General features: G+C 42.8%; 198 protein-coding genes and 1 tRNA gene (2 of these 199 cut by a window edge). 112 read left to right on the top strand and 87 right to left on the bottom strand.

Features of this window, described 5'->3' with window-relative positions; genetic code table 11:
- Positions 1-2,181, top strand: partial view of a TonB-dependent receptor gene (locus tag H4K34_RS02865; RefSeq protein ID WP_210759329.1) — the 3' portion only. The gene continues 492 nt to the left of window position 1, outside the view; the window shows 2,181 of its 2,673 coding nt (coding positions 493-2,673); the start codon falls outside the window, past its left edge; its stop codon occupies positions 2,179-2,181.
- Positions 2,182-2,509: 328 nt separating this feature from the next.
- Here the strand turns inward: H4K34_RS02865 and H4K34_RS02860 are convergent, their stop codons facing one another.
- From H4K34_RS02860 to H4K34_RS02850, 3 genes are all read right to left on the bottom strand, one after another.
- A complete protein-coding gene (locus H4K34_RS02860; RefSeq protein ID WP_210759328.1) occupies positions 2,510-8,308 on the bottom strand; it encodes a T9SS type A sorting domain-containing protein in 5,799 nt (1,932 codons plus the stop codon).
- 308 nt (positions 8,309-8,616) lie between these two features.
- Positions 8,617-15,483, bottom strand: coding sequence for a fibronectin type III domain-containing protein (locus tag H4K34_RS02855; protein ID WP_210759327.1), 6,867 nt, complete (start codon positions 15,481-15,483; stop codon positions 8,617-8,619).
- Positions 15,484-15,621: 138 nt separating this feature from the next.
- Entirely contained in the window at positions 15,622-18,393 is a 2,772-nt protein-coding gene (locus H4K34_RS02850) for a T9SS type A sorting domain-containing protein (RefSeq protein WP_210759326.1), read from the bottom strand.
- Positions 18,394-18,526: 133 nt separating this feature from the next.
- On the opposite strand from H4K34_RS02850, the gene secDF reads away from it, so the two are divergent.
- The 11 genes from secDF to H4K34_RS02795 all read left to right on the top strand — a co-directional run bounded on the left by secDF (position 18,527) and on the right by H4K34_RS02795 (position 34,320).
- Entirely contained in the window at positions 18,527-21,616 is a 3,090-nt protein-coding gene (secDF, locus tag H4K34_RS02845; protein ID WP_210759325.1) for a protein translocase subunit SecDF, read from the top strand.
- A gap of 73 nt (positions 21,617-21,689) precedes the next feature.
- Positions 21,690-21,974, top strand: coding sequence for a Sec-independent protein translocase subunit TatA/TatB (locus H4K34_RS02840; RefSeq protein WP_246452185.1), 285 nt, complete (start codon positions 21,690-21,692; stop codon positions 21,972-21,974).
- A gap of 1 nt (position 21,975) precedes the next feature.
- Positions 21,976-22,917, top strand: a complete 942-nt coding sequence (locus H4K34_RS02835) for a calcium/sodium antiporter (protein WP_210759324.1) — start codon at positions 21,976-21,978, stop codon at positions 22,915-22,917.
- A 108-nt stretch (positions 22,918-23,025) separates the two neighbouring features.
- Positions 23,026-25,212, top strand: coding sequence for a glutamine synthetase III family protein (locus H4K34_RS02830; RefSeq protein ID WP_210759323.1), 2,187 nt, complete (start codon positions 23,026-23,028; stop codon positions 25,210-25,212).
- A gap of 139 nt (positions 25,213-25,351) precedes the next feature.
- Positions 25,352-27,886: an OmpA family protein gene (locus H4K34_RS02825; RefSeq protein WP_210759322.1), complete on the top strand. Its 2,535-nt coding sequence runs from the start codon at positions 25,352-25,354 to the stop codon at positions 27,884-27,886.
- 64 nt (positions 27,887-27,950) lie between these two features.
- Positions 27,951-29,135 carry an AIR synthase related protein gene (locus tag H4K34_RS02820; protein ID WP_210759321.1) on the top strand — a complete coding sequence of 395 codons (1,185 nt, stop codon included), beginning with the start codon at positions 27,951-27,953 and terminating at the stop codon, positions 29,133-29,135.
- A gap of 3 nt (positions 29,136-29,138) precedes the next feature.
- The gene (prfA, locus tag H4K34_RS02815) at positions 29,139-30,212 is read left to right on the top strand and encodes a peptide chain release factor 1 (RefSeq protein ID WP_210759320.1); all 1,074 of its coding nucleotides are present in this window, start codon (positions 29,139-29,141) and stop codon (positions 30,210-30,212) included.
- 2 nt (positions 30,213-30,214) lie between these two features.
- A complete protein-coding gene (gene pyrF, locus H4K34_RS02810; RefSeq protein ID WP_210759319.1) occupies positions 30,215-31,030 on the top strand; it encodes an orotidine-5'-phosphate decarboxylase in 816 nt (271 codons plus the stop codon).
- A 447-nt stretch (positions 31,031-31,477) separates the two neighbouring features.
- Positions 31,478-32,119: a hypothetical protein gene (locus H4K34_RS02805; RefSeq protein ID WP_210759318.1), complete on the top strand. Its 642-nt coding sequence runs from the start codon at positions 31,478-31,480 to the stop codon at positions 32,117-32,119.
- A 9-nt stretch (positions 32,120-32,128) separates the two neighbouring features.
- Entirely contained in the window at positions 32,129-33,175 is a 1,047-nt protein-coding gene (locus H4K34_RS02800) for a T9SS type B sorting domain-containing protein (protein WP_210759317.1), read from the top strand.
- Positions 33,172-34,320, top strand: coding sequence for a hypothetical protein (locus tag H4K34_RS02795; protein WP_210759316.1), 1,149 nt, complete (start codon positions 33,172-33,174; stop codon positions 34,318-34,320). Before H4K34_RS02800 ends, H4K34_RS02795 begins: the two co-directional genes overlap by 4 nt.
- On the opposite strand, the gene H4K34_RS02790 is transcribed toward H4K34_RS02795, so the two are convergent.
- Entirely contained in the window at positions 34,317-34,784 is a 468-nt protein-coding gene (locus H4K34_RS02790) for a MarR family winged helix-turn-helix transcriptional regulator (RefSeq protein WP_210759315.1), read from the bottom strand. The genes H4K34_RS02795 and H4K34_RS02790 overlap by 4 nt on opposite strands.
- Positions 34,785-34,850: 66 nt before the next feature.
- Here H4K34_RS02790 and H4K34_RS02785 point away from each other — a divergent pair, with 66 nt between their 5' ends.
- From H4K34_RS02785 to H4K34_RS02755, 7 genes are read left to right on the top strand one after another with little or no spacing between them, the layout of a single operon-like run.
- Positions 34,851-36,116 carry a DUF2851 family protein gene (locus H4K34_RS02785; protein WP_210759314.1) on the top strand — a complete coding sequence of 422 codons (1,266 nt, stop codon included), beginning with the start codon at positions 34,851-34,853 and terminating at the stop codon, positions 36,114-36,116.
- Between the two features lie 5 nt (positions 36,117-36,121).
- The gene (locus H4K34_RS02780) at positions 36,122-36,340 is read left to right on the top strand and encodes a PspC family transcriptional regulator (RefSeq protein ID WP_210759313.1); all 219 of its coding nucleotides are present in this window, start codon (positions 36,122-36,124) and stop codon (positions 36,338-36,340) included.
- A gap of 6 nt (positions 36,341-36,346) precedes the next feature.
- On the top strand, positions 36,347-37,384 hold the full coding sequence (locus H4K34_RS02775) for a potassium channel family protein (protein ID WP_246452184.1): 1,038 nt from the start codon (positions 36,347-36,349) through the stop codon (positions 37,382-37,384).
- 2 nt (positions 37,385-37,386) lie between these two features.
- Positions 37,387-38,298: an SDR family oxidoreductase gene (locus H4K34_RS02770; RefSeq protein ID WP_210759312.1), complete on the top strand. Its 912-nt coding sequence runs from the start codon at positions 37,387-37,389 to the stop codon at positions 38,296-38,298.
- 7 nt (positions 38,299-38,305) lie between these two features.
- Positions 38,306-39,571 carry a glycosyltransferase family protein gene (locus H4K34_RS02765; protein ID WP_210759311.1) on the top strand — a complete coding sequence of 422 codons (1,266 nt, stop codon included), beginning with the start codon at positions 38,306-38,308 and terminating at the stop codon, positions 39,569-39,571.
- Entirely contained in the window at positions 39,568-40,569 is a 1,002-nt protein-coding gene (locus H4K34_RS02760; protein WP_210759310.1) for a sulfotransferase, read from the top strand. The genes H4K34_RS02765 and H4K34_RS02760 overlap by 4 nt, the downstream gene beginning before the upstream one ends.
- A complete protein-coding gene (locus H4K34_RS02755) occupies positions 40,566-41,246 on the top strand; it encodes a WbqC family protein (protein ID WP_210759309.1) in 681 nt (226 codons plus the stop codon). Before H4K34_RS02760 ends, H4K34_RS02755 begins: the two co-directional genes overlap by 4 nt.
- A 26-nt stretch (positions 41,247-41,272) precedes the next feature.
- On the opposite strand, the gene H4K34_RS02750 is transcribed toward H4K34_RS02755, so the two are convergent.
- From H4K34_RS02750 to H4K34_RS02710, 9 genes are all read right to left on the bottom strand, one after another.
- Entirely contained in the window at positions 41,273-42,760 is a 1,488-nt protein-coding gene (locus H4K34_RS02750) for a DNRLRE domain-containing protein (RefSeq protein WP_210759308.1), read from the bottom strand.
- Positions 42,761-42,770: 10 nt separating this feature from the next.
- Positions 42,771-43,412 carry a PIG-L deacetylase family protein gene (locus H4K34_RS02745; protein ID WP_210759307.1) on the bottom strand — a complete coding sequence of 214 codons (642 nt, stop codon included), beginning with the start codon at positions 43,410-43,412 and terminating at the stop codon, positions 42,771-42,773.
- A 5-nt stretch (positions 43,413-43,417) separates the two neighbouring features.
- Positions 43,418-45,937: a glycosyltransferase family protein gene (locus H4K34_RS02740; RefSeq protein ID WP_210759306.1), complete on the bottom strand. Its 2,520-nt coding sequence runs from the start codon at positions 45,935-45,937 to the stop codon at positions 43,418-43,420.
- A gap of 59 nt (positions 45,938-45,996) precedes the next feature.
- Entirely contained in the window at positions 45,997-47,064 is a 1,068-nt protein-coding gene (wecB, locus tag H4K34_RS02735) for a non-hydrolyzing UDP-N-acetylglucosamine 2-epimerase (protein ID WP_210759305.1), read from the bottom strand.
- Positions 47,061-47,312, bottom strand: coding sequence for a hypothetical protein (locus H4K34_RS02730; RefSeq protein ID WP_210759304.1), 252 nt, complete (start codon positions 47,310-47,312; stop codon positions 47,061-47,063). Before H4K34_RS02730 ends, wecB begins: the two co-directional genes overlap by 4 nt.
- A complete protein-coding gene (gene carB / locus H4K34_RS02725) occupies positions 47,312-50,161 on the bottom strand; it encodes a carbamoyl-phosphate synthase large subunit (RefSeq protein WP_210759303.1) in 2,850 nt (949 codons plus the stop codon). Before carB ends, H4K34_RS02730 begins: the two co-directional genes overlap by 1 nt.
- Before the next feature lie 104 nt (positions 50,162-50,265).
- The gene (rpmH, locus tag H4K34_RS02720) at positions 50,266-50,424 is read right to left on the bottom strand and encodes a 50S ribosomal protein L34 (RefSeq protein ID WP_210759302.1); all 159 of its coding nucleotides are present in this window, start codon (positions 50,422-50,424) and stop codon (positions 50,266-50,268) included.
- 103 nt (positions 50,425-50,527) lie between these two features.
- A complete protein-coding gene (locus tag H4K34_RS02715; protein WP_210759301.1) occupies positions 50,528-51,487 on the bottom strand; it encodes a YihY/virulence factor BrkB family protein in 960 nt (319 codons plus the stop codon).
- A 39-nt stretch (positions 51,488-51,526) separates the two neighbouring features.
- The gene (locus H4K34_RS02710; RefSeq protein WP_210759300.1) at positions 51,527-52,981 is read right to left on the bottom strand and encodes a polysaccharide biosynthesis C-terminal domain-containing protein; all 1,455 of its coding nucleotides are present in this window, start codon (positions 52,979-52,981) and stop codon (positions 51,527-51,529) included.
- Positions 52,982-53,143: 162 nt separating this feature from the next.
- On the opposite strand from H4K34_RS02710, the gene H4K34_RS02705 reads away from it, so the two are divergent.
- A complete protein-coding gene (locus tag H4K34_RS02705) occupies positions 53,144-54,193 on the top strand; it encodes a glycosyltransferase family 4 protein (RefSeq protein WP_210759299.1) in 1,050 nt (349 codons plus the stop codon).
- On the opposite strand, the gene H4K34_RS02700 is transcribed toward H4K34_RS02705, so the two are convergent.
- Complete coding sequence (locus H4K34_RS02700) at positions 54,190-54,804, bottom strand: LbetaH domain-containing protein (RefSeq protein WP_210759298.1); 615 nt, start codon at positions 54,802-54,804, stop codon at positions 54,190-54,192. The two genes, H4K34_RS02705 and H4K34_RS02700, sit on opposite strands and share 4 nt — an antisense overlap.
- 175 nt (positions 54,805-54,979) lie before the next feature.
- Between H4K34_RS02700 and nadC the strand changes: the two genes are divergently transcribed.
- The 30 genes from nadC (at position 54,980) to H4K34_RS02550 (ending at position 84,044) form a co-directional block, all read left to right on the top strand.
- Complete coding sequence (nadC, locus tag H4K34_RS02695) at positions 54,980-55,828, top strand: carboxylating nicotinate-nucleotide diphosphorylase (protein WP_210759297.1); 849 nt, start codon at positions 54,980-54,982, stop codon at positions 55,826-55,828.
- Positions 55,829-56,071: 243 nt separating this feature from the next.
- Positions 56,072-58,585: a T9SS type A sorting domain-containing protein gene (locus H4K34_RS02690; protein ID WP_210759296.1), complete on the top strand. Its 2,514-nt coding sequence runs from the start codon at positions 56,072-56,074 to the stop codon at positions 58,583-58,585.
- Positions 58,586-58,597: 12 nt separating this feature from the next.
- Positions 58,598-58,780: a hypothetical protein gene (locus H4K34_RS02685; protein ID WP_210759295.1), complete on the top strand. Its 183-nt coding sequence runs from the start codon at positions 58,598-58,600 to the stop codon at positions 58,778-58,780.
- Between the two features lie 192 nt (positions 58,781-58,972).
- Positions 58,973-59,500, top strand: coding sequence for a helix-turn-helix domain-containing protein (locus H4K34_RS02680; protein ID WP_210759294.1), 528 nt, complete (start codon positions 58,973-58,975; stop codon positions 59,498-59,500).
- Positions 59,501-59,511: 11 nt separating this feature from the next.
- Positions 59,512-60,813 (top strand): nucleotide sugar dehydrogenase, encoded by a 1,302-nt coding sequence (locus tag H4K34_RS02675; protein WP_210759293.1) that lies wholly within the window; start codon positions 59,512-59,514, stop codon positions 60,811-60,813.
- A gap of 17 nt (positions 60,814-60,830) precedes the next feature.
- Positions 60,831-61,811 carry an SDR family oxidoreductase gene (locus H4K34_RS02670; protein WP_210759292.1) on the top strand — a complete coding sequence of 327 codons (981 nt, stop codon included), beginning with the start codon at positions 60,831-60,833 and terminating at the stop codon, positions 61,809-61,811.
- On the top strand, positions 61,804-62,820 hold the full coding sequence (locus H4K34_RS02665; protein ID WP_210759291.1) for an NAD-dependent epimerase/dehydratase family protein: 1,017 nt from the start codon (positions 61,804-61,806) through the stop codon (positions 62,818-62,820). The genes H4K34_RS02670 and H4K34_RS02665 overlap by 8 nt, the downstream gene beginning before the upstream one ends.
- 3 nt (positions 62,821-62,823) lie before the next feature.
- Entirely contained in the window at positions 62,824-63,693 is an 870-nt protein-coding gene (gene rfbA / locus H4K34_RS02660) for a glucose-1-phosphate thymidylyltransferase RfbA (protein ID WP_210759290.1), read from the top strand.
- Positions 63,690-64,082: a sugar 3,4-ketoisomerase gene (locus tag H4K34_RS02655; protein ID WP_210759289.1), complete on the top strand. Its 393-nt coding sequence runs from the start codon at positions 63,690-63,692 to the stop codon at positions 64,080-64,082. The genes rfbA and H4K34_RS02655 overlap by 4 nt, the downstream gene beginning before the upstream one ends.
- Before the next feature lies 1 nt (position 64,083).
- Positions 64,084-64,497, top strand: coding sequence for a sugar 3,4-ketoisomerase (locus H4K34_RS02650; protein WP_210759288.1), 414 nt, complete (start codon positions 64,084-64,086; stop codon positions 64,495-64,497).
- Complete coding sequence (locus tag H4K34_RS02645; RefSeq protein WP_210759287.1) at positions 64,494-65,042, top strand: acyltransferase; 549 nt, start codon at positions 64,494-64,496, stop codon at positions 65,040-65,042. Before H4K34_RS02650 ends, H4K34_RS02645 begins: the two co-directional genes overlap by 4 nt.
- Before the next feature lie 2 nt (positions 65,043-65,044).
- Positions 65,045-66,148: a DegT/DnrJ/EryC1/StrS family aminotransferase gene (locus H4K34_RS02640; protein ID WP_210759286.1), complete on the top strand. Its 1,104-nt coding sequence runs from the start codon at positions 65,045-65,047 to the stop codon at positions 66,146-66,148.
- Positions 66,145-67,026: a sulfotransferase family protein gene (locus H4K34_RS02635; RefSeq protein ID WP_210759285.1), complete on the top strand. Its 882-nt coding sequence runs from the start codon at positions 66,145-66,147 to the stop codon at positions 67,024-67,026. The genes H4K34_RS02640 and H4K34_RS02635 overlap by 4 nt, the downstream gene beginning before the upstream one ends.
- Positions 67,027-67,056: 30 nt before the next feature.
- Entirely contained in the window at positions 67,057-68,520 is a 1,464-nt protein-coding gene (locus H4K34_RS02630; protein WP_210759284.1) for a lipopolysaccharide biosynthesis protein, read from the top strand.
- Positions 68,508-69,374, top strand: a complete 867-nt coding sequence (locus H4K34_RS02625; RefSeq protein WP_210759283.1) for a hypothetical protein — start codon at positions 68,508-68,510, stop codon at positions 69,372-69,374. Before H4K34_RS02630 ends, H4K34_RS02625 begins: the two co-directional genes overlap by 13 nt.
- Positions 69,364-70,278, top strand: a complete 915-nt coding sequence (locus H4K34_RS02620; protein WP_210759282.1) for a glycosyltransferase family 2 protein — start codon at positions 69,364-69,366, stop codon at positions 70,276-70,278. Before H4K34_RS02625 ends, H4K34_RS02620 begins: the two co-directional genes overlap by 11 nt.
- Before the next feature lie 13 nt (positions 70,279-70,291).
- Positions 70,292-71,488: an EpsG family protein gene (locus tag H4K34_RS02615; protein WP_210759281.1), complete on the top strand. Its 1,197-nt coding sequence runs from the start codon at positions 70,292-70,294 to the stop codon at positions 71,486-71,488.
- 11 nt (positions 71,489-71,499) lie between these two features.
- Positions 71,500-72,594: a hypothetical protein gene (locus tag H4K34_RS02610; protein ID WP_210759280.1), complete on the top strand. Its 1,095-nt coding sequence runs from the start codon at positions 71,500-71,502 to the stop codon at positions 72,592-72,594.
- 49 nt (positions 72,595-72,643) lie between these two features.
- On the top strand, positions 72,644-73,720 hold the full coding sequence (locus H4K34_RS02605; RefSeq protein WP_210759279.1) for a glycosyltransferase: 1,077 nt from the start codon (positions 72,644-72,646) through the stop codon (positions 73,718-73,720).
- Positions 73,717-74,838, top strand: a complete 1,122-nt coding sequence (locus H4K34_RS02600) for a glycosyltransferase family 4 protein (protein ID WP_210759278.1) — start codon at positions 73,717-73,719, stop codon at positions 74,836-74,838. Before H4K34_RS02605 ends, H4K34_RS02600 begins: the two co-directional genes overlap by 4 nt.
- 18 nt (positions 74,839-74,856) lie before the next feature.
- Entirely contained in the window at positions 74,857-75,801 is a 945-nt protein-coding gene (locus H4K34_RS02595; RefSeq protein WP_210759277.1) for a GDP-L-fucose synthase family protein, read from the top strand.
- Between the two features lie 2 nt (positions 75,802-75,803).
- On the top strand, positions 75,804-76,931 hold the full coding sequence (gene gmd / locus H4K34_RS02590; RefSeq protein WP_210759276.1) for a GDP-mannose 4,6-dehydratase: 1,128 nt from the start codon (positions 75,804-75,806) through the stop codon (positions 76,929-76,931).
- Between the two features lie 7 nt (positions 76,932-76,938).
- Positions 76,939-78,090, top strand: a complete 1,152-nt coding sequence (locus tag H4K34_RS02585; protein WP_210759275.1) for a glycosyltransferase family 4 protein — start codon at positions 76,939-76,941, stop codon at positions 78,088-78,090.
- Position 78,091: 1 nt separating this feature from the next.
- A complete protein-coding gene (locus H4K34_RS02580; protein ID WP_210759274.1) occupies positions 78,092-79,207 on the top strand; it encodes a hypothetical protein in 1,116 nt (371 codons plus the stop codon).
- A gap of 2 nt (positions 79,208-79,209) precedes the next feature.
- The gene (locus H4K34_RS02575) at positions 79,210-79,725 is read left to right on the top strand and encodes a GNAT family N-acetyltransferase (RefSeq protein WP_210759273.1); all 516 of its coding nucleotides are present in this window, start codon (positions 79,210-79,212) and stop codon (positions 79,723-79,725) included.
- Positions 79,726-79,728: 3 nt separating this feature from the next.
- A complete protein-coding gene (locus H4K34_RS02570; protein ID WP_210759272.1) occupies positions 79,729-80,757 on the top strand; it encodes a sugar-transfer associated ATP-grasp domain-containing protein in 1,029 nt (342 codons plus the stop codon).
- 7 nt (positions 80,758-80,764) lie between these two features.
- Positions 80,765-81,367 carry a sugar transferase gene (locus tag H4K34_RS02565; protein WP_210759271.1) on the top strand — a complete coding sequence of 201 codons (603 nt, stop codon included), beginning with the start codon at positions 80,765-80,767 and terminating at the stop codon, positions 81,365-81,367.
- Positions 81,360-82,322: a methionyl-tRNA formyltransferase gene (locus H4K34_RS02560; RefSeq protein WP_210759270.1), complete on the top strand. Its 963-nt coding sequence runs from the start codon at positions 81,360-81,362 to the stop codon at positions 82,320-82,322. The genes H4K34_RS02565 and H4K34_RS02560 overlap by 8 nt, the downstream gene beginning before the upstream one ends.
- Positions 82,315-82,992, top strand: coding sequence for a PIG-L deacetylase family protein (locus H4K34_RS02555; RefSeq protein WP_210759269.1), 678 nt, complete (start codon positions 82,315-82,317; stop codon positions 82,990-82,992). The genes H4K34_RS02560 and H4K34_RS02555 overlap by 8 nt, the downstream gene beginning before the upstream one ends.
- Before the next feature lie 2 nt (positions 82,993-82,994).
- The gene (locus H4K34_RS02550; RefSeq protein WP_210759268.1) at positions 82,995-84,044 is read left to right on the top strand and encodes an ATP-binding protein; all 1,050 of its coding nucleotides are present in this window, start codon (positions 82,995-82,997) and stop codon (positions 84,042-84,044) included.
- A 235-nt stretch (positions 84,045-84,279) separates the two neighbouring features.
- Here H4K34_RS02550 and H4K34_RS02545 read toward each other — a convergent pair whose 3' ends face one another.
- From H4K34_RS02545 to H4K34_RS02535, 3 genes are read right to left on the bottom strand one after another with little or no spacing between them, the layout of a single operon-like run.
- Positions 84,280-86,739, bottom strand: coding sequence for a GumC family protein (locus H4K34_RS02545; RefSeq protein ID WP_210759267.1), 2,460 nt, complete (start codon positions 86,737-86,739; stop codon positions 84,280-84,282).
- Position 86,740: 1 nt separating this feature from the next.
- Positions 86,741-87,559 (bottom strand): polysaccharide biosynthesis/export family protein, encoded by an 819-nt coding sequence (locus H4K34_RS02540; protein WP_210759266.1) that lies wholly within the window; start codon positions 87,557-87,559, stop codon positions 86,741-86,743.
- Positions 87,556-88,710 carry a DegT/DnrJ/EryC1/StrS family aminotransferase gene (locus tag H4K34_RS02535; RefSeq protein ID WP_210759265.1) on the bottom strand — a complete coding sequence of 385 codons (1,155 nt, stop codon included), beginning with the start codon at positions 88,708-88,710 and terminating at the stop codon, positions 87,556-87,558. The genes H4K34_RS02540 and H4K34_RS02535 overlap by 4 nt, the downstream gene beginning before the upstream one ends.
- A 162-nt stretch (positions 88,711-88,872) precedes the next feature.
- Between H4K34_RS02535 and cysD the strand changes: the two genes are divergently transcribed.
- Entirely contained in the window at positions 88,873-89,775 is a 903-nt protein-coding gene (gene cysD / locus H4K34_RS02530; RefSeq protein ID WP_210759264.1) for a sulfate adenylyltransferase subunit CysD, read from the top strand.
- 18 nt (positions 89,776-89,793) lie between these two features.
- Positions 89,794-91,062 carry a sulfate adenylyltransferase subunit CysN gene (gene cysN / locus H4K34_RS02525; protein WP_210759263.1) on the top strand — a complete coding sequence of 423 codons (1,269 nt, stop codon included), beginning with the start codon at positions 89,794-89,796 and terminating at the stop codon, positions 91,060-91,062.
- A gap of 89 nt (positions 91,063-91,151) precedes the next feature.
- On the opposite strand, the gene cysC is transcribed toward cysN, so the two are convergent.
- The 4 genes from cysC to H4K34_RS02505 are packed head-to-tail and all read right to left on the bottom strand — an operon-like array spanning position 91,152 to position 95,134.
- Positions 91,152-91,748, bottom strand: a complete 597-nt coding sequence (gene cysC, locus H4K34_RS02520; protein WP_210759262.1) for an adenylyl-sulfate kinase — start codon at positions 91,746-91,748, stop codon at positions 91,152-91,154.
- Positions 91,749-91,750: 2 nt separating this feature from the next.
- Positions 91,751-93,523: an SLC13 family permease gene (locus H4K34_RS02515; RefSeq protein WP_210759261.1), complete on the bottom strand. Its 1,773-nt coding sequence runs from the start codon at positions 93,521-93,523 to the stop codon at positions 91,751-91,753.
- A gap of 8 nt (positions 93,524-93,531) precedes the next feature.
- Positions 93,532-94,560 (bottom strand): Gfo/Idh/MocA family protein, encoded by a 1,029-nt coding sequence (locus H4K34_RS02510; protein WP_281384719.1) that lies wholly within the window; start codon positions 94,558-94,560, stop codon positions 93,532-93,534.
- Positions 94,553-95,134, bottom strand: coding sequence for an acyltransferase (locus tag H4K34_RS02505; protein ID WP_210759260.1), 582 nt, complete (start codon positions 95,132-95,134; stop codon positions 94,553-94,555). Before H4K34_RS02505 ends, H4K34_RS02510 begins: the two co-directional genes overlap by 8 nt.
- A gap of 238 nt (positions 95,135-95,372) precedes the next feature.
- Between H4K34_RS02505 and H4K34_RS02500 the strand changes: the two genes are divergently transcribed.
- The 5 genes from H4K34_RS02500 (at position 95,373) to H4K34_RS02480 (ending at position 99,379) form a co-directional block, all read left to right on the top strand.
- Positions 95,373-96,545: a T9SS type B sorting domain-containing protein gene (locus tag H4K34_RS02500; RefSeq protein ID WP_210759259.1), complete on the top strand. Its 1,173-nt coding sequence runs from the start codon at positions 95,373-95,375 to the stop codon at positions 96,543-96,545.
- Between the two features lie 117 nt (positions 96,546-96,662).
- Complete coding sequence (locus H4K34_RS02495; RefSeq protein ID WP_210759258.1) at positions 96,663-97,970, top strand: sensor histidine kinase; 1,308 nt, start codon at positions 96,663-96,665, stop codon at positions 97,968-97,970.
- 95 nt (positions 97,971-98,065) lie between these two features.
- Positions 98,066-98,142 (top strand) — tRNA-Asp (locus H4K34_RS02490).
- 159 nt (positions 98,143-98,301) lie between these two features.
- Complete coding sequence (locus H4K34_RS02485) at positions 98,302-98,565, top strand: GIY-YIG nuclease family protein (protein ID WP_210759257.1); 264 nt, start codon at positions 98,302-98,304, stop codon at positions 98,563-98,565.
- Positions 98,566-98,944: 379 nt separating this feature from the next.
- Positions 98,945-99,379 carry a response regulator gene (locus H4K34_RS02480; protein ID WP_210759256.1) on the top strand — a complete coding sequence of 145 codons (435 nt, stop codon included), beginning with the start codon at positions 98,945-98,947 and terminating at the stop codon, positions 99,377-99,379.
- Here H4K34_RS02480 and H4K34_RS02475 read toward each other — a convergent pair.
- The 7 genes from H4K34_RS02475 to H4K34_RS02445 form a co-directional block, all read right to left on the bottom strand.
- Positions 99,376-101,010, bottom strand: a complete 1,635-nt coding sequence (locus H4K34_RS02475; RefSeq protein WP_210759255.1) for a ComEC/Rec2 family competence protein — start codon at positions 101,008-101,010, stop codon at positions 99,376-99,378. The two genes, H4K34_RS02480 and H4K34_RS02475, sit on opposite strands and share 4 nt — an antisense overlap.
- Positions 101,011-101,288: 278 nt before the next feature.
- A complete protein-coding gene (locus H4K34_RS02470; protein WP_210759254.1) occupies positions 101,289-105,713 on the bottom strand; it encodes a hypothetical protein in 4,425 nt (1,474 codons plus the stop codon).
- A 20-nt stretch (positions 105,714-105,733) separates the two neighbouring features.
- Positions 105,734-106,570, bottom strand: coding sequence for a 50S ribosomal protein L11 methyltransferase (prmA, locus tag H4K34_RS02465; RefSeq protein WP_210759253.1), 837 nt, complete (start codon positions 106,568-106,570; stop codon positions 105,734-105,736).
- The gene (gene tpiA, locus H4K34_RS02460) at positions 106,567-107,340 is read right to left on the bottom strand and encodes a triose-phosphate isomerase (protein WP_210759252.1); all 774 of its coding nucleotides are present in this window, start codon (positions 107,338-107,340) and stop codon (positions 106,567-106,569) included. Before tpiA ends, prmA begins: the two co-directional genes overlap by 4 nt.
- Positions 107,341-107,350: 10 nt before the next feature.
- On the bottom strand, positions 107,351-108,424 hold the full coding sequence (locus tag H4K34_RS02455; protein ID WP_246452179.1) for an ABC transporter permease: 1,074 nt from the start codon (positions 108,422-108,424) through the stop codon (positions 107,351-107,353).
- Positions 108,425-109,570 (bottom strand): BT_3928 family protein, encoded by a 1,146-nt coding sequence (locus H4K34_RS02450; protein WP_210759251.1) that lies wholly within the window; start codon positions 109,568-109,570, stop codon positions 108,425-108,427. It lies immediately after the preceding gene.
- 6 nt (positions 109,571-109,576) lie between these two features.
- Positions 109,577-110,116: a DUF1599 domain-containing protein gene (locus H4K34_RS02445; protein WP_210759250.1), complete on the bottom strand. Its 540-nt coding sequence runs from the start codon at positions 110,114-110,116 to the stop codon at positions 109,577-109,579.
- 35 nt (positions 110,117-110,151) lie between these two features.
- Here H4K34_RS02445 and folP point away from each other — a divergent pair, with 35 nt between their 5' ends.
- Both folP and cdaA read left to right on the top strand, forming a co-directional pair.
- On the top strand, positions 110,152-111,015 hold the full coding sequence (gene folP, locus H4K34_RS02440) for a dihydropteroate synthase (protein WP_246452177.1): 864 nt from the start codon (positions 110,152-110,154) through the stop codon (positions 111,013-111,015).
- Entirely contained in the window at positions 111,016-111,783 is a 768-nt protein-coding gene (cdaA, locus tag H4K34_RS02435) for a diadenylate cyclase CdaA (RefSeq protein ID WP_210759249.1), read from the top strand.
- Here the strand turns inward: cdaA and H4K34_RS02430 are convergent.
- The 6 genes from H4K34_RS02430 to H4K34_RS02405 form a co-directional block, all read right to left on the bottom strand.
- The gene (locus H4K34_RS02430) at positions 111,780-113,243 is read right to left on the bottom strand and encodes a TolC family protein (RefSeq protein WP_210759248.1); all 1,464 of its coding nucleotides are present in this window, start codon (positions 113,241-113,243) and stop codon (positions 111,780-111,782) included. The two genes, cdaA and H4K34_RS02430, sit on opposite strands and share 4 nt — an antisense overlap.
- The gene (locus H4K34_RS02425) at positions 113,236-114,558 is read right to left on the bottom strand and encodes an ABC transporter permease (protein ID WP_210759247.1); all 1,323 of its coding nucleotides are present in this window, start codon (positions 114,556-114,558) and stop codon (positions 113,236-113,238) included. Before H4K34_RS02425 ends, H4K34_RS02430 begins: the two co-directional genes overlap by 8 nt.
- Positions 114,558-115,808, bottom strand: coding sequence for an efflux RND transporter periplasmic adaptor subunit (locus tag H4K34_RS02420; RefSeq protein WP_210759246.1), 1,251 nt, complete (start codon positions 115,806-115,808; stop codon positions 114,558-114,560). Before H4K34_RS02420 ends, H4K34_RS02425 begins: the two co-directional genes overlap by 1 nt.
- 114 nt (positions 115,809-115,922) lie before the next feature.
- A complete protein-coding gene (locus H4K34_RS02415) occupies positions 115,923-116,639 on the bottom strand; it encodes a M15 family metallopeptidase (protein WP_210759245.1) in 717 nt (238 codons plus the stop codon).
- Positions 116,640-118,859 (bottom strand): NADP-dependent isocitrate dehydrogenase, encoded by a 2,220-nt coding sequence (locus tag H4K34_RS02410; RefSeq protein WP_210759244.1) that lies wholly within the window; start codon positions 118,857-118,859, stop codon positions 116,640-116,642.
- 212 nt (positions 118,860-119,071) lie between these two features.
- Positions 119,072-120,892 (bottom strand): DNA polymerase III subunit gamma/tau, encoded by a 1,821-nt coding sequence (locus tag H4K34_RS02405; protein WP_210759243.1) that lies wholly within the window; start codon positions 120,890-120,892, stop codon positions 119,072-119,074.
- 250 nt (positions 120,893-121,142) lie between these two features.
- Between H4K34_RS02405 and rpsF the strand changes: the two genes are divergently transcribed.
- The 4 genes from rpsF (at position 121,143) to H4K34_RS02385 (ending at position 127,682) form a co-directional block, all read left to right on the top strand.
- Positions 121,143-121,478 carry a 30S ribosomal protein S6 gene (gene rpsF, locus H4K34_RS02400; protein ID WP_210759242.1) on the top strand — a complete coding sequence of 112 codons (336 nt, stop codon included), beginning with the start codon at positions 121,143-121,145 and terminating at the stop codon, positions 121,476-121,478.
- A 12-nt stretch (positions 121,479-121,490) separates the two neighbouring features.
- Positions 121,491-121,778 carry a 30S ribosomal protein S18 gene (gene rpsR, locus H4K34_RS02395; protein WP_210759241.1) on the top strand — a complete coding sequence of 96 codons (288 nt, stop codon included), beginning with the start codon at positions 121,491-121,493 and terminating at the stop codon, positions 121,776-121,778.
- Between the two features lie 9 nt (positions 121,779-121,787).
- The gene (rplI, locus tag H4K34_RS02390; protein WP_210759240.1) at positions 121,788-122,240 is read left to right on the top strand and encodes a 50S ribosomal protein L9; all 453 of its coding nucleotides are present in this window, start codon (positions 121,788-121,790) and stop codon (positions 122,238-122,240) included.
- Positions 122,241-122,801: 561 nt separating this feature from the next.
- A complete protein-coding gene (locus tag H4K34_RS02385) occupies positions 122,802-127,682 on the top strand; it encodes a PKD domain-containing protein (RefSeq protein ID WP_210759239.1) in 4,881 nt (1,626 codons plus the stop codon).
- A 73-nt stretch (positions 127,683-127,755) separates the two neighbouring features.
- Here H4K34_RS02385 and H4K34_RS02380 read toward each other — a convergent pair whose 3' ends face one another.
- The 9 genes from H4K34_RS02380 to H4K34_RS02340 form a co-directional block, all read right to left on the bottom strand.
- Positions 127,756-128,223, bottom strand: a complete 468-nt coding sequence (locus tag H4K34_RS02380) for a GNAT family N-acetyltransferase (protein ID WP_210759238.1) — start codon at positions 128,221-128,223, stop codon at positions 127,756-127,758.
- Complete coding sequence (locus H4K34_RS02375; RefSeq protein WP_210759237.1) at positions 128,220-129,410, bottom strand: tetratricopeptide repeat protein; 1,191 nt, start codon at positions 129,408-129,410, stop codon at positions 128,220-128,222. Before H4K34_RS02375 ends, H4K34_RS02380 begins: the two co-directional genes overlap by 4 nt.
- Positions 129,392-130,351, bottom strand: a complete 960-nt coding sequence (locus tag H4K34_RS02370; protein ID WP_210759236.1) for a hypothetical protein — start codon at positions 130,349-130,351, stop codon at positions 129,392-129,394. Before H4K34_RS02370 ends, H4K34_RS02375 begins: the two co-directional genes overlap by 19 nt.
- The gene (locus H4K34_RS02365; protein ID WP_210759235.1) at positions 130,329-131,000 is read right to left on the bottom strand and encodes a zinc-dependent metalloprotease; all 672 of its coding nucleotides are present in this window, start codon (positions 130,998-131,000) and stop codon (positions 130,329-130,331) included. The genes H4K34_RS02370 and H4K34_RS02365 overlap by 23 nt, the downstream gene beginning before the upstream one ends.
- A 10-nt stretch (positions 131,001-131,010) precedes the next feature.
- The gene (locus H4K34_RS02360; protein WP_210759234.1) at positions 131,011-131,307 is read right to left on the bottom strand and encodes a hypothetical protein; all 297 of its coding nucleotides are present in this window, start codon (positions 131,305-131,307) and stop codon (positions 131,011-131,013) included.
- Complete coding sequence (locus tag H4K34_RS02355) at positions 131,307-132,683, bottom strand: S41 family peptidase (RefSeq protein WP_210759233.1); 1,377 nt, start codon at positions 132,681-132,683, stop codon at positions 131,307-131,309. Before H4K34_RS02355 ends, H4K34_RS02360 begins: the two co-directional genes overlap by 1 nt.
- Positions 132,668-133,582, bottom strand: coding sequence for a hypothetical protein (locus H4K34_RS02350; RefSeq protein ID WP_210759232.1), 915 nt, complete (start codon positions 133,580-133,582; stop codon positions 132,668-132,670). Before H4K34_RS02350 ends, H4K34_RS02355 begins: the two co-directional genes overlap by 16 nt.
- Before the next feature lie 63 nt (positions 133,583-133,645).
- Positions 133,646-134,368, bottom strand: coding sequence for a hypothetical protein (locus H4K34_RS02345; protein ID WP_210759231.1), 723 nt, complete (start codon positions 134,366-134,368; stop codon positions 133,646-133,648).
- Positions 134,369-134,474: 106 nt separating this feature from the next.
- Positions 134,475-135,719 (bottom strand): ABC transporter permease, encoded by a 1,245-nt coding sequence (locus H4K34_RS02340; RefSeq protein WP_210759230.1) that lies wholly within the window; start codon positions 135,717-135,719, stop codon positions 134,475-134,477.
- Between the two features lie 44 nt (positions 135,720-135,763).
- On the opposite strand from H4K34_RS02340, the gene H4K34_RS02335 reads away from it, so the two are divergent.
- Positions 135,764-138,199 (top strand): alkaline phosphatase family protein, encoded by a 2,436-nt coding sequence (locus H4K34_RS02335; RefSeq protein ID WP_210759229.1) that lies wholly within the window; start codon positions 135,764-135,766, stop codon positions 138,197-138,199.
- A 39-nt stretch (positions 138,200-138,238) separates the two neighbouring features.
- A complete protein-coding gene (locus H4K34_RS02330; protein WP_210759228.1) occupies positions 138,239-139,087 on the top strand; it encodes a T9SS type A sorting domain-containing protein in 849 nt (282 codons plus the stop codon).
- Here H4K34_RS02330 and lhgO read toward each other — a convergent pair.
- Together lhgO and H4K34_RS02320 are read right to left on the bottom strand one after the other, a co-directional pair.
- Positions 139,084-140,304 carry an L-2-hydroxyglutarate oxidase gene (gene lhgO, locus H4K34_RS02325; protein ID WP_210759227.1) on the bottom strand — a complete coding sequence of 407 codons (1,221 nt, stop codon included), beginning with the start codon at positions 140,302-140,304 and terminating at the stop codon, positions 139,084-139,086. The two genes, H4K34_RS02330 and lhgO, sit on opposite strands and share 4 nt — an antisense overlap.
- A 26-nt stretch (positions 140,305-140,330) precedes the next feature.
- Entirely contained in the window at positions 140,331-141,128 is a 798-nt protein-coding gene (locus H4K34_RS02320; RefSeq protein WP_246452176.1) for an MBL fold metallo-hydrolase, read from the bottom strand.
- 85 nt (positions 141,129-141,213) lie between these two features.
- On the opposite strand from H4K34_RS02320, the gene H4K34_RS02315 reads away from it, so the two are divergent.
- Entirely contained in the window at positions 141,214-142,662 is a 1,449-nt protein-coding gene (locus tag H4K34_RS02315; protein ID WP_210759226.1) for a TonB-dependent receptor, read from the top strand.
- Positions 142,663-142,672: 10 nt separating this feature from the next.
- On the opposite strand, the gene H4K34_RS02310 is transcribed toward H4K34_RS02315, so the two are convergent.
- From H4K34_RS02310 to glmM, 3 genes are read right to left on the bottom strand one after another with little or no spacing between them, the layout of a single operon-like run.
- Entirely contained in the window at positions 142,673-143,809 is a 1,137-nt protein-coding gene (locus H4K34_RS02310; RefSeq protein WP_210759225.1) for a cysteine desulfurase family protein, read from the bottom strand.
- A complete protein-coding gene (locus tag H4K34_RS02305) occupies positions 143,809-145,308 on the bottom strand; it encodes an aminotransferase class V-fold PLP-dependent enzyme (RefSeq protein ID WP_210759224.1) in 1,500 nt (499 codons plus the stop codon). Before H4K34_RS02305 ends, H4K34_RS02310 begins: the two co-directional genes overlap by 1 nt.
- Before the next feature lie 5 nt (positions 145,309-145,313).
- Positions 145,314-146,699, bottom strand: coding sequence for a phosphoglucosamine mutase (gene glmM, locus H4K34_RS02300; RefSeq protein ID WP_210759223.1), 1,386 nt, complete (start codon positions 146,697-146,699; stop codon positions 145,314-145,316).
- A 313-nt stretch (positions 146,700-147,012) separates the two neighbouring features.
- Here glmM and H4K34_RS02295 point away from each other — a divergent pair, with 313 nt between their 5' ends.
- The 5 genes from H4K34_RS02295 (at position 147,013) to H4K34_RS02275 (ending at position 153,241) form a co-directional block, all read left to right on the top strand.
- The gene (locus H4K34_RS02295) at positions 147,013-148,410 is read left to right on the top strand and encodes a tetratricopeptide repeat protein (protein ID WP_210759222.1); all 1,398 of its coding nucleotides are present in this window, start codon (positions 147,013-147,015) and stop codon (positions 148,408-148,410) included.
- Positions 148,411-148,443: 33 nt separating this feature from the next.
- A complete protein-coding gene (locus H4K34_RS02290) occupies positions 148,444-149,415 on the top strand; it encodes a DUF368 domain-containing protein (protein ID WP_210759221.1) in 972 nt (323 codons plus the stop codon).
- Positions 149,415-150,143, top strand: coding sequence for a shikimate dehydrogenase family protein (locus tag H4K34_RS02285; protein WP_210759220.1), 729 nt, complete (start codon positions 149,415-149,417; stop codon positions 150,141-150,143). Before H4K34_RS02290 ends, H4K34_RS02285 begins: the two co-directional genes overlap by 1 nt.
- 95 nt (positions 150,144-150,238) lie before the next feature.
- Complete coding sequence (locus H4K34_RS02280; protein WP_210759219.1) at positions 150,239-152,347, top strand: DUF349 domain-containing protein; 2,109 nt, start codon at positions 150,239-150,241, stop codon at positions 152,345-152,347.
- Between the two features lie 3 nt (positions 152,348-152,350).
- Positions 152,351-153,241, top strand: coding sequence for a bile acid:sodium symporter family protein (locus tag H4K34_RS02275; RefSeq protein WP_210759218.1), 891 nt, complete (start codon positions 152,351-152,353; stop codon positions 153,239-153,241).
- Here the strand turns inward: H4K34_RS02275 and H4K34_RS02270 are convergent, their stop codons facing one another.
- From H4K34_RS02270 to H4K34_RS02255, 4 genes are read right to left on the bottom strand one after another with little or no spacing between them, the layout of a single operon-like run.
- The gene (locus H4K34_RS02270; RefSeq protein ID WP_210759217.1) at positions 153,242-153,646 is read right to left on the bottom strand and encodes a hypothetical protein; all 405 of its coding nucleotides are present in this window, start codon (positions 153,644-153,646) and stop codon (positions 153,242-153,244) included.
- 58 nt (positions 153,647-153,704) lie between these two features.
- Positions 153,705-154,169, bottom strand: coding sequence for a MarR family winged helix-turn-helix transcriptional regulator (locus H4K34_RS02265; protein ID WP_210759216.1), 465 nt, complete (start codon positions 154,167-154,169; stop codon positions 153,705-153,707).
- Positions 154,162-154,653, bottom strand: coding sequence for a glutathione peroxidase (locus H4K34_RS02260; RefSeq protein ID WP_210759215.1), 492 nt, complete (start codon positions 154,651-154,653; stop codon positions 154,162-154,164). The genes H4K34_RS02265 and H4K34_RS02260 overlap by 8 nt, the downstream gene beginning before the upstream one ends.
- The gene (locus H4K34_RS02255; protein WP_210759214.1) at positions 154,650-155,075 is read right to left on the bottom strand and encodes a DoxX family protein; all 426 of its coding nucleotides are present in this window, start codon (positions 155,073-155,075) and stop codon (positions 154,650-154,652) included. Before H4K34_RS02255 ends, H4K34_RS02260 begins: the two co-directional genes overlap by 4 nt.
- Before the next feature lie 226 nt (positions 155,076-155,301).
- Between H4K34_RS02255 and uvrB the strand changes: the two genes are divergently transcribed.
- Together uvrB and H4K34_RS02245 are read left to right on the top strand one after the other, a co-directional pair.
- Positions 155,302-157,320: an excinuclease ABC subunit UvrB gene (gene uvrB, locus H4K34_RS02250; protein WP_210759213.1), complete on the top strand. Its 2,019-nt coding sequence runs from the start codon at positions 155,302-155,304 to the stop codon at positions 157,318-157,320.
- 34 nt (positions 157,321-157,354) lie between these two features.
- Positions 157,355-159,757, top strand: coding sequence for an outer membrane beta-barrel family protein (locus H4K34_RS02245; RefSeq protein ID WP_210759212.1), 2,403 nt, complete (start codon positions 157,355-157,357; stop codon positions 159,755-159,757).
- Here H4K34_RS02245 and H4K34_RS02240 read toward each other — a convergent pair.
- From H4K34_RS02240 to H4K34_RS02220, 5 genes are read right to left on the bottom strand one after another with little or no spacing between them, the layout of a single operon-like run.
- Positions 159,754-161,679: a glycoside hydrolase family protein gene (locus H4K34_RS02240; RefSeq protein WP_210759211.1), complete on the bottom strand. Its 1,926-nt coding sequence runs from the start codon at positions 161,677-161,679 to the stop codon at positions 159,754-159,756. The genes H4K34_RS02245 and H4K34_RS02240 overlap by 4 nt on opposite strands.
- Before the next feature lie 55 nt (positions 161,680-161,734).
- Entirely contained in the window at positions 161,735-162,667 is a 933-nt protein-coding gene (locus H4K34_RS02235; RefSeq protein WP_210760520.1) for a peptidylprolyl isomerase, read from the bottom strand.
- 6 nt (positions 162,668-162,673) lie between these two features.
- A complete protein-coding gene (locus H4K34_RS02230; protein ID WP_210759210.1) occupies positions 162,674-163,798 on the bottom strand; it encodes a peptidylprolyl isomerase in 1,125 nt (374 codons plus the stop codon).
- Complete coding sequence (locus tag H4K34_RS02225; protein ID WP_210759209.1) at positions 163,795-164,355, bottom strand: FKBP-type peptidyl-prolyl cis-trans isomerase; 561 nt, start codon at positions 164,353-164,355, stop codon at positions 163,795-163,797. The genes H4K34_RS02230 and H4K34_RS02225 overlap by 4 nt, the downstream gene beginning before the upstream one ends.
- Positions 164,339-165,370 (bottom strand): DHH family phosphoesterase, encoded by a 1,032-nt coding sequence (locus tag H4K34_RS02220; RefSeq protein WP_210759208.1) that lies wholly within the window; start codon positions 165,368-165,370, stop codon positions 164,339-164,341. The genes H4K34_RS02225 and H4K34_RS02220 overlap by 17 nt, the downstream gene beginning before the upstream one ends.
- Before the next feature lie 49 nt (positions 165,371-165,419).
- On the opposite strand from H4K34_RS02220, the gene H4K34_RS02215 reads away from it, so the two are divergent.
- The gene (locus tag H4K34_RS02215; protein WP_210759207.1) at positions 165,420-166,703 is read left to right on the top strand and encodes an MFS transporter; all 1,284 of its coding nucleotides are present in this window, start codon (positions 165,420-165,422) and stop codon (positions 166,701-166,703) included.
- Here H4K34_RS02215 and H4K34_RS02210 read toward each other — a convergent pair.
- Positions 166,697-167,086: an OB-fold protein gene (locus H4K34_RS02210; RefSeq protein ID WP_210759206.1), complete on the bottom strand. Its 390-nt coding sequence runs from the start codon at positions 167,084-167,086 to the stop codon at positions 166,697-166,699. The two genes, H4K34_RS02215 and H4K34_RS02210, sit on opposite strands and share 7 nt — an antisense overlap.
- Positions 167,087-167,203: 117 nt before the next feature.
- On the opposite strand from H4K34_RS02210, the gene H4K34_RS02205 reads away from it, so the two are divergent.
- Genes H4K34_RS02205 through H4K34_RS02195 form a run of 3 tightly spaced genes read left to right on the top strand, consistent with a single transcriptional unit; the run spans position 167,204 to position 169,019 of the window.
- Complete coding sequence (locus H4K34_RS02205) at positions 167,204-167,560, top strand: cytochrome c family protein (RefSeq protein ID WP_210759205.1); 357 nt, start codon at positions 167,204-167,206, stop codon at positions 167,558-167,560.
- A gap of 9 nt (positions 167,561-167,569) precedes the next feature.
- The gene (locus tag H4K34_RS02200) at positions 167,570-168,106 is read left to right on the top strand and encodes a YceI family protein (RefSeq protein ID WP_210759204.1); all 537 of its coding nucleotides are present in this window, start codon (positions 167,570-167,572) and stop codon (positions 168,104-168,106) included.
- The gene (locus tag H4K34_RS02195) at positions 168,099-169,019 is read left to right on the top strand and encodes a DUF5777 family beta-barrel protein (protein WP_210759203.1); all 921 of its coding nucleotides are present in this window, start codon (positions 168,099-168,101) and stop codon (positions 169,017-169,019) included. The genes H4K34_RS02200 and H4K34_RS02195 overlap by 8 nt, the downstream gene beginning before the upstream one ends.
- On the opposite strand, the gene H4K34_RS02190 is transcribed toward H4K34_RS02195, so the two are convergent.
- From H4K34_RS02190 to H4K34_RS02175, 4 genes are all read right to left on the bottom strand, one after another.
- Positions 169,016-169,429 carry a hypothetical protein gene (locus tag H4K34_RS02190; protein ID WP_210759202.1) on the bottom strand — a complete coding sequence of 138 codons (414 nt, stop codon included), beginning with the start codon at positions 169,427-169,429 and terminating at the stop codon, positions 169,016-169,018. The genes H4K34_RS02195 and H4K34_RS02190 overlap by 4 nt on opposite strands.
- Positions 169,430-169,511: 82 nt before the next feature.
- Positions 169,512-170,588, bottom strand: a complete 1,077-nt coding sequence (locus H4K34_RS02185; RefSeq protein ID WP_210759201.1) for a serine hydrolase domain-containing protein — start codon at positions 170,586-170,588, stop codon at positions 169,512-169,514.
- Complete coding sequence (locus H4K34_RS02180; protein WP_210759200.1) at positions 170,585-171,385, bottom strand: hypothetical protein; 801 nt, start codon at positions 171,383-171,385, stop codon at positions 170,585-170,587. The genes H4K34_RS02185 and H4K34_RS02180 overlap by 4 nt, the downstream gene beginning before the upstream one ends.
- Before the next feature lie 50 nt (positions 171,386-171,435).
- The gene (locus tag H4K34_RS02175; protein WP_210759199.1) at positions 171,436-172,221 is read right to left on the bottom strand and encodes a hypothetical protein; all 786 of its coding nucleotides are present in this window, start codon (positions 172,219-172,221) and stop codon (positions 171,436-171,438) included.
- Positions 172,222-172,529: 308 nt separating this feature from the next.
- Between H4K34_RS02175 and H4K34_RS02170 the strand changes: the two genes are divergently transcribed.
- From H4K34_RS02170 to H4K34_RS02145, 6 genes are all read left to right on the top strand, one after another.
- On the top strand, positions 172,530-173,144 hold the full coding sequence (locus H4K34_RS02170) for a hypothetical protein (protein ID WP_210759198.1): 615 nt from the start codon (positions 172,530-172,532) through the stop codon (positions 173,142-173,144).
- 65 nt (positions 173,145-173,209) lie between these two features.
- Complete coding sequence (locus H4K34_RS02165) at positions 173,210-173,467, top strand: hypothetical protein (RefSeq protein WP_210759197.1); 258 nt, start codon at positions 173,210-173,212, stop codon at positions 173,465-173,467.
- A gap of 220 nt (positions 173,468-173,687) precedes the next feature.
- Positions 173,688-174,155 carry a hypothetical protein gene (locus H4K34_RS02160; protein ID WP_210759196.1) on the top strand — a complete coding sequence of 156 codons (468 nt, stop codon included), beginning with the start codon at positions 173,688-173,690 and terminating at the stop codon, positions 174,153-174,155.
- A gap of 514 nt (positions 174,156-174,669) precedes the next feature.
- Positions 174,670-175,284, top strand: a complete 615-nt coding sequence (locus H4K34_RS02155) for a hypothetical protein (protein ID WP_210759195.1) — start codon at positions 174,670-174,672, stop codon at positions 175,282-175,284.
- A 75-nt stretch (positions 175,285-175,359) separates the two neighbouring features.
- Positions 175,360-175,869 carry a hypothetical protein gene (locus tag H4K34_RS02150; RefSeq protein WP_210759194.1) on the top strand — a complete coding sequence of 170 codons (510 nt, stop codon included), beginning with the start codon at positions 175,360-175,362 and terminating at the stop codon, positions 175,867-175,869.
- Positions 175,870-176,009: 140 nt separating this feature from the next.
- Positions 176,010-177,227: a TCR/Tet family MFS transporter gene (locus H4K34_RS02145; protein WP_210759193.1), complete on the top strand. Its 1,218-nt coding sequence runs from the start codon at positions 176,010-176,012 to the stop codon at positions 177,225-177,227.
- 8 nt (positions 177,228-177,235) lie between these two features.
- Here H4K34_RS02145 and H4K34_RS02140 read toward each other — a convergent pair whose 3' ends face one another.
- Positions 177,236-177,838 (bottom strand): START domain-containing protein, encoded by a 603-nt coding sequence (locus H4K34_RS02140; RefSeq protein ID WP_210759192.1) that lies wholly within the window; start codon positions 177,836-177,838, stop codon positions 177,236-177,238.
- Between the two features lie 92 nt (positions 177,839-177,930).
- On the bottom strand, positions 177,931-178,746 hold the full coding sequence (locus H4K34_RS02135; protein WP_210759191.1) for a 2,3,4,5-tetrahydropyridine-2,6-dicarboxylate N-succinyltransferase: 816 nt from the start codon (positions 178,744-178,746) through the stop codon (positions 177,931-177,933).
- 35 nt (positions 178,747-178,781) lie between these two features.
- Here H4K34_RS02135 and ruvX point away from each other — a divergent pair, with 35 nt between their 5' ends.
- The 9 genes from ruvX to H4K34_RS02090 all read left to right on the top strand — a co-directional run bounded on the left by ruvX (position 178,782) and on the right by H4K34_RS02090 (position 185,611).
- Positions 178,782-179,192: a Holliday junction resolvase RuvX gene (gene ruvX / locus H4K34_RS02130; RefSeq protein ID WP_210759190.1), complete on the top strand. Its 411-nt coding sequence runs from the start codon at positions 178,782-178,784 to the stop codon at positions 179,190-179,192.
- Positions 179,193-179,244: 52 nt separating this feature from the next.
- Positions 179,245-179,817: a peptide deformylase gene (def, locus tag H4K34_RS02125; RefSeq protein WP_210759189.1), complete on the top strand. Its 573-nt coding sequence runs from the start codon at positions 179,245-179,247 to the stop codon at positions 179,815-179,817.
- On the top strand, positions 179,814-180,377 hold the full coding sequence (locus tag H4K34_RS02120) for a tetratricopeptide repeat protein (RefSeq protein WP_210760519.1): 564 nt from the start codon (positions 179,814-179,816) through the stop codon (positions 180,375-180,377). Before def ends, H4K34_RS02120 begins: the two co-directional genes overlap by 4 nt.
- 4 nt (positions 180,378-180,381) lie before the next feature.
- Positions 180,382-180,822, top strand: a complete 441-nt coding sequence (locus H4K34_RS02115) for a DUF5606 family protein (protein WP_210759188.1) — start codon at positions 180,382-180,384, stop codon at positions 180,820-180,822.
- A gap of 2 nt (positions 180,823-180,824) precedes the next feature.
- Positions 180,825-181,607, top strand: coding sequence for a nucleoside triphosphate pyrophosphohydrolase (gene mazG / locus H4K34_RS02110; RefSeq protein WP_210759187.1), 783 nt, complete (start codon positions 180,825-180,827; stop codon positions 181,605-181,607).
- A 156-nt stretch (positions 181,608-181,763) separates the two neighbouring features.
- Positions 181,764-182,261: a SixA phosphatase family protein gene (locus tag H4K34_RS02105; RefSeq protein ID WP_210759186.1), complete on the top strand. Its 498-nt coding sequence runs from the start codon at positions 181,764-181,766 to the stop codon at positions 182,259-182,261.
- Positions 182,258-184,330 carry a polyphosphate kinase 1 gene (ppk1, locus tag H4K34_RS02100; protein WP_210759185.1) on the top strand — a complete coding sequence of 691 codons (2,073 nt, stop codon included), beginning with the start codon at positions 182,258-182,260 and terminating at the stop codon, positions 184,328-184,330. The genes H4K34_RS02105 and ppk1 overlap by 4 nt, the downstream gene beginning before the upstream one ends.
- A complete protein-coding gene (locus H4K34_RS02095; RefSeq protein ID WP_210759184.1) occupies positions 184,327-185,217 on the top strand; it encodes a Ppx/GppA phosphatase family protein in 891 nt (296 codons plus the stop codon). The genes ppk1 and H4K34_RS02095 overlap by 4 nt, the downstream gene beginning before the upstream one ends.
- A 79-nt stretch (positions 185,218-185,296) precedes the next feature.
- Positions 185,297-185,611 (top strand): thioredoxin family protein, encoded by a 315-nt coding sequence (locus H4K34_RS02090; RefSeq protein ID WP_210759183.1) that lies wholly within the window; start codon positions 185,297-185,299, stop codon positions 185,609-185,611.
- Positions 185,612-185,697: 86 nt separating this feature from the next.
- Here H4K34_RS02090 and tpx read toward each other — a convergent pair whose 3' ends face one another.
- The 3 genes from tpx to H4K34_RS02075 form a co-directional block, all read right to left on the bottom strand.
- Positions 185,698-186,198, bottom strand: coding sequence for a thiol peroxidase (gene tpx / locus H4K34_RS02085; RefSeq protein WP_210759182.1), 501 nt, complete (start codon positions 186,196-186,198; stop codon positions 185,698-185,700).
- Between the two features lie 75 nt (positions 186,199-186,273).
- Positions 186,274-188,184, bottom strand: coding sequence for a molecular chaperone DnaK (gene dnaK, locus H4K34_RS02080; RefSeq protein ID WP_210759181.1), 1,911 nt, complete (start codon positions 188,182-188,184; stop codon positions 186,274-186,276).
- 151 nt (positions 188,185-188,335) lie between these two features.
- Positions 188,336-189,403, bottom strand: a complete 1,068-nt coding sequence (locus H4K34_RS02075) for a hypothetical protein (RefSeq protein WP_210759180.1) — start codon at positions 189,401-189,403, stop codon at positions 188,336-188,338.
- Between the two features lie 75 nt (positions 189,404-189,478).
- Between H4K34_RS02075 and panB the strand changes: the two genes are divergently transcribed.
- Genes panB through H4K34_RS02060 form a run of 3 tightly spaced genes read left to right on the top strand, consistent with a single transcriptional unit; the run spans position 189,479 to position 191,675 of the window.
- The gene (gene panB, locus H4K34_RS02070; RefSeq protein ID WP_210759179.1) at positions 189,479-190,297 is read left to right on the top strand and encodes a 3-methyl-2-oxobutanoate hydroxymethyltransferase; all 819 of its coding nucleotides are present in this window, start codon (positions 189,479-189,481) and stop codon (positions 190,295-190,297) included.
- Positions 190,298-190,302: 5 nt separating this feature from the next.
- Complete coding sequence (locus H4K34_RS02065; protein WP_210760518.1) at positions 190,303-190,992, top strand: RluA family pseudouridine synthase; 690 nt, start codon at positions 190,303-190,305, stop codon at positions 190,990-190,992.
- Complete coding sequence (locus H4K34_RS02060; RefSeq protein WP_210759178.1) at positions 190,989-191,675, top strand: hypothetical protein; 687 nt, start codon at positions 190,989-190,991, stop codon at positions 191,673-191,675. Before H4K34_RS02065 ends, H4K34_RS02060 begins: the two co-directional genes overlap by 4 nt.
- Here the strand turns inward: H4K34_RS02060 and H4K34_RS02055 are convergent.
- The gene (locus tag H4K34_RS02055; RefSeq protein WP_246452175.1) at positions 191,668-192,105 is read right to left on the bottom strand and encodes an Hsp20/alpha crystallin family protein; all 438 of its coding nucleotides are present in this window, start codon (positions 192,103-192,105) and stop codon (positions 191,668-191,670) included. The genes H4K34_RS02060 and H4K34_RS02055 overlap by 8 nt on opposite strands.
- Positions 192,106-192,290: 185 nt before the next feature.
- Between H4K34_RS02055 and H4K34_RS02050 the strand changes: the two genes are divergently transcribed.
- Both H4K34_RS02050 and H4K34_RS02045 read left to right on the top strand, forming a co-directional pair.
- A complete protein-coding gene (locus tag H4K34_RS02050) occupies positions 192,291-193,097 on the top strand; it encodes a M48 family metallopeptidase (RefSeq protein ID WP_210759177.1) in 807 nt (268 codons plus the stop codon).
- 3 nt (positions 193,098-193,100) lie between these two features.
- On the top strand, positions 193,101-193,760 hold the full coding sequence (locus H4K34_RS02045; protein ID WP_210759176.1) for a lysoplasmalogenase: 660 nt from the start codon (positions 193,101-193,103) through the stop codon (positions 193,758-193,760).
- Here H4K34_RS02045 and priA read toward each other — a convergent pair.
- The 3 genes from priA to H4K34_RS02030 are packed head-to-tail and all read right to left on the bottom strand — an operon-like array spanning position 193,757 to position 197,720.
- Positions 193,757-196,201: a replication restart helicase PriA gene (gene priA, locus H4K34_RS02040; protein WP_210759175.1), complete on the bottom strand. Its 2,445-nt coding sequence runs from the start codon at positions 196,199-196,201 to the stop codon at positions 193,757-193,759. The genes H4K34_RS02045 and priA overlap by 4 nt on opposite strands.
- 3 nt (positions 196,202-196,204) lie before the next feature.
- Positions 196,205-197,365, bottom strand: coding sequence for a THUMP domain-containing class I SAM-dependent RNA methyltransferase (locus H4K34_RS02035; RefSeq protein ID WP_210759174.1), 1,161 nt, complete (start codon positions 197,363-197,365; stop codon positions 196,205-196,207).
- 1 nt (position 197,366) lies between these two features.
- A complete protein-coding gene (locus H4K34_RS02030; protein ID WP_210759173.1) occupies positions 197,367-197,720 on the bottom strand; it encodes a hypothetical protein in 354 nt (117 codons plus the stop codon).
- Between the two features lie 146 nt (positions 197,721-197,866).
- Here H4K34_RS02030 and H4K34_RS02025 point away from each other — a divergent pair, with 146 nt between their 5' ends.
- From H4K34_RS02025 to H4K34_RS02015, 3 genes are read left to right on the top strand one after another with little or no spacing between them, the layout of a single operon-like run.
- Positions 197,867-199,642, top strand: a complete 1,776-nt coding sequence (locus H4K34_RS02025) for a sodium:solute symporter family protein (protein ID WP_210759172.1) — start codon at positions 197,867-197,869, stop codon at positions 199,640-199,642.
- Between the two features lie 57 nt (positions 199,643-199,699).
- Complete coding sequence (locus H4K34_RS02020; RefSeq protein ID WP_210759171.1) at positions 199,700-200,494, top strand: hypothetical protein; 795 nt, start codon at positions 199,700-199,702, stop codon at positions 200,492-200,494.
- A complete protein-coding gene (locus H4K34_RS02015) occupies positions 200,484-202,196 on the top strand; it encodes a M14 family metallopeptidase (protein WP_210759170.1) in 1,713 nt (570 codons plus the stop codon). The genes H4K34_RS02020 and H4K34_RS02015 overlap by 11 nt, the downstream gene beginning before the upstream one ends.
- Positions 202,197-202,232: 36 nt before the next feature.
- Here H4K34_RS02015 and H4K34_RS02010 read toward each other — a convergent pair whose 3' ends face one another.
- The 4 genes from H4K34_RS02010 to H4K34_RS01995 all read right to left on the bottom strand — a co-directional run bounded on the left by H4K34_RS02010 (position 202,233) and on the right by H4K34_RS01995 (position 207,355).
- Entirely contained in the window at positions 202,233-203,396 is a 1,164-nt protein-coding gene (locus tag H4K34_RS02010) for an outer membrane beta-barrel protein (protein ID WP_210759169.1), read from the bottom strand.
- Positions 203,397-203,402: 6 nt separating this feature from the next.
- Complete coding sequence (locus H4K34_RS02005; RefSeq protein WP_210759168.1) at positions 203,403-205,220, bottom strand: hypothetical protein; 1,818 nt, start codon at positions 205,218-205,220, stop codon at positions 203,403-203,405.
- A 151-nt stretch (positions 205,221-205,371) separates the two neighbouring features.
- Entirely contained in the window at positions 205,372-206,442 is a 1,071-nt protein-coding gene (locus H4K34_RS02000) for a WG repeat-containing protein (RefSeq protein WP_210759167.1), read from the bottom strand.
- 112 nt (positions 206,443-206,554) lie between these two features.
- On the bottom strand, positions 206,555-207,355 hold the full coding sequence (locus H4K34_RS01995) for a hypothetical protein (RefSeq protein WP_210759166.1): 801 nt from the start codon (positions 207,353-207,355) through the stop codon (positions 206,555-206,557).
- 133 nt (positions 207,356-207,488) lie between these two features.
- Between H4K34_RS01995 and H4K34_RS01990 the strand changes: the two genes are divergently transcribed.
- The 5 genes from H4K34_RS01990 to H4K34_RS01970 all read left to right on the top strand — a co-directional run bounded on the left by H4K34_RS01990 (position 207,489) and on the right by H4K34_RS01970 (position 211,390).
- Positions 207,489-208,319 carry a winged helix-turn-helix domain-containing protein gene (locus H4K34_RS01990; protein ID WP_210759165.1) on the top strand — a complete coding sequence of 277 codons (831 nt, stop codon included), beginning with the start codon at positions 207,489-207,491 and terminating at the stop codon, positions 208,317-208,319.
- A 69-nt stretch (positions 208,320-208,388) separates the two neighbouring features.
- Entirely contained in the window at positions 208,389-209,174 is a 786-nt protein-coding gene (locus tag H4K34_RS01985; protein ID WP_210759164.1) for a sulfite exporter TauE/SafE family protein, read from the top strand.
- Between the two features lies 1 nt (position 209,175).
- The gene (locus tag H4K34_RS01980; RefSeq protein ID WP_210759163.1) at positions 209,176-209,919 is read left to right on the top strand and encodes an SAM-dependent methyltransferase; all 744 of its coding nucleotides are present in this window, start codon (positions 209,176-209,178) and stop codon (positions 209,917-209,919) included.
- Between the two features lie 17 nt (positions 209,920-209,936).
- Positions 209,937-210,617 (top strand): ZIP family metal transporter, encoded by a 681-nt coding sequence (locus tag H4K34_RS01975; protein WP_210759162.1) that lies wholly within the window; start codon positions 209,937-209,939, stop codon positions 210,615-210,617.
- 140 nt (positions 210,618-210,757) lie between these two features.
- Complete coding sequence (locus H4K34_RS01970; RefSeq protein WP_210759161.1) at positions 210,758-211,390, top strand: peroxiredoxin; 633 nt, start codon at positions 210,758-210,760, stop codon at positions 211,388-211,390.
- A 54-nt stretch (positions 211,391-211,444) separates the two neighbouring features.
- Here the strand turns inward: H4K34_RS01970 and H4K34_RS01965 are convergent, their stop codons facing one another.
- The 9 genes from H4K34_RS01965 to recQ are packed head-to-tail and all read right to left on the bottom strand — an operon-like array spanning position 211,445 to position 221,206.
- Positions 211,445-212,515, bottom strand: a complete 1,071-nt coding sequence (locus H4K34_RS01965) for a hypothetical protein (protein ID WP_210759160.1) — start codon at positions 212,513-212,515, stop codon at positions 211,445-211,447.
- A gap of 58 nt (positions 212,516-212,573) precedes the next feature.
- The gene (locus H4K34_RS01960; protein ID WP_210759159.1) at positions 212,574-213,656 is read right to left on the bottom strand and encodes an endonuclease/exonuclease/phosphatase family protein; all 1,083 of its coding nucleotides are present in this window, start codon (positions 213,654-213,656) and stop codon (positions 212,574-212,576) included.
- Positions 213,657-214,547: a rhomboid family intramembrane serine protease gene (locus H4K34_RS01955; protein ID WP_210759158.1), complete on the bottom strand. Its 891-nt coding sequence runs from the start codon at positions 214,545-214,547 to the stop codon at positions 213,657-213,659. It abuts the gene before it with no gap.
- On the bottom strand, positions 214,544-215,281 hold the full coding sequence (locus tag H4K34_RS01950) for a rhomboid family intramembrane serine protease (protein ID WP_210759157.1): 738 nt from the start codon (positions 215,279-215,281) through the stop codon (positions 214,544-214,546). The genes H4K34_RS01955 and H4K34_RS01950 overlap by 4 nt, the downstream gene beginning before the upstream one ends.
- On the bottom strand, positions 215,281-217,146 hold the full coding sequence (gene mutL / locus H4K34_RS01945; protein ID WP_210759156.1) for a DNA mismatch repair endonuclease MutL: 1,866 nt from the start codon (positions 217,144-217,146) through the stop codon (positions 215,281-215,283). The genes H4K34_RS01950 and mutL overlap by 1 nt, the downstream gene beginning before the upstream one ends.
- Positions 217,146-217,433 (bottom strand): hypothetical protein, encoded by a 288-nt coding sequence (locus H4K34_RS01940; RefSeq protein ID WP_210759155.1) that lies wholly within the window; start codon positions 217,431-217,433, stop codon positions 217,146-217,148. The genes mutL and H4K34_RS01940 overlap by 1 nt, the downstream gene beginning before the upstream one ends.
- 11 nt (positions 217,434-217,444) lie before the next feature.
- Positions 217,445-218,425 carry a lytic transglycosylase domain-containing protein gene (locus tag H4K34_RS01935; protein ID WP_210759154.1) on the bottom strand — a complete coding sequence of 327 codons (981 nt, stop codon included), beginning with the start codon at positions 218,423-218,425 and terminating at the stop codon, positions 217,445-217,447.
- A complete protein-coding gene (rfbC, locus tag H4K34_RS01930) occupies positions 218,422-218,973 on the bottom strand; it encodes a dTDP-4-dehydrorhamnose 3,5-epimerase (RefSeq protein ID WP_210759153.1) in 552 nt (183 codons plus the stop codon). Before rfbC ends, H4K34_RS01935 begins: the two co-directional genes overlap by 4 nt.
- Positions 218,974-219,007: 34 nt before the next feature.
- Positions 219,008-221,206 (bottom strand): DNA helicase RecQ, encoded by a 2,199-nt coding sequence (gene recQ / locus H4K34_RS01925; protein WP_210759152.1) that lies wholly within the window; start codon positions 221,204-221,206, stop codon positions 219,008-219,010.
- A gap of 130 nt (positions 221,207-221,336) precedes the next feature.
- Between recQ and tatC the strand changes: the two genes are divergently transcribed.
- Positions 221,337-222,170: a twin-arginine translocase subunit TatC gene (gene tatC / locus H4K34_RS01920; RefSeq protein WP_210759151.1), complete on the top strand. Its 834-nt coding sequence runs from the start codon at positions 221,337-221,339 to the stop codon at positions 222,168-222,170.
- A 1-nt stretch (position 222,171) separates the two neighbouring features.
- Positions 222,172-222,945 (top strand): LPS export ABC transporter ATP-binding protein, encoded by a 774-nt coding sequence (lptB, locus tag H4K34_RS01915; RefSeq protein WP_210759150.1) that lies wholly within the window; start codon positions 222,172-222,174, stop codon positions 222,943-222,945.
- On the opposite strand, the gene H4K34_RS01910 is transcribed toward lptB, so the two are convergent.
- From H4K34_RS01910 to H4K34_RS01900, 3 genes are read right to left on the bottom strand one after another with little or no spacing between them, the layout of a single operon-like run.
- Entirely contained in the window at positions 222,922-223,872 is a 951-nt protein-coding gene (locus tag H4K34_RS01910; protein WP_246452174.1) for an L-threonylcarbamoyladenylate synthase, read from the bottom strand. The genes lptB and H4K34_RS01910 overlap by 24 nt on opposite strands.
- A gap of 29 nt (positions 223,873-223,901) precedes the next feature.
- The gene (locus H4K34_RS01905; protein WP_210759148.1) at positions 223,902-224,882 is read right to left on the bottom strand and encodes a DUF3667 domain-containing protein; all 981 of its coding nucleotides are present in this window, start codon (positions 224,880-224,882) and stop codon (positions 223,902-223,904) included.
- Positions 224,882-226,195 (bottom strand): type IX secretion system plug protein, encoded by a 1,314-nt coding sequence (locus H4K34_RS01900; RefSeq protein ID WP_210759147.1) that lies wholly within the window; start codon positions 226,193-226,195, stop codon positions 224,882-224,884. Before H4K34_RS01900 ends, H4K34_RS01905 begins: the two co-directional genes overlap by 1 nt.
- A 155-nt stretch (positions 226,196-226,350) precedes the next feature.
- Here H4K34_RS01900 and H4K34_RS01895 point away from each other — a divergent pair, with 155 nt between their 5' ends.
- The 5 genes in view from H4K34_RS01895 to nqrE are tightly spaced (at most 10 nt apart) and all read left to right on the top strand, a layout consistent with a single transcriptional unit that may run on beyond the window.
- Entirely contained in the window at positions 226,351-227,703 is a 1,353-nt protein-coding gene (locus H4K34_RS01895) for a Na(+)-translocating NADH-quinone reductase subunit A (RefSeq protein ID WP_210759146.1), read from the top strand.
- Between the two features lie 10 nt (positions 227,704-227,713).
- Positions 227,714-228,907 carry an NADH:ubiquinone reductase (Na(+)-transporting) subunit B gene (locus tag H4K34_RS01890; RefSeq protein WP_210759145.1) on the top strand — a complete coding sequence of 398 codons (1,194 nt, stop codon included), beginning with the start codon at positions 227,714-227,716 and terminating at the stop codon, positions 228,905-228,907.
- 1 nt (position 228,908) lies between these two features.
- Positions 228,909-229,649 carry an NADH:ubiquinone reductase (Na(+)-transporting) subunit C gene (nqrC, locus tag H4K34_RS01885; protein WP_210759144.1) on the top strand — a complete coding sequence of 247 codons (741 nt, stop codon included), beginning with the start codon at positions 228,909-228,911 and terminating at the stop codon, positions 229,647-229,649.
- Positions 229,650-229,653: 4 nt separating this feature from the next.
- Positions 229,654-230,328, top strand: a complete 675-nt coding sequence (locus H4K34_RS01880) for an NADH:ubiquinone reductase (Na(+)-transporting) subunit D (RefSeq protein WP_210759143.1) — start codon at positions 229,654-229,656, stop codon at positions 230,326-230,328.
- Between the two features lie 6 nt (positions 230,329-230,334).
- Positions 230,335-230,686, top strand: partial view of an NADH:ubiquinone reductase (Na(+)-transporting) subunit E gene (gene nqrE / locus H4K34_RS01875; protein ID WP_210759142.1) — the 5' portion only. It continues 266 nt past the right edge of the window; 352 of the gene's 618 nt are visible here — the first part of the coding sequence; the start codon lies at positions 230,335-230,337; the stop codon falls past the right edge of the window.

Genomic DNA, 230,686 nt, shown 5'->3' with positions numbered 1-230,686 from the left:
GCTGTAATGATTAACGGGGTTCCCGTTAATGATATGGAGAACGGCTGGGTATACTGGTCTAACTGGGATGGTTTAGGAGATGCTTCTTCTTCCATTCAAGTACAACGTGGTATTAGCCCGGTAAACATTTCCGTTCCTTCAGTTGGTGGTACGATCAACATTATTACTGATCCAGCTGGTCAGGCTCAATCCACTTCTTTCCGTCAGGAGGTAGGTAGCTTTGGTTTCCGTAAATCTACTTTCGGATACAATTCTGGTATGCTCAATGAAAAGTTCGCCTTCTCTTTGAACTTGGTTCGCAAGCAAGGCGACGGTTTCTACCAAGGAACTTATACAGATGCCTGGGCTTACTATTTCGGAGCTTCTTATCAAATGGATGACAATGATAAGTTCGAGATTTACGCCGTAGGTGCTCCACAGCTTCACGGTCAAAACCTCTACGCCCAAAACATCGCTCGCTACAGCCACGACTATGCCAGCGACTTGGAAGACTATGATCAAGCGGCTTTCCAACGTTACCGCGAAGCTGGTCGTGACTTTAACCAGAATTATGGTGGTGTGAGTTCTTCTTATACTGGTCGTCAGTACTACGCTATGTATAATACCAATTTAGGTCAGCGCTACGCTTCAGATTATATTATGGAGCGCGAAAACTACTACCACAAGCCACAAATTAACTTGAACTGGTACCATACCTTCAACAAAGATTTACGTTGGAGCAATGTAGTTTATTGGTCAGGTGGTGCCGGTGGTGGTACTGGTACTTATGGATCTGTAAGTACAGACTATAGTTATCAAGGAATGGGCGTGATTCAGTGGGACAAAGAAATCGCTCAGAACTCTGATAATTTCGACCAAACCTACCATAGTGCTTTAAATGCTTCTACTGGTATTCTCCGTAACTCGGTTAACAAGCAACAAACCTGGGGTGCTATTTCAAAATTGATGTACAATGTGAACAGCAATTTGAATATTCAGGCCGGTGTGGATTATCGCTGGGCTTCAATCGATCACTATCGTGAAGTGCGTGATCTCTTAGGTGGAGATTATTTCGCCTATACCGGTAATGATTTCGAGTCTAGCAATGCTCAGTTTATGAAAGGTTTAGGTGATAAAATTGCTTACGATAATACCAATCAGGTAAGCTGGTTAGGTGGATACGCCCAAGCGGTTTATGATACCAAGAAATTGAACCTTTTCGGTATGGCCGGATATACCGTGGTTTCTTATGATTATACTGACCATTTCCAAAATGATGGAACCGGTAATGCTTTAAACCTTGCTACTGATAATCTTCCAGGATTCCAGGTGAAGGCCGGTGCTGCTTATAAAGTAAACCGCAATTTCAACTTCTTTGTGAATGGTGGATACATTAGCCGTAACCCTATTTTCGATTATGCAATCAATGATGGTGCAGGGGTAGTTTATGACAATCCTGAAAACGAGAAAGTGAGCATCTTCGAAGCTGGAGCTAGCTACTATATTGGTAACAAATTCGGTTTAACTGTAAACTATTACAATACTACCTGGACGGATCGTACCATTACCCAGAATGTTCGCTTAATGAATGGAGACGAAGACTTTATCTTCTTAGGCGGATTAGGTCAGAACCATAGTGGTGTTGAATTAGCTGGTTCTTATCAGCCCATTGAAGGACTGCGTTTCGACTTCGGTTCTTCTATCGGAAACTGGGAATATACCAGCGATGTAAATGCTACTTATACCACTTACGAAAACGGTTCAGCCGTGGAGAACACCTTCAATTTATATGTGAATGGTCTTAAAGTAGGTGATGCTCCCCAAACTCAAGCTTATATCTCCGGTTCTGTGGATATTACCGAAGGTTTAACCGCTAAAGTGGACTACCGCTATTACACTTCTTTCTATTCTAACTTCAACCCAATGGATCGTACGGATGAAGGAGATCGCACTCAGTCTTGGCAAGTACCTGACTACGGTGTAGTTGACCTTCACTTATACTATGATCTTCCATTAAATACTGAAGATTATAGTGTTAGCGTTTTTGCTCACGTATTTAATGCTTTAAATACTATCTACATTCAAGATGCCACTGATAACAGTCAGTACAATTCTTTCGATGGAGATCATGATGCAGATGATGCTGAGGTATTCTTTGGAATTCCAAGAAACTTTAATGCTGGATTTACCATCCGCTTCTAAGCTTCTAAAAAAAAAATACAAAGCCCCATCTGCTAGCAGATTGGGGCTTTTTTTATTGGCTATCCTGAAACCTCTTGCTTCTCCTAATATACTAAAATTAAAGCGCCCTTTTCTAGGCCTGATTTGAAACTGAACAATAGTCTTTAATAGAATTCCTTGAACATCGTTAAATAATGCAGGAGGACTCAGGATATAGCCTTATCCAAGCTTTTTTGTTATTAATTCTGGTTCTACAAATCTTTTCATAAGTCAATAAGGAATTCCACAAGGGAATAAAAAAAGCCCGATACCAAAGTACCGGGCTTAATTAATTTGCTAAATCTGGATCTTATTTCACACTTAATCTACGGTGTGCTTTCAGATCTCCGGATTGAATTTCGATCATATAGATTCCTGAAGCGAGCTGGCTTACATCCAGTTCACGCTTAAATTCTCCTCCGGCAGCACGTTCCTGAACATTCATAACCTCGCGGCCTTGAGCGTCCACTAAACGAATTACTGCATCGGCACTGCTTACAGCGGTGAAGTTGATGTTCACCATAGAGTTAGCAGGGTTAGGATAAACACTTAAGCTATTAGCTAAAGGATTCTCTTCGATACCAATGTTCACATTGATATTGTAAGTAAGGGTATCGCTACCACAAGCATTGCTTACTACTAAGGTTACGGTATAACCACCATTTCCTAAGTATACCATGGTATCAGCAGCATTGCTGGAAGTAACACCATTACCGAAGTTCCACTCATAAGTATCAGCATCCGTAGAAGCAGAGGCATCTACATAGATTTCATAGGAGTTACCTACAATGGCGCTGTCAATAGTGAAGCTTGCTACTGGTAATGGACCAGAAGCGGTACTGAAGTTATTCATGGTGAAGCCTGAAGTATCGCTGCTACAAGTGTCAGCTACATATACATCATAAGAAGTACCAGGGTTCAAGTTCGAAATCAAGTAGGGGGCAGTTACTACACCCGTTAGGGTACCGGTACCCGGAGTAAATCCAGCAGGACCGTACTCGATCAATGAACCACCCGAATGGCTATTCCAATCTACTTCGATGGCATCACATGCTACATTGGTAGTAGCCCAGATTGAGTCTGGTGCGGTACATGGGGTAGAAGGGCTACCAGTACAATAGGCGATAAAGTTAGCCATGGTATCTCCTTGTGCGGTTAGGCCACTGGCATAATAGAATGCTGAAGTGTCTCCAAGTGGGTTGTATACAAAGAATCCAACTTCAGATGGCCAACCACCTCCGGTAGTCAATACAATTTGAGTAGGCAAGGAGTCACATAAGGAAAGTGAATCTTGATACAATGTACCACCAGTGAAGTTGGAACCAAGTTTACCGATTTCAATACCATTTTGATACACTGTGATTTCTGCGCCATTCCATCCATCACCAAAGGAATCGGTAAGGTCGAAGTGGAAAATACATTGTTGACTCACGGCACAAAGTGAGGTATTCATCTTAACCGGGCCGTACCATGCAGAGGTGTCGTTTGGTCCACAAATTTCACGTACATAGATATCATAGCTCGATGACGACATAAGTGAAGTTATAGTCGCGCTATTGGTATTGCTACTTTGAATAGAACCGGTTCCGGCGGTATGTCCCACAGAGCCATACTCTACCTCAAAGCTGGTTCCTGGGCCATTTGAAACCCAAGACATGCCGATGTCTGTTAAACCACCTGAGGTTTGTACCAGGTTGGTTGGGGCAGCACAGGTTGGAGGTGTACAAAGGGCTGTGAAAGTACCCATAATGGTGTTCAGGTTCGTAGTGCCGGTAGCGGCATAATTTACAAGTGTATCACCCCAGGGGGTAAAGAACATGATTCCCATTTCGCTGGGCCATCCACCAGTATTACTTACCACAATTGAAGTTGGGAAGTTATCACATAAGAGAACAGAGTCGGAGTAGAGACTACCACCGGTAAAGTTCTGTCCTAAGGTAGCTACCGTAACTCCGTTCTGACGGATTTCTACCAAACCACCATTCCAACCATCGCCAAAGGCATCAATTAGGTCATAAGTGAACCAGCATTGATTAGTTGCAGCACAAACAGTGGTTGACATTTTTTCTGGCCCAACAATACGACTGGTATCGCCAGGAGCACAAATCTCACGGATGTACACATCATAAGAGGTAGCGGCCTGTAAGCTGTTTATGGTGAATGGATTTGAGTTGGCAATTATAGTGGTGCCATTTCCTGGAGTAAATCCAACCGGACCATATTCAATCGCCCAAGAGTTACCAACTCCATTAGAAGTCCAGGATACATGCAACATGTTTAGATCTGCGGAATCCAATTGCAAGTCTGAAGGTCGAATACAAGTTGGAATGGTTTCGTAGATGAGATCATCAATCAGCAATGGACTGAAGGTAGATCCTTGTCCGTGCATTAGCCCAAAGAACATGTCGGTGCCATTGTATCCATTAGCCGCGGTAAACTCAACATTGTATTGAGTAAAGGCAGCTCCATCAGGATAAATGGTGTCAATAGCATGGAAGGTGCTCGCATCATTACCATTGCTCATAGTACCGATGATCAGCGAATGAGGTGGCGTTGCATTAAAGGTGCTGCGCGCATAGAATTCAATACGCTTGTCACCACCATTTAAATCTGTGGTAGGAGGAGAAACCAAGATTAATGGTGAGCCGGTTACACTGCCATTGTCTATTTCCACATAGTTAGGCGTAGAGATAGGGGCGTAGAAACTTAAATCCTGAATGGTTACTCCATCGAAAGTAGAACCATTAAATGAGGCGTCTTCTACAATACCAAAACAGCCAACATCTTTAGTAGCCGAGGTGTAGGCATCCCAATCTTCAAAATAAGGAGCGCTGATAGGGCTACATGGGGTACAAAATTGGAAAGGACCCGTCCAATCAGAACTATCGCCTGCTGAACATACGGAGCGCACTAAGAATTCGTAGCAAGTGAATTGACTAAGTGTATCAATCAATATTCCTGAGCTGCTGCTCATTACCTGGGTTCCGGCAGTGGTTGAGGTACCTTGGTAGAATCCTGCTGGTCCAAACCAGTACTGGTAATTTGAAGCTGTTCCGGCCCAATTTAGAGTAGCGGTTGTGTCAAACAAGCTACTTACAGCCAGGTTTCCGGGTTTAGGGCAGCTAACAGCCTCCAGAACTAAATCATCTATCGTATAACCGTCGCAACATGTAGTGCTGAAAATACCGTTCTGACCTTCTTGATCGAAGCGAATTTGAGTGGTAGCACCCACCGTTTGACCAGCAGCGGCAAGAGGGCCTACGATGTCTACCCCAATGATAGAGTCATACGAACCAACATTTGGAGAGTTCATCACACCGATTTGCACCCAGGTGTCAGCTACGCTTCCACGGGCAAAGATTTTATTGCCAGGGCGTGAGGTAGCAGTATGACGCATGTAGTATAAGCTAAGTGTTATACCAGGCGATGTGGTATAATTACTAAGATCTACCGTCATGGTTAAATCATTAATCACCAGATTATTGGTGAAACTAGATTGCCCCACTGTCATGGCTTGTAGTCCATTACGGTAGAAAGTAGCTCCGGCTTGTAGATCAAAGCGACCGTTTCCTACCGGGTTCATAGTCCATGAATAGCTCGGATTACATAATTGATCTGGGGTCGTGAATACCGGTCCGGTAGAATAGTTTTCAAAACCCTCAATAAGAGGTAGAACTGCCGCCGTAGTTAATGCACAAGCGGTACTGGCAGAATGGAACACTGGTAAGCTTGCGGTACCCCCAAAACAGCTGTCTACCAGATAGAAGTCATATGCGGTTTGAGCACTTAAACCCGTGATCGTGATGCTGGAATTTGTAGTGCCTACGATGGTTCCGGTACCTGGAGTAAATCCAGCAGGGCCATATTCAATGCTAAAGCTGGTACCTGATCCGGCGGTCCAAGAAAGACCTAAGGAGTCGGAGGTAGCGAAGGAGGTCATGAAATTGGTTGAACGAGCACAAAGTTCTTCTTGAATCAGAACGTTGTCAATCAACCACCACCAAGCCCAGGCGCCATTATCCTGGTAAACAAAACGAACTTGAAGGCTATCATTAGCATAAGCCGTAATATCGATTTTCTGATGATCTGGGGCTCCAAAGGCTCCAATATTGGCGGTTTGGTTCAATAGGCCAATCCAATTGTTACCATCCCAAACTTCTACTATGGCATTAGAGCCAAGGTTTTGGTAGAATTGATCAAATTCCAGATATAAAGTTCCAGTGATATTACCTGCATCGATATAAGGACTCAATAAGTTTTCATCCATGGTAACTGCACCCGAACCTGCATTATCAGAATCGGCCTCTACCCATCCAGGGGAGCTATTCAATCCAGCGGGGTTGGTTGTAGTTGTGGAGGAGGTAGCATGTACCCAAGTATCGGTTGTAGTTCCACCGTCTTGAGCAATGAAACATCCAAGGCCAATGTCAAAGTTTTCAGAATAAGGTAAGCTCTGCGTTAAGCAAAGAGTGCATACTGTGAAAGGACCAGACCAGATAGAAGTACCATTACCTCCGCTTGTACAATCAGTACGCAGGTAAACATCGTAGCAATTGGCAGAACTTAAACCACCAATGGTACCCGTATTGCTGGGCAGGGTGCCAACCGTTCCGGTTCCCTGCTGATAGCCAACAGGACCAAACTCGTATTGTACAGGATTGCTGCTGCTGTTATAGCTGAAGGTAGCAGTGGTAATTCCAACCGCATCTAAACTGATATTAGTTAATTGAGGACAGGCTGGAATCGCTTCATATACAAAATCATCGATGTACACATCGCTAAAGGTATTTTCCAGTCCATGACGGAAAACCACATATTTATCTGAGCCATTATAGCCACTAGAGGCATTTAAAGGGATAATAACCAATTGCCAAGATGTGCTTAAGGTAATGGTGTCGATAGGATTAAATGCGGAGCCAGGTAATTGTGAATTAGAGGTACCTACAATTAAGGTATTGCTAGCTACTTGTGAGCTCACATAGAATTTTACCTGACGAGTGTTGCTGGTCATATCGCTGAATTCAGGACTTACTGAAATCAGGGTGTCACCTGCGGAGAAATTAGAGCTACTGAAGATCTCTAAGACATTATTACCACTATATGCATTGGTTACCGTTTCGGTTCTGGCATATGCATTTAGATCGTAGTTATTGTATTGTACCCAACACTGTGGTTCGTCACCATCCGTATCAGACTCAAAGTCGCGTGCATAATAAGTGTTGAAAGGAACGCAGCTGGTTTCGAAAGTAATGGCACAGATGGTACCACTTAAACCATTGGAACCACAATCCGACTCAACATAAGCCTCATAAGTAGTTGCGGCGCTTAAACCGGTTAGGGTTACAGTGTCGTTCGTAAAGGTTTGAGGCGTTACTGTAGCAGGATCAAAGCCTGGGGCACCTACATAAACGCGGTAGCCTGAGGTTGCTGCAGCAACAGCGTCAAAAGTTAAGATGGCTGCGTTTGGAGTGCTGCTTAACCAACGGAAATTTACAGGAACAGGGCAATTTAAGGCCTCATCGACGGTAATCTCATCAATGGAGATATCGCCAGTAAAGGAGCTACCTCTTTCACCTACAAACTTGATACGTACTGTATCTCCAAAGTAGGCAGATAAGCTAACGGCTGATGGTAGCCAGCAATCTCCTTCTCCTGTTTGTTGCTGACCAACAATTGAACTCTCAAGCGTCCAGCCAGTGCCATCATTTACATAGATGTCGAGCTGACCAATGGTAGCACCGAACATGTGGTACAGGAAGCGCAGTTCAGGGTTTGTTAATCCCACCAGGTCGATTGGTGGGGTAATTAAGCCGGCGGTATCGCCTAATGCACCTCCTGAAGTTTCGAGGTAAGCATAAATACCGGTGCCTGAAGCATCATTCAGGGGGCCGGTTCCAGCGGAATTTGCCGTTCCGCTACTTTCATATTCCCAGCGAGGTGCTGTAGAACGAGTTCCCACATAACAATTCCCGAAGGTGGCCTGATAGCCTGCAATTTCAGAATCGAAATTTTCGGTGTAGGGAGTTGAAAGTGGAGAGCTTGGTGGACATTGAGCCGCCGCTCCTAGCCAAAGATTGACGAGGAGTAAGGTTAGTAGTACTCTTTTCATCTAGTTAGGGATATTACAGTTTACTATACAATAATAGCTTTTTAAAATGAGAAATTTAACTGTTTTATAAGCTTGCTAAAAATAATATTAGTAAAACTCTGGTGTAATAACACTTTTGAAAAGAGGGTTTTAGCTAGTGAAATCTTGTTTTTTTTTGGATGGTATTTAATAGGCCTTATAGCTGTGTAAAGGCCAGTTTATATAAGGGTTTTTAGGGCTTTGGATAGATGAATTTTGTACTAAAAAGAAAGCCCCCCTTGCAGCTTGAAAAGCAACAAGGGGGGCTCTTTATGAAATTCCTAAGAATCTTATTTCACACTTAATCTACGGTGTGCTTTCAGATCTCCGGATTGAATTTCGATCATATAGATTCCTGAAGCGAGCTGGCTTACATCCAGTTCACGCTTAAATTCTCCTCCGGCAGCACGTTCCTGAACATTCATAACCTCGCGGCCTTGAGCGTCCACTAAACGAATTACTGCATCGGCACTGCTTACAGCGGTGAAGTTGATGTTCACCATAGAGTTAGCAGGGTTAGGATAAACACTTAAGCTATTGGCTAAAGGATTCTCTTCGATACCAATATTCACATTGATATGATAAGTAAGGGTATCGCTACCACAAGCATTGCTTACTACTAAGGTTACGGTATAACCACCATTTCCTAAGTATACCATGGTATCAGCAGCATTGCTGGAAGTAACACCATTACCGAAGTTCCACTCATAAGTATCAGCATCAGTAGAAGCAGAGGCATCTACATAGATCTCATAAGAGTTACCTACAATCGCGCTGTCAATAGTGAAGCTAGCTACTGGTAATGGACCAGAGGCAGTAGAAGTGCTTACCATATTGAAGCTTGAAGTATCGCTGGTTCCACAAGTATCAGCAACATAGATGTCGTAAGCTGTACCTGGGCTCAAGCTTGAGATCAGGTATGGAGCGGTTACCACACCGGTGAAAGTACCAGTTCCAGGGGTAAATCCAGCTGGACCGTATTCAATAAATGAACCACCAGTATTGCTGTTCCAGTCTACTTCAATACCATCACAACTTACATTGGAAGTTGCCCAGATAGAATCTGGCATGGCACAAGGAGTAGGAGCACCAGCACAGCTTGCTAAGAAGCTTACCAGAGTATCACCTTGTGAAGTTGTGCCACTGGCAATATAACTGCCAACACTTGCTCCGGTAGGATCAAATACTTCTAATCCAATTTCACTTGGCCATCCACCAGCGGTAGTAAGAGCTACAGCAGTTTGGAACATGTCACATAATTGGATAGAGTCTTTGTATAAAGTACCAGTGGTAAAGTTGGATCCCATCTTACCTACTTCGATACCGTTTTGGTAAATGGTTACTTCGCCACCATTCCATCCGTCACCGAAGGTGTCTTTAAGATCGAATACGAACCAACATTTGCTGCTGGCTAAACAGATATCAGTGCTAGCCACTAAAGGACCAGTCCAAGCTGAGGTATCTGCTGCACCACAAATCTCACGTACATATACATCATAATTAGTAGCTGCGGTAAGGCTGTTGATGGTTTCAGGATTGTTGGAAGTAGTCAATAAAGTTCCGCTTCCAGGAGTAAATCCAACCGGACCGTATTCAATTTGCCAGCTGGTACCAGTACCATTAGCAGTCCAACCAATTGTGATATCATTTAAGTTCTTAGCAGTTTGTACTAAGAATGTAGGACGAGGACAGCTTGCTCCAACTTGTACACGGAATTCGTCGATAGAAATATCACCGGTAAATGATGAACCGATATGTCCTTCGAATACGAATTTGTATACACCTGGAGTCAGGTTAGCAATACTCACATTCCGTTGCCAGAAAGGATCAGACTGCGCAGTTTGTTGTTGACCAACTAAGCTGTCAATAGCTGTACGACCACCAAGGTTATCCTCAGCATAAACTACTAAACGGTTAATAGTTGCTCCGAACATGTGGTACCAATATTCAACTTCAGGATTAGCTAAGCCTGTAATGTCGATGGGGGGAGAGATTAACTCTGCAGGACCACCAGTAGATGAAGTTTCTAAGTACATATAAGTACCACCAGTAACACTGGGAGTAGTAGCATCATAGAATGGACCAGTACCAGTACTGTTCTCGTTTGCACCAGTGGCATCTTCTGATTCCCAATGCAGGGAACCAGTAACTGTGTTTTGTGTCCAACAGTTTTCCCATCCTGTAGGAGTACCAGTTGCAACACCGATGGTAATACCTTCGAAATTGGTATAGTAAGGAGCAGGGTTACTAGGAGCACAAAGTGTGCTGAAGCAGAATGGTCCTCTCCAGAAACTGGTATCGGTGGCCGAGCAAATTTCACGCACCCAAACACAGTATCCGGTTCCAGGAGTAAGGCCAGCTAAAGTGGCGGCCGGGGTAGAAATTGTGGTACGCGTGTTACCTGGATCGCCCAATGGATTGATTCCGTATTCGTACTCAAAGCTAGAACCACCATTCGCACTAGTCCAGCTTACACTGGCGCTGTTCGAGGTGATGCTGGTAACATCCAGACTATCAGGACGAATACAACTTGGAATTGCTTCGTAGAAGATATCATCGATAAGAATAGTTTGGAAAGTAGCAGTTAAGCCGTGGGCAATCGCAAAGTACTTATCAGTACCATTGTAACCATTGCTAGCATTAAAGTTAACAATGTACTCTACCATAGCACCGGTTTGCAATGGAATGGTATCCAGAGCGTTGAAAGTGCTATTATCTAATGGATTGCTCATAGAGCCTACTACGATTTCAGGATTCTGGAAGGTGGTAGTGGTACGGGCATAGAAACGGATCCGTTTATCCGAAGCACTTAGGTCATTGGTGCGAGGTGAGATCAAGATCAGATCATCATTCACGATGTTACCATTATCCAACTCAGCTACATTAGGAGCAGAGAATGGCTGGTTGAAGGTACCGGTTTGAATGGTAACTCCCTGGAAAGCACTTATGGTCAAACTAGGATCTTCGTATTTATTAAAACATCCTAAATCTAATCCGGTAGCCAAAGCATCCCAATCTTCATGTGAAGGAGCAGAAATACTTAAACATTCCGTTTTGAAGCATTCAGAGCCTATCCAGATACTGGTATCACCAGGAGCACAGATTTCGCGAACCCAGAAACAGTAGTTAGTACCTGGAGTTAAACCCGTAATGGTAGTAGTATCATTAGAAGCAACCACACGGCTGTTACTAGATGAGCCGAAGGCTCCGGTTCCATATTCAATCTGGAAGCTTCCTGTACTTCCGCTGAAAGGAGTCCAGCTTACCATAGCATTCATGCTATCCACCTGTAAGGTCTTGAGATTGCTTACTTCAGGACAGGTAGGAATTTGCTCGTAGGTAACATCATCAACTAAGATGGTGTAGAAGGTAGCATCCTGACCGTGCGCAATCGCAAAGTATTGATCCGTACCATTATACCCATTAGCGGTCGTTAAGTTTACTACGTAACGAGTAAATGCATTTCCATCCGGATAAATAGTATCTAATCCATGGAAGGTAGCAGCATTGTTACCATCTGCCATGGTACCTACGATTAAACTATGAGGTGGTGTACCCACAAAAGTAGCGCGACTGTAGAATACAATTCGCTTATCACCGGCAGTCATGTCGGTAGTTGGAGGAGATACTAAAAGCAATGGAGCTGAAGTAGCGGATGAGTTATCCATTTCTACATAGTTGGGTGTAGAAATAGGATTGTAGAAGGTACTATTTTGGATGGTAACCCCTAAGAAGTTGGAGCTGTTTAAGCTAGGATCTTCGATAGAGCTGAAACATCCAAGGTCCTTTGAAGCCGAGGTAAGGGCATCCCAGTTCTCAGAATGAGGAGCACTAATTGGGCTACAAGGAGTACAGAATTGGTAAGGAGCACTCCAAGAAGAAGTATCACCAGGCTGACATACTGTACGTACCAGGAATTCGTAGCAAGTAAATTGACTTAATGTGTCTACAACAACTCCTGAGCTTGCGCTAAAGCCTTTAATCCCACCGGTAGTGGTAGTTCCCTGGAAGAATCCAGCAGGACCAAACCAGTATTGGAAGTTGGATGCTGATGAAGCACCGGCCCAATTTAAGGTAGCAGTAGTGTCAAATACACCACTCACGTTTAATCCACCAGGCAATGGACAAGCTACTGCCTCAAGGGTAATGTCTTCTAAAGTATAGCCATCGCAGCAGGTATTGCTGAAGCTGGATCCGTTTTGACCTTCCTGGTCGAAGCGAATCTGAGTAGTAGCACTAACGGTTTGACCTACAAGACCTAATGGAGCTACAATGTCCATTCCGATAATGGAATCGAAACCACCGCTTAAAGAGTTGTTCAAGCTGGCTAATTCAACCCAAGGGTCAGAGGCGCTACCACGAGCATACACCTTGTTGCCAGGGCGAGAGGTAGTAGTATGACGCATCCAGTAGAAGCTCAATTCAATACCATTAGCGGTAGTGTAATTGCTTAAATCTACCGTCATAACCATACTGTTGGTTTCAGGCGTAGAAACAAATGGATCGTGATCCGCTGTTAAGGCCTGTAAACCACTTCTGTAATAGGTAGATCCAGCTTGTAAGCGGAAGCGACCATTACCAGAGGATGGGTTTAAGGACCAGTAGTATGAAGGGTTACATAAGTACTCGGTAGTACCATTGAAGGTAGGACCTTGACTGTAATTTTCGAAATCTTCGGTTAAAGGCAATACAGCAGGAGTGCTGATAGCACAAGCCGTTGCTACATTTAAGAATACAGGTAAACTGGCAATACTACCAGAACAGGTATCGATTAAGTAGAAGTCGTAGCTGGTTTGTGGTGATAAACCAGTAATAGTAATTGAAGAATTAGAAGTACTGGTTAAAGTACCACTACCTGGGGTGAATCCGGCAGGACCATATTCGATGCCAAAGTTGCTACCTGCACCTGGAGTCCAAGCCAGACCAACTGAGTCAGCAGTTACAAAGGCTGCGGTGAAGTTGGTTGAACGGGCACAAAGTTCTTCTTGTACAAGAACGTTGTCGATTACCCACCACCAGGCCCAAACGCCATTGTCTTTGTATACGAAACGTACTTGAAGACTGTCATTGGCATAAGCAGTAATGTCAATCTTTTGATGATCTGGATTTCCCCAAGCACCAACATTAGTTGAATTTTGAGTAAGCACATTTACCCAGGCATTTCCATCCCAGATTTCTACTTCAGCATTTGATCCTAGGTGCTGATAGAACTGGTCAAATTCCAAGTATAAGGTTCCGGTGATACTTCCGGCATCGATATAAGCACTGGTGATATTTTCATCCATGGTGATTGCACCTGAACCGGCATTATCTGAATCTGCTTCAATCCAACCTGGAGAAGCATCCAGTGCAGTACCAGTTGTGGTAGTGGTAGTATTGGATGAAGTGGCGTGAATCCAGGTGTCTGTGGTGTTACCACCATCAGTTACTACAAAACAACCTAAACCAATATCGAAGTTTTCAGAATAAGGTAAAGATTGAGTAGTACAAAGAGTACATACTGTGAAAGGGCCAGACCAAATGGAAGTTCCATTACCACCACCGGTACAATCGGTACGCAAGTACACATCGTAGCAGCTAGCGGAGCTTAAACCATTAATGGTACCGGTTCCTGCGGGAAGAGTACCAACCGTACCGGTTCCTTGAGTATAACCTACAGGACCCCATTCGTATTGAACTGGGTTTCCATTGCTATTATAGCTGAATGTTGTAGTGGTGATTCCAACATTGGTTTGGCTGATGTTGGTTAATTGAGGACATGCAGGAATTGCTTCGTATACAAAGTCATCAATATAAACATCGCTGAAAGTGTTTTCCAGACCATGACGGAATACTATATACTTATCGCTTCCATTATATCCGGTGGCGGCATTTAATGGAAGAATTACCAATTGCCAGGAACTGGTCAGATTTGATAAAGTATCAATCCAGCTAATTGGAGCACCTGGGTTTTGTGAATTAGTGGTGCCAATCATTAAGGTATTGGTACCTGTTTGAGCAGCAACCTGGAACTTAATTTGACGAGCATTGCTGGTCATGTCACTAAACTCGGGACTTATAGCCATCAAAGTGTCTGCCGGGGTGCCGCCACTTGCGCTATAAAGCTCTAATACATTGGTGCCACTATAGGCTTGGGGACTGTTGAAAGTAGGAATGGTAACTACCTCTGCCCAAGAGCTAGCAGGATTGTAAGAAGAATACTGAGCCCAGCACTGAGCGGGGTCACCAGCTGCATCGCTGTCAAAGTCGCGGCTGTAGAAAGTGTTGAATGGAACACAAGTGGTTTGGAATAACAAACCTTTACAAAGAGTTCCGCTTACACCATTAGTACCGCAATCTGACTCTACATAAACTTCATAATTGCTAGCAGCAGCCAATCCGGTTAAAGTAATGTTGTTACTGGTGTAATTTGTTGGAGTAACTGTTGCTGGATCAAATCCTGGAGCTCCAACATAAATATTGTAACCTGAGGTAGCATTAGCCACTGCATCAAAGGTAATGGTAGCGGTAGTAGGAGTGCTGCTTACCCAAGTTAAGTTCAAAGGAATAGCACAGTTCAATTCGTTATCTACCTCAATTTCATCAATAGAAATGTCACCGGTAAATGAACTACCACGCTCACCAACAAACTTAATGCGAACAGTGTCGCCGAAATAGCTCGCTAAACTTACAGATGAAGGCAACCAACAATCGCCTTCTGCAGTTTGTTGCTGACCAACAATTGAGCTTTCTAAAGTCCAACCGGTGCCGTCATTAACGTAAACATCCAATTGGCCAATAGTTGCACCGAACATGTGGTACATGAAACGGAGCTCTGGATTGGTTAAACCAACTAGGTCGATTGCTGGTGTAATTAAACCAGCCGTGTCACCTTGTGCTCCTCCTGAGGTTTCCAGATAGGCATACAAACCTGATCCTGATACATCATTGAGGGGTCCTGTGCCAGTAGAGTTGGCGGTTCCGCTGGTTTCATACTCCCAGCGAGGGTTTGAACTTTGGGTTCCGATGTAGCAGTTCCCGAAAGTTGCTTGATAGCCCGCTGTCTCGGAGTCAAAATTCTCCGTGTAGGGCGTCACCAAGGGGGAGCTTGGCGGACATTGGGCATAGCCCAACTGCCATAACCCCACCAAAGTGAGGGTTAATAGTAATCTTTTCATAAACAATGGATAATTATTACAAATGCAATAATAAACTATTCCACTTTGTTTAGAAGAATTCTAAAGCCTGAAATGTGTACGATTTTTAACATTCAGTTAATAACCACCCCTTTGCCAGTAAAGGTAAAATGCTAAATGCTAATGTTTGAGGATAAACCTGAAAGTCTTCCGATCACTTGGGCCTTCAATTATACCGATGTACAATCCATCGGTCAGATTTTTATTTAATCTGATTTCAGTGTCGGAGCTAATTTCCTGACTAAAAACTTGTTGCCCTTGAGTATTGAAGATGCGGAGATTTGAATACTCAGCAAGGACATCCGCTGCTAAGTCAATTTGAAAGGCGCCATTATTGGGGTTGGGATAAATGCTTACAAAGCTTGATTCCTTGGAGATTTCGGGTGTGGAAAAAGTGTATTCATTTCCATAGAATAAACTCAATCCTCCGCTTAAATTTCCTACTACTGCATCCAGATAACCATCACCATTAAGATCGGCAAAGTCGGCAGTGGTACGTTCCCCAATATACAAGTCATGGTGCTGAGCAGCCGGAACCGGAATCAAAGCAGGGGTGAGGCTCAGACGAATATCCGGGCGCTTTTGAATAGTCTGTAAATATGGCATTGCACAACCATTTGCCGACTGTGTGTTAAATCCGGTGATGTCCCCGTAGGCATGGCAATTAAAGCCTTCGTCTGTCATCGAAACATGAATATTGCTGGCTGGGAAGTTTCCGCTAAAGCAAACTTCAATTAGCAAATTAGATTGTCCATCCCAGGCATGTGGATATTGTAAGGGGATAGTATTCCAGCCATTACCGAAATTGTAGATGTAATTTTCTAAAGGATAAGGATAAGGGAAATTGTCTTCAAAGGCGTTTAAACTGGTAGCGCTGGTGTTTTTCATCTTCACCGTAAAACCATTGGTTAGAACAGAACCGCCTTTGTCAACAATGTTAAAGCCAATGCTTTCAATATATCCATTGAGGTAACCTTTGGCTTGCAGTTCGGAGGCAAGAATTAAGAATTGATTTCGGCCACTGCGCTTGCTTATGCCGAATGGGCTTTCATTATTATTCAGGCTTTGCTTGCTAGCATTTCCAATTGTATCACTAATTGAGCTGGGTAATTGAGAAACAGTATCTACTTCATCAAACTGCACCACACCCAAACTTCTAGATCCTACAAATAAGGAAGTAGTGCCAGTGCTGTCTCTATAAAAAACGGGAACGGCATTTCCCGACAGGTTTTGAGCAGAAACATTTACCGCTCCAAAGAAGCTTGATTTTTGACTGAAATTAGGCGTACTGGCTGAGCTATTATCAAACCAATAAATATGTCCTTGTTGGTTTCCTACAAAGAGGTCTAAGTCACCATCATCATCCAGATCAAATAAATAAGGTGCAGCATTAGCACCAACATCTGTATTGGTGATGATATATGTATCTATGGTAAAAGATGGTGAACTAGCAGAGCCAGTATTTTTTAAATAATGGAAATAGCCACTGTTAGCACCAACAATCAAGTCTTGATCTCCATCTCCATCCAAATCGCCAAAGGCAGGAACAATTTCAGTTCCTAAATTGAGGGAAAGAATATCTGCGAAATTTGTGTCGATCAGGGTAAATTCAGCTTGCTGGGCCGTACCAGTGTTTTCATAGTAATAAAGTTGGGAGTTCGAAAAGCCGGGTTGCATGAAGCGGTTACCAACACTCAAGACTAAATCCATTAAACTATCCCCATTTAAATCCACCAAGCGAGGTGTTGAAGCAGCGCCGGGGTCTACCATATCGCCTTGCAGATAATTATCTTCTGTGAAAACAAAATTGGGTTGTGTATTGGTGCCGGTATTTTTATAATGCCATATCCCTCTATGATTTGAGGACATATCCGGACTGCCGCTAGTAGCTGAACTAAAGCTACTCAATACTAAATCATCCACACCATCGGTTCCGGTTTCGGCTCTAAAAGAAGCCGGGAAATTAAATAGGTCAACAGGATGTGATGGTGGATACATGGTGTCTTGAGCCACCATGGCTGATGAATCGAGCGTACCACCATTGCTTAAAGCAGATAGGTTGTTGTACGAAACATTGGATAGCAGTAAATCAACAACATTGTCATTATCCAAATCCCAGCTAAGCATGGCGCTACCGGTATGCAAAACTTTACCAGATCCGGAGCCTAAACTTCTTTTATTGCCACCGGTGCAGTGATTTAAGATGACAGAACGATAAATGCCCCCTTCCTTAAATAAACCCCAGCAATTACCGGTTTGAACAAAATTAAGTCCGCAAGGACTGGTGTTTTCATGAAATTCTACTTGAACGCCGCCATTGCCAAAAGTTAAAATATCGAGGTCTCCATCGCCATCCACATCATTTATGTCGGGCATGTCGGCGCGTGAGATATAGAGCTTGGAAACTCCAGAGGCTAAATAATCCGTGTCTAAATGTTGACCATTGTTGGCGATGCTAAAGCTCAGTTGACCATTGGAACTGGTGTTCTCATATACATATATAAAGGAACCATCGGAATAAAAGATGTCGTTTAGGCCATCGCAATTGTAATCGCGCAGTAAAATAAAGGCCCCTTCACCTCGAGGAAAGGGGAAGTGTTTTATATACTCAGGATGATAGCGCAAAACATTATCTCCGTTTACCAGCTCCCACATCATGGGTAAAAGTCTTTTTCCACTTCGATCGAAAACTAAAAGATCAGTGAGTCCATCGAAGTTAAAATCCAAATTGTTGAAAATTGGATAATTTAATCCACCTGCCCAAGGGTTAGGTACGGTATCAGTACCATGGTAAACTTTGGTATTGATCTGTTGCTCAAAGGAAAAGCGAAGCTGAGCACTCATTTGAAATTGAAGAAAAATGAGTAGTAAACAGGAGATAAAGGTGCGCATTTACAGAGACTTTTGGTAAAATTACGCAAATATCTCACTGAAGGCTTGGTGATATAGTCAACGTACATTGTGATTTATTTACTGAAAAACTATATTTGCCGCCTTCATTTGAACACCCTTTTACGACTAAGTAATGCAGAATAAAGGAGTTATCCGACTGTTTGCCATAGTGTTTGCTTTGGCTTGTATTTATCAGCTTTCATTTACCTACATCACTCGCTCTGTCGAAAGTGATGCAGATGACTATGCTGCCGGCGATCCAGAACGCCGTGAAAGCTATCTCGACTCAATGCGTAGTGAGGTGGTATACAATGTTTTTGTAGATGATTTCACCTATGCTGAAGTGAAGGAACAGGAAATTAACCTTGGCCTTGACCTCCGCGGTGGTATGAACGTAATCCTCGAAGTCTCGGTAAAAGATATTCTTCGCGAGATTTCCAATCAAAGCAAAAACATCGTTTTTACCGAGGCTATCAAGCTGGCAGATAAAAATGCTACTGAGAACCAAGAAAATTATTTGGACAATTTCTTTGCTGCTTTCAAGCAAATTAACGCTGAGCGTGGAGGTAACTTAAAAATGAGTGACCCCAAGGTGTTCGGAACCAAAGAAATGAACGATAAACTCGGTTTCAATGCTTCCGATGCGGAGGTTGAAGCTGAATTACGCGCTCAGGTGAATGCCTCTGTTGAAAACGTATATACCGTATTACGTGCTCGTATCGACCAATTTGGTGTAGTACAACCTAATATTCAGAGATTAGGTGAGGGTGGACGAATCTTGGTTGAACTGCCAGGTGTAAAAGATCCCGATCGAGTTAAAAAACTATTACAATCCACTGCAAAATTGGAGTTCTTCGAGCTTTATGAAGGCTACGAAATGTTGAACTTTATGGTTCAAGCAAATGAGCGTTTACGTGGATTAGTGGAAAACCCTAATGCCGGAAAAGACAGTGCCGCTGCTCAGGAGAATGGAGTAGTGGAAGGTTCTGATTTCTTAAATGAAATTCAAGCTGTAACTGATGCCTCAAACGATAGCACTTCTAATGATAGCACAGCTTCTATGGCTAGTGCAGAAGTTGATTCATTAGCTTCGGATAGCACAAGTATGGTGAACCAATTCAACCCGCTTTGGGAAGTTTTCGGTCCTAACGTAAACCAAGAAACTGGTCAACCCAACAGTGGTCCTATTGTAGGGGTTTCTCGCGTGGGCGACACCGATAAAGTAAATGAGTACCTTTCTAATCCACGTATCTTGGCTTTGATTCCAGGTAACCTCCGCAATGTGAAGTTTATTTGGACTGCTAAGCCAGATGATGGAGGTTTCTTGTATTTATTAGCTGCCAAAACTACTCGTGATGGTAAGGCTGCAATGGAAGGTGACGTAGTGGTAGATGCTCGTCAAGACTTTAACCAGGCTAATGAGCCAATAGTTACCATGAGCATGAATGCCAGTGGCGCCAGCCGTTGGGCTAAAATCACTCGTGAAGCAGTGGGCGATCAATCGAATCCGGAAGATAATCGCTCTGTAGCGGTTGTATTAGATAATCTCGCTTATTCTTACCCTCGTGTAATTAGGGAAATTAGCAATGGAAATACCGAGATCGTTGGTAGTTTTAGTGTAAATGATGCCCAAGATTTAGCCACTATTCTAAAGGCAGGAGCATTACCGGTTGCCTCCAATATTATTCAAGCTGATATTGTTGGACCAAGCTTAGGTAAGCAAGCTATTAGTGCTGGATTATGGTCATTCGTAATTGCCCTTGCCATTGTGATGATCTATATGATCTTCTATTATAATGGCGCAGGTGCTGCTTCAGATTTAGCTTTGATCGTAAACATGTTCTTCATCTTTGGAGTATTAGCCTCCTTAGGTGCAGTACTTACCTTACCAGGTATTGCCGGTATCGTATTAACCATCGGTATGGCGGTAGATGCGAACGTGCTGATTTATGAGCGTATTCGTGAGGAATTAACTCATGGTAAAGGATTGCGCCTTGCTATTGAAGATGGATACAAGAATGCTTATTCTTCCATTATCGATGCCAACGTAACCACCTTCCTTACTGGGGTTATCCTGTATGCTTTCGGTACTGGGCCAATTCGTGGTTTCGCCACTACCTTAATCATTGGTATTCTTACTTCATTGTTCTGTGCCATCTTCATTACCCGCTTGGTATTTGAAGCACGCTTAGGAGCGAAGAAATCCGTAAGCTTCTTTACTGGAGCTACACGTAATGCATTTACCAAGTTTAATTTTGACTTCCTGGCCAAGCGTAAAATAGCCTACACCATTAGTGGATTGATCATCTTAACTGGTATCATTTCACTTTCTACCCGTGGCTTAAACTACGGTGTGGATTTCGTTGGAGGTCGTTCTTACCAAGTTCGTTTCGACAAGGATGTAAATTCTGTAGATATCCAAACTGCCCTTGGCGACCATTTCGTAAATGAGGATGGGGCCAAAGTTTATCCAGAGGTGAAAACAATTGGTGACGCATCTCAAGTGATCATCACTACCAAGTATAAGATCAACGAAACCGGAACTGAAGTAGAGGCTGATATCAAAAATCGCTTATACGAAGGTGTTACCGCATTCTATCAAAATGCTCCTTCCAAAGAGGATTTCTTCTCCGAAGCTTCAGGAGCCAGTGATATTGGAATTGTGGCAGAGCGTCAGGTAGGACCTACAATTGCAGACGATATTAAGTCTTCTGCAGTATTGGCGATTATCTTCTCCTTAGTAGTAATCTTCCTTTATATCTTAATCCGTTTCAGCAAGTGGCAGTTTAGTGCTGGTGCTGTAGTAGCGGCATTCCACGATGTATTGGTAGTATTGTCGCTCTTCTCTTTACTCTACGGTATTTTACCTTTCTCTTTAGAGATCGATCAAGCCTTTATCGCAGCCGTGTTAACAGTAATTGGTTACTCTCTGAATGATACCGTGGTTGTATTTGACCGTATTCGTGAATACATGCGTACGCATAACCTTAAGAAGAAAGGAATGAATGAAGTGGTGAACGACGCCTTGAACCGTACTTTAAGTCGTACCATCAACACCTCTTTAACTACCTTCTTCGTATTGCTGATCATCTTCATCTTTGGTGGTGAGGTAATCCGAGGCTTTATGTTCGCATTGTTAATCGGTATTGTAGTGGGTACTTATTCATCCCTCTTCATTGCTACTCCGATTATGATCGACACCATGAAAAAAGAAGAGGAATAGTCCTCCTTAAACAATAGTCTTGAACCCCGATTTCTTTCGTAAGGAGTCGGGGTTTTTTGGTTAATTTTGAATTATGATTTTTCAGACCCTCCCATTTATGTTTTTCAATATCAGCGGTGGTGAAATCGTAGTGATTTTACTGTTGGTGATTATGTTTTTCGGGGCTAATCGTATCCCGGAGATCGCACGTGGAATTGGCAAAGGAATTAGAGAGGTGCGCAATGCTACGGAGGACATCAAGAATGAGATCAATAAAACCAGCGAAGGTTCGGACTTAAAGAAATTTAAGGACAAGGTCGAATCAGAGAAAAAGGAAATCGAAGAAATCACGGGATCTATCAAGCGAAATAAGTTCTAGAATGGATTATTTCCTGGTCCTGGTTGGAGTTTTACTCCTACTTTTCGGTGGTGATTGGTTGGTTAAAGCCTCGGTTGATATCGCACTGAGAGCCAAAATTTCTTTGTTAGTGGTGGGAATGACAGTCGTGAGTTTTGCGACCTCTGCCCCGGAATTATTGGTAAGCTTAAAAGCCGCATTAGAAGGTCACATTGATATTTCCTTTGGTAATGTGATTGGTTCTAATATTGCGAATATCTCCCTCATTTTAGGTTTAACCGCCATGGTATTCCCTATGCAGGTAAGCAAACGTACTATGCGGGTTGACTGGGGTATCATGTTCTTTGTAACCCTTTTATTATACCTCTTTCTTTGGAATGATCTCCTAGGCTTTTGGGAGGCTTTAGTACTCTTTATTTTACTAGTATTATATAATCTCTTTCAGATTCGGGGATCACGTAAGCAAGAGAAGGAGAACCCCGAAATTTCGGATGCCAAACTGCTAAAGCTATGGCAGATGGTATTTTTCCTGGCTGCTGGTATAGCAGGATTGCGATTTGGATCCGAGTTTCTCGTAAAGGGAGCGGTAAATATTGCCACCGACTGGGGGATTAGTGAAAGGGTAGTGGGCTTAACAGTGGTATCCATCGGCACCAGCTTACCCGAATTAGCCGCTTCTTTGATAGCCAGCTTTAAAGGGGAGCAAGACCTTTCATTAGGGAATCTAATCGGGTCCAATATTTTTAATATTCTGGCAGTATTGGGTATAACCGGATTGATTACAGACTTGCCTGTTCAAAGTGCCGCATTGATGTCCTTTGATTTCCCGTGGTTAATTGGAATTAGTCTCATTTTATTGCCATTTATGCTTTGGATGAAGCGCGGTGTCATTAGTCGTTGGCAAGGATTTATCATGTTCGCTCTGTATACCGTGTATTTATTGGGGGTTATTGGGGTGATTTAAGATAATCCTGGAGTACACCCCTAGTTTTTAAGAGGGTGTTTGTAAAAATTTAAGATTTTTCTGGTTTCAACCCCCCGAGGCAATTAATTTTGCGAAAAATTTTTCAAAATGCCTCAAATTCGATTTACCGCATTGCAAGAAGCACAAAGACGGATGGCTCCAGAAGTAGAGCTTCCTTACACTCGTGTTTCTGAGATCTTCGGAGAGTACACATTCAACTACCGTTCGATGAAGGAGTATATGACTCCCGAAGCCTATCGAAGCGTGTCGGATGCTGTGAAAAAAGGAACCAAGATTGATCGTGGAATTGCCGATCAGGTGGCCACCGGCATGAAAGCCTGGGCTATCAATAAAGGAGCAACCCACTACACACACTGGTTTCAGCCTTTAACTGGCGCTACTGCCGAAAAGCACGATTCTTTCTTTGAGCCTACTGGCGATGGTCAGGCCATTGAGAAGTTTAGTGGCGGTATGTTGGTTCAACAGGAGCCTGATGCATCCAGCTTCCCTAATGGAGGTATTCGTAACACATTTGAGGCTCGTGGTTATACCGCATGGGATCCTACCAGCCCAGCTTTCATTATGGGGCGTACCCTTTGTATTCCTACTGTATTTGTTAGCTATACCGGCGAAGCTTTGGATAATAAAACGCCTTTATTACGTGCCTTGCAGTCTATCGATCAGGCAGCTACTGACGTATGTCAGTACTTTGATCGCAATGTTCGCAAAGTGACCGCTACTTTAGGATGGGAGCAGGAATACTTCTTGGTGGATATGGCCTTATTCCATGCTCGTCCGGATTTGAAGTTAACCGGACGTACATTATTGGGACATGCCCCTGCAAAAGGACAACAGCTGGATGATCACTATTTTGGATCAATTCCAGAGCGTGCCCGTCAGTTTATGCGTGAATTGGAAATGGAATCCTATCGATTAGGAATTCCGGTGAAAACCCGTCACAATGAGGTGGCCCCCAGTCAATTCGAATTAGCACCTGTATTCGAAGAAGCAAATATTTCGGTAGACCACAACTCTCTTATCATGGATTTGATGGATAAGGTTGCACGTCGCCATCACTTCAAAGTGCTCTTGCACGAGAAGCCATATAAAGGAGTAAACGGAAGTGGAAAGCACAATAACTGGTCTTTGGCTACCGATACCGGAGTAAATCTTTTAGCCCCTGGTAAAACCCCAAAGAGCAATTTACAGTTCCTTACTTTCTTCATTAATGCTATTATGGCGGTGCACAATCATGCCGATCTTCTTCGTGCTTCGATTGCATCAGCTAGTAATGATCACCGCTTAGGGGCAAATGAGGCTCCTCCTGCTATTATTTCTGTATTTATAGGTTCTCAGTTAACGGCCACTTTAGATGCTCTTGAGCAGCTGGAGAAAGGTAAATTGAGTCCTGAGCAGAAAACAGATCTCAAGTTAAACGTAGTTGGTAAGATTCCAGAAATCTTATTGGACAATACCGATCGTAACCGAACTTCTCCCTTTGCCTTCACCGGAAATAAATTCGAATTGCGTGCAGTAGGTTCCTTAGCGAACTGTGCTCAACCCATGACCATTTTAAATACGATCATGGCGCAGCAATTACGCGAATTTAAAGCGGCGGTAGATGCTCATATAGCGGAGGGCATGAAAAAGGATGATGCCATCTTTAATGTATTGCGTGACTATATCAAGCAAAGTCAAAATATTCGTTTTGAAGGTGATGGATACTCAGATGAGTGGGCCGCTGAAGCCGAAAAACGTGGCTTGAGTAATGTGCGTACTACTCCTCATGCATTGGATTTTTATGTAACCGATTCGGCTGTAAAGCTTTTCGTGGAAAACGAAGTGATGAATGAGGTAGAGGTTCATGCTCGCCATGAAATTATGCTCGAAGAGTATAAAATGAAGATTCAGATTGAAAGTCGTGTTTTAGGTGATATCGCTGGAAACCACGTAGTGCCAACTGCAATTAATTATCAGAATAAATTAATCCAGAATGTTCGTGGATTAAAAGAGGTATTGGCACCGGAAGTATTCCAGAAAGTAGCCAAAGATCAATTGCATATGATTGAAAGCATTAGTGGTTATATCAGCACCATTATTGCCGAGAAAGATGCGATGATCGAGGAGCGCAAGCGCTGCAATGCCATTGAGGATACTCGTGAGCAAGCCATCGCTTATTGCGAAAAGGTGATCCCTTATTTTGATAAGATTCGATATGCCTGCGATAAATTGGAATTATTGGTGGATGATGAGCTCTGGCCATTACCAAAGTATCGTGAGTTAATCTTCATTTAAGATTAATTGATATTCAAACAAAGCCGTCTCTTATTAACAGAGGCGGTTTTTTTTTTGAAACCCCTAGTAAAATCGGGCTTAGCTGAATAAAATATTTAACTATTTTAGCGGCTTACAGACCAAAATCACAGCGGCATATATGAGACATTTTCGTCTAGGATTTGCATTAATTCTTGTGAGCTTTTTATCTTACTCCCTTAAAGCTCAGCCAGATGGCGAACCGAAACTCCCTAAGGAAATAGATAAAGCTTACAAAGCATTCGATGCAGAAGAATATTTCTACGCAGTAGAACTTTTAAAGGATGCCTATAATGAAGCCAAAGGTCGAGATCAAAAATCGGAGGTTCTATTCAAGTTAGCGGAGTCATATCGCATGATGAATGAGTATGATCAAGCTGAACAGAATTACAACAAAGCGATTAAGGTAGGATACCGTGATCCCAAAGCAATTATGTTGCGTGGGGACATGCTCAAAGCGATGGGTAAATACGAAGAGGCCATCGAAGTTTATCAAGAATACAAAAAAGAGAATCCTACCGACTCCATGGCTGACGAGGCGATTGAATCTACTCGTAAAGCCATCGAAAGGAAAAATAAGCCGAGTCAATATCAGGTAGACAACATGAAGGACATTAACAGTCCTGCTATGGATTTCTCCGTGACTTATGGTGGAGATCGCCGTGAAAATGATGTGATTGTTTTTGTGTCCTCTCGAGATGAGTCTGTAGGTAGCGATGAAGATAGCTGGACTGGTGAATCCTATATGGATCTTTATACCAGTACCGCAGAACGTAAATCTCGTGGTCGTCGCCGTGGTAACGATGAAGAGGAGGAAGTTAGCTATGCTGATTTAAAATGGTCTACCCCTGTTTTATTGGATGAAGAAGAAATCCTAAACAGTGAATTTCACGAAGGAACGGCAAGTTTTGATAGTCGTAAAAAGGAATTGTATTTCACTCGTTGTATTGTAGATGATGATTTGCGTTTAGGTTGTGGTATCTACAAAACGGAGATGCAAGGTCAGTCTTGGAAAGAGCCAGAGCGCCAAATTATCGGTGGTGATACCATGGCAAATATTGGTGATCCCTGTCTTTCTCTGGATGATAAGTTCTTATACTTTGTTTCCGATGATTTCAATACCAAAGGTTCTCACGACATTTTTGTGACAGAATATGATCGTCGTTCAAAATCTTGGGGAAAGCCACGCAACTTGGGCTCTAAGGTGAACACTACTGGCTCTGAACGATTCCCAATTGTTCATGGTGATGGCTTCCTATACTTTGCATCTGATGGTCACCCCGGGATGGGCGGCTTAGATATTTACAAGGTAAAATTAGGAGAAGATGGTATGCCAGAAGGAGATGTTATCCATATGGAATATCCGATCAACTCTAGCAGTGATGATTTTGCATTGATTTGGGAGCCTGGTTCTGATACTAAAAAAGGTTTCCTTTCTTCTAATCGTGAAGGATCTAAAACACGTTACGGTTCTCAAGAGAACAGCGATGATATTTGGTCGGTGTACCGTACTCCATTAGTGTTTAATATCGAGGGTGTAGTGCTCGACTCCGAAGAGAAGACCCCAATTCCAGAAGCTACCGTTACATTGGATGGTCCTGATGGATCGGTAACCATTACAGCGGATGAAAATGGATACTATATTTTCGACGATACCAAGGTGATGGAGAATGTGAACTACACTTTGCATTTCTCTAAAAAGAGTTATTTGGCCAATACGGGGGAAGTAACTACCATTGGTTTTGAAATCGATGCTTTTGAATATGTTCCTTCGGCAGGGTACTTCATTAAGCGCATTACTTTAAATAAGGAACTTGATCCTATTAAGAAGCCGATCGTTCTTCCTAATGTATTCTTTGATTTAGGTAAATGGGACCTTCGTCCAGAGGCTATGTCGGCCTTGGATTCGGTAGTTATCATTTTGGATAATAACCCCAATATTACTATCGGAATGCGTTCGCATACGGATTATCGTGATTCAGAAGACCGTAACAATTGGTTATCAAAAAAACGTGCCGATACCTGTGTGAATTATTTGATTTCAAAAGGGGTGAACCCTAAGCGATTAGAAGCTCAAGGTATGGGTGAGAATGAGCCTTTTACCATTCCGAAGAACTACGATGGCTACGGTAAAGAATCTTTTAAAGAAGGAGACCAACTCACCGAACGGTTTATTAAAGCTCTACCTGCTGAGAAGCAAGAAATTGCAAACCAAATCAACCGTCGTACTGACTTTAAAGTACTTAGCGATGATTTCGTTCCCGAAGGTGGAGAAGACAAGCCTCAAGCAGCAGATACCGATGCCTTGATTCAAGCAGGTCGTGAGAATGAAGCGAAGCCAGGAGAAATCTTAGTAATGAAACGTCCGATGAGCTTTGGAGCCTTAGCCCGTCAAGGAAATATGAATATCCGTGAGTTCAAGGAATTGAACGGAGGTTTACGCGGTGTTCGTCCTTTCGTTGGCTTGCAAGTGAAAATGGAAAAAGATGGAAACTATGAGCAGTGGGACGCTACACACTATCAGGTTAAACGTCGTGGCATCGATTTAGGTGATATCGCCAAAGAATTGGATATCGACGAAGAGGTATTAGAGGAATTAAACCCTGAATTGGAAGAAGTAGAAATTCAACCAGGCCTCTGGATACGCTACAAATAGCTTAATTAAATATTTAGAAGCGCCCTGTGGTTTAAAACCGCGGGGCGCTTTCTATTTTTGCAAAATGGAAAATCAATCATCAAAGTACAGCCAGCGAGGGGTGTCCTCTCAGAAGGAAGACGTACATCAGGCAATCAAGGATTTGGATAAAGGCTTGTTTCCTAAGGCCTTCTGTAAAATAATTCCTGATTTTCTATCTGGCAGCGAAGAGCATTGTGTGATTATGCATGCGGATGGCGCTGGCACTAAATCTTCATTAGCCTACTTGTATTGGAAGGAAACCGGCGATTTAAGTGTTTGGAAGGGCATTGCTCAAGATGCATTGATTATGAATATTGATGATTTACTCTGTGTAGGCGCAGCCGATGTGCCGATCCTGATATCATCAACCATTGGTCGTAATAAGAACTTGATTCCTGCAGAAGTAATTTCTGCTTTGATTCAGGGTACCCAAGATTTAATTGAAGAATTGAATGCTGAAGGGATGAATTTGATTCTTACCGGAGGCGAAACCGCAGATGTAGGTGATTTGGTTCGAACGGTGATTGTAGACAGTACCGTTACCGCTCGGATGAAAAGATCGGAGGTGATCGATAATGCCAATATTGCAGCCGGACAAGTTATTGTTGGTTTGGCTTCCTTTGGACAGGCTAGTTACGAGAAAGAGTATAATGGAGGTATGGGCAGTAATGGCTTAACCAGTGCACGCCACGATGTGTTTTCCCATTACTTGGCTGAGAAATACCCTGAGTCATTCGACCCTCAGGTACCTAAGGAATTGATTTATTCTGGAGTTTCCCGCTTAACAGATCAAGTAGAGGGTAGTCCTTTGGATGCCGGTAAACTGGTTTTATCGCCTACTCGCACCTATGCGCCGGTTATCTCCAAAATATTAAAAGAGCAACGCTCGGCTGTGCATGGCATGGTTCATTGCAGTGGTGGGGCTCAAACCAAAGTGCTTCACTTTGTAGATGCCGTTCATGTAATCAAGGATAATCTATTTACCACTCCACCTTTGTTCCGTCATATTCAAGAATCCTCCAGCACCTCCTGGAAGGAGATGTATGAAGTATTCAATATGGGACATCGTATGGAATTGTATTGCGATGCTGAGGCCGCTGATGCGATTATTGCAATAAGTCAGTCCTTTGGTATTGATGCCCAAATCGTGGGTAGGGTAGAAGCCGCTGAAAAGGCTCAGGTTTCTATTCAATCAGAGCATGGAAGCTTTGAGTATTTTAAGTCCTAAGAGATGCAGGAGAAATTAGATCAGATTAAACAGCGTTTCGACGAGGTTAATGACCTCATTATTCAACCGGATATTATTTCGGATCAGAAACGCTATGTTAAACTCAATAAGGAGTTTAAAGATCTTAAGAAGATAGTAGATGCCCGAGCTCAGTATATGGAGCTCACAGAGCGTTTAAAGGAAGCCAAAGATCTTATCATCAATTCGGATGATGAGGAAATGCGCGAAATGGCGAAAATGGAGCTTGATGAGGTAGAGCCCGCATTGGAAGAGCTGGAAGGACAGATTCGCTTTATGCTGATCCCTAAAGACCCCGAAGATGAGAAAAATGCAGTCTTGGAAATTCGCGCAGGAACGGGTGGGGATGAGGCCTCGATTTTTGCAGGCGACCTGGCCAAAATGTATACTCGCTATTGCGAGGCCCGAGGCTGGAAAGTAGAAGTGGTAGACTTTAACGAAGGAACCATGGGTGGCTATAAAGAAATCGTAATGGAGGTTTCCGGTGAAGATATTTATGGCACCTTGAAATTTGAAAGTGGGGTGCATCGCGTGCAACGTGTTCCCGCTACTGAGACCCAAGGTCGGGTGCACACCTCCGCTGCAACGGTAGCAGTATTACCTGAAGCTGAAGAGGTAGACGTTGAACTCAATCCTGCAGATGTCGAAATGCAAACCTCTCGATCTGGAGGGGCAGGAGGTCAGAACGTGAACAAGGTGGAAACCAAGGTTCAGTTAACCCATAAACCGACCGGAATAGTGGTGGTTTGTCAGGTAGAGCGTACCCAGCTGGGTAACCGTGAGCGAGCCATGCAAATGCTGCGTACCAAATTGTACGAGATGGAATTGGAAAAGCATAACAGCGAAATTTCCAATAAGCGTAAGACCATGGTTTCTACCGGAGACCGTTCAGCCAAAATTAGGACTTATAACTACCCTCAAGGTAGAGTAACCGATCACCGTATTAATCTTACTGTTTATAATTTACAGGAAGTGGTAAACGGTGATATTCAAAAATTCCTTGATGAATTAATGCTTGCGGAGAATGCTGAAAGACTCCGCGAAGGAAGCGAAGATTAGATATGACACGCAGCGAATTAGAAGCTCAGATTCAGGCAAAGAAGTCGGTTTTATGTGTAGGCCTGGATACAGATATTGAGAAAATCCCAGCTCATTTCAAGCAATTAGAGGATCCGATTTTTGAATTCAACAAAGCTATTATTGATGCTACCCATCAATATGCTGTAGCCTACAAACCTAATTTAGCTTTCTACGAAGCCGAAGGCTTGAAGGGCTGGCAAAGCCTGGAGAAAACGCTGCAATATCTCAATCAAAATTATCCAGAGCTTTTCACCATCGCTGATGCCAAGCGAGGTGATATCGGTAATACCAGTGCTCGATATGCCAAAGCCTTTTTTGAGGAACTCAATTTTGACTCCATTACAGTAGCTCCCTATATGGGCAGTGATTCAGTTAAGCCTTTTCTTGGCTATCCAGGTAAGTGGGTAATTTTATTAGCCTTAACCTCGAATCCAGGTGGTGGAGATTTTCAGTTAAAGAGCCTTTCAGAAGGAAATCAGCTGTACCAAGAAGTATTAGGTCAATCTTCCCAGTGGGCATCGGAGGAAGAGCTCATGTATGTAGTGGGAGCGACCAAGGCGGAGTACCTGAAAGAAATTCGAAAATGGGTACCAAATCACTATTTATTGGTACCAGGTGTCGGAGCACAAGGAGGCACTGTTTCTGAAGTGATGGAACATGGAAAAGCAAGTTCTAGTGCTGGCCTTTTAATCAATTCTTCACGAGGTATTATCTATGCCTCTCAGGCTGAGGATTTTGCTGATGCTGCAGCTTCCGAAGCAGCAAAATTACAAGCCGAAATGGCCCGTTTTTTATAGCTATCACTTTTTCTTCAAATCCCTGAAAACGCCATGTTAAAAGGGTTTTCAGGCTGTTCATTTTGCGTAGATATCGCGATATTGAACCTGAGCTACTTAGCTTTTAAAATTGAGCAAATCAGCAGTAAATGCGCATAGTTCGAGCGCTTTATTTCCTACTATTATTTGATTTAGTCTTTTGAAATCAGCTAGTTACGGCGAATATATCTCTTTTATCCACATTTGATTGTGAATTAGAGAAAGGGGACTAGCCGAACTAATTCATTTTAAAGGAACAACCCAAATTTTAATAAGCTGGCCGTTTAGTTCAACCAACCAATCAAGCAAGCTTAAGCAGGGTAAACACCCGATCCGGAAAATGCTTGATCCGGACCGAGTTAAACCCCATCTTATTGAAGGATGAGTTTTCCACTGCGTGATAGAAATTTTTAAAAACTAATCAATTTCATGAAAACTTTACTTCAATCATTCTTCGGAAAATTGAGCATTTCGCTAATCTTAGTATTGGCAGCACAAAGTCTTTCTGCACAGGTTACTTACACCGACTCTGTTTGTGCGGGAAGTACCGATGTAGTTTATGGTGTAACAGGAGCAGCAGCTACCAGCCATTACAGCTGGTTTTTGAATGACCCAACTGCAGGTACCATTGATAGCACCGTAAGTGCTAATAATGGAACCATTGAAATCGACTGGGGGGTCGTGGCCGGAACTTATACCCTTTATGTGGTAGAATCGGATCAGTATGGCTGTTACAGTGATACCAATAGCCTGAACATTGTGATTAATCCACTGCCAACAGTGGCTATTCAGGCCGACTCTGTCTGTGAGGGCTTCAGCGCAAGCTTAACCTTTACCTTAACCGGTACTGCACCTTGGATTATCGATTACACGGATGGTTCAACCAATTTTACCGACACCGCGAATGCTACACCTTATGTAGTAAGCTTACCTAATTACAATACCAGTCAAACAGTTACGGTTACCGGTTTAACTGATGCTAACGGATGTGCGGCTGATCCTAGTGGATTACCAAATACACCAGTTATCATTCATCCAAAACCCAGCACCGGAGCTATTTACCATTACTAATCCGCAGTCTTGAATCGTAAAGGGTACATAGGGCTTCTGGTTCTTACCCTTTACGCTTCTCTGAGCTTTGCGCAGCAAGCCTTAGATACGGTATGTATTTATGATCCGCCAAATCGTTTGGCGGTTCCTTTTCAAGCTGGCATGAAGTATCAGTGGAGCGTGGGGCAAGGAAAGATAGTAGGACGCTCGGATAGTAATGTTGTGCAAATTGATTGGTCGAATGCCTCGGCCGGAGTTCATGGAATTAGTGTTTACGCCTATTCGGATACTTTACTGTGTCCTGGAGATACGTCATTAGCGTTAATTCGAGTAACCGCACCAAGCACAGCATTAGCTAAATTTCCGGAAAGAGCCTGCGAGGGAGATTGGGTCACGCTCGAGAGTTCCATCATTGGTGACTTTATGTGGAAGGGTGGTTCCCGGGATCGGGTAATTAGCTTCCAAGCGCAGTCCGATACCAGCACTTATCTCATTGCTTTAAATGGTTCTTGCGAGAACGATACTATAGCTTTCGATATTCAGGTTTATGATCAACCTGAAGCGAGAATTAGCCATGTTCCAGACACTTTGTACTATGGTGATCTGCTCAATTTATTCTTCCAGGGAAGGGCCAGTGGCCAGGCACAAATTGAGTGGTACCTTAATCGAATCTATTTTGATCAAGGTACAGCTACGAGGATAGAGTTCACAGACTTTGGTGAACATGAGATTCTCCAAATTGTGGACAATGGCCTATGTTCGGATACCGCCTATAAGTATATTTATATTGATGAACGATTTGAAGTGTTCTTTCCCAATGCCTTTACGCCCAATGATGATGGCATAAATGACCTTTGGAAATTTAAAGGAGTTGGTATGACTTATTTTCTAGCCTCGATTTACAATCGCTGGGGTGAAATGGTTTACCAATGGGATAGCAATAATTCCGTTCATGGCTGGGATGGAACCAATAGCGGTCAAAAGAGTCCGGAAGGAACCTATATCGTTAAGGTTGAGGTTAAGAACCAGCGGGGAGAGACGCATTATTATACCAACTACTTTAGCTTAATTCGATGAGGAGGGTTGGCCTGATATATGGTTTGATAGGGATGCTCTTAGCCTTTGGGCTTAGAGGGCAAACCGTAGTGCAGAATTTTAATCAAAGTGTAAACCAAATTGGTGATTGCTGGCAATGGCAAGACATGGAGATTACCACCAAGAATTCAATTAATTCTGCCAACCAGAAAAAGGCCTTAACTGGTAAAGTAGTAGACGGAGATCCGGCCTACCATTTCACCAGCCCTATTATCGAATACAATGGCTCGGGTTTTATTGACTTTCGTCATAAGCTTGACTTTGCCAATGGGACTCACCGTGAGTTACAGATTCAATTATTGGATGTAAACGAAAATCTGGTTCAAGTACTGCATAGTCATGTTTATATTGATAGTGCTACTGGAACCTATCCAAATGGAACGCCTACCAATGTGATTCAAACTGCAGTGCCCGTTACGTTTACCGGAATTTATATCCTACGTTTTTATTTTATATCGAGTGGGGGCAGCTCTTTTGCCATGGTGGATGACATTTACATTGATGGCCAGGATATGAGTGACCCTGGTAATGACAATGGTTATGGTTATTGCAGGGCCGATGATAATATCTATGATACGCTCTGTGCTGGTGCTAATGAATTGTATACGGTACCATACCCTGTTTCAGGCTCTGATTGGACCTGGACTTTTTTAGGTACTAGTGGTGGTAGGATAGATTCAACATTGATTTATGGTCAGGAGGATACAACAGTAGGAGTGCGTTGGGATATTACCGCTTCGGGGGACTATATTTTAGAGGCCACTGAAATTAAGCCTCCCTACAATACCACTTCTTATAGTGTTGAATATAATTTGCATGTGCTGCCGGCACCTACATTAAGTTGGAGTATAGACTCGGTCTGTCAAGGCGATATGCATACTGCTACTTTAACTTTTGGTGGGGCAACAGGCCCTTGGGAGGTAACATTTTTTGATGGTGACAGTACTTTTAGCCAAAGCTTTACGGATAGTATAAGCCTGTTTAACTTAGGCGTATATGATACAACCCGAACCCTGCAAATACAATCGATAATTGCAGGCAATGGTTGTGCTGGTGATACTACCGGTTTGCAAGCAGTTTCATGGGTGAGAGGGAGGCCCACCTTAGGCCCTATCTGGCATTATTAAGCCATTTCCTCTTTGTTTTCCCGCATCTTATCCAAGAGATTACTCAGCTGATTAGCTTCTTCTTCACTAAGATTGCTAAAGGTTTCTTCAATTCGAAATTCTCTTTGATCGATGCTTTCCAATTTAGCCAAGCCAGCTTCGGTAATAATCACATCAACCAGGCGCTTGTCATTGGGGCAGGTTTGTTTGGAAACAAACTCTTTCTTGATTAAGCGATCTACAATACGAGAAGTATCGCTCATTTTATCCAGCATACGCTCTCGAATCTGTAAGGTACTCAAGGGCTCTGGATAGCTACCTCTTAAAATTCGTAAAACATTAAACTGCTGTTTAGTGAGGTCTTCTCCACTAAGCATGCCTCGGACTTTTTCGTCGAGCCAGTTATTAGTGTACATAATATTTAAAAAAGCCTTTTGATAAGCGTTTCTAAAATGGCTTTGCTTAATCTCTTCTTGAATACCCATGGTGCTAAAATATAACTTGCTCTTAACCTGTGAAAAGTTTTAATGTTCAAACATTGAAAAAAATCTATGACTGAAGATTTTCTGCATTATCTCTGGCGATTTCGACAATTGAAACCGGATCCTTGGTTTATGAAAAATGGAGGGAGGATTGAGGTTCTTCATCCGGGTTATCCGAACGCCAATAGCGGGCCCGATTTTGAACAAGCGCGAATAAGGATCAATGGTCAATTATGGGTGGGAAGTGTGGAAATTCATATCCGAAGTTCGGATTGGAATCGACATCAGCACCAATTAGATCCTGGCTACAATAATGTAATTCTTCATGTGGTTCAGGAAGAGGACCAATTGATCTACACGGAAAAGGGCTGGGCACCTCCATGCTTAAGTTTGGATGGGCTTTACGATACTCAGCTTTATTGGCGTTTTGAACAACGATTACAGGGAACTAAAAGCCTGGCTTGCGCCGAAAGCTTCCGAGAGGTAGATGCTATAAAGAAGCATCAAATGTTGGAACGCGCATGTATACTAAGACTAGAGCAAAAATCTGAAAGTCTAAATCTGGCTTTGGAGGAATTAGGGGGAAATTGGGATGCCCTACTTTATCGTAGTCTGGCTAAAGCATTAGGAGCCCCAGTTAACAGTCCAGCGATGGAATCCTTAAGTCGCGTTCTGAAACTAGAACTTTGGCGAAAGTATCAAGACAAGGATTTGCAACGTGATGCTCTCTTTTTGGGGATGGCGGGCCTATTGACAAACGGAGGGTCAGGGGATAATCCCTGGTTCTCGGAGTTTCAATTTTTAAGGCATAAGCACAAATTGGAAGAATTGGATTTTTCGATTTGGAAGTATTCCAGAATGCGCCCCGCCAATTTTCCGGATCGACGAATTGCTCAATTAAGTCAGTTATTACCTTACGCTTTACAATGGTTTGCTTCGATTCGAGAAGGTCGGGGCCTGGAAATGCAAGCCCTTTATTGGCCTGAGCTACCGCAATTTTGGTGCAATCACTACCGCCTGAAAAATACAAGTAAATCAAATATTGGTTTACATTGGTCAGAGGCTCTAAAGCAGAGTTTATTAATCAATGCACTTATCCCACTTCAATTTTTCTATGCTAAAAAAACGGGGCGGTATGAACTGCAAGATGCGGCATTGGATTCTTTGATGAAATTACCCGCCGAAGCAAACCGGCTTACTCGGATTTATGAACAATTGGGCTTGAAGCTACGTTCTGCCTTCGATAGTCAGGCTTGCATTGCTTGGTATAAGAACTATTGTCAGCCTAAAAAATGTTTAACTTGCACTCTCGGGAATGAGTTGCTAAATCGATAGCGAAGATGGAAAGATTACGGAATTTTCTGGAGAAGTGGGGATTTGAAGTTTGCACCCGATCAGGTGAGCGAATGGGAATTGCCCCGGGAGTGGTACGTAGATATTTTATTTATACCTCCTTTTTAACCTTTGGTTCACCAGTTATCTTATACCTCATTCTGGCTTTTTGGATTCAGATTAAAGATCATTTGCGGAGTAAAAGACATTCCGTGCTTGATATATAAACCGCCTTGTACCAGACCAACGTCCTTGCCCGCTTTAGAACCATAGTTAGTTTACTGGGAACCCTTATTCTGATTGGAGTCTCGGGCTATATGCTCATTGAAGACTATCATTTCTCCGAGGCCTTTTACATGACCATCATTACGGTAAGCACCGTAGGTTTTGGCGAAGTACAGGCTTTAAGTACCGCCGGACAGTGGTTTACTTCTTTCCTCATCATAGCTAGTTTTGGTACTTTCGCTTACGGTCTCACTCTGCTTACTCAGGTCTTGATTAGTGGAGAATTGGCAGAAGATATTAAACGACGCAATTTGAATCGCAGCATCAGTACAATTAAGGGTCACGTGATCCTTTGTGGCTTTGGCCGAAATGGTCGGAGAGCTCTCCGAAAATTGGTGGCTTATGGTCAGGAAGTTTTGGTCATTGAAAACGATCCTCAGATCATTGAGCAGTATTTGAAATCAGCCAATGTTCTATACCTGGAGGCTGATGCTACAGATGATGATGTGCTTCGACAAGCAGGAGTAGATAGAGCCAATGCCTTGGTTACCACTCTTAGCAAGGATGCAGATAATCTCTTTGTAGTTATCTCTGCCCGTACCTTATCACCATCCATACGCTTAATCAGTCGTGCCTCTTCAGAAAGTACCGAGCGCAAGCTTCGAGCCGTGGGTGTCGATTCGGTGGTTATGCCCGAAGGTGTTGGAGGTGGACATATGGCCAGTTTGGTGATGAACCCCAATATTGTAGAATTTTTGGAGCACCTTTCGGTGGAAGGATCATCAGATAGTAATCTCGAAGAAATTGAATTGAGCGATCTATTAGGCGAGAAGCGCTCTTGCAATCTCAATGAATTGCATATTCGTCAAAGGACAGGATGTACCATTATCGGTATCAAAGATCCGGAGGGAAACTATATGATCAATCCCAGTAGTGAAATCATCCTTCGCCCCAAATCTCGTCTCTTTGTATTGGGCAATGCTAGGCAAATCAAAGCCTTGAATGATTTGTTAGCTGAAATTCACACTCAGAATAGTAATACCTAATTATGAAAATATTGGTAACCGGTTCTAACGGATTACTTGGACAAAAATTAGTTCATCAATTAAGTGCCGACCCGGAAGTTGAATTGGTGGCTACCGCAAGAGGAACCAATCGACTAAACAAGCAAGAAGGCTATGTTTACCATTCCATGGACATTTCAAATCTCGCTGAGGTATTTGCGGTATTTGAGCAGGAAAAGCCCGAGGTTGTGATACACACCGCAGCCATGACTCATGTAGATCAATGTGAGGAAGATAAGGCCGGTTGCGAGAAATTGAATGTAGAAGCAGTTCAATATATCATTGCTGCTTGTAGTACCTTTAATTGTCATCTGGTACATCTCAGTACAGACTTCATTTTTAATGGAGAGGAGGGACCTTTAACCGAGGAGGCTATTCCTGATCCACTATCTTTTTACGGTGAATCTAAATTGAGGGCAGAGCAATTGATACAGGCGTCCACTGTATCGGCTGCTATATTACGTACTGTTTTAGTTTATGGGGTGGCCGAAAATATGAGCCGCAGCAATATTGTATTATGGGCTAAAGGAGCTTTGGAAAAGGGTGATCCGATTAAGGTGGTAGATGATCAGTTCCGTACGCCCACTTTGGCAGAGGATCTGGCCCAGGGTTGTATTCTCGCTGCCAAGCAAAAGGCCCAGGGAGTTTACAACATATCAGGCGCTGACTTTTTCTGTATTATCGATATGGTGAGAGAGATTGCTCGCTTTTGGAACTTGGATGAAAGCTTGATCAATCCCCTTGATTCTTCTACCTTAAATCAAGCTGCTAAGAGACCACCTAAGACTGGGTTTGTAATTGAAAAGGCACAAAAAGAATTGGGATATACACCTCATAGTTTTAAAGAGGGTTTAGCTTTGGTCAGTCAACAAATTGAAGCGCAGTCAAAGCTCTAATTCTAGTATGATTTCGAAGAAGGATAAGCGTTTATTAGTTGTTAGTTATTATTGGTTACCTGATGAGGGAACCGGTTCTTTCAGGATTAGCAAATTTGTAAAATACCTCCTTCAAGCTGGCTGGGAGATAACCATACTCACGGCTAGTCGTTCTCGTGGTGATGATCAACAAGTGCCTGGTCTTAAGGTTGTCCGGACGGATGAAAGCCTATTGCAGGGAGAATCCTCCAAGGTCAACCCATCTATATTTTATGCTGCCAAATCGAATTGGCGCGCTCGAATTAAAGTTTGGCTGCGTTTAAATATTATCATTCCAGACGCTAAGATTTTTTGGTATCCCAAAGCTCTTTCATTTGGAAAAAAGCTTATTAAAGAGAATCATTACAGTGCAGTACTTTCTACTGCCCCGCCACCAACCACGGCATTGGTTGCAAAGGCGATTGCCAGCAGTGGAGATCTGCCTTTGATTAGTGATTTTAGAGATCCTTGGACTAATATCTATTATTATGAGGATTTTCCATTGGGAAGAATAGCCCGCTATTTTAATAATCGCTTAGAAAAATCAGTCCTTAAAGCCTCCTCGGATATTATCTGTGTAAACAAGGGTTTTTTCCCAGGCTTTGAAGAAGAGGAAACAAAAGTGCATTATATCTCCAATGGCTTTGATCCCGACGATTTTGGGAAACATCAATCTGATCAATCTGAGCGAAGCAAAAAGTTCACGGTATCATATTTCGGAAGTTTAAAAATGAATCAGGTCTCACCGGGCTTTTTGGCTTTCATCCAGAATATACCGGAGGGTCAATTGGCAAATTTGCGATTTCATTTTTATGGAAATGTAGATCAAATAGCCAGAGACTCTGTTTTAAAGGTGCTTCCTGAAAATTTAGAATTAGTTTTCAAGGGAACGGTGCCCCATGATATGGCTGTTCAAGAAATGCAGAAATCCGATTTACTCCTGCTTTTAGTGGGGATGGCTGATCGCAGCAAATTGGTGTATAGTACTAAATTATTTGAATACTTAAATAGTGCTGTTCCTTGTTTGGCATTCGGTCATCAGGATGGGGCTGCTGCACATGTAATTAAAGAGACCAATGCCGGTCATTTATCATCTCATCAAGAGTATCTCCCAGCCCTTCAGTTTTTAGAAGAACGCTTGGCGGATTGGAAGGCAGGACTTGAGATTAAAGGGGCTTCAGTAGAAGCTTTGGATCGCTTTAATTTTAAAAAGCTCAGCACCCAATTGGAGAATGTAATTCTTTCTAGGATATGAAAAATTTGAAGGACCTGGCCGCCGATAGAATTGGTGCATATCGCAAAGATGCCCAAAGTGAAGGATTCATTCAAGAGCTTAATTCCTACTTAAAGGACTTTGAGGCGCAACTTTACCAGAAAGTAGAAGAGCAGGAGCATCCCATTTTCATGGTGATTGGCGCTCCGAGAAGTGGTACTACGCTCTGCACTCAGTTTTTAGCTAATGCCTATCAATTGTCTTATGTCAATAATCTGGTAGCGAGGTTTTATCTTAATCCTTTAACCGGAATTCAATTAAGTGATCAGGTATTGGGCAGAGATAATTTACCGGGTTTTAAGAGTGAATATGCCAGAACCACAGATTTAACGGATATCCATGAATTTGGCTATTACTGGCGATACTGGTTAAAGAAGGATTCCCTTACTGCAATGGAAACTATTGCGAAGGATGAGCAAAACATAGATTGGAAAGGTTTGAAATCCAGTATTTTGAATATGCAACATCTTTGGGGGAATGCGGCCGTGTTTAAGAACATATTTGGCTCCTATCATATGCAAAAGCTAAGCGAGGTTCTTCCCAAGGTGGTATTTGTGCATATTGAAAGAAATAATCTTGATGCGGCAGAATCCATTTATAAAGCTCGATTAAATCAGTATGGCGAAAAGGGGCTATCTAAGTGGTGGAGTTATAGTCCTCCTAATGTGAGTGAACTTCTTTCCAAAAACGTATACGAGCAGATTGCAGGTCAAGTACACTTTTTGAAAAACTATTATCAGCAAGAGAGCCAAAAGCTGGATAAGCGTCATTTCTTAAGTCTGCGCTACGAAGATTTGCTATTAAAACCTCAGGAAGAAGCAGAAAGGATAGCACAACATGTCCGGAAATACTTTGACTATACTTTAGAAGTAAACCCTAATCTCGATCAGAATTTTAAAAGGGTAAAGAAGGCCCAACAAGATAGTTCCGTTCGCCAAAGGCTAACCGAAGAATTTAAAAAACTCCAAACACAAATATGATTCTAGCAGTACATCAACCGAATTTTATGCCCTGGCAAGGTTATTTTAAGAAGATGAAGGATTGCGACCAATATATCTTGATGGATACGGTGCAATATGTTCATCGTCATATTTGTAATCGAAACAAGTTTAAGAATAGCCAAGGTGAGGCACAATGGTTGGGTGTTTCTGTGAGTCATTCAAAAGGCAGAGATGTGTCCTTTATTGACCTTGCCATCGACTATTCTCAGAAATGGCAAAGTAAGGCTCTGAATAGCCTTAAGCACGCCTATGGAAAGGCCCCGTATTTTGATCAATATTATCCTCAAATAGAGAAGATACTTTTAACCGAGTACTCCAATTTGGCAGACTTGAATATTGATCTTATTGAATTTTTCAGAGGGGTTTTAAAGATTGACACTCCTATGCAGCGGATGAGTGATTTACCAGGAAATCTAGGCACAAAGAGTGAACAGATTATTAATCTCTGTAAAATAGTAGGGGCAGATCAGTATTTATCTGGACAAGGAGCTAAAAAATACAATGACCTGGAAGCCTACCAGGCTGCTGGTATCGAACTCCTTTATCAGGAGTATGAGCCACCAGTATATAAGCAAATGGGAGATGAATTCATCTCCCATTTATCAGTTATTGATCTTATTATGTGTGAAGGCGATAATGCCGGTGACTTTATCTGAAATCACCGTAAATTTCCTTTTTAACTTTATTGAATCAAGACTTTACCTGCTCCTACCTTATTTCCAGAGGAGCTAAGAATAAGGTAATAATGTAGGCCTGATTCAAGTTCGCCCTGTACATCGATTTTTGAATTTGGGTCTGTTAAGCTTCGTCGAGTAATTTCCTGGCCCATAGTATTAAAAAATCGGATGGAATAAGTACCACCGGAAAAAGCAGGTATAAATACATTTAGTTTGCCCTGGCTTGGATTGGGATATACAGCTGTTTCAAAAACCGAATTTTCCTCCATGAGCTCAAATCCTTGAGGAAGGTATAATATCAATTTGGGGCGTGCGGTACTATCCGGATTTTCACGACTTGCAAATACCATTCGGCGATCCGGCGATTCAAACTGCAGCTGAATATAAAAGCCATGGTTTTGGCTTGGATAACGCAACATATCAAAAACCAAATTGGTTACATCGAGGCGATAATCTTGAAAGGCTCGCACTGAAGAAGCCATGTATATTGTATTCTGAAAGGCAACACTGGGTTGATTGAACCAATTTACTGTGGATTCTTGCCAGGGATTTATAATACGTCTTACAATGCAGCTGTTTGCTCCATTTGAGAATATATGGCCGCTTGTGTAGAGCGGGGCAGTTAGATCGCGGTCCATGCTTAGCTCAAGAATGGCGGAGTCTAAAGGGGCAGTAGCAGGAATTCCACTTAAATCAAATTGGATTAATGATCGTTGTTTTTCTAGGGTTCCATTGAGGTTCATCATCTGAATATTATTCCAGCGATAATTGCCATAATTGCTACTGTCGCCAACCTGATTGTATTCTCTAATCATCGCATCTTGAAGCGCGCTAATTTCGATGCTGTTTCCGGTGGGCGGCGGCGGTGGTGGCGGGATAGTTTGCTTTACCACCAAAATAGGCGCTAAATGGCTGTATGGACTTTCTTTAGAAGCAAAGACCATTCTGCGATAGGAGGACTCATTAAGCAGCTTTAAATAAAATCCATGTGTTGCTGTAGGCGAATTCAGCATATTCTGAACCATGGAAGTAACATCTAATCTATAAGCTTGATAGGCACTATCAGAACGTGGGATAATAATCTTGTTGCTCGTATCCGTACTGGGTTGGTTAACCCAGCTAACTTGAAATTCGTTCCAAGGTGCAGTAATCGTAGTTACCTCACAAGAGTTATCAGTAGCCATATGATGACCTGAAGAATATTGCACACCACTAGGGGGTACCTGAAGTACTAAGAAAGCAGAGTCAATCAAGCTCGGATTTGAGATCCCATTTAAATTAAAATCAATTAAAGATCGATGAACTACAGCTTGGCCATTGTTTGTCCAGGCATGCATGTTTTCCCAGGGATAAGATCCATAGTTTAGAGGATCTGGGGTATTCCCCAATTTTCGAATCATCGCATCTTTAGAAGTGTTTAGCGTATCGATGATCAGCGTTTGAGCGGAAAGCATATATCCGCAAAGCAAAAAGAATAAGGTCAGTTTTTTCATGCAAATTATTTTACCAACGTGTCCGAATCACTTCGTAAGCTTCAGCAAATGGCGCACGTACCTGAGTGCCACGCACTGTTGCCAAGCCCCGAATAAATTCTTCGGTGAAATACTGTCGTTGTTTAACAAATTGGGATTTATAATGCAGTAAGGCGTCCCATTTCTTTTGGATATGTCTTTCTTCTAAGGTAACAAAGGCCTGTGCAGAAAAGCTAATATGGTTCCAAGGCAATTCATAACCCCAAACTGTGATTTCTTTAAAGGCCCTTAATCCTTCGGCATAAAGAACCTGATGATCTTGATGCAGGTCAGATCCACTGGGAACTAAAACCATATCTGGGGCAATTTCTTGACGCAGCTTTACCAATTCTTCCAGTACTTCCTGGCGCGAGTAATTCAGTTTGCGCACTTCATAATCATAGATTCGAAGTTGCTCTCTTGGAATTTCAAAGAAATCCATGGCAGAGATAAATTCATTTTTCAATAAATCCGGATCACTTCCATCGGGTAGGGACGCTCTGGCGGTACTAAAAGCGGCAACATGCACTTCAATGCCATGTTCCAGAAACTTAGCCATGGTTCCACCGCAGCCCAATTCGGCATCATCTGTATGGGGAGCAAGAAGCAGGACTTTCTTTATATGATTCATCATGGTTCTTAAGAGATCTTATTTTGATAGTAAATGCTGAATGGTAGAAGAAGTAAGATGAGGATGCTTGAAACCAGGCTTACCGATTCAATTCCTTTATAATCTTCAACAGCAGTAAATTCCATTTTAATAGTATGCTTTCCAGCGGGTACTTTAAGAGCCCGTAGTACGTAGTTCGCACGAAGTAATTCAGCTGGTTCTCCGTCAATTGTAACTTTCCAATGTTCTGGGTACCAAATCTCAGAAAACACCACCAAATTTTCGGTGGCACTTTGATAGCTGTATTCTAAAATTTCTGGATCATAGCTGCTCAGCTTAATGTCTGCGTTTCCTGCCTTGGCTGGTAAAGACCCTGCTTTGTCAGCATATTCTTTACGCATTATTGCGGTTTCAGCCGGATCGAGATTCTTTAATCCAAACAATTCATCATTGGCACTTTCAACACTTTTGATGTTTTTTACGGCCCATGCATTTCCTAATCTATGGGTATTCTCAACCGGTTGGGAATTTGGGTTGATGATGGCATAACGCATGTTGAGCATACGCATAGCCGGAGTTTGTAAGAACAGATTAGGACTGAATTGTTGATTGTTTAAGGCATTGCGGAATATGTCAATCTCATTAGTTAATTGATGTTCAATCAACTCTTGATATATCTTGAGCTTAGCCCCGTGATATCCACCTAAGCTATAGTGGTAGAAGGATGTAGTGGCATCATTAAATGGAGATACAGTTAGATTTAAAGTTCGGAAATAAGGATCATTAGCATATTCTCGAATTATATATTGATCCGCAACCGTGGGATTTACACCATAGTTTTTATCCAACTTTTGCTCATTTACGAAGTTGTCGCTGTTTAAATAGCGCTTGTCAACAACGAAAAGGTCGATCACTATTAATAATCCTAATCCAAGGATGTAGATGTTTTTTCTTAACTGTCCCTGAGCGAAAAGCCAGGTTAATGCGGAACCTACTAAAATAAAGAACAAACTGCGTAAAACATCCGCTTTGAAAATACCCATGCGAGCACCTTCTAAGGATTCCATAAAGAGATTGGATTGATCGCTATTAAAGCCGGCCTCGCTAAGAGCCTTGGGTAAGGTCTCTGCTTCTTGATTACTCAAAAAGGTGTTAAACAGACTTGGACTAACATAATTTAAGGCTAGGAATAGCAATAGCGCTCCACTACCGATGTAGAATACCTTCAGCTTACTTCGTTTGCCAAGAATTGGAATTTTTAATTCTTGATTCCAATCTGATTTAGACCATTGACTAATGGTGGATAATCCTAAAATCGCCAATAAAGGCAGAATAAACTCAGGAACCACCAACATAGAAGATACCGCTCTAAATTTGTTGTAGTAAGGGAAGTGATCAACAAAGAAGTCGGTAAGAGGCATAAAGTTTTTACCCCAGGAAAGTGCCAAGGTTAAAAAGAAGACTCCAAGAAAGAGATACTTTAATTTTCCTTTGTAAAAGATCAATGCCATAAGGGCAAGGAAAACTAAAATAGCCCCAGCATATACCGGTCCAGAAGTAAAAGGCTGGTCTCCATAATAGGAGTTTTGTTGAGATATAGCTTGTTTAAAACGACTGTCGACCGCGTCTAATGCCGTTTCGTTTTCGCCAATCCTTCCTGTTTTTCCTCCTTTGAAATTGGGGATTAACAGAGTCCAGCTTTCATCAATACCATAGGACCAATTGGTGATATAGTCCTTATCTAAACCTCGAGTTGCATTTCCGGTGTTTAGCTGTAATTCAGATTTACCACGAATGGTGTGCTTACTGAAATCAAGGGTACTCTTAAGGTATGGATAGTTTGTGGCCAATGCCAAGAGGCCACCCACAATTAAAAAGCCGGTAGCTTTAATCCATTGATTTAAAGTTTTGTTCATCAAGGCTTTAACTCCTTGATAAATCCCGAAAGGAACGGCTATAAATAGGAAATAATAAAACATCTGAGGATGTCTCGCACTTAATTCCAACGAAAGGAAAAAAGCAAATATGCCTGCTCCTAAGAAGATTTTGGAACGGCGGTACGACCAAACCATCCCCGCTAAAATGGCCGGTAAATAGGCCATTGCGTGAATCTTAGCATTATGGCCAGCCTCTAAAAGGATGATAAAGTAGCTGGAAAAGCCATAAGCCAGGGCACCAATCATGGCTACTCTCGGATCTGCATTTAAGGAGATTCCTAGCAAGTAAAAGCCTAGCATTAGCATAAAAATGTAACCAACAGAGTGATCCAGGAGCACAGTATTAATTATGGTCGGGATCTTTTTAAGAATTTCTCCATCATGAATTACACTGGTCATGTAGGAAGGCATTCCGCTAAAAATCACATTGGTCCAAAGAATCTGACGATCTTCTTTATCCCGATATTCCTTTATTTCACGGGAAGAACCTTGATATTGCATAATATCATTTTGCTCAATGGTCTTTCCGGATAAAACAGGGGCGTTGAAAATTGCGGCTAAGGCAATGAATATGCCAACCGCAATAAGATGGATTCCGTATTTTTTTAACATCAAAGTAAGATTGTTGCCCAAATATAGGGTCTTAGACTTGATTTTCTCTTAAGCTATGACTAAGAAAGAGAGGGAAGGGATTCAATAAATTCTCGAATCTTTTTTGCGATAGAAATTGCCGCTTTTCCGTCTCCATACAAAGAAGGATATTTTAGAGATTTGGATTGCAGTTCCAAGAAATGGTTTTCCAGATTTTCCGGCTCACAAAGCATATTGCTGCCTCCCTCCACCAATTCGGTCCATTCAGTTGCCTCCCTCAGTGTTAAACAAGGGCGCTCAGAGAAATAGGCCTCCTTTTGTAAACCACCGCTATCCGTGAGTACCATACTTGAGGCCTCCGTTAAAGCTAAGATTTCCGCATGGCCACAAGGAGGGATTATCTGTGCAGGTAAGCTTAATCCCAATTTATCCAAACGAGCTTGCGTGCGTGGGTGAAGGGGACATACGATGGAAATATGCTTCGCTACTTTTTCCAAAGCTTCTATCCATGCCTTTAAACGAGCGGGCTCATCTACATTTTCCTGTCTATGGAGGGTAAGTAACGCAAAATGGGAGGGAAGCTCAAGACCTGCAGGTAACCGTCTATGTGTTTTTTGCCAATTAAACAGATCAAGACTTAGGTCGCCGCTAACCACAATTTTGGCTTCCGAAATTCCTTCTTTCAAGAGGTGCTCTTTCGCCTCTTCATTGGAAGTTAACAGCAAGCTACTGAGGTGATCAGTTAAGATGCGATTGATTTCCTCCGGCTGAAAATCCAAGCCGCTGCGCATTCCCGCTTCGATATGTGCTACCGGAATGCCCGCTTTTTTGGCAGCCAAGGCTCCAGCCAAGGTGCTGTTTGTATCTCCAAAGACTACTACCATATCGGGCTTTTCATCCAGCAGAATGCTTTCAATTTGTTCGAGCATTCTTCCGGTCATGGCACCGTGGGGAAGGTTATTGATAGAAAGTTGGTAGCGTGGCTCAGCTAATCCCAATTCAGCGAAAAAGCTCCCACTCATATTGGCGTCTTGATGCTGCCCAGTATGAATGATGAACTCTTCTATATGGGCTGCTTTTAAGGCTCTACTTAGCGGTGCAGCTTTAATAAATTGGGGTCTGGCGCCTACTACTGTTGCAACTTTCATGAGGCCTTATCATCATCTTCTACCTCTTCGTAATCTACGTATTCACCAATTTGGTGATTATCGTGAGTACGACCTTGACCATTCGTGTTCAGGCTGGTTTTGCCTTCATTTTGACGGGCCCGGTTGGCTTGAGAAGATTGGTCTCTTTCCTGATATCCTTGGCGAAAAGGACGCACAAAGAAATTCCTAACCACAAAGGATATCAGGTAGATAAATACAACTACAAATAAGAGTCGAAATAAAAACACTATTTACTTAAATAGAGGTTTCGTTCGGCGTAAATCTTTTTAAATACAGGATCGCGAAGGCTATCGATGAAGTAAATCTTCTCACCGGTAGATTTCATCTCCGGACCCAGATTCTTGTTTACGTTCGGGAACTTGTTAAACGAGAAGACCGGTTGTTTGATTGCCCAACCTTTACGCTTAGGCTCAAACTTGAAGTCCTTAATTTTCTTCTCACCCAACATTACCTTGGTGGCAAAGTTCACATAAGGCTCATCGTATGCTTTCGCGATGAAAGGAACGGTACGAGAAGCTCTGGGGTTTGCTTCGATGATATATACTTTATCATCTTTCACCGCAAACTGAATATTAATCAAACCAACGGTATTAAGAGCCAGGGCAATTTTGCGGGTATGGTCCTCAATTTGTTGGATGATTAAATCTCCCAGGTTAAAGGGAGGTAAAGTGGCATTACTATCACCGGAATGGATTCCGCAAGGTTCAACGTGCTCCATGATTCCCATGATGTACACATCCTCACCATCGCAAATTGCATCCGCTTCTGCTTCAATTGCACCTTCTAAATAGTGGTCCAGTAAAACGCGGTTTCCGGGGAAGGTTTTGAACAGATCCACCACATGGTGCTCTAACTCATCCTGATTGATCACAATTTTCATCCCTTGGCCACCTAATACATAGCTAGGGCGCACCAAAATAGGGAAGCCTAATTGCTCGGCTAATTCGCGGGCTTCATCAGCATTGGTGATTACACCAAATTCGGGATAAGGTATTTCATTATCTCTAAGCAGTTCAGAGAAACGTCCGCGGTCTTCGGCTAAATCTAAACTTTGGTAACTGGTTCCGGCAATTGGAATTCCGAAGCGATCTAATTTCTCCGCAAGCTTAAGAGCGGTTTGTCCACCTAATTGTACGATTACACCATCAGGCTTTTCGTGGAGGATGATATCATAAATATGCTCCCAGAATACGGGTTCGAAGTAAAGCTTGTCGGCCGTATCAAAGTCTGTAGAAACGGTCTCAGGATTACAGTTAATCATGATCGTTTCGTAGTCGCATTCCTTTGCGGCAAGTACACCGTGAACGCAGCTGTAATCGAATTCAATACCTTGACCAATACGGTTTGGACCGGATCCGAGCACGATAATTTTACGACGATCGCTGGCTTCCGATTCGTTTTCAACGCCTAATTCCCCATCTGCAGTTTGGAAATCGTACTCGAAGGTAGAGTAGTAATAAGGTGTTTGGGCAGGGAATTCTGCAGCACAGGTATCTACCAGTTTCCAAACGCGCTTAATATTGAGCTCTTCACGTTTTTGGTGTACCTCACTTTCCAATACTCCAATCATGTGCGCAATCTGACGATCCGCAAAACCTTTGGTCTTGGCTTCGAGTAAGAGCTCACGGGGAAGGTTAGCTAAATTGTGGTTTTCAATTTCGGCTTGTAATTGGACCAGATCATAAATCTGGCGCAAGAACCACATGTCGATTTTAGTGATATCGTGAATACGACGCAATGGAATACCCAATTGCATGGCATCATAAATCATGAAAACGCGGTTCCAGGAAGCTTTTTCCAAGGCCTCAAGAACTTTATTCTGATCCGTTTCTCCTTTACCATCGGCTCCCAAGCCATTACGCTTAATCTCCAAGGATTGAGCAGCTTTATGCAGGGCTTCCTGGAAGGAACGACCGATACCCATTACTTCACCTACCGACTTCATTTGTAAGCCCAAACGACGATCGGCACCTTCGAATTTATCAAAGTTCCAGCGTGGGATTTTTACAATAACATAGTCGAGAGTAGGCTCGAAATAGGCGGAAGTAGTTTGAGTGATTTGGTTATCCAATTCCGTTAGGTGATAACCAATAGCCAATTTAGCAGCAATCTTAGCAATCGGATATCCGGTTGCTTTAGAGGCCAAGGCCGAAGAACGAGAAACACGAGGGTTAATCTCAATTGCTACAATGTCTTCTTTTTCATCCGGACTAACCGCGAACTGCACATTACAACCACCGGCAAAGTTGCCAATAGAACGCATCATATGGATGGCCATATCACGCATGCGTTGATAGGTGGTGTCGGAAAGTGTCATCGCCGGAGCTACCGTAATGGAGTCACCGGTGTGGATACCCATAGGGTCCATGTTCTCGATAGAACAGATGATGATCACATTATCATTGGAGTCGCGCAGTAATTCTAATTCGAATTCCTTCCATCCTAAGAGGGCTTTGTCAATCATCACCTCGTGTATCGGCGAGATTTCCAATCCGCGGCTCAGCGACTCTTCAAATTCGTCTTTATTAAAAACGAAGGTTGCACCCGATCCCCCTAGGGTATAAGAAGCACGAATACAAAGAGGGAAGCCAAATTCCTGGGCAATTTCTTTACCCTTAAGGTAGGAGGTCGCAGTTTTGGCCGGAGCCATCCCCACTCCAATTTTGGTCATTAATTTCCGAAACTCTTCGCGGTCTTCGGTAATGTTAATGGCATCGATGTCTACCCCGATGATACGCACATTGTGTTCTTCCCAGAGTCCGTCTTTATCGGCCTCAATACAGAGGTTTAGTGCAGTTTGCCCTCCCATGGTGGGGAGTACGGCATCAATATTTTGCTCCTTGAGGATTTTCTCTAAGGAAGCTACTTCGAGGGGGAGTAAATAAACATGGTCGGCAACCACATTATCGGTCATAATAGTGGCCGGATTGCTGTTTATCAAGGACACTTCTATTCCTTCTTCTCGCAATGACCGGGCCGCTTGTGAGCCGGAGTAGTCGAATTCGCAGGCCTGTCCAATAACGATGGGGCCGCTTCCAATAATCAATACATGTTTAATTGAAGTATCCTTTGGCATGATCTGAATTTGGTGTTTAATCTACGAAGCTATAATCGAGCAGGCAAAAAAAAAGGTGCTGCCTGGCAACACCTTAATAAATATATTATGAATACAAAGACATCTTAGCCTTTGTAGTTTCCTTCGCTAGATACAGATAATTTCTTGCGACCTTTCGCGCGACGAGAGGCCAAAACCTTACGACCATTCGCAGTAGACATTCTTTCACGAAAACCGTGCTTGTTTCTTCTCTTACGGTTTGAAGGTTGATAAGTACGTTTCATATCTCTTTATTTAGGTCGGCTTCTCGCCGTGGTCCATTCGTTTTTCGGGCTGCAAATATAAATGGAAAATCTGAATTCAAAAAAAGACTTAGCTGAAAAAATTTCAAGCTTTTTTTGGCTCCTCCATTAGTTCTTTTTGTTCCTCCTCAAATCGCTCCAATTTTAAACTGGCAATACTGGCATTTAGTTCGAATCCAATAATCAAAACCAGGGCATTAACATATATCCACAGCATGATTACCATTAGAGTTCCTATGGAGCCGTAGAGGGTGTTGTACTGATTGAAATTGGCTACATAAAAACTAAAGAGGTATGAGGTTACTAATATGAGTACCGTGGCCAATATGGCTCCCGGGGAAAAGAAGCGCCATTTTCGTTTGCCGGAAGGGGCGAAATTGTAAATCAACACTATCCCGATAAAGATCAGGAATACCAATAAGAGGTAGCGGACCAATTCTACTGCAAAGGAAGAAATCGCTTCGAGGCCGAAGAAATCCAAGAGACCATTTAATACATCTGAACTAAAGATGATCACTATTATTCCTACCAGAAAATTAACGGTGATAACAACGGTAAGTCCAAGGCTTACCAATAGTTGTTGCCAGAGCGAACGTTCTTCAATCTTATGGATGGTTTGATTAAAATTGGAGATAATCGCATTGATGCCATTGGTAGAGAATAGCATAGCCAGGAAGAAACCTACCGACAATAATCCTCCACGTTTGTGATTTAGGACATCGGCGATGGTGCTCTGAACGGCATCGAAGGTGTCTGGAGGCAGTATGCGTTGAAAAACCTTAAAAACTTCCGTTTCGAGGGAGTCAACCGGGAAAAAGGGAATCAAGGTGAAGAAGAAGATGATTCCGGGGAAGAGAGCTAAAAAGAAGGAGTAAGCAATAGAACCTGCTCTGCTGGTAACACTTCCTTTAATAATTCCACGGAAAAAGAATTTGGAAACATCGTACAAACTCAGCCCGTCAAACAGGGGCAAGGTAATACGTTTGGTATAGCGCGCTACCTTTTTATTAAGCCAGCGCCACTGTTCTTTAAACCACTTCCACATAGGGCAAAATTACTGCGCCTTTATTTATTAAGGGCACAATCAGTTTTTAGACTTAGAATTTATTCCTGGAATTCGGATTTGTTTGAAATCATCAAGGGTATCAGTGAACTTGAAAAGAACAATAAACAGGATGAAGATTAGCAGGTTGCCAATGGCTAAAAATCCTAAAAGAGGTAATGCGAGCATCTTTAATAAGCTTAGTCCTATAATACTTAAGCTGATTACAGTTAACAATTTCCAGAAGGTTTTGCTGTAGGGTACAAGCTGGAAAAAACGATGTGCCAAAATTAACTTGATGATGTTGTAACTGGTGAGGGCAATTAAGCTACCCAAGGCTGCGCCGAGGAGGCCCATACTTGGAATGAGTGCTAGATTTCCTAATAGAGTAACAACAATCAAGAATAGGCCCGTGTAGAAATTATAGGCCTGTCGATTGGAGATACTTAGGATTAAGCCATTTGATCCGGTGGCACTATTAACCATTTCACTAATCCCTATACACAGCACTACCCCAGCAAAAGCATCAAACTGAAAGCTTTCGGGAATTACAAAAAGGCTAAGATCGAGATTTACCCAAATCAACATGAATATGAAGCCCGATATAGCCAATTGAGTGAGCGCTGATTTGCGATATAATTGCGAAACTTCATTCATGTCGTTTCGGGCCCAAGCCTTAGATAAATAAGGACGAATACTTACCATTAATGCTTTGGGAGGGACGGAGACTATGGTGCCGGTAAAGAAGGCAATATTGTAAAAAGCTACTGGTGCTTTTCCGAGGAAACTTCGAATCATTAAAATATCAAGGCGACTCACTAATAGCATGGAACCGGAGGCGAGCATGATGAGCATACCGTAGCCTAAAATTTCTTTGAGATTTAAATTGCCCCAATTAAAGCTGAAGCCTGGCAATTGCGGAATGCTGTATAGGATCACGGCCAGTAATTGAAGCAGGTAACCTATACTTAGTATCAGATAAAATAATTCCTGACTTTGCTCATTGAGAGCGGCAAAGATCAAGGCCACTAAAATGATTATTCTCCGAAAGGTGTTTTTGATGAACTGAGGGAATACAACCTTATTAGAATATTGACTTAAGGCAGCAAAGAGCTCAAAGAATAGCATGCTGATACTTAAGAGGAGAACGTAGCCAATGGGACCTAATAAAAAGGAGTTAAGCTGATAAAGGCTAAAGCCAGCAACCAGCATAATGAGGCTGGCTCCTATACACGCAAATAGAGCGAGGCTCCAAAAGCTTTGCTGTTGTTCTTTGCTGAGTCGAGGAAAAAAGGTGACCAAGGAAACCGGGAAGCCCAAGTGGGCGAAGGTGGAAACAACGGTAGCCGCAGCTAAAAGGGTCGTGATTTCTCCAACAAATTCGGGTTGATCAATAAATACCCGAGGGAAAAAGAACATGGTGTTAAAAGCTCCGAGAACAACCCCGAGGTAAGAGTTGATGGAATTGAAGAAAGATTGTTTCGCAACTTTACCCATAGTGTAAGCAAATCAGCATCTGATCTAAATAAGGCTGGCTCAAAATTAGTTTTTTAATAGTTCCGCAAGGCAAACCCATGGAACGCGTAAATATTGTTTCGGGCATTATAAGCTAATGCCACCGAAATTTTACTTTAGCCCCAGTTTCTTAGAAAAACCAACATGGCCACTCGAAAAGAGGTTTTATTTATTGCGCCCTTCTACAATGCATTCATTTGTGGCGATCTTCAAACCTTACAAGCAGTTTATCCAGTAAAGCAAAGTGTTCGAAACTGGAAGGTGAGGGCCTTAATCCCCTGGCGATGGTTGGAACAGTTTTTCATGATTATAAGTCGGGCTCGTAAAACGCAATTCATTTTTATTGAGTTTGGCGGCTTCTGGTCTTTGGTTCCAGCCTATTTAGGCGCTATTTTGAAGATTCCTGTATATATCGTTCTACATGGTACAGATGCAGCTAGTTTGCCCCATTATAAATACGGGAGTCTCCGAAAGCAATGGATTCGTAAGATTTGCGGAGCTTCTTATCGCAAAGCAACATGCTTATTACCAGTAAGCGAATCATTGATTCATACGGATAATAGCTACAACGAATATGATCAGCTTCAAGGCCTCAAGCAGTTTTATCCGAATTTGAAAACCCCGATTCGGGTAATTCCCAATGGCCTAGATTTCAGTAAATGGGAGCGTGACCAGGATTATGTTCGTAATAATTATCGTTTCACCGCGGTTTTTAATGACTCGCAATTTCTACTGAAAGGAGGTGATTTGATTGAACAGTTAGCCCTCGAATTCCCAAACTGCGAATTTGTGGTTATTGGAACGGATGGTCCAAAGAATCCTGAATGGAGAAAGGGCAAGGTTAAATACCTGGGCAGGTTAAGTCAAGCTGAATTAAAGGCAGAGTTTTATCAATCCAGCTTTCACTTTCAATTATCCCGTTTCGAGGGATTTGGTCTTTCGCTCTGTGAGGCCATGCTTTGCGGATGTGTTCCTATTGTATCATCAGTTAACATCCTACCTGAAATTGTAGGTAATAGCGGTTTTGTAGTTGAGAAGGCAGAAGTTTTAAGTCTTAAAATGCAGGTTAAATTGGCTCTGGAAAGTTTAGATCTTGAAAAGCGACGCAAAGAGGCCAGGTTTTTAATTCAGGATCGATATGCTGCTGATTTGAGAAAACAGCAGCTTTTAAAACTCCTCGAAGAATTTAGTTAATTCCTATTTGCAGGCTTTACTTGCCTTGCAGGTACTCCAATTACTGTGGCATTGGCAGGAACATCTTTGGTTACCACGGCTCCAGCGCCTACGATTGCATTTTCACCAATAGTTAGGTTCGGAAGAACTACCGAATTTGAACCTAAATAGGCCCCTTTTTGAATGTGAGTATCACCGCTTAATCGCACTCCTGGCATTAAAGAGGTGAAGTCATCTATTTTACATCCATGACCAATGCTGCAATGTAAATTTATAATAACAAAGTCGCCAATCTGAATATCGGTAGTGCAGATAGAGCCAGCAGCAATTAAAGTTCCCTTGCCAATTTGGGTGGTGCTAGGCTCCATTAATAGAACTGAATTGTGAATCAAAGTCGGATATAATAATCCAGGGGGGAGCTTGCTCTTAATTTTAAGTCGCAACTGTGAAGAACCTGCGGCTATAATTGCCATTCCTTCTTTGGGGAGCTCGGATAAGTTTTTCAAGTATGCTATTCCATCGTCATAGAATTCAAATCTATTGTAACCCAAACTTTTAGCCAGGGCCTTGACTTCTGATGAAAAACCGCCACCGGGAAGGATATGTAAGATTTCTGAATGCGATGGATTCATGGCCTAAAATTAGAAATTGCCTTGAAGCAGGAGCAAATATTTAGAGATAGCTTTCTAGATAATGTAGATTTTGTTTGAAATAGAATAGGCCAAGTTCTATTCAGCATTTATTATTGAATTAAGGATTGGGAGTCTTTCCGTTTTTCGAATTTTGTACCGACCTAAGTTTAGAAACATGGACAGCGAGAAATACCATTCTTTAATTAAAGCTGCTTTAGCAGAGGATATCGGCGATGGCGATCATAGCTCAAATTGTGCTTTCCCTCAGGGTATGCAAGGCAGAATGAAGCTTCTTGTTAAAGAAGAAGGTGTTTTAGCAGGCGTGGCCGTGGCCCGTGAAGTTTTTAAAATAGTGGACCCTCAAATAAAGATGGAGGTCCTAATCGAAGATGGCAGTAGGATAAAGCCGGGGGATTTGGCCTTTCATCTGGAGGGACCGGCACATAGTTTATTACAGGCAGAAAGATTGGCTTTAAACCTAATGCAAAGGATGAGTGGCATTGCTACTAAAACCAGAGCTCTGGTAGATACCATATCGCATACCCAGGCGCGTTTGTTGGATACGCGTAAAACTACCCCGCATTTACGTGTTTTTGAAAAAGAGGCTGTTCGCTGGGGAGGAGGTTATAATCATCGCTTTGGTTTATTTGATATGATCATGCTCAAGGATAATCATATCGACTTCGCTGGTGGCGTGCCCCAAGCGATTCAAAAGGCTTTGGATTATAAAGCTAAGCATGGATTAGATATTCCCATTGAAGTTGAGGTGCGTGATTTTAAGGAATTGGATCAAGTTCTCGAATCGGAAGGAGTGCTTAGGGTGATGTTTGACAATTTCTCAGTTGAGGATACCTATCGCGCCGTAGAGCTGGTTGCATCTAAAATTGAAACAGAATCTTCAGGGGGAATAACCGGTGAAACTCTGGTGGCTTATGCTGAGACTGGTGTAGACTTCATTTCGATGGGGGCTTTAACGCATAGTGTCTCTGGTTTAGACATGAGTTTAAAGGCGGAATTAGCTTAGATTTTTGCTGAAAAATGGAGTGCAAGGGCTGGCAATTATAAGCCTTAGAATCATTCAAAAAAATCGCTAAAGTGTAAATTCTACACTTTATTCTTTAATTCTTTCATCCCTTTTAATATTTTTGGTGGAATCAAAATGTTAATGCCTGCAAATTAGTCGGATGATTGATTTGTTTTTCTACTAATAATTAAATGTCTTAGAATGGTGCATAAGTACTTTAAGGCCAAATTTACATTGGGTCTCTTGGCCTCATTATTATTTGGTGTTTCCCCCTCATTCGGGCAATTTACCACACCAACTATCGATGGAACAATCGGAGCAAGCGAATATGGTAGTTCACATAGTGTAACTGTCGATTCGCGGGTGTGGAACCTTACCTGGGATGATAGCAATTTATACATCGGTGTATCCGGGCATACCAATTTCGGCGATGCTATTGTGATTTACATTGATGTGGATAATTTGAGTCCTATTAATTCAGGCTCTAATTCCAATGGTACTGCCAGCGGAACGGGCTATGATGGGGTAACTCCTAATTTTCCATTCCGAGCCGACTTTTTCGCTTTCATCAAGGATAGCTATGATGATTACAAAACGGATGATGGTGCAGGAAGCTGGGGAGCCTCAACAACCGGTACATTGACCAAAAACTTTAGCGATGCCAATGATGTGGCTGAATTTGCCATTCCATGGTCGGCTATCACCGGATCAGGTCGTCCTTCTGCCTTTAACTTCGTTGGTTTTATGTCCTACTCCGGTGGTGGCGGTGGAACCTTCGCTCGCATTCCTGCAAACAATCCATCTGGGGTTAGTGCCGACTATGTTCGCTATTATAATGTAAGCAATACCGCTGATGGATCTTCAACCACGCCATTTTCTCAAGAGTCTTATTGCTTTGTAGGTAGCTCTGATGCTACTGGCTTTGGTTCGATTTCAGTTTATGACTTTACCATGAATAGTACCGGTCGATCTATTACTAGAGCGGCATCAGGTGCTTGGACCATTGCGAATGACATGATTGTGAATGATGGTACTATTGATTATGGTGCTTCTTCGGATGTGATTGATGTTGCTGGTGATGTAACCATTGGCAGTTCCGGTACCTTGAGCTTATCCAGCACCGCTGGAGGTGACTTATATGTTGGAGGCGATTTCAATCTCAATGGAGGAACTTTAACTAATAATAGTCGTGCAGTGTTTTTTGATGGTACTGCAGCACAAAGTGTGGGGGGCACTAGTGATCCTGTCACTTTTGATTATGTGGTTGTAAGCAATACCTCAGCTACAGTGGGTATGGCCCAAAATGTAACTGCTAATAATGATCTTACTGTTAATGCTTCAGCAACCCTTAATACCAATAGCAATACCTTGACGGTAAGTGGAACAACCACATTGGAATCAGACAATAGTGGGAATTATGGCCAAATTATCGGAGCTGTTTCTGGGGGCAACACTATTAATGTTGAACGCACCTTTACGGGTAGCGGTAGATGGTTTTACGCTGCATCCCCAATTTCCAGCGGAACTGTATCCGGTTGGTCTGTGAGTGATGGTAGTATTATAACCAGTGCTGGAGGTACTAGCAATCAGGTGAATATTTATTATTACGATCCTAGCACTGCAAACAGTGGAGAAGGAACTTGGACTGCAGTTCCTAATACCTCTTTCTCAACTACTGATAATGGTTTTGGACTTTATTTAGGAGATGGTACTTATTTCGGGACCTTACCCATTACCTTAACAGCCAGTGGTACGGCCTTAAATGATGGTGCGATCAATATCGCCTTGGACAATAGTAATAGCGGTTGGAATTTGGTTCCCAATCCTTATCCATCAGCAATAGATTGGAATACTTACCATGATGCTAATAGTACAGATTTAACTTCTACCTACTATATCTATAATGGTAGTCAGTGGATTGGTTACGATGCCAATACCGACAGTCCTCTAAACTCCGGTTCTCAGTATATCGCGCCAATGCAAGCCTTTTTTGTGCAGAACACCGGAAGTGGAAGTATCAATCTGGCTTTAGATAATGCCGATCGCATTCTAACTGAAAGTCCATCGCAAAATAAAACCAATAGCACTGCTCAAGTGCTGAAATTGAAGGTGGCTTCTGCTGATGGTATTAGTGATGAAACCCTTTTGGCTTTCAGTAGCCAGTACACTGATGGATGGGATAATGGTCTGGATGCTGTAAAGCGTATGAACACTACTTTATACCCCAGCTTGTATACCACTTCTGCGAATGGAGATCAATTCTTTGCTAATAAGTTGAATGAATCTTTTAGCAGCAAATCAGTAGATCTATCCTTTAAATCAGGATTAGAGCAGTCCTATACTATCAGCATCAATGATTTACGCTTACCAGCTTCTTGGTTAGTGGAGTTGGAGGATAAATTAACCGGCACTCGAGTTGATTTAAAAACCAGCAGCTATCAGTTTATGCATGTTCCTGGGAACCTGGCGGATCGATTTGTGATTCACATCAATCAAACCGGAGTAAGTGTAAAGGAGCAGGCGCTAAACAACAACTACGCTTACAATACCGAGAATGGTTTCAAAGTAGTTTGCGGTCAAACTCTTCCTCAGGTAGATATGTATCTGTTTAATCAGGCCGGTCAATTAGTGTGGCAAGGTCATTTTGATGAAGTTCAGGAGCAAGAAGTCCTGACCACAGCCTTAAGTGCTGGAGTGTATATCCTTAAGGTGGAGTCTAAGAAAGCCCCCGTGTTTACTCAAAAACTGATTAAGTAAAGAATTTTGGAGATGAAAAAGCGAATTGTAATTATTGCCTTTTTTGTGATGGGAGCTTTGGCCCTTAATGCACAACCCTCAGAACCTACTCCGGGAGGTAGCTTTCCGACCCCAATTCCAGGCTTAGCAATTTTGGCTGCAGCCGGAGCTTTGGTGGGAGCAAAAGCGGTTCACTCGAAGAGCAGGGAAAATTGATAATTCCATTTTATAGGAAATTGAAAAGGAGCGCATTGCGCTCCTTTTTTTAGGGGTAACAAAAAATTAATTTTAAAGAACCTATTAATTTCTAAGCACTCTATATATTTGCTTCTTGAGTAGAATTTCTACTCAATTTCAATTGTGAGGCCATTTTCTGTGGGACTCACCAGGCGAAGCCGTATTATAGCTATGCTCGAAACGCTCATTTCTTCTCGAACTCGAATTAAGTTATTACTGAAATTCTTCTTGAATGCTCAGTCAAAAGGTTATTTAAGAAGCCTAGAACAAGAATTTGGGGAAAGCACCAATGCCATACGTTTGGAGCTAAATAAATTTGAAGAAGCGGGTATGCTTTCTTCAGAAACGGAAGGAAATAAAAAGGTTTATCGCGCTAATCCAAAACATCCACTGTTTGATAACCTGCACGGTTTGGTGATGAAGTATGTAGGATTGGATAAAATTGTAGATAATATTACCGAGCGATTAGGCAAGGTAGAAGCGGTTTATTTAGTAGGGGATTATGCAGAAGGTCGGGATAGTGGTATCATCGACCTTTTTGTTTTGAGTTCAGAGCTAAATATGGATTACCTCCTAACATTATTGGAAAAGGCGGAAAAACAGATAGAGCGTAAGATTCGTTACGTACATTTTAAAACGAGAGTAGAAATTGAAAAATTACTGGATCGTCAGAGCCATCTGCTGATCTGGGAGAGTTAAATACTAATAAGATGAAGGATCTGAAAGATTCAAAAATTGCCTTAATTGGATTAGGCTACGTTGGTTTGCCATTGGCGGTAGAGTTTGCTAAAAAATTCCCAACTGTTGGTTTTGACATCAATAAGTCGAGAGTTGAGGAATTAACGAAGGGTTTTGATAGAACGCTGGAAGTTAGCGACGAAGACCTCCAATCTGTTATTTTAAAAAGCTCAGAGGAGTTTAATGGTTCCTCAAAAGGACTTCTTTGCAGTGATTCAATTGCGGACATTAGTGATTGTAATATCTACATCGTAACTGTGCCTACTCCAACGGATGAGCATAATCGTCCGGTATTAACTCCCTTAACCAAGTCTAGTGAGACTGTAGCTAAGGTTTTGTCCAAAGGAGACGTGGTGATTTATGAATCCACTGTTTATCCAGGTGTAACTGAAGACCACTGTGTGCCTATTTTGGAGCGCGACAGTGCTTTGAAATACAATGAGGACTTTTTTGTGGGTTACTCGCCTGAGCGAATTAATCCAGGAGATAAAAACCATACCGTTACCAAAATCTTAAAAGTAACCAGTGGCTCTACTCCAGAGGTAGCTGATTATGTAGATAATTTATATAAGTCGATTATTACCGCTGGTACCTTTAAGGCATCTGGCTTAAAAGTAGCAGAGGCCGCCAAGGTAATTGAGAACTCTCAGCGCGACATCAACATTGCCTTTGTAAACGAACTGGCAAAGATTTTCAACCTGATGAATATTGATACCCACGAGGTATTAGAAGCCGCAGGAACCAAATGGAATTTCTTGCCTTTCAAGCCAGGCCTGGTTGGTGGTCACTGTATTGGAGTAGATCCTTATTATTTAGCACAGAAAGCACAGGAAGTGGGATACCATCCAGAAATTATTTTAGCGGGTCGCCGCTTGAATGATAGTATGGGACAGTATGTTGCATCTCAGGTCGTGAAACTTATGATCCAAAATGAGCTTAAGGTACTGGGTGCTAAAATCTTGATGCTAGGGATCACCTTTAAGGAGGATTGTCCTGATATCCGAAATACTCGTGCAATCGACATTTATCGAGAATTACGCACTTACGATATTCAGGTAGATGTATACGATCCTTGGGCAGATCCTGCTGAGGTGAAAGAAGAATATGGTATTAACTTGATTTCAGAAATTTCCGGTGAGTATGAGGCTTGCGTATTAGCTGTGGCCCATAAGCAATACCTGGAATTGGATTTAAAAAGTATTATTGGGAAGAACAGCCTCATCTATGATGTAAAAGGAGTTCTTCCAAAAGAGAGTGTTAACGCCCGTCTTTAATTATTTAAAAACAAGATATGCAGAGCCCGGATAAGAAGATCAATTTATTAATTACCGGTGGTGCTGGCTTTATTGGTTCCAATCTGGTAAAGCACTTTCTCAATGACGATCGCGTAGCTTTGGTTCGGGTCCTTGATGACCTGAGCAATGGATATTTTGAGAATATTCAAGAATTTACCGAGCACCCCAAATTTGAGTTTATCAAAGGTGATATAACCGATTATCAAACTTGCTTGAAAGCATGCGAGGGCATTGATAAAATATCACATCAAGCGGCATTGGGCTCAGTACCTAGAAGCATTGAAAACCCAATGCGAACCAATGAGGTTAATGTTGGCGGTACGGTAAATATGTTATATGCTGCCAAAGAACAAGGAGTAGAGCGCATAATATTAGCTTTTTCAAGCAGCACTTATGGCGATCACCCCGGTTTACCTAAGGTAGAAGGAAAAGAAGGAAAGCCACTTTCTCCCTATGCTGTAAGTAAAGCAGCCATTGAGCAATATGCTGATGTATTCGGTAAAACATACGGTCTAAATTGGATTGGATTTAGGTACTTCAATATTTTCGGCCCTAAGCAGAATCCCGATAATCCTTATGCTGCAGTAATTCCAATTTTCTGCAAAGCCTTTATTGAAAATGGAGCGATTACCATTAATGGTGACGGAGAAACCAGTCGTGACTTCACCTATGTGGATAATGCTGTTTTGTTAAACCAATTAGGCCTCTTCACTGAAAATCCAGATGCCTTAAACCAAGTGTATAATGGTGCCTGCGGAGATCAGATTAGTCTTAACGATATGGTTTCAATGCTAGAGGAAATCGCTGGCAAGAAAGTTCCTGTTACCCATGGCCCTGAAAGAGCAGGGGATGTAAAACACAGCAAGGCCAATATCGGAAAGGCAGAGGAGCTTTTGGGTTATGCACCTCAAGTACGCTTTGAAGAAGGTTTAAAAGAGGTTTTTAATTGGTATAAAGAAAACTTTTTCAATGACTAAGGCAAAAGTACTAGTCACTGGTTCAGCTGGTTTTATCGGCATGCATACCGCCCTCAGATTAGCTGAAAAAGGCTTCGATGTGGTGGGTATTGATAATCTAAATACCTATTACAGTGTGGACCTGAAATTGGCGCGTTTGCGCGAACAGGGTATCGAGACCAATAATATACAGTACAATCGAATGCTTCAAGGTGTAGAGGGAATTCGATTTTCTCAAATGGATTTGGCAGATGCCTACCTAATTGAAGAACTTTTCGAAAAAGAGTGCTTTGACTATGTTATTCACCTGGCGGCTCAGGCAGGTGTTCGCTATTCTATCGAAAATCCACATGCTTATATAGATGCCAATGTTAAGGGCTTCCTCGACATTCTGGAGAGCTGCGTAAAAAATGATGTTAAGCATTTGGTATACGCTAGTAGTTCTTCAGTTTATGGTCTAAACAAGGAAGTGCCTTTTAAGGAAACAGATCAAACGGAAACTCAGGTTAGTTTGTATGCTGCCACTAAAAAAGCAAACGAGGCTATGGCTCATAGCTATGCCTGTGTGCATAAACTTCCGGTTACCGGACTTCGCTTTTTCACGGTCTATGGTCCTTTTGGCAGACCCGATATGGCCTTGTTTAAATTCACCAAAAGAATTTTGGCAAATGAGCCAATCGATGTCTACAACAATGGTGATCTCAGTCGTGATTTCACTTATGTAGACGATATCGTTGATGGCATATTAAGCTTGGTGAAGAAAAAGCCAGAATCTGAAATTCCTTATGGGATATACAATATTGGAAGGGGTGAACCGGTAGCCCTGGACGACTTTATAAAGGCCATAGAAAAGGCCACCGGAAAAACGGCAAAACGAAATAATCTTCCAATGCAACCGGGAGATGTATTAAGAACTTCCGCGGATACCACGGAACTAGGTTCTTATGTTGGATATTCACCCGTAACATCTATTGAAGAAGGGGTTGAGAACTTTGTTAGCTGGTATAAAAAGTATTATAAAATTCACTAAGACATGAAAGGGATTATACTCGCAGGCGGATCTGGAACCCGATTATATCCGCTCACACAAGGACTAAGTAAACAGTTGCTTCCTGTTTACGACAAACCGATGATTTATTATCCTTTATCAGTATTAATGCTCTCTGGTATTCGCGAGATTTTAATTATTTCGACTCCCAGAGATCTGCCTAGTTTTAAAAGCTTATTGGGCGATGGTTCCAAATTGGGAATAAAACTGGAGTATAAGGAGCAGCCTTCTCCAGATGGATTAGCTCAAGCCTTCTTAATTGGCGAGGAGTTTATTGGAGATGATGATGTTTGCCTTGTCTTGGGTGATAATATATTTTACGGCGCCGGATTACAATCTTTATTGAGGTCTGCTGTTAAGTCGGTTGAAGAGAATAAAGAAGCCGTGATTTTCGGTTATTATGTCCATGATCCCGAACGCTATGGTGTGGCTAGCTTCGACGAAGAGGGTAAGGTGATGGATATTGAAGAAAAACCTGATGAGCCTAAATCTAATTTTGCCGTGGTGGGTCTTTATTACTACCCAAATAATGTGGTAGAAATCGCTAAACTAATTAAGCCATCCAAAAGAGGGGAACTGGAAATCACCTCAGTAAACCAAGAGTACCTGGCTCAAGATGTATTAAGACTCCAAAAGATGAGCAGAGGTTTTGCCTGGTTAGATACAGGTACTCATGAAGCACTTGCTGAGGCTACTGAATTTGTAAAGGCAGTAGAAAAACGAACGAGCTTGAAGATTGCCTGTCTAGAAGAGATCGCCTTTAAATTGGGCTATATCAATGCGGAACATTTTGAAGAGATTGCTCTGGGATTCGGTAAAAGCTCTTATGGGGACTACCTAAAAAGTTTATTATGAAAATCGAATTGTTGAAATTCCCTAAGATTCAAGACCCAAGGGGAAACCTCACCTTCTTGCAAAACAATGATCAATTTCCATTCGAAATTGAAAGAGTTTTCTGGACTTATGATGTTCCAGGAGGCGGACAAAGAGGTGGTCATGCCTATAAATCTCAGCAAGAAATAATAATAGCTCTTTCAGGAGCATTTGATGTGATCGTTGAGAATAGTTCGGGAGAAATCACAAAGTTTCATCTCAATCGAAGCTATTACGGACTTTATTTACCTCCTAATTCATGGCGTCACATGGAGAATTTCAGCACTAATTCTTTAGGACTTCATTTGAGTAGTAGCAAATTCAATGAGGAGGATTACATCCGATCGAAAGAAGAATTTAAAAAAGCTTAATATGATTTTCAATTCTGTATACGATTGTGAGTTAATCCATTTACCCAAAGTGGGTGATAGAAATGGGCACATCAGTGCGATTAATAACAGCACTGAGATTCCCTTTGATGTTAAAAGAGTATTTTACTTATACGATATCCCCGGCGGGGAATCGCGCGGAGCTCATGCTCACAAAGAATGCCATCAATTTCTAATTGCAGCCAGTGGGGCTTTCGAGGTTTTATTGGATGATGGAAATATTCAAAGAGTAATCATGTTAAATCGACCCGATCTTGGATTGCACATACCGCCCGGAATTTGGGCTTCAGAAATAAACTTTTCATCAGGTTCGATTTGTCTTGTATTAGCCTCTCATGGTTACTCGGAAGGAGATTATATACGAGATTATGATGAATTTAAAGCATTTAGAAGTTGATACATCCTCTTGCAGACTGTCAGTCTAAAAACATAGGAAAAGGTACTACTATTTGGCAGTTTTCCGTGATCCTTGAACAAGCTGTAATTGGCGAGGATTGCAATGTGAACTGCCATACCTTTATTGAAAATGATGTGATTCTCGGAGATAGAGTAACCGTAAAAAGCGGGGTTTACCTATGGGATGGATTGCGTGTAGGGAATGACGTATTTATTGGTCCCTCGGTAGTATTTACCAATGATTTAATGCCTCGATCTAAAAGACGGGTGACTTTCGTACCGACCATCTTGGAAGAGGGCTGTTCGATTGGTGCGGGATCAAACATTTTAGCAGGTACCAAAATTGGTGCCTATGCAATGATAGGAATGGGCTCTAATGTAGTGAAGGATGTGCCTGCCTTTGCTATTGTTTACGGGAACCCAGCGAAAGTTATGGGCTGGCTTGACGAATCCGGTGAGAAATTAGTACAAGTGGAAGGCCCTATATGGCGTTCCAAAGAAGGGCAGGAGTTTAAGGTAATCGATAATGTTTTGAATAAGCTATAAGTATGGAAATTCCATTTTTTTCTTTCGATAAAAGAAATCAAGATGTTCGAGAAGAAAGTATCAAAGCTTTCGAGAAATTCTTCGATAGCAAATGGTATGTTTTAGGCAATAACACCAGCGAATTCGAACAGAATTTCGCTCGATTCAATCAAGTTCAACACGCCATTGGTGTAAGTAGTGGATTAGATGCTTTACATTTAAGTTTACTTGCATTGGGTATTGGGAAGGGGGATGAGGTTATTGTGCCTTCCAATACCTATATCGCTTCAGTTTTATCAATATCATTTACAGGTGCAACTCCCGTTTTTGTGGAGCCTCGTTACGAAACTGCGAATCTCAATCCAGAATTGATTAAAGCAGCCATCACCTCAAAAACAAAAGCCATTATGCCAGTCCATTTGTATGGTCAGGCTTGTGAAATGGACGCCATTATGGCCATTGCCAAAGAACATGGATTGTATGTTGTAGAGGATAATGCACAATCTCAAGGAGCGCTTCATAATGGCAGGATAACCGGATCATTTGGGGATATTAATGCTACCAGTTTTTATCCAACAAAGAATTTGGGTGCACTGGGAGAAGCTGGCGCCATTACCACAAATAGTGAAAGTTTAGCGCAGGCTGTTAAGAGCTTACGGAATTATGGTTCTTCGGAACGCTACTACAATGAAGTAAAGGGCTATAACAATCGCATTGACGAGTTCGAGGCAGCCTATCTGAATATAGCATTAAACCATTTGAATTCTTGGAACGAAGAACGAAGCTTTTTGGCAGCTGAATATCAAAAGCGACTTAAAGACGTGAAAAGAGTGGAATTGTTTGAATGCGCTCCAGGATCAACTTCGGTTAATCACTTATATGTGGTTAAAGCTTCAAATCGCGATGCTTTAAGAAAAGAGTTGGCAGACAAAGGTATAGGAACTCAGATCCATTATCCGGTTCCTCCACATTTGCAAAAAGCTTATAGTGAACTTGGCTTTAAAGCAGGTTATCTAAAAATTGCCGAAAAACTCTCGCAGGAAGTGATCAGTCTCCCTCTTTGGCTTGGGATGGAAGTAAAAATGATCGATGAAGTTTGTCGAGTGATAGAAAGCTCCAAATCATGAATAAACCGAATCTGTTCATAGCCGGTTTCCCCAAATGTGGGTCGAGTGCTTTGCACAAAATGATCAGTCAACATTCCGAAATTTACGGAGATTCATTTAAGGAGATTCAAACCTATACCGTCGACAGGAAATATAAAGATCGCTTTAATCCTAATTTTAAATTTTCCTATCCTAATCTCTATTCCCAAGCAAATGGAGAGAAGTATCTCCTGGATTCAAGCACTAGTTATTCTGTCAATTTTAAGGCTATTGAACGAATAATCCAGGATACACCTGAAGCTAAGTTCATTTATATACTAAGAGATCCCTTGGATCGATTAATCTCGCATTACTTGTGGATGTGCAGCTTGGGCTTTGTGGAAAAAGAATTTAAAGCTGAAATCGAATCAGATCTCAAGAACAGCTACGATTACCGAGTTCAATATTGGGGAAATTATAAGAACTATGTTTACCATGGTAATTACAGTTTCCATCTTCAGAACTTATTCTCTATTGTAGACCGTGCTAATGTTTTAATCATTGACTATCAAGATCTAAAGCATGATTATTCCACAGTTGTTAGGAAGATTTTCGATTTTTTAGGCTTGGAGCAAGAAGCGGTTAAGCAAATAATTTCTAATGCTACTAAAAAGGGTTACAATCCCAAAACAAGAAGCAGGTTACAAGTGGCTAAATACCGGGCTTCCAGATTAAGAGATAAGCTCAAAGGCCTTCCGGTGTCACCTCAAATTAATCATCCCTTGAAAAAGGTAGTGGAAGTGCAGCTCGATCAAGCTGTCTTTCTAAAAGATATAATGGCTGAGGAGATCCAAAAGACTCAAGACTTGGGCATTTCTACCGATTCTTGGAGAAGTACCCATGCTTTGGTAAACGGGTAGATTCTTACTGACTAGATTTTTACAATACTTGTGAGTACTAAAGGCGACTTAAGAAGCCAGGCAATTGGAGGGGTAAAATGGAATGGCCTCTCCCAAGCTCTAATGCAGGTTTCATCTTTTGGCTTGGCCATTGTTTTGATGAATCTGCTGGATCCTGAAGATTTTGGCCTCGTGGCCATGGTGACCGTGGTATCTAATTTTTTTGGTGTATTAACTAAATCTGGATTAGGGATTTCCTTAATTCATAAAGATGAGATTGATGCTAGAGATCATAGCACGGTCTTTTTTGCTAGTCTCTCCTTTGGTATCATCCTAGCCGCAATACTTTTTTTCTCTGGTCCTTTTTTGGCCGACTTCTATGGTGAAGCCGAGGTTTCGACCATTTCGAAATGGCTATCGATACCGATAATTTTTATATCGATTGGGACCATACCAGGTAACTTGATCTTGCGGGATATGGAGTATCACAAATCTTTTTATGTGACTCTTGCCGCGATAGTAATTTCGTATCCTGTAGCCTTTATTCTGGCCTACAAAGGCTTTGGCCTCTACAGCTTGGTTATCCAAAAGGTTTTAGAATCAATGATCTATGCCTTAGGTAATTTTATTGCTGCGAAATTGAGGTTAAAGGCTTTCTTTTCATCCCAGTTGCTGAAAGAACATTTGAGTTTTGGCCTACCATTATTAGGATCTAAAACTTCGATATATTGGGTAAATAGCTTCGATAATTTAATCATAGGGTCCATTATGGGGCCAGTGAGCTTAGGAATCTATAGCCGAGGCTTTGCCTTAGCTGTAATACCCTCTCAAAAAATTGGATTTACTCTCTCAAGTGTGATACTTTCCTCTTTTGCCAGAATTAAAAAGGAAAAAGGAAGGGTTGAAAAGAATTACCTGCTTTTGATAAATTTAATTTTATTAGTGGTAGTTCCCTTTTTCATGGTGATTGCGGCAGGTTCCTCAGAAATCATCGCTATAATCGCAGATGAGGAAAAATGGAAAGGGACCGCTCCTATTTTAAGTGCCCTCACTATGGTGGGCTTTGCAAAATTGCTCTTGCAAGTCACTCATAATTTTTTGAACTCTCAGGGCCACTCGAAATTTGATTTTAATTTAAATCTCAGCTATTCCGCACTAATCATTCTAACCTTTATAAGTCTGGTTAATTTCGATCTAATTACTTTTTCCTTTGGTTATGGTATTGTGTCTGTTCTAGGGGCAGTAGTTTGGCTTATTCTGGCATTAAGGCATTTGAAGTTTAATTCATTTCAGGTTCTCTTTAACTTGACCATCAAAGTGCTATTGGCGATTGCGATGAGCATTTCCATCTACTATTTAAAAAATTGGTTGGATTTAATGGATTGGCTGAATTTCCTACTTACCATCGTCTTGGTAGTAGTACTATGGTTTCCCCTGAATTATTTATTGATGGCCAATGATCGCATCTTAACCAGAATGATAATCGATTCACTTTTATCGAAATGGAGAAAGTAGTTATAAATATCGGCGGTTGCATTAGAAGCGGTACCACTCTGTTGAATCTGGTTCTGGGGAATCAAGCCAATGTTTTGGCCTTGGGTGAAATCAAAGCTTTTTTTCAGCCCAATCGCAAGCAACATCTCTTTGACCGAAAAAACTTAATTGCTTCCGATGATCGCTGGCAAAAAATTTACGATGGGGGGCTAGAGAATTTTTACGACAACCTTTTTCAATATTTTAAGGAGTACGATGTCTTTATTGATAGCTCTAAGGATCCTCTGTGGTATTCGAGAATGGAAGCAGCCAATCCTCAGGTAAGCTTCAAGAGTGTTCTTATTTACAAACATCCAAAAGATATGGTGCGCTCCCTGCAAAAACGAGGAGTGAGTAACTATAAGAAGCTGGTAAAGAATTACTACAGCGATTATTTCCAGATTTACCAGGGTACATTCTTCGTGCTCTCATTATACGAATTGTTACAGGATGATTCGGTATTAAAAGCGTTGTGTGAATACACCGGATTGGAGTACAGAGAAGATCGACGCAGTTATTGGCTCAATAAGAATTCTGTGAATTTCCATGGCAGCGATACAGCACGGTCCAGTACAAAGCTTCTTCCAGAAGGCACTCCTTTTAGCCAGGAGGATTTAGAAAGCCTGCGTAATTCAGACTTAAAAGACTGGTACAGATTGTATAAGACTCTATCGTCTAATCGAATAATTGATAATCAAAAGCTGGATGGCCTGCAAATCCTAAATCGTTTCCTTTGCATAGCGCGAAAACAACTCAGTGAAGGGATATTTAAGTTGAGATTATGGGTACGAGATTACATCATGGATCGCAAATGGATCGAAGCTTATGAAAGATAGACCCTACTTTACGATTTTTACCCCTTGCTATAATTCGGAGCGCTTTATTCAAAGGGTATACGATAGTTTAAGTGAGCAGGAATTTCAAGATTTTGAATGGCTTTTAGTAGAGGATTGTTCTACAGATAACACCCTCGAAATCCTAAATGGATTTCAGCAAAAGGCTAATTTGAAGGTTACAATCATCAAAAACGAAAGCAATAAGTTTATAAGTGAAAACTTCAATATTGCTCTAAAGCACGCTCATGGAAAGTTTTTTATTCCTTTAGGTCATGACGATCGCTTTTACGATGAAAAAGGATTGCAATTGATTTGGGAGGAATGTGAGAGAATCATCGACAATGATAAAGTTGCTGGAGTTTGGACTAAGTGCATGACGCAAAGCGGGAAGCTCGTGGGGAAAAATGCCCCGGCAGATTATGAAATTGCCAATTTCTTCGAGGTTTTTGAGAAGTACGTTTGGCAAGTAGAATGGTTCCCATGCTACAAAACTGATATTCTAAAAGACTACCCATTTTACACAGATCAATTGCGTTATTACCCAGAAGGATTGGTTTGGGGACGGATTGCTAAGAAGTATGATCTTTTATTTAGCAGCAAGGTAACTCGCACCTATTTTGTAAATGAAAATGCCAATGCACTTACCAAGCGGTCCAGAACACAGGTAGCACAAGCGGTAGTGGAGCAACAGAAAGTATGGATTAATGACTTCTTCAAAGAAGCCCGTTTTTCAATTAAGTTCAGAATGCGCATTTTGCTTAGTTATATTCTACATAGTATTATCCTTAATAGTAATTATAATAAAGTAGTGGCGGGAATAAAGCCCCTTTTATATAAAGTGGCTACCTTAATTTTGTATCCTCTGATAATGATAGCATATCGCCTGAAATTAGTGAAGGCCTGATAGTAATTTCTGAATGAATAAGGACAGCAAAAAGCAAGGACTTCTGGAAGTGCTACTATACATTATAGCGCCATTTATTGGTTTCTATAATTTCATGGTAAGATTGAAAATGCCCAGCAAATTGGGCTTTTTGGTTTTGGCTGTTCAACTTGGGGCCTCTTTTTACAGTTTTTCAGAAACAGCGGATTTCAACACCTATTTTTTAAGATTGGATCGATTTGATGGCTCATTATCAACGGTGATTATGGGTCTTTTGAGCGGCAAGGATGTGGATATATTGGAAAACCTGGTCTACCTCTTTGTGACCGAGCTTGGCGGCAATCATCAATTTATGATACTGGTATTTATCTTTATAAATGCCTTGCTCTACTACAATCTAGCAAAATTTGTGTTGCCAAAGGTGTCTTACGATGTTTGGTGGACCTATGTTTTATTGTTGCTATTAGTTTTTAGCATTCAACCCATGATGTATATCAACCAATTCAGGTTCTATACCGGCTCCTTATTATTGGTTTATGGGGCTTATCGATATATCAAGAGCGGGAAAATGCGAGATATGTGGTTGTTTATCGTCTTGGCCGGATTAACTCACTTCTCCTTATTTCTCTTTTTGGCGGTACCCATCTTTATCAAGTTAATTCAAAAACAAAATCGTTTCGCCTATATAATTTTACTTAGTTGTTTGGCTTTGGGCCAAAGCTTTGATTCTATTTTGGGGTCTTTGGATTTAGGGCACTCGGCATTTAATGATAGAATTTATGATTATACCGGTGAGATTGGAGTGAATTTACGTGAGCGACTTACCAATCGTGTGTGGTATGCTGTTTATCTTAAAAAGGGAATATTATTGGTCCTAACCTGGATTGCTTTACGTTCGCTTAGCAAAGTTCATGATCTTAAGCAAAGGTTACCTTTGGTAATAGCCATCGCTTTTGTATCGGTAATTGTGCTCACCTTCAGATTTGCATTATCCTTTAGATTTGATCATCTAGGAATCTTTTTACTATCCTTCATCCTCTTGCAGGTAAATTTGGTACATAGCTATAGAGTATGGAAGCTTGCTCTCCTGCCTTTGATCGCTATCTTCTTGGGGATTCAGATTAAGTCATTTCTAGGGATGTTGGATACTTACTGGTTATTTTCCAATCCGATATATGAGCTATTGATACCAAAGGATGGTACCTTAAGTGAAATGATTAATAAAACCTAAGAACTTAAGAAATGTCGGTGGTCAATAAAGTGCGAAAATTACTTCCACTTCAGATCAAATTTGGTTCAAAAACTCCGGTGGTGGTGTTTCATTCGGATGATTGGGGCTCGATCCGAATGCCATCAAATGAGGTGCGAAATGCACTGCATGGTCGAAATGGAATTTCCGCAGACAGCCCTTATGCCTTGTATGATACACTCGCTTCCAAAAATGATTTGGAGCATTTGTTTGAAACATTGGCGGCTAATAGGGACTCAATTGGCAGGCCAGCGATTCTTACTGCCAATGTGATTATGGCTAATCCGGACTTTGAAAAAATCGAAGCATCGGATTTTAAGGAATACCATTTTAAAGGCCTCCGCGAGACTTTCGAAGAATACGGTACATCAGACGCTCTTCAACTTTGGGCGAATGGAATAAAGGAACAAGTTTTTCAGCCTCAATATCATGGTCGTGAACATGTTAATGTTCCATATTGGCTTCAGAAATTACAAGAAGGACACGAAGGAGTACGAAGGGCCTTTGATGCCAGAGTATTCGGCGTGGATTTCGCAGAGTTAAAGCTTCGAAAGAACAATTTTCAAGCTGCGTGGGATTTTGACAATGCAGAACAGGAAGCTTACCTCTTAAAAAGCATTAAGGAAGGTTATCAGGCTTTCACTCAGTTTTTCGGATTTAAATCACTAACGGCAATCGCACCATCTTATACATGGTCTCCGGCAATGGAGAGAATGTTAAGGAAGGAAGGAGTAAAATCCATGCAAAGCATCATTATGCATAAAGTACCAAACGGCGGTAGTGATGTCTACAAAAGAAAAAGGCACTTGATTTATACCGATAAGTATCAAGTTCGCATGGCTTTTTTCGAACCTTCTTTAATGGCCTCAAACTATGATAATGTTGGCGCAGCGTTGGCTAGAATTAAACAGCAAATTTCGAGAGGGAAGCCGGCTTTTATTAGTAGTCACCGACTCAATTTCGTGGGTACTTTGGATGAGTCCAATCGAGAAAGGAACTTGACACAATTAGCTAAACTCCTAGCTGCGATTCGGAAAGAGTATCCTAATGTATTGTTTAAATCAGCGGATGAGCTCTTGCAATCCTAAATGGTATTGCTTGAATTCTAGAATGTAGTAATTCGGAATGTCTGAATTTATGAATACGGATAAAAAAGGGAAATCACTTAGTCTGGTTATTGCCTCATTAAGCTCCGGGGGAGCGGAACGAGTGATCTCCTTATTAGCGAATAATCTGGCGGATCAGGTGGCACAAATCAATTTGATTGTCTTAACCCAGGGGCCGAGGTTTTATGAGCTTGATCCCCGTATAAAGGTCTACGAACCGGATTTTAAAATTGAAGATTTAGGCAGACTCAAGTTTACCATTCGCAATTTTCTGTGGCTGCGTTCCTTATGGAAGAAGTTAAATGCCAGTGCCGCTCTTTCTTTCGGAGGGAAATACAATGCCTTTGTGTTGTTAAGTGCTCTTGGTAAGGGGCAGAAAATATTTGTTTCCGATCGCAGTAGACCCTCTATTAGCTATGGAAAATTTCTTGATAAAGTAAATCCAATAATTTACCGTCGTGCTGCCGGAATCGTGGCTCAAACTGAAAGAGCTAAAACCCTGATGGCACGAGCAACTGGACACAAGAACATTAAAGTAATTCCTAACCCCGTGCCACAGATTCCAGAAGGAACTGAAATGCGCGAAAAGGTTATTTTAAATGCAGGGCGATTTATAGGCTCTAAGCATCAAGATTGGCTGATTCAATATTTCGAACAAATTGAAGATCAAGATTGGATCTTGCGATTTTTAGGTGAAGGTCCGCTCTGGGATAAGGTTAAAGCCAAAGCAGCTCAAAGTCCCAAGAAGGAGCAAATAGAGTTCTTAGGTAATGTAAATCCTATTGTACCTTATTATCAAAAGGCTGGAATTTTCGCCTTCACTTCTACATCGGAGGGTTTTCCCAACGCACTTGGAGAAGCTATGAGTGCTGGATGTCCAGTGATAAGCTTTGATTGCGAAGCCGGACCAGCAGATCTAATTGAGAATGAGGTTAGCGGCTATTTGATTGATGAGGGAAATCATGAAGATTATATAAATAAACTAAAACTGTTGGTTGCGGAATTTAATAAGCGTGAAGAACTTGGAGCAGCGGCTCGGGAACATATGAAGCGCTTTGAGGAGACCGAAATCTGCATGAACTACCTTAATTTTATGCTTGCCTCATGAAATTGATGATTAATACTGCACATCAGCGATTTGGCGGAGCTGTGCAAGTAGCGCTGTCTTTTATCAATGAATGTCGTGCCTTTCCTGAACATGAATATTTTGTGATGCTCGGTCCGGGCTTGCAAAAATTAGTGAACGTGGAAGAGTTTCCTGAAAATTTCCATTTTGAAAAATTTGATTTCGGTGCCATAAACTTTCGCAAGTCCTTTGCTATTCATAAGGCAATGAAAGCCATGGAAATTAAGTATAAGCCTGATGTAGTTATTTCCACTACCGGACCAACTTATTTTCATTCCAAGGCACCTCAAATTATCGGCTTTAACCTACCGCTCTATCTTTATCCGGAGTCGCCCTATGTGCAGACATACACCGGGATGCGAAAGCTGAAATTTGCCTTCAAAAAGAAGCTTCATTATTATTTCTTCAAGCGTGATGCTTCCGCCTTTGTTACTCAAACCGATGATGTAAATCAGAGAGTACGCAAAGAACTGGGATTTGATAAGGTTTATACAGTTACTAATACTGCAAGTACTTACTATAATCAACCAGAGACCTTCGCCAATAAATTAGCACCGAAGGCTGAGTCGCTTTACCGTTTCGTAACCATATCCGCTTTTTACCAGCACAAAAACCTGGAGCTAATTGGCGATGTGGCTAAAGTTTTGGAACAAAGAGGTCGAAAAAACTTTGAATTTGTTTTAACCATAAAGCCAGAGGAATTAGAGCGGGTTTTTAAAGGACAAGCACATATCACTACAGTTGGCCCGGTTCCTCCTAAAGAATGTCCATCTCTGTACCGTGAGTGTGATGCCATGTTTCTGCCTACCCTCGCAGAGTGTTTTTCGGCCTCATACCCAGAAGCTATGATTATGGACAAACCCATTATCACAACAGATTTAGGCTTTGCCCGCAGTATTTGTGGAGATGCAGCGCTCTATTTCAAAGCAAAAGATGCCGAAGCAGCTGCTGATCAAATCGAAAGATTGTTAGATGATAAAGAATTAGAGGCGACCTTGATAGCCCAAGGCCATGAAGAATTAAAAAAGTTTGACAGTCCGCAGGAACGGGCTAAAAAATATATCGAGCTTTGTGCCTCAATGGCGAAGGCGCAAGCATAATTTATAGACCCCTGATTTATGAAGATTTACATTGCCGGACATCGCGGAATGGTTGGATCAGCAATTTGGCGACATTTTGAAAATAGCGATCAAGAAACAGAACTCATCGGCAAAAGCAGCAAAGAACTGGATTTACGCAATCAGGCTGCTGTAGCTGATTTTATTGCAAGTGAAAAGCCGGATGTTATCATTGATGCCGCTGCTAGAGTAGGAGGTATCCTGGCAAATAACGATTATCCCTATCAGTTTTTAATGGAGAATATGCAGATTCAGAATAATCTGATCAGTGCTTCCATTGCTAACAATATTCAAAAGTTTGTATTTCTAGGCAGTTCTTGCATTTATCCAAAATTGGCTCCTCAACCCTTAAAGGAAGAGCATCTCTTAACCGGATCTTTGGAACCCACCAATGAATGGTATGCAATAGCAAAAATTAGTGGCGTAAAAGTGACAGAGTCTATCCGCAAGCAGTTTGGTTATGATTACGTAAGCCTAATGCCCACCAATTTGTACGGGCCTTTCGATAATTTCGATTTGCAAACTTCGCATGTACTTCCGGCTATGATCCGCAAGTTTCATGAGGCCAAAGAAAATGGCCATGCTCCAGTAGGCTTGTGGGGCAGCGGTTCTCCAATGCGTGAGTTCCTGCATGTTGACGATCTAGCCAAGGCAGTAGGTTTTGCTGTGCGCAATCGTTTAGAGCATAACCTCTATAATGTGGGCAGTGGAAGTGATTTGTCCATTAAAGAATTGGCCGAAAATATTCAGAAGGTAGTAGGCCATCAGGGCGAAATTCAATGGGATACCACTAAGCCAGATGGTACACCTCGTAAGTGGATGGATAGCTCCCTTTTAAGAGCAATGGGATGGGCCCCTGAAATTGGCCTAGAAGAAGGCATTCGTGATACCTACCAATGGTTTCAACAAAATATCAATCAAATTAAGGAAGTTAAACTTACCTAATCATGAAGACAGCTTTAATCACCGGAATCACCGGACAGGATGGTTCCTATCTTGCTGAGTTATTATTAGAGAAAGGGTACATGGTTCATGGAATCAAGAGAAGATCATCCCTATTCAATACGGATAGAATTGATCATCTATACCAAGATCCTCATGATCCAAAACAGAGACTTAAACTTCACTACGGAGATTTAACGGACTCCATGAACTTGACTCGAATTATTCAAGAGGTACAGCCCGATGAAATCTACAATCTTGGGGCTATGTCTCATGTTAAGGTTTCTTTCGACTCTCCTGAATATGTAGGTAATGTTGATGGCCTTGGAACCCTACGAATTTTAGAAGCGGTTAGACTGCTGGGTTTAACCGAGAAGACTAAAATTTATCAGGCTTCTACTTCAGAATTATATGGCGGAATGCCCGAGAATAAGAATGAAAATGGTTTTTACGATGAAAACTCTCCGTTCTATCCTCGTTCTCCTTATGGCGTAGCAAAAATTTATGGATTTTGGATTACCAAGAACTATCGTGAAGCTTACAATATGTATGCCTGCAACGGTATCTTGTTTAACCACGAATCCCCTAGAAGGGGCGAGACCTTTGTAACTCGTAAAATTACCAGAGCGGTGGCAAAAATTGCCTTAGGTCTTCAAGAGAAGGTTTACTTAGGTAATCTTGATGCCAAGCGCGATTGGGGTCATGCCAAGGATTATGTTCGCATGATGTGGATGATCCTTCAGGCTGATAAAGCGGAAGATTGGGTGATTGCAACCGGAATTACCACCACTGTGCGCGATTTTGTGAAAATGGCCTTTGCACAAGTAGGTATTAGCTTGCGTTTTGAGGGTACTGGAGTAGATGAAAAGGCTTTTGTTTTGGCATGCAGCAACCCGGCTTACCAATTAGAAGTTGGTAAAGAAGTACTTTCTGTAGATCCTTCATATTTCAGACCCACTGAGGTAGATTTATTAATTGGTGATCCCTCAAAAGCTAAGAATAAATTGGGCTGGGTTCCAGAATATGATCTCCAGGGACTGGTTGAGGATATGATGGAAAGCGATATTAAATTGATGAAGAAAGACATTGATTTATTAAAGGCAGGTCATGAAGTCTTAAAACAAGAAGAATAAAGGACCTATGCCTACTAACCGAAAGTTAGTTATACTCAATCAAGCTTCAAATTACCTGACTATTGGCTTTGCCAATGCCTTTAAAAAGGAGTTTGATGAGGTAGTTTTAATGACAGGCAGTGTCCACGTTCAAGGCGAGGAGCTCGATAGTCAGATAAAAATTCAATCCATTAATCGTTGGTATGAGAGCCCGGCTTCAAAAAAAATGAAGTCTTACCTCTTGGCCATGTTTAAGATGTGGTGGCTTTTAATGACTAAGTACCGCAAACACGAAGTCTATTTTGTGTCGGTACCCCCTATGGGTTACCTCTTGAACATTTTCCTGCCTCATCGTTTTAGCATGGTAATTTGGGATGTATATCCTGATATCTTCAAAATTACCGGAATGCAGGAAAGTCATCCTGTATACCGAATTTGGGCGTGGTTAAACCGTAGATCCTTTAAAAAGGCCTACCGGATTTTTACGATCAGCGAAAAAATGGCTGAACTGCTCTATCAGTATGTAAGTCCCTCCAAAGTCTTGGTTCAGCCAATTTGGTCCATATTTCAGGATAACAAGAAAGTCTCTAAGTCTGAAAACCCTTTTATCCAGGAGCACAATCTCCAGGGTAAATTTATCATTCAGTATTCTGGTAACATAGGATTGACTCATAATGTGGAGGCTTTGGTTGATATTGCTGAGCTTTTACAAAACGAAACCAATATCCTAGTTCAGATTATTGGAAGAGGTCCTCGCAAGGCAGTATTGGAGCGCGTGGTTAATGAACGCCAATTGCCCAATTGCCAGTTTTTACCTTTTCAATCGGATGAGATGTTTCCTTATTCATTAGGAGCAGCCGATATGGGTGTGGTGATTCTTGATGAATCTACTAGTAAAGGTAGTGTACCCAGTAAATCGTATAATTTGATGTCCTACGGTATACCTTCCTTGTATATCGCTTCGGAGGATTCTCAACTAGCTTTATATGCGGATAAGTATGAGCATGGAAAATGCTTCAAGAAATCAGATTTACAGGCCGCTGCAGATTGGATAGTGGAAGTAGCCAAAAAGCCGGAAGAAATGAAACGAATGAGTGAGAATGCGGTAGCAGCCAGTTCTGACTTTAAACGGGCTAATGCGGATAAGTTTGTAGCAGCCTATTGCCAAGAATCCAATTAAGATGAAAGCCTTAATCAGTAATCATATTAAGAATATCGGCGGGTGGACCAGCTCTCGAAAAATTCTGGTTTTCGCTGTGGATGACTATGGCAATGTTAGATTGAACTCCAAAGCGGATCGCGACGCGTTGCTTGCCGATGGGATGCAAACAAAATCGCGTTTTGACTTATACGACAGCTTGGAGTCCAAACAAGATTTGGAGGCACTTTATGAAGTCTTAAACAGTGTTAAAGATAAACATGGTAAGGCCGCCGTATTTACACCATTTGCGGTTTGTGCTAATATGAATTTCGAAAGGCTTATCGAAAGTAATTTTGAGGAGCTTGAAATTGAAGATCTGCCAACAACTTATTCTAAACTGGCTAATCTCATGCCTACTTCTTATGATGGCGCCTGGGATAGCTGGAAACAAGGGATAGCTGAAGGTTTTCTTCAACCACAGTATCACGGAAGGGAGCATTTCAATCAATTCTTTTTAAAATCGGAATTGGCAAAGGCAAATCCCGCTGTGCATAAGGTCATTGCTAGACGCAGCTATTCCTTCCAAAATGATAAAGAATACCCTTCGATCTCCTATACTGCCACTTTTGATTTTTCGGATAAAGATCAGCTTCCGAAACTCAAGGAGATTGCTGTAGATGGCGTAAATCGCTTTGAAGCGGTTTATGGTTATCGTCCCATTCATTTTATGGCGCCTACTTCCAAGGCTCATCCAATGGTATTGGAAGCATTAAAGAAGGAGGGGATCGAATTTGTAGACCAAGGGAGAGTGCATGTTCAACATCAGGGGGATGGAGTATACAGTAAGGATCGAAATGTAATAGGCAAGAAAAATCCTCAGGGGCAAACTGTTTTAGTTCGCAATGTGGTATTTGAACCTAATGCAAACTCAAAAGCGGTGGCCATTGCTTTAAAGCAAGTGGAAGCTGCTTTCAGAATGCGAAAGCCTGCCATAATAAGTTCTCATAGGGTGAATTTCTGTGGACATATTGAAGAGTCGAATCGGAGCCAGAGTTTGGCCGATTTAAATAGTCTTTTAAAGCTAGTGGTTCAAAAGTACCCGGAAGTAGAATTTATGGGTACGGGTGATTTGTGTAGGATAATGGCAAATTCATAAAGGTGGCAAGGATTGTACTTTTTAAAGCAGAAAAAGTGGACCTTAAAAAAGAGGAAGTTCCATCTGATTTCGCTTTAAGATACTGGCGACCTGGTATATTTAACTGGAAGCCCAAAGGAAAGCCCCTCAAATATTACCTCTACACAGTTTTTCATTTTACGGGTATATTTAAGAATAGGTCCTTTGCTTATATCGAGCTCTTGGATGTGAAAACCGGAATTTCTGCAGCATCCCTATTAGTTGTTCCGGCGCATTTTAAATATCCTTTCATGAAGAAGAATGACATCCAGTTCACTTATGTAATGACCAAATCGGAGTTTCGAGGCAAGAGATTGGCAATTTTGCTTTTGCAAGAGGCCTGGACTCGCAGAACTGACAAATCCGGAATGGCTTGGTATGTTACCAATACAGATAATACTGCATCAATCCGAGTAGCTGAAAAAGCCGGTTTTGCTTTGGATGGATATGGAAAACGAGAAGGTGGTTTGTTAAACAGGTTAAAAAAAATTGAGAGCTAGGCCATGAAAAAAGCGGTAATGAGAGTCATTTACCTGGGCTATTATTTTAAACAGTTAGACTGGGAAAAATATCGGCACTTCATTAAGTATACCAGTAAGGAGACTAAGATTCCAGGTCCAGTTTTGGTTTGGAAATCGATGTGGAACTCAATGCTTTATAATATTTCACTTCTGGAATATTTTCAATTTCACTTCTATCGGAAAACGAAAGAAGAAAAGGAAAAATGGGCCGGAACTGGCTATATGTACGAGTTTCAACGCGTAATGAACCCCATGTCTTCTCGGGATATTTTGGATGATAAGCGGCTCTTTTTTCAGCGTTATCGCAAGTTCTTTGTACATGAAGTGTATTCCGACAAAGAGTTTTATGAGGATCCTCAGATTTTCGAGAAGCTTAAAAATGCGGTCTCTGGAAAGATTGTAATCAAGGCCTCTGATGGGAAGTGTGGAGCACAGGTGAAAATTTTAAATACCGATGGACTTACCAGAGAAAAGGTTATTTCTCAGTTGAAGGAGGATAAGTATGATATGGTGGAGGAGTTTATTATCCAACATTCTGAATTGACCCGTTTAGCTCCAAAAGCAGTGAACACGGTTCGAATTTTCACCCAATTGAATGATAAGGATGAGGTCGAAATTTTAGGTTGTCGCCAAAGGCTCTCTGTCTATTCCAATGTAGATAACCTGGCCGCGGGTAATATTGCGGCTCCTATTGATGAAAAGACCGGTAAAATTATTGGACCGGGAGTATATAGTGATATTAGCAAGGAGCCTGAAACTGTCCACCCGGTTAGCGGTGTTGAAATTGTTGGTTTTCAGGTTCCATTATGGAAGGAATGCTTGGCTTTGGCTAAAGAAGCAGCCTTATTTGATAAAACCAATCGTTCTATTGGTTGGGATATTGTTGTTACAGAATCAGGACCCGGGCTAATTGAAGGAAACCACGATTGGTGTAAATTGGTATGGCAGTTGCCGGTTGATACTGGCATGAAGAGCACGCTTCAAGCACATTGGGATCAATATCAAAAATAGCCTGGAGATGTACAAACTGTTTCTTAAGCGCACGGTTGATATTCTGGTATCATTTATCCTATTGACGCTTCTTTCTCCCATTTTAATTCTTTCTGCTCTACTCATTGTTTTAAGCTCTAAAGGACCCATCTTTTTTCGCCAACTTAGGGTTGGCAAGAACTTGAACACCTTTAGCATATTGAAGTTTAGAACCATGACTCACGAAAAGCGTGAGGTTGGTGATAAACCTTTAATTGGAAAAGCCGCAGGGGTAACCCCGGTAGGTTATGTCTTAAGAAGATTGAAAATCGACGAGCTACCTCAATTAATTCATGTGTTAACGGGCCAAATGAGTTTGGTTGGGCCTCGTCCCAGTATCCCAGCTCAGTTAGAAAATATGAATGAGGAGCAAAAGCGCCGTTATTCCATTCGCCCAGGATTAACTGGCTTGGCTCAAGTATCTGGAAACATCCATTTAAGTTGGCCACAGCGCTATGAGTTTGACCTTCGCTATGTGGACAATATTAGTCTTCCCAATGACCTCCGAATTTTGCTGAGAACCGCATTTTTAATTGTGAGAGGGGAGGAATACTATTTGAACAAACCTTTAAAAATTCACACTCATGCCTAATCTTTCTCTTCCCAAGAATCCGCGTATCGCCATAGCTGGAAGCGTTAATAGTAGCGCTCGAGTATTACGAAAGCTCATAGAACATAATATGAATGTTCAGTGGGTTTTAGGTCTAGATCCTGCGGTTTCCAAAAACGTAAGTGGTTTCAATGATTTAGGACCAATAGCTGAATCAGCCTCTTTGGACTTCAGTTATTTTCAAAAATTGAATGATGATTGGATTCTCCAGGGAATCAAGGATCGTGAAATCGATTTGTTCTTCGTTATAGGCTTATCGCAGTTGGTTCGCAAAGATTTACTGGATGCACCTAAGGTTTCTTGTATAGGTTATCATCCTACTCATTTACCGAAGGGCAGAGGCAGGGCTGCGATTGCCTGGATTATCATGGAGAAAGTAAATGCGGCGGCGTCATTTTTCTTATTGGATGAGGGAACAGATAGCGGGCATATCATTGCTCAAAAGCCAACTAAACTGGATGGCACAGAATATCCTCAGGAAGTAATTGACAAGATTATGGTTTCGATAGATGAAGCCATGGATGAGGTGCTTCCAGATATGAAAGAAGGTATATTGGCATATCAGGAGCAAGATGAAACACAAGCAAGCTATCTGGGTAAAAGGGCACCGAGTGATGGATATCTTGATTTTGAACTCCCCGCTGTAGATTTGCAACGCTTAATTCGAGCTGTATCTCATCCCTTACCGGGTGGAATCACTTTTTTAGGTGATAAGGAGATTAAAGTATGGCGCGCAGAAGTTTGGAATTCGGAAGATATTGTTGGAGTTCCTGGACGAATTGTAAAGCTCTTGGAAAATAGCTTTGTGGTATGCACCGGAGACAAGCATCTGGAAATTATTGATTGGGAAGGAGTGGAGCTTTCAGAATTAATTGAAGGTCAAAAACTAGGAATTAACTGGGTCGTATTATATAGAAAATTGTTTGTAAATGGCTAAAGTATTAGTAGTTGCACCTCATTGTGATGATGAGGTATTGGGCTGTGGAGGCGTCATAGAGAAACATGCTAAAGCAGGAGATGAGGTATATGTTCTGATGATCACGAATGGACATATTGGTGCTCCAGAGCTTTTTAAAGCTGAAGACACTGCTCAAAACCGGGTAGAAGCTCAAGTAGCCAATGACTTCCTGGGTGTTAAAGAAGTAATCTTCTTTGATTTCCCCGCGCCAAGATTGGATAGTATTCCATCTTATACTCTTTCCCTAGCGATTAGTAAGGTTATTCGCGGAAAAGAAATTGAAATTATGTATATCCCACACAAGGGAGATATCCACCGTGATCACTTTGTTACCCATGAGTGTTCTTTGGTAGCAGCCAGACCAATTAATAATTGTCCGGTTAAAACCATTTATGCTTATGAAACTCTTTCCGAAACGGAATGGGCCATGCCATCACAGAATGAAGCATTTATCCCAACGGTATTTGTAAACATTACCGATCATATCGATAGCAAAATCGAGAGTTTCGCTAAGTACGAAGGTCAGGTCAAACAATTCCCGCATCCTCGCTCAGCGGAATCGATTCGTGCACTGGCAATGCATCGTGGAGCTACCGTAGGCTTCCATTATGCCGAGGCTTTTATGTTAATAAGAGATATTAAAAACTAAGTATGCGAATTTTAATCACCGGAGTTGGTGGACCAACCCCAAGATCCATTGCCCTTCATTTAAGAAGAATTTATCCGGAGGCAGTTCTCATTGGAACTGACATTCATGAAAAGGCTATCGGATTCCATTTGAATGGACTTTTAGATGAGTATGAGCAAGTACCTCGTGCCAGCAATAAAGCAGCCTATTTCGAAGCCATTCATGGATTAATAGCCAAGCATAAAGTTGAATTAGCCTTCGTTCAACCCGAGTATGAAGTATTGGCTTGGGGCCATTATTTCAATGAGAAGGGTGAGTATCCATGTCCAACTATTATTCCACCAATAGAACATGTGGAGCAATTAATGGATAAGGCCATGATGGCGGATCTTTTTAAGGAAACCAACTTTATTCCTAAAACAGTGAAGTTGATTAATGGTGAAGCCGTTGATTACGATCTGGTAGAAAGAGAAATCGGATATCCATGTTGGATTAGAGCATCGGTAGGTTCCGGAGGTTTAGGTTCCCTTCGCTTGAACAGTAAATCTGAATTAGAAGCCTGGTTATTTATCCATAAAGACGTTCCTGTATTTACGGTAAGCGAATTTTTAACGGGCCGACACTTAGCTAATCAAATGCTGTATTCGAATGGCAAATGTGTGGCAAATGCTGGATTGCACTGTGCAGAATATGTAATGGCCGATATCGCTCCATCAAAGGTTACTGGGAATACATCCTACGGACTAATGTTGAATGAAGAGGATTTATTAGCACGTTGCGAAGAGGTAATGGCCTATGTGCAGGAAAGTACAGGCGTAAAAGCAAATGGAGTGTATAGCTTCGACTTTAAAGAGGATGATCAAGGCCGTTTATTGGTTACTGAAATCAATATTCGTCATATGGCCTATACGGGCATTATGGCACAATGTGGCTTTGATTTGATTAAGGCTAGTGTAGAGCTGATTCAAGGCAATTACGAGGCACCGGCAAGCAGTTACCACCAATTTGATAAGGATTATGTGTTCTTGCGTGATGTTGACATTGAGCCCATCATTCTAGACAAGCCTTTTTAAATCCAAAAACCAATTAGAAGCGTAAGGCTCTCGATTTTCTGAGGTGAGCTTAATTCATAGCTTACCTTAAACCCATAAATACATTGGAATTTATTGAAAGGTCATCCAGAGAATTCTGGATGACTTTTTTTTGTTTAATACAGCCCTAACCAAATTAAGGAGCAAAAAAAAGCCGCACTGATTATGCGGCTTTTTTAATGATGTGCGCTCAACAATGTGAGTATAATGTATTGGATTAGGAGCGGAATCGACGCTTTTTGCCCGATTCTTTATCATCCTCACCATAATAGGCAGAGCCATAACCATAGCCGTAGCCATAACCATAGCCGTATCCATAACCATAGCCATAACCGTAGCCATAACCATAGCCATAAGATTTAGATATGGTAAAGTCATTGATCGTAATGGCGATGTTTTGCACCGACTTGTTTTCATAGCGATCATTGATAAAACTCAACAATTGCTTATCCGTATAACCCTGACGAATCACATAAAAGCTATAATCCACTTTCTTGATCAATTCGAAGGTATCAGCTACCAAGCCTACTGGAGGTGTGTCGAAAATGATGTAGTCAAAATCTTGTTTTAAGATTTCATGCATCTCATCAAAGCGCTCGCTAAGGATTAATTCTGAAGGGTTTGGAGGAATAGGACCTGCAGATAAAATGTACAGATTATCCAGCATACTGGTTTTCTGAATAGCGTCTTTGCATTCCATTTGTCCGGCTAAAACCGTACTTACCCCAAAATCATTACTTAACTTAAAGTCATTATAGATTTTTGGCTTACGTAAATCGAGACCTACCAATACGGTTTTCTTCCCACTGGCCGCCAGAATAGAAGCCATATTGATCGAAATAAAGGTCTTTCCTTCACCACCAATGGATGAAGTAAAGAGCATGGTTTGGATTTTCTTTTCGCCAGCCAGGAAGGAAATATTACTCCTTAGGGCACGGAAAGATTCCGCAATGCTAGATTTAGGGAATTCGGCAACAATTAGGTTGGTACTGCGATCGCTATGACCAATCATCGCCACAATGGGCATATTGGTTATGGATTCCACATCTTCTTTAGAGCGAATTTTAGTATCCAGTAAATCGGTGATTACTATAAATCCAATCGGGATAAAGAGTGAAATAATTATTGCAATGGCAAAGGTGCGCTTTGGATTAGGACTTACCGGGTCTTTATCTACGGTGGCTGAATCTACTACACGTGAGTCTGGAGTGTTACCTGCTAATACAATAGCTGTCTCAGCCTTTTTCTGCATCAAGAAGAGATAGAGGTTCTCCAAAATTTCATAGCGACGCTTAATACGGATTAATTCAATCTCTGTTTTTGGTAATTCGCTTACTTCAGATTCTACTTTCGCTCTTTTGTCTTCCATCATTTTGATCTGATAGGACAATTGATTGGAAACAGAACTGATATTTTGCTTCAAATTATTACGCAGTTTAAAGATCTGCTGGTCGAGCTGACGGAGGCGGGGGTTGTTTTCCAACTGGCCGTAGCTAAGTCGAGAGCGCTCTTGAATTAAGGTGTTTAAATCGCGGATAGCAACGGAAATACCTTCTTCCAAACCTTGCACTCCTAAAGGACTTAAGAGAGCTTCCGTTAATTCAAGCTCGTTATTTTTCTTGGTGATATAGTTTAGATAGCGTTCTTGCGATTTTAACTGAGAAATAGCAGCATCAAGTTCAAAGATTTGCGTAAATAATTGAACTCCTTTGGCGCTCAGGTTTATAGCTTGATTTTCGGATTGGAAGGTTTTTAATATTCCTTCTACGATTTCTAGAGAGTCTTGAAGGCCTATTAATTCTTTAGTGATAAAATTTAAGGCATTTTCAGTGGTGCGGTTTTTACTCTCTAAATTGAAATTCTGGTATTCAGTGATCAATTGATTTATATAATCCTGAATTTTATCACCAACCGGACCTTGCATGCGAATATTGATGGCCGCTGAACCCTCGGAGGTTGGCTCTACTTTTAGTTTTTCAAAGTAGTTAGCAATAAGGTTCTGCTTAGAATTCCAGATTACTTTAACCTTGGGGATTTCCTCAAAATACTTATTGAGCTCTCTGGTAGTAACAATGCGAAATTTTGCGAGTGAATTACTATACCATTGACCTACTTTAAGATCAATAAACTCTGTTTCACCATCTTCATCCATAAAGTCTTCTGGCAGTTCAACTTTAAAGTTGTCGCCATCACGTTCCACGAAATACTCCCCATAAACTTGAGGGTGTAAAGTATCGTATTCAAATTTCCAACCTGGATCCGGGTAAATTTCGGAGCTTTTAATTTTACCTTCTCCGAAATAGCTTATTTCAAAAGGAAGGCTTTCTAAGGTGCGTTCGGTAAGGGTTCGACTTTGAAGAATAACAACTTCATTTTCAAATTCGAGTCGTGGATTGTAGTATCCTACTGCAGACATCAAAGATTCCATGCTGCCTTTTTGGTCGGAGTCGACCATCACCGTTGCTTTCACCTCATAGATACGAGTGGAATAACGATTAATGAAGATCGCAATAACAATCCCAATTAAGAGAGAGCTAATGATAATGGGCCAGGAACCTAAAATACGGTTAAGAATTCGTCTTATATCAAACGAATCGTCTGCTGTAACTTGTTGGACGGGCTGATGCAGTTCCGAAGGGTATCCAGGCTGCTGAAAACGTGCATTTGAATCTTGCATCCTAATTGTTCAAACTGTTTATCGCGATGATTAAGGTGATGGTCGAAGCTAAGACCGAGAGTAATTGGGAAAAGGTTTGGAATCCGGTAGTTCCTATACCAAATGATTTTTGCGGTAAGGGCTTCACGTTGATTACATCATTGGGTTGAATGAAATAACGTGAATCGTTAATCACATTGGCATCAGTAAGATCTAATACAAAGGTTTTAACCCCATCCGGGTTTTGACGAACGATCATTACTTCTTTGCGATCACCAACAATGGTAATATCTCCGGCGGAAGCCAGTGCCTCGAAAATGTTTACCTGATTTTGGTAAACTACATATTTGCCTGGGCGCGCTACTTCGCCAACTATGGAGAAGCGAATTCCCGCTAATTGTACCGTAACATTAATGGATTCTTCGGTAAAGTACTTTTCCAATTCAGTTTCGACCATCGTTTGAATTTCTTCAATGGTATAGTCAACCACCTTCAAATTACCAACAATCGGAATACTGATTTCACCATTTAAATCGATGGAATAGCCTTGTAAGTAAAAAAGGATATCACCGGCTTGCAAAGCATTAGGCTGCCCCATATTGGCGATATTAAATAGCTGAGAAGTTTCAGCATCATAGGTACGAATAGTAATGCTTAAGATGTCATTAGGCTGCACGCGATAGGCATTGCGCTCCAATTTGTATTCTTTGGAAGAACCCTCTTCTTGCTGCAGGTAGGTGAGTCTCTTAGTGGGAACACAACCTATAGCCCCAATTAGCAATAATGAATACAAGGTCACCTTTAGAAAGTGCGACCACAATTTAGACTTGGTTCTTGTCATGAGAAGAATGATTCAATTTTGGTTTCGATTCGTGCCCAGTCGTCCTCGCTTAAATTACTACCGGAAGGCAGACATAAGCCGATTTCGAAAAGTTTGGCAGCTACATCTCCGCCATAGTACTTAGCATTTTGGAAAACGGGTTGCATGTGCATGGGTTTCCATAAAGGTCTAGCCTCTATATTTTCTTCCTGGAGGAAGTTACGCAATCCTTCGCGGTCTTTCCCTTTGTTTTCTGCCGGATCCATAATAATGGAACTCAACCAACGATTACTAAAGGAATTTTCCAGACCCGGCTGCAGTTTAACGGCATAGCCTTTTTGATTAATCCGAGAAAAAAGGTTTTGGTAACGCTCAAAGTTTTTGCGTCGAGCTTCAATATGTTGATCCAGAATTAACATCTGGCCCCTGCCAATACCAGCTAAAACATTGCTTAAACGATAGTTATAGCCAATTTGGGTATGCTGATAGTGTGGAGCATCATCTCTGGCTTGAGTGGCCAGGAAACGAGCTTTATCAATCCATTCTTTGTTGGAAGAAACCAAAGCTCCACCGCCACTCGTCGTTATAATTTTATTTCCATTGAAGGAATAAACTCCCATGTCGCCAATAGCACCAGTAAATGTGCCTTTATAAGTAGAGCCTAAACTTTCAGCAGCATCTTCAAGAATAGGAATGTTATAGGAACTTGCAACAGCTTTAATTTCATCCATCTTAGCCGGCATTCCGTAAAGGTGAACAGGAATTATGGCTTTTACCTTCGCAATTAATCCTTTTTGAGATAGGTCCTCTAAAGCATTATTAAGTGCTATAGGACACATATTCCAGGTCTCTTCTTCCGAATCAATAAATACAGGTTCAGCTCCCCGATAAATAACCGGATTTGCCGAACCGCAAAAAGTGAAACTTTGTACTATGACAATGTCACTTGGACCTACATTTAAAATGTCCAAGGCAATATGCAGTGCGGCTGTTCCACTACTTAGGGCTGCGGCATGCGCAACGCCATTGTATTTTTCAAGATCGGCTTCAAAACCATTTACATGGGGCCCCAGAGGAGCTATCCAGTTGGTTTCAAAGGCTTCATTTACGAATTCCTGCTCTTTACCACCCATATGTGGTGAGGAAAGCCAGATCTTGGTTTTATCGCTCATTGAGGGCTTTTATTTGATCGGACAAAGAAAGTAAATGATTTGAAAACTTTGGGTTATCCCGCAGAGCCTAACTATAATTTAATTCACATTTAATCTAGCTAAAGCCAACTCTTCTAAACGATAACCATTAATTTTGGGCTGTTTTTGAGATAAAGAAACAGAATGCGTTATACATTAACCCACCTTAAGGAATTGGAGGCAGAAGCAATCTACGTGATTCGTGAGGTCTTCGCCCAATTCGAAAACCCAGCCATCCTCTTTAGTGGAGGTAAAGATTCAATCGTTTTAACCCACCTGGCAAAGAAGGCCTTTTGGCCTGCGAAAATTCCTTTTCCATTAGTACACATTGATACTGGACACAACTTTCCAGAGACAATGGAATTTAGGGATAATCTTGTTCAGGAATTAGGCGTGCGCCTGATTGTAGGTTCTGTACAGAAGTCCATCGACGATGGGGCAGTTCAAGAAGAAACTGGTAAGAATGCGAGCCGGAATGCTTTGCAAACAGTTACCTTATTGGACAGCATCGAAAGTAATGGAATTGATGCAGCTATGGGAGGCGCCCGTAGGGATGAAGAAAAAGCTCGCGCTAAAGAACGTTTCTTTTCACACCGCGATGATTTCGGTCAATGGGATCCTAAAAACCAACGTCCGGAACTTTGGAATCTTTTTAATGGTAAGAAGAATATGGGAGAGCACTTCCGGGTTTTCCCAATTAGTAACTGGACTGAAATGGATGTTTGGCAATACATTCTACTTGAGAATATTGCTATTCCTAGCCTATATATTGCACACGAACGTAAAGTAGTATGGCGCAATAATACCTGGTTACCTGTTTCCGAGTACATCACTTTGGAGGATAATGAAAAGGTGGAAACTAAAATGATCCGCTTCAGAACCCTGGGAGATATTACTATCACCGGAGGGGTTGAATCCGAAGCAGATACCTTAGAGAAAATTGTACAGGAAGTAGCTTCCGCCCGTCAAACAGAACGTGGCAACCGTGCTGATGACAAGCGTGGCGAAACGGCCATGGAAGATCGTAAGAAGCAAGGTTATTTCTAATCCCCCAAGCCAAAAAACATGAGTGATAATTCGTATTTAGATATGCAACTTCTCCGTTTTACCACTGCAGGAAGCGTGGATGACGGAAAAAGTACTTTGATAGGCCGTTTGCTTTTTGATTCGAAATCAATTTTCGAGGATCAATTAGAATCGGTAGAAAGCAGCAGTAGTAAAAGAGGCTTGGATCACATTGACCTTGCCCTTTTAACAGATGGTCTTAAAGATGAGCGCGAACAAGGAATTACAATCGATGTAGCTTACCGCTACTTTGCAACACCCAAGCGTAAATTTATCATTGCTGATACCCCGGGACACATCCAGTATACCCGTAATATGGTTACTGGTGCATCTACCGCTAACTTAGCATTGATTCTTTTAGATGCTCGTCATGGTGTAGTGGAGCAAACTTGTCGCCATTCCTTTATTGCCAGTTTACTACAGATTCCTCATTTGGTGGTTTGTGTAAACAAAATGGACTTGGTAGACTATAGTGAAGAGCGTTTCAATGAAATCGTAGCTGAGTATAAAGAGTTCGCCTCTAAACTTAATGTTAACGATATCCGCTTTGTTCCTATCTCAGCTTTACATGGGGATAATGTGGTTAATCGCAGCGAGCATACTGATTGGTATAATGGAGAAACTCTTTTACACACTTTAGAGAATATTCATATTGATAGTGATCAGGATCATGTAAATGCACGTTTCCCGGTTCAAACTGTGATTCGTCCTAAGAATGACGCTTATCACGATTACCGTGGTTATGCTGGTAGAATTGCCGGTGGTATTTATAAGCCTGGGGATGATGTATTGGTATTACCAAGTGGCTTTAGCTCGAAAATTAAATCCATTGATACTTTGGATGGTCCGGTAGATGAGGCATTCTCACCCATGTCGGTGACTATTACTTTGGAGGATGATATCGACATCAGCCGTGGTGATATGATTGTTCGTCCGAATAATCAACCTGAAGTAAGCCAGGATTTAGATGTAATGCTTTGCTGGTTAAATAACCGTCCGGCTCAACCTCGTGCGAAGTATATAATCCGTCATACTACCAATGAGGCGCGTTGTATGATTAAAGAAGTATTGTACAAAGTGAACATCAATACTTTGCATCGTGTAGAGGATGATAAGAATATTTCAATGAATGATATCGTTCGTGTGAAACTGCGCTCTACTAAGCCCTTGTTTATTGATGAGTATAATGATAACCGCAATACCGGCTCTATTATCTTAGTTGATGAGAGCACTAATGAAACGGTTGCAGCGGGAATGATCCGTTTGTAAGACCAATTTAATCTTATAAAAGAAGCCCCTTGAATCTGATTCAAGGGGCTTTTATTTTTTAGGTTGTTCAGGAAGGAAGGCCTGGTGCTTTATAAGCGATCCTTAAGTTGGCTTAAGATTAAATCTACCCCTTCAGCAACTGTCATTTGATGGGTAGGAACTTTTAAGTCAGGATTTATGGGCTCCTCGAAGGGAGAGCTAATTCCGGTAAAGTTTGAAATTTCGCCAGCTCGAGCTTTGGCGTATAAACCTTTCACATCGCGTTTCTCGCATTCCTCAATGGGACAATTCACAAAAATTTCAAAGTAGTTTTCTGCACCAATCAAGTTTTTCACCTTTTGGCGTTCTTCTTCGAATGGAGTGATAAATGCCGTTAAGACGATTAGGCCGGCATCAACCATTAACTTGGCTACTTCACTAATCCTGCGAATGTTCTCTACTCGAGACTGATCAGAAAAGTCTAAATCTGAGTTTAGGCCAGAGCGAATATTATCGCCATCCAAAATATAGGTGTGGTTTCCTTGCTCGTAAAGACGTCTTTCCAGTTCTGAAGCTAAGGTTGATTTACCGGAACCACTGAGGCCCACAAACCAAATAACCATGCCTTTGTGTCCCATTAGTTCATTCCGATCCTTAGATTGAATTTGATGTTGATGGGGAATAATGTGAAGCTTTTCAGTATTCATTTTTAGAGGTAAAAAACTTTAATGTAAAATAGAAATACAGCTACGTAAATTAGACTGATAATTGAACCAATTCGAAAGAAGTCACGAAATCGATATTTTCCTAATTCCATAACCATCAAATTGGTTTGATAAGCAAATGGAGTAATGAAGCTACAAGAGGCACCAAATGCAGTGCTTAAAAACAGAGCTTCATAGCTAATACCTGAACTCATGGCCAGGCTGTAGGCAATCGGAAACATAATGGATACCGCAGCCACATTGGTAATAAATGAAGTTAGTAACCAGGTGGTTATAAAAACAATAGTTATTAAAGTGAAGTGATCCCAGTGATTAGCCCCACTAAAGAGATGATCAGTTAGGATCTGAGCTCCTCCAGAACTAATCAGGCTATCCCCTAAGGCCAATGAAACCATCAGTATTATTAAAAGATCGAGGCTAAGGACTCTGTTGATCAAATCCAGATTTACCATTTTGGTAGCCACCTGAAGGGCCAAGATTAAAAGCAAGGCTTCTAAGAAGCTGAGCACCCCAAAGCTGGATAATAAAATAGAGAGGGCAGTCCCGATTCCAAAGGCCCATTTCGAGTTATTGGATTTTTCGGCTATTTTATGATGTTCTTCTAAAATAATCAGGTCACCAGTATTTGAGCTTCGTTCAATGAAGCGAGGGCCGGCAACCATAAGAAGGACATCACCTACATGCAGGTCAATAGAGCCGATTTTTCCGGATAACTTTTCACCTCTGCGGTGAATGCCAATGATGGCGGCATCATAACGTTGGCGGAATCCCATTTCCTTGGCATTGCGGCGATCCATTTGGGAGTTCTGAGCGACAATGGCCTCAACATAACTGGTGTTTTCAATCAGCTGAAATTCATTGGTTTTAGCTAATTCTAAACCCGGGAACCGATTCACCAGATTATTGATTTGGCCGGTATCTCCAGCAAAGAGTAATACATCATCTTGACGCAGTATCTCTGATGGTGGCACAGGGGCAATTTCGCGGTTTTCACGAATAATTTGGGTGAGGAAAAAGCCTTCCAGATTACGCAGTCCAACCGCTTCAACCGATTGGCCGGTATACTGACTGTTTTCAATCAGTCGCAGTTCAATGAGATACTCGCGACGATTATCCTTTATTTCACTAACCAGGTCTTCTTTATCGCCTAAAAGCTTGGGAGCCAAAATAGCCATGGCTAATATGCCTAATACTGTAATTCCAATTCCTGGCAGGGTGAAGTCAAAAAAGCTCAAAGGTTGCAAACCCGCATCTTGAATTAATCCATTAAGCAAGAGATTAGTGGACGTGCCAATTAAGGTGATAACTCCACCCATGATTGCGGCGAAGGAGAGAGGTATTAATAGTTTGGAAGGAGAGATGCGATTACTTTTACCCCATTGATGCACAAAGGGAATCATCACACTTACCACCGGGGTATTATTCATGAAAGCAGAAAGAATGGCTACAGAAGAGCCCATCCTGACTATAAAGCCTTGGGGAGTTTTTACGCCTTTGAAAATCCGGTTAAGCCCGCCAATTAAATCAAAGGATTCATTGATCCCAGCAGTGATAATGATCAGTAAAAAAATCTTGATAATCGATGGATTGCTTAAGCCTTCTAAGAAATCTGGGGCACTTATAGCACCGCTAATCATCAAGGCTGCTCCTCCAAAAAGGAATACCAGTGAGGTTTTAAATCGATCGGTGATTAAAACCAAAACCAATAAGCCGATAATGATCAGGCTGGCTATGCTATGGTATTCGGGGCTTAGCAAGAGCTAAATTATTCACTAACTGCTTGATACATTCGCTCAATGATGTCAACCACTTTAAGACCTTCCAGGGCATTGGTGGTGATGGGGGCTCTACCTTTCAAAACGTCAATTACATTTTCAATCAAGTAGACATGGTTGGCGGCACTTCCTTTATAGGGACCATAATCATTAGGAGGATTTGAAGCTTTTAGAACCGGCATTTCATAATCCTTTACGTGGCAGTATTCCACTTCATTCATGTATTGACCGCCAATTTTAATGGTGCCATTTTCAGCCAATATGGTGATGCTGCTTTCGAAGTTTTTATCCCAGCAGGAAGTACTGAAGTTTAGAACCCCCATGCCTCCATCGGTAAATTTGAAGCTGAGAATACCTGAATCTTCAAAGTCAGTAGTGCCGCTATGGTTAAAATCAACCATACGTCCTTTGATATCTTCAATATCTCCAAACAACCAGTACATTACATCAATAAAGTGCGAGAATTGGGTAAAGAGGGTACCTCCGTCTAAAGCCTTATTGCCATGCCAATTATCAGGTTTATAATAGCGTGCGTCACGATTCCAATAGCAATTGATTTGCACCATATTGATACGACCCAGCTTTCCACTGCCCACCATATCCTTGATCCAAATGGAAGGAGGGGAGTAGCGGTTTTGCATCACAGCAAAGACATGGCGATTTTTATGTAAAGCCGTGAAAATTACTTTCTCCGCATCGGTTTTCTTTAAGCTGAGTGGCTTTTCAACCACTACATGGTATCCAGCATTTAAACAAGCAACGGCTTGTTCGGCATGTAAACCATTGGGAGTAGCAATGTTAATCGCGTCAATTTCCAGATTGGCCTTCAGCAAGTCTTCCAAAGAAGAAAAAAGAACCACATCCTTCATTTTGGGATCAATACCCAATTCACTGGCAGGGCGAGTATCACAAAAGGCGATTAACTCTGCTTCGGGGTTTTGCCAAATCATTTCAGCATGTCTTTTGCCGATGTGACCACAGCCAACAACAGCAAATTTTATGGGCTTATTTTCAGTCAAGGATTAATTCTATTTGATCTTCATTCAGTTTATAGCCTTGTCCACTTTCAGGACACCGGGCTTCTTGATTTTCATTAAAATGGAGACGATGACCATATTGACTCATCCATCCAATTTGTCGAGCGGGATTTCCAACAAGCAAAGCGTAGGGTTTTACCGTTTTGGTTACTACTGCTCCAGCGCCGATAAAAGCGTACTCTCCAATATCGTGTCCACAAACTATGGTAGCATTGGCCCCAATAGTTGCTCCTTTCCCTACATGCGTTTTCTCGTAGGCATTTCGGCGGTTTACACCGGATCTAGGATTGCTTACATTGGTGAATACCATGGATGGTCCAAGGAATACATCATCATCGCAGCTAACTCCGGTGTAGATCGAAACATTGTTTTGAACTTTAACATTTCTACCAAGCACCACTTCTGGGCTAACCACCACATTTTGTCCGATATTACATTTTTCACCTAAAACTGCTTGAGGCATAATATGGGAGAAATGCCAGATTTTGGTGCCCTTGCCAATTTGGGCACCTTCGTCTATAACAGCAGTGGGATGTGCAAAGTATTCCTTTTCCATTTTGATAAAGATAAGGGCGAAATTAAGAAAGCTCAGGCAGCCTGTAACTTTCTACCTTTCTTTTAATGCATATTTCTATTTTGCAGCATCATTTAGTAAGAATTGCCGACCTATAGGGAAGAATTATAAGATGATGCCTTGAGAAACGTTTAATAATTGCCTTCCCACTTCAGACTAAGTGTGGGTTTTTATATTTTAGCCAATCAGAGAGATTTGTCACCCTTTATGGGGATTATATATGAAGAAGCTAACCCTATTGTTTTTAACTCTCTTGAGCGGAAGCCTGTTCGCGCAGAATTTGGTGCGTAATGGTTCCCTTGAGAACACTGGTAATTGTCCTATCACTGATACTGTTTTTAGTAATTATGTGAACCCTTGGACATTTTACAAAGGTGACCCTGACTTCTATCATCCTTGTGGTTTTCCGGGCAGTGATTCTGCAACTAATAATGCCTTACCCTTTGATGGGGACGGTTTTGCTGGAATCGATGTTTATGGCCTTGAAGGCGTAAATTACAATCGCGAGTATCTTCATGGTGAATTGAAAAAGCCTTTGGAAGAAGGTAAATTTTACCGAGTTAGCTTTTATGTTTTGCCGCGTAACAATGACGATAAAGGCGATTCTTACGGAATCAACAATATCGGAATGTTGCTTACGGATACAGTAATTGACTCTGTTCCTCCGGGAAATGTGATCATGGCCAGTCCTCAAGTAGTAGCGAAAGATGCAATTACTCAGGTGAACTACTGGACTCCAATCTGCGGAATTATCAAAGCAAAAGGTGGAGAGCGTTATATTACCATTGGTAATTTCACCCAAGATGCTGAAACCGATGCAGTCCCTCTAGAAAATGCAGCTAATCCATCCACTGCATACTATATGATTGATTATGTTGAGGTTTTAGAGAATGACTTACCTCAATTGCCTTCTGATACCGTAATCTGCCAGGAAGGTCGTATAGACTTAAGAGTGGCAGGGCCCAATATTTCAGTGCTTTGGAGTGATGAAACCACCACTTCTAATTTCATTATTACTAAACCAGGATTATATACCGCTGAAATTTCTAATGGCATTTGCACCTTTACTGATTCCATTCAGGTGGATGGCGTAAACTGTGAAGAGTGCGTTACCTATGCCCCTAATGCATTTACCCCTAATGGCGATGGTCGTAATGATGAGTTTATTATTACACCAATCTGTGATTCGGATGGCTATTTAGAGCACTATGATTTGCGGATTTTCGATAAATGGGGTCGCAAAGTGTTCGAAACCCAGAGTCCTGACGTAGGTTGGACCGGTAAAAACGCAGAGCATAAAGGAGTATATACCTATACTCTGGAATATCGTTTCAGCAGCGAAAGAGAAACTAAAACCCGAATTAAACGCGGTTTTGTTACTATTCTCAAGTAGATTGATTTTCCGTTAGCACGGAATCTTAATTATCTCAAATACATCCTCTATAAGCTTATTAGTAATTGCGGGATAAAAGTCTATTTTGGTCCCGTTAATCTACTCACTGCTTGCTAAATGGAACAGTACATCTGGAAAAAACTCGGAATTAGCTCGAGCTTCAGTATTGAAGAGCGACTATTCATGAGTACCAGCTTCCTCAGTGCTTGCTTTTTAATCCTCCTGACCTTACCGCTCTATATTCAACAAGCAGGGCGGGCTGCTTTTTATTTACTGGTTTTAGGGCTTAGCTTAATTTCTTGTTATTTATTGGTGCGATTGTGGCGAAGGCTTGGTTTAGCCAAGGTACTTCTCACCTTAGTGGTACTGTTTTTCTCGCATCTCATTTTTCCATTAACCGGTTTCTTCAAGGGGCCCGTGGTTTATGGTATAGTGATGTTTTTTGTTTTAAGCCTAGTTGTTTCCAAAACCAGTTTAGAGCAACGGATCAATTTTATAGTAGTATTGATATTTGGTTTAGACCTAATATTTTATCTGGCCCCGATGCCAGATTCTCAAACCACTTGGGTTTATTTCTTAACCTATTTTGCTTTTACCTGTATTTTCTACCTCGGTACTGTGTATTTAAAGATGATGTACGATCAATCCACAGCTTTGGTAGGCAAACAAAAGCGCGAGCTGGAGCAGATTAGCCAGAAGATGGAAAAGCAAATGGTGGAGACCAAAGAGCTTTCCGCCCAGAAGGATCGCTTATTCTCAATCATTGGTCATGATTTGCGTAGCCCTCTTTCAGGAATTGAAGGCTTTCTGAATGTGATGGACCATGGTGGTGTTCCCGATGAAGAGCGTAAAATTATGCAGAATGAATTGCTGCGATTAACGCGTAATAGTCGGGCTCTTCTAGATAATCTTTTACGCTGGGCCAAAAGAGATACTAAAGCCTATCAAGCATCCAGGATAGACTATCCTAAGCTTATAAAGATGGTAGGGGAGCATTTACGTCCCTTATCGGACGCCAAAGGAATTAGCCTACAGATTTTGATTGATGAAGGGGAAGGTGCGGTTACAGGCGATGCAGATATGCTAGAGATGATTATCCGAAACCTAATTAGCAATGCCATTAAGTTCACACCTAAGGGTGGATGGATTAAGGTTCGCGCTTATGAGATGGAGTCTGAGCTTAGGTTGGAAGTAGAGGACAATGGCATTGGTATGACCGAGGAGCAACGCAAAAAATTATTTTCACCGCATCGAGAGGTTGGATTAGGTACTAATAAAGAGAAGGGGGTAGGCTTAGGCTTAATGTTATGCGCTGAGTTTCTGAATTATATGAATGGCACAATTGAGGTGCGCAGTGTTAAGGATAAAGGAACTTGCTTTACCGTCCGTATCCCGCGTGTCTGGGGCGAAAGCTACAATGTTTAATTTTTTTTAATTTTTTTTCTTGAAGGGCTTGCGTCACTAAAATCTACCCTTATATTTGCACCCGCGTTTGAGAAAACGATGTTCTTAAAAAATCTGGTCCGGTAGTTCAGTTGGTTAGAATACATGCCTGTCACGCATGGGGTCGCGAGTTCGAGTCTCGTCCGGACCGCCAACAATCCAAACCCCCTCAAAGCAATTTGTGGGGGTTTTTTGTTTTCTAAGCTTTCGTAAGTGAGTTGGTTTAAGGAAGAGGTGTCATTCTGCTTTATAGTCACTTAATTGAGGAAAGTCTTGATCAACCAATTTCATTGATTGCCCTTTGGTTATGGGGATGGAAGGATTCTATACCTATATGATTTACTCAGAAAAGTCTGATATAATGTATAAAGGTTATAGCCAAAATGTGGAATTGCGCTTAAGAGCCCATAATGAAGGTCGAAGTCGGTATACTAGGAATAAAGGCCCATGGGTATTGGTGTATTTAAGAAAGTTTGCAAGCAAGGAAGAAGCATTGCGGCATGAGAAGTATTTAAAAGTTCAAAACCGACCTTATTTAAAGTGGCTGGTAAAAACGCCCCAAAATGAACTACTCTGAATACATGCCAGTCATCTCGGCTAGGCCGAGACGAGTTCGAGTCTTGTCCGGACTGCCAGCAATCCCAATCCCATTACTAAAAATTGAGGGCATTTCTAATTCCTAAGAATAAAGGAACGGAACTTCTGAACAAGTACTTAGATCATTTTACTATTAGCATTCGAACTTAGCTTGCATTCAATTCTCAAATCATCTTATATTTGAGGAACTTGAAAGCTTAAAAGCTTATCAAGTACTATAACTCTGCGTCGCTAATTATCAGCTCAATTTATCTGTTCTATAAGCTTATTGTCGATTGTACTAAAACACTATATTTGCGACAGTAAATACTTAGTGTACTTAGTACGCTTAATGAGGGGGCAAATAACACAGGATTAATATGATGGCAACAAAAAATGGCGTAATTGCGGAGGAAGAACGAATACAGCTTGTAAATCGATCCATGAGTCATTTTTTAGAAGGAAAAAGAGTATTACTAGCCGGTGCCAATGAGGTAGACGAAATGTTACTTCGGTATATGGTGGTAGAAAGTGGTGGCGTTTTAAACGTAGCTAAAAGCATTGAAGAAATGCGTAAGACCCTAAGTAAAAGTCGTTATGACTTAATACTGATGAACTCGCGTCTCGACAATGAAAATGCTATGGGCATCTTACAGCAATTGCGTAAAGAGGGCCTGGTAAAATCCCCAGTGGTAGCTATTAGTAGTAATGATTTAGTAGGTAGAGCAATTCACAATGGATTTGCCTATGTGCTGCGTCGTCCGCTAGAGAAACGTAAGATTTTAGCAGCGCTAAGCGCAATCTTCCAGAACTAAGGTATTGTTAGGTAGCCTTTACGGCAACTTCTAAAGGATATATTCAAAGCCTGGCAATAGGATTGCCAGGCTTTTTCTTTTTCTAGTGAGAACCCGGTGTAAACTACCAGAGCAGAATCTTTAACTTCCATCTGGGTCTGATCATTCACCAGTATTAGGCTATTAACAGATAAAGGAGAAGTGAGAATTATCTGGTCTTTCTCCTCCTTAATATTTAGGTTTTGATCTATATAGGGCAATGAACTTAGCTTTCGCTGAGAAGTTTTGACTTCACCTGCATTTAGATGATACTCTGTTGAGCCAGTTCTGTAGACCAATTCCCTGTCATTTCCAGAGTAGATCACCAAGCTTTGAGCGGTCACCATCTTTTGATAAAGACTTTGACCATAGCTAATGATTCCCAAACACATTATTAAAGCGATGAACTTTTTCAAGCTAAGCCTGGAATGAATTAGCCAATAGGCTAAAAGGATATAGCTCAGGGTACAATTGAACCAGGAAATATTCCACTGGATCTGGGCATTAGGGAAGCTGCTTATCCAGGCGCTAATCTTGCTCATGTACTCCAAGGCTATCGGAAAGCTGTCGCGGAAAAATGAAAAGATGGGGAATGGGTCCAATAGAAGAACCAATAAACCTGCGTACATAATTAGGCTCATTAGGGGTAGTACCAAAAGGTTGGCCAACAAAAAATAAAGGGGAAAACTTCCGAAGGTATTTAGGCTGATGGGAGCCGTAAATAATTGCGCTGCAATGGAAACATAAATAAGCTCTTGAACAGATTTCAAAGGCTGAAATTTGAAGCTGTGCCAGGCTTTCATTTTAGGAACCAAGAAAAGTATTCCAATTACGGCAGAATAGCTTAAGAGAAAGCCCAATTGTCGTATTAATAAGGGTTGAAACCAGAGCAGAACCAGAGCGGAGGCCCAAACTGAGCTTAAACCACTACCGGGTCTGTTAATGGCTTTACCAATAGCTAAAAAACTAAAAAGAGTAGCTGCACGAAGTACGGAGGGACCAGCTCCGCTTAAAAAGCTAAAAGCCCATATCCCTATAATGCTTAAAATGCAATTCAGGATTCGGAAGTAGGGCAATGCCTTAAGTGGTTTTAAGAGGAATTGAAGTAAAAGATATATCATTCCCAAATGCAGCCCGCTAACCGCTAATACATGCATTAAACCTGCGGCTCCAAAGTCTTGTCGCATCTCAGAGTCTAGGTCTCCTTTTAAGCCCAGAAATAAGGCCTTATAGAGTGCTTTGTGCTTTTCTGCCCAGGGCCAGGAATCTATCCTTTGGGCTAGTGAATTTCGATAGTTTACCAGAAGATCCTTGAAAGTGGCTTCCGACTTTATTTTAGCAATTCGCTTCCAATGGAGACGAGCAATAAGATTTTGATTCTGGAGATAGGCTTTAAAATTAAATTGATCAGGACGGGAAGGGCCGGAGATAGGTATTAGATCTCCATCCATCCAAAATAGATCACCAGCTTTCCAACGGGCGCAGATACTATCCGAACTCAGACAATAGTAATTTTCTGATGATTGCGAAAAATGGATTTGATACTTTTCTCCTTTCTTTTCAATATAGTTCAAGCGGATTACTGCTTCCAAGCTCTTTCTATCCTCCAACATTTTTGGGGGAGCCAAGAGCAATCTTTGCAGCATTAAAAAGCTCAAAATTAGTAGAGCCAAATAGCCCTTCCAGGCTTTTCTCAGATATGAAATTCGAGCATCCATAGAGAGCCTAAAAAGACCCCAGCAAGGATGAGAAGGATTGTTATAGAATTGGAGAGATAATCCACCCTACTGAGGTCTGTTTACAGACTTCTCGAAAGTAGGAGCCGCTTATCTTTTCGAAAGTGCAGGATATGCCTTTTAGGACCTAATAAAAGCGCATTTTGAAATGAGCTTTATTGATCTTCAAAACTATCGAAGCGACGAATAAAACGATTCATTTTTCCCTTGGTACTTATACTGTACATAAATGGTGGCATACCACGCACTTCATTGCGACGGTCTTTGATATCCATTTCCTTGAGTAGGGTCATAAACTCATCATTGGTGGTATATATCCCCATTTGATTTCGCTTATAGTCGATATATATTTCATCCGAACCCAAATCAAGATAAATGTAAATCTCATCTCCACGGCGTTTTCGCTGGATTTCCACATAACCTTCCACCTTAGCATTAACGAAGCTTTCTCCAAAGCCTGCAATTCCGATGGGCCCCTCACTTAGGAAGGATATAGACTCCGGAGTCCAGTTCATGGTTAGCTCCCCGAATAATAAGGTTTGTCTTAAATCATCCGGAACTTTTTCAGGAGCACCAAAAGCATTTACTTCTTCACGGAATTTTTCCAAATCCTTGGGCTCTAAGCGATATTCCGTAGCGATTTCAAATGCTTTACGACCAATGTTCACTCCTTCACCATCAGCATTATCAGTTACTATCTGAGCAAATTTTTCCAAGAGATCTTTAGCAAAGAAGAACTCCATACCCATAGTTAGGTCCAATTGCATTTTATCCGTATTCAAATCATAGCTGATCAGTCCATAGGAATTAATATTCAGCTGACTTTTACCATCCCCTAAACTCATGGCACCTTCCCCTTCCATGGTACAGTTCAAATTATTGAAGCGAAGGATATTGATAGGCAGATCTGGATTCTCGATCTTTTCTCGCTCAGTGATTACATAACTGCTTATCGCCTCATCATAGTAAAGCACCCCATTGGCAAAGAACATTTGCTTATCGGTAGGGCGTACCTCCTGACTAAGGAAGGCAGCGTATCCACTAATCGTGTCGGAGGCCAAGTAAATACCATTGGCCAGTAACTTGGTCTTGTCTTCCGAATCTACTTCGGGTAATTCAATAAGAATATTAGCTGGATCAATTAAACTTTCGAAGTTGAACCAGTTGGTACTGATCGCATCACAATCCGCTTCAATATGGGTGTATCCTCTAAAGAGCAATTCCTTACGATCGGCCCGCATTCGCACATTGCCATAATAGGCAAAGAATGGACTGAGGTAGAAAAAGTCTTCCTGACTAACTTGAGCGAAACCAACGGTGGTACCGGTATCTACCTTTAATTCTTTAAAGTGAATGGGCCAGGGAGTACCATCTTTATCCACATACTCATAGTCTCCTTTACCATGGTAGTAATTAGCAGACTTAATGTCGATCGATGCTCCATAGATATTATGGAATTGATCCACTAAATCAGCGCTAATTGCAGCATTAGTAAGGGTACGCATAACCGCATTGCTATCAATGGCCACATAACCGGTATCGGGATATATATAAGCGTCCGCAACAATAATTTCAGGAACCTTAAAGGACTCTAGCAGGGTGTTTTCCAAATAGAATTTAGAGTGATCTGCCAAGAAGCGCAGCGAATCTTGATGCGGATGTACGGAAATCATTTCCGATAAGCCAGCACCACTTTCTTTACTAAGGTCGATGGCCTTTTGTGGAATCTGCCATAGAGCAAAATCCATATAGGCTATATATTTATTTGCTGTTAAGCTGAAATATTGGTCGGTATTAAGCAATCGGAATTCTCCTTTTTGCTTGTTGAAATCAATATCTGCTTGAGCACTGTCTACCCCAAAACCCCAATCAGCATCTGGATTTGCTCGAACACGGAAGGCAGTATTAGGGGATAGCAATTTTCTACTTTCGAAGGTATAATCCTTAGAGCGTGTTTCGGCATCTAAAAATTCATTTAGGCCTCTCCCTTTTAATCCGGTAGGAGAGTGGGCCAGGGTTCCGCTAGTACGCATTCCCATCGCATCATACAAAGCAAAAGGTTGTTCCATACTACTGGTATAGAGCACATCATTATAGGGTTCCCAATGCAGTTTACTTTGATCTATGGTAACATGGGGATTAGATCCTGCACCCCCAGTTTTTTCAGTTATCTCATAAGAGCTCGTAATTCCATCTGTACTATCCGGAAAGAAGAAAAATTCTTCAGAATAAGCGACAGAATTCAAATAATCGAGCTTTCCGTTTCCACGTAAGCCACGGTTGCTTAGACTTAACTCTGCTGTATATTGACCTTTGCCGCCATAAGTTGGGAATCCACCCGCCGGAGTTTGACGGGTAAAGCCTAAAGAGTAGTCCTCCTGAACCTTGATAAATTCTTCAAATTCGGGGAAGATATTAGCAGAGGTTAAAGTACCATCGAATGATAAACCGGTGGTGGAGGTATTGTCCAAGCTATCAATTTCGAAGGGCTCCAAGGTTACATAAAAGTCCTCTCTATTGTAGACCCCATCGAAAATGCTGGGTTTATCATAATAGATATACGAATCCTTCGCGGAGGTGAAAATGGGATATTCGGAGAAGTAGCCTTTACCGGATTTATTATTGGGCTTATCAATTTGTAGGTCTCCAGTAAGATCTTGTAATACGGTTTTAACATCCACTAAGTATCGCTGCCCTAAGGCATTGGGTTCAAAGCTTAATACCTTAAAGCGCATGGAGTCGATATCAACCATGGCAATTCGGAATTGCTCATAATTGAACTTGAATTGATTTCCCCAGAAATTAAAACGTCCGGCACTAATCTGCCCGTCGAAGTCAAAGTTCAGGTCCTTGTGAATTATGATCTTTTCATTAGCAGGGAAGAGTCCTACCCTTTGAGAATCGGAAAGAGTGATGGCCTTAATACCTTCTACTTGCATGGCATAGTCTTCCAGGCTTAAGGTAGCATTGGTACCGTTTTCTAGACGGGATACAAACTGAATTACATCAAAGTCTCGCAGGCCTTTGGCGTTCAAAATGTATTCAAAAGTTTTATCCTTGATATAGGCTTCACGGGTTTGCACACTGTAATCGATAAAGCCCAGTACCGAAAAGCGCATCAGAAATCTGTGGGCATCGCTACGATCCATTTTAAGGTGGTAGGCAATGTCTTCATCGGTAAAGCTGCGGGTGCCTCCCATTTTTTGGGAAAGTCTTTGTAGCATAACCAAGGGATGGCTACTGCTCATTCCCCGCAGGTCATCAAAGCGCCTACCCCGATAGTAGTTTTTACTTTCAAAAACCACCGGAGAGGTAGAGCCCATATTTAAACTCGAAATCCTCATTCGTGGACTACCCACGTCCCAGGTTATGATGTCGAACAACATATCCAGATTATGATAGGTATCTGAGAAGATGGCTGAGCCCATGCCTTCATCATTACGGATAAAGCTAAATTGCTTTTTCTCTGGCAGGTAGCGCATGGTAACCTTAGGATGGAAAATACTGTCGCCATTGCCAAGGTAAATTACGGCCTCAACATCTTCAGAATAGACCTTATCTCTGCGCAGCCAGAAACGACGTGAAGTAGCCTTAATAAGAACCGTATCCTTATAATCCAACATAATGGTAGCCCGGCTGTTACTGTCATTTCCTCCCCCATAAAAGCGATCGCCAATTATCGAGAAACCACCCTTGAATTGAGCATAAGGCAGGATATAAGGAACGTATAAGTCGTTGCGATAGGATCGGAAACGCGGAAAAGTGGCATGGCCTGTTTCACTTTGACTGGTTAATTTTTCATGCCAACTGCCTTCTACGGCTTGGTCTAGGTAAAAGTTGGTATGCAGAGTAACCGAGTCAATTTCCAGTTCGGCTTTGGTAACATCGAAAGAGTACTTCACAATATCCACATAGGCGGAGTCTTGTGTTAAACCGGCCCGGGTGAAATATCCGGTACCCCCTAGGCCATCAAATTGATATTGGCGAGGTCTGAATTCACCTTGTGTTCCTTCAATTAGGGTACTGTCATTTTTATAAAAGCCCACTAAATCGGCAATGTCAAAGCTAAATACTGGTCCGTTTTCAAAACGATATTGGCCGATTCCACCCACTATTTCCCAGCGTATTCTCCCATCATCATAGAGTACCTTGCGATGGATGACATTGTAAAAGGTGGCGAGGTAAACCGAAGATTGCTTCGCGGGTCTCTTGCTAACTTCTTCAAAATCCTTGTAAAAGCGTTCCAATTCGCCTTCAGCCTGCTCCTGCTTAAACCAAACACTAATGCGCAGTAAATGGGCCCAGTCCTCAAAATCGCGCATTCGCTTGCGCAATAGACCATTGCTCAAATCATAAAGAAGGGCGGCTTCTTCATCCGTAAATTGATCAATGAAGAGGCTGTCAAAGTCTCTACTGAGGTGTTCTATGGCTGTATCCTCAAGATTAGAATTCTCATCTTCCCAAAACTGCTTCAACTCTTGTAAATAAGTGGTCTTTTCAGGCGTAAAGCGTTTAAGGCTCTGACCTTGAAGGGTCATAAATGAGCTGCAGAGAAAAATAAAAATGAGGCGTAATCGCATCGGCAGAGGGTATTTGGGAATTAGGGCTTTTGATAATGAACGCATTGCCAGCGTTCTTCTTCTATACGATGTCGAAATTCTAGTCCTTGTTTGCGAGCTTCTTCATCAATTAGCTCAAAATCGTGGGCGAAAAATCCACTGAATAAAATCGATCCACCGGAGGCCAGGGTGTCAACATAGGCCTTCATATCTTCCAATAAGACATTACGATTGATATTCGCTAAGATCATATCGTAGGCTCTGCCAGTTAATAATCCAGCATCGCCCCATTCTGCTTTTACTTTATCGGCATTATTGCGTTCGGCATTTTCGGCGGTATTCTCTACTGCCCATTCGAAATTGTCAATAGCATCTATTTCCGTAGCACCCAATTGTTGAGCAAGGATGGCTAAAATTCCGGTTCCAGTACCCATGTCTAAGACCTTCTTTCCTTTGAAATCAAGGTCGAACATAGCTTTGGCCATTAATCGAGTGGTATGATGATGTCCCGTTCCAAAGGACATTTTAGGCTCAATCACGATTTCATGGTCGTAGCTTCCGCTGATGCTATGGAAGGGGGCACGAATTAAGAGACGTTGCTCTAAACTTACCGGTTCATAATTACGCTCCCATTCTTCATTCCAGTTAATGGTTTCGAGTTTTTCGGAGCTGTAGCTGATTTCAAATTCGTCGCCACTAAAGAGAGGAAGGGCTTCCAATTCTTCTGCATCGAAATCCTCTTCCAGAATATAGGCCTTCAGTCCTTTCGGACTCTCTTCAAAGCTGTCGTATCCCAAATTGTCTAAAAGAGCTAAGAGGATATCACGACCGGGTTCTACCGGGCTAATCTGGAAATCGAGGACCAGGTAATTTTTCATCGTAAAATAGATTCACCGATTTTAATAAGCTCTAGGAAGGAGTCAATTTGGATGGAGGCACCACCAATTAGGCCACCGTCAATATCAGGTTGACTAAACAAATCCTTGGCATTGGATGGCTTTACCGATCCACCATAAAGAATGGAAGTTTCATCGGCTACCGTTGCAGAGAACTTGCCAGTTAAGAATTTACGGATAAAGGCATGCATTTCCTGAGCTTGCTCTGGACTGGCCGTTTCACCAGTTCCAATCGCCCAAATGGGTTCATAAGCCAAAATGATATGTGGAATTTGATCAGCATTGAAATTCTTAAGACCGGCTTCTAACTGCTTCTCAATATGTTTAAAGTGAATACCGGCCTGACGTTGTTCCAGGCTTTCTCCTACACAGAAAATAGGGTAGAGGTCGTATTCCAATGCCTTGTGAAGTTTGGCCTCCAAAAGGGCATCATCTTCACCAAAAATTTCCCGACGCTCAGAATGACCAACTATTACTAATTCTACCCCAGCATCTACCAGCATACTGGCACTAATTTCACCGGTATAGGCTCCATTTTCATGTGCACACATATTTTGGGCTACCACCGAAAGTTTGGTGTTCGTAGAAAGCTTTACCGTTTGCACCAATTGGTGAGCGGGTGGAGCAACAATTACATCTATGTGTTTGGCCGGATTTGCATTTAAATAGTCATCACTGGCTTTAACCAAAGCGGCTCCCTGAGCCAGGTTGAGGTTCATTTTCCAGTTGCCGGCAATAATTTTACGTGCCATTTTATTTCAATTAATTACGTACTCTGGGGTCGACCCAAGCGTACAATAAATCTACAATTATACTGATCACCACAAAGGTAATCGCAATCAGTAGTACTGCCCCCATCACAAGAGGTAAATCCAATTGATTTAGAGCGTCTACAATTTGTTTCCCTAAGCCATTCCAACCAAAGATGTACTCCACAAAAACGGCTCCAGCCAACATCGATGCAAACCAACCCGAAGCGGCAGTAATAACCGGATTAAGGGCATTACGAAGGGCATGTTTTCTCAAGATAGCGGCCATGCTTAATCCCTTAGCCCGAGCGGTTCGGATATAATCCTGCCCCAATTCTTCTAGGATTGAGGACCGACTCAATTGAATGATTACCGCCAAAGGACGAATGCCCAGGGTTATAGCCGGTAATATCAAATTAGACCAAGCAATGTAGCGCCCTTCACCATAGAGGTCGGCTTCGTAAAGACTGCCGGTCATATTGAGACCCGTCCAGGATGATAGGAGGTAACCAAATATCCAAGCCATTAAAATGGCAGAAAAGAAGGAGGGAACGGACATACCTAGAGTCCCGAAAAAATTGATGCCGCTATCAATCCAGGTACCTTTAAAACGAGCGGCCAGCATACCTAGGCTCAGGCCCAGGAGCAAAGCCAGGGTCATCGCTGCTATTGCTAATACTAAGGTATTGGGGAAGGTTTCACTTAAAATGGTACTCACTTCTTTACCTTGAGATCGGAAGGAGGTCCGTAAATAGGGGGCTTTCAAACAAAGGGCTCCACCACCTATTTTAAAAAGCACGATGGGCTCTTTTTGATAACGCTGATAATTACTGAAATCTTCAGGATTGGCACTATGCCATGAAAGTGGGCTCAGGTCATTTAAATAGTGAAGATACTGCTGGCTAATGGGCAGGTCAAAACCGTACTTGGCTTTAATTCGCGCCAATTGCTCACTGTCTTCTCTTTGATCTAGCATCATCCTCGAGGGATCGCCTGGTAATACATTAAAAAGAAAAAAGACAACGGTAATTACACCCCACATCACCAGGAGGCCATACCAGGTTTTATTCCAGATAAAACGCAGCAATTATTTCCAGCTTTGGGCCAGGTCTTCAAAAGCTGGCAAGTCCTGAGCATGCCATTTTTTAACGATCACACCTTTCTCCAGCATCACTATACCTGGATTAGCCCGAATAATGGTTTTGGCGGTGGTGCCATCGATAATGCCGAAACTAAAGCGCAAAGACCAAGCTTCACTTTTTTCAGCGGCCAAAGAAGGTAAGCTGCCCGTAATACCAATAAATGGAATTTCTTGATCGGCGGCAGCTAAGGCAAACTCGTTTAAAGGAGCATAGGCACTGCTGTCGCTTTTATTAAGATCATAAGCTACCAGCACAAAAATGCGCTCGGCTGCCAATACTTGATCCGTAACATCATTGCCATTCATTTCAATGCTGAAGTCGTGGATAGGAGGTTCATAACCTTCGCTTAAAAGCACGGTTTCACTCTCATCACTTTGAATTTCCCATTCTTTTTTCTGCCACCAGCCCTCACTGATATAATTTTGGGAATTCACCTTCATGCTCTCTTCGGTATTGGCATTTTTTAAGGTGTAGATGGTAGCGTATTTAGGTGGCTCCAAATTCAATTCCTCGGCAGATTTCATGCCTTCCACAATGCTTTTTCCTTCGGCATAGGGACGGAAGTCTTTAAGCGGTAGATGCTCTAAAACATAGTAGCCTAAGGCAATACATCCCGCCAAGGAAAGGCTCAGTACCACATTTTGGCCACCGGGGCCTAATAGAGGTTTTATGTATTGACGATTAAAGAAGATCAAGCTTATTAATACAGTAAGAACGATATCCTTACCAAAAGACTGCCAGGGGGTTAAGGGAATGGCATCACCAAAGCAACCGCAATCCGTTACCTTATTAAAATAAGCGGAATAGAAGGTTAGGAAGGTGAAGAAGACAATCATTAAAAGCAAAAGCCAGCTGGTAAGGTTTACCCATTTACCAAGCAGTAATGCAACGCCAAGGATCACTTCTAAAATAACAATGAAGAGCGCCAAAGGCAGGGTATAATCACTTAGGAAGGTGAGGTTTAGAACATCGGGAGCAAAATAATCGCCCAACTTAAAGGCGAAACCCATAGGGTCATTGAGTTTGATCAATCCTGAAAAAATAAATAGGGCACCCACCAAGAGGCGCGATATCTGAGTGATCAATTTCATAGTGCTTTAATTTTCATTCATTTTAATGAGCGCGAATACTGCATAGTTTACCATATCCAAGTAATTCGCGTCGATCCCTTCCGAAGCGATGGTCTTACCGGCATTATCTTCAATTTGCTTGATTCGAAGAATTTTTTGCAAAATCAAATCGGTGAGAGAAGATATTCGCATATCGCGCCAAGCTTCGCCATAATCATGGTTTTTACGCTCCATCAAACTTTTGGCCACAGTAGCCTGAGCATTAAAAACCTCCAGGGCTTCGGCTTCATTTAAATCCGGTTCTTGGGCAATGCCTCTTTCTATCTGTACCAGAGCCATCAAACTATAATTGATGATTCCAATAAATTCACCATCCATATGGTCATCTACCAATTGCACTCCTTTATCTTGGATACTTCGCAGGCGATTGGCCTTAATGAAGATTTGATCCGTTAAAGAAGGTAATCGTAAAATGCGCCAGGCTGCCCCGTAGTCGCGATGTTTTTTCAAGTATAAACTGCGGCAATGTTCAATTACCGAATCGTACTGTTCAGAAGTATTCGCCATTTGATAATTTCGCTGCGATTAAAGATAGCGGAAAGGTGGCGAAAGATAAGGCATTTTACCAGAAGGGAAGTCTCAATTTAAGAGGCAAAATCTACTCATTGGATCAGGCTATGATCATGGGTATTTTAAATATAAATCCAGACTCTTTCTTTGATGGCGGGGCTTATACCAGCGTAGAGAAGGCTCTGAGTCAAGCTCGAAAAATGCAGGCTGAAGGAGCGGATATCATTGATTTGGGGCCGGCCAGTTCCAAGCCAGGATCCGCTTTAATTGAGCCGGAAAAAGAATGGCAAATTTTGGCTCCGGTAATCCAAGCCTTAAGAAGCGATATGCCAGAAATGCCTCTTTCGGTGGATACCTATAATGCTAAAACCGCGGAACGTTCCTTTGCGAATGGAGTTGCTCTGATAAATGATATTTCGGGAGGACTAATCGATCCGGCAATGATACCTTTCATCGGCGAAAGCCAAGCGCCTTATGTGATGATGCATATGCAGGGCTTGCCAGAAACGATGCAGCAGAATCCCCGGTATGAGAATGTGGTAAAGGAAGTCGCCCGTTTTTTTAGTGAACAGTTGGAAAAGCTGGTGGCGGCAGGTGCTACGGATATCATTCTGGATCCCGGCTTTGGTTTCGGGAAAAGTCAGGTTGATAATTATAGGCTCTTTCAACATATCGACTACTTCAAACAGATATTTGAGCTCCCCCTTTTGGTGGGGATTAGTCGTAAATCCATGATTTATAAAAGTCTGGGTTTAAATGCGCAAGAAGCTTTAAATGCCACTACTGTAATGCATACTTTAGCCCTGCAGCAAGGGGCCGATATCCTTCGGGTACACGATGTGAAGGAAGCGGTGGAAGTGCGCAAAATCCTTAACTTGAACCAAAATTTCGCCTAAATGTCGTTTCTCGACTTCAGCTTCCTGGATCTTATCGACATCCTCCTGGTTGCTTTCTTACTCTATCAATTGTATCGCCTCATTAAAGACACGGTGGCCATAAATGTGTTGATTGGAGTAGCAGCTATCTATTTGGTGTGGAAATTAGTGCAGGCCCTGCAAATGGAATTGCTGAGTGAGATTTTAGGTCAGTTTATCGGAGTGGGAGTTATCGCTCTGGTAATTGTTTTTCAGCAGGAGATTCGACGCTTTTTATTGATGATTGGTTCTACCAACTTCACCCGTCGCAAAGCCCTTTTGCGCTTTTGGCGTATCCAAGGTGATGATGATACTTCCCTGATTGATTACAGCGATTTAATTAAAGCTTGTGGATCGATGGCCCGCAGTAAAATTGGGGCCTTGATTGTGATTGAAGGGGATTCTAAACTGGGTTTTTATGCTAGTACCGGTACTCCTATTGGCGCCCAAATTAGTGCCGGATTATTGGAAAGTATTTTTGCCAAGAACTCTCCATTGCATGATGGCGCAGTGATCGTGAGTGGCAGTAAGATTGTGGCAGCAGGTTGTATTTTGCCCTTAACGGAGAAAACCAATTTGCCTTCTCGTTTTGGTTTAAGGCACCGCGCCGCTTTAGGTATTTCTGAAAAGGCTAATGCTTTGGCTATCGTAGTTTCGGAAGAAACCGGTGAAATCAGTGTGGTTCGCAACGATCACTTTCAAAATAAGGTAAGCCTAGATGAATTGAAGCTCGCTCTAAGCGATGATTAATATTCAGCTTTGTAGCTAATTACCTGATCATTAACAAAATCGTACAAGCACAAACGACGTAAGGTGTAATAAGCCACCCAAAAACGTTGAAGCTCTTGCAGATAGCTTTGCTTGGCACCGTCTTTTTCACTCTGTGCAATATTGATATCGGTGATGCTAATTTTCCCGGTAAGGTAACGTTGACGGGCAACTTCATAGCGTTTTTGAGCTACGGTATCTGCTTTGGCCGCAATGTTTAATCGCTGGTATTGGGCATTAAACTGCATCACCTGCAGGAAGATTTCTTGTTCAAAATTTATTTCATCCTGCTCAATATTCACTTCCTGTAATTGGCGGTTGGCCTCAGCCCTGCGAATTTGGGAACGAGCTTGACCCCAATCAACAATAGGGATATTAATGCCAATAGAGATATTCTGCTGCTGGGCGTAGGGATTGGCATAAGCCGCATTATAATTATCCGCTTGGCGGTTTAAACCGAAATTGGCGCTGAGGTTAAAATTGTAATTGGTATTTCCTCGTGCTTGAGCTACAGACTGTTCCGCTTCCAAACGGCGGCGGCGGAAATCCAAAACCGCAGCACGATTCTTTCGGGCTTCTCCCAAGGCCTTATCCAAATTAACTTCCATTTGGGGCACTTCAGAAGGGATGCCTAATTCCAATTCTTCTTCGGAGGGGATGCCTAAATAGCGCTTCAATTCTTGGGCCGCCACCTCATAATTAAGTCGGGCATTGGTGAGTGAATTTTCAGCATTGAGCAAGTTTAGCTCGATCTGTAAAAGGTCGTTTTCAGCAATCTTTCCCAGATTATAACGCCCTTGTGAAATCTTATAAATGGTATCGTTGTTCTTAACGTTTTGCTCGGCAATACGCATGCTGATTTTAGAGGTTAGAGCAACGAAATACAATTGGGTGGTTTCATTGGCAATGTCTTCCAAATCCTCCGAGTAAGCCCGGCGCGAGGCTTCGTAGGCCAGAGGCTGAATTTTATTCTCCCATTTCAAGGAATTATAGAGAAACATCGGTTGGAAATAACTCACCGAAATAGGGGTGCTGAAATAGTTAATCCTTCGATCCGGACGGTATACATCGGTTCTTTGCAAACTGCTGATTAGCGATAAGCGACCACCGGTCCAAACGACATTTTGGTCGAGAGAGAGATTTCCGCTTAAAAACAATTGCTCGCGCTCGGGGAAGTCATAAGTTCCATCCGGTTGGGTTACCCGATCAATCGCACTGGAGTAATTGGGTAGGCTGCCACTTAAGTTTAGTTGAGGCAATAAGCTTGCTCTAAACTGACGGTAATTCCAATAGCGGTTTTCTGCGGTATTGATAGCCCGAAAATAGGAGGGCGATTGTTTTTGCGCTCTTAGGATTGCCCCTTTTAGGTCGAGCATTTGGCTTTGCGCCGATGCGCTTCCCATAATGAGGAAGGCCAGTATCAGGCGATACATTTTATTCATAGCGTAAAGATTCAACAGGGTTTTTCTCCGCAGCTTGGCGGGCAGGGGATAATCCGAATACCAATCCGGTAATGGAGGCTACGCCAAAGGAAATGATGATAGATATCGGGCTTACAATGGTTTCTATATCGGCAAATTCACTAATCACGTAGGAAGCCAAAACCCCTAAGATTACTCCGATTATACCACCACTTAGACTGATCAATAAGGCTTCAAAGAGGAATTGAGTTATAATGTCTTTTTTCTTAGCTCCAATTGCCAAGCGAGTACCAATCTCCTTGGTGCGCTCCAATACTGAGGCCAGCATAATATTCATAATGCCAATACCTCCCACTAAAAGGGAAATTCCAGCAATGGCACTCAATACCAGATTAAAGATGTCCTTGGTGCGTTGTTGTTGCTCCAGTAATTGTTGGGGAATGATAATCTCGAAATCGACCATTCCATTATGAGTTCTTTTCAAAAGTCTGCTGATCACATCCGCGCTGCTGGCTAAATACTCACTATTATCAATTTGCACTAAAAGGCGATCCAGTTGATTGTAATTATTGCTGGTGCTGGCTTTTTCTTCCTCCTCATCATCATCAAAGCGTCCACTCGATTCCCGCAGTTTAGCCCGATCGCGATAACGACTAAGCACTGTGTTAATAGGCGCGTAGATATCCATATTATAATCACGAATACCCAAATTTTCTTGAGCTTGGGTGGTGATGTTCAAGGTTTGAGAAACACCGATAATGGTAAGCCATTGGTTCCCCACCTTAATTTTATCGCCTAAGGGTCGCTTGCCGGGGAAGAGCTTTTTAGCCATGCCACTGCCAATAATACATACCGGTTCTTGCATTTCTAAATGCTCGGGGGAGAACATTTGCCCATAGCGCAGCGGAATATTTGATACCGGGAAAAAGCTGGGTTCAACACCAATCAATTTAGTGCTTCGACGTCGACCTCCGGAAATCACGGAAGTTTCAATAACAACCTCCGGACTAACCGCGGCGGCGGTGGGTAAAACCCGACTAATGCTGCGTGCGTCTTTAAGGTCTAGTCCTTTGGAAAATCGTTTAGGCTCTTTGGCTGATAAATCTTCTTCTATCTTCTCGTCCTTTTGCTCAACTATGGGTTTGATTTCGATATTATTCACCCCCACCAATTCTATCTGACGTAGAATTTCGGCCTGGGCTCCTTCGCCAATGGCCAGCATGGTAATTACCGCTGCCACCCCGAAAATAATTCCCAATGCGGTGAGGATAGAGCGCAGGGTATTGGCCAGAATGGCGTCGAGCGCGATATTTAAATTAGTGAGCAGTCGATCCATTAAGAATCACTTAAAGTCCGAATGCTATTATCACTGGCTGAAGCGGGCTCAGTGAGGTAGACTTCAACATCGGCTTCCAGGCCGGCTTCAATCACAGCAAATTCATCATTTCGCGAACCAATGCGTACTTCCTGCTTTTCGATGGAAGCCCCATCTTTCATGTATACAAAGGTGATATCATCTTCACTGAAAATGGCTTCCAATGGAACTTGAACTACCGATTCTAATGTTTTGGTGATGATAGCATTGGAGGTAGTCATACCCGGACGGTAGGTGCTATCTGCCTCATTTACTTCGATAATAATTTCGAATACCTTACTTTCAGAGTTTTCGCGATCTACACCTACATTGGCCACTTCGGTAACCGTTCCACTGAGCTTTACATCCGGAAAAGCATCTAGGCCAATTTCAACTTCCTGGCCCGTTTTTACTTTGCGGATATCCACCTCATTAATATAGGTTTTGCTCTCCATTTGGCTGAGGTCGGGGAGGGTAGCCACACCCGGATCCCAAGGTGAAATAGTTGATCCTGTTTTACGCTTTTCGCCGCTCCATTCGCGGATGTAGATTACCATTCCAGGTTTAGGGGCGGTAATTACGAATTCCTTTTCCAGTTCTTGGAGGCTTTCATATTTATTGCGGGTTTGAGCCAAGGTGGCACCCGCTTCACGCATTTTAGCCCGACTTTGTTCCTTCTTAATCTTGTAGTTTTCTTTACTCTGCTGTAGGTTTTGCTCCAGTTTAATCAAATCCAGATTTAACCTTTGAATGGTTGCCGGGGGCTCAAATTCACTTTGTTCAATTTCCACCTTTTTCTGACGGATATCGAATTCCAGGCTTTCGATACCACTGCGTTCCTGGCGCAGTTCGAGGGTAGTGTCTAATTCAGTTTGGGTGTATTGGCTTTGCGCTTTTTCCAACTCATTGTACAGTTCACTAAGTCGGCCACTGAGTTCGGTTTTATCCAATTCAGCTACCATATCACCTTTTTCAACATAGGTGCCTTCTGCTACCAGGTCGGAGATTTTAATATTGTAAAGTCCAAAGCGACGTGCATTTTGGGGACCGCTGATATCTTCAGAATTCTTAGCCATCAGCTCACCGGAGCTGGTTACTACATCTTTAAATTCTCCCAGAAAGGATTTGGCGGTTATGTCTCGACTAATTTCTTCTTCACCACTTAAGGCCCAAAAAGAAAGGATTAACACCAGTACACCGGCACCAATCCATAGATTGCGGTTTTTCTTCAAGATAGTTCCACTTAGGTTTATACAGAGCGTTACGAAAGTAGGAAAATTGTGTGTGAATGCGACTTTCGGCGGGATTAGTCCAAATTTTCCTTAGAAGTTCGCTATATGGATAGCTTAATAGGGGGCTTTATCAGGCCAGGCGGCCACGCCCATCACGTAATTATTGATTACATCTAGCTTTTCAGCATAAGTGTCGCCCATGAAGCCTTTTAATTGAGAATAGTCAATTTCTAATCGATAGGCCCTTTGAATACGAGCGGCCGTAGGAAAATAAGACCAATGCCATTTTTCTTCGCGATAGCCTGCATCTCGATAAGGGTTAAAGCGGGTATAAGGTTGGTAAAAGCCAAAATCAGCAGCGTGGGCTTGAAGCCAGGCGTAAATTTGGGCACCTTCTCCGCTTTCGAAATAGCTATTTTCCAAAGCATTTAAATCGAGGTCGGTACCCCAATGATGTCGGCTGGTACCAGGCATGGAACTATATTGTAGAATGCGCTCCGCTCGATCAGACTCATCACCACCAAAGCTTAACCATTTCCGGTTCCAAATTCCTTTCTGATAGCTGCGATTGCGAGTAGCAGAAATAATTGTCAGGGAAATTCCATCCGCTTGGGCAGCAGCCCACATATCCTTAAAAGCATCATATACTTCCTCGCGGAGGTAGGATTCTTTATTGCAATATTTGGAGCGGACTTTGTCGAAATCGCGGTGCCTACTGGGATCGATATCACCCAGCAGGTCCGCTTTTTCAAATTGTGGAATTCGTAAAAAACTACTGTTCACCGTCCAGCTAAGGAGCAGGAACAGGAATATTTTGCCCTTTTGCTTCACCTAGCCAATAATGGCATTTAAGCTAGCACTAGGACGCATCGCATCGCTTACCAATTTCTCGGTAGGATGGAAATATCCAGCGATGTTAACTGCTTTGCCTTGTACTTCGGTTAATTCTTTGATAATCTGCGCTTCCTGCGCCTCTAATTTATCTGCAACCGGAGTAAAGATGGCTTTCAGCTCGGCATCTTTATCTTGATTGGCCAAAGCACGTGCCCAGTATTGCGCCAGGTAAAAATGACTACCACGGTTGTCAATTTCATTCACCTTACGGGAAGGGCCTTTATTATTGTTGAGGTAATGGGTATTAGCAACATCCAAAGCTTCAGCAATAACTTTAGCTTTAGGATTAGATCCTACTTCTGCTAAATGCTCTAAAGAAGCAGCCAAAGCGAGGAACTCACCCAATGAATCCCAACGAAGGTGATTTTCTTCTACAAATTGCTCCACATGTTTAGGGGCAGAACCACCGGCTCCGGTTTCAAATAAACCGCCACCATTCATTAAGGGAACAATGCTGAGCATTTTAGCACTGGTACCTACTTCCAAAATAGGGAAGAGGTCAGTAAGGTAATCGCGTAAAACATTACCAGTAACAGAAATGGTATCTAAACCATCCTTGGTACGTTGACAGCTATAACGAGTGGCTTCAGTTACACTCATAATGGGTAGTTCTAAGCCAGTAGTATCGTGATCTTTCAAATAGGTATTTACCTTTTTAATCAACTCACGGTCGTGGGCACGCTCTTCATCTAACCAGAATACCGCAGGGTTTCCAGTAGCACGAGCACGGTTAACAGCTAATTTCACCCAATCACGCACCGGGGCATCTTTAACCTGGCACATACGCCAAATATCACCGGCTTCAACTTCATGACTTAATAAGGTATTGCCATCGGCATCTACCACCATCATGGTTCCGGCTTGATCTAAAATAAAGGTCTTATCATGAGAACCGTATTCTTCAGCTTTCTGAGCCATTAAGCCCACATTGCTCACACTACCCATGGTAGTAGGATCGAAGGCACCATTTTCCTTGCAGAAGTTGATGGTTTCTTCATAAAGACGAGCATAGCTGCGATCTGGAATACAAGCTTTAGTATCCTGAGTTTCGTCTTGCTTGTTCCACATGCGGCCGGAAGTGCGAATCATCGCAGGCATAGAAGCATCGATAATCACATCGTTAGGCATATGAAGATTGGTGATACCACGATGAGAATTCACCATAGCTAGGTCGGGACCATTTGCATAGCAGGCCTCGATATCTGCTTCAATTGCTTTGCGCTCAGCTTCGGGCAAAGTGGCAATTTTATCCAGAATTGGTGTCATACCACTGCTGGGGCTAATGCCTAATTGAGCGAAGATTTCTTCATATTTTTCAAAAACAGGCTTGAAGAAGGCTTTCACGAAAAATCCGAAAATCACTGGATCCGAAACCTTCATCATAGTAGCTTTCATATGCACTGAAAAGAGAACGCCTTTGGCTTTAGCATCGGCAATTTCCTTATCGATAAATGCTTCCAAAGATTTAGCACTCATAAAGGAGGCGTCAATTACTTCGCCTTCTTGAAGGGCTAAGCCTGACTTCCATACTTTCTCAGAACCATCCGCTAATTTCTGAACGATTTTAACAGTGGTGGCAGCTGGCAGGGTAGTTGATTTTTCACTACCAAAGAAGTCACCTTCATCCATGCTGGCAACGTGGGAAAGCGAATCGGCAGACCAAGCACCCATGGAGTGGGGATGTTTGCGAGCAAATTCTTTAACGGCTTTGGGAGCACGACGATCGGAGTTTCCTTCGCGTAATACGGGGTTTACCGCACTACCTTTTACTTTGTCGTAACGCGCTTGAATATCACGCTCTTCATCGGTATTTGCTTGATCCGGATAATCAGGAATGGCATAGCCTTGCTCCTGTAATTCTTTGATGGCCGCTTTAAGCTGAGGTAAAGAAGCACTGATATTCGGCAATTTGATGATATTGGCTTCTGGAGTTTTGGCAATGGCACCTAATTCTGCCAGGGTATCCGAAATTTTTTGCTCTTCACTTAAGTATTCTGGAACCACGGCTAAGATCCTTGCTGCAAGTGAAATATCTCTGGTTTCCACCTCAATACCCGCAGGTTGGGTAAAGCTTTGTACAATGGGTAAAAAGGAGCGGGTGGCTAGGGCCGGAGCCTCATCGGTGAGGGTGTAGAGGATCTTGTGTGGATTACTCATATAATTGAATTTATATCTTAATGTTTGATATTAAGCGAGTTAGAACTTGGTGGTTGAGAATACAACTAGCTCAAATTCTTAAGGGCCACAAAAATAGGAAATTGGAGATCATTTAAGACCTGTAATGACTGTATACTGCGCTAATTTAGAATAGTTTTTAGGCAGAAATTTTGGGTCTGGCTTGTAATGCTTGACTGTGGTGAGATTTGGAATTATTCAATATCCAATCCTAAATCTTCACGCAACTTAGCGAGGTGAGGATTTTTCTCGAGCAGGTATTGATATTTCTCAGGGGCGGAATAGGGATCTAGTTTTTGACTGCCTTTTTCAATCCTTAAACTAAAGAATAAACCAAAGTTTTGAAGCTTCTCCCGACAATGGTAGAGCAGGTCTCTTTTTATTTCCTGGAATTTTTGAGCCTGAATATTATTGTCCAGAGTTACCTCCACTTCAAAGTTATCCTTGATTTTCAGCTCTTTTTCAGCTAAGGTGGCCACCACTACCTTTTGACCTTCGGCCCGTACTTTTTCTACAAAGGCATTCCATACTTGCTGTAGCTGCTCCTGATTAAATGCTTGTTGTGGTTTGCCATCAACGGGACGATCCAGATCTTCTTCTTCCTCTTCCTCATTTTGCTGTTGATCCGGCCCTTCGCCTTTTAAAGCTTGAGAAATGGAGAAGGAGGAGCCTCTTTTTTTCTGAAGTTTATTAGGTCTTGCAGGAGCAGGTTCTGGAGTCGACGGCTCAGGGTTTACAATGGCTTTTGGAGTTTCTGGCGCTGGATCAGAAGGTGGGCTGGCGATTTTATTATCCAGTGGTCTGGAGGGCTCTTCCGACTGAGGAACTGGCATGTCGGGTGCTGGAGCAGCTTTTTGAACTTCAATAGGTTTTGAAGGAGCAGGCTCTGGCCGCGGGACTGCTTGGCTGCTTAAATCAGGCTTTTTTTTTTCACCGCCTGCTGCGGTGTGGGCTTCGGCTTTATGCCAGATTTGCATAATATCCATTAAAGCCAATTCCACTAATAAGCGACTGTTATTGCTGTTTTTGTAGCGGACATCGGCTTCAGCTAGCACTTTAAGGGCCGCTAATAAAAAGCGACTGTTTACTTCTTGTGCTTGTTGTTGATAGCGCTGCTGCACTTCGGCCCCCACTTCTAAAAGGGAGAAGGTTGCGGGATCCTGGCAAACCAGTAAATCACGACAATGAGAAGCTAAGCCATTAATATAGAGGTGACCATCAAAACCATTTTCGAGAATCTCATTAAAGAGATTCAATAAACCCGCTTGATTTCCGGCCCGAACCAAATCGATTGTGCGGAAGTAATAATCATAATCAAGGATGCGCAGGTTTTCGATTACATCCTGATAGCTCACATGCTCACCAGAGAAGGATACGATGCGATCAAAAATGGAAAGAGCATCTCGCAGGGCGCCGTCGGCTTTTTGGGCGATAATCCGCAAAGCTGAATCATCGGCAGTAACCCCTTCTTTAGCGGCTACATTTTGCAAATGAGCGGCGATATCTTCTACCGAAATTCGCTTGAAGTCATAAATCTGACAACGGCTGAGAATGGTAGGGATAATTTTATGCTTTTCGGTGGTAGCTAGGATAAAGATGGCATGCTTGGGGGGTTCTTCCAAGGTCTTCAGAAAAGCATTGAAGGCCTGTTGAGAGAGCATGTGCACCTCATCGATAATGTACACCTTATAGCGACCAACCTGAGGAGCAAAGCGTACCTGATCAATTAGGTTACGAATGTCATCTACCGAGTTATTGGAGGCAGCATCGAGTTCGAAGATATTAAAGGAGAAATCTTGATCAGCCGTCGTTTCCGCATCGGAATTAATCATTCGAGCCAGAATCCGCGCCGAGGTTGTTTTTCCTACACCACGAGGACCGGTGAATAATAAGGCTTGAGCCAGATGATTACTTTCAATCGCTTTATGCAAAGTATTGGTCACATGGGACTGGCCCACCACCTCCTCAAAAGCCTGAGGGCGGTATTTTCGTGCCGATACAATGTAATTCTCCATAGGGGGCAAAGATAGCAGCTTGAAGATTTTGGTTGCAACTTGGATTCAGATTTCTTCTCGGATTGTGATCAAGGCTGGACAGAGCTTAGATTTGCATCATTATATAGGGTCGGGAAAACCAATTTCCGCTGAGCAGAATTAGCATCTATAATTAATTTGAGCTTAGTTCCTAATATTTACCTCCTTTTCCTTACTTTTGCCGTCCTTTTTAACGAAGGTTTTAAAGGTTTAATTTTTAATTGTTTAACAGATGAATCAATACGAATCCGTTTTCATCATGCATCCCGTCTTATCTGAAGAACAGGTAAGGGAAACGGTAGAAAAATTCAAAGGCTTTATTGAAGCCAAGGGTGGTAAGGTCCTGCACCTAGAAAACTGGGGCCTTAAGAAACTCGCTTATCCAATTCAGAGCAAGCGCAGTGGTTTCTACCATTTGATGGAATTCCAAGCTGAGGGTGAAATTATCACTCCACTTGAAGTAGAGATGAAACGTGATGAACGCATTATCCGTTTTTTGAATGTTAGAATGGACAAGCACCATGTGGATTATGCCAAGGTGCGTCGTCAGAAATTGCAAAACGCTTAAAAGATTTAGATCATGGCAGAATTGGATACCGGATCAAACCAATCCGAAATTCGTTACTTACAACCCCTGAAAATTGATACTGGCAAGCGCGAAAAGTTTTGTCGTTTCCGTCGTTACGGTATCAAATACGTGGATTATAAGGATCCCGATTTCCTCGCTCAGTTTTTGAATGAGCAAGGTAAAATCCTTCCTCGTCGTATTACCGGTACTTCTTTGAAGTATCAGCGTAAAGTTTCTACCGCTATTAAGCGTGCCCGTCACTTGGCCATCTTGCCATACGTTACCGATAACCTTAAATAAGCCGGAACCATGGATGTAATTCTGAAACAAGACGTAGAGCATTTAGGTTATAAAGACGATGTAGTAACTGTGAAAAACGGTTACGGTCGTAATTTCCTAATTCCTCAAGGATATGCCGAATTAGCTACTCCATCTGCAAAGAAGGTTTTAGCTGAGAACATTAAGCAGCGCATGCACAAAGAAGCTAAGGCTATCGAAGATGCGAAGAAAACTGCTGAAGGCCTGAACGGCTTAGAGATCAAAATGATCGCTAAAGTTGGTAAGGGTAACAAATTGTTCGGTTCCTTGAACAATGCAGACCTGGCTGATGAATTGGCTAAAAATGGTCATAGCATCGATCGTAAATACATTCAAATCCAAGGTGGTACTGTTAAGGCTACCGGTCCTTATATTGCACACATCCGTTTGCATCGTGAGGTGAATGTAGAATTCAACTTCGAAGTTGTAGCTGAACAAGCTTAAGATATAGATTCGAACTTCATATTTGACCCCGATTTCCACTTGGAAGTCGGGGTTTTTCTTTGTTCATACTTGCTTAAATGGGAGCTGATCAGCAAACTGATTCCCTATGCACCGGAAATTATTACGGAAAATCGCCACTTTTTTTAATTTATTCCTATTACGATATCAGTAATTCATCACGTCTCATTGTAAACTAAATGTTAAGGAGGGCTAGGAGCTTAGTAATCAGTAAGCTAGATGGGTTTTTTACCTGAAGTTTATTATTGGCGATTTTTAATTGTTGTTATATTTCTGTGTTTAATGACTTTTTTAATTTCTCTAATGCCTTCAATTATTTGGATTAAGCAAAATCTCTAAGGCACTCAATTTCAGGAAAGGTGAGTTTGAAATGCTGATTTGTTGGTGTGAAATTCAAAAAGGTTGGGTAAATCGACAATAGAGCAAGAAATGACAAATTCAAGTTATTCTTGAAAAAGCGCGGTTTAATTCCTTTTGATCCTTGGTTTTTATTGTGTTAGTTTACCAATTACTAACCCTTATTTACTAACCAAGAATCCTAAGATGAAGAACAAACTACGTTTGGTCTGGGCCTTTTTATTTTTTACGCCTGGATTGATTTGGTCGCAACAAGCGGCTAATTATTCGTTTTCGGTTTCTAGTTCCACTTATCAGGAACTAGGACCTTCAGCAAATTCCCTATCGGCAATTCTCGCTGATAACGCTAGTGCCGATGTACCCATCGGTTTCAATTTTACCTTTGAAGGTGTAAGCTACGATACTGTATCGGCTGCTTCAGATGGTTTCATTTCCTTTATTAAAGGTGCTGCCTCTACCTCCGGAAATGATTTGGATAATGGCTCTTCTTCCCGAAGACCATTAGTAGCGCCATTATGGGATGATCATGATGGAAAGGCAAGTACATCTGCCGCATTATATGAAACCACGGGTTCCGCTCCTAATCGGGTTTTTACCTTTGAATGGAGAGATTGGGAGTGGAGCTGGAATGCATCCGATTCTGTTGTTTCCTTTCAAGTAAAGTTATATGAATCAACTAATGTGGTTGAATTTCATTATCGTTGGGAATGTGACTCTTGTATCACCGGACCAGATGCCTCAATCGGGCTTTCAGGAGCCAGCAGCTTTTTATCCGTATATGATGTAGGTACTGCAAATCCAAAAGTTTCAAATTCTAGCGAGTATGCCAGTTTAGATACTGTGGTAACAGATGAAGTTTATAGCTTTACTCCTCCAGCTTGCCCGTCTCCTGTTTTAGATTCTATTCATAACATTACAACCGCTGGTTTTGATGTTTATTGGAGTGGTGTTACCGGCGATGATGTAATTATCAATTGGGGACCTGCAGGTTTTAATCAAGCTACGTCAACAGCACAGAATTTAGACACCTCTAATACTGGTATGTACGGTATTAGCGGTTTAACAGCTGGTGCACTTTACGATGTTTATTTACGTCGTATTTGCAGTGGTGGTAATAGTCAATGGCTTGGTCCAATAAAAGTGCAATTACCCTGTTTAGCACAATCATTACCATATTCAGAGGACTTTAACGGCAGTTTAGGTTGCTTTACCGTAGCAGATAGTGCGGGTAGCGCTGATACTTGGACCTGGACCGCAGACTACTCTGGTAGTGATTTGGATGGAAATCCAGGATTTGCCTTTGTTAATAGCGATGGTGCAGGTAGTACATCAATGGATGAATATCTTATTTCTCCGGTTATTGATGCTTCTGCAATTACAGGAAGCTTAATATTAGAATTTGATCAATACTACCTTTGGTACAGTAGTGATAATGGATATGTAGAAGTTTATGATGGAACCAATTGGGTAACCGTTTTATCTCAAAATTCTACGATTGGGGCCTGGTCCAATCCTAACCACCAACGTATCGATTTAACTTCTTACGCCAATGCCAATCTGCAAGTTCGATTCCATTATACCGCCTATTATGATTGGTACTGGGCAGTTGATAATTTTTCCATTCAAGAGGAGCTTTGCAACACTAGTTCAAATCTTGGTCTAATTGCAGCTTATTCAGATAGTATCACTATCAATTGGGATGCAGGTCAAGGTACCAGCTTTGGCATTGAATATGGTCCAGCAGGATTTAGCCCCGGAAGTGGAACATTTGCTAGCACTACCGATACTTTCTATACTGCTACTGGATTAAACACCAATTCTCCGTATGAGTTTTATCTAACCGATACCTGTGCCGGTGGTTCTTTTAGTCAAACTATTGGACCATTTGCTGCAAATACTACCTGTACTTCCGCTTCTTTACCCTATATAGAGGACTTTGAAGTTTGGCCCTTAAGCTGCTGGGATTCAACAGCAAGTGCAGGTTTCAATTGGGAGCCATCAGGATCTAGTCCAGATCGTTACGCTTATGCTAACTTCTATTGGAATTCTACCGGTAGGGCTGTTATCAGCTCCCGTCCAATTAATATTAGTCAGGATGCTCAAGTGCGATTCTATTGGTCTCATAGTTATGATTCTTTCTATCCTGATGACCAGCTTTTAGTGCGTGCATTAAGCTTAAACGGATCAGGAGTTTGGGATACTATATTAAACTTGAAGGGTTCGACTTTTGATGATCCAACTGCTGGTGGTACTACTGCAGGTAACTTTATTGAGGAAATTCTTCTTTTAGATCCTGCTGTATATACAGGAAATGATGTGGTAATCGAAATTCAAGGTATTACTGATTTTGGCCCCGACCTATTCATTAATGACTTCAATGTTGAAGCGGTACCTCCTTGTCCTCAAGTACAAAACCTACGTGATAGTGCTACTACTGCCTGGGAAAGTATTTTGAAGTGGGATGATGTATCAGGAAACGGTAGCTCTTATCAAGTTTGGTTTGGCCCTCAAGGTTTTTACCAGGGAACGCAAACTACCGCAGGATCTCAAGTTATACTAAGCTCAGACACCTTATTGGTTGATACTTTAAGCGGATTGAGCTGCTATGAATATTTAGTACGATCCATTTGTGGTCCTGGTGACTCAAGTGTTTGGACTGGACCCTACTCATTCTGTACTCCACCCACTTGTCCTGATCCATCCGCTTTGAATGCGTCTAATAGTCAATTAAGCCAAGTAGATTTAGATTGGACCGGTGGTGGTGCCAGCAACTTTAATTTAGCGATTGGTGCTCCTGGCTTTAGCCCAGCCCCAAGTAATATTGTGAATGTTAGCACCAACTCCTATACAGCTACTAGTCTTAATGCAGGAACAACCTATGAGGCCTACGTTCGAGATAGTTGTGGATTAGGTGATGTAAGTGATTGGGTAGGACCTATTTCTTTCACTACCGCTTACAATACCAATTTCCTCGATAATTTCGATGCCTTCTCATTTAACAATGGTGGTTGGCAAGAGGCTGATGGTCAACTAAGCAGTACTACAAACTTTACCAGCACTTCATCCTCATGGGGCGCTGATGACTATGGTAATAATACCAGCAATAGCAGTAGTCAAAGAGTGAATATTTTTTATGATGGTCAGTACGAATGGTTAATCAGCCCAAGTATTTACTTGGATCCAGCTATCACCAACCTTCAAGTTGAATTTGATGCTGCGGTAACTGATTATGCAAGTACTGCTCAAGGCTATTTTGGTTCAGATGATTCCCTAGCCTTAGTTATTTCCACTGATAATGGTCTAAGTTGGTCTGATGCCAATATTATTTGGCTGAAAACAGCCAATGATACTATTGATAGCACGGGCGAGCACATTATCCTTCCCTTAAGCGGGTATTCTGGCTATGTGAAGTTTGGCTTCTATGCGGGATCTACCGTTGATGACCCTGAGGATACCGATTGGTTTATTGATAACTTCGAAGTACGTACCCCTCGTGCTTGTGCTAATCCAACAGGTTTAGCTGTAAATGGTATTTCTACCACTGGCGCCGTTGGGCATTGGACTCCTGGTAGTGCAGTAATCCTAAGTACAGATATAATTCTAACTACCGCAGGACAGTCTCCAGCAAATGGTACTGTCTTAAATCCGACAGCTGCTGATTCCATTATCTTCTCGAATCTCACTCCTTCTACCAGGTATTGTTTCTATATCGTAGAGGAATGTGCAAATGGTTTCTCAGATACTATCGGACCAGAATGCTTTACTACTCAATGTTTGCCTATGACCGCGCCTTACAGTCAAAACTTTGATTCGGCGCCTGCGCAAGATCCATTTGATGGTATTCCTTGTTGGACGGTAATTGGCCCTGGGGCAAGTGATATTGAATTAGTGGATGTACCAGACTTTGGTGTAGCCAATGCCCCTAGTGCTCCAAATGCCGTAGAGTTAAATGATGGTAATTTTACTGCCGGTGATACAGCGATTTTAGTAAGTCCAACCTTTAGTGATTTAGGTACAGGTTTAAATCGCATTTCTTTCGAAGTAGCTTTTGAAAGTACAGTTGAAAGCTTATTCGTAGGATTACTCGACAATCCTTATGATGCCGGAAGCTTACGAATCGTAGATACAATCACAACTACTACTGCCGGAGTATATCAATCTTATACTTATGATTTTAATGATCCTGCCTTAATTGGATCAGCGCAAAACATTGCATTGGTGCATGGCACCGACATCTATGAGGTGTATGTAGATAATTTTGTTTACGAGGCAATTACAGTTGCATGTCAGGTACCTACTGCCTTAAATGTTACAGCAACTGGCTGTGATACTTTATCAGTAGACTGGACCTCTAATAGCGGTGGATCTATCATCCAATACGGTCCTAGTGGATTTACACCTGGTCAGGGAAGCTTTACAGGCATCGTTACTTCACCATTCGATATTACTGGTTTACCATTAAATACCGAGTTCGATGTGTGGGTAGCTGATACTTGTGGTTCTGATACTAGTGCTTATGCTGGTCCATTTACCCTTAAGACTGATTCTGTAGGTCCTATTTGGGCGTCTTTCACCGCTCAGATTACTAATGTTACCATGACCAGTGCCGATGTGAGCTTTGATGCTTCTGCATCGACCAATGCAGTGTCTTACGACTGGACTTTCGACAATGGCTCTACAGGTACTGGTGTAAATACCAATACTAGTTATGCAGCTAATGGTACTTACAATGTAACCCTTACGGTTACCGACCGTTGTGGTGCTACTGATGATACTACTGTAGCAGTAGTAGTTCAGGGGATTTCTTTGGAAGAGGAGATGTTAAACTCTAAAATTGCAATCTATCCTAACCCTAACAAGGGTCAGTTTAATTTGGAGCTTCCAAATACTGGATCTTCATTTGATCTTACCGTGACTGATCTTGCTGGTAAAGTGATTTATGAGCAAGCTGAACTCCGCTCCGACAGCGAACATCAAATCAGCTTACCTTCTGTAGCGAAGGGAGTTTATATGGTGATTCTCCGTAGCGAAGGCAAGCGCATCAGTCGCCGCTTAATTATTGAATAAACAGAGATAGTTAATACGGGAAAGTCCCGGTTCTTCATTGAGCCGGGGCTTTTTTTATGCTTTTAATCTGAGCTTAGAGCTCCAATTCCATTCGGTAATTGATCAAGGTCTGATCAGCCCGCGGGTTTTCATTCATCCGAATTACCTTCCATCCTTGCGCTTCCATAAAGGGTCTGGCCGTGATACTGATATCGGAGCTTATTTTAGTATTCCCCAGCTTTCTGGTTTCATCAATAGCAGCAGCAACTAATTGCTTGGCAATGCCTAATCCTTGATGATCGGGTAATACATAAAGGAAGTCCAAATAATGTCCATCTTTTAAACTGCAAAAACCGGCTAAATCAGCTTCGACTAGAGCCAGCCAAACTATTTGGTTTTGGATAAGCTCCTCCCAGCGTTGCTTGTTCTTTAAGCTTAAAAGCCAAGCCTCAATTTCTTCAGGACTGTAGTCTTGGTTGCAGGTTTGGCGAATACTGGCCTCAAATAAACTTTTCATGGCCGGGAGGTCCTCCATCTTAGCCAAGGCTAATCTACTTTTCATTGGGAATTTTTAGGGCTGAAATAGCTACGCATGAAAACGAAAATATCATGCTCGGGAGGGTATTCCTCAAGGTAAATTTCGCGAGCCAAAGCCAGTTCCTTCTGCATGGCGTCTGCCTCTTCAAAGTCCTTTAAAAGTACTGCACTAAAGAGGTGTAAATTCGCCAGGACTACGGGCTCCTGCTCAGTTTTTAATTGTTCTTGATAGAAAGCGAGCAAGGCTTTTTTCTCCTTTAAACTGGGATGTAGACTGTATAAGTCTTTGAAGGTAGTGGTACTTTTTGGCTCCTTTTTGAAATAAATGAATCGGCTTTGCTTAAAACTGTTGCTATCCAGTTTTCTCTCCAATTGTAAGATATTCCGAAGACTGAGCATTTCATCCGGATTGGTGGCATAAGCCTGTCGGAAATAGTTGAGGGCTAAGCTGTCTTTTCCCGATTGTAAAAAAGAGAGTGCCATCATGGAGGCAGCTTCGGCCTTTAATATTGGATCCTCGAAATATTTCTGGGCCAGGTCGGCATGCAGGCGTGCTTCTTCCTGTCTGTTTAATTGCAATAGGGCATAGGCCAGGTTTGCCTGCGATTCTGCATGATCGGGCTTTAGTTCTATAGCCTTTTGCAAATAGGGTAGGGCTGATTGAAAATCGAGGCCTTTCATGGCTAATATTCCCAGGCTGTACATCGACTGATAATTGCGGCTGCCTTGCCGATCGGCCAATTCATAGTGCATTTGCATGCGGCTTTGTGCCGCGGAGCTTGGCATATAGTCCTTTTGATTGGCCTCCAATAATTTCTGATAGAAATAGCCCATGGCTAAATGCAGCTGCATATTGCCGGGTTCTTTGATCAATAGTTCCTTCCCAATAGAGTCGGCTTTGAAATAGATGAGTCCATCTTCTTTAGGAATGCTTCGTAAGGAATCCATTTTTTCGCCACTGTGTAAATCGCAAAGGGCAAAATGAAGATAGTCCTTTGTATAGCAGTGGAAATCCAAGATCAAATGCAGTTTGGCTACAAATATGTCGCTGTTCTGATTCTTAGAATCCGCTTGATCGAGCACTGCAAATGCTTGAGCATATAGGTTTTGATAGATCAGTGCCTGACTTTTTTTCAATACCGTGCCTTGGGCAGAAAGCCCAGAATGGAAGCCGCCGATAATTAAGAGCAGTATTAATGTCGATTGTCGCATAATATAGGAAGCGGCATTTGTCCAGGTACCAGAAACTCTAAATTTACACAGCTAAAGGACTGGTAGCTGAAACCAAATAGGATGGGACCATGGCCTTTAATTAAGGGGCCTACCCATTGGTTGGCACCAAAATTACGACCTTGAATACTAAGGGGCGCTACTGAACTACCTTCGGAGTCGAAATACTCGCGGCTATTGATATAAACGCCGCGTCTTAGATCATAGACCAAAAGTCGACGGTAATGCGGGCGGAACTTTTCGCCTCTATCCATGGCAATAATTTGAAGTGGGCCATATTTATATTTAAAGAAGAAGAGGGAAGTGCTGTCCTTGGGGCTTAAGCTATCCACAAAGGGAACATGCTCATAGGGCATTTCGGTGAATTGCATGATTTCAGTATTGGCTTTTTCAAAGGGGTTCTCTGAGGCTATGATGGCAAAATTATTTTGATGCACATTATAGCTTAAGGGCAGGAAATTGGAGTCTATTTCCAAACCTATCACATAGTCATATTCATGAAAGGGCTGATCATTTTCGCCTGAGTAAAGACTGAGGAAGGCCGATACTTTGAGTTTCCTAAGCGGGAATTTTAATGTGATATTGGAATCCAGATCATAAACAAAAAGAAAGTCTTTTTCATTGAAACCACAACGATCCAGGAAAAGCTTGCGATTAGTAGCACTAAGCACATGGTAGTTCTGCTCCTTGAACCCAGCATATTCTAAATAGTCCTCCGCAATAACTGGAGGTTCTTTTTCTAAATGGGAGAAATAGGCCTCACTTAATGAAACAAAGTGAAAATTGGGCATCCGCTCATAGCCTTGATAGTACATCTGAAAAAGCATAGGAGGCTGATTCTGTGCATGAAGGCCTATGAAGAGCAGTGATAGGCAAAGGCTTATTTTCAAGCGCATACTATTAATCTTTAAGGCCAATTTCATGTTTGCATTTCTTGCAGAGCTCAAAACCAACCTGGTCTACTGTACTAAGGCTTTCGGCGGCATCCGCCATAACACAGTTGAGCTCTGCACAGTGTTTCAAGCCTAAATTATGACCTACTTCATGGATGCTGACCTTTTTTAATCGATCCAGGAAAAGCTCTTTGGGAGGCCGCATCAAGCGAAAGCTGGAAACAATAGCCGCAACTCCCGGGCGCTGACCTAGTCCAAAAACACCCCAGTCTGCGTAGCGTGATTCAGGCTTCTTTACCTGACCTTGACGATCTCTTTTGGTGGTGGAAATATCTCGAGTGCATAAGCCAAGGATGTGGTCCAAGGTATCCGCTTTAATGCGAGCTAAATCCCGAAGCAGGGAATCTGCTCGGTAGCGAGGACTCTTGATATTTACAAAGGCCGTTTCCGGTAAATCTCTAGACTCTAAAAGATGAAATCGCATAGGGTAAGTGGCCTCCAAGCTTCTTTTAATTTCGGCTGACCATTCAGGAACAAAATTGCCATAAGGTTGCAGGGCTAAGCTCCGTTTTTCAATCTTTTTAGGAAAGATATTTCCTAACCAATCTCGTACCGGTCGCAGACTTAAACTTAGAGCTAAGATTAAAACAATGGGGATAAGGTTGCGTAGTACTTTCATCGCCAGTAAATTAAGCAAGTCTACCTCGGTATGCAAGCCAGATCCAAAAGCCGATAGGTCCCATTAGGATAAGTACCAGGCTGCCACTGATCTTTTGTTTTACGGAGTATTCGGGCCGCCATTGCTGGCGAAGGAAAAGAAGCAGCAGGATAAAGTGAATTCCAGTCAAGATATAGTTTAAAGGATCGTAGACTGAGCTAGTTCCTAATTGCGGAGCAATCCATGTAAAAGTTGCATAAAATGCCAAAAGGAGCACGGAATAGGGAATCAGTAGAATTTTAAAGCGTTTAAAACTAACTTCCCCCATTATTGTCGTTTTTTAATTTGCTCTAAAACTACTTCCCTGGCTAAATCCTTTTCCATTAATCGATCTTCTAATCTATATCTCACCGGGATGTGTGGGATCACACCTTGATTGCTATTTTCTTGATTCAGGTTTAATCCATAGAAAAGATAATAACGGGGAATGCCTATCTGCAATCCGCTGTTCTGCAAGGTAATTTGTTCTTGGGATCCAGCTGCAAAGCCAGTATAACGAGAACCACTTTCCTCACCAATTATCATGGCATTACTATATTCTTTGAGATGTCTGGCCAAGACACTCCCATTGGAAAAACTCAAACCATCAATAAGCACATAGATTTGACCCTGAAAAGCGTTTTTATCGCGCTTTGGAAAACGATACTTCTTCTCTTTTCCTTTCCAGGAAATGGATTTGCGCAAGAAGTCAACATTCAGCTCGCCATGGATGAGATAAGGTAAAATCTCATCTACCATTTCATTCCGGCCCCCGGTGTTAGCCCTTAGGTCGATTACCAGATGTTCGCTTTGGGCGGTTCTAATGCTATCAAAAATGGCTTCATAAAAGTCATCCGGATCAATATTAAATTGCTCCATGCGATTTCGATCGAAAGTGGGAAGTTCTAGCCAGGCGGTGTTGGATTCAAATTTCAAAGAGTAAAATCGGTCCTCAGCGCTGGATTCTGCCGGTGGATTTAGGCGATTCACCTGGGCAAAAAGACTATCCCTACAAAGGGCCTTTATCTGGCAGCTTTGGATACTATCATTATCCAGATATTGAATCTTAGCCAGGCTGGACGTATCTACATAAAGATAGTATTGCCAATTAAACCCGGATTCAATCACCCGATCTTTATAGCTTAGGATATTGGCATCAGCGGGGTTGCATTTACGCAGTTTATCTACTATTTCAGAGCTGCTTAAGCCATTGATTGAGAGGATTTCACTGCCACGTATTAAGCATTGTTCTTTAGAGTAATCCTTTCGCAGATATAATCGGCCATCGATTATCCAAACTGCAATTGGGAGGTATAGATAACGATTGGCCAGAAAGCCGGAGTGCACGGTATCCTGCCAGTTCCCAAGCCTATAATGACCTTCATTTGCCAAACTAGTCAAGCGACTTATCCAATAAAAGGCTTTTTGATGTGAGTAGCTTTGAGCGGAATCTTCTTTGATTTGACTGAAGAGCTCTGTACAGTTCTGATTCCAGACATCAGGGCTCTGGAATTCAAATAAGGTAACCTGGTATTCCTCTATCGAAGATTTTAGCTGCAGCAGATCGGTTAGGAGTTCATCCTTGCTTAAGGCCTGAGCCATGATAGTATTTGCTCCCAAACTAAGGAGCAGTAAGCTGAAATATAAAATTAAGGGCTTTCGCATCGGTCTAAAATCCATTCAATCAAATAGTTTTCATCCACAATGGTCCAGGAATGGCAATTGCGATTCCCTTCGCTATCGAAGCCTTTTCCACTGCTGCTGATAATTTCAAGGTCCGAATGCCCTTGGTTTATTAAACAGGTGTATAAGCCTTGCAAGTCGAAGGAATTAATATCAAAATAAGAGGCCCCTCTTTCATTCGACCACCAATCCATATCCGGCTCATGGATAAGTAAGAGGCTGGTTCCCAGAAGAAGTTGATCACGGCTGCAAGTACTATCACTATAGGAATGCACCGAAGCATTGCGATAGTGCTCCCTACATTCAGCAGGACTGCAGCCCATTTCTCGAGCATAATGCTCCTGCATAAGATTCGCCTCCCACAGCATACCCGCTTTAAACTTATTTTTATTCCAATGAGCCGATTGATAAAAGCGCTCCATATCTAAAGGCGCATCTACCGCAAAGGCAGCGCGTATTCGAATGTTGAATGCCGATTTTCCTTCTGCACAATATTGAACATATCGTAAGGCTCGTGCACCGCTAGCGGATATACCACCGATAAACAGGGCGTTTTCAGGAAAGGAGTAGCTGGCAAGCACTTTTCCCAGCAAACTGTCTAGCACCTCCAAACCACGGTCTTTGAGATAAAGCTCGGGGAATACTTGCGTGCTGCTGGTGTAGAGGATGGCCAATCCACTATTTAGGGCCAGGTCGCGCCATTGGTAGGGACTATCTTTTAAGGAATCTAATGTGGGTAGGCGGGTATAGTCTCGAATGAGTAAACCCTTAATAACAGGCCTTTCGGGCAGGATTAAGAGCGCTGAATTTTTAGTAGTATCACTAGCATCAAGATAAAAGAACTGAGTTTTTTGTGCGAAACCGGAAAATAGGCTTCCCATCCAAATCAGGATAATAAACAGCGGGGATTTAGGCATCCCTAAACATAGCATTTTCCTTGCTAATTAGCGCAGGGCGAAGTCAATATGGTAGTGGTCATCATGTAGATTATCTACCACCGGACTTAGAGCCTGGGCAAAGTAAATGCCTCTTCTTTTTATTTCTTTTCCGGTGGGACTGCGGAAGAAATCATCTTTTAGATTAATCTTGAGAATCACTTTTTTAATCTTTAATCCGTTCTTTTTAGCGGCATTATCCAGGGCTAGAATATGCTTAGCCATGGTTTCGAAATCAATCTCCACCTTGGAGTTCAGATTTAATTTTCCGGATGAATCGAAATTCAAGAGGTAATGCCAGACTCCCCAATGATCGTAAAAGGTAGCTGCTTTGTTGCCCTTTTTTAAGGGGACCATAAAATCAACGCTCATACCATTGCGATGCGTGCGATGCACTAGTTGTTTGCCTCCTTTACGGGAGGAACATTCCATATAGTAGAATTTGCGCTCTGGACAAGTTTTCTCGCAGGCGGCATAAGCATCTTTTAAGGTGTAATAAACTTTGGAGTTGAGGTAGCCATTGCCTAAAACATAGTAGCTGGTTAAACTGAAATACTTGGCATTTTTAAGGCGGTAGTCTATTAGGTATCCATTTTCTAAACTACCCTTTCCTGGACTGCCATGTGATATGCTCTTCCCCTTGTTTCGATGAAAGAACTGTGGCATGCAAGAGCCGGTTAAAAGCAGGAAGACCATTAGCAGCGTTCCCTTCACAATTTTCCCTTTTCGCATAAACCTGTTTCTAGGGAAACGGGAAGAAGGGGAGGATATTTGAGGAAGCTGGTTGTTGGTAGTGAGTAGTTGGCAGTTGGTAGTTCGTTTGAGCCGTAAAGAAAACCTATTCGTAGCGTAAGCTTTCGATCGGGTCGAGGCGACTGGCTTTAAGGGCAGGGTAGAAGCCCGATAAAAGTCCCACTAGGAAACAAATGATGGCCGAAAGGCTCATCCAAGCCCAGGGGATAATAAAGGCTCCTCCTACTAACATAGAAATGCCATTACCAATTAGGATTCCGAAAATGATGCCGGCTAATCCACCCAATAGACAAATGGCAATGGCCTCAGTTAAAAACTGACTAAGGATGGCATTGGATTTGGCCCCGATAGCTTTGCGAATTCCGATTTCACTGGTTCTTTCTGTAACCGAAACCAGCATGATGTTCATCAAAGCGATAGCGGCTCCCAATAAGGTAATGGCGGCAATAATGATCGCGGCCATACTTACATAGCTCAGGTTTTCGATCAAGCTTTCACTTATGCTATCACTTTTAATGATATTGAAATTGGTTTCTTCCTTGGGTTTTAATTTCCGAACAGCGCGCATGGTGGCAGTAGCTTCATCTACCACCGACTCCAGCTCCGTGCTTTCCAAAGCCATTACATTAACTGCAAAACTCCGATTGGCGGTGGCATATTTGGTGCGGGCCTTTGTTATGGGGATGAATAAGGATTTATCACCACCAAAGCCAAAAGAGTTTCCTTTGGGAGCCAGTACCCCAACAATGCGATAACGAGCATCTCCTATACTAATGAACTTGCCAAGGGGATCTTCTTTAGCGAATAAATTGCTCACAATATCCTGACCAATCAGCGCCACAGCTGCGGCATCTTTAATATCGTTTAAGCTGAGGTTTCGACCGCTTTCCAATTCATAACCACCGGTATGTAAGTAGTTTTCATCGGCAGCCATTACCGATACATTCGGATTGGTTTTTAGATTTTTGTATTTCGCTTCAGCAGCACCAGTTGCCTGGAAAGAAACACTGGTACGCGCACGCTTGGCAGGCATCTGTTCCTTAAATTTCATCGCCTCATAATAGGTGATGGAGGGATAAGTTTTAGGTCTCTCGCCACTGCGACCAATACGAATATTGGGACCTCGGTTTTGGATGGTAAAGGTATTGGCACCCAAAAGAGCGAATTGCCCGGTTAGGGAAGACTTAATAGCGTCTATCGCGGTAAGTATTCCAACCAGAGCAGTAATACCAATGGCAATAATTAATGCCGTCAATATGGTACGCAGCGCTTGGCTTTTTATACTTTGCAGCGCAATTTTTAAGTACTCGAAAAAGATATTCTTTCCCATGCCCCTAAATTACGATTATAGCCGTGATTGGAGGCTTGAAAAGCATGACAGATCCAAAAAAGCATAATCAAAGCGCTCCAATACTTCTTTTAGGCTGGGATGGCGCGGAGTGGTCGGTGATCCGAAGCCTGATAGAACAAGGAGAAATGCCCCAATTCCAAATGCTATTAGCCAATGGGAGTGATGGGGCACTGGCCAGCTTACAGCCTATGATTAGTCCATTATTATGGACTTCGGTGGCTAGCGGGAAAAGGGCCCACGAACATGGCATTTTAGGATTTGTAGAAGAAAGCTTGGAGGGCCCTCGAGCTATTTCGAGTTTGCAACGCCAAGTGCCGGCAATTTGGAATATCCTTTCGGAAGCCGGGATTTCTTGCCAGGTTTTAAACTGGTGGCCTTCCAATCCGGTGGAAGCGATCCGAGGTGATATGATTTCCAATTTGGCTTTCGCCGAAGGTGATTTGCAAGGGCAATTCTATCCCGAAGACTGGGGTGACTTTTTAAGTTCCGAAAGAGAAAAGGCCCAAGATTTAAGTCCCGAAATTCTGGCGGGCTTTTTCCCCGAAATGCCTGCCGAGCTTTTACTGGATGATCCCTTAGTTCAAAAAGTAGGACGCATATTAATGCGAAGCAGAATGCAGTTCCATTGTGCCATGGCGATGTTGCAAAAGGAAGCCCAATGCCGAATGTTCTACTTCGAAGCCCTGGATCAATTACAGCATTTAGGCGCCGCTTATTATCCTCCTCAGCAAGCGCAGATTTCGGATACAGATTTCAAACACTATCATTATATAATTAGAGCTGCCTATCGCTGGCATGACGCTATGCTGGGAAGTATGCTCAATAAAGCTAAGGATCATAATTTGATCTTGATTTCAGATCATGGCTTTGAGCTTTCCGCCGGAAGGCAAAAGGAACTCCCGAATATACCGGCAGCCCCCGCTTCAGAACACCGCGCATTTGGCGTCTTTGCCGCTACTGGACCTGATTTTATAGCGAATCAAAAGCTTTATGGCATAAGCCTGCTGGATATCGTACCTACTATTTTGCATCATTTCCAATTACCACTGGCAAAGGATATGGAAGGGCGAATTATTAAGGAGCTATTTCGAAATAAGCGTGCCGCCAGTTGGCTACCCACCTGGGATCTTATTAATAATGCACAGTTTTTAGAAGTTCATCCCCAGCAAGGTCAAAATGATGCTTTGCGCGATTTGGAGGAATTGCAATACATCGATTTAGCTAATACTCAACAAAAGGGCATTCGTGAAGAACAGGATTACAATAAGGCGATTAGCCTGAGAGAAGTGGGAGCCTATGCTGAAGCCTTGCAAATTTGTGATCAGCATTGGTTGAACAGTAATCAGGCGTATCGCTGGTATATATTAAAGGCGCGATTAATTCTTAATGGTGGAGATTCGGCTCTTTGGGAGCGCTTTTGGACTGGATTGAAACCAGAATTTCAGGCCGATTTACAATTGCGTTTTTGCCATGCCCTGGCCATACTGCAAGCTGGGCAAGCCGAAAAGTCCTTGGTGGAAATGCAGGCCCTAGAACAAAGTGGCTTGCAAAGTCCTGCTCTGTATCAGGAAATGGGGCATGCCTTATTCCTGGCTGGTCAATGGGAGGGAGCAGACCAACAATTTGATCGCGCATTAGCCCTAAATCAGGAATACAGTCCGGCTTTAAATGGAAAAGCTCAGGTGGCCTTTGCCAAAGGGGCTTATGAGGATTTTGAAATATGGGCCAATCAGGCCTTGAGCCTAAAGATGCATCAACCCCATTTGCATTATCTATGGGCCTTACACTATCATCAATCGGGGGATAGCGTATCCTGCCGGAAGGCATTGCAACTGTGTTTACGGAAGGCACCCAAACATCAAAAGGCCTTGGCTTTAAGAGATGAATTAATCGGCAAAAGCCCCAAAGCCAGTAGTATCATAGTAAGTGGATTCCCTAGGTCGGGTACCAGTTTTATGATGGCCCTTTTGGAAGCCAGTGGTTTGGAATTGTTGAAAGATGAGGTGCGTGAGGCAGATGGTCACAATCCCAAAGGCTACTACGAATGGGAAGCCTTGAAAAGTTTGCCGCAAGGGGCGGAACTTCCTCCAAGCGATGGCAAAGCCTTAAAAGTAGTGGCACCGCTATTACCTTATTTACCGGCCGATCGAAAGTATAAGGTCTTGTGGATGGAAAGGCCCTTACTTGAGATCATCCTCTCCCAAGCCAAGATGAAAGGAGAGGCCGCTAGTTTGGAAAATTTCCCATTTCAAAAAGGTCAACAATTAGAAAGGGAAAGACAGCGTTTTCAGCTTTGGCTGGATCAACAACCGCATATTGAATGGATGGAGGTTTCGTATCGAGCTTTATTAAAAGGTGAGGCATTGCAGGAAATCACTGCGTTTTTAGGCCATGAACTTAGCCGGGAACAGTGGGAAAAGACAGTTGATCCGCAATTGCATCGAAACAAAATTGGCTAGTCCGCGCCTTTTATAGATTTTTGCCCAGTTTTACGGATTATGAAGGATAAGAAACAAAAGGAGAGTTTAAAGTATTTAGGAGCCATTAGCGGTTTATTAGCTGCCTATGGAGCCGATGCTCAAATCAAGTATGTTGATTTAGCTGATACCACTCTGAATACCAATAATGCCTATTGGGATCTGGATATTGATGAAGACAGCCTTGGGGTTGTTGACTATCGTTTTATTCAATATGTAGATACTTCCATTTTTAATGTGAGTGGCAATTTCGTGCAGTCACGAGGAGTTGCCGCCAATTCTATTATTGGCCTTGACTATGGTAATTACGCTTATCCCTTCAATCTGAGTCCTGGAGATAGTATTGGACCCAACTCGGTTTACAAGGGCAGTGGAGGGAGCTATTCCTTAGGTCAGCTCTCGATGATTAGCAATGGAACCGGCAGTCCAAACGATAAGTTCAATGGCGCTTTAAACGGCCTAATTGGAGTACGCTTTCGCGCGGAAGTAGATGATACCCTCCGTAATTACTATGGTTGGATCCGTGTTGATGTGGCCGCTGATTATAAGTCTATTACCATTAAGGACTATGGCTATAATGAGCAATATGGCGAAGGCATTGTTGCCGGTGAAGGTTCAGCTTGGATTGGTTTGCCTGAAGCGGAAGAGCAAGTGTTTAGCCTACGTCAATTAGATGAAACACTCTATTTTGAAATTCCCGAAGGCAAGGCTCAGCTGCAAATTTTCAGCTTAGGTGGTGCATTGGTTTGGGAGCAAGATTACGAGAAAGGACAAAGTCGCTTAGACCTTCAAGAATTGGAGAAGGGCATGTATATCGCTCGCCTTCACAATGCAGAGAGCAGCGAGGAAATTCGCGTTCTGGTTTATTAATCCTTTTGCTTAGGAACAAATCCAGCCATGTCGAGAATTTCATCGGCAATGGCTAAGCTGGCCGTAGCGGCAGGAGAAGGGGCATTTAAGACATGCACCGAATTCCCGAATTTTTCGATTTTAAAATCATCCACCAGATCGCCATTGTGCTTTAAGGCCTGAGCCCTAACACCAGCGCGTACCGGGCGAATATCTTCCATCTGTAAATAAGGAATCATTTTCCGTAAGGCATCTAAAAAGAGCTTTTTGGAAAAAGCCCGTTTCATTTCTTCCATTCCTTGTCCGGCATGGCGGCTGAATAGTTTCCAGGTTCCAGGGTAAGTAAGGGATTCAAAGGTATCTTTAAAGCTAAAGGATTTAGGACTGTAGCCTTCACGCTTAAAGGAGAAAACAGCATTCGGTCCGCATTCCACGCTACCATCTACCATGCGCGTAAAATGCACGCCCAGGAAAGGGAAATCAGGGTCGGGAACCGGATAAATCAAGTGCTTTACTTTGTGCCGGGCTTCTTCCGTTAATTCGTAATAATCCCCACGGAAGCCTACAATTTTCAAATCGGGTTTAGCCCCTTCTTTTCGGGCCAATCGATCACTTTGTAAACCGGCACAAAAGATCTTATGCTGGGTATAAAAATTGCCCTTATTGGTGCGGATTCCTTCTTTGCCATCTTCGCGAAAGCTTTCCAGAAATTGAGTGCTTAGGAATAATTCACTTTTAGGATTGCGAGCTTTAATCAGTTCCACCAATTTTTTACAAAAGCCAACATAGTCGATAATTCCCGTTACTGGTACCCGAATCGCTTTGATGCCTCTACTAAAGGGTTCAATATCACGAATGGCATCCGGACCAATCATCTCAATACCTTCAATCTGATTAGCCTGACCTTTTTCAAAAATGCCTTGTAAAATGGGCAGTTCCTTTTCTTCAGTAGCTAGAATGATTTTCCCGCAAATGTCATGTGCCACCCCATGTTCTTTGGCAAAAACCACAATTTGCTTCCGACCATTGGTGCAGTTAAGCGCTTTGAAGCTACCAGGCTTATAATAGATGCCCGAATGAATTACCCCAGAATTTCGGCCGGTTTGATGAGCGCCTAAATGATCTTCTTTTTCCAGAATTGCAATTCGATGCCCAGGAAAGGCCATCTGGTATTTATAGGCCGTAGCTAAGCCAACAATGCCACCTCCGATTACAATAAGATCAAAATTGCGGTCCATGCAAGAATTTTTACGAAGGTAAGGCGCTAGCTTGAGGCTAAAGTGAATCGCAATCCATCATAAGCCAAATTTCTTCCGTTTTTTAGTTCGGACTCAATTTCGGTATGTAAGCCTAATTGATGACTTATATGAGTAGCATAAAATTGAGGGACTTCCAATCGATCAGCAATTTCCAGTGCTTCACTTAAGGTAAAATGAGAATGGTGGGCTTCATGCCGAAGCGCATTTAATATAAATACCTCTAAACCTTTCAGTTTCGGCCATTCGCTTTCGGGAATGAAATTGACATCGGTAAGGTAAACCAGTTTTCCAAAGCGAAAACCCAAAACGGGTAAATTGGCATGTTGTAATTCCAGAGCTTCTAATTCAATATTTCCAATTTGAAATGGTCCTTCCGGGATGCGGATTAGATCAATCTGCGGAATGCCCGGATACTTGCTGTTCTGGAAAATATAAGAATATTGCTCCCTTAAGCGTGCTTCAACTGCTTCCGTGCAGTAAATGGGAATAGAGTGCCCTTGGATGAAATTAATCGCTCTTAATTCGTCCAATCCAGCTGTGTGATCTTGGTGTTGATGGGTGATCAGTACGGCATCTATATCATGAGTATTGGAACGCAATAATTGTTGGCGTAAATCAGGTCCGGCATCGATTAATATTCGAGTGCCCATTCTTTCTACCAAAAAGCTGCTGCGTAATCTTTGGTCTTTGGGATTGTCGGATTGACAAACTTTACAATCACAGCCAATCATCGGAACCCCTTGAGAGGTGCCGGTTCCGAGGAATTCGAAATGCCAGTCTGCTGAAGCTTTTAAAGGATTCAAATTTTAAATGGTTTTTCGGGTCAAACATAGCTAAACTATTACTTTTGTTTACCGTTAACCTTCTGTTAGATTAGACCCTCTACTTATGGAACGCATGGTGTTGTCTACTGCCCAAAAGGCATTAAAAGTCAACCTGAATGAGAACATTTACGGCACATTCGCTGAGATTGGCGCCGGTCAGGAAGTTGTTCGAAATTTCTTTCGGGTTGGAGCCGCCTCTGGTACAGTAGCAAAAGCAATGAGTGCATACGACAAACTATTCTCCGATGCCATTTATGGTAAGGAAATGGACGGACGTTATGTTACTGAAGATCGTTTACGCAAAATGTTGGATCATGAATATGGTCTGATTGAAAAGCGTTTGGATCGAACTGACCATCCGAAGCGTTGCTATTTTGCCTTCGCCAATACTGTTGCTACGATCAACTTCACTCGTAAGTTTAAAGGTCATGGTTGGATGGGAATTCGCTTCCAATTGGATCCTGATAAAGAGCCCAATGATGTGCTATTCCACATCCGTATGAAGGAAGAGGAAGCTTCCTTACAGCAGGAGACCATTGGGATTATGGGGGTAAACCTCATTTACGGATGTTTCAATATTCGTAACAATCCTGAGGAATTACTGAAATCACTTTACGACAATATCGCGCGCTACAAAATGGAGATCGATATGATCCATTTTGAAGGGCCCGAATTTGAGCATGTAGATAACCGTTTAATGTCCTTGCGCCTTATCCAAAATGGCATGACCGACGCGGTGATCTTTGGTCCAGAAGGCAATAATATTCTGCCGGCCGCCCTGCTCTATAAAAAGAACATTCTTACTGCCCGTGGATCTTTCCGTCCCGTTACCAAGGTAAACATGGATATGGTACGTACCAGTATCGATGCCTTTACCCAGGAGCGAAAGGTGAAGAAGGACAAACTGGTGGTGCTTTTTGAAATCACCCTGAACAATTTGAAATCGGAGGGTGAAATTGATGAGCAGGACTTCCTGGATCGAGCCGATATATTATGCTCGCTGGGACAAACGGTATTAATCTCCAATTATCAGGAGTACTATAAATTGGTAGAATACTTCTCTAGATATTCAGAGGAGCGAATGGGCCTTATTATGGGCGTTACCAATTTGCATGAGCTCTTCGATAATAAGTACTACCGCGATCTTAAAGGGGGAATTCTGGAGGCCTTTGGAATCTTGTATTCTAGCGATCTTAAGCTTTATGTTTATCCATCGCAGCCCAATCCGAATGATCCGATTGAGACATCTAAAGACTTTAAGATTCATCCACGTTTCCAACCTCTGTACGACTTCCTGGTGTTTAACCGCCGGATTAAGGATATTGATACCTATGATCCTGAAATCTTACAAATTTTCTCTCGCGATGTATTGAAGAAAATTCGTCGCGGTGAAAGTGGTTGGGAAGATTGCTTACCCACTTATGTGGATCAGATGATTCGCGATAAGCACTTATTTGGCTACTATCCTCATACAGAAGAAGCGGAAGCAGTAGATCTTAGCTCCGAAGATTAATTCGGAGCGCTTAAGCTTGTTTTAAATCGGCCATAATGGCCAGAGCCTCCTCAATATCTTGAGCAGTATTGTCTTTGCCAATGGAAAAGCGAACTACTGGATCGGTATGTTCGGGGTCCATGGCCGCAATAACATGCGATTTTTGCACGCTTCCTGATGAACAAGCGCTACCGCCAGAAACGGCTAATCCTTTTAAGTCGAGATTAAAGAGCAACATGCTGTCTTCCGAAAGTTCAGGGATACTTACGCTTAAAACGGTATATAGACTTTCTTCGGTGTCTGATAAGCCATTGGCATAAATCTTAGGGAATATTCCCTTTAGTCCTTGCCAAAGTTGGGTTTTAAGCGCTTCGATATGGGCACGCTCTTCCTCCAAACTCTGATAGGCTAAATCCAATGCTTTGGCTAATGCCCCCACTTGAACTATACTTTCCGTCCCACCACGTAAGCCACGTTCCTGAGCACCACCTGTTATAAATGAGCTTACTTTAACCCGACGATCGATATACAAGAATCCCACGCCTTTTGGGCCATAAAACTTATGGGCCGAAGCGGTGGCAAAGTCAACAGGCAGATCCTTCAGCGAAAGCGGAAAATGACCCACGGTTTGCACTGTATCACTGTGCAGCCAGGCGCCGTATTGCCGACAAAGATTCCCTGTCTTTTCTAAATCCAATAGGTTGCCGATTTCATTATTGCCATGCATTAAAGAAACCAGGGTAGGAGTAGAGTCGCTGCTTAATAGTTGCTCTAATTGCTCAAAGTCAATGCGCCCCTTGGGATCTACCTTCAGGAGAACGAGCTCGGCCTCAAAGGCTTGGGACCACTTTTCAGCCGCCTTTAGCACCGCATGATGTTCCAGTGGTGAGGTAATAATGCGCTTCACTTTTAAATCGCGTAAAGCCAAACTGATGGCTGCATTATCTCCCTCAGTTCCTCCAGAGCAAAAAACGATTTCCGCCGGAAGGCAATTGAGATTGCGGGCAATGCTTTTACGACTGGCCTCTAAAATTACTTTGGCCTTTCTGCCTTGACTATGCGTACTGGAGGGATTGCCATAGGCAGTATCCATCAGCTCCAGCATATATTCTTTTACCTCTTTCCTTAGAGGGGTAGAGGCCGCATTATCCAGATAAATTAATTCCATTAATGAAACCAATTGTTCACCAATTCGGTGCCGGTATCAGCACTTCCCAGGTGAATAAAGCGGTTGCTTCCTTTTTCGAAATGGTATTCTTTGGCGTATTCTTCCCAATTATTGGCAATATCTTCAATGGCATCGCAAATGAAAATAGCCTCTTCATCGGTTAAAGTAGGGTGTACGGAAAGGCGCACCCAACCTGGACGGAAGGAAATATCACCCCCTAAAACGATGTCCATGGTTTTACGACTGCTCTCTTTATCCAAATGCAAGAGGTAATGACCATAGGTCCCGGCACAGCTGCATCCACCACGAGTTTGAATGCCGTAAAGGTCATTTAGTAATTGCACCACCAAATTATAGTGCACCCCTTCCAAATAGAAAGACAGAGCGCCAATTCGTTCGCGGATATGACCGGCCAGAATTACCATGCCTTTCATTTTCTCCAAGCGATCGAAGATATAATTGAGCAATTCCTTTTCCCGGGCTTTGATGGCCTGCACAGAAATTTCGTCTTTCAATTGCATGGCAAAGGCGGCCTTTATGGTTTGCAAGAAACCGGGGGTGCCACCATCTTCGCGAGACTCAATATCCTCAATATAATAGCGTCCGCCCCAGGGGTCGGTCCATAAAACGGTACCCCCACCCGGATGATCGGGTACGCTATTGCGGTATAATTGCGAATTAAAGATTAAGACCCCGGGCGTACCAGGGCCTCCCAAAAACTTATGGGGCGAAAAGAAGATGGCATCTAAATGGGCGCCCTCTTCTGCGGGATGCATATCAATATCCACATAAGGACCCGAAGCGGCAAAGTCAACAAAACAATAGCCGCCGGCCGCATGCATTTTCTTAGCTACCTCCGTATAGGGAGTAAAAATGCCGGTAACATTACTACATGAAGTAATGCAGGCAATTTTATAAGGACGGTCTTTATACTGTTCCAGGAGTTGATCCAAGTGATCAAGGTCCATTAAACCCTCATCATTATAACCAACTATTACAAGGTCAACGATGGTTTCTAGCCAGGAAGTTTGATTGGAATGATGTTCCATGTGGCTGATAAAAACCACCGGACGAAATTGATCTTCAATTTCAAACTTCCCTTTAAACTGCTCTGGTAATTTTAAGCCTAAGATGCGTTGAAACTTAAGGACTGCCCCGGTCATCCCGGTACCGGTAGGAATTAAAACATCATCAGGATTAGCATTCACATGCTGCTTAATCACCAATTTGGCTTGATGATAAGCCTTAGTCATAATACTGCCGGTATAGGAGGTTTCGGTATGGGTATTGGCTACCATGGGCCCAATCTCCTCGAGCATTTTACGCTCTATGGGTTCATACAACCGGCCGCTGGCAATCCAATCGGCATAGAGTATTTTCTTGGGCCCGAAGGGACCTACAAATTCGGCATTATGACCTACGATGTTCTCGCGATAGCTATCGAAATGAGCTTCCCATTGGGTGCCCTCAATTTTTGGGGCCAGGGCCTTAGTTTCCATAGGCTTTAGATTAGTTCCTGTAATTCACTGATGAACCGAGTGGCCAGAGCCTCCGCTTTTTCTGGGCTTTTAGCCTCGGTATAAATACGGATAATCGGTTCGGTATTCGACTTACGTAAATGTACCCATTCTTCGGCGAAGTCGATTTTCACACCATCAATGGTGCTGAGTTCTTCATTTTGGTATTTGGCCTCAATTTTCTTTAGAAGGCCATCTACATCCATTCCAGCTTCTAACTGAATTTTATTCTTAGCCATATAATAGGCTGGGTAGCCGGCCTTGAGCTCGCTTAAGCTTTTGCCACAAGTGGCCAAATGACTTAAGATCATGGCAATACCTACCAGTGAATCGCGACCATAGTGGAGATCGGGAAGAATTACCCCTCCATTACCTTCACCACCTAAAAGGGCATTTACCTCTTTCATCTTGGTAACTACATTCACTTCACCTACCGCCGCAGCATAGTATTCCTGTCCACGAGATAAGGCCAAATCGCGCAAAGCACGAGAGCTGGATAAATTGCTCACCAAGGGACCTTGCTTATGTTGTAAGAGGAAGTCGGCGGCAGCCACCAAGGTATACTCCTCACCAAACATTTCTCCTTGATCATCGATTAAAGCTAAACGATCAACATCGGGATCTACAACGATCCCTAAATCACAGTTTTGCTCTTTTACCACCTTCATAATATCTCCCAAATGCTCTTTTAAAGGTTCAGGATTATGAGGGAATTGTCCAGTAGGCTCACAATATAATAGGGCAGGATTTTCAATACCTAGGGCCTTTAATAGAATCGGGATAGCAATACCGCCAGTAGAGCTAACAGCATCTACCGCTACTTTTAAACCCGAATTGCGAATGGCTTCTACATTAATATAAGGAAGGGCTAAAATCGCTTCTACATGCTTTTCAATTAAACCATCCTTAGCTTCTACACTGCCTAGGTCGTCTACTTCTACGAAATCGTAGTCTTCATTTTCGATCATCGAAAGTAATTCGGCACCATCAGCAGCGGAAATAAATTCTCCCTTATCATTAAGGAGTTTCAAGGCATTCCATTGCTTGGGATTGTGAGAGGCCGTGAGGATGATTCCGCCTTGAGCTTTTTCAAAAACCACCGCCATTTCTACCGTTGGCGTGGTCGATAAATCTAAATCAATAACGTCGATTCCAGTACCCACCAGGGTGTTTTGCACAATGCCCTGAATCATGGGTCCACTAGGGCGAGCATCGCGGCCAATCACCACTTTAAGAGATTTGCCGGGGTATTTTTTCTTTAACCAATGTCCGTAAGCCGCAGCAAATTCAGCTGCATCTAATGGACTTAAATTATCGCCTTTGGCACCTCCAATAGTACCACGTACGCCAGAAATAGATTTTATTAAGGTCATGAGGGGTTTCAATTTCGGGCAAATATAAGTTTAGTGCTCCGATGAACGGCTCTTTGGCAGGATTGGAATAATTGCAGAAGGAAACGGAAACCAGAGATAAGAAATTGGTCGATAGTGAGTTAAGAATAGTAGGGAAGAAGATGAGTCTTAAATCTTATCAACATTCTGTGCACAATGGAGAATGTTATTGGCTTTAAAGGTCTGATGAGTAAGGTTTTAGCTAATTAGTGTTCATTTCTTTGTGGATAAGCGGAAGGCGGACTCTACCTTTGCCCCAGCCAATTGGATAAATTTAAATATCCAATTCTCGCCTATGTTCGAAGACGAAAATGAAGATGATTTTTTTAACCTCCTCGATCTGATCGATGAGTTTAAAAGAATGGAGGCCGCAGGGCAATCTCGCTTTTATGATTTAGAGGAGTTTGAAGCGATCTCGGACTATTTTTACGAGACCGGCAAATCTCAAAAAGCCCTGGAGGTTTTAGAGATGGCCATTGATCAACATCCTTATGCTAGCTCATTGCAATTGAAGAAGGTGCAATATCTTACTTCTCTTGATAAAACGCGTGAGGCTAGCAAGGTTTTGAAAGAATTGGAAGGTCAGGTGCACGACTATTACGAGATGCACATGGCTCGCGCCGGATTGTATTCCAAAACCGGTAATCATCAAAAAGCCATAGAGCAATACCGACAGGCATTGGCTCACACTGAATTCCCTGAGGATGTATATCATCTCCTGGCTTTGGAATATCAATTAATTGGTGCCTATGATAAGGCCCTGCGTTATTTGAAGATGTCCCTAGCCTTATATCCGGAAGATGAAATCGCACTCTATAACCTTGCCCTTTGTTACGATCTTCTAGAAAGACCAGAACAAGGGATTGAGTATTTAGAGTCTTTTATTGATGAGAACCCTTATTCGGAAATTGCTTGGTATCACTTAGGTTTGATGCAATCTAAGATGGGGGATAATCTACAGGCCTTACGCTCTTTGGATTATGCCATTTTAATTGATGATTATTTCTCTGCTGCCTATTATGAAAAGGCGCGTATCCTGGAGCAAGAATTCCGCTATCAGGAAGCCGCGGAAACCTATCAGGCCACCTTCGAATACGATGGCGCCAGTGGATATGGTTATTATAAAACTGGTCTTTGCTATTTGCGATTGGGTAAAAATCAGCAGGCCGAGAAATACCTCAATAAGGCCATTCAGGAAGATGCCGAATTGGAGGAAGCCTATTATGAGCTGGCACTCCTTAAGGATGAGCAGAAACAATGGGCCGAAAGCTTATATCTGATCAATAAGGCCGTAGAACTAGATCCTGAAAATTGGGAATACCGCCATAGCAGTGCCATGATGCACCGCCGAGCGGGTAAGCTGGATGAAGCAGTTTTGATTTACACCAAGCTGATTGAAGATGAGTACTATAATGCCAGCACTTTCACTGAATATGCTCAATTGCTATTCGATATGTGTGAGTTCAAACAGGGCATGGATGTATTGTATCAGGCATTGGAATTGATTCCCGATTCCAGTCAGTTGCGTTACCAATTAGCCGGCTATTTATACACGATTGAGGAGCAGGACGAGGCGGAGATTTATTTGCAAAAAGCGATGGCACTCGATCCGGGCGGAAAGAGTTTTTTCCTGGCCTTATTCCCCTGGCTTAAAAAGAATCCTTCTGTACGACTTCTTTTAGGGCTGGATTAAGCGGCATTTCCTTTCTTTGCCAAAACTTCTGGAATGAATAAAGCACTCCTTTTTTTGAAAGGTTTGGCCATGGGCGCTGCGGATGTAGTACCCGGAGTAAGTGGAGGAACTATTGCCTTCATTACCGGTATTTACGAGGAGCTCATTGAGAGCATTAATCGCATTAATCTTGAAGCCCTTCGCATTCTTCGCAAAGAAGGTTTTGCCAAAGCTTGGGATTATATTAACGGCTGGTTTTTCGTTCCCCTCTTTTTAGGAATCGGAGTTTCGATAGTTTCTTTAGCAAAAGGTATTTCCTGGCTTTTGGAGAATCAACCGGTATTGCTTTGGAGCTTCTTTTTCGGATTGGTATTCGCCAGTATATTCTTTGTAGGTAAGCAGGTTAAGAAGTGGGGGCTTTCGCCCGGATTGGCCTTTGTGCTGGGAGCAGTAATTGCCTATATGATTACCATTTTACCAGCTTCTGGTTCTAATGATGCCCTTTGGTATATTTTCCTGAGTGGGAGTATTGCCATCTGTGCCATGATATTACCAGGGATTTCGGGCTCCTTTATTTTGGTTTTATTAGGAACTTATTCCATTGTTTTAAATGCCATTCACGAACGTGAATTCACCATTATTGCGGTTTTCGGAGCAGGAGCCGTTGTAGGCCTTCTTTCCTTTGCGCGCCTTCTTAAACTGATGTTCGCCAAGTATCATGACATGACCATCGCCCTTTTATCAGGTTTTTTGTTGGGGTCCTTGAATAAGATCTGGCCCTGGAAACAAGTGGAAGAGGTATTGATCAAGCATGCTGGTGAAGCCAATGAAGAGATAGTTCCTATTTTGGAGAAAACCGTAATGCCAAGCGATTTTAGTCGACCCATTCTGGAAGGCTCTGAGGTAATTGGTCAAACTGCGGCCGATCCTCAATTCTGGCCTGCCGTAGGCTTGGCAGTGGCGGGAGCGGTATTGATTTTCCTCTTAGAGAAATTTGGATCGGGACAAAGCAAAAAGGCGGCCTAATGCAATTTGGGCTCATCGGTAAAAGCTTGGTGCACAGTTTTTCAGCCGCTTATTTTCAAGCGAAATTCGAAAAGCTACACTTAAGCGATTATCGCTATCTCAATTGCGAATTGGCTTCGATAGATGAGCTCAGTAGCTTATTGGCGGATGGTCAATGGCAGGGCTTTAATGTGACCATTCCCTATAAAGAAGTTTGTATTCCTTTTTTAGCTGGGCTTTCGCCCGAAGCCCAAGCCATTGGAGCGGTAAACACTATAGTTCGCAAGGGCGAGGAATGGTGGGGACATAATACAGATCATCTTGGTTTTCGCCGGGCCTTGCAAGAAAGCTGGCCTCAAATGAAGCTGAAAAAAGCCCTGATATTAGGTAGCGGTGGAGCTTCCAAAGCGGTAATTTATGCCCTGGAGCAAATGGGAATAGCCAGCCAAATTGTGAGTCGTAATCCGGCCAAGGGACAAATCGATTATCAAGAGGCCCAGTCTAGGCTTCAGGAATTTCCCTTGATTATAAATACCAGTCCACTGGGTACTTTCCCTGATGTAGATGCCATGCCATCCTTAGAGCCTCAAGGTGATTTGAGTGGCCATTATTTCATGGATTTGATTTACAATCCGGAGGAGACTTTGTGGTTGCAAAAAGCCAGAGCTGCCGGAGCTGCGGTTTTGAATGGAAAATCCATGTTGGTTTATCAGGCGGAAGCCGCTTGGAAACTCTGGCAGGATCAATAAAAGGCATCGCTTGAAAGCTGCTTTTTTAAAATCTGCATTCTAGGCCTTGCCGCTTCGAAATTCCTGTATTTTTGTTCTCCCATTCACATAGCATTATGGACGATACACAGAACAACTTACCCCAAGGTGAGGAGCAAAAACCTGAAGAAAAAGATTTGCCTCAAAAACCCATTGAAATGGAAGAAGCTGCTGCTTCGGCCGAAGAGCCTGTAAAAGTAGAGGACGAAAATCCTCTGGCTGAAAGCGAAGTACAAGCTGAGAACCCATCGGCCCCCGAGCCGGAAACAACTACTGAAATAGAAGCAGAAACAGCTTCGGAAGAGGTAGAAGCGGATTCGGAAGTAGTGCTAAGTGATGAGGATCTTGAAAAGGACGATGATACCGCCGAAGTTCAAGGAGATGAAGACCATGAAGAGGAGCATCCCGATGAACTGGAAATGCCGGACTATGCGGAGTACAGTGCAGAAGATTTGGTGGGCGCCGCATTCAAATTATTGCGGGATCATCCTATCCAAAAGCTGAAGGATCATTTTGCCGCTATCCGTAAATATTTGATGAACGCCCTGAATGAAGAGCGCGCAGAGAAATTAGCGGAATTTGTGGAGCAAGGTGGTAATGAAATTGACTTCGAGTTCATTCAGCCATTAAGAGAGCAATTCCGCACTATTTATAGCGAATACCGTAATCGTCGTCGCAAATTTTACGAGGATTTAAGTGCCCAATTAGATCAAAACCTTTTGGTTAAGAAGAATCTGATTGAGCGTCTTAAAGAATTGGTGAATAAGGAAGAATCCATTGGTGAAACCTTTAAAGATTTCCGGGCAATTCAAGAAGAGTGGCGTAGTACCGGTCCCGTACCTCGTAATGAGAGTCGTGACCTATGGCGCACCTACCATTTCCACGTTGAGAATTTCTACGAGTACATTAAGATCAACAAGGAATTGCGCGATCTTGATTACAAGAAAAACAAAGAGCATAAAGAAGAGCTGGTGAAGAAAGCGCAAGCGATTCTGGAAGGCAATGACCTGCGCGAAGGCTTTAAGCAATTGCAGGAGCTGCATAAAGAATGGCGTCAGATTGGACCGGTAGAGCCAGAATTACGTGAAGAACTTTGGCAGCAGTTTTCTGGAATTACCCGCCAGATTCACGAAAAACGCGATGAGTACTTTAAAGAGCTTCGCAACAAGCGCGAAGAGCTTTTAGATGAAAAACGCAAATTGGTAGAGCAATTAAAGAATTTACCAAAGAAGCATAGCAAGCATCATGAATGGCAAAAGGCCATTAAAGAGGTTAACTCTATTCAGGATGCCTTTAAAAAGATTGGTCGCCTTAATGTAGCGGATAACGATACCGTTTGGGAGCAATTCCGCGATGGATTGCGCGATTTTAACCAAGCGAAGAATCAGTTTTATAAAGAGCTTAAGAAGGAGCACCACGATAATTTAGAGAAGAAGCGCAGCCTCCTGGCTCGTGCGGAAGACTTGAAGGACAGTGAAAACTGGCGCGATACAGCCAATGAGTTGAAGCGTATTCAAGCGGAATGGAAGAAGATCGGTCATGTTCCGAAAAGCGAAAGCGATAAAATTTGGAAGGAATTCCGTTCGGCTTGTAATCATTTCTTCGATCGCCTTACCGCCCATAATAAGGGTCGCGATGAGAAGTTTGAAGCCAATGCCGAGGAGCGTCAATCTTTCTTGGATGAACTGGAAAAATGGACTCCAGATCTTAGTGATAAGAAGGAAGCCATTAAAGCCATCAAGGCGAAGATTGGCGAATGGCGTAAAATGGGACCTTCTCCCAAGAAATTACGCAATGAGCTGGAAGGCCGATTCAATAAAGCGGTTGATGGATTCTTTAAGGCGATTGATTTGGATCGTCAAGAATCGCAGCGCATACGCTTCGAAAATAAGGTTGATAGCTTAGCGGCACAAGGAGAGCGTGAATTGCAAAGAGAGCGTGATTTCTTACGTCGCAAATTGGATGAGGCCAAGAAGGAATTGATTCAGTTAGAGAACAATTTAGGATTCTTTAGCAGCAGCAATCCAAATAGCCCAATCGTAAAAGAAGCAAGCAAGAATATTGACGCACAAAAAGCCAATGTGAGCTCCTTACAAGCTCAGTTGAAAATGCTGGGGCAGAAAATCAAATCTATGCGCGAGGAAGAGGAAAAGTCTTCGGAGGACGCGCAAGGTTCTGAAGACTAATAGGTGCAAAGTCTGGGCGGATACCTTATTCCAGGAGGCATAGCCTTCATAATGTTGGGTATTGGCCTGGGTCTTCGCTTTTCAGATTTCCGTAGAGTATTCCTAAGGCCGAAAGGTATTTTAGTGGGATTGGCCGGGCAGTTTTTTCTACTGCCTTTGGTGGCCTTTCTCATGGCTTGGGCGCTTCCCTTAGATCCTATGCACAAGGTAGGTCTGGTACTTATCGCCTCAGCTCCAGGAGGAACGGCCTCCAATTTGGTAACCCATATGTTGAAGGGGCGAGTAGCTCTATCGGTAAGCCTTACATCCTTTAATAGCTTTGGGATTTTAATCAGTATCCCGCTTTATCTCAATCTAGCGCTTACCTGGTTTTTGCATACCGAAACCGAAATCAGCATAGGCTTTATGGATACTTTTAAAGAGATCCTTTTTACGGTGGTATTACCGGTGGTACTGGGCGTTTTACTACATGAATACGGCCCCAGAGAATTTATTAAGCGATTGCAACAACCCCTGCGCTATATCCTGCCAATTATCCTCTTTTTGATTTTCAGCTATGCTTTATTTGCCGAAGATGGGGGTTCACAATCGGCGGCCTTTTTGGAGCATTTCTGGCTGTTTATTCCTCTCATCGCCTTTAATGTGGGAACCATGGTTATTGGCTTTTTCCTTTCGCGATGGTCAGGAATTAAGCATGATGGTTCCTATACCATAGCGGTGGAATTAGGCCTGCAAAATGCAGCTCTGGCCATCTTTATCGCCACCCAGGTTATTGGCAGGGCTGAAATTTCCCTGATCCCGGTGATGTATAGCAGCTTTAGCTTCTTTAGTACCTGGTTTATTGCCTGGCTCCTAAAGCACCGCCTCCACGAGCGTTTTGGAATAAGCCTCTAACTAACTTCCAAGTTTATAGCCAATCCAGGCCATAGGGATATAGGCCAGGATAAGATCCGTAGCATTAAACCATGCCGGAGAGGGGAGTTCGAATACCATCATTACGCCACCTACTAAGAAGAAAACTCCCATTAACATCGCTAAAGCCAATTTCTGGCGAACGGCAATTTTAGTACAAACAAATGCGGCCAATAAGGTCCCTAAGGCATGGGCCAAGAAAGGCATTAGGAAATGCTTAGGCTCAAAAAGGTGCATGCCTGCACTCAGGCCTTCTGCGGTACTATGGTCTACTCCTTCTGGAAAGGGGATTATGGTGCCGCTATAAACAACAATAAACATATTCAGTACACCACCTAAAAAGGCACCGGCGATTACAGCGATTACATTTCGTAGAATTGGATTCATAAGCTTCGTTTGGGAAACCCAAGATATCAATTTAGGAAATGGCTTCTGTGAAGAATTTCTACTTCATGCTGTTCACTTGTCCTTCTAAGCTGTCTACCAATTTGAAAAGGCTTTGTTGAAAGTCCTTAAGAGCCTTGGCATCAATCTCCGAGCTTTGGAAGCTCGACCAGATTTTACCGGGAATCTCCAGAGCAGGCTTATGCAAGTCCTTTCCTTTTTGGGCTAAGCGGATTTTTACACTGCGCTCATCACTTTGAGATCTTTCCCGATGAATGATGCCCTTGGCTTCCAAACGCTTTAAGAGGGGAGTAAGGGTATTGGTTTCCAAATGCAATTCTTTGGAAATTTCATTGACACTGCGTTCATCCTTCTCCCATAAAACCAACATCACCAAATACTGGGGATAGGTTAAATCCAGCTCCTGTAAATGGGGCGCATAGATTTTGGTGGTCATGCGAGAAGCTGCATAGAGTGGAAAGCACAATTGATTGCGCAGAAAGAGCAATTCTTCCGGATTAGGCATGACCAAGGCTTTTCTGAATATCCTCTTCCATACTCAAAGGTTCGGTAGTAGGCGCAAAGCGCTTTACGGGATTCCCTTCGGCATCAATTAAGAACTTGGTGAAATTCCATTTGATGGCATTGGTTAGGGTGCCAGGCAAGGCCTTTTTTAAATGTTTAAAAAGAGGATGGGCGTTTTTACCGTTTACATCCACCTTGGCAAACATAGGGAAGCTCACCCCGTAATTTACCGAGCAAAATTCTTCAATGTCGGCGCTGCTGCCTGGTTCTTGACCGGCGAATTGATTGCAGGGAAAACCTAAAATCTCCAGACCTTGAGAATGGTATTTCTGATAAAGTTCTTCCAGACCTTCATACTGCGGAGTAAGCCCGCATTTGCTGGCCGTATTTACGATGAGGAGGGTTTTACCCTGATAGTTTTCCAAACTAATTTTTTCGCCTTTTAAGGTTTCGGCTTCGAATTGATAAATGCTGGAATTGCTCATGATTGTTTTTTAGATTTTAGTTTTTTCAAATAAGGAAATGCCCCGCTGGACCAAAGGGCCCAAAGGATAAGTACGGGTTGAAAGAATAAGCGAATCAAACGTTTTTGATCCGTATCCAAGCCGAAGGCATCAATGCCATTGGTATACTGTGAAATATTACCGGGGTAAATCAGAATATAGAAAATGGCCAGGGCAATGCCCACTTTGGCTTTTTGCTTAATCCAGAAAATCAAGGCCAGACCTAAACTGATTTCTACCACTCCGGAAGCCAGCACCACGAAATCCATAAAAGCGGGATCCGTAGGTAACCAGCGCGGAACCTGGGCTAAAAATTCTTCTCGCTGAAAGCTGAGGTGACCAATTCCCGCAAAGGTCATGGCGGCTCCTAATAGTATTCTAAAGATATTTTGAAGGTATCGCATTTTAAATCGTTTAAGATTATATCGTGCACGACGCAAATGTAATGGGAATTTAGATCTTCACAAAAAGATTGGCTATTTTTCCTTTGGAGGGCAGAAGGATAACTGTATTGGGTTCAATTCTACTGATTGATTTTCAATGAACTTAGACTTTGTTTTTGATTCTTATTTAACAGGATTGCTTACTAATTAGCGATTGAAATGCTTTTACAATACCTAATTTCGCGGCATGGCACAAGAATTCGAAATTCAATCGGAATACAGTCCTACCGGAGATCAACCGCAGGCGATAAAGGAACTGGCCGCTGGGCTGGTAGAAGGGGAGCGTTATCAAACCCTATTAGGGGTAACAGGATCGGGTAAGACTTTTACCGTTGCCAATGTGATCAAGGAGATTCAAAAGCCCACTCTGGTTTTAAGTCATAACAAAACCTTGGCCGCTCAGCTGTACTCGGAATTCAAGCAGTTTTTTCCGAATAATGCGGTGGAGTACTTTGTTTCCTACTACGATTATTATCAACCAGAAGCCTATATCCCTACTACCGGAACCTATATTGAGAAGGATCTCAGTATTAATGATGAAATTGAAAAACTACGGCTTTCGACCACTTCAGCCTTATTGTCGGGTCGTCGTGATGTATTGGTAGTAGCTTCGGTTTCTTGCTTATATGGTATTGGTAACCCTGAATCCTTCAACCAGCAGGTAATTGAGATTGAAGTGGGGCAGGTGATCGCGCGCAATAAGCTTTTATATGCCTTTGTAAATGCCCTTTATAATCGTACCGCTGCTGAGTTTACGCGTGGTAGCTTCCGCGTGAAGGGCGATACTGTAGATATTTTCCCAGCTTATGCCGATACTGCCTTCCGCATTCATTTCTGGGGGGATGAGATAGAGCGCATTGAACGCTTCGATCCTTCCAATCGCGAAGTTTTGGAAACCTTTGAGCAGGTGCGCATTTTCCCAGCCAACATCTTTGTGACCGGCAAAGAGTCCTTGCAAAAGGCTATTCATCAAATTCAGGATGATATGGTGGCGCAGGTGGATTTCTTCAATAAACAAGGTCGACCTTTGGAAGCAAAGCGATTGCAGGAAAGAACGGAATTTGATTTGGAGATGATTCGCGAGCTGGGCTACTGCTCCGGTATAGAGAACTACTCACGCTATTTGGACGGCCGTGCTCCAGGCACTCGTCCTTTCTGCCTTTTAGATTATTTTCCGGATGATTATCTGATGGTCATCGACGAAAGTCATGTTACCGTTTCGCAGGTGCGCGCCATGTACGGTGGTGACCGATCCCGGAAGGAAAATCTGGTAGAATATGGTTTCCGCTTACCGGCGGCTATGGATAACCGACCATTGACTTTCGACGAATTTGAAAGTCTGCAAAACCAGGTTATCTATGTAAGTGCTACTCCCGCCGACTATGAACTTGAGAAAAGTCAGGGGGTAGTAGTAGAGCAGTTAATTCGCCCTACTGGCTTATTGGATCCTCGCATTGAAGTGCGTCCGGTGCAAAATCAGGTCGATGATTTGATGGAGGAAATTAATAAACGCACGGAACTGGATGAGCGTGTTTTGGTAACTACCCTTACTAAGCGAATGGCGGAGGAATTAACAAAATATCTCACGCGATATGGGGTGCGTTGCCGTTATGTGCATTCGGATGTGGATACTCTTGAAAGGGTAGAGATTATGCGCGATTTACGCCTTGGGCTTTTTGATGTATTGATTGGCGTGAACCTCCTTCGTGAAGGATTGGATTTACCGGAAGTTAGCTTGGTAGCTATTTTAGATGCAGATAAAGAAGGTTTCCTGAGAGCCGAAAGATCACTAGTACAAACCGTGGGTCGGGCTGCTCGAAATGTGAATGGCTTAGCGATTATGTATGCGGATAAGATGACCGATAGTATGCAACGCACCATTGATGAAACCAATCGTCGTCGCGCTATTCAGCATCAATACAATGAAGATCATGGCTTGAAGCCTACCGCTTTGAAAAAGTCTACCGATTCTATTTTACCCGGTTCCAAGAAGGATCATAATCCCTACCGCAGCAATTTGGTTGTACCAAAGGCAGCAGAGGAAAATGCCGTTTACCATTCGCGAGAAGATATGCGGAAAGGCGTAGATAAGATTCGCCGCAAAATGGAAACCGCTGCCAAATCCCTGGACTTTATTGAAGCCGCTGCCCTTCGTGATGAGATGGTAGCCCTGGAAGAACGCATGGAAAAGGAATTCCCTGCTTAATGAACAATTGCGGTTAAAAACCGATTCTTAGCATATGCGAAAACTACTCTGCAGTCTGACCTTGATTTTAGGATCAATGAGCTCGCTTTGGTCCCAAATTGAAGGCCGGGTTATTGGCCCAGACCAAGAAGGCTTACCACTAGCTAATGTGGTACTTTATCAAAACCGTGAGATTATTGAAGGATTATCCACTGATATGGATGGCCGATTTAGCCTGTCCGCCACAGCGGGTGCCTATAAATTGCATTTCACTTATGTCGGCATGCAACCTGATTCAATAGACATCAGGGTACCGGCATCTGGTCAATTGAACTTGGGAACGATTGAACTGAAATCTGCCGCTTCGGTATTTGAGGAAGTTGAAGTAGTAGCTCAATCCAAAATGATGGAGTTTGAGCAGGACAAGCGCGTTTTTAATGTGGCTAAGGATTTGACTTCCGTAGGCAGTAATGCTTCTGATATCCTGAATAATCTACCATCTGTAACGGTGGATGTAGAAGGTAATGTGGCCTTGCGCGGTTCCAATAATGTGCGTATTCTCATTAATGGTAAGCCCAGTGGCTTAATTGGTTCCGATCCCGCCTCAGCCCTAAGGCAATTGCAAGGAAATACCATTGAGAAGATTGAGGTGATAACCAATCCCTCCGCGCGTTATGATGCGGAAGGAGAAGCAGGTATCATCAATATCATCTTGAAAAAGCAAGATCAGAAAGGCTTTAATGGCAGTTTCGATTTAAGTGGCGGTTATCCCGAATTATATGGCGCAGGTGCCACCATGAATTACCGCCAGAATCGCTTGAATTTCTTCACCAATATTAGCTTTAACCAGCGTCGCTCTCCGGGTGGTGGGCGCTCAGATCAAAAGTTCTTTTTAGCGGATACCAGCTATTCCTTTAGTCGCGATCGCTATCAAAGTCGCGGGGGCTATGATTTTAATTTCCGGGCTGGGATGGACTATTATCTTAGTGAAAATCAAACTTTAACGGGTTCCTTTTTATACAGCCCCAGTCGAGATCAAAACTATGTAGATCTGGAATTTGTAGATCGCGATATCAATAATGCTATTGTCCGTGAAGTAAATCGCCATGATGCGGAAACGGAAACCGAAGAAGTGGTGGAAGGCAATCTATCCTGGCAGAAGACCTTTGGCAATAATAAGGATCACAAATGGACGGCAGACTTCCGATACAGCTTGGAAGACGATCGGGAGAACTCGCGGATTGAGCAAGATACATTGGGTCGTCCGGGTACATTTTTACAGCAGGTAGCAAACCTCGAATACCAGCGCAGTACCTTGTTTCAAACCGATTATATTCATCCATTAGGGGAGAAGAGGAGTTATGAATTGGGAGCGCGCTCTACCCTGCGTGAAATTGAAAACGATTATGAATTAAGTGATCGCGCCGATGATGGCACCTATATCCCGGATCCGGAATTTGACAGTCGTTTCTTGTTTACCGAGAATGTTTACGCGGCTTATGGGATTTACAATGGGGCCTATCAAAAGAAGATTACGTATCAATTAGGCTTACGGGCTGAGATTACGGACTTAACTACCGAGGTGGGTTATGGCGATAGTGTCAACCGACGCAATTATGCCAATCTCTTTCCCAGTGCCTTTTTTACCTATTCCTTCAGTCCCTTATCGGATTTGCAATTGAGCTATAGTCGCAGGATCAGCAGACCGGGATTCCGTACCCTGGCCCCTTTCTTTGGCTTTAGCGATAACCGTAATTTCTTCTCCGGTAACCCCAATGTGAACCCCGAATTTACCGATAGCTATGAAGCCGGCTATGTGCGCTATTTCGAGAAAGGTAGTTTGTACAGTGGTCTTTATTACCGACATCGTACCGGAGTTATTGAACGCATCACCTTGGTCGAAGAGCGCGATGGTCAGGAGTTTACTCGCTTTTTTCCAATCAATTTGGCGGTACAGGATGCCTATGGAATGGAATTCAATTTTCAGTATAATCTGGCCAAATGGTATGAAGTAAATGCCAACTTGAACCTCTTCTATACGCAATTAGTGGGTTCTTACGAGGGGACCGACTTTGGAGCCGATAATGCCTCCAGCAGTGGGCGTTTGGTAAACCGATTTAAGTTTTGGGATAGCGATTTACAGGTGAGCTTCAATATGGACGGACCTAGCCAGAATGCTCAAACCCGTCGTTTGGGGATTTATACTTTTGACTTGGCCTGGACTAAGGATTTCATGAAAGGCAATGCTACGGTAACCCTAGCGGTGCGCGATCTCTTTAATAACCGGGTACGTAGATATTATACTTCGGGGCCGATTGCCTCCGGTGGCTATTTCGATACTTTCGGAACCTTCCAATGGCGTCAGCGTCAGATTACCCTAAATTTTAGTTATCGCATTAATCAGCGTAAATCCCGTCGCCCGGAAGGCAGAGGCGAAATGGAAGGTGGAGATTTTTAATCGTAAATCAGAATTACCGGACTGTTGTTTACTTCAAATCCCTGACTAAGATTGAACTCTTCGGCTTCAATTGAACTGGCATCGGAAGGTAAGCGATAAACCTTGCTGGGTGTTCGCTTTTCATTGAGGAAGTACAATTCTTTGTAAGTCGATTTTCGTCCATCCGATTTTACCCAGAGTACATAAGCTCTTTGCCCGGTTTCGCGATGACGATAGCGGAAGATGTGCAATTCCTTTAAGTCGGGCTGTTCCTGCTCTACAAAGACAAAATCACCCATGATTTGCTTGAGGGCCTTCAGCTTATAAAAGGAGGGCTTTGGCCGATGTTTATTCCACTTTTCCGCCGTAAGGCCACTGCTCATATACTTATTGGGATTGGGCGCATTTACATCGCGAAGCATATAAATAAAGGCCCCATCTATTCCTGAAGCATGGGCCAGCAGCATGGAGCGGACCAAATAATTGGCTTGCGCCGCCAAGACCTCTAATGAATCATCGTGGGCCGGCGCCTGAATGGAACGGGGATTGGTATCGTAACCAAATTCGGAAAGGAAAATTCTTTGGGCTGGCAGATTGGCGTTTCGGTATTGCACTAGGGCTTCCAGTCTTTGTTTTAAATGGTCATCTTCGGGAGGAATACCATGATCGGCCCGGTCATCCTGACCACCGGCATCATTACTGTAATGATGAAAATTGAGGACATCAGCGGGGAAATTGCCTTTGGGTCGACGATATAGGGCCCAGAGGCGAATGGCTTCAACATAATTAGTGTCTAATCCAGCCAAACCGCCCATCACAAAGTCCAGATTGGGATCGGCTTTCTTTAATCCATAGAGAGGTCCCAAGGTACCGGCATGTCCGTCGAAATCGGCGCTTAGCATAGCTGCATATTCGAAGGGATGAAAATAACCCTCGCGACCGCGCCACCATTTATCGGGTTCATTCCAGCTTTCCAGTCCGGCGATGAGCTTTAAACCTGATTTTTGAGCTTGGCCTTTAGCCAGGTTCAGGGTTTTAGATTCATGCGTCTGACCGCCATAACGAGCCGCATATTGCCATACAAAAGCCGCATGATGCCGATAGGCTTGGGGATCATCCGCGGCGAAATTGGGATCTTGAGGTTTATGATCAAATTCAGAGGCTAACCAAGGGGGGCTACCTTGTAAGCAGGGATAGCTTTGTAAACCACGTTTTTTAAGATCGGTATAGTATTGATCAAAATCCCAATAGCCGGCGGTGGCCGGAGCAAAGCGAATGCCTTCCATCTGAATTTGACCAGCTTTTAGTCCTTCAGGATAATGCCAATCCCAATTGTGGTATTCACGTACTAAGCCGGCTACGGCTTCTACCTTGGATCCGGGATCATCAATAAAAGCATTGATACCCAAAAACTCATCTAAAGTAAGGGGAGAGCGCAATTGCCGATTTTTTAAGGACTGTTTTAGGGGCGCCAGTCTTTCGCCATAGAAATACATTTCGCCAATCTCTGCTTGCGGTCCCTTAAAGCGCAGTAGGATTAATTCAGACTGGCCTTTTAATTCGAAGCTACGCCAGGTCTCATAGCGATCGGTACTCTGCTTTAAGACTAAATTCCATTCAGCAGGATTTCCCAGGTAAATTTCAAAGCTGTCTTTGCCGGCACCATCGTAGAAACGCACTGAATCGAGGCGGTAGTTTCCATCCAGTTTAATCAAAAACTCCTGTGGTTGATAGAGCTTTTGATAGGTGGGGTGAAAGCGTCGATGCGGTTTTAGATTGGCTTTTCCTTTCTGATCAAATAATCTGGGACCTTCATCAAAAAGGCCCATTTGTCGCTCCTGTCCCGTCAATTGAACGATATGTTTTTCTTGAATGGCGATCCATTGACCCTGGGCCGGACAGCAAGTGCTAAAAACGGAGAGAAGGAGCAGGAGGTATTTCATGTAACTAAGATGCGAAAAGCTATAAAAAAAGCGAACCCGAAGGTTCGCTTTAAATTTATTGAGCGCTTACAAGCTCTACATCAAATATTAGCCAGGCATTTGGAGGAATTACTCCACCTGCGCCTGAGGCGCCATAGCCCATGTCGGGGGGAATAATTAAGGTGGCTTTGCTGCCCACACTTAATAATTGGATTCCCAAATCCCATCCGGGAATAACGCGACCTACACCTACCGGGAAGCTAATAGGTTCCCCGCGTTGATGTGAATTATCGAATACGGTGCCATCGGTTAAGCGACCTTCATAATGCACTGCTACCGTCTGACCTTTTTGAGGCTTATCGCCTGATCCTTCGGAGGTGATTTTATAGAAAAGACCACTAACGGTTTTCTCAAAACCTTCGGTTAATTGGGCCATTTTAGCTTCTTCAGCCTTACGAGCAGCGGCGGCAATTTCATCTTGCTTAGCCATCCACTCGCTAAATACGGCGGCAGCATCCCAAGCCTCAGCTTCAGCTCCATGACGGAGAATTTCCACCTTATCCATAGTGTCGCCTTGCTTAATGGCATTCACTACTTCCAAGCCTTCTACTACGGAACCGAATACAGTGTGTTTTCCATCCAACCAAGGAGTAGCTCCGTGGGTAATGAAAAACTGAGAGCCATTGGTCCCAGGACCAGCATTGGCCATGCTTAAAATACCGGGGCGATCGTGGATTAATTCGGGATGAATCTCATCTACAAATTTATAACCTGGACCTCCGGCACCACTGCCAGTAGGGTCACCACCTTGAATCATGAAATCAGCGATTACGCGGTGAAAGCTTAAGCCATCGTAATAGGGCTCGTCTTTTCCTTTGGCGCTGTTTTCAATTTTACCTTCCGCCAATCCTACAAAATTGGCAACTGTGAGTGGAGTTTTTTCATGTTCCAGCTTTAAGGTAATACTACCTCTGGGGGTGCTGAAACGGGCATAAATACCGTCTTGCATCATTTCTTATTTAGCGGACTCAGAGCCGGCTTCTTTAATGGATACCATTTCTACTTCAAATACCAACCAGCTATCTGGTGGGATTAAGTTACCAGCACCACGGCTGCCATAACCTAAATTAGGAGGAATAACCAATTTCCATTTGTCGCCCACTTTCATGCGCACTAAGGCTTCACGCCATCCCTGGATTACTGGGGCATTGCGACCTGCCGCTACTGCGAAGGGCTCGTATTTACGACCAGGGTTAAAACGACCACCTTCTTTGGCTACTTCCTCAATACTGGAATCGAATAAGGTTCCATCAGGTAACCAACCAGAATAGTTCATTAATACCATTTGGCCGGGCTCTGGTTTAGGACCGGTACCTTCTGTAAGTACTTCGTAGTATAAACCGGTGCTGGTTTGCTCCATGCCGGCTGTTAATTCTTCTACCTGCTTTTTAGCAGCAGCTTCCGCTTCCGCCTTGGCATTTACCATCGCTTCTTTGGCCTCTTTCCAAGCTTTAGGAGCATCGTAGTTTTTAGCCGATCCCTTGCGGATGATCTTTACGCTATTGATTACTACATCGGTATTAGGACGATCCTGACGATTGCGCTCTACAGCAGAAATACTATCGGCTACATTTTGTCCGGCTACCACCTTACCAAATACATTATAACCACCATCGAGGTGAGCAGTATGGGCTACAGTGATAAAGAATTGACTACCATTGGTGTTAGGTCCGGAATTAGCCATAGAGATAACGCCCTTATTGTGACTCAGCTCTTTGCTGGTTTCTTGTTCGAATTGATATCCGGGGCCACCCATACCGGTACCTTCGGGGTCACCACCTTGGATCATAAATTGAGGAATCACACGGTGAAAGATCAAACCATCGTAAAAAGGTTTTCCTTTGAATTGCTCAGCTACCTCGGGGTGATTTCCTTCGGCTAAAGCCACAAAATTAGCGGTGGTTAAAGGTGCTTTTTCCTCTTCGAGTTTGATTAAGATATCGCCCAAAGTCGTATTCATGTGGGCATAAACACCGTCGCTTAATTCTTGCTCTTCGCCATTAATTACCACGGAATTTTGGGAGCTGCAGCTCGACAACAGGCCTCCGATGAGGAATGCGGTCAACCAAAAGTTTCTCATTTCTGTTGATTTTGATTTTGAATTTCTAAGACTTCTAATTTATATACCAATGCGGTAAAGGGTGGAACTTTATTTTGATCGCCTGCCACCCCGAAGGCGCGATGCGAAGGTAAGATAAAGAAGCCCTTATCCCCAACGCGCATCAACTTTAAGGCATCGTGTAATCCGATTTCGGCATCCTCCCGGTCTATAAGTAGGGATGCGGCTTTGCTACTGTCTGATTGATAAAGTTGACTGCCATTTAGCATAGAGATACTATAATAGTAATACACCAAATCGCCCTCCTTTGCCATCGGCCCGCGAGCCGCAGTACTATCGATAGAATAGTAAATGCCGGTTCCATTGCGTTTAAGATCGAGGTCGCGATCTTCAATATAGGCCTCGATAGATTCTACTTCCTTCTGAAGGAAAGCACGGTGGGCCTCGATATTGTTTTCGCGGGGATTTTGATGGCTCTCCTGTTTGAGTTCCAGTTTTTGACTGTTTTCCGATCCGGGATGGCAGGCACTAAGGCTGAGTCCCAGAGCTAAGAATAGGTATTTAAACAATGCTTGCATAGCTCTTTAATTCTTCCTGATGCGATTTAAGGCAATCCTTTAAATAGGCAATGGTATCTTCCATATTGCGGTCGGATTTACCTCCGGCAGCATTCTTATGTCCACCGCCTTCAAAGTAAGTGCGGGCAAATTGGTTTACATCAAAGGAAGTTTTACTGCGGAAGCTCAATTTATGACCGCCATCGCGGGGCAGGATGAAAGCGGAGAGCTCCATGTTCTCCAAGGAAAGACCATAGTTTACAAAACCTTCGGTATCTCCTTTTTGAAAGCCACAGGCATCCAAATCCTTTTGGTCCAGATAAAGAATGGTAGTATTAAAGTCTTCCAGAATTTCCATTTGATTGAGGGTGCGACCTAGCAATTGAAAACGGCTGATGCTATTGCTGTCGTACACTCTACTGGCCACCTTCTGATTTTCAACTCCCTTTTCTAATAATTGGGCCGCCACTCGATGGGTGAGGGGACTGGTGCTGCTAAAGCGGAAATTTCCGGTATCGGTAGCAATGCCAGTATAGAGGGCTTCTGCCAGATCTTTGCTGAGTAGCTCGGTCCAGCCCATAGCTTCCAAAAAATGCCAGACCATTTCGCAGGTACTACTCATGGAAGTATCGCTATAGGTCCAATCGCAAAAATCATCTGGCTGTTGATGATGATCAATCATCAATTTTTTAGCCTTGCTATGGCGAATCGCTAATTCCATGGGACCGCTTCGCGCGGGATTATTATAATCGAGGTGAATAAGCAATCCGGCATTTTCCAAATAGGTATCCGCTTCTGCTTCTGCCTGATCGTAAAAGAGCACTTCTTCGCTCAGGGTCATCCATTTTAAATTGGCAGCATAATCATTAGGCATAATCATTTTCACCTTCAGCCCCAGCTGCATTAAAACCCCGCATAAGGCGGTGGCACTTCCCACGGCATCGCCATCCGGATTGAAGTGATTGGTAACCACAATATCTGGTCTTTCAACCAGGTATTCTTTAAGCTCCGCGCTTAGTCTTTCCAAATTTTGCATGGCGCAAAGATAAACGCATTTAATGGGCAGCGATTAGTATATTGCAAGCATGACCAACAAACGAATTCAGTTCGGATGGGCCTTCTATGATTGGGCTAATTCCGTGTACTCGCTGGTAATTTCCACGGCCATTTTTCCCATTTATTTTGCAGCGGTTAGTCCGGAAGAGATTTCGTTTCTCGGAACTGAATTTGAGAGTACCGCTCTCTATTCGTATTCGCTTTCTTTCTCTTTCGTTATAGTGGCCATTTTGAGTCCTTTCTTATCCGGCATTGCCGATTACTCGGGTAGTAAGCGCACCTTCTTAAAGGTCTTTGCTTATATGGGATCTTTAGCTTGTATGGGACTTTATTTTTTTGATGCGGATAATGTTTATCTCGGTATCGGCCTTAGCGTAATTGCCAGCGTGGGTTTTTGGGGTTCTATAGTTTTTTACAATGCCTTTTTACCGGAAATCGCCAGTCCGGAGGAGCAAGATCGTTTGAGTGCACGTGGTTTTACCCTGGGCTATATTGGTTCCGGACTGCTGTTAATTATCAATCTGGTCATGATTATCTTCTTTGAGAGTTTGGGTTTTCCGGATACAGGAACAGCAACGAGATTCAGCTTCCTGTTAACGGGGATTTGGTGGATAGGATTTGCTCAGATCACATTTAGAAGATTACCCTATAATGTGCATCATCGTAAACCAAAGTCGGAAGGTTATTTATGGCAGGGCTTTCGTGAATTGAGAGCGGTGATGTCTAAGTTGAAAGAAGATCCTCGGCTTAAGGTGTTCCTCTACAGTTTTTTCTTTTTCAGTGTAGGGGTTCAGACCATTATACTTTTGGCGAGCCTATTTGGCAGTGAAGAACTAGGCTTGGATAGCAATAAGTTGATTGCTACCATCTTAATTATTCAATTTGTGGCGATAGGTGGTGCGAATTTATTTGCCAGGCTTGCTCAGAAAAGGGGTAATATTCTCTCCTTAAAAATCAGTATTGGTATTTGGGCTTTAATTTGTGTTTTAGCCTTTTTCCTGAATCGTGAGGATACTTTAGTAGAATACAAATTTTACGGGGTAGGTGCCCTAGTTGGTTTAGTAATGGGAGGAATTCAGTCGGTTAGTCGCAGTACCTATTCTAAGCTATTACCAGAGACGCAATCCACCGCCTCATTCTTTAGCTTTTACGATGTAAGTGAAAAGGTAGCCATCATTTGTGGTACCCTCGTTTATGGCTATTTAATTGATATTACCGGAGATATGAAAGCCAGTGCCTTAGCCATGTCGGCCTTCTTTATCATTGGCTTTTTACAATTACTACGCTTGCGCAGAAGCGCCTGGGTTTATTGATTTTCGAATTGAACGAAATCCAGCTTTACTTCTTCAAAGAGCTCATCAAAACTTAAAACCCGACCGCGGATTTGAACGCTGTCGCCCACCTTTAAAGCCGGCATACTTTCGGTACTATCTAAACTACCGTAGATACCAGGTTCTAAAATCAAGGCGGCTTCTTGCAATTCTTTAACTACGCCTTTAAGGCTGATGATTTGATCGATATACAGAGAATCAGCCAAAGCACGATCCTTTTGAAAGTCACTCATTAAATTATTAGCGCTTAAGCTAAATGCCGCTTCTTCATGAATTAAATCCCGATGGGGTTTATGGAAAACATACCAATAGGCAGCCAGGGCTAAAATGCCAAGGATTAAAAGGGGGAGGGCAAACTTTTTCATGTTAAAAGGATTAGATGGCTATCGGGCAAACCGCTGGATTAAACTTAGCGTAAATAAAAATAGATTCGGGAAAAGCCTAAAATAAAGAATATATTCGTCCTGTTCCAAAATAGAAAGATGCGGAAAATTTTTAGCCTCTCACTACTGGCATTTAGCATGATGGCTTGCAGTAGTGAAAACCTGGAAGACCTTCAGGTAGCACCTTGTGATAGTTCAAATGTGACTTATAGTGCCGAAGTCCAAGCGATTCTTACGAATAACTGTACTGATGCCGGATGCCATGTTGGCCCAGGTGGAGTAGGTGGTTTGGATTTAAGAACCTATACCTCGGCCAAACAGATTGCGGATAATGGTGATTTGGTAGGTAGAATCACTGGTACAAGCGGTGCAGAAATGCCTCCTACCGGAAAGCTTTCGAACTGTGAAATAGATAAAATCAGAGCTTGGGTTCAGGCTGGTGCTCAAAACAATTAATTCTTGAAGATGAAAAAATTAGTCCTCCTTTTATTTTTAGGCGCAAGCTTCATGAGCCAGGCGCAAAAAGTTAGTACCCGCAGTGGTTTTGTGAAGTTCTTTTCGGATGCACCGGTAGAAGATATCACCGCTGAGAACAATCAGGTAAGTAGCATCCTCAATCTGGAAGATGGCAGCTTTGCCTTTTTAGTTCCGATCAAAGCCTTTCAATTTGAAAAGGCCCTGATGCAGGAGCATTTCAATGAGAATTATATGGAAAGTGGAAAGTATTCCAGTGCTTCCTTTAAAGGTAGTATTGTGGATTATGCTAAGATTGATCTTTCCAAGGATGCTAAATACAGCCTTCAGTTTAAAGGTACCATGACTATTCACGGGAAAAGTCAGGAAGTAAATGAAAAGGTTACCTTAATTGTGAAAGGAGGTAAAGTAAGCGTTCAAGCAGAGTTCCTTTTAAAGTGTTCTGATTATGGCATTGAGATTCCCACGGCCAAGAAGGATAATATCAGCAATGAAATTTCGGTAACGGTAAAGTTTGAATATGCTTAAGCGATTTTTAGTTCTGGCAGCTTTTGCCCCGCTTTCTTTATGGTCGCAGGAAGATTTGATGGCCGAATTGGAACAGGCCGATGCCAATAAAACGGAATATGCCTTTGCAACCTGGAAGGGCACCAAAGTGGTGAACCTACAAACCAATGAGCTACCTGGTAAGGGGGTGTTGCAGTATACCATTCTGCACCGTTTTGGGGCCTTTAATGATGATTTCTTTTACAATTTCATGGGTCTTGATAATGCTCAGGTACGACTGACATTAGATTATAGCCCGACTTCCTGGTTGAATGTTGGCTTGGGACATACCGGCTTCCGCAAGACCTATGATGTTTTTGCGAAATACCGTTTACTGCGTCAGTCTAAAGGCGCCCGCAACATGCCGGTGAGTGTGACCGGATTTTCATCGGCCTATTATTCGGCAAATCGTGTAGATGACGGTGTGGATCGCACCTTTGGTCGTCGCATGTCTTATGTGCATGAGTTGGTTATCGCTCGGAAATTCAGTCAGAAGTTTTCAGCGCAGATTGTACCGACTTTGATTCATAGTAATCTCACTAATCGCGCAGCCGATAATAATACTCAGATCGCAGTGGGTATTGCCGCCCGCTATAAGATCACGCCTATGCATGCCATTACGGTAGAGTATGTTCCGGTTTTGAATCCAAATCAATATCCGGATTTAAGTGCAGATCCACTGGCCTTGCCTATGAATGTGCCTTTCAGCAATTTCACTAATGCTTTATCGCTAGGTATTGATATTGAAACCGGTGGTCACGTATTTCAGCTCTTCGTAACCAATGCCCGTGGGGTGGCAGAACCTTATGCCTTTACCCAAACTGATGGCTCCTGGTTAGATGGTGATTTACACTTTGGCTTTAATATCAGCCGAGTGTTTACGGTGAGTAATTAATTTAAGCTTTCGTCGATTAGTTCGCAATTCCAGTTTTGGAAGTGCGCTTGATAGAGCTCCTGCAATTTAGCGCGGGCCGGATTTAGATTGGCAATTTCGGTCAGGGGGAATTCTTGATCGTCCTTGCTGATAAGGACAATTTCAAAGTAGCGATCCGGCCTTTGGCGTAATAGTAGTTTGCTAAGATCCTCTGTGCTTAAAATCTTCTCTGTTTTGAAGCTGAATAGGGCTTTACCAAAGGCTAGTCCATCCTTTTGGAGATGGACTTGATATTCATAAATGGCCAATCCATTTAGGGCTAAGCCAATAATTAGAAGGCCTGCCAAAACTATCCAATCAGTTAAGGCGAGAGAAGCAGAGCTTGTATTTTCCGATGCAATATCCCAAATAGCACTGCTCGCTTTATTCATAAAGAGAATCAATACAAGAAAGCCCAAGATTTGAGCGGTTTTGGCATATTTGGGGAATATTTTCTTCCGGCTGATGACCTTATTATTTGACACTATTCACAATCATTTGCATTAAATCATTCCGCTGATCGAAGAATTGTCCGCTGGTATAAGGCCAGGCGGTATATGCCACTACCAATTCCTCCTCGGGTACTACTAATAAAAACTGGCCTCCATGACCTAAGGCGGCATAGGCTTTCATAGCGGGGATTATCCAGAAATAATAGCCATAGGGCTCATGGTTGTAATTGGCGGCAACTTGAATACTAGTTGCTTCTTGCAGATAAAGGCTATCCAAAATCACTTGATTATTCCACAATCCTTTATCCTGTAATAAAAGACCAATTTTCCCTAGATCACGTGGCTTTAAATACAAGCTGAAAGCACCATAGGAGCTACCATCCTTAGCTTCTTCCCAATGATAATTGCTGATCCCTAAGGGCGCAAATAATTTTTCATCAGCATATTGAGCCAGCTTCATACCAGCCTTTGCTTCAATGGCCTTAGAAACTAATTGGGGAGCGCCATCATTATAATTCATGATCTCCCCGGCAGGGTAGAGAAAATCTTGTTCCAAGACAAAGGCCGCCGAATTCCCCTCGTTCTGGTAAAGTCCAAGGGTATGAACGCCATTATCGAACTCGAGTCCCGTTTGCATGCGTAGGGCATCTGCTAGGCTAATGTCCCGCTTACGCTGATCGCCATCAAAGGCATCAGGGAAAAGGGAGTAGAGCGGAGTTTCAAGGGAATCAAAAAGTCCATTCTGTAAGGCGATACCCGCCATAATAGAGGTGATAGACTTGGTACAGGATTGAATATTAGCATAGCGATCCCGATCCTCAATAGAATTGGGATAAGCTTCCGCGACCAGTTTATTATGCCGGAAGACTAAAAGACTCCGAGCCATCACAAAACGATCATCCTCATAAAGCAATTTATAGGCAGCTTCAATCTTAGCTGCATCCAGACCTTCGCTTTCAGGATCCGAAATTTCGAGATCATCATTAAGCAGGGCAGGGCTATATCCTTGATAATCGCTTTTGAAATTTTCATTCTTTAAGCAGGCAGTACTCAAGATCAGCAAAGCGGCTAATGGGATGCTATTTTTCCAGGTGATCATAAGAAGTAGAAATTATAGCTTAGACTATGTACACTGCTTTGGAAGAGCCTTGAAATATCACTTTCACTGCGCTGGTAGCAATAGCGATAGCCAATGGACTGCGCATGTTTGGCACTCAATTTAAAGCGGTATTCGCAGGCTAGGCTTAGGTTCAGATTTCGATTTAGGCTCCCCAGATTCATGTTCGAGTGCAAAGCGGAGAGAATTCCCGAAGCGGAGAGATCATCGATTTTATACTGACGTAAGGCATCAGGTCTGGAATACAAGGAAAGAACACTCAGGGAGGAACTCAAAATCCAGCTTCCTTTGGATTCGGTGAAATAGCAGAGGCGACTGGCCCAGCCCAAATTAAACTGATTGGCCCAATACAGATGGCTATCATCCCAATTAGGATAATAATTGATTTGATAGGAAGCTAGGGCCTGAGCTCCGGATAAGTAGTGCCAATTGTTAGCCTTCTTAATCGACCATAGGTATTGATATTGAGCTTGAATTCGAGCATTCACGCTATAGCCCACCGCCTCGAGATAGGTTTTAGGTCGGGCATAGCCTAAGTCTAATCGAAAAAGGCGCAGGCTGTTTCCCCATTTAATGGATTGATAATTTAATCCAGCGGCCAAGGCACCGTGCACTTTGGGATGCAGATTTTCTTCCTTCAGTTGAAGATGCGCCCCACTGAGACCAAAGCTTTTGATTTTGCTGGGAGTCATGCTCTCCTGCACTTGGGCTTTGATTGAAGCTTGAGATAGCAGTACTATCAAGCAGAATAAACCAGGGCGAATAAGTTTGATATTCATGGAATTGGAAAAGGCTAAAGGTAAACGAGATTCTAAAATCAGATAAAGCCTCAGCCTTTTTTAGAATCAGTTTCCATAGAGCTGTTTGGGTTTGGAGCTTTCATCCATTCCGTCCATTCCGATTCTTCACCGCGAGCATTGCGCAGGCAGAAACGAATTTTATAGCTGTGGTTTTTTATAAAATAAAAATTGCCACTACACATATTAGTTCCAACCCAGAGCTCATTATCTAAGCTTATCCTAATGACAGAAATATGACTTGTCTGACTATTGTGATTAAAGAGCTCAACTTTGACTTCGTAGCGATTACGGTAGCTGGAATCCGCTATAAATTTGCAAAAGCTTTCCGGACCACAACCTAGAGGTAGGAAAATGGTTTCTGAAAATACCGGAGGAATCATTTGGACAGGAACTGGCAAAGATCTTCCTTTGGCGATCCACCAACCTTTATACTGTCCTTCAGCTCCTTTTTTCTCTCTTTCCTTTAAATGGTATTCATGGTAAGGATCCAGATTGTCGATATGGAATTCATAATAGTCACCTGCTTTTAAAGGAGCCTTGGCTCTTAGGTACACGCTTGCAATGCTTACCTGACCTTTGTAGTATTCGACGATCTCCAATTCCACCTTTTGTTCTCCAGATTGAAGATAAACGGGATACCTGCTTCCTAAGGAATCCAGAATATCAATACTGTGGGCATAGCCTACCAATAGAATTAAATCGCCATTAGCTAAACTGTCCTGTAAGGTTTTGACCCAGATACCACGCGAAGTGCATCTGGCCTGAAGGCTCAATGAAAGGCTTAAGAGTATAAGGATGCTTCCAATTTTTCGCATGGAGGAAAATTAGGGAATGTTTTTGAGCTGGGTTGCTAAGGTGCAAGTAGATCGGTCTACATAGCTTTCCATCGGAGTTAAAAATTTGTTCCTTAAAAGCTTGTCGTAAAGATCAAAGAGTTTTGAGAAAATTAAAATGTTTCTTTGCCTTGAATTCCTTTTTCAGAGGACTTAGTTTCTAGAAGAGGTTTCAAGCTGTTAATTCAAATCGAATTTTTATACCCAGTTTTTTTACTAAAAAAAGAGAATTTTCAATGGGTCTTTCTTAGTAGAGACTCCCTGGGTGAATATGAAAACAAAGAGTAACAATGGATTTTAAACAAGTACTAATTTGGGTATTATTAATGGGGATTACTTTTTCATGCACTAGCACAGCTGCTGAAAAAACCGAGAAATCTTCAAGTGATAGCACTAAAATCGAGATGCCTAATGGAGATAGTACGAATCCCAATGATCCCGTAGATGGAAAAGTTCTTATTGGAGATATATCTTATAGATTATCATCTTCTTGGGAACAGGAAGAAATTACAGATTCTACGAAAGGCTATAAGTTTGTTCCTTGTTCTGAATCCTACTGTAACAATTTATTTGTGTCGAAGGCAAAGATTGACCCTAGCTTTGAATATTTGGACTGGTCAAAACTAATTACCGCCTATGTTAGGGATTTAGGTAAAACCTCTCTTCTCAAGATTACTTTACTTCAAGATAGCTTTGAACACTCATCGGATTCTACCTGGTATGAATTAAGATATAGCTATGAAAATGAAAGAGGGGATTTGTTTCTCTCCGAGCTCCATATGATTTGGCCTTCCAAGAGTCATCTATATGTATTTGATTTTACAGCAAAGGATAAGCCACGAGGAGCATTTGCTGATTTTAAGCTAAATGCTATCCAGGAGCTTATTGAAAGCATAGAGTATTGATGCCATTTTTTAGCAAAAGCTATTTTTGGAAGGGGCTTGCCTTACTGTCCTTAATATACCTTGTTGTGGACTATACCAGATATGAAATAAAGGCATCTGAAAATATAGCCAATTGTCAAAGGCTTCAGTTGGGAATGACGGTTGAAGAGGTAATAGAGATTATGGGAAAACCGGAGTCTACACGGAAACTCAAGAAGTCGATTGGTGTAAATTATATAGAGGTAAATAAATACCATTACAGCACAACCTTAGGAGCTTCTACCGGGGTTGACATTTACTTTAGTCTAGAATCAGAATTGGTACTTAAAGTTGATTGCCTGTGATTGTACCTAAGATGCAAGATGTTTTAGAGAGTTCTATAGAAAGGGGTCTCCACCGATTAAATTCATCTAAACCCAAAGGCTTGAAAGTACTTGTGGGGCTAGATGATTTAGATGGTGAAGAGTTTTAAAGGATAGGAGATGGCGAGGCAATGAGCCGATCTTTTAGATTTGGCTAAAATTTAATCAATTACAGTTTAGAAATTTACATTTTTTAAGAAGTATGAGAATAGTACTAATACTCCTTATAGCTGCGTCCTTAAGTGCTTGTAAAAATTTAATTTATCAAAGTCGTTTGGATAATTTGCTTTATACCGGAGATTGGGTGCCAGTTCCAATTGAGGTTTCAAGCTTTGATCCTGAGCAGTTTTATATTCAGCGAATTCAAATGGATGATTATAAAGTTGTGAAGACGGATAATTGTGAGCTTGAAACGTTTTTAAAGTATTTTAAGGATGAGTTTATAGCTCGTCAGTCTTTTTTTGATCATTATTTTAAAGGCTTAACTTTTTTAAGCGATTATAAAATCTATAAACACCAACATCGATCAAGAATAGTGGAAGATGGTGTTGTCTATGTAGTTGTTTATGATGCCCAAAAGTATTTTTATTGCTTTTCTACAAATCAACAGGATAAGGCTTTTAATGACTTTGATGAGAGCATGTTAAACAATGTGTTTCTAGATTTGTGATCGGAAAGAGATAGCTCCTTTTCAAAAAAGAGTCATACCTATAAAAATTCTACCTGCAGTACAGCCAATAAACCGATGAGACTTATTATTGAATTGTGCCTTAATTGATAATTACGTACTGTTCTGAAATAGAATATTTTACCTGGATTAAAATGCATAGACTCCTAATCGTATTAGGCATTTCATTCTTAATTTTTCTACTTCATTATGTGACCCCTGCATGCGGGGTTTTAATTGAAGCTAAAACCTTGCGGGTGCTTACTTATTTAGCCTTCAATTTTCTGTTGATATTGGTAGTAGAAAAAAGAGAAATGTATCTGTGTATAATAGCTTCCCTTTTGATGGGGCTCATGATCTCTGATGCCTACTATTTCGGAATGCTTGCATTTCCAATAGCTCATTTGGCTCACAAGAAATCGCTATTAGAGTATAGCAGACCAGCACAATTCTATTATTTCCCAACCAAAGCATTCGAGTCCTTAATTTCTGAAAAGGAAGAAAGAAAATTCACTAATTGGGACTTTATGCTAATGGGTTTAGCGATGCTTCAAGCTTTGATTCTGGTATTCCTCTATTCTTGAGAGAAAGAATGAAAGACTCCATGACTGAAAAAGAGGTGAAACAGGCTGCGATTCGACTTTTGAAAGAGGGGAAAAGTCATCAAGATGTTTTTCAAGCTTTGTCTCTAGAAATATCTAAATCAAAGTTGTTGGAATTTATTAGACACATCCCTTCAAGGAGGTCTGTTCTCAAATATGACTCTTTAAATGGGTTGGTCATTTTGATATTGCTGTCGATGGTGCTAGTAGTCTTTTGGGCTACTGAAATGTTCCCAATGCTTGTTTGGTCTGGTCTTGCTCTAGTAGTGGTACTAAGACGAATGTATAAATACTACCTCTGGATATCGGGATTAAGCTTCTTCTATATCTTATCTTTTTTGCTGATCATTTTGTTCGGGAAGAGTACCACTTTAAATACTTTGAGTTTTGTGGCACTTGGCTTGAATGCTTTGGCAGTCATTCTTCTAAGTTATTTGAATATGAAAATGCTTCCTCGTGTCAAGCTGATTAAAGAACGGCGTAGGATAGAGGGGGTAGATAGAATCGTTCAAAGGGTTAATTTTGAATGAATCTATTTTTTTTCATAAAGGCTTATGGTCGCTTATTTATGGGGGTATTGATCATTACTGAAATTGGAGAAAAGCATGTTTGAAAGATTGAAAATTAAGAGGTGGATAGCCACATTTACATTTATCGTATTACCTCTAATTAAACTTTCCGCTCAAAGCAAATCATTTCACTTTAAGAGGAATAATACTGAATGGATCGTCTTTGCAGATTCCAAGAAATTAGGTGTGGGACTGCCAACATCAAGAATAAATGTTTTGGAAGAAAGGACTGTAATATCATCTGATAGTTTGATAAGGAGGTACCTTGAACATAGGTTTAGAGACGGTGAGTTACCCCAACAAGGAGGGGGCAACTGTCCTGTAATATTGGATTCATGGGATGACTATTATAGGCAAGTTGTTTTTTATTATGATGAGGAAAAATCTGAGGACTGCATCTTGTTTCACTATGTCCATAAAAGTGTAATTGTAAATCACCCGAACTGGAAAGAAAGATGGGTTTTTATTTCCGGTGGATGCAGTAATTATTGGATGGCAAGAATTAGTTTAAAATCAAGGGAAGTTTTCTCCTTTGGCATTAATTGATTGTTCCGATCCGCATTATTTGCTTTCCAAGAAAGTGTCAATTATCAGTGAGTCACTCCGAACTCAGCTTAAGTCGAAAAGATTACCCTCCCTTATAATTTACTGATAAACCAAAGCCCATATTGATTTACATTTGGGCCATGCGAGGAAAAAGTGCTGCCGTACGGTTTATCTTTATTACCATCCTGATTGATATTATTGGGATCGGTATTATCATTCCCATTGTTCCCGATCTAATACAGGAACTCACTGATTTTGATAATAGTACCGCTGCTTGGTATGGTGGCCTATTGGCTGCTACCTATGCGACTATGCAGTTCATTTTTGCGCCTATTTTAGGCGGTCTCAGCGATAGTTTTGGGCGACGCACCTTGCTTTTAATTTCACTCTTTGGCTTAGGCCTGGATTATCTGGTAATTGTATTTGCTCCCAGTTTGGCCTGGCTCTTCGTAGCGCGAATTATTTCCGGGATTTGTGGCAGTAGCATGACCGTAGCCAATGCCTATATCGCTGATATCAGTGGTCCGGAAGACCGCGCTAAGAATTTCGGAATGATTGGTGCCGCTTTTGGCTTAGGCTTTATTGTGGGTCCTACCATTGGAGGTTTACTGGGTGAGTATGGTACGCGGGTTCCTTTTATGGCCGCGGCCGCTATGGCCTTATTAAACTGGCTCTATGGTTATTTTGTAGTACCCGAATCTTTGGATGCCGAACATCGCAGAGCTTTCTCTTGGAAACGAGCCAATCCTATTGGTACCCTCCGAAGCATTTTCTCCAATAAGATAATTGTTCCTCTAATCATTAGCCTCTTTACTATTTATGTGGCGGCGCATGCCACTCAATCCAACTGGTCCTTTTACACCAAAGAAAAATTTCATTGGGGTGCTTTAGAGATTGGTCTTTCCTTGGGTTTCGTTGGGGTGATGGTGGCTTTAATCCAAGGTTTAGTGGTAGGTAAAGTGGTGAAAAAGCTGGGTGAAGTGAAAGCAGTCTATTTGGGCTTTTTCTTCAATGCTTTGGGATTACTGCTCTTAGGAATTATTACCGAGCCCTGGATGGTGTATGCCGTAATAGTTCCATACGCTTTCGGGGGATTGGCTGGACCTTCATTACAATCGATAATGGCTGGCCAAACTGCTAAAAATGCGCAGGGCGAATTACAAGGGGGGATTACTAATATTATGATGCTAACCGCCATTATAGGTCCGCCATTAATGACCGGTATCTTTGGCTATTATACCCATCCGGACACCGATTATTATTATCCGGGAGCGCCTTTTATTTTGGCATCTTTCTTAGCGATCCTAAGTATCATTATAGCCTCACGGACCTTGCAGAAATTGCGCTTGAATAAATAAAGATCGCTCTAGGACTCCAATCTCTTGCGTAAGTTTTTCAAGGTATTGAAAGGCGAGTCCACCGTTCCGGCATTCGCTAACCAGCCCGGGATGCTTCCACCTGGATTGGCGAGTACTTGATAGGTGATCTTTGTTTTTTGTGGCCCTAGTTTTTCAAAAAGCCAATAGCCTTTTACACTGGGAATTCGCACCATATCCTCCTTCTTGGGGCCATAGTCTGGTAGTCCATCCATGTTGATTTTTACCTGATTGCTAGTTTTTTCATAACTAAAGCGATAATAGCAATCGCGGTCATCCAAAGGGAAGGGGGCAGAAGTAATGGTATAGTGATATTGTTTTTGCCCTTCACGTTTAATGAGCTTCGAATGTGAGCAATTGGGCATCCAATCTTTGAAATGATCAGCATCCTCTAAAATCGCAACGATTTTCTCCATGGGAAAATTGAACTCGGCATGAGCCTTAAACTCATCCAAGGCGGCGCCTTCTACTGCCCGAGTGTAGATTTTTATCCCATCTTCATTTTTACGAAGCTCCCATTTAGATCCGGATCTATCGGCCCCAGCCATGGGAAACAGCAGTAGTGCCAGGGAAAAGCAAAGCGTGCGCATCATCGATTAATTTGTGGCAAGTTTATATTTAGAAGGCTCACATCCAAATAAAAAAGCCGGGATAAACCCGGCTAATTTGAAATTCTTATGGCTGATTAAACGGCCACATTGTATTCGCGTAAGGCATCGTTTAAGCTGGTCTTTTTATTGGTGCTTTCCTTACGCTTACCAATAATTAGAGCACAAGGCACATTATAAGTTCCAGCGGGGAATTCCTTAGGCATAGAGCCAGGAATTACCACCGAGCGGGCTGGGATGTAACCTTTGATTTCCTTGGGTTCGGGCCCGCTTACATCGATAATCTTGGTAGAGGCGGTAAGCACCACATTGGCACCTAATACCGCTTCTTCTTCAATGCGAATTCCTTCTACCACAATGCAGCGAGATCCAATAAAGCAATTGTCTTCAATAATTACCGGAGATGCTTGCACGGGCTCTAAAACGCCGCCAATTCCCACGCCACCACTAAGGTGAACATTCTTGCCAATTTGCGCGCAGCTGCCAACAGTGGCCCAAGTGTCAACCATGGTACCGCTATCTACATAAGCGCCAATATTTACATAAGAAGGCATCATTACTACCCCGGAAGCCACATAGGCACCATGGCGGGCAATGGCATGAGGAACCACCCGAATGCCTAATTCTTTATAGTTCTTCTTTAAAGGAATCTTATCGTGGAATTCCAGAGGACCGGCCTCCAGGCTTTCCATTTTACGAGTAGGGAAGTAGAGGATTACCGCCTTCTTTACCCATTCGTGCACTTGCCATTCACCATTTACTTTTTCGGCGCAACGCAATTCTCCTTTGTCGATCGCTTCGATACATTCTTCGATAAGCTTTACAGTTGCCGGATCTTTTAATAATTCACGGTCTTCCCAAGCTTTCAAGATATGTTCTTCGTGCTGCTTCATGATTCGCTTTAAATTTGCGCAAAAGTAAGAAGCCCGTGGCGAAGATCATTGCTTTAGATATTGGAGGTAAAAGAACCGGCATTGCAGAGACCGATCCCTTGCAAATGATCGCGTCCCCCCGCGAAACCGTGGCAACAGACCAACTGGAGGTCTATCTTAAAGATTGGATGGCGAAGGAGGAAATTGAAGCAATTGTGCTGGGTGAACCATTGGCTTTGGATGGTGGCGACAGTCATAATTCGGCCCGCGTGCGCGAATGGCATCAAAAATTGGAGAAGCTTTTTCCCACTTTGAAGATCGTGTTACAAGACGAGCGTTTTAGTTCTAAAATGGCCCAGCGAGCGCAAATAGAGTCGGGGATGAAGAAGAAACAAAGACGCCAGAAAGGGAGCCTTGATCCCATTAGTGCGGCCATTATCTTAAGAGATTATCTCGAGCAACATTAAAAGCTTGCTTGGGGCCTTGTGGTCAATCCTTATTTTTGCCCAAATTTGCAGAATGATATTACCCATTGTGGCTTACGGTGACCCCGTCCTTAGAAAAGAAGGGGAAGATATTGAAGCGGATTATCCCGGTCTTCAGGAATTGATCGATAATATGTACGAAACCATGTATAATGCGCATGGTGTTGGATTGGCAGCTCCTCAGATTGGTAAGTCTATTCGTCTTTTCGTGGTAGATACCTCGGGCTTTGTTGACGAAGGTGAGGAGGATGTTGAAGGCCTGAACAACTTTAAGAAAGTGTTCATCAATGCGGAGATTATCGAAGAAGATGGTGATGACTTTGTGTTTAACGAAGGCTGTTTGAGTATTCCAGATATACGTGGTGATGTAGATCGCCCGGAGCGTATTGTTATTCGCTACCGAGATCGGGAATGGAATGAGCATGAAGAAACCTACGAAGGTTTAAAGGCCCGCGTTATTCAGCATGAGTACGATCATATTGATGGTATTTTATTTACCGATTATTTGAGCCCACTGCGTAAGAATATGCTGAAGAAGAAGCTCAACAATATTTCCAAAGGGCAAATTAAGGTGGGCTACCGAATGAAATTCCCATTTGCCAAATGATGAGAAAAAGCCTTTTTGTACTGGGCCTGATCGCTACTTTATCAGCCTGCCAAGGCGGTATGAGTGATGCTCAGGAACGTCAGGAATCTATTCAGGCTTTGGAAAGCCAAATGCGGAAGCAAGAACAGTTGGATACGGCTTTGGCTTCTTCGATGATTGAAGCCTATGCCAATTATATCGAAGCCTATCCCAAAGATTCATTGGCTCCATTTTATCAAAAGAAGATTGCCGAAATGCATCGGGCTTACCCAGGGCATGAGCTGCAAACGATTGAAGCTTACGAGAAATTAATTGATACCTATACCTATCACCAGGAAGCTCCCAAGGCCCTAATGTCATTGGCCTTATATTATGAGGAGATCCAGGAGCGGGATAAAGCATTATTGACCTATAAGGAGTTTGTACGCAAATTCCCCAGTCACAGTCTGGCCAATCAAGCCCGACAATTAATGGATCTGTTGTCCGAAGAAAAAAGCGATGTCGAACTGGTTCAGGAATGGATGCAGAAGGCAAAGCAAGGGAAGCAAGAAGGCGACAGTTTAACTAACTCTGTGAATTAAGATTATGAAATTAGATGATATTCTGGCTATCGGCGGAAAGCCCGGCCTGTTCAAATTGGTAAAAGCCACTCGTCAAGGCGTATTGGTAGAATCTTTATTAGATCAAAAACGCATGCCGGTTTCACAGCGTGCCGACGTATCTGCCTTGAGCGATATTGCCATTTATACTTACGAAGAGGAATTGCCTTTAGGTGAAGTTTACGATCGTTTATTCGAGAAACTGGAAGGAGCCAAGGCTTTGGACGTGAAAAAAGCCAGTGGTGATGAACTACGTGAATTCATGTCGAGCTTTTTGCCCGATTACGATGAGGAGCGTGTGTACACCTCTCACCTCAAAAAATTATTTAGCTGGTACAACCTCTTACATGAATGTGATCTTCTGAATCGTCCTGATGACAAGGCCGCGGAAGTTCCAGCAGAAGAGAGCAGCGAAGAAAGCGAATAGATATGAAACACAGCCGGCAAGAACGCCTGGAGGCCTTTGGTCGATTGCTTGATATTATGGATGATCTGCGGGAAAAATGTCCCTGGGATCGCAAGCAAACGATGGAGAGCCTGCGGCATCTCACCATTGAGGAAGTCTATGAATTAGGCGATGCCATTTTGGATGAGGACCTACCGGAAGTGAAGAAAGAACTGGGTGATCTCCTCCTGCATATGGTCTTTTATGCGAAGATTGGGGAGGAGAAACAGTCCTTTGATATTGCCGATGTTCTCAATAGCATCTGCGAAAAATTGATTCATCGCCATCCTCATATTTATGGTGATGTTGAGGCCAATGACGAAGAAACCGTTAAGGCCAATTGGGAAAAGCTAAAGCTGAAGGAAGGGAAGAAGTCGGTGCTCGAAGGAGTGCCTCGCTCCTTACCTGCCTTAGTGAAGGCCACCCGCATTCAGGATAAAGCTCGTGGGGCTGGATTTGATTGGGAAGAAACCCAGCAGGTATGGGCCAAATTACGAGAAGAGATTTCGGAACTGGAAGCAGAGGTCGAAGCTGCAGATCCTGAAAAGATTGAAGCGGAGTTTGGAGATGTACTCTTTTCGTTGATTAATATTTCCCGTTTCATTAAGGTAGATCCCGAATCTGCTTTGGAGCGCACCAATAAGAAGTTTATTCGTCGCTTCCAGTATTTGGAAGAGGCGACAAAGGCCAAGGGATTACAGCTCGATGAGATGTCTTTGGAAGAGATGGATCGCTATTGGGAAGAAGCCAAAGCCAAGGGCCTCTAATTCTCTAATTTTTTTTTCGATAATCCAGAATATTAGGCCTTAGGGATAATCGCGCTTAAAGCGAAATTATTTATGGGTTAATTTTCTGCATCCTCCTTTTCCATTAAAGGCTTTTGGCTAAATTCCCATCGGATACGCATATTTTTCCTATTATCGATGAAAAAGCTTTATCTCGTTCGTCATGCCAAGTCTTCCTGGAAGGAGGAAGGAATTACGGATTTTGACCGACCCCTTAAAGGTAGGGGCATCAGAGACGCGCATACTACTGCCCAATGGCTGCAAAAACAGGAGGAAGCACCGGAGCTTATGATCTCTAGTCCGGCCACCCGAGCCATGCATACCGCCTTAATCTTTGCTCAGGAATTACAATATCCCTTTAGTGATATTCATATCGAAGCTAATTTATACCACGGTGATCGGGATGATATCCTTCAGGCTTTAGCCAAATTGGATAATAGCATTCATTCTGTCTTTCTCTTTGGTCACAATCCCACGCTCACTAACTTTGTAAACCACTGCATCGATCATATTATCGATAATGTGCCTACCACCGGCGTGGCTTGTCTCAAATTCGAATCTGAAGATTGGAAAGCTTTGGGCCAGGAAGCCGAATTAATATTTTTCGACTATCCCAAAAGACGTAAGAAGAAGTGAATTTCCCCGCCTCTAAGCGGATTATAGCCCGCGATATTTCTTGGTTAGCATTTAATGAAAGGGTTCTACAAGAAGCCCTGGACAGTGAGAACAATCCCTTAATTGAACGCCTGCGTTTTTTAGGGATTTTTTCATCTAATATGGACGAGTTCTTCAGGGTGCGCTATGCATCGATGAAGCGCCTGGCCCAGATGACCGACCAAAAGCAAGAACGTTTGGGAGCCCTGGAACCGGAGCAGGTTCTCATGGAGATCTCGGAGAAGGTGCAAGTTATGCAGGCCCGTTCTCAGGAAATTAATGATCAATTGATGCAGGAACTTTCCGAGCATGATATTGAGATCGTTAATGAAAAGGAGCTCACCGCTGGTCAGCAAGAATATGTCCGAAAATTCTTCATCGAAAAGGTAAGTCCTACGGTTTTTACCTTGATGCTGGGGCAAAGTCAGGAATTACCAGAACTTAGGGATAAGTCTATTTACCTGGCCATTCGCATGTATGTGAAACAGAATCCGGATGAGCCTCGCTTTGCCTTAATTGAAGTTCCTTCGGAGCAGGTAGGGCGCTTTGTAAGTCTACCGCGTTACGGCAAGCAATATGTAATGTATTTAGAGGACGTGATTCGCTACAATCTGGAATATATCCTCTTTATCTATAATATCGATCGCATTGAAGCGCATACGGTGAAGATCACCCGTGATGCCGAATTGGATTTGGATGATGATGTTTCGAAAAGCTTTTTAGAGAAAATGACGCGCTCGGTAAAAAACCGTCGTTCGGGAGATCCGGTGCGCTTTGTGTATGATAAAGAAATTGCCGAGGAAACCCTGCAATACCTTGTGGGAGAAATGGACCTCGATAGCTACGATAGCCTGATTGCAGGTGGTCGCTATCACAATAAAAAGGACCTGATTAAATTCCCCAATATTGGTGATAAGGAGCTGGAATTTGAAAGTCTGCCTCAATTGGCGCATCCCGATTTGGATATGGATCGCAGTATTTTGGAGGTTTTGGATACCAAGGATGTATTGCTCTTTTTACCCTATCATAATTTCAGTTATATCATCCGTACCCTAAGAGAAGCGGCCATTGATCCTGAAGTACGTTCCATTGATATAACCTTGTATCGAATGGCTTCGGATTCGAGGGTGATTTCCGCCTTGGTGAATGCGGCTAAAAATGGTAAGGAAGTTACAGCGGTAATTGAGCTTCAGGCGAGATTTGATGAAGCCAATAATATTCAGTGGACCGAAGTTCTCCAGAGTGAAGGGGTAAACGTAATCTTTGGCGTGCAAGGCTTAAAGGTGCACAGCAAGGTTATTTTGATTACCAAAGAAGTAGAGGGCCGCGAGCAATTATATGCTTCGGTGGGAACCGGAAACTTTAATGAAAGCACCTCTAAGCTTTATACGGATTATCATCTCCTTACGGCGGATAAAAGGATCACCAAGGATGTAGCGAGGGTATTCGATTTTCTGCGAAATAATTATAAGGTTAAGAAGTATCGCCACCTTTTGGTTTCGCCTCATGATACCCGTAGAGGCTTTATTAAGCTGATTGAAAAGGAAATCGAAAATGCCAAAAAGGGACTTTCTTCCGGCATTAAGATGAAATTGAACTCCCTCTCAGATGTAAAGCTTATCGACAAGCTTTATGAAGCCAGTGCCTATGGCGTGCAAGTGCAGATGGTGATTCGTGGTATCTGTTCTTTAGTGCCCGGTCAAAAGGGGATGAGCGAGAATATTGAAGCAATCTCTATCTTAGATCGTTATTTAGAGCACAGCAGATTAATCATATTTGAAAACGGCGGTGATCCGAAATACTTCTTAGGATCAGCAGATTGGATGCCTCGAAACCTGGATTATCGGGTGGAGGTTACCACTCCGGTTTACGATGAAAAAGTGAAGCGTCAATTGCGCGATCATTTTGAGATTATCTGGAAGGACAATGTGAAATCGCGCTGGCATAATGCCGAACTCAATAATGAGTATCGACAAATTCGCGGACCTAAGATTCGCTCGCAATATGCCATGCACGACTATGTGAAGAAGCAATTAAAGTTAGGGAAGTGAAAATCCACAAATTAGCCGGAATTGATATTGGTTCGAACTCAGTTCGACTTTTGGTGTCCAACGTTATTGAGTCTGGCGAAACCATAATGTTTAAGAAATCCTCCTTAACGCGTTTACCCATTCGTTTGGGACCAGATGCTTTTGGAGAAGGACGGATCGGCGAAAGCAATTTAAAACGCCTTATCGCGGGGATGTCGGCCTACCGGAAAATTATGGAAGTACATGGAGTGGAGAAATACCGCGCCTGTGCCACCTCCGCTTTACGGGAGTCGAAGAACGGTATTCAGGTAGTAGAGCGCATCTATCGCGAAAGTGGAGTGAATATCGAATTAATCAGCGGCAAAGAAGAGGCCCGCATGATTTTTAGTTCGGATATGATTGGCGATGTGGCGGAAGCCCATGAGACCTTTCTTTATATCGATGTGGGGGGTGGTAGTACCGAGCTCACTCTTTTCCATAAAGGGGAAATCCGCAACAGTCGATCTTTTAAAATAGGAACCATTCGTTTGCTTAAGGACCTGGTGAAGAAAAAGCGCTGGGAGGAAATGAAGGAATGGATTCAAGAGAAAACAGAAGATTTTGATGAGGTGCTGATGGTTGGCTCCGGGGGTAACATCAACCGAACCTTTAAATTAGCTCAAAAGCGAAAGGGGGAAACCATGACCTTAAAAGGTTTGCGGGGGATCCGCGAGCAAATCCTGAATTTTGATGATGATCAGCGGATGATTGAATTTGATTTGAATCCAGATCGTACCGACGTTTTACCTCATGCCTTGCGCATTTATATCAATGCTATGAAATGGGCTGGGGCCGAAGAGATGATCGTACCCAAGAAAGGTTTGGCCGATGGAATCGTACGCTTCTTATACCGCGAGCATTTTCAATAGATGATAATCATTTTCTATTGAATTATTTTTCTGATAGTTTTATTAGATGCTATATTTGTAGCCGAATAAAACGATAATCATGGCAGTTCAAGTGGTAAACGATAGCGAGTTCAAAGAGATACTCGCCAATAATTCTAAAGTTGCAGTAAAATTTTACGCCGACTGGTGTGGAAACTGCAAGCTCTTCGCTCCTAAATACAAGCGTGTTAGCAATGAGGAAGAGCAAGCCGACACCGTATTTGTAGACATTAACGCCGAAGAAAATCCCGAGGCTCGTAAAATGGCGGGAGTAGATAACCTTCCCTTTTTAGCAGTCTTTAAGGATGGTCAATTGGTAGAAGGTAGTGCCAGCAGTAAAGAAGATTATCTGCGCAGCCTTCTAGCCAAATTATAAGCTTCATTCAGAAGGGGATAGGATGAAAGAGAAAAGCCGTCACGGTACTACCGAGACGGCTTTCTTTCTTTATAAAGCTAGCAGGCCTAGTTTAAAGCGGCCAGAGCTGCATCATAATCCGGAGCCTGACCAATTTCTGGAACTTGCTCGGTATAGATGATTTTTCCTTCTTCGTTTACGATGATTACGGCGCGTGAAAAGAAATCCTTCATGCCACCGTCAAGCATACGAACTTTGTAATTGTCGCTGAAATTGCTGTTGCGCAATTCGCTTAAACCAATCGCATCTTCAATTCCTTCTGCTGCACAAAAACGCTTGTGTGCGAATGGAAGGTCGCGAGAGATATTTAATACCACCACGCCATCTTGGCCAGCGGCATCTGCATTAAACTTACGTGCAGAAGCGGAGCAAACTCCGGTATCGATGCTAGGGAAGATATTCAATACCACCTTCTGACCTTTAAATTCAGCCAGGCTGCGATCTTGTAAAGCGGTATCAGTTAAACTAAAATCGGGAGCCATAGTGCCTACTGCGGGCAGTTCGCCTTGAGTTTGAACAGGGTTTCCACCCAGAGTGATTTGTGCCATTTATCGTGTTTTTTATTAGGAACAAAAAAGCCCCGAGATTGATCATCGGGGCTTCAAATTTACTTTGCAAAGGGATTACTTATTGTCATCCACTTCTTCAAATTCTACGTCGGTAACATCGTCGCCGCCATTGCCAGCTTCTGCACCGCCCTGCGCTCCGGCACCTGCATCAGCAGCACCTTCCTGTTGGGCTTTGTACATTTCTTCAGAAGCATTTTTCCAGGCTTCATTGATTTGCTCCATGGCTTTGTCGATACCTTCCAAATCTTGAGCACCGTGGGCGGCTTTCAAGCTTTCAAGAGCTGTTTCGATAGGCGCTTTTTTATCATCAGATAATTTTTCGCCAAACTCTTTTAATTGCTTCTCAGTTTGGAAGATCATGCTATCAGCCTGGTTCAGTTTCTCAACTTTTTCCTTGGCTGCTTTATCTGCTTCAGCATTAGCTTCAGCTTCTTGTTTCATTTTGTCGATTTCTTCTTTGCTTAAGCCAGAAGAAGCTTCGATACGAATACTTTGCTCTTTGCCAGTCGCTTTATCCTTAGCGCTTACGTTTAGGATACCATTTGCGTCAATGTCAAAGGTTACCTCAATTTGAGGAACTCCACGTGGTGCAGGAGGTATATCAGTCAGTTGGAAGCGACCGATAGTCTTGTTATCCTGAGCCATTGGGCGCTCACCTTGCAATACGTGGATATCCACGGCAGGCTGATTGTCGCTGGCGGTAGAGAATACCTCCGATTTATTAGTAGGGATAGTAGTATTGGCCTCAATCAATTTGGTGAATACGCCACCCATGGTTTCGATACCTAAAGAAAGTGGGGTAACATCCAGAAGCAATACATCTTTCACATCACCAGCCAATACACCACCTTGAATGGCAGCACCTAAGGCTACTACTTCATCAGGGTTTACACCTTTAGAAGGATCTTTACCGAAGAAGCTCTTCACAGCATCCTGAATGGCAGGAATACGAGTAGAACCACCTACCAGGATTACCTGATCGATATCGGATACATCCAGATCAGCATTCTTAAGAGCGGTGCGACAAGGAGCGATGGTACGATCTACTAAATCATGTACTAATTGCTCGAATTTGGCACGGCTTAATTTGCGAACCAAGTGCTTAGGACCACTAGCAGTTGCAGTGATATAAGGCAAGTTGATTTCGGTGTCGCTAGAAGAAGACAATTCGATTTTAGCTTTCTCAGCAGCTTCTTTCAAGCGTTGTAAGGCCATTGCATCTTTGCTTAAGTCGAAATCTTCTTCCGCTTTAAACTCATCAATTAACCAGTCGATTACGGCTTGATCAAAGTCATCACCACCTAAGTGAGTATCACCATCAGTAGCTAATACTTCGAATACACCATCACCTAATTCGAGGATAGAAACGTCGTGGGTACCACCACCACAGTCGAATACGGCTACTTTCTGGTCCTGACCTTTTTTGTCGATACCATAAGCCAAAGAGGCTGCAGTAGGTTCGTTGATGATACGACGTACTTTTAAACCAGCGATTTCTCCGGCTTCTTTGGTCGCCTGACGTTGAGAGTCGTTAAAGTAAGCGGGTACAGTAATTACCGCTTCTGTTACTTCTTCACCCAAATAATCTTCAGCGGTTTTCTTCATTTTCTGAAGCACCATTGCTGATAATTCTTGTGGAGTGTATTTGCGATCATCGATCTCTACCCGAGGGGTATCGTTATCGCCTTTAATTACCTTATAAGGAACTCGTCCGGCTTCTTTGGATACTTCTGAAAAAGAAGATCCCATGAAGCGCTTAATAGAGCTGATCGTCTTATGTGGATTGGTGATCGCCTGACGTTTGGCAGGGTCACCTACTTTGCGCTCACCGCCTTCTACAAATGCAATCACAGAAGGGGTTGTGCGTTTTCCTTCGCTATTTGGAATCACCACTGGTTCGTTACCTTCCATAACGGCAACGCAGGAGTTAGTGGTTCCTAAGTCAATGCCAATGATTTTTCCCATGGCTTTTATTGAATTTTAATGGTTAGCTCAATCATTCGCCTCTAAATAGTCAAAGCATGTGCCAAGGCCCTGAAACAAAAAAAATCCTGTCATACCTGACAGGATCGTAGATTTTGACTGACTATTTGAGTTGTTCGTGCCGCTCTGTCAGTTAAAAACAAACTTTTTGATTATCGATGCAGTAGCATGTGTCAGTTCCGCCTAATTCCACTCGTGCAAAGTTGAGGTCGCAAACAATACCGCTTTCCAGCAAGCGATCGTAAATGCTTTGCTGTAATCGGCAATCATTACGACGGGCAAAGGTGCGAGAACTAAGGATACCGGTTCCATTGATTACCTGCTCATATTGCGGGCGGTTTTGGTTTACGCCATTAGAAGGTTTGCTCAGTTCTATAAAGGTCATTAACTCTTCCGAAGCACCAATAATCTCTACATCCATACCAACGAAAAAGCGTAGAATATTCTTAGAAGGATCTTCTTCTATACGGGCCGCTAAAGCTGAGTAAAGTTCGTTAGCGCTGAAGAGGATATCGATCTGATCGAATGGATTTTCTTCCAGGGGCAGGCGGATGGTTTCGGTTTTAAACTCTTCGCTGCCGGTCGATTTATTGTATTCTTTGTAGTGGAAGTATAGAATAGGCTGATAGGCAATCATCTTCTCAGTTGCCTGGGGATCATTACCATCGGTATTTTGACGAACATTGAATTGCAATCGTCCATCGAAATAACGGGCGGTAATAATAGGTAAAGGACGGGTAATATTAATGCTGCCAACAATTCCGGTTCGGGCACTGGCAACGCTACCATCGGCGCGATTTACTACAATTTCGTATTCGCGGCTACTCTGAATGTCGAAGCTGCTAGGGATGCGATACAAGTGGTAACCTTCATCGGTATAAATACCACTGTCTAATGGAATGCTATTATCCCAAATAAGCTCTACCTCCTGATTGAAAGTGCTGGCTCCCGGATTGTATTCGCGGATGAAAACATCAATTTCCGTAGAGTCGTAATAGAGAGAATCACTAATGCGATAGGAAGCACTGGCAGCTTCATCTCCTAAATACCCTCTTTGGATACGTACGTAATTGGTATCCAATACCGGGTTCAGCATGCCATACATGATGGTCATGTCCTTGTATTCGGCATTGATCTGGATCTCATTATCACAGGCCGAGAACAAAATCAAAGAACCTAATGCTGCTAAAAATTTCTTCATGTTACAGAGTAAAAGATTTGTGGGTCAAAAGCCACACGCCTCAAAAGTATAAATTTGCATTCACAATTATTTAATATGTCCGTAGCAAGCTCAGACTTTAAGAAGGTTACTACCAATTCGGTACAGGAAATGAAACGCCAGGGAGAGAAAATCTCCATGCTTACCGCTTATGATTTCACCTTGGCGGGAATTGTAGATAAAGCGGGGATCGATGTAATCCTGGTGGGCGATAGTGCCTCCAATGTAATGGCTGGTCATGAAACCACTTTACCTATTACTCTGGATCAAATGATTTACCATGCTTCCAGTGTGGTGCGTGCTGTTGATCGGGCCTTAGTGGTAGTAGATTTGCCTTTCGGATCTTATCAAGGAAATTCCAAGGAAGCCCTGGGCTCCGCTATTCGCATCATGAAGGAGAGTGGCGGTCATGCCGTGAAACTCGAAGGTGGGGTAGAGATTATCGAATCGATTGAGCGTATTCTTACTGCCGGTATTCCAGTGATGGGGCATTTGGGATTAACCCCACAAAGCATCTATAAATTCGGTACCTATACCGTTCGCGCTCGTCAGGAGGCAGAAGCCGAAAAGCTGATTAGTGACGCGAAAGCATTGGAAGAAGCTGGCTGTTTTGCTTTGGTATTGGAGAAAATCCCTGCCGATTTAGCCGAAAGAGTAGCGCAGGAATTAAATATTCCGGTAATCGGTATTGGTGCCGGTGCCGGAGTAGATGGTCAGGTATTGGTTTTACACGATATGCTGGGCATGACGCATGAGTTTAATCCTCGTTTCTTACGTCGTTATTTGGACCTCTACTCTGAAATTACCGGTGCGGTACAATCTTATGTTCACGATGTGAAAAGCCGCGATTTCCCTAATGATAAAGAGCAGTATTAGTGCCCATTAGCGAGCGGATTTTATTCGAAGACAATCATCTTATCATCGTAAATAAGCTCGCGGGCGAATTGGTCCAGGGCGATTTTACCGGTGATAAGCCCTTGCTCGAAAAAGTGCGGGATTACATTCGGGATACCTATAATAAACCCGGCAATGTTTTTTGCGGATTGGTGCATCGCTTAGATCGTCCTACCTCCGGAATTGTAGTATTTGCTAAAACCAGCAAGGCTTTAAGCCGGATGAATAAAATCTTCGAAAAGCGGGAGGTGCGTAAAATCTATTATGCCATCGTGCAGGAGAAGCCTAATCCGACTGAAGGCCGTTTAGAACACTATTTAAAGAAAGAAGCAAAAAACAACAAATCCTATCCTCGACCTGCCAGCGATAAAAATGCGAAGAAGGCAGAATTGACCTATAAGCTTATAGCTGATTCGCAACGCTATTTTCTGCTGGAAGTGGAATTGCATACCGGTCGTCACCATCAAATCCGAGCGCAATTAGCTGCGATTGGTTGCCCCATTAAGGGCGATTTAAAATATGGCTTTGATCGCTCTAATCACGATGCTAGCATCAGTTTGCATGCCGGTCGAATTCAATTCGAACATCCGGTAGGAGGGGAGGCCATTGATATAGTAGCCGCAAATCCTGGGGAAGATGCGATTTGGCGTATCTTTAACCCTAAGATCACTGCATGAAACTGCTATTCGAATTAGTAACGCTCTTGCTTTTATTCATCCTTTTTCGGGGTGCTATAAAACGTTTTCTCCCTAAGAAAACGGAGATGGATCGTTTTTCCCCCGAATCTTTAAAAGCGCTCAGGCGTTTTCGTGGTCGTTATTTTCAATTACTGCTCTTGTTCATAATGATCTTTGGAACCGGGATCTTTTTCCTCCTGGTTTGGATCAATGGCAGCGAGCTAATGGCGCCGGATTCCGTCGCTATTTACTTTCCCTTAAAAAATTCTGCTTTTTGGCAAGCTTCCATTTTAGGTGGACTTTTAATAGGTTCTCTTATCGCCTTTCGGCTGAATCGCAAGCTGCAGAGGGATGGCCTCAGTTTCTATTTGGAGGAACTGCAAGAGTTGGCTCAGGGCTATCAAAGCTTTGGAACTTTCAGGTATCTGCAATATGGCTTGGGCTTGCTATTATTTGCAGTGCTGTCTTATTCCGCTTTAAGTAGTGGTATTGCTTTGGATAAGGCTTCTGTTACTATAATGGAACCTTTTGGGCATTTGGATAATCATCAATTTACAGAAATAAAAAAGCTGGATACCTTAGATGATATCCAGCTTTTACTTGATGAAAAGGACACTATTAACCTGTCTTTTTATAAAATAGATACTCTGCGATTAAATCTATTTCTTGAAGAGCTTAATTAATTTCAATTAAGCGAGAAGCTTTTTTAGTTTCTTCTTTTTTAGGCACGCTCAGGTGAAGGATTCCATCTTCAAAGCGAGCCGTAATGCCTTCAGCATTTACCCGATCTTCTGGTAAGCGAAACTGACGTTCGAAATTGTGAATGCGGAACTCACGGCGCAAGTAATTACTTTCCTTTTCCTCTTTGTTTTCCTTGCGTTCAGCCTTGAGGGTGAGCAGGTCTCCATCTACTTCGATATGCAAATCTTCTTTGCGATACCCAGGAGCTAAAAGCTCAATTTCGAACTGCGAATCATTCTCCATGATATTCACAGATTCTTTACGATGATTTACCATGTTTCGATTCATCCAATGAAGGGGTTCGTCGCGGAAAAATCCATCGAATAACTGATCGAATAATGGGGCTTCGTTTTGTCTTTTTATAACTTTCATTGTATTGTTTTTTTCTTTTGACTTCCCCCTGCTTATTACAATTGAAATGCCAAGGGATGAATTAGGTTAAGCCAGAGACTTTTGCGTGTCTTTTTGTCTGTTTTGAATAAATTTAACCGTCATATTTTCAGGTGAAGGTTAATTCTCCTGTCAAATTGTTTTTCTTTGCGATCAAATTCCCAACCATGAGAAAGCTTGTTCTTACCGCATTGATTATTGCCCTTGGCGCTTGTAAAACCGTTCCCCTTACGGGCCGTAAACAAGTAGCTTTAATTCCCGGAGCTCAAATGAATGCCATGGCGGTAGATCAGTATCAGCAAGTACTATCTGAATCGAAAGTGATCAAAGGAACTCCTCAAGCTCAAATGGTAGAGCGGGTAGGCAGAAAGATTGCAGCAGCCGTTGAGCGTTATCTTACCCAAAAAGGTCATGCCGATATGGTGAAGGACTTTAAATGGGAGTTTGCCTTGATTGATGAGAATGTTGCTAATGCTTGGTGTATGCCTGGTGGAAAGGTGGCTTTCTATACCGGCATTATGGGAATTTGCCAGGATGAGGCCGGCATTGCAGTAGTTATGGGACATGAAATTGCTCATGCAGTAGCCAGCCATGGTTCGGAGCGTATGAGTCAGGGCCTTATTCAACAAATGGGGGGCGTAGCATTACAAGTGGCTATTAAAGACCAACCCGAGAAGACACAATCCTTATACATGACCGCCTACGGTATTGGTTCTCAATACGGAGCCATGTTGCCCTTTAGCCGTTTACACGAAAGTGAAGCCGATAAAATGGGTTTGGTATTTATGGGAATGGCGGGCTATGATCCTAGGGAAGCGCCTAAGTTTTGGGAGCGTATGGCAGCTCAGAGTGGCGGGAGTCAGCCCCCAGAGTTTATGTCTACTCACCCTTCTCACAGTACGCGTATCAAAGACCTGAATGCTAATATGGGCGAGGCCATGAAGTATTACTTGCAAACTCAGCAAGGTCAATAGTAGATGAAGGTACGCGACTTCATTAAGATTTACGGGGCGATAATGCTTTTTCATTTAGCGGTAGTATACCGTGGGGATGAAGGTCAAATGCTATGGTTGAGTAAACCTCTTATAGTAGGCACTTTATTATTCTTCACCTTTAGTAAGATCCGAGAAGGAAAGGCTTTCTTAATGCCATTAATTCCAGCTTTGGTATTTTCTCTTTTTGGAGATGTGGCTTTGATGTTTCAACAAAGTCCGGCCTTTTTAATTGGAATGGGCGCCTTTGCCCTGGCCCATATTTCCTACGGTTATTGGTATTTAAAGCAAGGCTCCGGTTTAAAATGGCAGGCCTTTATCATTGCCTTGCTCTTGTCTTTGGGAGCCATGTATCTACTATTGCAATTAGTGGTCCTGCCTGTAGAATTGAGCATCCCTATTTATGCCTACTTCGGACTTTTAAGCTTGCACTTCATTTTGAGTGCTATGGCCTGGCAGGCCCAGAAAATCAGCATTTGGCCCTTATTAGGAATCGCCCTTTTTATCTTTTCTGATTGGTGGATCGCCTGGTCGAAGTTTGGTGGTGGCTTAGATGAGCATTGGCATAATCGCTTCATTATTATGCTCACTTACGGTCTGGCTCAAGGCCTGATTCTTTTGGGGATTATTGCCAAAGAAGACTAAAGCGGATCCACATCGAAGATGATGCGCATGGGACTGCTTTTATGCTGCTGCTGAAAGGCATCAGTTCTTTCTGAAAGAGCCTGTTTTACGGCCTTTAAACTCAGTTTGGATTCCAGTTTTAAGAGAATCTCCATTTGGTACATTCCGCGTAAGCGATTAGCAAGAGGATATTCCGGTCCATAAACCCTGCGGCCAAATAAAGCTTTTAATTCCTGGCCATATAATACCGCTCGCTCTTCTAGAACCTCCTTTTTACGATGTTTTAAGCTAATGCGGATTAAGCGGTAAAAAGGAGGGTAATGATACTCCAGTCGCTCTTGCATTTCTCTTTCGTAGCCCGAGCGATAGCGATTGCCAATTACATCATGTATAACTTCATGGTCCGGACTGGAACTCTGGATAAGTACCAAGCCTCTTTCACCCTTACGACCCGCTCTTCCTGCCACTTGAGCCAACATCTGAAAGGCCTTTTCATGGGCGCGGAAATCAGGGAAGAAGATTTGGGAATCCGCATTCATGATACCTACCAAACCTACATTGCCAAAATCAAGGCCTTTGGTAACCATCTGGGTGCCCACTAAAATATCGGTATCTCCATCTTCAAAGCTTTGCAAGATGTTTTCATAAGCCTTTTTCTTGCGGGTGGTATCCAAATCCATGCGCTGAATTCGCGCTTCCGGGAACATCAACTGCAGCTCATCTTCCAGCTTTTCGGTACCAAATCCCAGGCTTCGCACCTGTTGACTTTTACAAGCCGGACAACTGCGAGGAGGAGGGGTATTATAGCCACAAACATGACAGCGTAATTGATGACGATGTTTGTGATAAGTAAGACTGATATCGCAATTGCGGCATTGCATCACATGGCCGCAGGTATCGCATTGTAAAAAGGTGGAAAAGCCCCGGCGATTCTGAAAAAGGATGATCTGCTTGCCCTTTTTCATTTGCCTTTCAATCTCATCCACTAATTCCGGTGCGAAATAGCCGCGCATCTGTTTGCGTTTGCGCAATTCCCGCAGGTTGAAAGGACGGATTTCAGGTAAGGCAATGGCGCCATAGCGCTCCTTCATTTCTACTAAATGGTACTTGCCTTTACGGGCATTGAAATAACTTTCGTAGGCTGGGGTAGCACTGCCCAATATCACATGCGCATTTTGTTGCTGAGCCAATACCAGGGCAGCATCGCGGGCGTGATAGCGAGGAGCGGGCTCATATTGCTTGTAGCTATTTTCATGCTCCTCATCTACAATCACCAATCCCAAATTTTGAAAGGGCAGGAATATGCTGCTGCGGGCCCCAATTACTAAAGCCGGCTTATCGCCCTTGCGGAAGAGTTTTAGCCAAGTTTCCACCCTTTCTCTATCGCTGTAGCGGGAATGGTAAACCAGTAAATCCTCACCAAAAAAGCGTTCCAGGCGCTGAATTAATTGGGTGGTAAGGGCGATCTCAGGAACCAGGTACAGTACTTGGCGACCTTGCTTTAAAACCTCGGCCATTAAATGCGTGTAGACCTCTGTTTTACCGGAAGAGGTTACTCCATGTAAAAGAATGGGCTGTTCCCAATGTTGAGTGATATCGTCAAAAGCCTTTTGCTGACTTTCACTTAAAGGGAATAATCCATTGGCACTGGGATCTTCGCTATGCTGATGCCGAAAAGGATCATCGTAAAAAATTTCCAGCAGGCCTTTGGCCTCCAGTGATTTTAAACTGCCGTCACTAGCTTTGCATCGCTTAAGCAGCATCGCGGCAGTTACTTCGCCTCTTTCATTTCGATATTGAAAAAAGCCCAATAATAGCTCTCTTTGCTTGGCGGCATTACCCAAGCCTTCGAAGGCGGCGCTAACATCATCTTCATTTAATTCCGGGCCAGCCTTTACCAATCGTGCTTGCCGCGGTTTATAGCCACCTTTAAGTTCCTCTTCCAATACCACATAGGCCTTGGAGAGCAATTCTTTTATGGTGAATAGAGGATTGGCAAAACCGGTAATCTCGGCGATTTCCTTAATGCTTAAGCGATCCTGTTGTTCCAGAGCTTCGACGATCAGATATTCAGCATCGCTCAATTCGGCATCAATAATTTCCTTAGCCAAATTGCGCTGAATCACCATTTCGCTTTCCAGCTTTAAACCTCCGGGCAGGGCAGCGTTCATTACTTCTCCTTCGCTGCAGAGATAGTATTGAGCCAGCCATTCCCAAAATTCAATTTGGGCTTCGGCAATAATGGGGGAGGCATCCTCAGCGTCTAAAATATCCTTGACTTCAAAGTCTTTGGGCTTGCGCTGATGGATTTCTTTTACCAGTCCGGTATAAAGTTTTCGTTTGCCGAGTGGTACGATTACTCGCATTCCTACTTTTACGATATCGCCTAAAGCTGAAGGGATGCGATAGGTATAATTCACTGGTAAGGCCAGTGGAAGTAAGATTTCGGCAAATTGCTCCATGAACTAGTCGCTCCCCTTTTTTGAACCTTCGTAGAGGTCGTAACGCACTAACCAACTGTCGAGCTTGGCGTTTTTAAGTGGAATCTTTTTGGTGGGCTTCAAGCCTAAATGTTTGAGGCCTTCCGCGGAAGCGGTAAATACCCAGGCCGTGCAGCCACTGAAATGTTGTTTTAAGCTATCGCCAATTCCCTTGTACAATTCGGGGATATCAGCTTCCAGTTTCAAATCGTAGGGTGGGTTCATGATCAAGGTGGTTCCTGGCGCTACCTTTTCATCTTCAGGCCAATTGAGGAAGTTGCGCTTTTGCACTTTGATCACATCTTCCATTAAGGCATTTTTCACGTTCCTACGTGCCTTTGCACCAATTTGAGGATCGATATCAAAGCCATAGATCGGAGGTAAATCGCGATTTTCCTTCTTCATGGAAGATTCGAAAATGGTATCGAAGAGTTCAGCGTCATAGTCCTTCCAATTTTGAAAGGAGAACTGCTTACGGAAAACATTCACCGGTACATTGGAAGCAAATAAAGCAGCCTCCGTTAAGAAAGTCCCGGATCCGCACATGGGGTCGAGTAGGGGGGCTTTACCTTGCCAATCCATTAGGGATAAAATTCCGGCGGCCAAAACTTCGCTCAATGGAGCTTTATCCACTTCTACACGATAGCCCCTTTTATGAAGGGATTCGCCACTGCTATCCAGAGAGAGCGTACAGAAGTGATTTTGGATATGCACATTTATGCGGATATCCGGATTTTTTAAGTCAACGGAAGGACGCTTGCCACTTTGATCGCGAAAACGATCTACAATGCCATCCTTGGTTTTTTGCGCTACAAAAAGGCTGTTGCGAAAACGATCGCTGTGCACGGTAGCATCAATAGCAATGGTTTTATCGCAATCGAAATATTTTTCCCAGGGGGTTTCATAAACCTTCTTGTAAAGGTTTTTCTCATCCCGCACCTGAAAACGATCTATCTGAACTAAAACTCGCAGGGCTGTACGCAGCCAGAGATTGCATTTAAAAACAAAGCCTAAATCTCCTTTGCAAACAATGCCACGACGCACTTCTTGAACCTCACGTCCACCTAATTGCCGAACCTCACGTGCCAACACGCGTTCCAGTCCAGGTAAGGTTTTAATGACGATTTGTAAATTGGAATCCTTCAAATTATTGAACGTCGAAAGTTGTTACTTCGAATTGGGCACCACCCATATCATCTACCACCGCTTCGGCAAATACAGACTCGCTTTGCGCTACTTCACCAGTGGACATTTCTAGGTATACGGTATCGTACCAAACCTTGTCTCGTAATTTGAAAGTGATAGAATAACCACGGCTGATCTTTGCGCCGGCCGAATCTTGAACGATCACACCATATACTACTTGATTATTCAGCTCTACTTCCATCTGCTCGTAATGGGGGTAGCTTTTAGAGTTCGCTGTAGACTCGCTTTCGCTGCTTTCTGAGTTATTTTGACAAGCTACCAAGGCAAGTAAGCCTAGTAATCCTAATTTTTTCATGTTCTCTTGGGAATTTTCTTCAAAGGTAAAGGATAATCGAAATTTAAAATTCTCCTTTTTCTGTTGATTAAGATTGGGGATATCTCGGCCTTTTCTGCCTAAAAGAGTCTCGCAATAATCCTTAGATTCGGCAATCAATTCCAAACATGACACATCTTAGTACGCTCGATTGGTGGGTAGTAGGCTTCTTTATGCTGCTCTTTGTTTTCTTAGGTCTGTATTTCCGAGGAAAGGCAGAAGGCGGATTAGCGGGCTTCTTTTTAGGTGGTAGGAAATTACCCTGGTATATCGCTGGGGTGTCTATGGTAGCCACCACTTTTGCGGCAGATACTCCTTTATGGGTTACAGAGAAAATTGCTCAGCATGGAATTTCGGGCAACTGGCTGTGGTGGAATATGGCCATTGGTGGAATGCTCACCACCTTTTTCTTTGCTCGCCTTTGGCGTAGAGCGGAGATTATCACCGAATTGGAATTGTTGGAATTAAGGTACTCCGGTCCGGTAGCTGTTTTCTTGCGTGGACTTCGTTCCGTTTATCTTGGCCTCTTTATGAATGTGGTAATAATCGGCTGGGTAAATGCTGCTCTCATTTCTATTCTGGAAGTGTTTTTTGAAATTCCGGCCCAAGAAGCATTTTGGTTCTGTATGGCGGCTATGGCCTTGGTGGCGGTATACTCATCTATCGCAGGCTTATTGGGAATTGCGATTACGGATTTTGTACAGTTCATCATTGCCATGTCGGGCAGCATTATTCTGGCTATAATTGTTTTAAACCTTCCCGAAGTAGGTGGATTAAGTGGGATTAAAAACCAATTACCGGCCTGGCGTTTGGACTTCTTTCCTCAGATTGGCAGTGGTAGTGATTTAGCGGTGGGTACCTTTTCCTTATCGGCAGGCGCCTTTTTCTCCTACATCGTTTTGCAGTGGTGGGCGAGTTGGTATCCTGGCAATGAGCCTGGCGGCGGCGGATATATTTCACAGAGAATGATGAGCGCTAAAAATGAGGAACATGCCGTGTATTCGAGTTTGTTCTTTCAAATTGCGCATTATTGTTTACGTCCTTGGCCCTGGATAATCGTAGGTCTGGCGGCATTAATTCTCTATCCGGATTTACCTTTGGAGGAGTCTCGAAAAGGCTTTGTTTTTGCGATGCGTGATTTCTTGCCTTCAGGATTAAAGGGCTTGCTTTTCGTAGGTTTTTTATCCGCCTATATGAGTACCATCTCTACCCAGTTAAATTGGGGGTCCAGCTATTTGACCAATGATTTATACCGTCGCTTTTTTAAGCCAGAAGCAAGCGATCAGCATTATGTGATGGCCGGTCGTATTATCACCTTACTTATCATGTTGGTGGCCATGTATTCTACCGCTCAAATCGGAATGATCGATGAGGCTGCTAGTTTCCTAATCGCTTCTGGTGCTGGTTTAGGAATGGTATTGATTTTACGCTGGTACTGGTGGCGTATTAATGCCTGGAGTGAATTGAGTGCAACCCTGGCACCACTTTTGGCCTGGGCCTTATTAAAGTTTCCGCTTAAAGCTTATTTGCCCGAATCCTTCTATCATCAGAACGGTGATTTTATTGCTACCGTGGTCTTTACAAGTCTGGTTTGGGTTCTGGTAACCTTTATCAGCAAACCCACAGATGCGAAGGTTTTAGAGAATTTCTACGCGCGTATTCGTCCTTCAGGATTTTGGAAGCCTTTCCGAAAGGAGGGGCAGAAGCATCAGGCTAGCGGAGCTTTATTTGGTGCCTGGCTATCGGGTGTAGTTTTAGTGTATTCGGCACTATTTGCGCTCGGATCCTTATTATTTGATGATGCAATAGAAAGTGCCGCCTGGCTGGTAGCCTTGCTGATATCTTTGGTATCGCTACGCTATTTTATGAAGAAAGGAGCATTGATTGACAAGAAGGCTTCTTAGAATTTGTGACCGTGGCTCAATGCGCAGTATCTTCGTGCGAGTCACAAAATCACAATCATGAAAATACTCCGCACCCTTAGTGTTTTAAGTCTTGCTTTGCTTTTAAATGGCTGTGGCAACTTGCGCATCAAGGCCTACCAAACTTATCAGGCACCAGCCGATGTAAAGAACCTCGTTGTTACGGGTTTCTATATAGCTCCTCCGCAATTACCTACTGTTCCTGCGGGTGATGCCGATGCCTTCAATAAAAAGGTAGAAGCTTTAAGTGAAAAGATCAATGCCAGTTTAGCAACCAATAGTGATCGCTACTACAATACCCTGGCAGAAGGTTTACAAATGCAGTTAAACCTGAATACTATCGCGGGTGCGGATATGGCTAAAAAGCCACGTTTCGATCGTGTTAAACAAAAGGAAGAGCGCGAGCTTTTAAAAGTGACGGGAAATCCCAAATTTCCTACCGTCTACTTAAGCGAAGAAGCAGTACAGTTTTTAGAATTGGAGAATGGTGATGTGAAGACTTTTATTGAAGAGAGTCCTCGTCTGCGATCTGCAGTTCGTAATGTTACCAAAGCGACCGAATGCGAATTGCTGGCCATTGGTTATGCACGTTTGGTTATTGATAAAGTAACTACTTATGGAGCCAAGGCAAACTTGCGTCTCCTGGCCGATATTTATCTTTTCGATGAGAAAGGAGAATTGGTTGGCCATACTTATGGTGAAACTGAGCCACACACTTTTACAGGAGAGTATCTAGGTGATTTTAATGATGTTTTAGCCAGCTATACCAGCCTGCAGGCCGAAATGCTCACCGCTCTTACTCTGGTTGAAGAAGAGAAGGTGGATGAGGATTAATCTATTCCTTTGGGTACTGATAGGTTGGGCCGGATCGCTTTCAGCTCAGCTACTTCCGGATAAGGATACCAATGAAGCCTGGACCTATCCCGAGCTCATTGAAGCCTATAAGGAATTGGATCAGCAGTATCTAAATGCACAATATTTGGAATTGGGCCAAACGGACTGTGGTCGGCCCTTATCCTTATTTCTCATCCAAAAAGAAGCTTTTAGTGAGGAGCAATCTTTAGCTCAATTAGCAGAAGGAAAGTTAGTTACCCTTATTAATAATGGTATTCATCCGGGCGAAAGCTGCGGTATGGATGCTAGTATTATGTGGGCCAATAACATGCTGGCTCTAGGTGGTCCGGATGAAGGACATTTAATAGCTATAATACCGGTTTACAATATCGGCGGAAGCCTCCAAGCTCGGCCGCATACCCGCGCAAATCAAAATGGACCGGAGTTACAAGGCTTTAGGGGTAATGCCCGCAATCTAGATCTCAATCGCGATTTTATTAAAGGCGATGCCCTTAATACCTTTTCCTTTTGGGCTCTATATCAGGCCTTAAAGCCTCATATTTTTGTGGATACCCATACCAGTAATGGGGCAGACTATCCTTATACCCTCACGCTTATTGCTAGCCAACAAGATAAATTAGCACCTTCCTTGGCTCAATTGCAGCAAGAGAAAATGCTACCCTATCTCTATACAGAAATGGCCAAATCCTGGCCTATGGTTCCTTATGTGAATGTATTTGGTCGTCCGCCTAATGATGGTTATGCGGCCTTTTTAGAAAGTCCACGTTATGCTAGTGGATATACGGCCCTTTTCCATAGCCTCGGTTTTATTACCGAAGCCCATATGTTTAAATCCTATCCGCAAAGGGTGCTTTCTACCTATCAGTTCCTGCAGCACCTGAATAGCTTTAGTGAAGCGCATCGAGCAGAAATATTGTTAGCCTTTAAGGAGGCGCAAAAATGGGAAAAGGAGAGCCTGAGTTTTCCGGTGGCTTGGGAACTGGATAGTACTCAAGTAGAACAACTGGATTTTAATGCCTTTGAATACAGCTATGAGCCCAGCGAATTAGGTGCGTATCGCCGATTAAGATACCATCGGGATCAGATTGAGGAACTGAAGATTCCGTATTATCCCCATTATAAGGCAGTGGAAGAAGCTTATGTTCCAAAATATTATGTGATCCCTCAGGCCTGGCGCGAAGTTATAAGTCGATTGCAATACCAAAATATTGAGATGCGGCCCCTGGCCCAGGATACCTTGATGGAAGTCCGATCTACTTACCTTCAAGAGTGGAATCATTCCGATGCACCTTATGAGGGGCATTTTCGCACCGAGGTAGAACAAGTAGAGGTGCGTACCGATAGTCGTCTTTTTTATGCCGGGGATTATTTGGTACCCGGTGATCAGATGCATCGGTATTTCTTAGCCTCTGTTCTAAGTCCAAAGTCGGTAGACTCTTATTTATCCTGGGGTTTCTTTGATATCATCTTCCAGCAAAAGGAATATTTTTCGCCTTATGTTTTTGAAGATAAGGCCATGGAAATGCTGAAACACCCTCTGATTAAAAGGGAATATGATCAATGGATGGCAGAGCATCAAGATTTGCAGGGCAATCCATGGGCAGTCTTGACCTTCTTCTACCAGCGCAGTGAATACTATGAAATGGAACACCTGCGCTATCCCATTGCAGAGATTTATTGATAAAAGAAAAGCCGGCACAAATTGCACCGGCTTTTTTTAATAAGATATTCGAACCCCAAGCTGAAACTGACTTATTGAAAAGCGTTCCCAATTGGGTCCTATGCTTACATCCGATCGTCGGTAAGAGCTCGCGCTGAGCATGGGACGGAAATAGGGGCTAATCAAAATGGGATAATCAGACACTTCAATATATCGCCATAAATAAGCCACTTCAAAGAGCATTCGAAATTGAGTGCTGCGGAACCATTCCGATTCCTTTAAATCCTGGAGGCTACCATAATTACGACTCCCATCAAGGTTTTCCTGGAAATTGATGGATTCGGACTTAAGGGTGAAAGAAGGGGCTAAACCCAGTGCTAATTGCCATTTATCAGCTAATCTATACTGAGCGCCAAAGATGAGGTCGAGCTGACTAAAGCTGTACTCATTGCCATTAATAAAGGTTTCTCCCAACCAGGGATCTGTAAATTCGGATTGGTACTCCAGTTGAGAGCTACTATAGCCCAATTCACTAAAGACCGAAACCTTGCTATTGATTTTATAAGATGCACCAATATAGAGGACCAAAGCTGTGCTCCCTTTCTTGGACCACTGTACATCAATTTCAGGTGGGAATTGCGAGGTATCGGAAAAGTGGAAATAATTGTAAACCATTCCTAACTGAAAGCGATAATCAAATCGGGATTGATCGGAATAGCGTCCAAAGCTTTGCTGCTCCCAAACCGCACTTAATTGATCATCAGTGTCTTCCCTTTCTTCCATTTGCATCTCGCTATTGGACTCACTCTCTAAATCATCAAATAGATTTAAGAAATAGTTGGAAAGCCCTAATTGCTCCAAATAATTGAAATAGCTATTGAGAGAATCCTGGGCCGTACTCTCATTAGCTTCTTCTAGGTGAAATCGATAGGCCTGACCGGCGAGATTCAGTTTTGAAAGAGCTTCCAGTCGCTTTTCAATTTCGGGTTTCAAGTCAGCTTGGGTACCCGGAGATTTGAAACTTTGTTGGAAAGCAAATTCCAGCTCGTCTAATTGACGGGTAAACTCAATATAGCGCATGGTTTTACGCGCATTGAGGCTATCGCCAGTTTCTATGCTTTCCTCTAACATTTGCTGAAGGCGGTAATCTTCATAGCCAATGTATTCGGTTTGTGACCATGAGAAGAAAGGAAGTACTAAAAAGAGTAGGGCTAGACGCATTGAATATTATTTGTAAAAGTCTAAAGAGCGCAAAAATCCAACATAGAGGTAGATGCTGCCATCATCATAATCTTCACCACCACGGTAAGCGTAGTTCACCTCGCCCGAAAAAGGATAATTGGGATAGAAGTGTAAGAAGAAGTTAAAGCTATGGTCCTTTTTATACTCAATAAAATAGCCCGGAATATAGTAGGTCTTCGTATAATCCAAGCCTTCTACATTAATGCGCTGTACTTTGATATCGTCGTTGGCTCCGGCAACATTTTCATAAATCACCCCAAGGCTTAAATGGCTGCGGGTAAAAGATCCCCAACTAAATCGTGCGCCATATTTAATATTGCCATAGGTGAGGTCGGTAAAGCCACTGCCAGACTCTTCAACCAAAAGCCAATAATCATTGGTTAAAGCGCGTCCACCAGCTTCATAGGCAAAGAGAAATTTAGCATTGGGAATTCCGGCGTGTACCTGACCACCATATTGGTAGGATGGGAAATTGAAGCTGTGGAAGAGAAGGCTGGTGCCGATGCCCATTCCACCAAAACCATAGCCACCAAAGTAGGGGGATTCAAAGCCGATTTTGGCTTTGAAATCGAAATTCAAAGGCCAAGCAAAGTCATAGTCGGTGTTATTGGAAGTACGCACTCCATCGTAGACTTCACTATTAAAATAGATGGGGTGTAGGAGGAAAGAGTAGCCGTATTCGGTGGAAGCATAGAAGCTGGGCTTATCGCGATAAACCTGATCAAAATCAACTACGCCCATATTCTTATAAATCTCACGACCTAAAACGGCTAGTAGAGTTACGGTTGTAGCCGCCGCCGCTGCTGCCGCTTGGGCATTTTTCTGGTTCTGTTGATTCTTCCATTGTGCATACTCCTGTCGTTTGCGGGCTTCTTCGGCAGCTTGGCGCTTTTGCCTTTCGTATTCCGCTTGTTTGCGAGCCACTTCCGCCGCTTTTCTTTGCTGTTCTGCCTGGGCGGTAGATTGTCTTTTATTGGCTGCACCCTGCTGAGAATTCGCACTGTTTCTGCGTGAGGCTTCTACATGCTCTTGATGCTGTTGTTGAATGCGGCGTTCTCTATCTAAACGAGAATTGCCGCTGCTCTGACTTTGGCTTTGACTGGAAGAACGGCTAGATGAGGATGAACCACTATTATAGGAACTGGAGGAAGTTGAGCCACTGCTTTTTTGCATGATGGAATTGGTCATGGAGCCAATTGGGTCGGAATCATTAGTAGTACTGCCAATGGAACCGGAGGAAGAAGAGGAACTGGAGGAGCTACCTGAAGAATTGCGGCCAGAACTTCCCGAGCCAAAGGATCCTGATCCACCAGAAGAACTTCCCGAGCCACTGGAAGAGAAAGAACTGCTTTGTCCGGCAGGCACCACTTTATCAATCACAATATTTCCACTGTTCTTTCGGGTTTCACAAAAGTAAATCCGTACTCGCTTTCCGGGTTTTACATTATTGGCTACCCGATTTTTTTGATGTTTCCCGGGTGTTATCGGATTGTCTTTAGAGTCGATCCATTCCCCTTCAAAATGATAATACACATCCACTGCTTCGTCACAGAGATTAGTGATATAGGAAGTCGCAGCAGATTGATGGTTATCATAAAGTCCATTTCCCAAACAAGAATTTCGATAGGAAGTACCTTCTTGTTTTATGCAATTCATATACGAATTGGTGGGCTTCCCATTAATGGTTTGCGCCTGCTGAAATTGAGGAAGGAGAAATAGTAAAAGGAGAAATGGAAAACGAAAATTCCGGTCGATCGGAATAAGGAATGCTAGGACTGTATTGGTCTGGTAGAGTTTCGGCATACCTGATTGGCTTGGTTAAAGCCCCAAGATATCCGAATCCATTTTTAAGGGAGCCGATCTTAGTCACATTAGCGGATTAAATGACTTGAACAACGGGTTTTTGTACATAAATGACAATCTGTGAAGTGCCACTAATCCTTCATTTCAGAATTTACTGCTGGTAATAGGGATAGGGCAAAGCCTCGAAGGAATCGTATTTAAGTTCGGTTTTTAGCTCTCCATTTTGCCAATCGATCCAGGCCCATTTACCATTTTTCTGAACCGCCAAAACTGGAGTTCCGTCTTCTTTAGTAGCTCGTTGATAGTCGTCGTATTCGCAGGGGATGCTTTGTTTTCCTTCCTCCATGCCCGACCAAGATGAAAGGTAAAAGCCCACCTTGGCATTTTTGAAAACAGCGGTATAGTCACCATTCCAGGGAAAGAAGCGTAAGGAGTCATAGGCTTGAGGAATCAACGTTTGATATTGAGAATCCCAGCCTTGGAACATGCCCCATAATCCGCTTTCGGCAGAGCGACCGATAAATACTCCATCGCCATTGATATAGTCCATTTGGATGCAGTCAATGCGCCATTCGCTATTGGCCTGATTGAAATCCTGCAACAGAAACAAACTTTGATTTTGAAGATCAGATTTATCCAAGGTACAGGGCAATTCCGAAGGATGCTCATAATTCAGTTCCACCACTTGAACCTGTCGATACCAGTCGTACCAGCCCCATTTATCGCCTTGCGAAACCGCAACGAGAGTGCCGCTTTGATACTCCCAATCAATTTCCCGAAACAGGTCTTTGGCGTCTACATAGGCCCATTCTTCACTATTGCCATAGCGATAGAGGATTCCCCTTTTGCGTTTGGAGTGTACCAAGGCCGTTTCCAATTCTTGTCCCATCAAGTCATCAATTCTGGCATATAGGTCTTGATCTACTACTTTAAAGGGATCAATTTTTCGATAGGCATTTTTAATTGCCGGACGACAAGCAATCAAAGAGCTACTGTCCATTCCGGATTGATCATAGTCGATTTCCCAGTCGAGGTGAAAAATGCTTTGATGGTGCCTGGACTTTTCAAGTACTGCTAATTGAGATGTGCTGTAATATCCACTATCCAGAATTCGAATGAGTTTATAACCTTCTAAATTTTCCATCCCTCTTAAAGCTGAGCTTTGGGATTGAGCCTGCAGGCTAAAGGCGATTAGTCCTAAAAAGAATGTTCGGTGGGTCATGAGAAAATAACGAAGGGACCTCGAAATAAATTTCAAGGTCCCTGATACATGCCTTTGTTCTACGCAGAGTAATGAATGTCTAAAAGGCCTAATTCTCTAATTGTGAATCAATTTAGCAACCTGGCAGAGCATAAGAGAGCACTAATTCTTGCTCAACCGCCTGGCCATTCATATCGCGTGCTACTTCCCAATCGCCTGGTAAATTGTCCAAGAGGTCTAACATTTTGGCATCCAATTCAGCACTTTTACAACTGGTACCCACTTTGGCTTTCGTAATCACGCCGTCTACCCCGATGGTGAAATAGATTTTAGCCGCAAAGAGATCCTCTTCATTTAAGGTGCTGGTAATCGGGAGTGCACCTTCCCGGATGTATTGAATGAAGGCTCTTTTACCGTCCTTATAATAGGCTTGAGACTCAGGCACTAGGGTATAATGAGGTGTACTATAATTATAAGAGAGATTGGTAGTGTCTACCGTAAGGGCTTCCAGAAAATCGGCTCGCAGTCGGAAATTGGTGGAATAAGGGGCATTGTGAAGCCAGGCGATTTGCGCTTCACTTAGTTCAGGTCCATCGGCAAGTAAACGTTCATCTGCTATTTGCTCAGAAACCACTGCGGCCAATTCCAAAGATTGATAGCGGCGCAGCTTTTGGATATCCGCGGCATCAGCAAAATCAGAGAATTGCTTAGCTTCTAGTAATTCCGATCTTTTGATGGGTCTAAAGCGGGTATCTAAATCAAAGAAGAAACCTTCATTTTTTTGAAAGAAGAGGTCTGCTTGCACATGAGAGTTGGCATTGGCTTGGCTTTTAGGTGCAAGCTTGGGTTCGGTATCAGAGCTTGAGGTATTGAGATAGGCATAGGACGCTAGCCCTAAGGATAAACCTGCGAGAATTAATTTGTACTTCAACATTTTCATGGTTTTAGAATTAGATGGAAACCAAATGTAGCAGCAGCTTGATATTCAATTAGTAAAGTCAATGTAAATTAGTGTAAAACTTCGGTAAAGCCTTTTGGGAGCTTGGCTTTTGGGGTATTTTTGAAAGATGCAATTGCGCTTGTTTCATACTATTCTGGGATTGTTTTTTTCCATTTTGCTTTCAGCGAAAGGGGAGGCCGCACATTATCAGGTGGCCGTTCGGCAGATGGGGCATCATATCCTCAGTGATTTTGGAGATATCAATTCGCGGGTGATGCCTGTGGAGCAAGAAGGTGACCTATTCATTTTAAAATTTGAGAAGCCCTTTTCATTTGAACCTCTGCGCTTGGTAGATCGCATCGAAGAAACTGTAATCCAAGCCAAGCTTTCGGAATATTATCAGGTGGCGCTTATCAATGAAGCTACTGGGGAGGTAGTTTACAGTTTTGAGCACAGCCCTGACAGTCTTTCGAATATCATTCCTTGTTTAGGTAGAGATCAACCCACAGCAAAGTACCGACTACAGATTCGCTTTCCGGATTTTCAAGAAGAGGAATCGGCTGAATTCCCCCTTTGGTTAATGGCGATTTTTATAGTGGGACCCATTGTCTTATTGCTAATGTATCCGCGTAAGAAGAATATAGAAGCCGAACCCCTATCGGAAGATAGCATTCAGTTGGGAGCTTATACTTATTCGCCTACTAAAGCCCAGCTTAGTTTTAAGGATCAAAAGCAAGAATTAACCGGCAAGGAAGGAGAATTGCTTTTGCGTTTGTATCAGGATATTAATCAAACCGTAAAGCGGGAAGACTTGCTGGAAGCAGTATGGGGAGATGAAGGCGATTATGTGGGGCGTACTTTGGATGTGTTCATTTCGCGCCTGCGTAAGAAGCTGGAAGAGGACCCCTCAGTGAAGATTGTAAATATTCGAGGGGTCGGTTATAAATTGATATCCTGAGCTCCAATCTTATCATTAAGTAAAACTATATAAACCTAAATTTCCATTCCCTCAAGCTACCTTTGCCACATGAATGAGTGGTGGTACTATCCTCTATTATTTGGTGGTGGCTTTTTAGCCGGAATTATCAATACTCTGGCCGGAAATGGCTCTGCGATTACCCTGAGTTTACTGATTTTAAGTGGGATGCCAGCGAATGTGGCCAATGGTACCAATCGGATTGGAGCGTTGGTTCAAACCATTACGGCGGTGCTGAGTTTACGTCGTTCGCCGCGAACACTTTTTCTTTTTAAGGATAGCGCCTGGTTTTTAGTGCCAGCTGTTATTGGCTCGGTGCTCGGTGCCTTTTTAGCGGTAGATGTAGATCCGGTAGTGCTTAAGCGCATCATCGGTTTAATTATGCTCCTGCTTTTGGGGACAATGGTTTATAAGCCCGGAAAATGGGCTCGGCCCACCGATACCAGTAAATCACATAAAACCGTATTGAACTGGATTTTGATTTTTGCGGTAGCGGTTTACGGTGGCTTCTTGCAAATGGGTATTGGGATAATGCTCTTATCACTCTTGGTTTTGGTTGCGCATTACAGCTTGAGAGACGCCAATATTATTAAGCTGGTTTTAGCCTTTTTATTTGTCCTTCCGGCCTTCGTGGTTTTTGTATGGAACGGTCATTTAGAGTGGGTGCCAGGCTTGCTCTTAGCAGTAGGTCAGGGCTTAGGAGCCTGGATCGGGGCGCGCTATATCTTATTCCTTCCGAAAGCCAATGCCATTGTGCGCTATACTCTAATTGTGATCTTGATAATATCTTCTGTTTCTTTGCTGGGTATTGTGGACGCTATCCGCAGTCTCTTTTAAAATGAGCAAGCAAACACCAAATTCCTGGTATGAACAGTGGTTCAATACCCGCTTTTATCATATGCTGTATCAGCATCGTGATGAGCAAGAAGCCCAGGATTTTATTGATATTCTTTTTAGCCGACTGCAACCTCAAAGCGATTGGCATATTTTAGACTTGGCCTGTGGCCGAGGTCGCCATGCCCGCTACATTCATCAAAAGGGAATGGAGGTAACTGGATTAGATTTAGCCGATGCCAATATTGAGTTTGCCGCTCAATATCTGGAGGATAAGCTACATTTTCAGGTGGCCGATATGCGACAGGATTTAGGAACTAAGCGTTTCGACCTTATCCTAAACCTTTTTACCAGCTTTGGTTATTTTGATCAGTGGGAAGAGAACCTGAAAGCCATGCAAAGGATCAAGCAGGCTTTGAAGCCCGGCGCTTTATTGCTAATCGATTTCTTAAATGTGGAAAAGGTTTGTGAAGACCTAATTCCCTCCGAGCAAAGGAATATTGAAGGACATGAGTTTCAGATCGAAAGAAGAATTGAAGGAGGTAAAATTGTGAAGGAGATCTTTTTAAAGGAGCCGGATGGCAAGAAACATCGTTTTAAGGAAGAGGTTTGGGCCTTGTCTTTACAAGAGTTTCAGGCGCTTTTCCGCGAAAGCGGCCTCCAAATACTCGATATTTTTGGTTCTTATAATTTGGCGAACTTTGAAGCCCGACAATCGGAGCGTTTAATATTGCTGGCGCAAGCATGATGACTTATCTTTTATTAATGTCTACGGTCCTGCTAGGGGCCCTTTTAGGACGATGGCTGCGTAAATCCAGCAAATTGTCTATCAAGTTTCTTTTAATATTCAGTGGAGCCTATCTCTTAGGAATTGGTGTTTTTCACCTTTTACCTGAAGTTTATGAAGAGCACAGTCACCATTATGGTTTAGTGATAATGGCGGGCTTTTTTACTCAGCTCTTACTTGAGGGCATGAGTAAAGGCCTGGAGCATGGGCATAGCCACAGTGAGCTTTTTCAGAATAAAGGTTTACCGATGGGCGTAATGCTGGGCTTGTTTTTACATGCCTTAATTGAGAGTATTCCCATTGGCAGTCATATGAATGATTTAAGTCGGGATGCCCTTTTTTGGGGACTGATTGTACATAAGCTTCCCGTGAGCATAATTCTCTACAATATGCTCTGTGAGTTTAGTGGCAAATGGTATATCGTAGGACTTTGGTTGCTGAGCTTTGCTTTGATGGCTCCATTGGGGGTGATCATCGGCGATTTCTTCCCCTTATTTGCTGAGCATAGCGCTGAAATGACCGCCTATGTATTCGGGATTTTCCTACATATCAGTACCACGATTCTTTTCGAAGGAAACCAGTCGCATCGTTTTAATTTCCTGAAGTATGGCGTAATTTTGTTGGCCCTTGGAATTGCCTGGTTATCCGTTTCACATTAGTATTTCTGAAGCTTCATAGAAAAGATTGAACAGGCAGGATTGAAGAGGCCGGATGATAAGCCTACATTTGCATTGGCTATCAAAATAAAATTCAAATAGCTTTTATAAATATAATATACTAACAACCTAAAAATCAAAACATGGGAGTATTAGTAGGCAAGAAAGCCCCATCTTTTAAAGCCGCAGCTGTAATCAATGGCGAGGAGATCATCGAAGATTTCAGCCTCGACCAATACAAAGGCAAGAACTATGTAATCTTGTTCTTCTATCCTAAAGACTTCACCTTTGTTTGTCCTACCGAATTACATGCTTTCCAGGCTCGTTTGGAGGATTTCAAAAAATTAGGTGTTGAAGTGGTTGCCGTTTCTACCGATACTGAGCAGTCTCACTGGGGTTGGTTACAGCTTTCTAAAGATCACGGTGGTATCCAAGGAGTTACTTATCCAGTAGTAGCCGATACCAACAAAACTATTTCGGCTAACTACGATGTATTAGCTGGAAACTATTACTACGATGAGAATGATGAGATGCAAGCCGAAGGCGAAATGGTTGCATACCGTGGTTTGTTCTTAATCGACAAAGAAGGTACCGTTCGTCATCAAGTAGTAAATGATATGCCATTAGGCCGTAGTGTAGATGAAGCTATGCGTATGGTTAAAGCTTTACAATTCTTCGAAGACAAAGGAGAAGTTTGTCCTGCTAACTGGGATGAAGGTAAAGAAGGTATGAAAGACACTCACGAAGGAGTAGCTGATTACTTGAGCAAAAACTAAGATTGATTCTTATAAGTTCTGAGCCCCGCGCCTTTTGGTTGCGGGGCTTTTATTTTAGAAGCTGAAATAAAGGCTAGCTGCGAGCATATGTCCGGCTAGGGCGCTGCGCAGTTCATCATTGCCATTATAGTCGGTAAGATGATATTGAGCTGCTAATCCAATGCGGCGAGTGCCATGTAGGCGATTGGAATAATCAAGGCCAACTGAGGGATAAAAACTTCCAATGCCAATAGGGTTTTCCTGATCCAGCTCTTCATCATAATTGGAAAGGTCGGTGCTAAAGCTATTGAAACCAAAACCAGCACCAAAGCGCAAGCGACTTCTTCGTGAGTTAAGCACGGCATATTGCAAATAGGCTTCGATGTGGAAGAGGATTTCCAGATCACTTACCGTTTGATTGCCATCTTCCACAAAGCGTAAATAGGCTTTTTGCTCGCTGGCCGCAAATCCGGTTTGGAGGCTGAAACCAAATTTTTCGGTCTGGTAATCCATAAAAAGGGAAGCCCCATGCATGGCACCCAAGTTTTCCTTTAAATCTTGATTGAGGTAAAAGTAGTTATAGGCCAGTCCAAAGCTAATGTCTTCTGGTTGTGCCTCATCCTTAACCAATTGACTTAGCTTTTCAAATTCAGGATCCTCATAAGATTCCTTTTTCATCATCTGGTCATAGACCTCCTGCATATCCTCAGCCGCTAATATTTCGAGCACCTTCCTTTCATATTTGGGCCATTCCCGACTGTAAAGCAATTGCCAGGCCTCGCCTTTAGACCATTCCAAATGCTTTTGCAGTTCGGAACTGAGGTAGGAATCACCTTCCAGGTTTTTGAAATAAACCCGCCAATATTCTAAGGGAATAAGGGTGTCTAGTTTGCCTTGATATTTGAGATCATGTAATAATCGGGAGCGAATGCTCGCTTCGGTAGTACCGCAGAATAGTTCCCAGCGATTGATCAGAGAATCACTTTGTTTTTCGCTTAAGGTACCGGTGGCCTGTGCTTTAATAATTTCAGCTTCAGTTTCCCAGCAAATACTATTGACCGATTGAAAGAGATCCGAAAAGGAATTATTCTGCCCGAATGCTAGGAATGATAAACTAAGGAGAAGGAAAGTAAACCGAAATTTCATTGCTTGAGTTTAGGCAAAATGAATATCAGAATTCATTCCAAATTTCCTAATTCTAAATTTAGCGCCAACTAAATTCAGCTTCCACCGGATAATGGTCGCTAAGCTTTTGCTGGTATACCTTATAGGAATGGCAGCGCAGATCTTTATCTCGATACAAAATATGGTCTATTCTAAAGGGTAAAGGACCGCGATTAAAGGTGCGCACCCATCCTTCACCAGCGCTTACATAGGAATCTTGAAGATGCTCGTGTAATTTGTGGAAAGTATAGGAACTGGGAGGATCATTAAAATCGCCACCCACAATTATAGGACCTTCATGAGCTTGGAAAACGGAATCTAAAAACTCAACTTGATAGGCGCGTCGTTCGAAAGCACGGTTTAGGCTTCCGCCGATACGATACATGCGTTTTTGAAACTCCTCATTGCTTTCTTCACTTTGCTGCCCCAGGTTTTCATAATCATCACCAGCCAGGCCAACCGAATAAAGGTGCAAGTTATAGACCCTTAATCTGCGTCCTTGCCATTCTACATCCACCCAGAGGGCCTTGCCTTTTGCTATAGCGCCTTCGGGAGCCGGGAGGGGATAAAAACCTTTATCCAGGATGGGAAGACGAGAATAGATTACCTGCCCGGTTTTCCCCACCTTATCTTGAAACTCAAAATAAACATAGGGCATATCCGGATTTAAAGGATTTTCCAGACGGTAGTATTCTTGCATCAGCACAATGTCTGGCTGCTCATCTTCTATTAATTGCTCAATGCGTCGAGGAATGTCTTCTTCAGGAAGCCATTGAAAGCGGTTGAGATTATGCACATTAAAGGTCATCACCTTTAAGGCTTCTCCAGAGGCCACCACTTGCTTACTGCCTCCAAATTGATAAACCAATGGAATTTGTTTGTAGCCCACGGCAATGGCCACAATGGGAAGAATAATTTTAGTTTTTAGGCGCAGGGCCCACCAAATGGCAAAGAGAATATTGGCCACCAATAAATAGGGATAAGCCAGGCCTAAGAAGGAAAACCAGGTGAAAACTCGTGGACTGATATAATTGCTCAGATAGGAGCAAAGCAGCGCAAAGGCTGCGATGGTATTGAGTACATAAAGAAATCCGTCAAAGAAGTTCTTACGTTTTGCAGCCATTTAATCCTTTCCGAATTTGAAGAGATGATCTTTTTCGTCCTTACTCAGGCTATCGTAACCACTTCGGTTAATCTTTTCCAAAATATGGTTGAGCCTCTCTTCATCACCCCGTTTCCCGGAAGATTTTGGGGACGAAGTGCTTTTACTGTTTCCTTTAGAGTATACTTTACGAAGCTTGGGTTTGGGTTTAAAAAGGTTCGCCAGTCGATCCAAAAGGCTGGATAAACCAGCGGTAAGGTCGCGACCGCTACCATAGGATTTGGCCATAAAATAACCAAAGGCCGCACCGGCAATATGAGCTAAATGTCCTCCGGCATTATTGCCTTCACCTAAAGCAATCAGATCCATAAGCAGGGCAAAGGCCGCCACTCCCCATAAGGGAATACTTAAGATTAGAATACGGATGGGGTAACGAGGATTGTAAATGGCAATTCCAAAAACCACCGCCATTACACCGGCGGAGGCACCACGGTTGGTACTCTCGGCTACAGCCTGAGCGAATACCGGGAAGATATTGTAGCTGAGTACATAAAAAGCACCACCAATAAGGCCTCCTAATAAATAGGTGGCAATTAATCGTCGGCCGCCAAAGTATTCGAGAAAGATGCGACCAAAGAGGTAAAGCCAGATAAGGTTAGAGAAGATATGCCAGAAACCCTGATGCAGGAACATATAGGTGATCAAGGTCCAGGGGCGGGTGGCGAGGGTACCCAAATCAGAGGGCAAGGCCATGAAGCTGATAAAAAGCCCGGAGATATTAATCTGAAATAGGAAGCTTAAAACATTGAGGATCAAATAGAGGATAAATACCGCTAAATTGATCATGATCAATTGGTTTAATGCGCCGCCACTTCGGTATTGATATTTTATTTGATCCCAGGCTGAATTCATCTCATTAAGGTACCGTTTTTCTTTTTCCAGTATTGCAAAATTAGGAAACCAATTACCATCCCGCCCAAATGAGCAAAGTGTGCAATATTATCGGCAGGATTGTATTGAAGGCCTCGGCTTAATTCTAAAAGGCCATAACCGATCACCAAATATTTTGCTTTAATGGGAGCGGGGAAGAAAATGAAATAGATAGGCTGATTGGGAAGCACCATCCCAAAAGCTAAGAGTATTCCGAAGACCGCTCCAGAAGCGCCAATTGTAGAGCCGTGTATTACCCCAAAGGCTTTGGAGATATCAGCCATACTTTCATTTGTGATTAAGGAAAGAGCATCAATGTCTCCGCGGAGGATTAATTCAATTGTGGAATTTGAAAGTTCGGCGGTGGCGGAAGTATACTGCCAATATTCAACTCCCAAATTAAAAAAGGATGCACCTATCCCGGTTAAAAGGTAATAAAGTAGAAAGCGTGGTCCACCCCAAATTTGCTCCAGCGCACTTCCAAACATGTATAGTGCAAACATGTTGAAGAATAAGTGGGTAAGACCACCATGCATGAAAATACTGGTTACAAACTGGAAGGGTTGAAAATCGGGAGATAAAGGATAATGTAAGGCTAAATAGTTGGTTACAGGAAAGTTGGTTGTACTTTCTATAACCACTGTACCTAAGTAAAAAAGGCCATTTAAGATGATCAAATTCTTGATTACATCTGGCAAAAGGTTAAAACGCAGCATTAAGTAAATGTTTTATCCAAATCGTTCAGGGCCAGGTTAATGATGGTGGGGCGACCTTCAGGACTAATATAAGGTGAAGAGCAGCCAAAGAGTTCATCAACCAAATGCGCCATGGCCTGAGGTTCAAGAACGGTGCCTACTTTTAAAGCTGCCACTTTGGCCATTTCGGCCGCCATTTTTTCTTGCAGCTCCTCCTTACTATGGCTATTGTAATCTTTTGCTTCCTCTAATAGTTGATGTAAAATCTGATCCAGATCGGGGTTCTCTAAAAAGAGGGGAATACCATGTACGATCAGTTCCTTCTGCCCAAATTCATCCAAATCAAAACCCATTTCCCTTAAGGTGGGTAAAAGCTCTTTAATTTGACTAAAGTCACCGGCACTAAAACTTACCTGCACTGGAAAGAGTAATTGCTGGGCCGCTACCTGCTGATTAGCCAAGGAAGCCATCATTTTCTCGAAGATGATTCTTTGGTGGGCTCTGGCCTGATGGATGAGCATTAATCCTTCTCCATGAGCCTTTAAAAGGTATTTTCTACCTACCTGAATATAGGCAACCTTATTTAGACCTTCTGCTGGAATCAGTTCACTTTGTTCTGCTTCTTCCGGAATTTCCGGAATTTGGCTCAACAAGGATTCCCACTGCTGACTCTCTCGGGAGGTAGGCCGAGGATTGCTGTATCCACTTCCTCCAAAAGAGCTGGAACCAGAGTTGGAACTTAAAGCACTTGATCCAGAACGGGCTGAGCTATCCGGCTTTTTATCGAAAGGATTGAAATTAGGGTCGATATAAATACCCGGAGCCTCCACATTTTTATGCGTCGGGGGAGGAGGGGCATATTGCTGATCATGCTCAAAGTCGAGGCTTGGAGCAATATTATACTGACCTAAGGAATGTTTTACCGCCGTGCGAATAATACTGTGAATCACCCTTTCATCCTCAAACTTAATTTCCGTTTTCGTGGGGTGAATATTTACATCAATGCGGGCCGGATCCAGCTCCATAAAAAGGAAGTAGCTAGGATGGCTGTCATCTAGCAATAATCCTTCAAAGGCCTTTTGCACTGCCTTATGGAGATAAGGATTTCGGATATAGCGATGATTTACAAAGAAGAATTGCTCACCCCGACTTTTCTTGGCAAATTCGGGTTTACCTACAAAGCCTTCTAGTTTTACTAATTCGGTATCCTCACTTACGGGCACCAGCTTTTCATTGTAACGCTTACCAAAGATGTTTACAATCCTTTGGCGCAGGGTACTGGGCTCTAAATGAAAGAGCTCCGAATTATTATGCTCAAAGCTGAAGGCCACTTCAGGGTGGGCCATGGCCACTCTTTCGAATTCATCAATTATATGACGTAATTCTACTTGATTGGATTTAAGGAAATTCCGTCGTGCAGGAATATTATAAAAGAGGTTTTGCACCTTAATGGTGGTCCCTTCCGGGCATTGGCAAAACTCCTGAGATTCAATTTCGTTGGCAGCTACTTTAAGTTCAGTGCCTAGCTCACTACCTCTTAAGCGAGTGCGCATATTTAATTTGGCCACCGCCGCAATGGAAGCGAGGGCCTCACCACGAAAGCCTTTGGTAAGGATGCTGAAGATATCTTCCGCTTTTTGAATCTTGGAAGTGGCATGACGCTCCAAGGCCATCCGGGCATCGGTTTCGCTCATTCCCTTTCCATTATCACTTACCTGGATTAGGGTTTTTCCACTTTCGCTAACGACCAAATGCACTTCCGAGGCATCGGCATCGACACTGTTTTCGAGCAGCTCTTTAACCACTGATGCAGGGCGCTGCACCACTTCACCAGCGGCAATTTGGTTGGCTACATTATCGGGCAGAAGCCTGATGATATCTGCCATTAATTCATGATTAAATAGTAGGTGAGGGCCGCAAGGCCTACAATGATATACAGCAATTTACGATTGGAAGAGCTCACATTAGATTGACGTCCGCTTTTCCAATTCTGCGCCATCTCATCTCTCAGCATACTGGCTCTGCGTTCGGGCTTGGGACCTTCTTCGGTACCGTGGTACTTCTGACGTAGATTGTCGATACGCTCTTTGGATTCACTGTAATAGCGAGGTTGGAATTCGAAAGATTTGTGCTTGTTCTGACGAATGAAACTGGGCAATTTTGGAGCTTCCATAGGGCTGATTTTTAGTGATTACTTTGTTCGGCAGCCGGTTGCGTAATGGGTGGGTCAAAGGGTTGATCCTGTGTATTACTAGCTTTTTTAGGAATCACAAATTCATAAACCTTCGACTGAGGGTTAGGCAAGTTCTCCATTCTCAACCAAGGGTTGTAATACTTCAGAATGCGATAGTTAATGCCGTATTTCTCATTGAGGTAAGCAACGTGGCTGATGCTGCTATCAACCTTAACCGTAAATGTTTCCTGAGGCAGGTAACGATCTTTAGCTCTAACGTGAAAGCCATATTGATCCGGAGCTTCGAGGATTTCCTTAACGGCTAATAGTCTGTATACATAACGGGCCGTTTCAGGATTTAAGTTCAAAGCGTAGTAAGAATTTTCACGCTGGCGTTCCATTTGTTTTTTCAGTCCGCTGATTCCCATATTGTAAGATGCCGCGGCCAAGGTCCAGGAACCAAATTCGGCATAAGCCTCTTTTAAATAAGCACAGGCTACGCGGGTAGCTTTTTCTACATGGTAGCGCTCATCTACTTCGCGATCTATCTCCAAACCGTATTGCTTGCCGGTACTTTCCATAATTTGCCAAAAACCTACCGCTCCGGCTGGTGAAACTATGGGCGTAAGGCCTGATTCTACTAAGGGGAGATATTTGAAATCTAGCGGAACGCCATTTTCCTTAAGGATCTTTTCAATGGTGGGGAAGTGGCGGGCAGAACGCTTGATAAACAAGAGCGTTTGACTTTGCCAATAGGTGTTTACCAATAATTCGCGGTCAAAGGCCTCCACTACCTGAGGGTCATCCAGAGGTACGGCCTCCCCAGCGAAATCTAAATGCTCGGGAATTGGCAAACTGTAAATAGAGTAATTGTCTTTAAAATCTTCTTTCTGGCCTACATCATCCCGCTCACCGTAGCGAGCAAAAATCAAGAGAGTACTGATACCAATCAGTCCCAAAGCCATACTTATTTGTTCTACGCGGAGTTTCATGAGAATCTAAATTGAGAGTCGAGTTCAGAAAGAGGGCGCGATTCACGGTCTTTATCCGAGAGCAGCGGGTTTTCCAATCCCCAGTCTATTTTCAGGGCTGGGTCATTCCATAGAACGGAGCCTTCACTTTCTTTGTGGTACAGATTTGTGCATTTATAGCTAAAAATCGTGTTGTCTTCTAAGGTTGCAAAGCCATGGGCAAAACCGGGAGGAATCCAAAACATTAATTTGTTTTCGCCGGTGAGCTTTACTTTATGGTGTTGCCCGTAAGTAGGGGAGCCTTTGCGAATGTCTACCACCACATCTAAAACAGCCCCTTGAATAACCCGTACCAATTTACCCTGGGCATAAGGTGGATTTTGAAAGTGTAAGCCACGCAAAACCCCTTTATTGCTTAAGGATTGATTGTCTTGAACAAATTCAAAATTAACTCCGAAATTCTCGAAGATGGCCTTATTATAAGATTCGTAAAAATAGCCGCGATCATCACCAAAAACGCGGGGGACAATCTCTAATAAACCCGGGATGGGCGTTTCAATAATTTGCATTAAAAAAGGGAATTTTAGCTCAGGGCTAAATTAATTAGTTCGCTACTTCGCTCATGAATTTGATGCGCATTAATCGCAATTCTTCCTCACTGTAGTCGCCATCAAATTCATCGTAAGCCTCTTGCAGTTCATCTGAGTCGGCTTCCATGAAATAATCATGCACTTCTTCCAATTGTTCTTCATCGAACATATCTTCCAAAACATAGTCGAGATTAACTTTGGTACCTGAATGCACAATGTGCTCAATTTCAGTTACCAGATCATCCATACTCAGGCCTTTGGCAGCGGCAATATCTTCGAGGGGAAGCTTACGGTCGGTACTCTGAATGATGTAGACCTTTAAGCCAGATTTATTCACTACTGATTTAACCAGCAGGCCATCGCCTTTCTCGATATTATTGTCTTCAACGTATTTGCTGATGAGCTCAAGGAAAGGAGTTCCAAACTTGCGGGCCTTACCTTCTCCAACGCCAGAGATCTGTTTCAGTTCATCGAGACTGGTAGGGTAGTGCAGGGCCATCTCATTTAAAGAAGGTTCTTGGAATACGGTGAAGGGAGGCAGGCCTTTGGATTTGGCCACCTTACGGGTGAGTTCCTTCAGCATTTTGAAGAGCTCCGGATCGAAGGAAGCGCCAGCCTTTTGTTCAGAGATTATCTCTTCTTGTCCGGCTTCTTCTTCATAGTCGTGATCCTCCGCAATTAGGAAGGGACCTTGTTCCTTAAGGAAGGCCTGACCTTTATCGCTAATGAAGAGTACTCCATATTTTTCGATATCCTTACGCAGATATCCTTGAACAATGGCCTGGCGGATTACTGACATCCAGTGCTTCTCGTCTTTATCTGCTCCCATATTGAAAACGGGGAGCTCCTGAACTTTATACTGCTTGGTAATGGAGTTCAAAGTTCCACATAGAGTATCTACCACGGATTTCGCTTTGAAGCGTTGAGCGGTAGCTATAATGGTTTCCAATACCGTTTTTAAATCCTCACGAGCATCAAATTGCTTGCGCGGATTTTGACTGTTATCATCGTTCTTCGCTCCGGGTCCATTTTCTTCATCAAAGAATTCCCCGAAATAATGGAGAATGAATTTCCTTCGATTCATGGCGGTTTCCGCATAGGCAATCACCTCTTGCAGAAGCTGCATGCCTATTTCCTGCTCTGAGACAGGCTTACCATTGAGGAATTTCTCCAGCTTTTCTACATCCTTATAGGAGTAAAAAGCCAGGCAATGGCCTTCGCCACCATCACGACCGGCACGACCGGTTTCCTGATAATAGCTCTCCAGGCTTTTGGGCATATCGTAGTGAATCACAAAGCGCACATCCGGCTTATCGATTCCCATTCCGAAGGCGATAGTGGCCACAATCACGTCGGCATCTTCCATAAGGAATGCATCCTGATGGCGAGAGCGGGTGCCTGCATCTAAACCAGCATGATAGGGCAGGGAGTTAATTCCGTTTACCTGCAGGGTTTGGGCCAGCTCCTCCACTTTTTTCCGACTCAAGCAATAGATGATGCCACTCTTACCTTCATTCTTCTTGATGAAGCGAATGATATCACGATCAACATTCTTGGTTTTGGGACGTACCTCATAAAAGAGGTTCGGGCGGTTAAAGGAAGCTTTGAAGACCTCGGCATCTTCCATGCCCAGGTTTTTCTGAATATCGCTTTGCACCTTGGGGGTCGCCGTAGCGGTGAGGCCAATAATTGGCTTACGCCCGATTTTTTGGATGATCTGTTTAAGATTGCGGTACTCCGGTCTGAAGTCATGACCCCATTCCGAAATACAGTGAGCTTCATCAATCGCGAAGAAAGAAATCTCTACCGAGCGAAGGAATTCGATATTCTCTTCTTTGGTGAGGGATTCTGGAGCAACGTAGAGCAATTTGGTAATACCATTTACGATATCAGCCTTTACCTGTTCTACATCTCTCTTACTAAGGGAAGAGTTAAGCACATGTGCAATGCCCGAATCATCGGCAAAGCCTCTTAAACTATCCACCTGATTTTTCATCAGGGCAATTAATGGCGATACGACTATGGCGGTACCGTCCTGCATAATGGCCGGTAATTGGTAGCAGAGTGATTTACCTCCGCCTGTAGGCATGATCACAAAGGTGTCGTTGCCAGCAAGTACGTTTTCGATTACGGCCTCTTGATTGCCCTTAAATTGGCTAAAACCAAAAAAGCGTTTTAAATGCGCTTGAGCCGTGGAAATTTGCGTTCCCAATACTTACGTGTCTTATTAATTTCTTTAAATATACTAATTATAGCTGCGTGAGAGCAAATAAATCTTCCCCGGGATTGCATCTGTTTCACAGCTAAAATTTAGCAACTTTGCAGCAATTTTTGAAAAATCAATGGCAAAGGCAGAAAGTGATCACATGTCCTTCCTCGAACATCTGGAAGTTCTACGTTGGCACCTCATACGATCTACACTGGCAATCATGCTTATGGCCATGTTGGCCTTTTTAGGTAAAAGCATTTTATTCGATGTAATCATATTTGGACCTAAGCAGCCCGACTTCTTCACTTACGAACTTTTTTGCACTATTTCGCGCGAAATTAGTAATACAGAGTTATTCTGCCTCAGTGAAATGCCCTTTAAAATTCTGAATACCCGAATGGCTGGCCAATTCTCTACGCACATCTGGGTTTCCTTGATTGCAGGATTTATTTTGGCCTTTCCCTATGTTCTGTATGAATTTTGGCGCTTTGTGGCTCCAGGCCTGAAATCCAGCGAACGCAAATACTCGCGTTGGGTATTATTCTTCGGTGGAATATTGTTCCTTCTCGGGGTCTCTTTCGGATATTTTCTGATTGTACCTCTTTCCCTGCAATTTTTAGGTTCTTATACGATTAGTGATGAGATCAACAATTTAATTGACCTCAATTCTTATATCTCTACCGTGAGTACAGTAACTCTGGCAACCGGCATTATCTTTGAACTGCCGGTGGTGATTTACTTCCTAGCTCGTAGTGGTCTGGTTACGGCCGAGTTCCTAAGAAAATATCGTCGCCATGCCATCGTTTTGATTCTGGTACTTTCGGCGGTTATTACTCCGCCCGATGTGGCCAGTCAGATTTTGGTTTCTTTCCCAATCTTTATTTTGTACGAAATAAGTATTCGGATTGCAGCCCGCCTGGAAAAGCGACAATTGAAAGAGCTGAAAGTACCGGCTAAAAAGGATTAGGATGATTTTACGCGCAGAAAATATTGTTAAGAAATACCGTTCTCGTACCGTTGTTAAAGGCGTAAGCTTTCAGGTGCAGCAAGGGGAAATCGTAGGACTATTAGGTCCTAATGGTGCCGGTAAAACCACCAGCTTTTATATGGTAGTTGGCCTTATTAAACCCAATGAAGGACAGGTATTTATCGATCAGCAAGAAATCACTACCGATCCCATGTACAAGCGGGCCCAAAAGGGGATTGGTTACCTGGCCCAAGAGGCCAGTGTTTTCCGTAAGCTCAGTGTAGAGGAGAACATCATGGGCGTTTTGCAAATGACCGATCTTTCCAAAGCTGATCAGAAGAAAAAATTAGAGTCACTGCTGGATGAATTTGGTTTACAGCATATCCGCAAAAACCGTGGAGATTTGCTTTCCGGTGGTGAACGTCGCCGTACCGAGATTGCCCGTGCCCTGGCGGTAGATCCTAATTTTATTCTTTTAGATGAGCCTTTTGCAGGGGTAGACCCGATCGCGGTAGAAGATATTCAAAGCATTGTTGCCTCTTTGAAGAGTAAGAACATTGGGATTTTAATTACCGATCATAATGTGCAGGAAACCCTAGCTATTACGGATCGTACCTATCTGATGTTTGAAGGGCAAATTTTAAAATCAGGATCCGCGGAAGAACTAGCTTCGGATGAGCAGGTTCGTCGGGTTTATTTAGGACAAAACTTCGAATTGCGTAAAAAGCGGGAAGCGGTATTTAATCCGGGCTCAAGCCACGGAAGCCCTTCTTAGGCGATCATTTATAGCGCGGCCCAAGCCTTCATTCGGGAATTCTTCGGCCAGAATTACATCCACCTCATTTTTATCAAAACTACGCATAGCAGCGAAGAGCTTGCTGGCGGCTTCTTTTAAGTCACCAGTGGGAGAGAGGATTCGCTGGTTTTGATCAGGAATACCACTAATCTTCTTGCAAAAGCTAATGCTGCCACAGCGCTTACGATCTACCTTATTGAGGTTTAGATCGAGATTGCCATGGGTTAAAGGAATACCGGGTGAATAGTGGGCACTCAGCATTCCCGGAGCCTTGGGATTGCTACTGGAGCTTCGGGTATAAGGCACCTTTCGATCCAGCACTTCTTCGATCGCTTCCAGGCTTAAGCCGCCTAGTCGTAGCACTATTGGTTCATCCTGACTAAGATCGATGATAGTGGATTCCAAACCTACCTGAGCCGAACCACCATCTAAAATATAAGCCAGACTATCGCCAAATTGACCCGCCACATGATTAGCCTGAGTAGGGCTTACCCGACCAAATAGATTTGCGGATGGAGCAGCCAGTGGGAAATCGAGCTTTTGCAATAAGGATTGGCAAAGTGGATGGGCCGGAAAACGCACGGCTACGGTAGGATGTCCAGCCGTTACAATATCCGGGATTATATCCTGCTTAGGAAAAACATAGGTTAAGGGACCCGGACTAAAGGCTTGATAAAGGGCATCGAAATAGGGGCCGGTATCTTTTACATAGTCGCCCAAATGATCAGCGGAAGCTAAATGAATAATGAGCGGGTCGAAGGCGGGTCTCTTCTTTAGCTCAAATATTTGGGCTACTGCCTTGGCATCTAAGGCATTTGCAGCCAAACCATATACTGTTTCCGTAGGAATTGCTACGGCTTTTCCTTCACTGAGGAGTTCGGCCGCTAATGAAATATCGGAACCCATGCTTTCCATGCCACAAAAGTAGCTCCTTCTTACATGAGAATGAAAACCAAAACCAGGGATAGCATAAAAAAGGCCACAAAACTTAGTAGACCAAAGATGTTTACCAGGAGGTATTTAAAGAAGGTTTTCCCCCAGGTTTGACCGTAAAAACGATGCATCGCGATAAACAAATGCACTCCGTAGAGTAAGATGATGAGAATGAATACCGTCTGATTATCAATTACCAAATTGTAGAGGAAAGAAACAAAGAAAAACAGGCCCTGTTGATATAGGGTAAAGAAGAGATGTTCGGGGTAATAGAAATCGCGACGGAAGTATAAAAGCTTTAAAACCAGTCCTAAAACTGGGATAAAGAGGAAAAGAATCCAGGCTAGCTTTGAGATGAGCTCGCGGTTAAAGCTCTCAAAATTATCCTTTTGATTATGCCCGAATTTCGCTGTCTTTTGCGCTTGTTCGAAAGCGAAATCATTCCAGAAACCGGGCTCAAGATTCAAGCGTTGGTAGAGTTCTTCCTTGCTGCCCTCGGGTTTCACCAATAGGTAATCGCTCATGGCAGAAAAGCGAATAGCTAAGCTGGGATCTTCGAAATCATTCAATTTATCTTCCGCTTTTTGGATGGCGCTTTCGCGTTCCTCATCGCTTAGCGTTTTGAGGCGACTGATACTTTCCTGATCAATATTACTATTCACCAGATTAGCATCGCGGTTCAATTGAATGGAAGTAATCAGTAGGATAGAGGCAAGAAAGTAGAAGCGCACCGGATTCATATAGCGCATCCTTTTACCAAGCCTAAAGTCTGTGGCTACTTTTCCGGGTTTAATTAGAACATCTCTAAGAGTGCGGAAAACTCGTCCGTCGACGGCAAAAAAGTTGGAAAGAGATTCACCGATTAATTCGATGAAGGTGAGACGTCGGGTATCATTTACCTGACCACAATTGCTGCAATAATTAGCATCGCCAATTTCTTGGCCGCAATTGAGGCATTCGCTGCCTTTTTGCCGTTTGAGCATCAGTCGTTTTGGTTAAATAGGTCGTTGGAGCTAAAGGTAGCAAATCCAACTAGTCGATCGTAGCGACTGCCTATTTCTCGATTGTAAACCAAAATTTGATAATCGTTCTCTGTTTGCCAGTGGCTGCCTTCTAAAAAACTGAGGTCGGCATATTCCTTCCCTTGCATGTTTACGGCATAGGCATAATTGTAAAAACCCTGTTTTAGCAAGGCCTGGCAGCGATAGGCTCTTCGATCTGCGTCGTAATACATCTTGTATTCCCGTAACATCTTCCAATCGGTGAACTCACCAAAGAGGTACACATCCGAACCTATTTCATTGGGATAATCGAGGAAGAAATCCACCAGGGCATAGTCGGCTTCGGAATCGGAATTAGTAGCATCCAGGCGTCGAACTCGATATTGGCCATTAATATCAAAGAGGGTAGAGTAGCGTTCCACCGCCCGACTTTGATCCTTTTTCAAGAATACCTTAAAGAAGGTGTCTTGCCGAATTTGACGCACATTTAAACTGAGGCTGTAGAGGTTTTTAATATCGAAGTTGCGCCATTCGCTATTGGCCTCAAAAGTGTTTTCATCATCATATTGATAGATGAGTTGACCATTTTGCAGGAATTGAGGCTTCAGATCTTTAATGGCTAAATCCCAGCGCTGATTTTGCATCAGGACCACCTTCAAATCAGTAAAGGGATTAGGAATGGGGTAGGAGCCATGGGATAAGGTGAAGTCCAGTTCTTGATGGGTGTCGATTTTCTCTACACGGGTAGGACGTTTTACCCTGCCTCCGGCCTGAACGATTTCTTCATAAACCATAAAGCGTTTACTCAAAACCCTCTTTTCGGGATCACCATCACGATACACTAAAAGCAGGTAGTTCCCGGAAATCTTAAAGCTTACCTGATTATTGGGAATTTGCAGATTATAATGAGTGTAGGGGATAAAGGCATTTAAAGAATACTCAAAGTCCTGAATATAATCATCACTAAAATTATTGAGGTAATCATTGCGCATGATGTCTGATGGAGTCCAATCGGCATTGCAATGGTAAATCGCATAGGAAAGATTGGTGAACTCCTCATAAAGATCATCAAAACTCAGTTCCAGGGTTTCACCGCTATTTAAGGCTATCACTGGCATAGCGAGATCATTACCCCTGGGAACCAGTCGCACCGAACGGATACCAGGTTGGTAGATATAGTCCTCATAACGAAGCTTATCATTTTGATAGTACTCTTGGGTCTGGGCTAAGCCGAAATGTGGGAGCGATATCAGCAGGATAAAAAAGAGGCGCGGGAATAGGGAGCGATAGGGCATGAGTAAAAAATGCGTTTGGGTCTGAATTATTGCGACTTAAGCTTTAAATTTGCCGCCAATTTAGATGAGTTCTAAATTGCGCGTAGTTTAGGCGGGCTCAAGCTTCGTCTTAATTTTGCAAGCCAATAATAATGACAATTTTTTGATTCCATTCGATGTCAGAAGTTATCAAAATTAAAAAGGGCGTAGATATCAAGCTGCAAGGCGAAGCGGAGAAAATTTTCGCAACTGCCGACACCCCCAGCACCTATGCTCTCAAGCCTTCGGATTTCCCGGGAATTCGCATGAAGCTTAAAGTGAAAGAAGGGGATGAAGTTCTGGCCGGTGATCCGATCTTTTTCGACAAGGGTCGTCCCGCAATCACATTTGGCTCGCCCGTTAGTGGTGAAATCGCCGAAGTGGTTCGAGGAGAGAAACGCCGAATTCTGGAAGTTCGTGTATTAGCTGACAAAGAGATTCGCTACCGCGATTTCGGTTCTGCCGATCCTGCTTCTCTGAAAAGAGATGAGGTGAAAGGCAAAATCGTAGAAGCTGGTATGTGGCCTCTGGTGAAGCAACGCCCCTACAACATTGTAGCGAATCCCGACCGTGTACCCCGTGATATCTGGGTATCTTGTTTCGACAGTGCTCCTTTGGCACCGGATGCGGATTTTGTGGTTCACGGACAGGAAGCCGAATTTAAAACCGGTATCAAAGCTTTAATGCAACTTACCGATGGTAAAGTGCATTTAGGTTTAGATGGTCGTACTAATCCTTCAGAAGCCTTTAAGGTGGAAGGAGCGGTGATGCATCGTTTTACCGGTCCACACCCTGCGGGAAATCCTGGTGTGCAAATGCATGCTGTGGCTCCTATTAATAAAGGAGAAACCGTTTGGACTGTAGGCTTACAAGATGTAATTATGATCGGGCGCTTATTTATGAGTGGTCAGTTCCAGGCGCAACGTAGTGTGGCTCTGGCTGGTGCTCAGGTATCTAAGCCTCGTTATTATAAGGCCCTGATTGGTGCCAATGTGAAGTCGATCCTGGAAGGCAATGTAGCGGCTGGAAACAACCGTTATATTTCTGGAAACATCCTTACTGGTAATCAAATTCCTTCTGAAGGTTATTTGTCCTTTTACGATAATCAAATTACCGTAATGCCGGAAGGTGGAGAAGACCAGTTCTTTGGTTGGATGGCTCCTAACTTCAACAAGTTTAGTATTTCCCGTGCCCTCTTTAACTGGATGATGCCTAATAAGCGCTTGAATCTGGATGCCAATTTAAATGGTGAAGAGCGTGCATTTGTTGTAACCGGCGAGTACGAAAAGGTATTCCCATTTGATATTTATCCGGTACAACTATTAAAGTCTATCATGGTTAAGGATATCGAAGCGATGGAAAACCTGGGCATCTATGAGGTGGCCGAGGAAGATATGGCGCTTTGTGAGGTAGTTTGTACCTCTAAGATTCCGGTACAGGAAACCTTACGTGAGGGCTTGGATTTAATGTTGGATGAATTAGGCGACTAAACAGATTAGGATGAAACTATTCAAGAATATTCTCGACAGCGTTAAGCCGCATTTTGAAGCAGGCGGTAAGTTCGAAAAACTCCACCCGGTATACGACGGTTTTGCAACCTTCCTTTTTACTCCGGGACACACCAGCCATAGTGGAGCGCATGTGCGCGATGCTATTGACCTGAAGCGTACTATGATTACCGTGGTAATGGCCATGGTTCCTGCACTTTTATTCGGTATGTGGAATGCCGGTAATTTGCATTACACTGCCTTAGGCCTGGCTGAAACCATGACTTTTGGTGATAAATTCCTTTGGGGGGCGATGAAAATCGTTCCTATGCTCATCGTTTCCTACGGGGTAGGATTGGGAGTAGAATTTATCTTCTGTATCATTAAGAAACACTCCATTCAGGAAGGTTATCTGGTATCAGGGATGTTGATTCCTTTGATTATGCCAATCGACATTCCGCTGTGGATGGTAGCAGTTTCAGTAATCTTTGCCGTGGTAATTGGTAAAGAGGTATTCGGTGGTACCGGGATGAACATCCTGAATCCCGCATTAACCGCTCGTGCCTTTGCCTTCTTTGCTTATCCTACTTATATGAGTGGTGATAAAGTATGGATCAACACCAGTGCTGATGCTGGTCAATCAGTAGTAGACGGATTCTCCGGAGCTACTGTTTTAGGATCTTACGCCACTGGCGGAGATGTACAGTACTCAGTTTGGGATATGTTCATGGGCTTTATTCCGGGTTCTATTGGTGAAACATCTACGGTAGCCATTTTAATTGGTGCCGCAATCTTATTGTACACTGGTATTGCTAGCTGGAGAATAATGTTGAGCGGTGTGATTGGCGCTTTAGCCATGGGATACCTTTTCAATGCCTTTGCTCCTCATGCGATCTCTCCAGAGCAACAATCCTTTATGAGTTTACCAGGATGGCAACACCTTATTATGGGTGGCTTTGCTTTCGGTATTGTCTTTATGGCTACTGATCCGGTATCAGCCGCACAGACCAACCGTGGTAAATGGATCTACGGATTCTTGGTAGGTTTCTTCGCGATTATGATTCGCGTATTTAACCCTGCCTATCCAGAAGGTATTATGATGGCCATTCTCTTTATGAACGTAATGGCTCCTCTGATCGACCACTATGTAATTCAGGCTAATATCAACAAGCGTAAAAAACGTTTGGCAACCGTAAAAGCAGCATAAGATGGACGTTAATAAGAATTCATACACATTTACCTTCGCTGCGGTCATGGTGATCGTAGTAGCGGCTATGTTATCTTTTGCCGCCACGAGCTTAAAACCTATGCAGGATAACAATATCCGATTGGAGAAGATGCAAAACATCCTTTCTTCTATCAATATTGAAGTATCTCGCGAGGAAGCTGAGGAAGCCTATGATAAGTACATCACTAAAGAAGTAGTGATCAATAACTCCAAAGAAGTAAGTGGTATCGCAGCTTTTGATGTGGAGATGTCTAAAGAGGTAGCTAAAGCTCCAATGGAGCGCAATGCGCCCTTATACATTGCAGATAAAGACGGTGAAACTTACTATATCATTCCAATGCGTGGAAAAGGACTTTGGGGTCCTATCTGGGGATACATCTCTTTGGAGAAAAATGTGAGCACCATTTACGGAGCCACCTTCGATCACAAATCCGAAACTCCTGGTTTAGGAGCTGAGATTAAAGGCGAGAGCTTTACCAGTCTTTTCCCCGGTAAAGAAATGTTAGAAGACAATGGTTCTTTTACTGGCATTCAAGTAATGAAGGGTAATGCCTCCGGCGAGCACCAAGTAAATGGTATCAGCGGTGGAACTATTACTTCAGTAGGAGTTCAAACTATGATCTCTGACTGCATGAAGAGTTATGTAGACTACCTGAAGACTGTGAAAACAGCATCAGCAGGTACTATGGAAGATAATCGTTTAGCAACTATCGATCAATAGAATCATGGCGGAAGTACAAGAAGTAAAGAAGGAGCGTGAATCGCTCTTTAGCAAGAAAAACCGCAAACTGATTACGGACCCCCTTAACGACAGTAACCCGATTACCGTTCAGGTTTTAGGTATCTGCTCGGCCCTTGCGATTACCGTAAAGCTGTATCCGGCTTTGGTAATGTCGCTTTCGGTATTGTTCGTATTGAGTGCCGGTAACGTAGTGATCTCTTTAATGCGTAACCTGATTCCTAACCGAATCCGGATTATCGTTCAATTGGTAGTAGTTGCCAGCTTGGTAATTTTAGTAGACCAGGTATTGAAAGCTTATGTATACGATGTTAGTAAAGAGCTTTCGGTATTCGTAGGTCTTATTATCACTAACTGTATTATCATGGGACGTTTCGAGGCCTTCGCCTTGGGTAATACCCCTTGGAAATCTTTCCTTGATGGTTTAGGTAATGGATTCGGATATGCCTGGATCTTATTAACCGTAGCTTTCTTCCGTGAATTATTGGGATCCGGTCAATTGTTCGGATTTCAAATTGTACCTGAGTCTTGGTACTTAAGCGAAGGAGGTTTTTACAGCAATAACGGTTTAATGCTTTTACCTCCAATGGCCCTTATTACCGTAGGGATTATCATTTGGGTACAGCGTTCACGTAACACTGAATTGATCGAAGAAAACTAAGCCATCATGCAAGAGTTAATAAACATATTTGTAAAATCCATCTTTGTTGAGAACATGATCTTTGCCTACTTCTTAGGCATGTGTTCTTACTTGGCAGTATCGAAGAAAGTAAATACTGCGGTGGGCTTAGGAGCAGCGGTAATCTTTGTATTAGGCATTACCGTTCCGGTGAACTACTTACTGGAAAACTACATTTTGAAAGAAGGCGCTTTAAGCTGGTTAGGACCGGATTTCGCTGAAGTTGACTTAAGCTTCTTAAGCTTTATCATGTTCATCGCGGTAATTGCCTCTATGGTGCAGTTGGTAGAAATGATTGTAGAGAAGTTTGCACCGGCTCTATACGGAGCTTTGGGTATCT

The organism is Croceimicrobium hydrocarbonivorans (assembly GCF_014524565.1).
In the GTDB taxonomy this organism is placed as follows: Bacteria; Bacteroidota; Bacteroidia; order Flavobacteriales; family Schleiferiaceae; genus Croceimicrobium; species Croceimicrobium hydrocarbonivorans.
Note: the sequence above shows the minus strand (reverse complement) of the source record. Positions and strands in the feature narration are given on the sequence as shown.

Excerpts from the sequence above, each read along its gene's own strand:
- H4K34_RS02860 (WP_210759328.1), bottom strand. The coding sequence starts at position 8,308 with ATGAAAAGAGTACTACTAACCTTACTCCTCGTCAATCTTTGGCTAGGA.
- H4K34_RS02855 (WP_210759327.1), bottom strand. The coding sequence starts at position 15,483 with ATGAAAAGATTACTATTAACCCTCACTTTGGTGGGGTTATGGCAGTTG.
- H4K34_RS02850 (WP_210759326.1), bottom strand. The coding sequence starts at position 18,393 with ATGCGCACCTTTATCTCCTGTTTACTACTCATTTTTCTTCAATTTCAA.
- secDF (WP_210759325.1), top strand. The coding sequence starts at position 18,527 with ATGCAGAATAAAGGAGTTATCCGACTGTTTGCCATAGTGTTTGCTTTG.
- H4K34_RS02840 (WP_246452185.1), top strand. The coding sequence starts at position 21,690 with ATGATTTTTCAGACCCTCCCATTTATGTTTTTCAATATCAGCGGTGGT.
- H4K34_RS02835 (WP_210759324.1), top strand. The coding sequence starts at position 21,976 with ATGGATTATTTCCTGGTCCTGGTTGGAGTTTTACTCCTACTTTTCGGT.
- H4K34_RS02830 (WP_210759323.1), top strand. The coding sequence starts at position 23,026 with ATGCCTCAAATTCGATTTACCGCATTGCAAGAAGCACAAAGACGGATG.
- H4K34_RS02825 (WP_210759322.1), top strand. The coding sequence starts at position 25,352 with ATGAGACATTTTCGTCTAGGATTTGCATTAATTCTTGTGAGCTTTTTA.
- H4K34_RS02820 (WP_210759321.1), top strand. The coding sequence starts at position 27,951 with ATGGAAAATCAATCATCAAAGTACAGCCAGCGAGGGGTGTCCTCTCAG.
- prfA (WP_210759320.1), top strand. The coding sequence starts at position 29,139 with ATGCAGGAGAAATTAGATCAGATTAAACAGCGTTTCGACGAGGTTAAT.
- pyrF (WP_210759319.1), top strand. The coding sequence starts at position 30,215 with ATGACACGCAGCGAATTAGAAGCTCAGATTCAGGCAAAGAAGTCGGTT.
- H4K34_RS02805 (WP_210759318.1), top strand. The coding sequence starts at position 31,478 with ATGAAAACTTTACTTCAATCATTCTTCGGAAAATTGAGCATTTCGCTA.
- H4K34_RS02795 (WP_210759316.1), top strand. The coding sequence starts at position 33,172 with ATGAGGAGGGTTGGCCTGATATATGGTTTGATAGGGATGCTCTTAGCC.
- H4K34_RS02790 (WP_210759315.1), bottom strand. The coding sequence starts at position 34,784 with ATGGGTATTCAAGAAGAGATTAAGCAAAGCCATTTTAGAAACGCTTAT.
- H4K34_RS02785 (WP_210759314.1), top strand. The coding sequence starts at position 34,851 with ATGACTGAAGATTTTCTGCATTATCTCTGGCGATTTCGACAATTGAAA.
- H4K34_RS02780 (WP_210759313.1), top strand. The coding sequence starts at position 36,122 with ATGGAAAGATTACGGAATTTTCTGGAGAAGTGGGGATTTGAAGTTTGC.
- H4K34_RS02770 (WP_210759312.1), top strand. The coding sequence starts at position 37,387 with ATGAAAATATTGGTAACCGGTTCTAACGGATTACTTGGACAAAAATTA.
- H4K34_RS02765 (WP_210759311.1), top strand. The coding sequence starts at position 38,306 with ATGATTTCGAAGAAGGATAAGCGTTTATTAGTTGTTAGTTATTATTGG.
- H4K34_RS02760 (WP_210759310.1), top strand. The coding sequence starts at position 39,568 with ATGAAAAATTTGAAGGACCTGGCCGCCGATAGAATTGGTGCATATCGC.
- H4K34_RS02755 (WP_210759309.1), top strand. The coding sequence starts at position 40,566 with ATGATTCTAGCAGTACATCAACCGAATTTTATGCCCTGGCAAGGTTAT.
- H4K34_RS02750 (WP_210759308.1), bottom strand. The coding sequence starts at position 42,760 with ATGAAAAAACTGACCTTATTCTTTTTGCTTTGCGGATATATGCTTTCC.
- H4K34_RS02745 (WP_210759307.1), bottom strand. The coding sequence starts at position 43,412 with ATGATGAATCATATAAAGAAAGTCCTGCTTCTTGCTCCCCATACAGAT.
- H4K34_RS02740 (WP_210759306.1), bottom strand. The coding sequence starts at position 45,937 with ATGTTAAAAAAATACGGAATCCATCTTATTGCGGTTGGCATATTCATT.
- wecB (WP_210759305.1), bottom strand. The coding sequence starts at position 47,064 with ATGAAAGTTGCAACAGTAGTAGGCGCCAGACCCCAATTTATTAAAGCT.
- carB (WP_210759303.1), bottom strand. The coding sequence starts at position 50,161 with ATGCCAAAGGATACTTCAATTAAACATGTATTGATTATTGGAAGCGGC.
- rpmH (WP_210759302.1), bottom strand. The coding sequence starts at position 50,424 with ATGAAACGTACTTATCAACCTTCAAACCGTAAGAGAAGAAACAAGCAC.
- H4K34_RS02715 (WP_210759301.1), bottom strand. The coding sequence starts at position 51,487 with ATGTGGAAGTGGTTTAAAGAACAGTGGCGCTGGCTTAATAAAAAGGTA.
- H4K34_RS02710 (WP_210759300.1), bottom strand. The coding sequence starts at position 52,981 with ATGGGTAAAGTTGCGAAACAATCTTTCTTCAATTCCATCAACTCTTAC.
- H4K34_RS02705 (WP_210759299.1), top strand. The coding sequence starts at position 53,144 with ATGGCCACTCGAAAAGAGGTTTTATTTATTGCGCCCTTCTACAATGCA.
- H4K34_RS02700 (WP_210759298.1), bottom strand. The coding sequence starts at position 54,804 with ATGAATCCATCGCATTCAGAAATCTTACATATCCTTCCCGGTGGCGGT.
- nadC (WP_210759297.1), top strand. The coding sequence starts at position 54,980 with ATGGACAGCGAGAAATACCATTCTTTAATTAAAGCTGCTTTAGCAGAG.
- H4K34_RS02685 (WP_210759295.1), top strand. The coding sequence starts at position 58,598 with ATGAAAAAGCGAATTGTAATTATTGCCTTTTTTGTGATGGGAGCTTTG.
- H4K34_RS02680 (WP_210759294.1), top strand. The coding sequence starts at position 58,973 with ATGCTCGAAACGCTCATTTCTTCTCGAACTCGAATTAAGTTATTACTG.
- H4K34_RS02675 (WP_210759293.1), top strand. The coding sequence starts at position 59,512 with ATGAAGGATCTGAAAGATTCAAAAATTGCCTTAATTGGATTAGGCTAC.
- H4K34_RS02670 (WP_210759292.1), top strand. The coding sequence starts at position 60,831 with ATGCAGAGCCCGGATAAGAAGATCAATTTATTAATTACCGGTGGTGCT.
- H4K34_RS02665 (WP_210759291.1), top strand. The coding sequence starts at position 61,804 with ATGACTAAGGCAAAAGTACTAGTCACTGGTTCAGCTGGTTTTATCGGC.
- rfbA (WP_210759290.1), top strand. The coding sequence starts at position 62,824 with ATGAAAGGGATTATACTCGCAGGCGGATCTGGAACCCGATTATATCCG.
- H4K34_RS02655 (WP_210759289.1), top strand. The coding sequence starts at position 63,690 with ATGAAAATCGAATTGTTGAAATTCCCTAAGATTCAAGACCCAAGGGGA.
- H4K34_RS02650 (WP_210759288.1), top strand. The coding sequence starts at position 64,084 with ATGATTTTCAATTCTGTATACGATTGTGAGTTAATCCATTTACCCAAA.
- H4K34_RS02640 (WP_210759286.1), top strand. The coding sequence starts at position 65,045 with ATGGAAATTCCATTTTTTTCTTTCGATAAAAGAAATCAAGATGTTCGA.
- H4K34_RS02635 (WP_210759285.1), top strand. The coding sequence starts at position 66,145 with ATGAATAAACCGAATCTGTTCATAGCCGGTTTCCCCAAATGTGGGTCG.
- H4K34_RS02625 (WP_210759283.1), top strand. The coding sequence starts at position 68,508 with ATGGAGAAAGTAGTTATAAATATCGGCGGTTGCATTAGAAGCGGTACC.
- H4K34_RS02620 (WP_210759282.1), top strand. The coding sequence starts at position 69,364 with ATGAAAGATAGACCCTACTTTACGATTTTTACCCCTTGCTATAATTCG.
- H4K34_RS02615 (WP_210759281.1), top strand. The coding sequence starts at position 70,292 with ATGAATAAGGACAGCAAAAAGCAAGGACTTCTGGAAGTGCTACTATAC.
- H4K34_RS02610 (WP_210759280.1), top strand. The coding sequence starts at position 71,500 with ATGTCGGTGGTCAATAAAGTGCGAAAATTACTTCCACTTCAGATCAAA.
- H4K34_RS02605 (WP_210759279.1), top strand. The coding sequence starts at position 72,644 with ATGAATACGGATAAAAAAGGGAAATCACTTAGTCTGGTTATTGCCTCA.
- H4K34_RS02600 (WP_210759278.1), top strand. The coding sequence starts at position 73,717 with ATGAAATTGATGATTAATACTGCACATCAGCGATTTGGCGGAGCTGTG.
- H4K34_RS02595 (WP_210759277.1), top strand. The coding sequence starts at position 74,857 with ATGAAGATTTACATTGCCGGACATCGCGGAATGGTTGGATCAGCAATT.
- gmd (WP_210759276.1), top strand. The coding sequence starts at position 75,804 with ATGAAGACAGCTTTAATCACCGGAATCACCGGACAGGATGGTTCCTAT.
- H4K34_RS02585 (WP_210759275.1), top strand. The coding sequence starts at position 76,939 with ATGCCTACTAACCGAAAGTTAGTTATACTCAATCAAGCTTCAAATTAC.
- H4K34_RS02580 (WP_210759274.1), top strand. The coding sequence starts at position 78,092 with ATGAAAGCCTTAATCAGTAATCATATTAAGAATATCGGCGGGTGGACC.
- H4K34_RS02570 (WP_210759272.1), top strand. The coding sequence starts at position 79,729 with ATGAAAAAAGCGGTAATGAGAGTCATTTACCTGGGCTATTATTTTAAA.
- H4K34_RS02565 (WP_210759271.1), top strand. The coding sequence starts at position 80,765 with ATGTACAAACTGTTTCTTAAGCGCACGGTTGATATTCTGGTATCATTT.
- H4K34_RS02560 (WP_210759270.1), top strand. The coding sequence starts at position 81,360 with ATGCCTAATCTTTCTCTTCCCAAGAATCCGCGTATCGCCATAGCTGGA.
- H4K34_RS02555 (WP_210759269.1), top strand. The coding sequence starts at position 82,315 with ATGGCTAAAGTATTAGTAGTTGCACCTCATTGTGATGATGAGGTATTG.
- H4K34_RS02550 (WP_210759268.1), top strand. The coding sequence starts at position 82,995 with ATGCGAATTTTAATCACCGGAGTTGGTGGACCAACCCCAAGATCCATT.
- H4K34_RS02545 (WP_210759267.1), bottom strand. The coding sequence starts at position 86,739 with ATGCAAGATTCAAATGCACGTTTTCAGCAGCCTGGATACCCTTCGGAA.
- H4K34_RS02540 (WP_210759266.1), bottom strand. The coding sequence starts at position 87,559 with ATGACAAGAACCAAGTCTAAATTGTGGTCGCACTTTCTAAAGGTGACC.
- H4K34_RS02535 (WP_210759265.1), bottom strand. The coding sequence starts at position 88,710 with ATGAGCGATAAAACCAAGATCTGGCTTTCCTCACCACATATGGGTGGT.
- cysD (WP_210759264.1), top strand. The coding sequence starts at position 88,873 with ATGCGTTATACATTAACCCACCTTAAGGAATTGGAGGCAGAAGCAATC.
- cysN (WP_210759263.1), top strand. The coding sequence starts at position 89,794 with ATGAGTGATAATTCGTATTTAGATATGCAACTTCTCCGTTTTACCACT.
- cysC (WP_210759262.1), bottom strand. The coding sequence starts at position 91,748 with ATGAATACTGAAAAGCTTCACATTATTCCCCATCAACATCAAATTCAA.
- H4K34_RS02505 (WP_210759260.1), bottom strand. The coding sequence starts at position 95,134 with ATGGAAAAGGAATACTTTGCACATCCCACTGCTGTTATAGACGAAGGT.
- H4K34_RS02500 (WP_210759259.1), top strand. The coding sequence starts at position 95,373 with ATGAAGAAGCTAACCCTATTGTTTTTAACTCTCTTGAGCGGAAGCCTG.
- H4K34_RS02495 (WP_210759258.1), top strand. The coding sequence starts at position 96,663 with ATGGAACAGTACATCTGGAAAAAACTCGGAATTAGCTCGAGCTTCAGT.
- H4K34_RS02485 (WP_210759257.1), top strand. The coding sequence starts at position 98,302 with ATGGAAGGATTCTATACCTATATGATTTACTCAGAAAAGTCTGATATA.
- H4K34_RS02480 (WP_210759256.1), top strand. The coding sequence starts at position 98,945 with ATGATGGCAACAAAAAATGGCGTAATTGCGGAGGAAGAACGAATACAG.
- H4K34_RS02475 (WP_210759255.1), bottom strand. The coding sequence starts at position 101,010 with ATGTTGGAGGATAGAAAGAGCTTGGAAGCAGTAATCCGCTTGAACTAT.
- H4K34_RS02470 (WP_210759254.1), bottom strand. The coding sequence starts at position 105,713 with ATGCGATTACGCCTCATTTTTATTTTTCTCTGCAGCTCATTTATGACC.
- prmA (WP_210759253.1), bottom strand. The coding sequence starts at position 106,570 with ATGAAAAATTACCTGGTCCTCGATTTCCAGATTAGCCCGGTAGAACCC.
- tpiA (WP_210759252.1), bottom strand. The coding sequence starts at position 107,340 with ATGGCACGTAAAATTATTGCCGGCAACTGGAAAATGAACCTCAACCTG.
- H4K34_RS02450 (WP_210759251.1), bottom strand. The coding sequence starts at position 109,570 with ATGAAATTGATCACTCAGATATCGCGCCTCTTGGTGGGTGCCCTATTT.
- H4K34_RS02445 (WP_210759250.1), bottom strand. The coding sequence starts at position 110,116 with ATGGCGAATACTTCTGAACAGTACGATTCGGTAATTGAACATTGCCGC.
- cdaA (WP_210759249.1), top strand. The coding sequence starts at position 111,016 with ATGTCGTTTCTCGACTTCAGCTTCCTGGATCTTATCGACATCCTCCTG.
- H4K34_RS02430 (WP_210759248.1), bottom strand. The coding sequence starts at position 113,243 with ATGAATAAAATGTATCGCCTGATACTGGCCTTCCTCATTATGGGAAGC.
- H4K34_RS02425 (WP_210759247.1), bottom strand. The coding sequence starts at position 114,558 with ATGGATCGACTGCTCACTAATTTAAATATCGCGCTCGACGCCATTCTG.
- H4K34_RS02410 (WP_210759244.1), bottom strand. The coding sequence starts at position 118,859 with ATGAGTAATCCACACAAGATCCTCTACACCCTCACCGATGAGGCTCCG.
- H4K34_RS02405 (WP_210759243.1), bottom strand. The coding sequence starts at position 120,892 with ATGGAGAATTACATTGTATCGGCACGAAAATACCGCCCTCAGGCTTTT.
- rpsF (WP_210759242.1), top strand. The coding sequence starts at position 121,143 with ATGAATCAATACGAATCCGTTTTCATCATGCATCCCGTCTTATCTGAA.
- rpsR (WP_210759241.1), top strand. The coding sequence starts at position 121,491 with ATGGCAGAATTGGATACCGGATCAAACCAATCCGAAATTCGTTACTTA.
- rplI (WP_210759240.1), top strand. The coding sequence starts at position 121,788 with ATGGATGTAATTCTGAAACAAGACGTAGAGCATTTAGGTTATAAAGAC.
- H4K34_RS02385 (WP_210759239.1), top strand. The coding sequence starts at position 122,802 with ATGAAGAACAAACTACGTTTGGTCTGGGCCTTTTTATTTTTTACGCCT.
- H4K34_RS02380 (WP_210759238.1), bottom strand. The coding sequence starts at position 128,223 with ATGAAAAGTAGATTAGCCTTGGCTAAGATGGAGGACCTCCCGGCCATG.
- H4K34_RS02375 (WP_210759237.1), bottom strand. The coding sequence starts at position 129,410 with ATGCGACAATCGACATTAATACTGCTCTTAATTATCGGCGGCTTCCAT.
- H4K34_RS02370 (WP_210759236.1), bottom strand. The coding sequence starts at position 130,351 with ATGAAATTGGCCTTAAAGATTAATAGTATGCGCTTGAAAATAAGCCTT.
- H4K34_RS02365 (WP_210759235.1), bottom strand. The coding sequence starts at position 131,000 with ATGAAAGTACTACGCAACCTTATCCCCATTGTTTTAATCTTAGCTCTA.
- H4K34_RS02360 (WP_210759234.1), bottom strand. The coding sequence starts at position 131,307 with ATGGGGGAAGTTAGTTTTAAACGCTTTAAAATTCTACTGATTCCCTAT.
- H4K34_RS02355 (WP_210759233.1), bottom strand. The coding sequence starts at position 132,683 with ATGCGAAAGCCCTTAATTTTATATTTCAGCTTACTGCTCCTTAGTTTG.
- H4K34_RS02350 (WP_210759232.1), bottom strand. The coding sequence starts at position 133,582 with ATGGGAAGCCTATTTTCCGGTTTCGCACAAAAAACTCAGTTCTTTTAT.
- H4K34_RS02345 (WP_210759231.1), bottom strand. The coding sequence starts at position 134,368 with ATGCGAAAAGGGAAAATTGTGAAGGGAACGCTGCTAATGGTCTTCCTG.
- H4K34_RS02340 (WP_210759230.1), bottom strand. The coding sequence starts at position 135,719 with ATGGGAAAGAATATCTTTTTCGAGTACTTAAAAATTGCGCTGCAAAGT.
- H4K34_RS02335 (WP_210759229.1), top strand. The coding sequence starts at position 135,764 with ATGACAGATCCAAAAAAGCATAATCAAAGCGCTCCAATACTTCTTTTA.
- H4K34_RS02330 (WP_210759228.1), top strand. The coding sequence starts at position 138,239 with ATGAAGGATAAGAAACAAAAGGAGAGTTTAAAGTATTTAGGAGCCATT.
- lhgO (WP_210759227.1), bottom strand. The coding sequence starts at position 140,304 with ATGGACCGCAATTTTGATCTTATTGTAATCGGAGGTGGCATTGTTGGC.
- H4K34_RS02315 (WP_210759226.1), top strand. The coding sequence starts at position 141,214 with ATGGAACGCATGGTGTTGTCTACTGCCCAAAAGGCATTAAAAGTCAAC.
- H4K34_RS02310 (WP_210759225.1), bottom strand. The coding sequence starts at position 143,809 with ATGGAATTAATTTATCTGGATAATGCGGCCTCTACCCCTCTAAGGAAA.
- H4K34_RS02305 (WP_210759224.1), bottom strand. The coding sequence starts at position 145,308 with ATGGAAACTAAGGCCCTGGCCCCAAAAATTGAGGGCACCCAATGGGAA.
- glmM (WP_210759223.1), bottom strand. The coding sequence starts at position 146,699 with ATGACCTTAATAAAATCTATTTCTGGCGTACGTGGTACTATTGGAGGT.
- H4K34_RS02295 (WP_210759222.1), top strand. The coding sequence starts at position 147,013 with ATGTTCGAAGACGAAAATGAAGATGATTTTTTTAACCTCCTCGATCTG.
- H4K34_RS02290 (WP_210759221.1), top strand. The coding sequence starts at position 148,444 with ATGAATAAAGCACTCCTTTTTTTGAAAGGTTTGGCCATGGGCGCTGCG.
- H4K34_RS02285 (WP_210759220.1), top strand. The coding sequence starts at position 149,415 with ATGCAATTTGGGCTCATCGGTAAAAGCTTGGTGCACAGTTTTTCAGCC.
- H4K34_RS02280 (WP_210759219.1), top strand. The coding sequence starts at position 150,239 with ATGGACGATACACAGAACAACTTACCCCAAGGTGAGGAGCAAAAACCT.
- H4K34_RS02270 (WP_210759217.1), bottom strand. The coding sequence starts at position 153,646 with ATGAATCCAATTCTACGAAATGTAATCGCTGTAATCGCCGGTGCCTTT.
- H4K34_RS02265 (WP_210759216.1), bottom strand. The coding sequence starts at position 154,169 with ATGCCTAATCCGGAAGAATTGCTCTTTCTGCGCAATCAATTGTGCTTT.
- H4K34_RS02260 (WP_210759215.1), bottom strand. The coding sequence starts at position 154,653 with ATGAGCAATTCCAGCATTTATCAATTCGAAGCCGAAACCTTAAAAGGC.
- H4K34_RS02255 (WP_210759214.1), bottom strand. The coding sequence starts at position 155,075 with ATGCGATACCTTCAAAATATCTTTAGAATACTATTAGGAGCCGCCATG.
- uvrB (WP_210759213.1), top strand. The coding sequence starts at position 155,302 with ATGGCACAAGAATTCGAAATTCAATCGGAATACAGTCCTACCGGAGAT.
- H4K34_RS02245 (WP_210759212.1), top strand. The coding sequence starts at position 157,355 with ATGCGAAAACTACTCTGCAGTCTGACCTTGATTTTAGGATCAATGAGC.
- H4K34_RS02240 (WP_210759211.1), bottom strand. The coding sequence starts at position 161,679 with ATGAAATACCTCCTGCTCCTTCTCTCCGTTTTTAGCACTTGCTGTCCG.
- H4K34_RS02235 (WP_210760520.1), bottom strand. The coding sequence starts at position 162,667 with ATGCAAGACGGTATTTATGCCCGTTTCAGCACCCCCAGAGGTAGTATT.
- H4K34_RS02230 (WP_210759210.1), bottom strand. The coding sequence starts at position 163,798 with ATGAGAAACTTTTGGTTGACCGCATTCCTCATCGGAGGCCTGTTGTCG.
- H4K34_RS02225 (WP_210759209.1), bottom strand. The coding sequence starts at position 164,355 with ATGCAAGCATTGTTTAAATACCTATTCTTAGCTCTGGGACTCAGCCTT.
- H4K34_RS02220 (WP_210759208.1), bottom strand. The coding sequence starts at position 165,370 with ATGCAAAATTTGGAAAGACTAAGCGCGGAGCTTAAAGAATACCTGGTT.
- H4K34_RS02215 (WP_210759207.1), top strand. The coding sequence starts at position 165,420 with ATGACCAACAAACGAATTCAGTTCGGATGGGCCTTCTATGATTGGGCT.
- H4K34_RS02210 (WP_210759206.1), bottom strand. The coding sequence starts at position 167,086 with ATGAAAAAGTTTGCCCTCCCCCTTTTAATCCTTGGCATTTTAGCCCTG.
- H4K34_RS02205 (WP_210759205.1), top strand. The coding sequence starts at position 167,204 with ATGCGGAAAATTTTTAGCCTCTCACTACTGGCATTTAGCATGATGGCT.
- H4K34_RS02200 (WP_210759204.1), top strand. The coding sequence starts at position 167,570 with ATGAAAAAATTAGTCCTCCTTTTATTTTTAGGCGCAAGCTTCATGAGC.
- H4K34_RS02195 (WP_210759203.1), top strand. The coding sequence starts at position 168,099 with ATGCTTAAGCGATTTTTAGTTCTGGCAGCTTTTGCCCCGCTTTCTTTA.
- H4K34_RS02190 (WP_210759202.1), bottom strand. The coding sequence starts at position 169,429 with ATGAATAAAGCGAGCAGTGCTATTTGGGATATTGCATCGGAAAATACA.
- H4K34_RS02185 (WP_210759201.1), bottom strand. The coding sequence starts at position 170,588 with ATGATCACCTGGAAAAATAGCATCCCATTAGCCGCTTTGCTGATCTTG.
- H4K34_RS02180 (WP_210759200.1), bottom strand. The coding sequence starts at position 171,385 with ATGAATATCAAACTTATTCGCCCTGGTTTATTCTGCTTGATAGTACTG.
- H4K34_RS02175 (WP_210759199.1), bottom strand. The coding sequence starts at position 172,221 with ATGCGAAAAATTGGAAGCATCCTTATACTCTTAAGCCTTTCATTGAGC.
- H4K34_RS02170 (WP_210759198.1), top strand. The coding sequence starts at position 172,530 with ATGGATTTTAAACAAGTACTAATTTGGGTATTATTAATGGGGATTACT.
- H4K34_RS02160 (WP_210759196.1), top strand. The coding sequence starts at position 173,688 with ATGAGAATAGTACTAATACTCCTTATAGCTGCGTCCTTAAGTGCTTGT.
- H4K34_RS02150 (WP_210759194.1), top strand. The coding sequence starts at position 175,360 with ATGTTTGAAAGATTGAAAATTAAGAGGTGGATAGCCACATTTACATTT.
- H4K34_RS02145 (WP_210759193.1), top strand. The coding sequence starts at position 176,010 with ATGCGAGGAAAAAGTGCTGCCGTACGGTTTATCTTTATTACCATCCTG.
- H4K34_RS02140 (WP_210759192.1), bottom strand. The coding sequence starts at position 177,838 with ATGATGCGCACGCTTTGCTTTTCCCTGGCACTACTGCTGTTTCCCATG.
- H4K34_RS02135 (WP_210759191.1), bottom strand. The coding sequence starts at position 178,746 with ATGAAGCAGCACGAAGAACATATCTTGAAAGCTTGGGAAGACCGTGAA.
- def (WP_210759189.1), top strand. The coding sequence starts at position 179,245 with ATGATATTACCCATTGTGGCTTACGGTGACCCCGTCCTTAGAAAAGAA.
- H4K34_RS02120 (WP_210760519.1), top strand. The coding sequence starts at position 179,814 with ATGATGAGAAAAAGCCTTTTTGTACTGGGCCTGATCGCTACTTTATCA.
- H4K34_RS02115 (WP_210759188.1), top strand. The coding sequence starts at position 180,382 with ATGAAATTAGATGATATTCTGGCTATCGGCGGAAAGCCCGGCCTGTTC.
- mazG (WP_210759187.1), top strand. The coding sequence starts at position 180,825 with ATGAAACACAGCCGGCAAGAACGCCTGGAGGCCTTTGGTCGATTGCTT.
- H4K34_RS02105 (WP_210759186.1), top strand. The coding sequence starts at position 181,764 with ATGAAAAAGCTTTATCTCGTTCGTCATGCCAAGTCTTCCTGGAAGGAG.
- H4K34_RS02090 (WP_210759183.1), top strand. The coding sequence starts at position 185,297 with ATGGCAGTTCAAGTGGTAAACGATAGCGAGTTCAAAGAGATACTCGCC.
- tpx (WP_210759182.1), bottom strand. The coding sequence starts at position 186,198 with ATGGCACAAATCACTCTGGGTGGAAACCCTGTTCAAACTCAAGGCGAA.
- dnaK (WP_210759181.1), bottom strand. The coding sequence starts at position 188,184 with ATGGGAAAAATCATTGGCATTGACTTAGGAACCACTAACTCCTGCGTT.
- H4K34_RS02075 (WP_210759180.1), bottom strand. The coding sequence starts at position 189,403 with ATGAAGAAATTTTTAGCAGCATTAGGTTCTTTGATTTTGTTCTCGGCC.
- panB (WP_210759179.1), top strand. The coding sequence starts at position 189,479 with ATGTCCGTAGCAAGCTCAGACTTTAAGAAGGTTACTACCAATTCGGTA.
- H4K34_RS02060 (WP_210759178.1), top strand. The coding sequence starts at position 190,989 with ATGAAACTGCTATTCGAATTAGTAACGCTCTTGCTTTTATTCATCCTT.
- H4K34_RS02055 (WP_246452175.1), bottom strand. The coding sequence starts at position 192,105 with ATGAAAGTTATAAAAAGACAAAACGAAGCCCCATTATTCGATCAGTTA.
- H4K34_RS02050 (WP_210759177.1), top strand. The coding sequence starts at position 192,291 with ATGAGAAAGCTTGTTCTTACCGCATTGATTATTGCCCTTGGCGCTTGT.
- H4K34_RS02045 (WP_210759176.1), top strand. The coding sequence starts at position 193,101 with ATGAAGGTACGCGACTTCATTAAGATTTACGGGGCGATAATGCTTTTT.
- priA (WP_210759175.1), bottom strand. The coding sequence starts at position 196,201 with ATGGAGCAATTTGCCGAAATCTTACTTCCACTGGCCTTACCAGTGAAT.
- H4K34_RS02030 (WP_210759173.1), bottom strand. The coding sequence starts at position 197,720 with ATGAAAAAATTAGGATTACTAGGCTTACTTGCCTTGGTAGCTTGTCAA.
- H4K34_RS02025 (WP_210759172.1), top strand. The coding sequence starts at position 197,867 with ATGACACATCTTAGTACGCTCGATTGGTGGGTAGTAGGCTTCTTTATG.
- H4K34_RS02020 (WP_210759171.1), top strand. The coding sequence starts at position 199,700 with ATGAAAATACTCCGCACCCTTAGTGTTTTAAGTCTTGCTTTGCTTTTA.
- H4K34_RS02015 (WP_210759170.1), top strand. The coding sequence starts at position 200,484 with ATGAGGATTAATCTATTCCTTTGGGTACTGATAGGTTGGGCCGGATCG.
- H4K34_RS02010 (WP_210759169.1), bottom strand. The coding sequence starts at position 203,396 with ATGCGTCTAGCCCTACTCTTTTTAGTACTTCCTTTCTTCTCATGGTCA.
- H4K34_RS02005 (WP_210759168.1), bottom strand. The coding sequence starts at position 205,220 with ATGCCGAAACTCTACCAGACCAATACAGTCCTAGCATTCCTTATTCCG.
- H4K34_RS02000 (WP_210759167.1), bottom strand. The coding sequence starts at position 206,442 with ATGACCCACCGAACATTCTTTTTAGGACTAATCGCCTTTAGCCTGCAG.
- H4K34_RS01995 (WP_210759166.1), bottom strand. The coding sequence starts at position 207,355 with ATGTTGAAGTACAAATTAATTCTCGCAGGTTTATCCTTAGGGCTAGCG.
- H4K34_RS01990 (WP_210759165.1), top strand. The coding sequence starts at position 207,489 with ATGCAATTGCGCTTGTTTCATACTATTCTGGGATTGTTTTTTTCCATT.
- H4K34_RS01985 (WP_210759164.1), top strand. The coding sequence starts at position 208,389 with ATGAATGAGTGGTGGTACTATCCTCTATTATTTGGTGGTGGCTTTTTA.
- H4K34_RS01980 (WP_210759163.1), top strand. The coding sequence starts at position 209,176 with ATGAGCAAGCAAACACCAAATTCCTGGTATGAACAGTGGTTCAATACC.
- H4K34_RS01975 (WP_210759162.1), top strand. The coding sequence starts at position 209,937 with ATGTCTACGGTCCTGCTAGGGGCCCTTTTAGGACGATGGCTGCGTAAA.
- H4K34_RS01970 (WP_210759161.1), top strand. The coding sequence starts at position 210,758 with ATGGGAGTATTAGTAGGCAAGAAAGCCCCATCTTTTAAAGCCGCAGCT.
- H4K34_RS01965 (WP_210759160.1), bottom strand. The coding sequence starts at position 212,515 with ATGAAATTTCGGTTTACTTTCCTTCTCCTTAGTTTATCATTCCTAGCA.
- H4K34_RS01960 (WP_210759159.1), bottom strand. The coding sequence starts at position 213,656 with ATGGCTGCAAAACGTAAGAACTTCTTTGACGGATTTCTTTATGTACTC.
- H4K34_RS01955 (WP_210759158.1), bottom strand. The coding sequence starts at position 214,547 with ATGAATTCAGCCTGGGATCAAATAAAATATCAATACCGAAGTGGCGGC.
- H4K34_RS01950 (WP_210759157.1), bottom strand. The coding sequence starts at position 215,281 with ATGCTGCGTTTTAACCTTTTGCCAGATGTAATCAAGAATTTGATCATC.
- mutL (WP_210759156.1), bottom strand. The coding sequence starts at position 217,146 with ATGGCAGATATCATCAGGCTTCTGCCCGATAATGTAGCCAACCAAATT.
- H4K34_RS01940 (WP_210759155.1), bottom strand. The coding sequence starts at position 217,433 with ATGGAAGCTCCAAAATTGCCCAGTTTCATTCGTCAGAACAAGCACAAA.
- H4K34_RS01935 (WP_210759154.1), bottom strand. The coding sequence starts at position 218,425 with ATGAAACTCCGCGTAGAACAAATAAGTATGGCTTTGGGACTGATTGGT.
- rfbC (WP_210759153.1), bottom strand. The coding sequence starts at position 218,973 with ATGCAAATTATTGAAACGCCCATCCCGGGTTTATTAGAGATTGTCCCC.
- tatC (WP_210759151.1), top strand. The coding sequence starts at position 221,337 with ATGGCAAAGGCAGAAAGTGATCACATGTCCTTCCTCGAACATCTGGAA.
- lptB (WP_210759150.1), top strand. The coding sequence starts at position 222,172 with ATGATTTTACGCGCAGAAAATATTGTTAAGAAATACCGTTCTCGTACC.
- H4K34_RS01910 (WP_246452174.1), bottom strand. The coding sequence starts at position 223,872 with ATGGGTTCCGATATTTCATTAGCGGCCGAACTCCTCAGTGAAGGAAAA.
- H4K34_RS01905 (WP_210759148.1), bottom strand. The coding sequence starts at position 224,882 with ATGCTCAAACGGCAAAAAGGCAGCGAATGCCTCAATTGCGGCCAAGAA.
- H4K34_RS01900 (WP_210759147.1), bottom strand. The coding sequence starts at position 226,195 with ATGCCCTATCGCTCCCTATTCCCGCGCCTCTTTTTTATCCTGCTGATA.
- H4K34_RS01895 (WP_210759146.1), top strand. The coding sequence starts at position 226,351 with ATGTCAGAAGTTATCAAAATTAAAAAGGGCGTAGATATCAAGCTGCAA.
- H4K34_RS01890 (WP_210759145.1), top strand. The coding sequence starts at position 227,714 with ATGAAACTATTCAAGAATATTCTCGACAGCGTTAAGCCGCATTTTGAA.
- nqrC (WP_210759144.1), top strand. The coding sequence starts at position 228,909 with ATGGACGTTAATAAGAATTCATACACATTTACCTTCGCTGCGGTCATG.
- H4K34_RS01880 (WP_210759143.1), top strand. The coding sequence starts at position 229,654 with ATGGCGGAAGTACAAGAAGTAAAGAAGGAGCGTGAATCGCTCTTTAGC.